154 protein-coding genes, 2 tRNA genes and 4 pseudogenes are annotated in these 171,035 nt (G+C 73.7%); 60 read left to right on the forward strand and 100 right to left on the reverse strand.

Features of this window, described 5'->3' with window-relative positions; genetic code table 11:
• Positions 1-17: 17 nt before the first annotated feature.
• Positions 18-689, reverse strand: coding sequence for a TetR/AcrR family transcriptional regulator (locus RM572_RS14590; RefSeq protein ID WP_311673769.1), 672 nt, complete (start codon positions 687-689; stop codon positions 18-20).
• Between the two features lie 77 nt (positions 690-766).
• On the opposite strand from RM572_RS14590, the gene RM572_RS14595 reads away from it, so the two are divergent.
• On the forward strand, positions 767-2,974 hold the full coding sequence (locus RM572_RS14595) for an MMPL family transporter (protein ID WP_311673770.1): 2,208 nt from the start codon (positions 767-769) through the stop codon (positions 2,972-2,974).
• Here the strand turns inward: RM572_RS14595 and RM572_RS14600 are convergent.
• The 7 genes and pseudogenes from RM572_RS14600 to RM572_RS14630 form a co-directional block, all read right to left on the reverse strand.
• Positions 2,970-3,752: pseudogene (locus RM572_RS14600) on the reverse strand (ABC transporter ATP-binding protein); the annotation flags it as partial. The gene RM572_RS14595 and the pseudogene RM572_RS14600 overlap by 5 nt on opposite strands.
• Positions 3,739-4,683: an ABC transporter permease gene (locus RM572_RS14605; RefSeq protein WP_311673771.1), complete on the reverse strand. Its 945-nt coding sequence runs from the start codon at positions 4,681-4,683 to the stop codon at positions 3,739-3,741. The gene RM572_RS14605 and the pseudogene RM572_RS14600, both read right to left, overlap by 14 nt.
• A 66-nt stretch (positions 4,684-4,749) precedes the next feature.
• Positions 4,750-5,622 carry a glycosyltransferase family 2 protein gene (locus RM572_RS14610; RefSeq protein WP_311673916.1) on the reverse strand — a complete coding sequence of 291 codons (873 nt, stop codon included), beginning with the start codon at positions 5,620-5,622 and terminating at the stop codon, positions 4,750-4,752.
• A gap of 29 nt (positions 5,623-5,651) precedes the next feature.
• A complete protein-coding gene (locus RM572_RS14615) occupies positions 5,652-6,431 on the reverse strand; it encodes a CDP-alcohol phosphatidyltransferase family protein (RefSeq protein ID WP_311673772.1) in 780 nt (259 codons plus the stop codon).
• Positions 6,409-7,470: an iron-containing alcohol dehydrogenase family protein gene (locus RM572_RS14620; RefSeq protein WP_311673773.1), complete on the reverse strand. Its 1,062-nt coding sequence runs from the start codon at positions 7,468-7,470 to the stop codon at positions 6,409-6,411. Before RM572_RS14620 ends, RM572_RS14615 begins: the two co-directional genes overlap by 23 nt.
• On the reverse strand, positions 7,458-8,195 hold the full coding sequence (locus tag RM572_RS14625) for a phosphocholine cytidylyltransferase family protein (RefSeq protein ID WP_311673774.1): 738 nt from the start codon (positions 8,193-8,195) through the stop codon (positions 7,458-7,460). The genes RM572_RS14620 and RM572_RS14625 overlap by 13 nt, the downstream gene beginning before the upstream one ends.
• Positions 8,192-10,288, reverse strand: coding sequence for a DUF5941 domain-containing protein (locus RM572_RS14630; RefSeq protein ID WP_449657219.1), 2,097 nt, complete (start codon positions 10,286-10,288; stop codon positions 8,192-8,194). Before RM572_RS14630 ends, RM572_RS14625 begins: the two co-directional genes overlap by 4 nt.
• A 331-nt stretch (positions 10,289-10,619) precedes the next feature.
• On the opposite strand from RM572_RS14630, the gene galE reads away from it, so the two are divergent.
• The 3 genes from galE to idi all read left to right on the forward strand — a co-directional run bounded on the left by galE (position 10,620) and on the right by idi (position 13,311).
• Positions 10,620-11,603: a UDP-glucose 4-epimerase GalE gene (gene galE / locus RM572_RS14640; protein WP_311673776.1), complete on the forward strand. Its 984-nt coding sequence runs from the start codon at positions 10,620-10,622 to the stop codon at positions 11,601-11,603.
• A gap of 161 nt (positions 11,604-11,764) precedes the next feature.
• Entirely contained in the window at positions 11,765-12,700 is a 936-nt protein-coding gene (locus tag RM572_RS14645) for a cation diffusion facilitator family transporter (protein ID WP_311673777.1), read from the forward strand.
• 50 nt (positions 12,701-12,750) lie between these two features.
• A complete protein-coding gene (gene idi / locus RM572_RS14650) occupies positions 12,751-13,311 on the forward strand; it encodes an isopentenyl-diphosphate Delta-isomerase (protein ID WP_311673778.1) in 561 nt (186 codons plus the stop codon).
• A gap of 82 nt (positions 13,312-13,393) precedes the next feature.
• On the opposite strand, the gene RM572_RS14655 is transcribed toward idi, so the two are convergent.
• Positions 13,394-13,903, reverse strand: coding sequence for an ATP-binding protein (locus tag RM572_RS14655; RefSeq protein WP_311673779.1), 510 nt, complete (start codon positions 13,901-13,903; stop codon positions 13,394-13,396).
• A gap of 210 nt (positions 13,904-14,113) precedes the next feature.
• On the opposite strand from RM572_RS14655, the gene RM572_RS14660 reads away from it, so the two are divergent.
• From RM572_RS14660 to RM572_RS14680, 5 genes are all read left to right on the forward strand, one after another.
• Positions 14,114-14,857, forward strand: a complete 744-nt coding sequence (locus tag RM572_RS14660) for an enoyl-CoA hydratase/isomerase family protein (RefSeq protein WP_311673780.1) — start codon at positions 14,114-14,116, stop codon at positions 14,855-14,857.
• 63 nt (positions 14,858-14,920) lie between these two features.
• Positions 14,921-15,787 (forward strand): SCO6745 family protein, encoded by an 867-nt coding sequence (locus RM572_RS14665; protein ID WP_027762248.1) that lies wholly within the window; start codon positions 14,921-14,923, stop codon positions 15,785-15,787.
• Positions 15,788-15,856: 69 nt separating this feature from the next.
• Complete coding sequence (locus RM572_RS14670; RefSeq protein WP_311673781.1) at positions 15,857-15,979, forward strand: LPFR motif small protein; 123 nt, start codon at positions 15,857-15,859, stop codon at positions 15,977-15,979.
• Between the two features lie 162 nt (positions 15,980-16,141).
• Positions 16,142-18,502 (forward strand): Tex family protein, encoded by a 2,361-nt coding sequence (locus tag RM572_RS14675; protein ID WP_311673782.1) that lies wholly within the window; start codon positions 16,142-16,144, stop codon positions 18,500-18,502.
• 258 nt (positions 18,503-18,760) lie between these two features.
• A complete protein-coding gene (locus RM572_RS14680) occupies positions 18,761-19,573 on the forward strand; it encodes a hypothetical protein (RefSeq protein WP_311673783.1) in 813 nt (270 codons plus the stop codon).
• On the opposite strand, the gene RM572_RS14685 is transcribed toward RM572_RS14680, so the two are convergent.
• Positions 19,551-19,943, reverse strand: coding sequence for a gamma-glutamylcyclotransferase family protein (locus RM572_RS14685; RefSeq protein WP_311673784.1), 393 nt, complete (start codon positions 19,941-19,943; stop codon positions 19,551-19,553). The genes RM572_RS14680 and RM572_RS14685 overlap by 23 nt on opposite strands.
• 117 nt (positions 19,944-20,060) lie before the next feature.
• On the opposite strand from RM572_RS14685, the gene RM572_RS14690 reads away from it, so the two are divergent.
• Positions 20,061-21,032, forward strand: a complete 972-nt coding sequence (locus RM572_RS14690) for an acyl-ACP desaturase (RefSeq protein WP_311673785.1) — start codon at positions 20,061-20,063, stop codon at positions 21,030-21,032.
• 25 nt (positions 21,033-21,057) lie between these two features.
• Here RM572_RS14690 and RM572_RS14695 read toward each other — a convergent pair whose 3' ends face one another.
• Positions 21,058-21,630 (reverse strand): DUF2087 domain-containing protein, encoded by a 573-nt coding sequence (locus RM572_RS14695; protein WP_311673786.1) that lies wholly within the window; start codon positions 21,628-21,630, stop codon positions 21,058-21,060.
• Between the two features lie 176 nt (positions 21,631-21,806).
• On the opposite strand from RM572_RS14695, the gene RM572_RS14700 reads away from it, so the two are divergent.
• The 3 genes from RM572_RS14700 (at position 21,807) to RM572_RS14710 (ending at position 24,774) form a co-directional block, all read left to right on the forward strand.
• On the forward strand, positions 21,807-22,322 hold the full coding sequence (locus RM572_RS14700) for a hypothetical protein (RefSeq protein ID WP_027762243.1): 516 nt from the start codon (positions 21,807-21,809) through the stop codon (positions 22,320-22,322).
• A 1-nt stretch (position 22,323) separates the two neighbouring features.
• Positions 22,324-23,514: an MAB_1171c family putative transporter gene (locus RM572_RS14705; RefSeq protein ID WP_311673787.1), complete on the forward strand. Its 1,191-nt coding sequence runs from the start codon at positions 22,324-22,326 to the stop codon at positions 23,512-23,514.
• A gap of 72 nt (positions 23,515-23,586) precedes the next feature.
• Positions 23,587-24,774 carry an amidohydrolase family protein gene (locus tag RM572_RS14710; RefSeq protein ID WP_311673788.1) on the forward strand — a complete coding sequence of 396 codons (1,188 nt, stop codon included), beginning with the start codon at positions 23,587-23,589 and terminating at the stop codon, positions 24,772-24,774.
• A gap of 51 nt (positions 24,775-24,825) precedes the next feature.
• On the opposite strand, the gene pip is transcribed toward RM572_RS14710, so the two are convergent.
• Positions 24,826-25,785: a prolyl aminopeptidase gene (pip, locus tag RM572_RS14715; RefSeq protein WP_311673789.1), complete on the reverse strand. Its 960-nt coding sequence runs from the start codon at positions 25,783-25,785 to the stop codon at positions 24,826-24,828.
• Between the two features lie 313 nt (positions 25,786-26,098).
• Here pip and RM572_RS14720 point away from each other — a divergent pair, with 313 nt between their 5' ends.
• The 3 genes from RM572_RS14720 (at position 26,099) to RM572_RS14730 (ending at position 30,309) form a co-directional block, all read left to right on the forward strand.
• Entirely contained in the window at positions 26,099-27,721 is a 1,623-nt protein-coding gene (locus RM572_RS14720; protein ID WP_311673790.1) for an ABC-F family ATP-binding cassette domain-containing protein, read from the forward strand.
• A 14-nt stretch (positions 27,722-27,735) separates the two neighbouring features.
• Complete coding sequence (locus tag RM572_RS14725; protein ID WP_311673791.1) at positions 27,736-28,653, forward strand: FAD-dependent oxidoreductase; 918 nt, start codon at positions 27,736-27,738, stop codon at positions 28,651-28,653.
• 147 nt (positions 28,654-28,800) lie between these two features.
• Positions 28,801-30,309, forward strand: a complete 1,509-nt coding sequence (locus RM572_RS14730; RefSeq protein WP_311673792.1) for a M1 family metallopeptidase — start codon at positions 28,801-28,803, stop codon at positions 30,307-30,309.
• A gap of 17 nt (positions 30,310-30,326) precedes the next feature.
• Here RM572_RS14730 and RM572_RS14735 read toward each other — a convergent pair whose 3' ends face one another.
• A complete protein-coding gene (locus tag RM572_RS14735; RefSeq protein WP_311673793.1) occupies positions 30,327-31,223 on the reverse strand; it encodes an oxygenase MpaB family protein in 897 nt (298 codons plus the stop codon).
• A 113-nt stretch (positions 31,224-31,336) separates the two neighbouring features.
• On the opposite strand from RM572_RS14735, the gene RM572_RS14740 reads away from it, so the two are divergent.
• Positions 31,337-32,167 carry a MerR family transcriptional regulator gene (locus RM572_RS14740; protein ID WP_311673794.1) on the forward strand — a complete coding sequence of 277 codons (831 nt, stop codon included), beginning with the start codon at positions 31,337-31,339 and terminating at the stop codon, positions 32,165-32,167.
• Between the two features lie 15 nt (positions 32,168-32,182).
• Here the strand turns inward: RM572_RS14740 and RM572_RS14745 are convergent, their stop codons facing one another.
• The 13 genes from RM572_RS14745 to RM572_RS14805 all read right to left on the reverse strand — a co-directional run bounded on the left by RM572_RS14745 (position 32,183) and on the right by RM572_RS14805 (position 47,428).
• A complete protein-coding gene (locus RM572_RS14745) occupies positions 32,183-34,378 on the reverse strand; it encodes a 3-hydroxyacyl-CoA dehydrogenase NAD-binding domain-containing protein (RefSeq protein ID WP_311673795.1) in 2,196 nt (731 codons plus the stop codon).
• 47 nt (positions 34,379-34,425) lie between these two features.
• A complete protein-coding gene (locus RM572_RS14750) occupies positions 34,426-35,640 on the reverse strand; it encodes an acetyl-CoA C-acetyltransferase (RefSeq protein ID WP_136181593.1) in 1,215 nt (404 codons plus the stop codon).
• 74 nt (positions 35,641-35,714) lie between these two features.
• Entirely contained in the window at positions 35,715-36,857 is a 1,143-nt protein-coding gene (locus RM572_RS14755; protein ID WP_311673796.1) for an acyl-CoA dehydrogenase family protein, read from the reverse strand.
• Positions 36,857-38,026, reverse strand: a complete 1,170-nt coding sequence (locus RM572_RS14760; RefSeq protein ID WP_311673797.1) for a CaiB/BaiF CoA transferase family protein — start codon at positions 38,024-38,026, stop codon at positions 36,857-36,859. The genes RM572_RS14755 and RM572_RS14760 overlap by 1 nt, the downstream gene beginning before the upstream one ends.
• A gap of 181 nt (positions 38,027-38,207) precedes the next feature.
• On the reverse strand, positions 38,208-39,047 hold the full coding sequence (locus RM572_RS14765; RefSeq protein ID WP_311673798.1) for a S1 family peptidase: 840 nt from the start codon (positions 39,045-39,047) through the stop codon (positions 38,208-38,210).
• Positions 39,048-39,210: 163 nt separating this feature from the next.
• Positions 39,211-40,560 (reverse strand): FAD-dependent oxidoreductase, encoded by a 1,350-nt coding sequence (locus tag RM572_RS14770; RefSeq protein ID WP_311673799.1) that lies wholly within the window; start codon positions 40,558-40,560, stop codon positions 39,211-39,213.
• Positions 40,561-40,628: 68 nt separating this feature from the next.
• Positions 40,629-41,036 carry an MmcQ/YjbR family DNA-binding protein gene (locus RM572_RS14775; protein WP_311673800.1) on the reverse strand — a complete coding sequence of 136 codons (408 nt, stop codon included), beginning with the start codon at positions 41,034-41,036 and terminating at the stop codon, positions 40,629-40,631.
• Positions 41,037-41,185: 149 nt separating this feature from the next.
• Entirely contained in the window at positions 41,186-41,893 is a 708-nt protein-coding gene (locus RM572_RS14780; RefSeq protein ID WP_311673801.1) for an endonuclease V, read from the reverse strand.
• 256 nt (positions 41,894-42,149) lie between these two features.
• Positions 42,150-43,175 (reverse strand): glycoside hydrolase family 130 protein, encoded by a 1,026-nt coding sequence (locus RM572_RS14785; RefSeq protein ID WP_311673917.1) that lies wholly within the window; start codon positions 43,173-43,175, stop codon positions 42,150-42,152.
• Positions 43,176-43,242: 67 nt separating this feature from the next.
• Positions 43,243-44,109: a carbohydrate ABC transporter permease gene (locus RM572_RS14790; RefSeq protein ID WP_311673802.1), complete on the reverse strand. Its 867-nt coding sequence runs from the start codon at positions 44,107-44,109 to the stop codon at positions 43,243-43,245.
• A gap of 6 nt (positions 44,110-44,115) precedes the next feature.
• On the reverse strand, positions 44,116-45,033 hold the full coding sequence (locus RM572_RS14795) for a carbohydrate ABC transporter permease (RefSeq protein ID WP_311673803.1): 918 nt from the start codon (positions 45,031-45,033) through the stop codon (positions 44,116-44,118).
• On the reverse strand, positions 45,030-46,319 hold the full coding sequence (locus RM572_RS14800) for an extracellular solute-binding protein (protein WP_311673804.1): 1,290 nt from the start codon (positions 46,317-46,319) through the stop codon (positions 45,030-45,032). The genes RM572_RS14795 and RM572_RS14800 overlap by 4 nt, the downstream gene beginning before the upstream one ends.
• Entirely contained in the window at positions 46,316-47,428 is a 1,113-nt protein-coding gene (locus RM572_RS14805; protein WP_311673805.1) for a LacI family DNA-binding transcriptional regulator, read from the reverse strand. The genes RM572_RS14800 and RM572_RS14805 overlap by 4 nt, the downstream gene beginning before the upstream one ends.
• A 245-nt stretch (positions 47,429-47,673) precedes the next feature.
• Here RM572_RS14805 and RM572_RS14810 point away from each other — a divergent pair, with 245 nt between their 5' ends.
• Positions 47,674-49,770, forward strand: coding sequence for a hypothetical protein (locus tag RM572_RS14810; RefSeq protein ID WP_311673806.1), 2,097 nt, complete (start codon positions 47,674-47,676; stop codon positions 49,768-49,770).
• On the opposite strand, the gene RM572_RS14815 is transcribed toward RM572_RS14810, so the two are convergent.
• The 5 genes from RM572_RS14815 to RM572_RS14835 all read right to left on the reverse strand — a co-directional run bounded on the left by RM572_RS14815 (position 49,751) and on the right by RM572_RS14835 (position 54,106).
• On the reverse strand, positions 49,751-50,542 hold the full coding sequence (locus tag RM572_RS14815) for an arylamine N-acetyltransferase family protein (RefSeq protein ID WP_311673807.1): 792 nt from the start codon (positions 50,540-50,542) through the stop codon (positions 49,751-49,753). The genes RM572_RS14810 and RM572_RS14815 overlap by 20 nt on opposite strands.
• A gap of 133 nt (positions 50,543-50,675) precedes the next feature.
• Complete coding sequence (locus tag RM572_RS14820; protein WP_311673808.1) at positions 50,676-51,800, reverse strand: WD40/YVTN/BNR-like repeat-containing protein; 1,125 nt, start codon at positions 51,798-51,800, stop codon at positions 50,676-50,678.
• Positions 51,801-51,879: 79 nt separating this feature from the next.
• Complete coding sequence (locus RM572_RS14825; RefSeq protein ID WP_311673809.1) at positions 51,880-52,383, reverse strand: hypothetical protein; 504 nt, start codon at positions 52,381-52,383, stop codon at positions 51,880-51,882.
• Positions 52,275-53,339, reverse strand: a complete 1,065-nt coding sequence (locus tag RM572_RS14830; RefSeq protein ID WP_311673810.1) for a lysophospholipid acyltransferase family protein — start codon at positions 53,337-53,339, stop codon at positions 52,275-52,277. Before RM572_RS14830 ends, RM572_RS14825 begins: the two co-directional genes overlap by 109 nt.
• Entirely contained in the window at positions 53,336-54,106 is a 771-nt protein-coding gene (locus RM572_RS14835) for a GNAT family N-acetyltransferase (RefSeq protein ID WP_311673811.1), read from the reverse strand. The genes RM572_RS14830 and RM572_RS14835 overlap by 4 nt, the downstream gene beginning before the upstream one ends.
• Before the next feature lie 251 nt (positions 54,107-54,357).
• On the opposite strand from RM572_RS14835, the gene RM572_RS14840 reads away from it, so the two are divergent.
• On the forward strand, positions 54,358-54,783 hold the full coding sequence (locus tag RM572_RS14840; RefSeq protein WP_311673812.1) for an OsmC family protein: 426 nt from the start codon (positions 54,358-54,360) through the stop codon (positions 54,781-54,783).
• A gap of 27 nt (positions 54,784-54,810) precedes the next feature.
• The gene (locus RM572_RS14845) at positions 54,811-55,704 is read left to right on the forward strand and encodes an Fpg/Nei family DNA glycosylase (RefSeq protein ID WP_311673813.1); all 894 of its coding nucleotides are present in this window, start codon (positions 54,811-54,813) and stop codon (positions 55,702-55,704) included.
• 71 nt (positions 55,705-55,775) lie between these two features.
• Here the strand turns inward: RM572_RS14845 and RM572_RS14850 are convergent.
• Positions 55,776-57,517 (reverse strand): annotated as a pseudogene (locus RM572_RS14850) (pyruvate dehydrogenase).
• A gap of 216 nt (positions 57,518-57,733) precedes the next feature.
• Between RM572_RS14850 and RM572_RS14855 the strand changes: the two are divergent.
• Genes RM572_RS14855 through RM572_RS14870 form a run of 4 tightly spaced genes read left to right on the forward strand, consistent with a single transcriptional unit; the run spans position 57,734 to position 59,367 of the window.
• On the forward strand, positions 57,734-57,877 hold the full coding sequence (locus tag RM572_RS14855; RefSeq protein ID WP_199779543.1) for a hypothetical protein: 144 nt from the start codon (positions 57,734-57,736) through the stop codon (positions 57,875-57,877).
• On the forward strand, positions 57,874-58,449 hold the full coding sequence (locus RM572_RS14860) for a PRC-barrel domain-containing protein (RefSeq protein ID WP_311673814.1): 576 nt from the start codon (positions 57,874-57,876) through the stop codon (positions 58,447-58,449). The genes RM572_RS14855 and RM572_RS14860 overlap by 4 nt, the downstream gene beginning before the upstream one ends.
• A complete protein-coding gene (locus RM572_RS14865; RefSeq protein ID WP_311673815.1) occupies positions 58,449-58,949 on the forward strand; it encodes a hypothetical protein in 501 nt (166 codons plus the stop codon). The genes RM572_RS14860 and RM572_RS14865 overlap by 1 nt, the downstream gene beginning before the upstream one ends.
• Positions 58,950-58,956: 7 nt before the next feature.
• On the forward strand, positions 58,957-59,367 hold the full coding sequence (locus tag RM572_RS14870; RefSeq protein ID WP_311673816.1) for a VOC family protein: 411 nt from the start codon (positions 58,957-58,959) through the stop codon (positions 59,365-59,367).
• Positions 59,368-59,386: 19 nt separating this feature from the next.
• Here the strand turns inward: RM572_RS14870 and RM572_RS14875 are convergent, their stop codons facing one another.
• Positions 59,387-59,761: a DoxX family protein gene (locus RM572_RS14875; protein WP_311673817.1), complete on the reverse strand. Its 375-nt coding sequence runs from the start codon at positions 59,759-59,761 to the stop codon at positions 59,387-59,389.
• Between the two features lie 43 nt (positions 59,762-59,804).
• Positions 59,805-60,689: a GGDEF domain-containing protein gene (locus RM572_RS14880; protein WP_311673818.1), complete on the reverse strand. Its 885-nt coding sequence runs from the start codon at positions 60,687-60,689 to the stop codon at positions 59,805-59,807.
• Positions 60,690-60,914: 225 nt separating this feature from the next.
• Here RM572_RS14880 and RM572_RS14885 point away from each other — a divergent pair, with 225 nt between their 5' ends.
• Positions 60,915-61,427, forward strand: a complete 513-nt coding sequence (locus RM572_RS14885) for a helix-turn-helix transcriptional regulator (protein ID WP_311673820.1) — start codon at positions 60,915-60,917, stop codon at positions 61,425-61,427.
• On the opposite strand, the gene RM572_RS14890 is transcribed toward RM572_RS14885, so the two are convergent.
• The 3 genes from RM572_RS14890 to RM572_RS14900 are packed head-to-tail and all read right to left on the reverse strand — an operon-like array spanning position 61,399 to position 64,557.
• Entirely contained in the window at positions 61,399-62,841 is a 1,443-nt protein-coding gene (locus RM572_RS14890) for an NAD(P)/FAD-dependent oxidoreductase (protein WP_311673821.1), read from the reverse strand. The two genes, RM572_RS14885 and RM572_RS14890, sit on opposite strands and share 29 nt — an antisense overlap.
• Positions 62,838-64,025, reverse strand: a complete 1,188-nt coding sequence (locus RM572_RS14895; protein WP_311673822.1) for an MAB_1171c family putative transporter — start codon at positions 64,023-64,025, stop codon at positions 62,838-62,840. The genes RM572_RS14890 and RM572_RS14895 overlap by 4 nt, the downstream gene beginning before the upstream one ends.
• 4 nt (positions 64,026-64,029) lie before the next feature.
• On the reverse strand, positions 64,030-64,557 hold the full coding sequence (locus RM572_RS14900; protein WP_311673918.1) for a toxin-antitoxin system, toxin component: 528 nt from the start codon (positions 64,555-64,557) through the stop codon (positions 64,030-64,032).
• Positions 64,558-64,780: 223 nt separating this feature from the next.
• Here RM572_RS14900 and RM572_RS14905 point away from each other — a divergent pair, with 223 nt between their 5' ends.
• Both RM572_RS14905 and RM572_RS14910 read left to right on the forward strand, forming a co-directional pair.
• Positions 64,781-65,326 carry an MOSC domain-containing protein gene (locus tag RM572_RS14905; RefSeq protein WP_311673823.1) on the forward strand — a complete coding sequence of 182 codons (546 nt, stop codon included), beginning with the start codon at positions 64,781-64,783 and terminating at the stop codon, positions 65,324-65,326.
• Positions 65,327-65,517: 191 nt separating this feature from the next.
• Positions 65,518-67,875 carry an excinuclease ABC subunit UvrA gene (locus tag RM572_RS14910; RefSeq protein WP_311673825.1) on the forward strand — a complete coding sequence of 786 codons (2,358 nt, stop codon included), beginning with the start codon at positions 65,518-65,520 and terminating at the stop codon, positions 67,873-67,875.
• A gap of 103 nt (positions 67,876-67,978) precedes the next feature.
• Here the strand turns inward: RM572_RS14910 and RM572_RS14915 are convergent.
• Positions 67,979-68,053, reverse strand: a tRNA-Trp gene (locus RM572_RS14915).
• Positions 68,054-68,227: 174 nt separating this feature from the next.
• On the opposite strand from RM572_RS14915, the gene RM572_RS14920 reads away from it, so the two are divergent.
• On the forward strand, positions 68,228-69,196 hold the full coding sequence (locus RM572_RS14920; protein ID WP_311673826.1) for an NADPH:quinone oxidoreductase family protein: 969 nt from the start codon (positions 68,228-68,230) through the stop codon (positions 69,194-69,196).
• A gap of 103 nt (positions 69,197-69,299) precedes the next feature.
• Here RM572_RS14920 and RM572_RS14925 read toward each other — a convergent pair whose 3' ends face one another.
• The 10 genes from RM572_RS14925 to RM572_RS14970 all read right to left on the reverse strand — a co-directional run bounded on the left by RM572_RS14925 (position 69,300) and on the right by RM572_RS14970 (position 80,008).
• Complete coding sequence (locus tag RM572_RS14925) at positions 69,300-70,013, reverse strand: SRPBCC family protein (RefSeq protein WP_311673827.1); 714 nt, start codon at positions 70,011-70,013, stop codon at positions 69,300-69,302.
• A 7-nt stretch (positions 70,014-70,020) separates the two neighbouring features.
• Positions 70,021-71,124, reverse strand: coding sequence for an XdhC/CoxI family protein (locus RM572_RS14930; protein WP_311673828.1), 1,104 nt, complete (start codon positions 71,122-71,124; stop codon positions 70,021-70,023).
• A complete protein-coding gene (locus RM572_RS14935; protein ID WP_311673829.1) occupies positions 71,117-72,301 on the reverse strand; it encodes a vWA domain-containing protein in 1,185 nt (394 codons plus the stop codon). The genes RM572_RS14930 and RM572_RS14935 overlap by 8 nt, the downstream gene beginning before the upstream one ends.
• Complete coding sequence (locus RM572_RS14940; RefSeq protein ID WP_311673830.1) at positions 72,298-73,272, reverse strand: AAA family ATPase; 975 nt, start codon at positions 73,270-73,272, stop codon at positions 72,298-72,300. The genes RM572_RS14935 and RM572_RS14940 overlap by 4 nt, the downstream gene beginning before the upstream one ends.
• Positions 73,269-74,126 (reverse strand): FAD binding domain-containing protein, encoded by an 858-nt coding sequence (locus RM572_RS14945; RefSeq protein ID WP_311673831.1) that lies wholly within the window; start codon positions 74,124-74,126, stop codon positions 73,269-73,271. Before RM572_RS14945 ends, RM572_RS14940 begins: the two co-directional genes overlap by 4 nt.
• Complete coding sequence (locus RM572_RS14950; protein WP_311673832.1) at positions 74,123-76,537, reverse strand: xanthine dehydrogenase family protein molybdopterin-binding subunit; 2,415 nt, start codon at positions 76,535-76,537, stop codon at positions 74,123-74,125. Before RM572_RS14950 ends, RM572_RS14945 begins: the two co-directional genes overlap by 4 nt.
• A complete protein-coding gene (locus tag RM572_RS14955; protein ID WP_311673833.1) occupies positions 76,534-77,109 on the reverse strand; it encodes a (2Fe-2S)-binding protein in 576 nt (191 codons plus the stop codon). Before RM572_RS14955 ends, RM572_RS14950 begins: the two co-directional genes overlap by 4 nt.
• Before the next feature lie 181 nt (positions 77,110-77,290).
• Positions 77,291-78,445: a glutathione-independent formaldehyde dehydrogenase gene (locus RM572_RS14960; RefSeq protein WP_311673834.1), complete on the reverse strand. Its 1,155-nt coding sequence runs from the start codon at positions 78,443-78,445 to the stop codon at positions 77,291-77,293.
• 277 nt (positions 78,446-78,722) lie between these two features.
• Positions 78,723-79,745 carry a P1 family peptidase gene (locus RM572_RS14965; protein ID WP_311673835.1) on the reverse strand — a complete coding sequence of 341 codons (1,023 nt, stop codon included), beginning with the start codon at positions 79,743-79,745 and terminating at the stop codon, positions 78,723-78,725.
• The gene (locus RM572_RS14970) at positions 79,742-80,008 is read right to left on the reverse strand and encodes a UBP-type zinc finger domain-containing protein (protein ID WP_311673836.1); all 267 of its coding nucleotides are present in this window, start codon (positions 80,006-80,008) and stop codon (positions 79,742-79,744) included. The genes RM572_RS14965 and RM572_RS14970 overlap by 4 nt, the downstream gene beginning before the upstream one ends.
• A 42-nt stretch (positions 80,009-80,050) precedes the next feature.
• Between RM572_RS14970 and RM572_RS14975 the strand changes: the two genes are divergently transcribed.
• Together RM572_RS14975 and RM572_RS29760 are read left to right on the forward strand one after the other, a co-directional pair.
• Positions 80,051-81,628, forward strand: coding sequence for a Na+/H+ antiporter (locus RM572_RS14975; protein ID WP_311673837.1), 1,578 nt, complete (start codon positions 80,051-80,053; stop codon positions 81,626-81,628).
• Between the two features lie 92 nt (positions 81,629-81,720).
• Positions 81,721-81,798, forward strand: a complete 78-nt coding sequence (locus tag RM572_RS29760) for a 50S ribosomal protein bL37 (RefSeq protein ID WP_370443954.1) — start codon at positions 81,721-81,723, stop codon at positions 81,796-81,798.
• A 115-nt stretch (positions 81,799-81,913) separates the two neighbouring features.
• Here RM572_RS29760 and RM572_RS14980 read toward each other — a convergent pair whose 3' ends face one another.
• Positions 81,914-82,369: a hypothetical protein gene (locus RM572_RS14980; RefSeq protein WP_311673838.1), complete on the reverse strand. Its 456-nt coding sequence runs from the start codon at positions 82,367-82,369 to the stop codon at positions 81,914-81,916.
• A gap of 227 nt (positions 82,370-82,596) precedes the next feature.
• Here RM572_RS14980 and RM572_RS29765 point away from each other — a divergent pair, with 227 nt between their 5' ends.
• Positions 82,597-82,791 (forward strand): IS3 family transposase, encoded by a 195-nt coding sequence (locus RM572_RS29765; RefSeq protein ID WP_394813610.1) that lies wholly within the window; start codon positions 82,597-82,599, stop codon positions 82,789-82,791.
• A 133-nt stretch (positions 82,792-82,924) separates the two neighbouring features.
• Here RM572_RS29765 and RM572_RS14985 read toward each other — a convergent pair whose 3' ends face one another.
• The 8 genes from RM572_RS14985 to RM572_RS15020 form a co-directional block, all read right to left on the reverse strand.
• Positions 82,925-83,257 carry a hypothetical protein gene (locus RM572_RS14985; RefSeq protein WP_311673839.1) on the reverse strand — a complete coding sequence of 111 codons (333 nt, stop codon included), beginning with the start codon at positions 83,255-83,257 and terminating at the stop codon, positions 82,925-82,927.
• Positions 83,258-83,263: 6 nt separating this feature from the next.
• Positions 83,264-87,886, reverse strand: a complete 4,623-nt coding sequence (locus RM572_RS14990; RefSeq protein ID WP_311673840.1) for a putative T7SS-secreted protein — start codon at positions 87,884-87,886, stop codon at positions 83,264-83,266.
• Positions 87,887-87,889: 3 nt separating this feature from the next.
• Complete coding sequence (locus tag RM572_RS14995) at positions 87,890-88,519, reverse strand: hypothetical protein (protein ID WP_311673841.1); 630 nt, start codon at positions 88,517-88,519, stop codon at positions 87,890-87,892.
• Positions 88,516-88,908 carry an SseB family protein gene (locus RM572_RS15000; protein ID WP_311673842.1) on the reverse strand — a complete coding sequence of 131 codons (393 nt, stop codon included), beginning with the start codon at positions 88,906-88,908 and terminating at the stop codon, positions 88,516-88,518. The genes RM572_RS14995 and RM572_RS15000 overlap by 4 nt, the downstream gene beginning before the upstream one ends.
• A 194-nt stretch (positions 88,909-89,102) precedes the next feature.
• On the reverse strand, positions 89,103-90,386 hold the full coding sequence (locus tag RM572_RS15005; RefSeq protein WP_311673843.1) for a wax ester/triacylglycerol synthase domain-containing protein: 1,284 nt from the start codon (positions 90,384-90,386) through the stop codon (positions 89,103-89,105).
• 143 nt (positions 90,387-90,529) lie between these two features.
• Positions 90,530-91,033, reverse strand: a complete 504-nt coding sequence (locus tag RM572_RS15010; protein WP_311673844.1) for a GNAT family N-acetyltransferase — start codon at positions 91,031-91,033, stop codon at positions 90,530-90,532.
• A 36-nt stretch (positions 91,034-91,069) separates the two neighbouring features.
• On the reverse strand, positions 91,070-91,282 hold the full coding sequence (locus RM572_RS15015; RefSeq protein WP_311673845.1) for a DUF397 domain-containing protein: 213 nt from the start codon (positions 91,280-91,282) through the stop codon (positions 91,070-91,072).
• Positions 91,279-92,124, reverse strand: coding sequence for a helix-turn-helix domain-containing protein (locus RM572_RS15020; protein ID WP_311673846.1), 846 nt, complete (start codon positions 92,122-92,124; stop codon positions 91,279-91,281). The genes RM572_RS15015 and RM572_RS15020 overlap by 4 nt, the downstream gene beginning before the upstream one ends.
• Before the next feature lie 164 nt (positions 92,125-92,288).
• Between RM572_RS15020 and RM572_RS15025 the strand changes: the two genes are divergently transcribed.
• Complete coding sequence (locus RM572_RS15025; RefSeq protein ID WP_311673847.1) at positions 92,289-92,786, forward strand: ATP-binding protein; 498 nt, start codon at positions 92,289-92,291, stop codon at positions 92,784-92,786.
• A 160-nt stretch (positions 92,787-92,946) separates the two neighbouring features.
• Here RM572_RS15025 and RM572_RS15030 read toward each other — a convergent pair whose 3' ends face one another.
• Entirely contained in the window at positions 92,947-94,050 is a 1,104-nt protein-coding gene (locus RM572_RS15030) for an Lrp/AsnC family transcriptional regulator (RefSeq protein WP_311673848.1), read from the reverse strand.
• A gap of 156 nt (positions 94,051-94,206) precedes the next feature.
• Between RM572_RS15030 and RM572_RS15035 the strand changes: the two genes are divergently transcribed.
• Together RM572_RS15035 and RM572_RS15040 are read left to right on the forward strand one after the other, a co-directional pair.
• Positions 94,207-95,532, forward strand: coding sequence for an MFS transporter (locus RM572_RS15035; protein WP_311673849.1), 1,326 nt, complete (start codon positions 94,207-94,209; stop codon positions 95,530-95,532).
• 40 nt (positions 95,533-95,572) lie between these two features.
• Positions 95,573-96,769 carry a M20 metallopeptidase family protein gene (locus RM572_RS15040; RefSeq protein ID WP_311673850.1) on the forward strand — a complete coding sequence of 399 codons (1,197 nt, stop codon included), beginning with the start codon at positions 95,573-95,575 and terminating at the stop codon, positions 96,767-96,769.
• Positions 96,770-96,892: 123 nt separating this feature from the next.
• Here RM572_RS15040 and RM572_RS15045 read toward each other — a convergent pair whose 3' ends face one another.
• Positions 96,893-97,618 (reverse strand): lytic polysaccharide monooxygenase, encoded by a 726-nt coding sequence (locus RM572_RS15045; protein ID WP_311673851.1) that lies wholly within the window; start codon positions 97,616-97,618, stop codon positions 96,893-96,895.
• Between the two features lie 196 nt (positions 97,619-97,814).
• Here RM572_RS15045 and RM572_RS15050 point away from each other — a divergent pair, with 196 nt between their 5' ends.
• The 3 genes from RM572_RS15050 (at position 97,815) to RM572_RS15060 (ending at position 99,990) form a co-directional block, all read left to right on the forward strand.
• Entirely contained in the window at positions 97,815-98,228 is a 414-nt protein-coding gene (locus tag RM572_RS15050) for an acyl-CoA thioesterase (protein WP_311673852.1), read from the forward strand.
• Between the two features lie 90 nt (positions 98,229-98,318).
• Positions 98,319-98,951: a hypothetical protein gene (locus RM572_RS15055; RefSeq protein WP_311673853.1), complete on the forward strand. Its 633-nt coding sequence runs from the start codon at positions 98,319-98,321 to the stop codon at positions 98,949-98,951.
• Between the two features lie 670 nt (positions 98,952-99,621).
• Positions 99,622-99,990: an ANTAR domain-containing protein gene (locus RM572_RS15060; RefSeq protein WP_078528192.1), complete on the forward strand. Its 369-nt coding sequence runs from the start codon at positions 99,622-99,624 to the stop codon at positions 99,988-99,990.
• A gap of 89 nt (positions 99,991-100,079) precedes the next feature.
• On the opposite strand, the gene RM572_RS15065 is transcribed toward RM572_RS15060, so the two are convergent.
• The 3 genes from RM572_RS15065 to RM572_RS15075 all read right to left on the reverse strand — a co-directional run bounded on the left by RM572_RS15065 (position 100,080) and on the right by RM572_RS15075 (position 103,120).
• The gene (locus RM572_RS15065) at positions 100,080-101,033 is read right to left on the reverse strand and encodes an aldo/keto reductase (RefSeq protein ID WP_311673854.1); all 954 of its coding nucleotides are present in this window, start codon (positions 101,031-101,033) and stop codon (positions 100,080-100,082) included.
• 164 nt (positions 101,034-101,197) lie between these two features.
• On the reverse strand, positions 101,198-101,830 hold the full coding sequence (locus RM572_RS15070; protein WP_311673855.1) for a hypothetical protein: 633 nt from the start codon (positions 101,828-101,830) through the stop codon (positions 101,198-101,200).
• 84 nt (positions 101,831-101,914) lie between these two features.
• Positions 101,915-103,120 (reverse strand): macrolide family glycosyltransferase, encoded by a 1,206-nt coding sequence (locus RM572_RS15075; protein ID WP_311673856.1) that lies wholly within the window; start codon positions 103,118-103,120, stop codon positions 101,915-101,917.
• A 195-nt stretch (positions 103,121-103,315) separates the two neighbouring features.
• On the opposite strand from RM572_RS15075, the gene RM572_RS15080 reads away from it, so the two are divergent.
• Positions 103,316-103,933, forward strand: coding sequence for a TOPRIM nucleotidyl transferase/hydrolase domain-containing protein (locus tag RM572_RS15080; protein WP_311673857.1), 618 nt, complete (start codon positions 103,316-103,318; stop codon positions 103,931-103,933).
• Positions 103,934-104,015: 82 nt separating this feature from the next.
• On the opposite strand, the gene RM572_RS15085 is transcribed toward RM572_RS15080, so the two are convergent.
• The 16 genes from RM572_RS15085 to RM572_RS15160 all read right to left on the reverse strand — a co-directional run bounded on the left by RM572_RS15085 (position 104,016) and on the right by RM572_RS15160 (position 120,910).
• Positions 104,016-104,103 (reverse strand) — tRNA-Leu (locus RM572_RS15085).
• Between the two features lie 134 nt (positions 104,104-104,237).
• Complete coding sequence (locus tag RM572_RS15090) at positions 104,238-104,744, reverse strand: CHRD domain-containing protein (RefSeq protein ID WP_311673858.1); 507 nt, start codon at positions 104,742-104,744, stop codon at positions 104,238-104,240.
• A gap of 174 nt (positions 104,745-104,918) precedes the next feature.
• Positions 104,919-105,974 (reverse strand): sugar phosphate isomerase/epimerase family protein, encoded by a 1,056-nt coding sequence (locus tag RM572_RS15095; RefSeq protein ID WP_311673859.1) that lies wholly within the window; start codon positions 105,972-105,974, stop codon positions 104,919-104,921.
• Positions 105,974-107,431 (reverse strand): nucleotide pyrophosphatase/phosphodiesterase family protein, encoded by a 1,458-nt coding sequence (locus RM572_RS15100; RefSeq protein WP_311673860.1) that lies wholly within the window; start codon positions 107,429-107,431, stop codon positions 105,974-105,976. The genes RM572_RS15095 and RM572_RS15100 overlap by 1 nt, the downstream gene beginning before the upstream one ends.
• Complete coding sequence (eboE, locus tag RM572_RS15105; RefSeq protein ID WP_311673861.1) at positions 107,428-108,609, reverse strand: metabolite traffic protein EboE; 1,182 nt, start codon at positions 108,607-108,609, stop codon at positions 107,428-107,430. Before eboE ends, RM572_RS15100 begins: the two co-directional genes overlap by 4 nt.
• A gap of 2 nt (positions 108,610-108,611) precedes the next feature.
• Positions 108,612-109,469, reverse strand: coding sequence for a TatD family hydrolase (locus RM572_RS15110; protein WP_311673862.1), 858 nt, complete (start codon positions 109,467-109,469; stop codon positions 108,612-108,614).
• Between the two features lie 6 nt (positions 109,470-109,475).
• On the reverse strand, positions 109,476-110,147 hold the full coding sequence (locus tag RM572_RS15115; RefSeq protein WP_311673863.1) for an EboA domain-containing protein: 672 nt from the start codon (positions 110,145-110,147) through the stop codon (positions 109,476-109,478).
• Positions 110,144-111,055, reverse strand: coding sequence for a sugar phosphate isomerase/epimerase family protein (locus RM572_RS15120; RefSeq protein WP_311673864.1), 912 nt, complete (start codon positions 111,053-111,055; stop codon positions 110,144-110,146). The genes RM572_RS15115 and RM572_RS15120 overlap by 4 nt, the downstream gene beginning before the upstream one ends.
• Positions 111,052-111,969, reverse strand: coding sequence for an SCO3242 family prenyltransferase (locus RM572_RS15125; protein ID WP_311673919.1), 918 nt, complete (start codon positions 111,967-111,969; stop codon positions 111,052-111,054). The genes RM572_RS15120 and RM572_RS15125 overlap by 4 nt, the downstream gene beginning before the upstream one ends.
• 98 nt (positions 111,970-112,067) lie before the next feature.
• Positions 112,068-113,186 (reverse strand): inositol-3-phosphate synthase, encoded by a 1,119-nt coding sequence (locus RM572_RS15130; RefSeq protein ID WP_311673865.1) that lies wholly within the window; start codon positions 113,184-113,186, stop codon positions 112,068-112,070.
• A gap of 439 nt (positions 113,187-113,625) precedes the next feature.
• A complete protein-coding gene (locus RM572_RS15135; RefSeq protein WP_311673867.1) occupies positions 113,626-114,639 on the reverse strand; it encodes a sugar phosphate isomerase/epimerase family protein in 1,014 nt (337 codons plus the stop codon).
• Positions 114,640-114,666: 27 nt separating this feature from the next.
• Positions 114,667-115,905 carry a Gfo/Idh/MocA family protein gene (locus RM572_RS15140; RefSeq protein ID WP_394813611.1) on the reverse strand — a complete coding sequence of 413 codons (1,239 nt, stop codon included), beginning with the start codon at positions 115,903-115,905 and terminating at the stop codon, positions 114,667-114,669.
• A 31-nt stretch (positions 115,906-115,936) separates the two neighbouring features.
• Positions 115,937-117,013 carry a substrate-binding domain-containing protein gene (locus RM572_RS15145; protein WP_311673869.1) on the reverse strand — a complete coding sequence of 359 codons (1,077 nt, stop codon included), beginning with the start codon at positions 117,011-117,013 and terminating at the stop codon, positions 115,937-115,939.
• Positions 117,010-118,020 (reverse strand): ABC transporter permease, encoded by a 1,011-nt coding sequence (locus RM572_RS15150; protein WP_311673870.1) that lies wholly within the window; start codon positions 118,018-118,020, stop codon positions 117,010-117,012. Before RM572_RS15150 ends, RM572_RS15145 begins: the two co-directional genes overlap by 4 nt.
• Positions 118,014-119,531, reverse strand: coding sequence for a sugar ABC transporter ATP-binding protein (locus RM572_RS15155; protein WP_311673871.1), 1,518 nt, complete (start codon positions 119,529-119,531; stop codon positions 118,014-118,016). Before RM572_RS15155 ends, RM572_RS15150 begins: the two co-directional genes overlap by 7 nt.
• Positions 119,532-119,728: 197 nt before the next feature.
• Positions 119,729-120,910 (reverse strand): ROK family transcriptional regulator, encoded by a 1,182-nt coding sequence (locus tag RM572_RS15160; protein WP_311673873.1) that lies wholly within the window; start codon positions 120,908-120,910, stop codon positions 119,729-119,731.
• Positions 120,911-121,125: 215 nt separating this feature from the next.
• On the opposite strand from RM572_RS15160, the gene RM572_RS15165 reads away from it, so the two are divergent.
• Positions 121,126-122,541 (forward strand): SWIM zinc finger family protein, encoded by a 1,416-nt coding sequence (locus RM572_RS15165; protein ID WP_311673874.1) that lies wholly within the window; start codon positions 121,126-121,128, stop codon positions 122,539-122,541.
• A complete protein-coding gene (locus RM572_RS15170; protein ID WP_311673875.1) occupies positions 122,538-125,192 on the forward strand; it encodes a DUF6493 family protein in 2,655 nt (884 codons plus the stop codon). Before RM572_RS15165 ends, RM572_RS15170 begins: the two co-directional genes overlap by 4 nt.
• 32 nt (positions 125,193-125,224) lie before the next feature.
• Here RM572_RS15170 and RM572_RS15175 read toward each other — a convergent pair whose 3' ends face one another.
• Positions 125,225-125,710: a phosphatase domain-containing protein gene (locus RM572_RS15175; RefSeq protein ID WP_311673877.1), complete on the reverse strand. Its 486-nt coding sequence runs from the start codon at positions 125,708-125,710 to the stop codon at positions 125,225-125,227.
• 170 nt (positions 125,711-125,880) lie between these two features.
• Between RM572_RS15175 and fdhD the strand changes: the two genes are divergently transcribed.
• A complete protein-coding gene (gene fdhD, locus RM572_RS15180; RefSeq protein ID WP_311673878.1) occupies positions 125,881-126,738 on the forward strand; it encodes a formate dehydrogenase accessory sulfurtransferase FdhD in 858 nt (285 codons plus the stop codon).
• Here the strand turns inward: fdhD and RM572_RS15185 are convergent.
• Positions 126,720-127,613, reverse strand: a complete 894-nt coding sequence (locus RM572_RS15185; RefSeq protein WP_311673879.1) for a sulfotransferase family protein — start codon at positions 127,611-127,613, stop codon at positions 126,720-126,722. The genes fdhD and RM572_RS15185 overlap by 19 nt on opposite strands.
• Positions 127,614-128,062: 449 nt before the next feature.
• Between RM572_RS15185 and RM572_RS15190 the strand changes: the two genes are divergently transcribed.
• The 4 genes from RM572_RS15190 (at position 128,063) to RM572_RS15205 (ending at position 132,433) form a co-directional block, all read left to right on the forward strand.
• Complete coding sequence (locus RM572_RS15190) at positions 128,063-129,889, forward strand: AMP-dependent synthetase/ligase (RefSeq protein WP_311673880.1); 1,827 nt, start codon at positions 128,063-128,065, stop codon at positions 129,887-129,889.
• Between the two features lie 167 nt (positions 129,890-130,056).
• Positions 130,057-130,851 (forward strand): aldo/keto reductase, encoded by a 795-nt coding sequence (locus tag RM572_RS15195; protein ID WP_311673921.1) that lies wholly within the window; start codon positions 130,057-130,059, stop codon positions 130,849-130,851.
• 239 nt (positions 130,852-131,090) lie between these two features.
• Positions 131,091-131,678, forward strand: a complete 588-nt coding sequence (locus RM572_RS15200) for a sigma-70 family RNA polymerase sigma factor (protein WP_311673881.1) — start codon at positions 131,091-131,093, stop codon at positions 131,676-131,678.
• Positions 131,675-132,433: an anti-sigma factor gene (locus tag RM572_RS15205; protein ID WP_311673882.1), complete on the forward strand. Its 759-nt coding sequence runs from the start codon at positions 131,675-131,677 to the stop codon at positions 132,431-132,433. The genes RM572_RS15200 and RM572_RS15205 overlap by 4 nt, the downstream gene beginning before the upstream one ends.
• Positions 132,434-132,598: 165 nt before the next feature.
• Here the strand turns inward: RM572_RS15205 and RM572_RS15210 are convergent, their stop codons facing one another.
• From RM572_RS15210 to RM572_RS15230, 5 genes are read right to left on the reverse strand one after another with little or no spacing between them, the layout of a single operon-like run.
• Positions 132,599-133,414, reverse strand: coding sequence for a DUF1295 domain-containing protein (locus tag RM572_RS15210; RefSeq protein ID WP_311673884.1), 816 nt, complete (start codon positions 133,412-133,414; stop codon positions 132,599-132,601).
• Positions 133,415-133,421: 7 nt separating this feature from the next.
• A complete protein-coding gene (locus RM572_RS15215; protein ID WP_311673922.1) occupies positions 133,422-134,675 on the reverse strand; it encodes a cyclopropane-fatty-acyl-phospholipid synthase family protein in 1,254 nt (417 codons plus the stop codon).
• 53 nt (positions 134,676-134,728) lie between these two features.
• On the reverse strand, positions 134,729-136,045 hold the full coding sequence (locus RM572_RS15220; protein WP_311673886.1) for a cyclopropane-fatty-acyl-phospholipid synthase family protein: 1,317 nt from the start codon (positions 136,043-136,045) through the stop codon (positions 134,729-134,731).
• Positions 136,042-136,776, reverse strand: a complete 735-nt coding sequence (locus RM572_RS15225; protein WP_311673887.1) for a DUF1365 domain-containing protein — start codon at positions 136,774-136,776, stop codon at positions 136,042-136,044. The genes RM572_RS15220 and RM572_RS15225 overlap by 4 nt, the downstream gene beginning before the upstream one ends.
• A complete protein-coding gene (locus RM572_RS15230) occupies positions 136,773-138,065 on the reverse strand; it encodes an NAD(P)/FAD-dependent oxidoreductase (RefSeq protein ID WP_311673888.1) in 1,293 nt (430 codons plus the stop codon). The genes RM572_RS15225 and RM572_RS15230 overlap by 4 nt, the downstream gene beginning before the upstream one ends.
• Positions 138,066-138,245: 180 nt before the next feature.
• Here RM572_RS15230 and RM572_RS15235 point away from each other — a divergent pair, with 180 nt between their 5' ends.
• On the forward strand, positions 138,246-139,925 hold the full coding sequence (locus RM572_RS15235) for a molybdopterin-dependent oxidoreductase (protein ID WP_394813612.1): 1,680 nt from the start codon (positions 138,246-138,248) through the stop codon (positions 139,923-139,925).
• 124 nt (positions 139,926-140,049) lie between these two features.
• Positions 140,050-140,712, forward strand: a complete 663-nt coding sequence (locus tag RM572_RS15240) for a fasciclin domain-containing protein (protein ID WP_311673890.1) — start codon at positions 140,050-140,052, stop codon at positions 140,710-140,712.
• 35 nt (positions 140,713-140,747) lie between these two features.
• Here the strand turns inward: RM572_RS15240 and RM572_RS15245 are convergent, their stop codons facing one another.
• A complete protein-coding gene (locus RM572_RS15245; protein ID WP_311673891.1) occupies positions 140,748-141,053 on the reverse strand; it encodes a 4a-hydroxytetrahydrobiopterin dehydratase in 306 nt (101 codons plus the stop codon).
• Between the two features lie 234 nt (positions 141,054-141,287).
• Here RM572_RS15245 and RM572_RS15250 point away from each other — a divergent pair, with 234 nt between their 5' ends.
• Complete coding sequence (locus tag RM572_RS15250) at positions 141,288-142,376, forward strand: fatty acid desaturase family protein (RefSeq protein WP_311673892.1); 1,089 nt, start codon at positions 141,288-141,290, stop codon at positions 142,374-142,376.
• A gap of 55 nt (positions 142,377-142,431) precedes the next feature.
• On the opposite strand, the gene RM572_RS15255 is transcribed toward RM572_RS15250, so the two are convergent.
• Entirely contained in the window at positions 142,432-144,684 is a 2,253-nt protein-coding gene (locus RM572_RS15255) for a phage holin family protein (RefSeq protein WP_311673893.1), read from the reverse strand.
• A gap of 184 nt (positions 144,685-144,868) precedes the next feature.
• On the opposite strand from RM572_RS15255, the gene RM572_RS15260 reads away from it, so the two are divergent.
• The gene (locus RM572_RS15260) at positions 144,869-145,648 is read left to right on the forward strand and encodes an MBL fold metallo-hydrolase (RefSeq protein WP_311673894.1); all 780 of its coding nucleotides are present in this window, start codon (positions 144,869-144,871) and stop codon (positions 145,646-145,648) included.
• Positions 145,645-146,301: a DedA family protein gene (locus RM572_RS15265; protein ID WP_311673895.1), complete on the forward strand. Its 657-nt coding sequence runs from the start codon at positions 145,645-145,647 to the stop codon at positions 146,299-146,301. The genes RM572_RS15260 and RM572_RS15265 overlap by 4 nt, the downstream gene beginning before the upstream one ends.
• 41 nt (positions 146,302-146,342) lie before the next feature.
• Here RM572_RS15265 and RM572_RS15270 read toward each other — a convergent pair whose 3' ends face one another.
• From RM572_RS15270 to RM572_RS15280, 3 genes are all read right to left on the reverse strand, one after another.
• Positions 146,343-147,440 (reverse strand): aminotransferase class I/II-fold pyridoxal phosphate-dependent enzyme, encoded by a 1,098-nt coding sequence (locus RM572_RS15270; RefSeq protein ID WP_311673896.1) that lies wholly within the window; start codon positions 147,438-147,440, stop codon positions 146,343-146,345.
• 96 nt (positions 147,441-147,536) lie between these two features.
• Positions 147,537-148,403, reverse strand: a complete 867-nt coding sequence (locus RM572_RS15275) for a SigB/SigF/SigG family RNA polymerase sigma factor (protein WP_311673897.1) — start codon at positions 148,401-148,403, stop codon at positions 147,537-147,539.
• 194 nt (positions 148,404-148,597) lie between these two features.
• Positions 148,598-149,539, reverse strand: a complete 942-nt coding sequence (locus RM572_RS15280) for a multicopper oxidase domain-containing protein (RefSeq protein ID WP_311673898.1) — start codon at positions 149,537-149,539, stop codon at positions 148,598-148,600.
• A 204-nt stretch (positions 149,540-149,743) separates the two neighbouring features.
• Here RM572_RS15280 and RM572_RS15285 point away from each other — a divergent pair, with 204 nt between their 5' ends.
• Both RM572_RS15285 and RM572_RS15290 read left to right on the forward strand, forming a co-directional pair.
• Entirely contained in the window at positions 149,744-152,215 is a 2,472-nt protein-coding gene (locus RM572_RS15285; protein WP_394813613.1) for a ThuA domain-containing protein, read from the forward strand.
• 4 nt (positions 152,216-152,219) lie between these two features.
• Entirely contained in the window at positions 152,220-154,184 is a 1,965-nt protein-coding gene (locus RM572_RS15290) for an OmpL47-type beta-barrel domain-containing protein (protein WP_311673900.1), read from the forward strand.
• A 75-nt stretch (positions 154,185-154,259) separates the two neighbouring features.
• Here RM572_RS15290 and RM572_RS15295 read toward each other — a convergent pair whose 3' ends face one another.
• Entirely contained in the window at positions 154,260-154,490 is a 231-nt protein-coding gene (locus RM572_RS15295; RefSeq protein ID WP_311673901.1) for a DUF6158 family protein, read from the reverse strand.
• Between the two features lie 81 nt (positions 154,491-154,571).
• On the opposite strand from RM572_RS15295, the pseudogene RM572_RS15300 reads away from it, so the two are divergent.
• The 4 genes and pseudogenes from RM572_RS15300 (at position 154,572) to RM572_RS15315 (ending at position 158,706) form a co-directional block, all read left to right on the forward strand.
• A pseudogene (locus tag RM572_RS15300) lies at positions 154,572-155,781 on the forward strand (baeRF2 domain-containing protein).
• Positions 155,782-155,883: 102 nt separating this feature from the next.
• Entirely contained in the window at positions 155,884-156,243 is a 360-nt protein-coding gene (locus RM572_RS15305) for a VOC family protein (RefSeq protein WP_027762144.1), read from the forward strand.
• Between the two features lie 101 nt (positions 156,244-156,344).
• On the forward strand, positions 156,345-158,273 hold the full coding sequence (locus RM572_RS15310; protein WP_311673902.1) for a hypothetical protein: 1,929 nt from the start codon (positions 156,345-156,347) through the stop codon (positions 158,271-158,273).
• A gap of 88 nt (positions 158,274-158,361) precedes the next feature.
• Entirely contained in the window at positions 158,362-158,706 is a 345-nt protein-coding gene (locus RM572_RS15315; RefSeq protein ID WP_311673903.1) for a hypothetical protein, read from the forward strand.
• 118 nt (positions 158,707-158,824) lie between these two features.
• Here the strand turns inward: RM572_RS15315 and RM572_RS15320 are convergent, their stop codons facing one another.
• Positions 158,825-159,748: an NADP-dependent oxidoreductase gene (locus tag RM572_RS15320; RefSeq protein WP_311673904.1), complete on the reverse strand. Its 924-nt coding sequence runs from the start codon at positions 159,746-159,748 to the stop codon at positions 158,825-158,827.
• A 28-nt stretch (positions 159,749-159,776) separates the two neighbouring features.
• Entirely contained in the window at positions 159,777-160,553 is a 777-nt protein-coding gene (locus tag RM572_RS15325) for a PaaX family transcriptional regulator C-terminal domain-containing protein (protein ID WP_311673905.1), read from the reverse strand.
• Between the two features lie 80 nt (positions 160,554-160,633).
• Here RM572_RS15325 and RM572_RS15330 point away from each other — a divergent pair, with 80 nt between their 5' ends.
• The gene (locus RM572_RS15330) at positions 160,634-162,271 is read left to right on the forward strand and encodes an isovaleryl-CoA dehydrogenase (protein ID WP_311673906.1); all 1,638 of its coding nucleotides are present in this window, start codon (positions 160,634-160,636) and stop codon (positions 162,269-162,271) included.
• A complete protein-coding gene (locus RM572_RS15335) occupies positions 162,268-163,035 on the forward strand; it encodes a crotonase/enoyl-CoA hydratase family protein (protein WP_311673907.1) in 768 nt (255 codons plus the stop codon). The genes RM572_RS15330 and RM572_RS15335 overlap by 4 nt, the downstream gene beginning before the upstream one ends.
• Before the next feature lie 46 nt (positions 163,036-163,081).
• Here RM572_RS15335 and RM572_RS15340 read toward each other — a convergent pair whose 3' ends face one another.
• The 6 genes from RM572_RS15340 to RM572_RS15365 form a co-directional block, all read right to left on the reverse strand.
• On the reverse strand, positions 163,082-164,071 hold the full coding sequence (locus RM572_RS15340) for a zinc-dependent alcohol dehydrogenase family protein (RefSeq protein WP_311673908.1): 990 nt from the start codon (positions 164,069-164,071) through the stop codon (positions 163,082-163,084).
• Entirely contained in the window at positions 164,068-164,958 is an 891-nt protein-coding gene (locus RM572_RS15345) for a carbohydrate ABC transporter permease (protein ID WP_311673909.1), read from the reverse strand. Before RM572_RS15345 ends, RM572_RS15340 begins: the two co-directional genes overlap by 4 nt.
• Positions 164,955-165,935, reverse strand: a complete 981-nt coding sequence (locus RM572_RS15350) for a carbohydrate ABC transporter permease (RefSeq protein ID WP_311673910.1) — start codon at positions 165,933-165,935, stop codon at positions 164,955-164,957. Before RM572_RS15350 ends, RM572_RS15345 begins: the two co-directional genes overlap by 4 nt.
• Positions 165,932-167,326 (reverse strand): ABC transporter substrate-binding protein, encoded by a 1,395-nt coding sequence (locus tag RM572_RS15355; RefSeq protein WP_311673911.1) that lies wholly within the window; start codon positions 167,324-167,326, stop codon positions 165,932-165,934. Before RM572_RS15355 ends, RM572_RS15350 begins: the two co-directional genes overlap by 4 nt.
• Before the next feature lie 55 nt (positions 167,327-167,381).
• Entirely contained in the window at positions 167,382-168,143 is a 762-nt protein-coding gene (locus RM572_RS15360; protein ID WP_311673912.1) for a DeoR/GlpR family DNA-binding transcription regulator, read from the reverse strand.
• Positions 168,144-168,469: 326 nt separating this feature from the next.
• Complete coding sequence (locus RM572_RS15365) at positions 168,470-169,381, reverse strand: arginase family protein (RefSeq protein ID WP_311673913.1); 912 nt, start codon at positions 169,379-169,381, stop codon at positions 168,470-168,472.
• A gap of 35 nt (positions 169,382-169,416) precedes the next feature.
• Between RM572_RS15365 and RM572_RS15370 the strand changes: the two genes are divergently transcribed.
• Both RM572_RS15370 and RM572_RS15375 read left to right on the forward strand, forming a co-directional pair.
• Positions 169,417-170,385, forward strand: a complete 969-nt coding sequence (locus RM572_RS15370) for an aminoglycoside phosphotransferase family protein (RefSeq protein ID WP_311673914.1) — start codon at positions 169,417-169,419, stop codon at positions 170,383-170,385.
• Between the two features lie 102 nt (positions 170,386-170,487).
• Positions 170,488-170,907 (forward strand): CBS domain-containing protein, encoded by a 420-nt coding sequence (locus RM572_RS15375; protein ID WP_311673915.1) that lies wholly within the window; start codon positions 170,488-170,490, stop codon positions 170,905-170,907.
• Here RM572_RS15375 and RM572_RS15380 read toward each other — a convergent pair.
• Positions 170,904-171,035: pseudogene (locus RM572_RS15380) on the reverse strand (integrase core domain-containing protein); the annotation flags it as partial. The gene RM572_RS15375 and the pseudogene RM572_RS15380 sit on opposite strands and share 4 nt — an antisense overlap.

The following is a 171,035-nucleotide window of genomic DNA, read 5'->3' on the forward strand; positions in this document are numbered from 1 at the left end:
CCCGCCCAGCAACCCGCTCAGGGAGCCGTGAATCCGGCGAGGAGGGTGCGCAGCGTGCGGTCCACGGCGGCCTCCCGCCGGTCGTCCGGAAGCTGCGCGAACGGGCCGTCGAGCAGCAGCACGGACAGGCCGTGCACCATCGACCAGGCGGCGACCTCCGCCCCCGGGCGCCGACGGGCGGGCATCCGGCCGCAGGCGACGAGCCGGTCGAGGACGTCGATCAGCATCTCGAAGGAGCGGAACTGCCACTCGCCGGACGAGGGGCTGGGGACACCATCCTGGTTGAGCACCATCGCCAGTTCGGGCGTGTCGCAGAACGCGGAGCGGAACAGGCCCGGCTCCCGCAGGGCGAAGGAGATGTAGCCGCGACCCATCGCGAGGACGGCGTCCTCCACCTCGTCGCCGGTCGCGTCCGGGCCGAGTTCACCGGCGACGGCCATGGACTCCGCGAGGTGTCGCTGGCCGCACACCTTCACCGCGAAGAGCAGGTCGCCCTGGCCGTTGAAGTGGCGGTAGGCGGCGGTGGGCGACACGCCGACCCGCCGGGCCGCCGCCCGCAGCACGACGGCGTCGGGACCGCCCTCCCGGGCCAGGTCGGTCGCGGCGTCGATGAGCGCGTTGCGCAGATCGCCGTGATGGTAGGCGGCGCGGTGGCCGGTCTTCCCCGAGGTCTCTCCCATGTCGTCCATCCTGCCCGATGTTGACAGCATAAACATCGCCTGCTTGAGTAGATGTTGACAGCGTAAACATGAAGGGGGATCCCACCGTGTTGGATCGCATCGCCGCGCTCGCCCTGCGCCGGGCCCGCGCACTCCTGCTCCTCGGTCTGGTCGCGGTGGTGGCCATGGGAGCCGTCGGCTTCGGCGCGTTCGGAAAGCTCCAGGGCGGTGGGTTCGAGGACCCGGACGCACCCTCGAGCCGCGCCCAGCGGGTGATCGAGGAGAAGTTCGGCGGCGACACCAACCTGGTGCTGCTGGTCCGGGCCGAGGACGGCCTCGACTCCCCCGCCGCACAGAACGCCGGACGCGAGCTCACCGCGGGCGTCCAGGACGCGCCGCACGTCACCCGCGTCGTCTCCTGGTTCACCACCTCCGACCCCGCGCTCGCTTCCGGGGACGGAGACCGGGCGCTGATCCTCGCCCACGTGGAGGGCGACAGCACCACCCTCGCCGACCGGGCGAAGACCGTGACGGACGAGTGGGCCGGCGACCGCGGCGCGGTCACCGTGCAGACCGGGGGCTTCGCCGCGCTCAACAACGACATCACCTCCCAGGTCTCGGAGGACCTGGCGCTGGCCGAAGCCATCGCCGTGCCGCTCACCCTGATCCTGCTGGTCATCGCCTTCGGCAGCGTGGTCGCGGCGCTGCTGCCGCTGGCCATCGGGCTGATCGCGATCCTCGGCACCTTCGCCGAGCTGTACGTGCTCGGCTCCCTCACCGACGTCTCCGTGTTCTCGGTCAACCTCACCACCGCGCTCGGCCTGGGTCTCGGCATCGACTACGGACTGCTGCTGGTCAGCCGGTTCCGGGAGCGGCTGGCCGAAGGCGACGAGGTGCCTGCGGCACTGCGCACGACGGTCACCACGGCCGGGCGCACGATCGCCTTCTCGGCGGCCACGGTGATCGCGGCGCTGTCCGCACTCATGCTGTTCCCGCAGTTCTTCCTGCGCTCGTTCGCCTACGCTGGCATCGGCGTGGTGGCGATCGCCGCACTCTCCGCGCTGATCGTCGTACCCGCTCTGCTGGCCGTCCTCGGACACCGGGTCAACGCGGGACGGGTGCCCTGGGCGAAGACCGTGCGACGCGCCGACGCCCCGGTGTGGGGACGCCTCGCCGGCCTGGTCATGCGGCGCCCCGCACTGACCGCGCTGCCGGTGCTCGCGGTCCTGCTGCTGGCGGCGAGCCCGCTGCTCGGCGCCACGTTCGGCACTCCGGACGAACGGGTCCTCCCGGAGCAGGCGCAGAGCCGGCAGGTCTCCACCGCGGTCGCGGAAGGCTTCCCCGGCAACGACGCCGGGGCGATCCAGGTCATAACCGAGGGCGCGGTCCCCGCGGGCGCGCTGGCGCCGTACGCCGAGCGGCTGTCGCGGCTCGACGGCGTGGCGCGCGTGCAGGCGAGCACCGGCGTCTACACCGACGGCCGCGCCACTCCCCCGGGCCGGGCGGCCGAGGCCCTCGCCCGGCCGGACGCACAGCGGGTGACCGTCGTCAGCACCCTGGAGCCCAAGTCCGCCGAGGCGCAGGACCTGGTGCGCGAGGTGCGGGCCGTGGACGGTCCGGGAGGCGTCGGCACCCTCGTCGGCGGCACGGACGCGCAGCTCGTCGACTCCAAGCAGGCCATCGCCGACCGGCTGCCCGCCGCGATCGGCATGGTGGTCGGCACCACCCTCGTCCTGCTGTTCCTCTTCACCGGGAGCGTCGTCCAGCCGCTGCGGGCCCTGGTCCTGAACACGGTGAGCCTGACCGCCGCCATCGGCGCCATGGTGTGGATCTTCCAGGACGGTCACCTGTCGGACCTGCTCGGCTTCACCCCGATGCCCATGGACACCTCCATGACGGTGCTGCTGTTCTGCATCGTCTTCGGGCTGTCCATGGACTACGAGGTGTTCGTGACCAGCCGCATCAAGGAGCTGCACGACGCGGGCGCCGACGACACCACGGCGGTGACCAGGGGTCTCGCCCGGACCGGGCGCATCGTGACCATGGCCGCCGGGCTGCTGGCGGTGAGCTTCTTCGCCTTCGTCAGCGGGGAGGTGAGCTTCCTCCAGATGTTCGGGCTCGGCAGCGGGCTGGCCATCCTCATCGACGCCGTCGCGGTGCGCGGCGTCCTGGTACCGGCCGCGATGCGGCTGCTCGGCCGCCACGCCTGGTACGCGCCGCGGTGGCTGCGCCGCGTGCACGGCCGGGTCGGCCTCGACGAGGGCGGCGGCCCCGCGCCCGCGGCGGAGCGGGAGCGGACCCCGGCCGGCGTCTGAGCGCCACACGCGTCGGGCCGTCCATCCGCAGCTCGCCGTGCTCCAGCCAGAGCACCCGGTCGCAGGTGGTCCGGATGGACTTGTTGTTGTGGCTGACCAGGAAGACGGTCCCCGCCTTCTTCCGCATCTCCGCGATGCGGCGCTCGGACCGCTTGCGGAAACGCGGATCGCCGGTGGCCAGCGCCTCGTCGATCATCAGCACCTCGTGCTCCTTCGCCGCGGCGATGGAGAACCGCAGCCGGGCCGACATGCCGGAGGAGTAGGTGCGCATCGGCAGCGTGATGAAGTCGCCCTTCTCGTTGATGCCGGAGAAGTCGACGATGCTCTGGTAGCGCTCCCGGATCTGCTCGCGGGTCATGCCCATCGCGAGCCCGCCGAGTATGACGTTCCGCTCGCCGGTGAGGTCGTTCATCAGTGCGGCGTTCACACCGATGAGCGAAGGCTGGCCGTCGCTGTAGACCGTGCCGCTCTCGGCGGGAATCAGGCCGGCGATGGCCTTGAGCAGGGTGGACTTGCCCGAGCCGTTGGAGCCGATGAGGCCGATGGCCTCGCCGTGGTACGCGGTGAAGCTGACGCCGCGCACGGCGTGCACCCTGCGGACCCCCCGGTCCGGGTCGCGCCGCAGCATCCTGCTCAGAGCCGCAGTGGCGCTCCCCTTGCCCTTCGAGGCTCCATTGACCCGGTAGACGATGTGCAGGTCTTCGGCGATGACGGTCGGCACCCGCGACTGCGCGGGGGCCGGCGATTCCGTCTCCCTGGACTTCTCAGCCACGGCCATAACGCTCCTCCGCCTTCCAGAAGAACACAAATCCGAAGGCGCCGATCAGCAGCGCCCAGCCCAGGGCCGCAAGCCAGCCCCACGGCGCCACGTACGCCATCGTGTAGTCGTCGATCAGAGCACGGCGCATCAGATCCATGTAGAGGGCGGCAGGGTTGTACTGAAGCACCTGAGCAAGCCACTCAGGTCCGTCCGCGCGCTCCGTCACCATGTGATGCAGGGGAAACAGAACCCCGGAGGCGTACATCCAGGTCCTGAGCACGAACGGCATAAGCTGAGCCAGGTCGGGTGTGTTGCTGCCGAGCCTTGCGAAGACCAGGGCGAGTCCGGTGTTGAACACGAGCTGCATCACGAGCACCGGCACGATGAAGAACCACGACCAGTCGGGGAACTCACCGAAGGCGACCAGGATCACTCCCAGCACGATCATCGAGTAGAGCAACTGCTGAAGTTGCTGCAGCGAGAACGAGATGGGCAGGGCTGCGCGTGGGAAGTGCAGGGCTCTGACCAGGCCCAGGTTGTTGGCGATCGACCGTACACCGCTCAGCACCGAGGTCTGCGTGAAGGTGAACACGAAGACGCCCGTGACGAGGAACGGCACGTAGTTGTGCTCGCCGCCCGGCACTCCCTCCCTGCCACCGAGCAGCAACCCGAAGATCAGGAAGTACACACCCGCGTTCAGCAGCGGCGTGGTGACCTGCCAGAGCTGCCCGAGCTTGGCCTGGCTGTACTGCGCGTGCAGCTTCGCCCGGGAGAAGGTGAGGATGAAGTGGCGCCGGGCCCAGAGCTGCCGGACGTACTCCGGCAGGGAGGGCCGCTTGCCGCTGACCGTCAGGCCGTACTTCGCCGCCAGCTCGGCCGGGGACAGGCCGTCGTCCGGTGATGGCGGGGGGTTCACGGCGACCGCACCGTCGTGCGTTGTCTCGCTCACGTTGAAACTTTCGTCCTCACACTGTCCAGTGACTCGGAAGACCCGATGTTCTCAGATCCGAGCTTGTCAGATGACCGGCGGTCGGCCCAGTCGCGTCATGCGCCACACGGTGCGCCATTTCATGGGCCTGCGCGGCCCGCAGGGGGTGGTCCAGCCCTCCTTGAACCCGCCCAGCCACGCCTTGAGCGCCGGGCGCGACGGGCGCCTGGCCAGCGTCAGCAGCAGCCATACGCCCAGGTAGACGGGCACCAGCGGGGCGGGCAGGTTGCGGCGGGCCAGCCACACGCGGTTGCGGGCCACCATGCGGTGGTAGACGGCGTGCCGGCTGGGCAGCGTCGTCGGGTGGTGCAGCACCATGTCCGGCCGGTAGTCGATGGCCCAGCCCGCGTCCTGCGCCCGCCAGGCGAGATCGGTCTCCTCGTGGGCGTAGAAGAAGGCGTCCGGCAGGCCGCCGACCTGCTGGAACACGGCGGTCCGGACGGCGTTGGCGCCGCCCAGGAAGGTGGTGACGCGGGACGGCCGCAGCGGATCGGACGCGCGCAGCCGGGGGACGTGGCGGCGCTGGGTGACGTCGGTGTCCGGGTCGGCGATGCGGAAGCTGACGATGCCCAGCTCCGGGTCGGCGGCGAACGCCTCCCGGCACAGCTGGGCGGTGTCCTTGCGCGGCAGCAGGCCATCGTCGTCCAGGAACAGCAGCACGTCGACGTCCCCGCCTCCGGGGCCGAACGCCTCGATGCCGACGTTGCGGCCGCCGGGGATGCCGAGATTTTCCGGAACCTCGACCGTCCGTACACCCGCCGGCAACGCGGGCAGCGGCGCCCCGTTACCGACCACCGCGATCTCGACCGGGGCGCCTTCCTGCGCGGCGACCGAGTCGAGGAGGGCGCGCAGCTCGTCGGGGCGGTTGCCCATGGTGATGACGACCGCCCCGACGGTCACACCGGCCGCCGGGGCCTTCTCGCGCGCGCTCACTTGAGCCTGCTCGAGACGAGGACGGACACCAGGTGGAGCACCGTCTGGAGGAGGGCGATGCCCGCCAGCACCGCCACCGCGAGCCGGGTGAAGTACAGGTCGCCGCGCACGGCGTCCAGCACGGCCACCAGCAGGATGAGCAGGGACGCCTCGATGCCGAGGATCAGCCGGTGGAACTTCAGCGCCGCCGCAGCCTTGCGGGCCAGCGCCAGGCCGGACGACCGCGGCTCGGACGCCGCCTCCTGCACCGGCGGCATCCCGGCCTGGTGCCGGGCGACGCCGACGAGGTCGGTCTCCGCCTTGATCAGGACGGCGCCGAGCGCGGCGAGGGTGCCGAGGAACGCCCACAGCCACTCGGTCCGGCCCTCGCCCCACAGGTCCGCGGCGCGCAGGCCGAGTCCGACGAGCACGGCGGCGTCGCAGAGGTAGGCGCCGACCCGGTCGAGGTAGACGCCGCCGAGCGAGTACTGCTTCTTCCAGCGGGCGATCTCGCCGTCCACGCAGTCGAGCAGCAGGTACAGCTGGACCATCACCACGCCCAGCACCGCCCCGGCTATGCCGGGGACCAGCAGGGCCGGGGCGGCGAGGACACCGGCGAGCGTCATCAGGTAGGTGAGCTGGTTGGGCGTGACCCGCGTGTTGACCAGGTGCCGGTCGACGCGGAGGGACACCTCGCGCATGTAGAGGCGTCCCGCCCAGTGCTCACCGCTGCGCCGGTCCTTCACCCCCTCGGGGTGCACGACCGGGCGGAGTTCAGCTACCGATGGCCTTGGCATAGTCGGCGTACGCGTCCTTGATCTGGTCGGTGGACAGGTCGAGGTGCTCGAGGATGGTGTAGCGGCCCGGACGGGTCTGCGGTGCGAACTCGACCGCCCGGACGAACTCCTCGACGCTGAAGCCGATCTCCTCCGGCAGCACCGGCAGGCCGTGCCGGCGCAGCACCTCGGCCATGTGCGCGGAGTCCTCCTCGGCGCCGCGCAGGTGCATGGCGAACGCCGCGCCCAGGCCGACCTGTTCGCCGTGGCTGGCCGCGCGCTTGGGGTAGAGGAGGTCGAACGCGTGGTTGATTTCGTGGCAGGCGCCGGACGCGGGACGGCTGTCGCCCGCGACCGACATGGAGATCCCGGTGAGCACCAGGCCCTCGGCGAGCACCTGGAGGAAGTCGTCGTCGCCCACGCCGCCGGGGTGCCGCAGCACGGCCTCGCCGGCCTGGCGGGCCATGGCGGCGGCGAGGCCGTCGATGGACTCGCCGGTCTCCCGGTTGGCCAGCTCCCAGTCGGCGATGCAGGAGATGTTGGACACCGCGTCGCCGATGCCGGAGCGCACGAACCGCACGGGCGCCTCGCGGACCACGTCGAGGTCGATGACGACCGCGATCGGGTTGGGCACGCCGTACGAGCCGCGGCCCGCGTCGTTGTCGAGGGTGGCCACGGGCGAGCACAGGCCGTCGTGGGCGAGGTTGGTGGCGACCGCGACGAGCGGCAGGCCGATGCGGGCCGCCGCGAACTTCGCGCAGTCGATGATCTTCCCGCCGCCCAGGCCGACCACCGCGTCGTAGTGGCCGGACTTCATGGCGTCCGCCAGCTTGATCGCGTCGTCCAGGGTGCCGCCGCCCACCTCGTACCAGGTGGCGCCCGGCAGGGCCGGTGCCAGCCGCTCGCGCAGCTTGGCCCCGGAACCGCCGCTGATGGCGACGGCCAGCTTGCCGATGGCGGAGATCCGCCGGTCGGCGAGGACGTCGGCCAGGTCGTCCAGCGCACCGGGCCGGATGTCGACGACGACTGGCGAGGGGATGAGCCTCGTCAGTACCGGCATGCGATCTCCCGGCCCTTGGCGAGGTCGTCGTGGTTGTCGATCTCGACCCAGGCCACGTCGCCGATGGGGGCCACGTCGACCTTGAAGCCGCGGTTGACCAGCTCCTGGTAGCCGTCCTCGTAGTAGAGGTCGGGGTCGCGCTCGAAGGTGGTCTTCAGGGCGTCGGCCAGCTCGTCGGCCGCAGAGCCCTCGATGAGGGTGACGCCGATGTACTCGCCGGTGGCCTCGGACGGGTCCATCAGCTTGGTGATCTTCTGGACGCCCTTGGCGGGGTCGACGACGACCTTCATCTCCTCGTCGGCGAGCTGCTTCACCGTGTCGAGGGCGAGGATGATCTTCTGGCCGTCGCCGCGCGCGGCGAGCAGGGTCTTCTCGACGGAGACCGGGTGCACGGTGTCGCCGTTGGCGAGGATCACGTCGTGCTTGATGGCGTCACGCCCGCACCACAGGGAGTAGGCGTTGTTCCACTCCTCGGCCTTGTCGTTGTCGATGAGGGTGAGCGTGAGGCCGTACTTCTGCTCCAGGGCCTCCTTGCGCTCGTACACCGCCTCCTTGCGGTAGCCCACGATGATCGCCACCTCGGTGAGGCCGATCTCGGCGAAGTTGCCGAGGGTCAGGTCGAGGATGGTGGTGTCGCCGTCGACCGGCACCAGGGCCTTCGGCAGGGTGTCGGTGTAGGGACGCAGACGCCGTCCGGCGCCGGCGGCCAGCACGAGGCCGATCATGCGGGTTCTCCTGTTTCGTCGTGTACGGCGGGTGCACCGCCCGCGGAGGCGGACACCCAGAAGCGGACGCTCTCGACGAGCACCGCCACGGCGATGACCACGGCGAGCGCGGTCAGCGCGAGTGTGAAGCCTTGGCCCGTTCCCCCGAGGAGCAGCGCGGCGGCGACCGTGACCGCCAGCGTCCTCCCGTCGTGCCCCCCTGTCGCGCGCACCAGCCAGGCCGGCGGCGCCCCGGTGCCGCCGCGGATGCGGTACACCGTGTCGTAGTGATGGTAGGCGACCGCGGACACCAGTCCGAAAGCGGCGGGCAGGGCGCCGTTCACCTCCGACCGGGCGGCGAGCACGAGCACGGTGGCGTACTCGGCGGTCCGCAGCAGCGGCGGGACCAGCCAGTCCAGCGCGCCCTTGAGCGGGGCGGCGACGGCGAGCCCGGCGAGCACGACGTATCCGGCGGCCGCGAGCACCGGCCACCAGCTGCCGAGGGGTGCCCACAACGCGGCGCCGGTCACCGTCGCGGCGCCCAGCGCGGCGAGCACCGGCGCCAGCGGGCCGCGCACGGCACCGGCGCCGGCCAGACGGGCGACGGCCCCGGACAGCGGGCCGGTGTCGGCGAGGTCGGCCAGCGCGCGGGCCGCGCGGTCGGTGCGGTGTGCCCGCCGGGTGACCGAGCGCAGTACGCGCCCGCCGGTGGTGTAGCAGGCTGCCAGCGCACAGCCCGCGAGCAGCACGGTCAGCGTCACGCGCGGCGAGGTGAAGGCGGTGAGGACGGCGATCAGCGCCCAGCGTTCGCCGATGGGCAGCACGATCATGCGGCGCGCCCAGACCGTCCAGCCGACCCGGTCCAGGCGTCCGGAGAGGGCGGCGGTGGGGCTGGTGTTGGCGGCGGCGTCGTGGTTGGCCTCGGTGAAGGAGAAGTCCACGACGTGGCGCACGGTCTGGAGCACCATGGCCCCCAGCGCGAGCGCCCACACGTCGTCGCCGCCGCGCGCCGCGCCCAGCGCCAGACCCGCGTAGTAGGCGTACTCCTTGGCCCGGTCGAAGGTGGCGTCGAGCCAGGCGCCGAGGGTGGAGTACTGCAGGGAGTAGCGGGCGAGCTGGCCGTCGGTGCAGTCCAGCACGAACGAGCCGAGCAGCAGCACCCCGGCCGCGGCGAACCCCGCGCGGGTGCCGGTGGCGGCGCAGGCGGCAGCGATCAGAGCGGTGACGAGGGACGCGGTGGTGACCTGGTTGGGCGTCAGTCCGCGGCGCGCGCACCAGCGTGCCAGGTAGCGGGAGTACGGGCTGATCGCGAACGTGGTGAAGAAGCCGTCGCGCGGCTTCACCGCGCCCCGCAGCCGTACGGCCTCCTCGTCGACGCCGGCCACCGCCTCCTCGGCTGCCCGGCGGGCGTCCGGCCCGTCGGGCACCTCGGCGACGAGGACGCCGAGCGCCGGGCGCTGTACGGGGGCGTCTCCGGCGTCCAGGGCCGCGGCGAGGGCGTCCGGGAGGGTGTCGGTGCCGGGTTCGGCGGGTGTGGACGCGGCGCGGGACGGCGCCGCGCCGGCCCCCTCGTCCGCGAGCCGGTCGTCCACGGGGGCGTCCGTCTCCGAGGCGCCGATGCCGCGCTCGGTCGCGCCCGGAGAGGCGGAGGGTGCGGGTGCGCCGTCGTCGTCCGCGCCGCCGGCGGGGCCCGGGACGCGGCCGCGGCCTTCGCCTGGCTGCGCGGGGATCGTGGGGCCGCCGTCCGCGGCCGGACGGGGGCCGTCGAGGGTGCCGGTGCGTCGCGCACCGGCACCGGCGGATGCGAGACCGTCGGCGTGCGGCGTCCCCACGGTGCCGGCGGCGGTGACGCCACCGTGCCGCGCGCCCCCGGGCGCGGGCGCGGCCTGTCCGTCCAGCGCGCGGAGCAGTGCCGGCCGGGCCTGTGGCTGGGCCGTCAGGGCACCGGGCACCGCGGCGGCGGGGAAGCGGGGGTCGGTCAGGGCGAGCCGGAGGCTCTGCAGGTGGCCGACGAACCGGGCGTCGACCAGCGCGACGCGCTCACCGGCCGGTACCCGCCGGACCTCGGCCGCGGCGGCGGCGGCGTCGGCGGCCGTGCGGACGTCGAAGCCCAGCGTCCGCAGGCCGTCCTCGAGTGACGACCCGTCGACCGGTGGACCGGTGAGGATGGCGGTCGGCAGCGGAACTCACTCCTTGGCGTGCGGCAGGTCGCCGCGCCGGGCGTCGGGCGGCCGGGCAGCGGCAGGGCACGCCCGCACCGGGGACGCGGCGGGGCGGCATCGGCCATGAGGCTATCGGATCAACGACGTGCACCGTTCATCGCGCGTTCGCCGGGACACCGCGCGCCGGACGGAAGGGCCCGGGCGCCGGACGGGGCGCCACGGACTAGGGACGACGCGCGGGCGCCCGGCGGTTCCGGCCCGGTCCGGCGGATAGGGTGCCGCCATGACGTGGTTGATCACAGGTGGCGCGGGCTACATCGGCGCGCACGTCGTCCGTGCGCTGGGCGCCGCCGGGGAGCGGGTCGTCGTGCTCGACGACCTCTCCAGCGGACTGCCCGAGCGGCTTCCCGCGGAGGTTCCGGTCGTCGAGGGCACCGTCCTGGACCGGGACCTGCTGGACCGGACGCTCGCCGGCCACGAGGTGCGGGGCGTGGTCCACCTGGCGGCGCGCAAGCAGGTCGGCGAGTCGGTCGAGCAGCCCCTGCGGTACTACCGGGAGAACCTGCACGGGCTGACCGTACTGCTGGAGGCGGTCGTCGCCGCGGGCGTGGACCGGTTCGTGTACTCCTCCTCGGCCGCGGTGTACGGCATGCCGGACGTGGACCTGGTCACGGAGGACACCCCGTGCGTGCCGATGAACCCGTACGGGGAGACCAAGCTGGCCGGGGAGTGGCTGGTGCGCGCCACGGGCCGCCGGCACGGGCTGGCGACGGCGTGCCTGCGCTACTTCAACGTCGCGGGAGCCGCCGCACCGGAGCTGTCGGACGTGGGCGTGAGCAACGTCATCCCGATGTTCTTCGAGGCCCTCACCCGCGGCGAGGCGCCCCGGGTCTTCGGCGACGACTACCCGACGCCGGACGGCACCTGCATTCGCGACTACGTGCACGTCGCCGACCTGGCGGACGCGCACGTCGTCGCCGCCCGGCACGTGGCGGCGGCGAGCGAGGCGGGCGGCGGCGCGGAGGATCTGACGGTGAACATCGGCACCGGCACGGGTGTCTCGGTCCACGAGATCGCCGGTCTGGTGGCCGACGTCACGGGTCTGCGCGAGCCGGCCCCGCGGGTGGTCGCACGCCGTCCGGGCGACCCCGCCCGGGTGATCGCCTCGGCGGAGCTGATCCGGCGGGAGCTGGGCTGGAAGCCGCGGCACGACGTGCGGGACATGATCGTCTCCGCCTGGGAGGGATGGCGGCTCCGCCACCCCTGACCGCGCTCCCGGGGCTCTGACCCGGCAGACCTGATCACTGAAGAAAACGCCAGGTCAGAGCACATGACAACGGTGTTCAGCGTCGCGTTGCCCCTACCCCCCGCCCGTAGTTCACTGGGGACCGCCTGGAGACATTCCGAGTCGAGCGACGGAGGCGGCACATGGGTGCGGGGCACGATCACGGCGGGCTCGGTGCGGGCTCGGGAGGCACCGTTTCGGCGGCGCACCGCACCCGGCTGCGCATCGCCCTGGGCATCACCCTGACCGTGGCGGCGGTGCAGGTCGCCGGCGGCCTCCTCGCGGATTCGCTCGCCCTGCTGGCGGACGCGGGCCACATGGCCACCGACGCGCTGGGCCTGGGCATGGCGCTGCTGGCGATCCACTTCGCGAACCGTCCGAGCAGCGAGCGGCGCACCTACGGCTTCGCGCGGGCCGAGATCCTCGCCGCGCTGGCCAACTGCGTGCTGCTGCTGGGCGTGGGCGGCTACATCCTGTACGAGGCGGTGCAGCGCTTCCTCACCCCGGCCGGGACCGACGGCGGGCTCACCCTGGTCTTCGGCGTCGTCGGTCTGGTGGCGAACAGCGTGTCGCTGGCACTGCTGCTGCGCGGGCAGCGGGAGAGCCTGAACGTGCGCGGCGCGTTCCTGGAGGTCCTGGCGGACACTCTCGGCTCGCTGGCGGTGATCGTCTCCGCGGTGGCCGTGATGCTGACCGGCTGGGAGGCGGCCGACCCGATCGCCTCGCTGCTGATCGGGCTGATGATCGTCCCGCGGACGGTGCGGCTGGCGCGGGAGGCCCTGGACGTGCTGCTGGAGGCCGCGCCGAAGGACGTGGACCTGGCCGAGTTGCGGGCCCACATCCTGGCGGTGCCCGGCGTGGAGGACCTGCACGACCTGCACGTGTGGACGATCACCTCGGGCATGCCGGTCCTGTCGGCGCACGTCGTCGTCAGCCAGGAGGTGCTGGACGCGATGGGCCACGAACGCGTCCTGCACGAGCTGCAGGGCTGCCTGGGGGCGCACTTCGACGTCGAGCACTGCACGTTCCAGCTCGAGCCGCACGGACATGCGGCGCACGAAGCGCGGCTGTGTCACTGAGGTGCGGCACACTGGGCGAGCAGCCGGATACCACCTGGAGAAGGACGAACATGGCGAACAGCCCAGCGGCACCCATCCTGCTCGAACTGGTCGACGAGGACGGCACGACGACCGGCACCGCGGAGAAACTCTCCGCGCACGTGCCGCCGGGCAGGCTGCACCGGGCGTTCTCCGTCTTCCTCCTCGACGACACCGGCCGACTGCTGCTCCAGCGGCGCGCGCTGGGCAAGTACCACTCCCCCGGCGTCTGGTCCAACACCTGTTGCGGCCACCCCTATCCGGGTGAGCCGCCGTTCGCGGCGGCGGCCCGGCGGGTGGGCGAGGAGCTGGGTGTGGCGCCGTTCTCGATGCGGGAGGCCGGCACGGTCCGCTACCACCACCCGGACCCGGCCTCGGGGCTGGTGGAGAAGGAGTTCAACCACCTGTTCGCCGGGGTGGTGCGGGACCGGCTGCGTCCGGACGCGGAGGAGATCGCGGACACGGCGTTCGTGACGCCGGCGGAGCTGGACAAGCGGCACGCGGAGGACACCTTCTCCGCGTGGTTCATGACCGTGCTGGACGCCGCGCGGCCGGCGATCCGCGAGGTGACGGGCGGTGCGGCAGGCTGGTAGCCGCGGCCGCGCACGCGCCCGCCACCCGGCGGGCGCGCCGCTCCCCGCCCCGGGGCGGGCCTCCGGGGCGGGAGCCCGGTGGTCAGGCCCCGGGCGGGAGCGGGAACGCCGCCCAGACGACCTTGCCGCCCGCCCCGGTCTGTTCCACGTCGCACAGGCCGCCAGCCTCGGCGGTGATCGTCTTCACCAGGAGCAGGCCGCGGCCGCCGGTGTGCTGCTGGTCCGGGTCGGCCTCCAGCGCCTTGGGCCGGTACGGGTGTGCGTCCTCCACGGCGATCCGGACCCAGCCCGAGCCCAGCGACACCTCGACACCGATCTCCGGGGAGAGCAGCGCCGCGTGCCGCACCGAGTTGGTGACCAGCTCGGAGAGGATGAGCAGCAGCCCCTGCAGCATGTCGTCGGTGACCGGCGCGCGCTGCCGGCGCACCAGGTCGCGTACGGCGTGCCGCAGCTGCGGCACGGACGAGTCGAGCGCGGGAGCGGTGAGGCGCCAGGTGCCCTCGTAGCTCGCCGGCCGGACGCACTCCTGCACCGGCGTCGCCACCGGGGCACCGCCACCGGCCGCCGGCGGCTCACTCCCGCGGATGTCCATCTGCCGCACCCCGCTCCCATCCACGCTGTGTTCTTGCATCTGTTCTTGCATCGAGTGTTGATAGCTCACACCCCCGAACCGACCGGCTGACCGCAAGTCGTCACCTATCGACGACATGTGCCACTCGCCTTTCGGTTCGTGGCCTTCCATGACCGGAAATGCACCAGTGCCCGGACGGTGCCTGACAGCCCGGCGGATACGATCGGACTCATGCAGCTGGCCACCGCGTGCGCCGACGGCGTCGCGACCGTCACCATCGACCACCCGGCCAAACGGAACGCGATGACGCCCGCCATGTGGCGCGCGCTGCCGCCGCTCCTGGACCGGCTGGCGGCCGACGCCGCCGTACGCGTGATGGTGCTGACCGGCGCGCACGGCACCTTCTGCGCCGGCGCGGACATCGGTACGCTCCGCGCGTCCGCCGACGAGGGCAGGAACCTCGCCCTCGCCGCGGAGGAGGCGCTGGCCGCGTTCCCCAAGCCGACCCTCGCCGTGGTCCGCGGTCACTGCGTGGGCGGCGGGGTCCAGCTCGCCGCCGCCTGCGACCTGCGGTTCGCCGCCGAGGACGCGCTCTTCGGCGTCACCCCGGCACGGCTGGGCATCGTCTACCCCGCCTCGGCGACGCAGCGGCTGGTCCGGCTGGTGGGACCGTCCACCGCGAAGCACCTGCTGTTCTCCGCCGAGCTGATCGGCGCCGAACGCGCCCTGCGCTGCGGCCTGGTCGACGAGCTGCATCCGGGCGACGGCCTCGACACCCGCACCGCCGCGTACACCCGCCTGCTCGTCTCCCGCTCCCAGCTGACCCAGGCCGCGGCCAAGGAGTTCGCCGACGGGCACGGCGACCGGGAACGGGTCGCCCACTGGTCGCGCGAGGCGGCGGCGAGCGACGAGTCGGCCGAGGGCGTCGCCGCCTTCCTGGAGCGGCGTGAACCGCGCTTCACCTGGAGCACGTGACCTCGGATGTTCGCGGGGGGACGGCCCTTCCCCCCGAGGATTACCAATCGGTAACGTGCGGGCATGACGACGACACCCGACGACCGAGCCGGCCGCCACTGCCACAACGCGCTGAACCCGTTGCACTCCGCCGTCTACTTCGCCCCCGATCTGGCCAAGGAGCTGGCGCCGTACGGCATCGAGGACCCCAGCGCGGTCTACTTCGCCGGACGCGCCGCCGCCATGGGCGCGGTCTCCGCCGGAACGGTGACGGCCGCCTTCTACAACTTCAGCCACCACCTGATCTCCCGTTTCCTGCCCGAGGTGTGGGACTTCGCCTCACCGTCGACCGTGCTGGCCGCCCGGATGCGTGCGGTGGACGCCATGCTGCGGCGGCTGCTGGGCGACGACGCCGTCGCCTCGCCGCAGATGCGCGAGGCCGCGGACCTGGCGCTGCGCGCCGCCGAGGGCTGCACCCGCCCCGGGCGGCCGCTGTACGCCGCGCACGCCGACCTGCCCGTGCCCGACGACGCCCACCTGGCGCTCTGGCACGCCGCCACGCTGCTGCGCGAGCACCGCGGCGACGCGCACATCGCCGTGCTCCAGCACGCCGAACTCGACCCGCTGGAAGCCCTGGTCAGCCATTCCGCGTCCGGACGGGGCATGGTGCCGTCGTTCCTGCTGACCACCCGCGGCTACAACGAGCAGGACTGGCACGGCGCCCAGGACCGGCTGCGGGACCGCGGGCTTCTCGACGAGGCGGGCGACCTCACCGAATCCGGACTGACGCTGCGCAAGCGGCTGGAGACGGAGACCGACCGGCTGGACGGACGCCCGTACGCCGCGCTGGGCGCCGACGGCACCGCCCGCCTCACCGAACTCGCCGGCGGCTTCACGGCCACGGCCCTCGGCAACGGGGCGTTCCCCGGCGAGGTGTTCGGCAAGGGCTGACCGGCCGGCCGGCAGGGTGCGTCACGGCAGCCGTTGTTTGGCCCCGAGCGAGTGGGGGACCCGGGAGCCATGCGTGCGATAGCTGACATCTTCCGCATGATCGGCGGCGCCATCGCCACGATCGTGACCCTCCCGTTCCGCGCGGTGGCGCGGCTCTTCGGCGGCATGTCCCGCGGCGGCCGCCGGGTCTGAGAATCCCCCGCGCCGCGCGGACCGCCGGCACCGGCCCCGTACCGGTCCGGCGGTCCGCGCGCGTCCGGCCGCCGTCCCGGCCGCGGCACCTGCCAGAATGCGTACCTCACCCGGGACAACCCCCGGGCGGGGAACAGCAACGGGACGGCGGAACGGATCAACGTGACGACCACCATCGAAGGCAGGATCGCCGAGGAGCTCGGCGTACGGGAGCGGCAGGTGAAGGCCGCGGTCGAGCTGCTCGACGGCGGTTCGACGGTGCCCTTCATCGCCCGGTACCGCAAGGAAGCCACCGAGATGCTCGACGACGCGCAGTTGCGCGCCCTCGAGGAGCGGCTGCGGTACCTGCGTGAGCTCGAGGAGCGGCGCGCGGCGATCCTGGAGTCCGTGCGGTCGCAGGGCAAGCTCGACGACGCACTGGAGGCCCGCATCCGCGCGGCCGAGTCCAAGGCCCGTCTGGAGGACGTCTACCTTCCGTTCAAGCCCAAGCGCCGGACCAAGGCGCAGATCGCGCGCGAGGCCGGCCTCGAACCGCTCGCCGACGGGCTGCTGAACGACCCGTCGGCCGAACCGCAGGCCGCGGCCGCCGCGTTCGTGGACGCCGAGAAGGGCGTCACCGACGCCGGGGCCGCGCTGGAGGGCGCCCGCGCGATCCTCACCGAACGCTTCGGCGAGGACGCCGACCTGATCGGCGAACTGCGCGAACGCATGTGGGAGAAGGGCCGCGTCGCCTCCTCCGTCCGCGAGGGCAAGGAGGAGCAGGGCGCCAAGTTCAAGGACTACTTCGACTTCTCCGAGGACTTCACCGAGCTGCCCTCCCACCGGGTGCTGGCACTGCTGCGCGGCGAGAAGGAGGAGGTCCTCGACCTCGCGCTCCAGCCCGAGAACCCCGCGGACGCGCCCGCCGACGGCACGCCGGGGACGTACGAGCGCAGCATCGCGAACCGCTTCGGCATCCGCGACCAGGGCCGTCCCGCCGACGGCTGGCTGGCCGACACCGTCCGCTGGGCCTGGCGCACCCGCATCCAGGTGCACCTCGGCATCGACTTGCGGCTGCGGCTGCGCACGGCCGCCGAGGACGAGGCCGTGCGGGTCTTCGCCGCCAACCTGCGCGACCTGCTGCTGGCCGCACCGGCCGGCACCCGCGCCACGATGGGACTGGACCCGGGGCTGCGTACGGGCGTGAAGGTCGCCGTGGTCGACGCCACCGGCAAGGTCGCCGCCACCGACACGATCTACCCGCACGCCCCGCAGAAGAAGTGGGACGAGGCCCTGGAGCGGCTGTCGGCGCTGGCGGAGCGGCACGGCGTCGACCTGGTCGCCATCGGCAACGGCACCGCCTCCCGCGAGACGGACAAGCTGGCCGGCGAACTCCTCACCAGGCGGCCGGAGCTGAAGCTGACCAAGGTGATGGTCTCCGAGGCCGGCGCGTCGGTGTACTCCGCATCCGCCTACGCCTCGCAGGAGCTGCCGGAGCTGGACGTCTCGCTGCGCGGCGCCGTCTCCATCGCCCGGCGCCTCCAGGACCCGCTGGCCGAACTCGTGAAGATCGACCCCAAGTCGATCGGTGTGGGCCAGTACCAGCACGATCTGTCCGAGGTGAAGCTCTCGCGTTCGCTGGACGCGGTCGTCGAGGACTGCGTGAACGGCGTCGGGGTGGACGTGAACACCGCTTCCGCGCCGCTGCTCTCCCGGGTCTCCGGCATCGGCGGCGGCCTCGCCGAGAACATCGTCGCCCACCGGGACGCCAACGGCCCGTTCCGCGACCGCAAGGCACTCAAGGACGTCGCGCGGCTGGGCCCGAAGGCGTTCGAGCAGTGCGCGGGCTTCCTCCGCATCCGCGGCGGCGACGACCCGCTGGACGCCTCGTCGGTGCACCCCGAGGCGTACCCGCTGGTCCGCACGATGGTGAAGACCGCCGGGACCGACGTCCCGTCCCTGATGGGCAACGCGACGGCGCTGCGTGCGCTGAAGCCGTCCGACTTCGTCGACGACACGTTCGGCCTGCCGACGGTGACCGACATCCTCAAGGAGCTGGAGAAGCCCGGCCGCGATCCGCGTCCCGCCTTCCGGACCGCCAGCTTCAAGGAGGGCGTGGAGAAGATCGGCGACCTGGCCGGCGGCATGGTGCTGGAGGGCGTCGTCACCAACGTCGCGGCGTTCGGCGCCTTCGTCGACGTGGGCGTCCACCAGGACGGCCTGGTGCACGTCTCTGCCATGTCCCGCTCCTTCGTCAAGGACCCGCGGGACGTGGTCAAGCCCGGCGACATCGTGAAGGTCAAGGTCCTGGACGTCGACGTGCCGCGGAAGCGGATCTCCTTGACGCTGCGGCTGGAGGACGAGGCCGGCGGGGGCGCCCCGAAGGGCGGCGAAGGCCGCCGGGGCGGGGGCGACCGGCGCAAGGGCTCCGCGCCGCGCCAGCGGCAGGGCGGCGGTGGCCGTCCCCGCCGGGACCGCGACCAGCGCCCCGCACCGGTCAACAACGAGATGGCCGAGGCGCTCCGCCGGGCGGGCCTCCGCTAGCCCGTGCACGCGGGCGCGGGGCGGGCCCGGGGGCGGGGGGCGCGGGCCCACGGCCCCGGCCGCGTCCCTCACCCCGCCGAACAGGGGAAGCAGAAGACGGCTCGCCGCGGCGCACGTCTCGCCTGCGCCGTCACCTCCGACCTCGTCTGGTAGACAATGTCACGCTTCGGTGCGTTTGTGCCCCGGAGCCGGCGGGCGGGCGGCATCGCCGCGTTCGCGGCCCGCGCCCGGACGGCGCCTGACACACGGTCGAGGGACATGATGAGCTGGACACCCACACGCCGGGCGCTGACGTCCGCCGTTCTCGCGGGAGCGATCGCCCTCCTCCCGGCGCTGCTCCCGCCGGCGGACGACGGAACATCGCGCGCGGCCGCCGCGTCCCTCACGACCGGGACGGCGGAACGACCCGGCCCGCCCGCGCCGCGCCCTCCCCGCCTCCCCCGCGACTTCCGGGGCGAGGGCGCATGGATCGTCCGCGACCTCGGCATCACCGTCCCCTTCACCTGGGAGGGACGGGACGGCGACAGCCAGATGACCGCGGGCGGGCCGGACCACCCGATCTGGTTCACCAACCTGATCTACCGCGGCACGCTCTACACCCTGACCTACAAGTATCCGGGGCTCACCGAGCATCCGTGCTCACGGATCCCCGGGTTCACCCTGGACGACCTGAACGAGCTCTTCGAGGGCGCCCGGTTCGTCGGGCGGGAGGTCCTCCAGCAGGGCCCGGACCGGCCGGACCGGTACGTGCACCACTGGCGGGTCGGGATCGTGGTGCCGGAGGCGCCGCCCGGGAACCACCTGCGGCTCCCGCTGGCGCTCGGGGACGTCTACGTCGACCAGAAGGACCGGACCACCTTCTGGCAGGTCCTGCAGTTCGGCGTGCAGAATCTCTACGACCCCGAGCTGGACGAGTGGCTCGTGATGGACACGTTCACGCACGAGCCCGGTACGGTCACCCTTCCCCGCCGCTGCGCACGGCCGTCGCCGACGGACGCGTCACCGAGCGGGGCAGGTGCAGCGGACCGGAGCTGGGGCGGGGGCGAATTCAGCGGCCGTACGCCGCGATGACTCGCTCCGCGTAGCGTTCCGCATCCCAGTCCTCGGCGAGCACGTCGCCGCCGCGCCACACGTACGTGCGGGCCGCGCGCCCGCCGTCCACCGCGACGGCCCGCATCGTGTACTCCGCCCCCTCGAACGCGTCGAGCACCGCGCACTCCTCGGGCGTCAGCCCCCGCAGCAGGCGCCCGCGCGCGAGGCCGCCCGGCGCGGGCACCAGCCCCGGGTAGGGACGCCGCGCCAGCGCCGCGGCCCGCCAGCCCGCCAGCGCGGCCGGCTCGGAGTACGGAACCCTCCTCAGCAGGGCCCGCAGCACCTCCTCGAAGCAGAGCGTTCCGTAGACGAAGAGCGGCATGTCCTCGTGTGCAAGGCGGGATTCCACAAAACCGAGCGTAGTACCTGGTCACCGGGCCGCTCTTGCTTGTTCCGACGGTAATAACTTACGGTCTCGTAACCTACGCAGCCGTAGGTGAATCGCACCCGCACGTCAGGAGCATCCGTGACCGTCACCACCCGACAGCACGCCGGTACGGACGGCTGGACCGACGCCCGGCTCCTCTACGCGCTGGAGGAGGTGGTGGAGAAGGAGCTGAACCGACACCTGGCGGTGGCGAAGGACTGGATGCCGCACGAGTACGTGCCGTGGAGCGACGGCCGCAACTTCGACGGCCCGCTGGAGGGCGAGCCGTGGGCGCCGGAGCAGTCGAAGGTCACCGACATCGGCCGGACCGCGCTCGTGGTCAACCTGCTCACCGAGGACAACCTGCCCTCCTACCACCACGAGATCGCCAGCCTCTTCGGGCGCGACGGCGCCTGGGGCACCTGGGTGCACCGCTGGACCGCGGAGGAGGGCCGGCACGGCATCGTGATGCGGGACTACCTGCTCACCTCGCGCGCGGTGGACCCGGTGCAGCTGGAGAACTTCCGGATGGCGCACATGTCGGAGGGCTTCGAGTCCGACAACCGGCACAGCATGCTCCACTCCGTCGCCTACGTCTCCTTCCAGGAGCTGGCGACCCGCATATCCCACCGCAACACCGGCCACCAGTCCGGCGACCCGGTGTGCGACCGGATGCTCGCCCGCATCGCCACGGACGAGAACCTGCACATGGTCTTCTACCGCAACCTGCTGCAGGCGGCGTTCGAGATCGCCCCCGACCTGACGATGCAGGCGGTGCGCGACGTGGTGGTCGGCTTCCGGATGCCCGGTCACGGCATGCCGGGGTTCGAGCGCGCCGCCGCGCAGATGGCGATCGGCGGCATCTACAACCTGCGCATCCACCACGACGACGTGCTCCAGCCGGTCCTGCGCTTCCTGAAGGTGCTCGACATCGACGGCCTCGGCCCCGAGGGGCTCAAGGCGCAGGAGGAACTCGGGCTGTTCATGAACGGCCTGGACGGCGAGGCGCGGAAGTTCGACGAGCGGCTGGCCGCCCGCGCCGCGCGCAAAGCCGCCCGCGCGAACCGCTGACCCGCGAACGGTCGTGACCGGGCGGTCAGAGCACGGCCGGAGCGTCCTCCCGCAGCCGGTAGACGCCGTCCGCCCTGCTCAGCAGGCAGTGGTCGACGAGGTACCGCCGCACGGTCACGTGGTCGACCTCGGCGCCCTCGCACCACCCGCGCAGGACGGCGTTCACCTCCCGCTCGGGGTAGGCGGCGCCCGTCTCGAACGACCTCCGCGCCAGGTGGTGCAGCACGATGCGCCGCCGCCCGAACTGCCGGGGCAGGCTGCGGATGCGGTCGCCGCCGTCCCGCAGGAAGGTGCGCAGCAGCGTCTCGACGCGTGCGTCGCCGGAGCCGTGGTCCACGGCGGGCCGTGCGGAGTCCTCGCTCCGGGCGGCCCGACGGGCGGTGTCCTTGAGCTGCCCGGCCCGCGCCACCAGCCGTCCGCCGGCGGCCTCCACGAGCCCGCCCTCCTGGAGACGCCGCAGCGCCGCCCCGGCCTCCTTCGGCGGGATCCCGGCCCGGTCCGTCACCTCGGACGGCGTCCCGGCACCCAGCACGACCGCGGAGAACACCCGCAGCCGCCCCGGCTCGGCCAGCAGTCCGACGATCTCCTCCGGCGTCACGCGTTCCTCCCTCGGCCTCTCACTCGCGCCAGGACCGTACGCCACCGGTCCCTCACTCCGCGAAGGGTTTTCCGGGCCGCGGACGCGCAGCTCAGGGCGCCCACCCGTGGTCCGCGCGGGGGTGAAGGTGTAGTTTCGCGGCGGGGGCTCAGACACGATCGGGTGGGGAGCGAGGGGTGAAGGAGCGAGAGCTACGGCGGCGGTGCAGGCGCGAACTGCGCTCACTGGGGGTGCAACCGCCGCTGCGGGTGGAGGAGTTGTGCCGCCTGCTGGGTGAGAAGCGCGGCCGGCCGATCCGGCTTCTGCCCTATGCGCTGCCGGCCCCGGGACCGTTCGGGCTGTGGGTGGCCACGGACACGACGGACCACATCCTGTACCAGAAGGAGACCAGCAAGGCCCACCAGGACCACATCATCCTGCACGAGGTGGGCCACATCCTGGCGGACCACCGCAGCGACGACGACGATCCGGAGTTCTGGCGGTCCGCTCCCGGCGACCTCTCCCTGGGGGCGGTCCGGCGGGCACTGCGCCGCACGTCGTACGACGAGGAGCACGAGCGGGAGGCCGAACTGGTGGCCACCATCATCCTGGAGTGGGCGTCCGTGCTGGACCACGTGACTCCGCGGGCGTCGAAGAACCCCGCGCTGCAGCGGGTGCAGACGGCGCTGGGCGACCGGCAGGGGTGGTTGTGACATGAGCGCGGTACTCGGCGTGCTGCTGGTGGCGGCCGTGGCGTGGAAGGGCTACCAGCTCTCGCGCGCCCCGGCGGACCTGCCGCTGCGGTCGGTGACGCTGTGCCTGGTGTCCGCCGCGCTGGCGTTCCCGTTCGGCACCGGACCGGGCGCCCGGGCGGCGGACGGGCTCCTGGGCGCGGGGGCGGCGGAGCTGCTGCAGAACGTGCTGCTGCTGTGCTGCGTGTACTTTCTGATGTGCTTCTACCTGCACTCGGCCGCCCTCGACCCGGCGCGCGGCCGGCGACGGGCCCGCCTGGAACTGGTGCCGCTGGGCGTGGCCGCCGGGCTCGCGGCGGTGTCCATGGCCGCCACCCCGCCCGGCGCGCGCGGCGGCACCTACGACACCGCGGACATGCAGATCGCCGGCGTGGCCGGCTTCTACCTCTCCGCGGGTCTGTACCTGGGGTACGCCCTGGCGATGGCCCTGTGGTGGACGTACCGCTACATCCGCCTCTCGCAGGGGTCGCTGGCCACCGGGCTGCGGCTGACCGCCGTGGCGATGGCGGCCATGGTGCTGGCCGACGTGGTGCGCCAGGTGTTCGTCGTGGTGCGGTGGGCCGGCGGCCCGGACGAGTCGCCGCTGCTGACCGGCGCCAACCTCACGCTGTCGATCGCCGTGCCCGTGTTCGTGATCGGTGTGAGCTACCCGGGCGCGGCGACCCGCATCGCGGCGCTGCGGCTGTGGTGGCGGCACCGGCGGGCCTACCACCGGCTGCGTCCGCTGTGGGCCGCGCTGCACCGGGCGTTCCCGGAGGACGAGCTGACCCGGGTGCCGACCCGGCCCTGGGGGGACCGGCTGCTGCTGCGCGGCGTGCACCGCCGCTACTACCGGCGGGTCATCGAGTGCCGTGACGGGCTGGTGCGGATCAGCCCGTACCTGGCGCGTCCGGACGCCGGGGCCGACGGCGAACCGGACGGCGCGCGGGCCGCCGCTCCCCCGGCTCGCCCGGAACCGTCCGACGGCTGGGCGGCCGACCTGGCCGCGCGGCTGCGGGCCGCGCTGCACGACCACGCGGCAGGTGCCCCGGCGCCGTCCAGAACCGCGCCCTCGAAGGCCGTGCTGCTGCCGATGCCCGCGGAGGACACCCTCGAGGGGGACGCCCGCCAGCTCGTCACCCTCTCCGACGCCTTCCAGGCCGCCGCCCGCTGAGGCGTCGGCCCCGCGACCCGCTCACCCGGACCGACAGGACCCACCCGACCCGACAAGGGGGACGTACCGCCCATGGAATTCCTGGTGTCGGCAGGACAGTTGCTCACCGGACCGGACGGCGACCGCACGCCGGACGGCGCGGTCCTCGTCCGCGGCGACCGCATCGTCGCCGCCGGACCGCGCGCCGAGGTCGAGGCCCGGGCGTCGGCTAGCGCCGTGCGCCTCGCCCGCCCGGAGGGCACGCTGCTGCCCGGCCTGATCGACACCCACGTGCACCTGTGCTTCGACGCCGGGCCCGACCCGGTGACGTCGCTGCGCGAGACGGACGACACCGCGCTGCTGCTCGCCATGGCCGACCGGGCCCGGCGGATGGTGGCCACCGGTGTGACGACCGTGCGCGACCTGGGCGACCGGGGCGGTCTGGCGCTGCGGCTGCGGGACGCCGTGGCCTCCGGGGCCGTGAGCGGTCCGCGGGTCCTCGCGGCCGGTGCGCCGCTGACCGTGCCCGGCGGCCACTGCTGGTTCCTCGGCGGCGAGGTCTCCGGCGAGGAGGCGATCCGCGAGACGGTGCGGCGCAACGCGAAGGACGGCGCCGACGTCATCAAGGTGATGGCGACCGGCGGCGGGCTGACGAAGGGCGGCCCGGCGATCTGGGAGGCCCAGTTCTCCCCGGAGGAGCTGCGGGCGGTGGTGGAGGAGGCCCGCGCGCACGGCCTGCCCGTGGCCGCCCACGCGCACGGCGCGGACGGCATCGCGGCGGCCGTGGCGGCGGGCGTGGACACCGTCGAGCACTGCACGTGGATGGGGCGCGGCGGCTTCGACGTCCGTGAGGACGTGGTCGCGGACATCGCCGCGCGCGGCATCGCCGTGTGCCCGGCGGCCAGCCCCGGCTGGCGGGCGTTCGCCGAACGGTTCGGGCCGGAGCGGGCGGAGGAGATGTTCGCCCGGGTGCGCTGGATGCACGAGCAGGGCGTGCGGCTGATCTCCGGCACCGACGCGGGCGTGCCGGGTGCGGTCTTCGACGACCTGGTGTCCAGCCTGGGCTTCTTCGTCCACCTGGGCCTGCCGCCGTCCCGCGTGGTGGCCATGGCCACGGCCGACGCCGCGGCCGCGGTCGGGCTGGGCGACGAGACCGGGCGCCTCGCGGACGGCTACCGCGCGGACCTTCTGCTGGTGGACGGCGACCCGCTCGCCGACCTGGAGGCGCTGCGCGAGGTGCGGGCCGTGCTGGCCGGCGGGCGGCTGGTCACCGGCGGCTGACCGCGGCTGACCGGGCGGTGCGGGGCACCGTCCGAGCGGCCGTACGGCTGCTCAGCTCCGGGCGAACCGGTCGAGCGCGGCCAGCAGGGTGTCGCGGGTCGTCCCGCCGCCCAGGTGGCCCGCGTCCTCCACCACGTGCAGTTCCGCGTCCGGCCAGGCGCGGGACAGCTCCCAGGCGGTGGCCAGGGGGCTGCCCAGGTCGAGCCGGCCGTGGATCAGCACGCCGGGGATGCCGGCCAGGCGGTGAGCCTCGCGCAGCAGTTGTCCCTCCTCCAGCCAGGCGCCGTGCGAGAAGTAGTGGGCGCACAGGCGCACCAGGGCGGTGCGGTCCGCGGAGGGCCGGTCGCCGTACGGGCCGGGGGCGCCGTGCGTCTCCCCGGAGACGACGGCGTCCTCCCAGGCGCACCACTCCTGGACCGCCCGGTCCCGTACGGCCGGGTCCGGATGCTCCGTCAGGGCGGCGTAGGCGCCGACGACGTCGCCGTCGGGGGGTGTCCCGGGGGCGCCGGCGAGGAAGCGTTCCCACTCGCGGGGGAAGAAACGGCCCACGCCCCGGTAGAGCCAGTCGATCTCGGAGCGGCGGGTCGTGGTCACGGCGGGAACGACGATCCCGGTGACCCGCTCCGGGTGCCGCTGGGCGTAGGCGAGGATCAGCGTGGAGCCCCACGAGCCGCCCTCCAGCAGCCACCGGTCGATGCCGAGGTGTGTGCGCAGCAGCTCCATGTCGGCGATCAGGTGGTGGATCGTGTGGTGCCGCACGCCGGTCGACGGGTCCCCGGCGTGCGGTGTGCTGCGCCCGCAGCCCCGCTGGTCGAAGAGGACCACCCGGTACCGCTCGGGGTCGAAGTAGCGGCGGTGACGTGGGCGGCAGCCGGATCCGGGCCCGCCGTGCACCACCAGCGCGGGCCTGCCGTCGGGGTTGCCGCACACCTCCCAGTAGACGTGGTCGCCGTCCCCCACGTCGAGCATGCCGTGCTCGTACGGCTCGATCTCCGGATACAGCTCACGCATGTCCGCTCCCTCGTCGCGACGGCCCACCCTGGCACGGCGTGAGGCACGGCGACACCGGATAAATGCCGTTGCACGGCCGGTGCGGGAGCCGTAGCGTTCTCCTCGGCCCTGTTGCCGTCGATAGGAGAGGCCGTTGCTCGTCTGAGGTCGGAGACACCGTGTGCACCGCCGTAGGGCGTGCGTGCCACGAGTGCGACCTCGGAAGCGAGCGGCCCCCTCCGGCCGGTCTCCTTCTCCCGCGCGGCCTGCTCCGCGGGTGCCGGGTGTCTCCCAGCGCTGCCCCCCTTCCAGGACGACGCGACCGGAGAACCGCATGTCCGCACCCACCACATCCATCACCTGCACCCGCCTGTCCTTCGCGTGGCCGGACGGCACGTCCGTGCTGGACGGCTTCGAACTGGCCGTCGGGCCGGGCCGCACCGGGCTGATCGGCGTCAACGGCACCGGGAAGTCGACGCTGCTCAAGCTGGTCGCCGGGGAGCTGGCGCCACAGGAGGGCAGCGTGCGGGTGGCCGGGGAGGTCGGCTACCTGCCCCAGGACCTCACCCTGGACACCGGCCTGCGCGTCGACGCGGCGCTGGGCATCGCCGGGACCCGGGCGGCGCTGCACGCCATCGAGGCGGGCGACCCGAGCGAGGCGCACTTCACCGCGGTCGGCGACGACTGGGACGTGGAGGAGCGCGCCCGGGCGACGCTCGACCAGCTCGGCCTGACCCACATCACCCTGGACCGCACCCTCGGCGAGGTGTCCGGCGGCGAGTCGGTACTGCTGCGGCTCGCGGCGCTGCTGCTGCGGCGCCCCGACGTCCTGCTGCTGGACGAGCCGACCAACAACCTCGACCGGGAGGGCCGGCGGCGGCTGTACGACGCGGTGGCGTCGTGGAGCGGCGTCCTGGTGGTGGTCAGCCACGACCGGGAACTGCTCGAACTGGTCGACCAGATCGCCGACCTGCGGGCCGGCGAGGTGCACTGGTACGGCGGCAACCTGTCGGCGTACGAGGAGGCCGTGGCCACCGAGCAGGAGGCGGCCGAGCGCATGGTGCGCGTCGCCGAGGGCGACCTGCGACGGCAGAAGCGCGAGCTCGCGGAGGCGCAGACCAAGCTGGCCAAGCGCGTCCGCTACGGCGACAAGATGTACGCCACCAAACGCGAGCCGCGTGCGGTGATGAAGCTGCGCAAGCGCTCGGCGCAGGAGTCGGCGGGCAAGCACCGGATCCTGCACGAGCAGCGGTTGGAGGAGGCCAGGGAGAGGCTGGACGAGGCGTCCGCGGCCGTGCGCGACGACGACGAGATCCGGGTCGACCTCCCGTTCACGGCCGTGCCCGCCGGGCGGCAGGTCCTCACCGCGCGCGAGGTCGAGCTGCGGTACGGCGCGCGCGCTCATCTGGACGTGCACGGCCCGGAGCGGATCGCGCTGACCGGACGCAACGGCGCCGGCAAGTCGACGCTGCTGCGCACGATCGCCGGGCTGATCCCGCCGGAGGGCGGCGAGCTGACCACGCATGTGCCGCTGCGCTATCTGCCGCAGCGGCTGGACCTGCTGGACGAGTCGCTGAGCCTGGTGCAGAACGTGGCCCGGCTGGCTCCGGGGGCGACCGACAACCGCATCCGGGCCAAGCTGGCCCGCTTCCTGTTCAAGGGGAAGCGCGCGGAGCAGGTCGTGGGCACGCTGTCCGGGGGCGAGCGCTTCCGGGCGACGCTCGCGGCGGTGATGCTCGCCGAGCCGGCGCCGCAGCTGCTGATGCTGGATGAGCCGACGAACAACCTCGACATGGCGAGCGTCCGGCAGCTCACCGACGCGCTGCGGTCCTACGAGGGGGCGCTGATCGTGGCCGGTCACGACCTGCCGTTCCTGCACGCGATCGAGCCGACCCGGTGGCTGCGGCTGGACGGCGAACTCGCCACCGTCGATCCCGAGGAACCCTGGGAGGGGTGACGTATCGTGCGCGCATGCGAGAAGTGCTGGTCGTCGGAGGCGGTGTCATCGGGCTGACGACGGCGGTCGTCCTGGCCGAAGAGGGCGTGCGCGTCCGGGTCTGGAGCCGCGAGCCTGCCGAGCACACGACGTCCGCGGTGGCGGGCGGGCTGTGCTGGCCGTACCGGATCGAGCCGGCGGAACGGGCGCTGGAGTGGGCGGTGCACAGCTTCCGCACCCTGTCCTGGCTGGCCGAGCGTCCGGCGGAGACCGGCGTCCGGCTCGTGCCGGGCCGCATGGTCATGGCCGACACGCCGGAACGCTGGTCGGCGCTGGTCGGCGAGCGGTGCCGGACGCCGCTTGTCGACATGACGGCCTATCTCCCGTATCTGCGAGGACGTCTGGAGGCGGCAGGCGGGCGGTACGCACAGCGGGACGTCTCCTCGCTGGCCGAGGCCGGCGAGGAGGCGCCGGTGGTGGTCCACTGCACCGGGCTGGGCGCCCGCGAGCTGGCGGGCGACGCCACGATGACCGCGGTGCGCGGTCAGTTGCTCGTCGTGGAGAATCCCGGCGTCCAGGACTGGCACGTGTCGTCGGAACCCGGCGCGCCGGTCTCCACCTACCTCTTTCCGCAACCGTACGGGCTGATTCTCGGCGGTACGGCGGAGGAGGGCGCCGAGGGGACGCTCCCGGACCCGGCGACGGCCGAGGCGATACGCGAGCGCTGCGCCCGCGTCCATCCGGCGGTGGCCGACGCCCCGGTCCTGGACCACCGCGTGGGCCTGCGCCCGTGCCGCGCCGCCGGAGTCCGCCTGGAACGCGAGGAGCTGCCCGGAGGCAGCGTGTGCGTACACCAGTACGGCCACGGCGGGGCGGGCGTGACCGCGTCCTGGGGCTCCGCACGGGAGGCGGCCGACCTGGTGCGCGCGGCCCTCGAGGACCGGCCCGCCTGACGCCCGCGCCGTCCCGGGAGGCTCCGTGCCGCCCGGGCCGGGGCCCGCGGGGTGCTCCCCCGGGAAACCAAGGCGCCATGGACATGACGCGGGTAGCAGCGATAGACACCTCCACGTCTTCGCAATCCCCACCGAGTTGGAGGACTCGTGCGCAGAACCTTCCTCGCCCCGGCCGCGGCCGCGGCCACCCTGATGCTGGCGATCCCGGCGTCGGCGGCCGAGCCCACGCCCGGGGCGCCCGGGGTGGGCGACCCCTACTACCCCGACTACGGCAACGGCGGCTACGACGTCGCGCACTACGACCTGCGGCTGCGCTACCAGCCCCGGAACGACCGCCTGAAGGGCACCGCCACCCTCCTGGTGAAGGCCACCCAGGACCTCTCCCGCTTCAACCTGGACTTCGCCCTGGACGTCCGCGAGGTCCGGGTGAACGGCCGCGTCGCGGACGTCGCCGCGACCGGCGCCCACGAACTGGAGGTGACGCCGGACCGGCCGCTGACGAACGGGCAGCGCGCCACCGTCGTCGTCCGCTACGCCGGCACGCCGTCGGAGGTGGAGGTGAACGGCTTCACCTCCTGGCACCGCACCCCGGACGGCGGCGTGGCGGCCAACGAGCCGGAGGCCGCCTGGTGGTGGTTCCCCAGCAACGACCACCCGACCGACAAGGCCACCTACGACGTCAGCGTCGCCGTCCCGGACGGCACCCAGGCGGTCAGCAACGGCGTGCTCGCCTCGCAGCGCTCCGAGGCCGGCTGGACCCGCTGGAACTGGCGGTCGACCGAGCCCCAGGCCACCTACCTGGCGACGCTGGCGGTGGGAAAGTTCGACCTCACCACCGACACCACCGCCGGCGGACTGCCCGTGCTCAACGCCTACAGCCGCGAACTGGGCCCGCACGAGGGCGCGGCCCGCGCCAGCATCGAGCGCACCGGCGAGGTCACCGAGTGGCTGGAGGGGTACTTCGGCGCCTACCCGTTCCACGCGATCGGCGGCTACGTGCCCGACACCGACACCGGCTACGCCCTGGAGACGCAGACCCGGCCCTTCTACAGCCCGCGCAAGTTCCAGCACGGCTCCAACGTCTCGGTCGTGGTGCACGAGATGGCGCACCAGTGGTACGGCAACAGCGTGTCGCTGGAACGCTGGAGCGACATCTGGCTCAACGAGGGCTTCGCCAGCTACGCGGAGTGGATGTGGTCGGAACACGCCGGTGAGGGCACGGTCGAGGAACTGGCGGCCTACGCCTACGACTCCGTCCCCGCCGACGACGACTTCTGGACGGTGAAGCCCGGCGACCCGGGCCCGGAGAACCAGTTCCACGGCGCGGTCTACAACCGCGGCGCGATGGCCCTCCAGGCGCTGCGCACCGAGATCGGGGACCGCGACTTCTTCGCCGTGCTGAAGGGCTGGCAGCGCAAGCACGCCGGCGGTGACGCGTCGATCGACGAGTTCGTCGCCTACACCGAGCGGAAGTCCGGCGAACAGCTCGACGCGCTGTTCGGCACCTGGCTGTTCCAGCCGTCGAAGCCGGCCGTCGGGCCGAACGGCGGGGCCGGCGGAGCCGACCGCAGCGCCGCGTCCGCGGGAGTGCCGGACCAGCCGGAGTCGTGGAAGAAGATCCAGGCCGCCCACGAGGGAGGCCACGGCCACCGCTGAGGGTGCTCCGCGGGGCGTCAGCCGGGGTACTGGCCCGCACGGTGCTGCGCGCGGGCACGCCGGGCCGCGGGGAAGTACCGCAGCCGTTCCGGCAGAACGGCCGCGGTCACCCGCACGGCCCACCCGAACCGGCGCAGCCGCCGCTCCTGGCGGGGCGTCCAGGGCAGCCCGGCGGCCTGCCGCGCCTCGGGCGGCAGCAGTCCGACGGTGACGAACGCCCGCAGCCGGAGGAACGGCGGCCGCAGCAGCGGCCACAGCACCCGCAGTGCCGCCCGCAGCACCGCCGGACCGCCGGTCGGTGCGGGTACGGCGGCCGTGAGGGAGACCAGTTCGCACAGCACGGGGGTGCTCTCGATCTCGTCGTCCAGCATCCGCCGGTAGTAGGGCCAGAACGCGGCGAGGGTCTGCGGCATGTCGCGGTCCCGGAGGCCCAGCACGCGGCCCACCTGGAGCCATTCGGCGTACAGCCGTCGCTCCTCCTCCTCGGTGAACGGGCGGCCGAGGTAGCCGCGGGCGTGCCGCATCACCGGGAAGCCGGTGGCGTGCACCCAGGCGTACGTCGCGGGGTCGAGGGCCCGGTAGGACCGTCCGTGCGCGTCCGTGCCGCGGACACCGGCGTGCAGGGTGCGCAGCCTGCGCCCCTCCTCCTGCGCCCGGTCGCCGCCGTAGACCCACAGCAGCACGCTGTCCAGCGACCGCCGGGCGCGGCCCCACGGGTCGGTGCGGAAGACGGAGTGATCGTCGACGCCCGCGCCGACGGCGGGGTGGGCGACCTGGAGGGCCATCGCGGGCGGCAGCGTGAGCACGGTGCGCACGTCGCCGGTCAGGTCCCAGAGCAGGCCGCCGGGCGGCGGCGGCCCGGGCTCCGGCGGCGGGCGCCGCACCGGCCGTGCGGCGGCGGTGTCCTTGTGCACGTTCCCATGATGCGCCTGCCCGTCCGGCCTCTCCCGCGGGCTTTTACAGTGATGGTGAGACAGCCATACTGTTGCACCACGGGCGGTCAGCGAGGAACGGAGAGGCGCCGGCGATGGACGAGGACGAGGACGGCCGGGACCGTGCGCGGGCCGCGCGCGGTGCGCCGCCTGAGGCGGACGCGCTGACCGTCGACCAGCTGGCGGCACGTGCCGGGGTCACCGTGCGCACCATCCGTTTCTACAGCACCCGGGGGCTGCTCCCGCCGCCTGCCATCGGCCCTCGCCGGGTGGGCCGGTACGGCCCGGACCACCTGTCCCGGCTGGCGCTCATCGAGGAGCTGCAGGCGCAGGGCATGACCCTCGCCGCGATCGAGCGCTACCTCCAGCGTCTGCCGGACGACATCTCCCCGCACGAGCTGGCCCTACACCGGGCGATGGTCGCCTCCTGGATGCCCGACACCGTCGACGAGGCGACGCGCGGACAGCTGGAGAGCCGTGTCGGCAGGGCCCTGACGGACGACGACCTGCGGCGGCTGGAGGCGCTGAGCGTGCTGGAGCCGACCGGCGACCCGGACCTGTTCCGGGTCGACCCGGGCATGATCCACCTTGGCGTCCGGCTGCTGGACGTGCCCATCTCGCAGCAGGCCATCCTCGCGGCGCGGGACGTGATGCTGGAACACACCCGGTCCGCAGCGCGTGCGCTGAGCACGCTCTTCCGCGACGAGGTGTGGCAGCCCTACCGCGAGCGGGAGGACGACCCGGAGCAGGTCGCCCGGATGAAGTCGCTGTCCGCGCACATGCAGCCGATGGTGGTGCAGGCGCTGGTCACCGCCTTCCAGCGCTCGATGAACGAGGAGCTGCGCGAGGTGTTCCCCGCCGAGGCCGCACCGGAGGGCGCGCCGTCCCGTGCCCCGGCAGGGGACGACGGGGCACGGGACGGCTGAGCCGGCGACCGGGGCCTACGGCGTGTCGGTGAAGGTCTCGCCCTTCTCCGCCTTCGCCGCGAGCAGCGGCGGTACGGCGAACCGCTCGCCGTAGCGGGCCTCCAGCTCGCGGGCGCGGGCCACGAAGCCGGGCAGGCCGCCCGCATAACCGTTGACGTACTGGAGGACGCCGCCGGTCCACGGCGGGAAGCCGATGCCCATGACGGAGCCGATGTTCGCGTCGGCGACGGAGGTGAGCACGCCCTCCTCCACGCAGCGGACGGTGTCCAGCGCCTCCACGAACAGCATGCGCTCCTGGAGTTCGGCCAGGTCCGTCCGCTCCCCCGCCAGGGCGCCGGCCCCGAAGTGCTCGCGCAGTCCGGGCCAGAGGCCGAGGCGCTTTCCGTCCTCGTCGTAGTCGTAGAAGCCGGCGCCGCCACTGCGGCCGGTGCGGCCGAACTCGTCGACCATGCGGTCGATCACCGCGTCCGCCGGGTGGTCCGGCAGGGTCCTGCCCTCCGCCTCGAGCGCCTGCCGGGTCTCGTTGCGGATCTTGCGGGGCAGGGTGAGGGTGAGCTCGTCCATCAGCGAGAGGACCTTGGCGGGGTAGCCGGCCTGGGCGGCGGCCTGTTCGACGGTGGCGGGCTCGACGCCCTCCGCCAGCATGGCCACGCCCTCGGTGATGAAGTGGCCGATGACGCGGGAGGTGAAGAAGCCGCGCGAGTCGTTGACGACGATGGGGGTCTTCCGGATCTGCCGCACCAGGTCGAAGGCGCGGGCGAGCGCGGTGTCGCCGGTGCGGGCGCCGTTGATGATCTCGACCAGCGGCATCTTGTCGACCGGCGAGAAGAAGTGCAGGCCGACGAAGTCCTCCTGCCGCTGCACTCCTTCGGCGAGCGCGGTGATGGGGAGGGTGGAGGTGTTGGAGCACAGCAGGGCGTCGGGGGCGACGACGTCCTCGATCTCCTGGAACACCTTGTGCTTGAGCGCCGGGTCCTCGAACACCGCCTCGATGACGGCGTCGCAGCCGGCGAGGTCCTGCGGGTCGGCGGTCGGGGTGATACGGGCGAGGAGCGCCGCGCGCTCGTCCTCGGTGGTGCGGCCGCGGGACAGCGCCTTGTCCTCCAGCTTCACCGCGTAGCCCTTGCCCTTCTCCGCGGCCTCCCGGGAGACGTCCTTGAGGACGACGTCGATGCCGGCGCGTGCGCAGGTGTAGGCGATGCCGGCGCCCATCATGCCCGCACCCAGCACACCGACCTTGCGCACGGTCCGTTCCTCGACGCCGTCGGGGCGGCTGCGGCCGGAGTTGATGGCCTGGAGGTCGAAGAAGAACGCCTGGATCATGTTCTTGGCGATCTGGCCGGTGACCAGTTCGGTGAAGTACCGGCTCTCGATGACCTGCGCGGTCTCGAAGTCGACCTGTGAGCCCTCGACGGCGGCGGCGAGGATGTTCCGCTGTGCGGGGTAGGGGGCGCCGCTGGTCTGCTTCCTGAGGTTGGCGGGGAAGGCGGGCAGGTTGGCGGCGAACTTCGGGTTCGAGGGGGTGCCGCCGGGGATCCGGTAGCCGGGGGTGTCCCAGGGCTGGGCGGACTCCGGGTGCGCGTCGATGAAGGCGCGGGCGGCGGCCAGCATCTCCTCCTCGGTCTGCACCACCTCGTGCACCAGCCCGACCTTCTTCGCCTTCTCCGGCCGGTGCTGCTGCCCCTGCAGGAGGACGTTCAGCAGCGCGTCGGCGATGCCGAGCAGGCGGACGGTGCGGACCACGCCGCCGCCTCCGGGCAGCAGGCCGAGGGTGGACTCCGGGCACCCGATCTTCGAGCCCCGCGCGTCGAGGGCGACCCGGTGGTGGCAGGCGAGAGCGATCTCCAGACCGCCGCCGAGCGCGGCGCCGTTGAGCGCGGCGACGACGGGCTTGCCGAGGGTCTCGATGCGGCGCAGGTCGCGCTTGATGCCCATGCCGGCGTCGAAGACCCGCTGGGCGTCCTCGGGGCGGGCCCGGATCAGGTCGCGCAGGTCGCCGCCGGCGAAGAAGGTCTTCTTGGCGGAGGTGACGACGATGCCGCGGACGGAGTCCTTCTCGGCCTCCAGACGGTCGGCGGTCGCGGCGAGCGAGGCCTTGAACGCCTCGTTCATGGTGTTGGCGGACTGGTCGGGGTCGTCGAGGACGAGGGTGACGATTCCGGTGTCGTCCTGCTCCCAGCGGATGGTGGAGGACGCGGCGGTTTCTGCCATGGCGGTGTGAGCTCCGTAAGGGTGGGCGAAGGGGGCGGTCCGGCGTTTCAGAGGCGTTCGACGACGGTGGCGCAGCCCATGCCGCCGCCCACGCAGAGCGTGGCGAGGCCGTACCGCTGGTCGCGCCGCTCCAGCTCGTCCACGAGCGTGCCGAGGATCATCGCGCCGGTGGCGCCGAGCGGGTGGCCCATCGCGATGGCGCCGCCGTTGACGTTGACCTTGTCCAGGGAGAGGCCCATGTCGCGGACGAAGCGGAGCACGACCGCGGCGAACGCCTCGTTGATCTCGACCAGGTCGATGTCGTCGATGCTCAGACCCGCCTTCGCGAGGGCCTTCTTCGACGCGGGTGCGGGCCCGGTCAGCATGATCGTCGGGTCCGCGCCGGAGACGGCGGCGGAGACGATGCGCGCCCTGGGCCGCATGCCGTACCGCGTGCCGACCTCGGCGTTGCCGATGGCGACCAGCGACGAACCGTCCACGATGCCGGAGGAGTTGCCGGCGTGATGGACGTGGTCGATCCTCTCGACCCAGTGGTATTTCTGGAGGGCGACGGCGTCGAAGCCGCCGAGGTCGCCGATGTCGGCGAAGGAGGGCTTGAGCCCGGCGAGGGTGTCGGCGGTGGTGCCGGGACGGATGTGCTCGTCGCGGTCCAGCACGACCAGGCCGCTGCGGTCCTTCACCGGGATGACGGACTTCTCGAAGCGGCCCTCCTTCCACGCGTCCACCGCCCGCTCCTGGGAGAGCGCGGCGAACTCGTCCACGTCGCGGCGGCTGAAGCCCTCGATGGTGGCGATGAGGTCGGCGCCGATGCCCTGCGGGACGAAGCCCGTCTCGAAGCTGGTCATGGGGTCCATGGCCCAGGCGCCGCCGTCGGTGCCGAGCGGCACGCGGGACATGGACTCCACCCCGCCGGCCAGGACGAGGTCCTCCCAGCCGGAACGGACCTTGGCCGCCGCGAGGTTGACGGCTTCCAGACCGGAGGCACAGAAGCGGTTCTCCTGCACCCCGGCCACGGTGTCGGGCAGCCCGGCGGCGATGGCGGCGATCTTCGCGATGTCGGAGCCCTGGTCGCCGATGGGCCCGACCACGCCGAGCACCACGTCATCGATGGCGGCCGGGTCCAGGCCGGGGTTGCGGCGGCGCATCTCGTGCATCAGCCCGACGACCAGGTCGATGGGCTTGGTGCCGTGCAGGGCGCCGTTCGCCTTGCCGCGCCCGCGCGGGGTGCGGATGGCGTCGTAGACGTACGCTTCGGTGCTCAAGGTCAGCAGCCTTTCGTGCGTGCTCGGGAAGGGGGGTCCGGGATCCGGTCGGGTGGGTCGGGGTCGCCGGATCGTCAGGAGAGCAGGGAGCGGCCGATGATCTCCTTCATGATCTCGGTGGTGCCGCCGTAGATGGTCTGGACGCGCGCGTCGGTGTACGCCCGGGCGACGGGCTGTTCGTTCATGTAGCCGTAGCCGCCGTGGAGCTGGAGGCAGCGGTCGGTGACGCGCACCTGGAGTTCGGTGGCCCAGTACTTGGCCATGGAGGCGTGTGCCGCGTCCAGGGTGCCGGCGGCGTGGTCGGCGATGCACCGGTCGACGAAGGCCCGGGTGACGGCGCACTCGGTGGCCATCTCGGCGATCTGGAACCGGACGTGCTGGAGCTTCGCCAGCGGACGGCCGAACGCCTGGCGCTCCTTCACGTAGGCCGTGGTGAGGTCCAGCACGTGTTCGGCGGCCGCCGCGGCGGAGACCGCGATCGTCAGCCGCTCCTGCGCCAGGTTGGTCATCAGGTGGACGAAGGCGCCGTGGAGCTCGCCCAGCAGGTTCTCCTTGGGCACGCGGACGTCGTCGAAGAACAGCTCCGCGGTGTCCTGGGACTTCTGGCCGACCTTGTCGAGGTTGCGGCCGCGGGCGAAGCCCGGCGCGCCGCGTTCGACGACGAGCAGGCTCAGGCCCTTGGCGCCGCCCTCCGGAGTGGTCCTGGCGACCACGACGACGAGGTCGGCGAGGATGCCGTTGGAGATGAAGGTCTTGGCGCCGTTGAGCAGCCAGTGGTCGCCGCGGTCCTCGGCGGTGGTGCGGATGCCCTGGAGGTCGGAACCGGCGCCGGGTTCGGTCATGGCGACGGCGGTGATCCTCTCACCGGTGCAGAAACCGGGAAGCCAGCGCCGCTTCTGCTCGTCGGTTGCCAGCGAGGTCAGGTAGGGGCCGATGACGTCGTTGTGCAGGCCGATCGCGAGGCCGGGTGCCCCCGCGCGGGCGAACTCCTCGGCGAGCACGGCGGCGTAGCGGAAGTCGGGCTCCCCGCCGCCGCCGTACTCCTCGGGGACGGCGAGGCCGAGCAGGCCCTGCCGCCCTGCGGCGAGCCAGGCCTCGCGGGAGACGATGCCGTCCCGCTCCCACTGCGCGTAGTGCGGCTCGACCTCCTTGGCGAGGAAGGTGCGCACGGTCTGCCGGAACGCCTCGTGGTCCGGGGTGAAGATCTGTCGCTGCATCAGGCGGTGGCTTCCTTCCACGGGGTGGCGTGTGCCGGCAGGTCCCAGTCGCGGGCCACTTCGGCGGCGTGCGCACCGGGCCGGGCGGGCGGGGTGCGCACGGCTCCGGGCGTGGCGGAGAACCGGGGTGCCGGGGCGGGCTGGACGCGGCCGTCGTGCTCGACGAAGGTGCCGCGGGCGGCGAGGTGCGGGTGCCGGGGGGCCTCGGTGAGGGAGAGGACGGGCGCCACGCAGGCGTCCGAACCGGCGAAGACTTCGCTCCACTCGTCGCGGGTGCGGGTGCGGAAGCGGGCGGCGATCCGCTCGCGCAGCTCCGCCCACCGGGTGGGGTCCTCGCGCGGCGGCAGCTCGTCGGGGCTGAGGCCCAGGCGGTCCAGGAACTCGGCGTAGAAGGCGGGTTCCAGGGCTCCGACGGCCATGTGCCCGCCGTCCGCGGTGGCGTAGGTGCCGTAGAACGGTGCACCGCCGTCGAGCAGGTTGGCGCCGCGGGCGTCCTGCCAGCTGCCGGCGCCCAGCATGCCGTGGATCATGGTCGTGAGGTGGCTGGTGCCGTCGACGATGGCGGCGTCGACGACCTGGCCGGCACCGCCGGGGGTGCGGGCGTGCTGGAGGGCGGCGAGCAGGCCGATCACCAGGTAGAGCGAGCCGCCGGCGTAGTCGCCGAGCAGGTTGGCCGGGGCGTACGGCGGTCCGCCGGCCGGTCCGGCGAGGCCGAGGGCGCCGGTGACGGCGATGTAGCCGAGGTCGTGTCCGGCGCGCGGGGCGAGCGGCCCGTCCTGTCCCCAGCCGGTCATCCGGCCGTAGACCAGGCGGGGGTTGCGGGCGAGGCACTCGTCGGGACCGACGCCGAGGCGCTCGGCCACGCCGGGCCGGTTGCCCTCGACGAGCAGGTCGGCGCGTTCGGCCAGGTCCAGCACGGCGGCGACGCCTGCGGGGGTCTTGAGGTCGAGGACGACGGACCGCTTGTTGCGGTTGGTCAGGTCGGCGGCCGGGTCGATGCCGAGCACGGGCCCGCCCGGCCGGTCGACGCGGACCACGTCGGCCCCGAGGTCGGCGAGCAGCATGGCGGCGAACGGGCCGGGGCCGATTCCGGCCAGTTCCACCACCCGGATGCCCGCCAGCGGACCGCCTCCGCGGGTGTGACGGGCCGTGCCGTGCTCCGCAGTCATCGAACCCCCAGCCGGTTCAGGGCGGCGGCACGCCCGTCGACCATCTGTATGACACCAATGATGTAACACCGATGATGCTAAGCAGCCGCTTGCCCTCGCACAAGCCCCGCCGGACACACGAGGGCGGGCCGCCCCGAGGGACGGCCCGCCGTGTGGTGCGGAGGCGCTGGTGTACTGCCCGTCAGATGATGCTGACGCCGTAGGCGCTGAGCGCCTCGGTGACCGGCTGGTAGAAGGTGGTGCCGCCGGAGGAGCAGTTGCCGCTGCCGCCGGAGGTCAGACCGAGCGCGGTGCTGCCGGAGAACAGGGCGCCGCCGCTGTCGCCGGGCTCGGCGCAGACGTTGGTCTGGATCATGCCGTACACGATGCCGTCGGCGCCGTAGTTGACGGTCGCGTTGAGGCCGGTGACGGAGCCGCCGTGCAGGCCGGTGGTGGAGCCGCTGCGCTGGACGGACTGGCCGACCGAGGCGTTGCCGGCGCCGGTGATCTCCTGGTAGCTGCCGTTGTACAGGTAGACGCGGCCGTCCGCGGCACCCGGGTTGGAGTGCTGGATGAGGCCGTAGTCGTTGCCCGGGAAGCTGGTGCCGGCGCGGGTGCCGATGGACCACGAGCTGCCGATGTTGGTGCAGTGGCCCGCGGTGAGCGCGTACTTGGTGCCGCTGCCGTTCTGCACGTTGAAGCCGAGCGAGCAGCGGGCGCCGCCGGTGGTGATGGCCTCGCCGCCGGCGATCAGCTTGGTGAACTCGCCCTTGGTGCGGTTGATCTCGAGTGCGGAGTCCGTCCTGACGGTCTGCTTGATCTTCGCGATCTCCGCCTTGCTCACGGTGCTGTCGACGGTGACGACGACCTTGCCGGACTTCGCGTCGGTGTACCAGGCGGTACCCGCGATGTCCGACTTCAGCACGGCGCTGTCGACCGCCTTGAGCTGGGCCGCCGTGGCCTTGGGGCCGTCGTTCTCGACCGCTGCCGCGGTGGGGGTGACGAGCGCGCCGACCGCCAGGAGTCCGGTGGCCACTGCCATGGTGCGCGCACGCCCTGCGAATCTGATCCTCACGGAAATCCTCCGGTGATGTGGGGGAACGGCCGGTGGGGACGGCCGTTGCCCAGCGCTTACATTGACATGTCTGCGCCAGGCATTCGCCAGCATCACGGAATGGCAAAGCGGCGGCAAGGTGTGTTTCCGGTCACGTCCGCGACCGGCCTCCCACCAGCGCACGGAGGGCCATGTCGGGCCGCATGAGCCGGCTCGGCGGATCGAGCAGATTGGACACCCGGGTGAAGGTCCGGGCCACTGAGGCATCGTGCTCGGCCGCCGCCTGCAGGCGGGCCATATAGCGGTTGACCAGTCCGTTCACGGCGGTCCGCCGCCCCTCGACGCCCGGGAAGGCGAGGTCCGCCCCGGCGGCCATCTGCCACGGGGCGTCCACAACCGGCCGAATGTCCGAGAAGAAGCGTTTGGAATCCGGTGCCGCCCCTCCGGCCAGTTGCCGCCGCAACACCCGCGCCTGGAGGGCGGCGACGCTCATGCCCTGCCCGTAGAGCGGGTTGAAGCTGCACACGGCGTCGCCGACCACCAGCAGCCCGGCGGGGAACCGGCGCAGCCGCTCGTACCGGCGGCGCACGCTGTACGGGAAGCGGTGCAGCACGGGGTCGTCGAGCGGCTCCGCGGCCTCCACCACCTCGTGCACGTCCGGCCGGGACAGCGACTTGGCGAAGTTGCGGTAGCCCTGGTCGTCGGTGGGCGGGTGGTCGCCGAGCAGCCCGAAGAGCGTGACGACGAACCGGTCACCTTCGACGACCTGCACGAACGCGCCGCGCAGGCTGTCCTGTGTGGGTCCGAGGATCACCGCCACGTCGCCGTCGAGCATGCCCGGCTCGCGGCGGTAGTGCCGGGTGACATACGCCAGGTCGACGCCCACCCGTTCCTCGACGGGCTCGTCGTAGCCCAGCTCGGCGATCCGGTGCGGCGTGCGCGAGCCGCGGCCGGTCGCGTCCACGACCAGGTCGGCGGCGAGGCTCTCCTCCGCGGCGCCCTCGGCGAGCGGCCGCACCCGTACGCCGGTCACCCGGGTGCGGTCGCCCGAGGCCTCCAGGCCCACCACCTCGGTGCGTTCGCGCAGCCGGACGCCGGGGTGCGCGGCGAGACGGCGGCGCACGTAGCTCTCCAGGAACGGGCGGCTCGCGGCGAGGCCCGTCAGCCCGATGGGGGTCTGTTTCAGGCGGCGGCCCATGGTGAAGAACCGCAGGTCGCCGAGGACGTCGCCGGTCGGCACACCGGCCGCCACGAGTTCGTCGGTGGCACCGGGAAGCAACTCCTCGATGGCCTCCCGGCCCGCGGCGAGCAGACCGTGCGCATGCCGCCCCTGCGGTACGCCGCGCCGCGGCTCCGAACTCGTTTCGGTGCGGAGTGCGTCCCTGTCGCACACGATCACTTCGCCGTACGCCTCGGTGAGCGCCTGCGCGGCCAGCAGCCCCGCGATGCTCCCGCCCAGTACGACGGCGACCCCGCCTGCGCTGCTCTGCCCGTCCGTCACGTGCGCCTCCCTGTTCGCGCTGTGGAGGCGCACAGATTAGGCCGCGCGGCCGGTTTCGGTCCCCCGCCTCACCTGGAGTCGAGAAGTGCCACCAGTTTCTTGGGCGCGATGAGGCGGTAGCTCTCCTCGGTCCACTCGCACAGCAGGTCCGCGGCGGGCGCGCCCTTCTCCTCCAGCGGCACGGACACCCACCCCGACCGGCCCAGGCCGTAGCCGGCGGGCGCCGCGCCCGGGAAGGACAGCGCGTGCTCGTGGAGGTCGGGGTCCCGGAGCTTGAGGGTGACGCCGAGGGGGTAGTCGCCGCCGTCGTTGCCGAGGAAGACGAAGATCTTCTTGTTGACCTTGACGACGGCGTCGTCCTCCCACGGGAACTCCTCGGCCGCGCCGGGCAGGCCGAGCGCGAAGTCCCGCACCACCTCGCGTGCGCGCACCGCCGCCTTCGGCGGGGGTCCGGGCGTCTCCTTCTTGGGGCTCACGCCCTCACGGTACGCGCCCCCGCCGACATGCGCCCCGTATCGGGCCCCGTATCGGGCTTCTTCACCCCGGTCCGGCCTGCGGTCCGGCCTGCGGTCCGGGGCCGCAGGGCCGTCCCGCGGCAGCGGTGACCGGGCGGGGGCCGGGAGCGCTACGGCGCCGCGCGCAACGCGGCGCGGCAGAGGGTGTCCGCGCGCCGCGTGGTCTCCGGCAGCCGGTACCGCGGCGCCAGCGCCAGCACGTGCGCACACGCGGCGGGCAGGGACACCGCGTGGCCGACGGACACGAAGACCGGCTTCACCCCGGCCCGTGTCCGCAGGGCCCGCCCGACCTCCTCCTCGCCGTCCAGCAGCGGCGCGCCGTCGCCGCGCTCCTCCCCCACCGGACCGTGCCGGTAGAGGAAGGGCGACTTGGCCACCCCGATCGAGGGGACGCCGGTCAGCACGCCGAGGTGGCTGGCGAGTCCGAACCGCTTCGGGTGCGCCAGCCCGTACCCGTCGCAGACCAGCAGGCCGGGCCGTTGCCGCAGCCGGGACAACGCGTCGGCCGCGGCGGGGATCTCGCGGAAGGCGAGCAGCCCCGGCACGTAGGGGAACACCACCCGCGCCCGTGCCGTGGCCTGCTCGACGACCTCCAGGGTCGCCGCGTCGAGCGTGACGGCCGCGGCGGCCACGGCGTCCCGGTCGTCGTCGTAGGCGACGTCGACGCCGGTGACGAGCGCCCCGGGGGCGCCGGGGGCCGGTGCCCGGTCCGCGCGCTCGACCCGCGCCCGCAGCGCGTCCTGCACGGCGCGCGCCTCCGCCTCGGTGCGCGGCCAGGGCGCGCCGGGCGGCGTTCCGCGGCCGGTGATCACGTCCATGACCGCGCACCCTAGCGCTGTGACCGGAAAGGTTCACCGGCTCGCGACGCCTGGCAAGCACCTCTCCCCCGTGGCCCTTCCGGCACGGGGGTGCCCCCACCGTTGTCGCCTCGCGCGAGTACGGACGAGTACGAGCTGCGATCCTCCGCCTTGCGAGGCGTCCCCACGGTCCTGGCGGACCTGGGGAGACCCCATGCACCGGACGCCGCGAGCTTCCCGGCACACCTTCCCGGCCACAGCACCAGCGTTCCCGCGGTCAGCCGCCGACGCGGTCCAGGCGGGCGACGCCGATGTGCGCGTCGGCCATGCCGTAGAACACGTACCGGACTCCGTCGACCTCCTCGATCGCCGTGGGGAAGACGACGTTGGGCACCGTGCCGGACTTCTCCTCCTCGGTCTCCGGGGCGAGCATCGGCGTGTCGCTGCGGGCCAGCACCCGGCTGATGTCCTCGGGGTCGAGGATCATCGCGCCGGCGGAGTAGGTGAGCCGCTGCTGGTCCTGCGGGTCGTGGCTGTCGGCCATCGCCCCGGCGACGCCGTGGTGGAGGAGCAGCCAGCCCTCCTCGACCCGGATCGGTGCCGGGCCGGCGCCGATCTTCAGCTCCTCCCAGGGGTGTTCGGACAGCGCCACCAGCCGGTGGTCGCGCAGCCGCACCAGCGCGGTGACGTCGCGCTCCACCTCGGCGGCGGGCACGTACGACACCCAGATGCCGGGGCGGTCGTCCGTGACCCCGGCCGGGAGGTGGACGCCCTCGCCGTCGCGGAACCAGCCGAGGTCCCACATCGGACGGTGCAGCATGGCGTAGGCGGGTTGGCCGTCCGGGCCGGGCACCGGCTCGGGGAAGAGGACGGCGTCCTTGTTCGGGAAGAGGTTCAGGTCGGTGTCCAGGCCGGCCTGGTAGGCGAAGTGCATGGGCCCCAGGCGCCGCCAGTCGCGCAGGTCCTCGGACACGGCGAAGGCCAGCCGCGGGCCGAGCGGCCCGTAGGCGACGTACGTCATCACGTGCAGGCCGAGGCGCGGCACCCAGGTGATGCGCGGGTCCTCGGTGCCCGCGTTGTTCAGCCCGCGCTCCCAGCCCTCGTCGGGGGCGAGGACGACGCCGCGCCGCTCGACGCCCGTGGGGACGCCGTCCGTGAGGGTCACCTCCGCGAGGCCCACACGGGAGACGTTGCCCTCGGCCACGATGCGGGGCAGCAGGTGGAGCCGGCCGTCGGGGGTGCGGCCGCTGGCCGGGTTGAGGACGCCTTCGGCCTCGTTCGGGTCCGCGGGGTCGGGCGCCATGACGATGCCGAGGCGGGTGAGGGTGTAGGGGATGTCGGTGCGGGTGGGGATGTCGGTGCTCAAGAGGTCAACCCTTCACGCCTGAGCCGATGTCGGTGGACAGGAAGCGGCGCTGGAACGCGAGGAACAGCGCCACGGCCGGGCCGGCGAGGACGCACGCCCCGGCGAGGATCGCGCCGTACGGGTTGGCTGCCCGCCCGGCGACGTTGGAGATGTAGTTGGCGAGCGCGACCGCGAGCGGCTGCATGTCCGGGTCCTTGGTGACCAGGAACGGCCACAGGAACTCGTTCCACGGACCGATGAAAGTGAGCAGCACGGTCGTCAGCAGCGCGGGTCTGCACAGCGGGACGGCGATCCGCAGCATGATCTTCAGCTCGCTCGCGCCGTCGATCCGGGCGGCCTCGAACAGCTCGCGCGGGAGCTGGAGGAAGAACTGCCGGAAGACGAACACCGCGGTGGAGTTGATCGCGAACGGCAGGATCATCCCGAGGTGGGTGTCGGCGAGGCCGTAGCCGCGCACGATCAGGACGTACAGCGGGATCATCAGCAGGTGGAACGGCACGAGCTGCACCAGCAGCACGGTGCCGAAGACCGCGCCGCGCCCGCGGAAGTGCATCTGGGCCAGGGCGTAGCCGGCCATCAGGCCGAACACGACGGTGCACAGCAGCACTCCCCCGGTGAAGACGCCGGAGTTGGCCAGCGCCCGCAGCAGCGGCACCCGTTCGTTGATGGCCGCGTAGTTGGCGAAGGTCAGGGCCGACGGGTCGGGCACGATCGCCGACGGGTCGGAGCTGGGCTCGGGCTGCAGCGAGCCGATCACCATGTAGGCGAAGGGGAAGAGGAAGACGACGGCGCCGGCGGTCAGCAGCAGCAGGCGTACGGTCCGGCTCCTGCCGCGACGCCGGACGGGCCCGGTGGCGGTGGTGGCGTGCATGCCGTGTCAGCTCCTCTCCAGCAGCTTGCGGTTGACCAGCGACACCAGCAGCACGAAGAGCACGAGCAGCACGCCGATCGCGGCCGCCACGTCCGGCTCCCCCTGCTCGATGCCGCGCTGGTACATCAGCAGCACCGGCGAGGCGGAGGCGCCGTCCGGGCCGCCGCCCCCGGTGAGCAGGTAGGGCTCGGTGAACAGGTTGGCGCCGGTGATGGTCGCGACGATGACGACCAGCGTGGTGGCGGGCCGTACACCGGGGACGGTCACCGCCCAGAACGTGCGCAGCCGCGAGGCGCCGTCGATGCCCGCGGACTCGTACAGCTCCTTCGGGACGTTCTGCAGCGCGGCGAGGTAGAGCATGATGAAGAACCCGAGCTGCTTCCAGGCGACGAACACGGCGATCAGCGGCATGGCCAGGGTGCTGTTGACCAGCCAGGACGGCTCGGGGGCGAGCGGGCCGAGCACCTTGTTGACCAGTCCGCCGGTGCTGAACAGCCAGAGCCACACGCCCACCACCGCGACCGAGGCCGTGATGTAGGGGACGTAGTAGGCGGCGCGGAAGAAGCCGCGCAGCGGCAGCTTGGCGTTCAGGGCGGCGGCCAGCACGAGGGAGAGACCGGCCGTCAGCGGCACGTTGATGAGCAGGAAGACGATCACGTTGCCGAACGCCTGCCGGACGTCGGGGTCCGTCAGCACCGTCGCGTAGTTGTCCAGGCCCACGAAGGGGTGCTCGACGACCGCGGTGGGCGCGGCGAAGAAGTAGTCGTGGAAGGACATCCACACCGCGAAGCCGAAGGGATAGGCGAACACCACGGCCACGAAGGCGAGGTAGGGGCCGACGAACCCCAGCCCGAGGAGGTTGCGGCCCAGGGCGCCCCCCGTGGACCGCCGCGCCGCCCCGGGCCGGGCTCCGCCGCGCGTCACTGCCGCGCCGCCAGCTTCTCGGCCTCGTCCGCGGCCTTCCGCAGCGCGTCGGACGGGTCCTCCTTGCCGAAGATCACCGAGCGCGAGTAGGCGTCGCGGAAGGTCTGCCAGACGGTGATCGAGTTGGGCACGCTGGGCACCTCGACGGTGCGGGACGCGGCCTCGGCGTACGGGGTGTACTGCGGCCTCTTCTCGAAGAAGTCCGCGTACGCGGTGGTGAGGTCCTCGCGGACGGGCATCTGGCCGGTCAGCTCCAGCAGCTTGCCGTCCTGCTGCTCACCGGTGGCGAACTTCAGCACGTCCCAGGCGGTGGCCCGGTTCTGGCAGGAGGTGTACATGCCGACGGACTTGGCGTCGCTGAAGGTGCGGGTCCGCTCGGCCGGGACGCCCTTCGAGGTGGGGACGGGCACCGTGCCGAAGTCGACCTTGCCGTCGTACACCTTGAGCGCCCACGGGCCGGCGATGGTCATCGCGGCCTCGCCGTCGGCGAAGGCGTCGCCGTTGTACTTCTCCTTCTGCGAGTACCCCTCGGCGTACATGGTGTGCCAGAAGTCGGCGACGCGCCGCCCCTCGGGGCCGTCGAAGGTGGCCTCGCCGTCCTCGATGAGCTGGCTGCCGCCGCTCTCCGCGGCGAACAGCGGGTAGAAGTCGAACCAGGGCTGGAAGAACTCGGAGCTGGGAGCGGGCCAGATGGCGGCCTTGACGCCGCCGTCCTCCACCAGCTTCTTCGAGGCGGCGTGGAAGTCGTCATAGGTGGCGAGGCGCGGGCCCGAGGGGTCCAGCCCGGCCTTCTCGAAGACCTTCTTGTTGTAGGAGATCATCACCGGGTTGGACTTCCACGGCAGCTGGTAGTACTTGCCGTCCTCGGAGGTGTACTGGCCGGCGAGCGCCCCGGAACGCTTCTCGATGTGCTCGGCGGCGCCGGGGAAGTCGTTCAGCGGCACCAGCCCGCCCTGCTTGTGGAACTTCGGCACGGCGGCCGGGGCGGTGTTGAAGACCAGGCAGGGCGCGTTGCCCGCGGTGATGGCGGCGCCGATGACCTCCTCGGAGGACTTGCCGGCCGGGATCTCCTGGGCGGTGACCTTCTGGTCCGGATGGTCGGCGTTCCACGCCTTCACCATCTGCTCGGCCCAGGCGATCTCCTCCGGGTTGTTGGCGTACCAGATCTTGATCGGCCCCCGGGACTTCGCGGCCTCGTCGCTGCTCTGGCCGGAACCGGTGCCGCAGGCCGCCAGTGGCAGGACCAGCAGTGCGGCGGCGAGGGGAAGGGCGCGGGCGCGTTTCATGCGGGACTCCCTGGTTCGGGTGCGGTGGGCGCGGGGGGTGGGGAGAGCGGGGGCGGGGAGGCGGGCGTGCCGGGGGTGCGCGGCGGCGGTGCGGTGGAGCGCCGCGGGACGAGTTCGGCGGGCGGCAGCGCGACGTGGTCCGCGGTGCCGCCGACCGGCTGCTCCACGTGGTGCAGGAGCAGGCGGGCGGCGGCACGGCCCATGCCGAGCGCGTCCACCCGCACGGTCGTCAGCGGCGGATGGACGTGGCCGGCGAGTTCGGTGTCGTCGAAGCCGGTGACGGAGAGGTCTTCGGGGATGCGCAGGCCCCGCTCGTGGGCGACCGTGATGCCGGCGATGGCCATCAGGTCGTTGGCGTAGACGAGGGCGGTGGGCGCCTCGGGTGATGCCAGGAGCCCGCGGGTGGCGGTGGCGCCGCCGGCCGCGGTGAAGTCGCCGACGACCTCCGCGCCGGGCGGCAGGCCGAGGCTCGCCATCGCCTCCCGGAAGGCGGTGCGACGGCCGCTGCCGTGCACGAACTCCTGCGGTCCGGCGACGTGCGCGATCCGCCGGTGGCCGAGCCCGGCGAGGTGCTCGACGACGGCGCTGACGCCGCTGCGCTCGTCCAGTGTGACGGCCGGGAACGGCGAGTCGGCGTCGGGGAGTTGCAGGGTGACGGCGGGAAGCCGCAGATCGGTCAGGAGCTTCAGCCGGGGGTCGGTCCCGACCCGCAGGTCGGTGAGGAACACGCCGTCGACGCGGCCGTCGGCGGCGAGCCTCCGGTAGCCCTCGGCCTCCTCCTCCCAGCCGCCGGTGACCACGCGCAGCAGCAGGGCGTACCCGGCCTCGGCCAGTTCGGTCTCGACGCCGGCGATGAAGGCGGGGAAGAACGGGTCGGCGCCGAGCAGTTCGGGCGGGCGGGCCATCACCAGGCCGAGCGCGAAGGCGCGGGAATGGGACAGCGCCCGGGCCCGGTGACTGGGGCGGAAGCCCAGTTCCTCGGCGGCGGCGAGGATGCGGGCCTTGGTGGCCGGGGCGACGCCGGGCCGGTCGTTGAGCGCGAAGGACACCGTGCCCTTGGAGACGCCCGCGGCGCGGGCGACGTCGGCGATCGTCGGGCTTCTGCGCACGGGCTCTCCAGGCGGGCCGGGGTCGGGCGGGGCGCCGGAGGGCCGTGGGGAGGGCCTCGGGCGGCGGTCACGCTGTGTGGTGCTCGTGGGTTACCAAACCGGTTTGAACGTTTCCCTGTCAAGACGTTCCGCGCCTTGTTTTCAAACCGGTTTGAAGATAGGACCTACCCCGACACGATCTGCCCCGAGGACAGCGGAGGCCGGGCATGCGGGTACGTTCAGCAAGAGCCGTGCGAGGGCGCGGCGTGACGGTGTCACTGCTGGTGGCACTGGGTCTGGTGACCGGCGTCGCGGTCGCCCCGGCGGCCGTTCCCGAGCCGCGCCCGGCCGGCTCGGCGGCCGGGCGGCACGACCGCCTCACCAACCTGGCGCACCTGGACTTCCTGCGGGACTCGGTCACTCCGCCCGTCCAGGACGGTCACTCCACGTACGGGCCCGCCGACGAGCCGATCGGCGTGCTCTGGACGTACGCGGAACCGGACCCGGACCATCCGGACGGCCCCTACCGCAGGATCGGCGGCGGTGCGTACGACGAGAAGACCGGCACCTGGTCGCAGGGCGCCTTCAACGCGGACGACGTCTCCCGCGCGGCCGTCGTCCACCTGCGGCACTACCGGGCCCACGGCGACGAGCACAGCCGCCGCGCCGCCCGCGACCTGCTGCGCGGCCTGACCTATCTCCAGACCACCACCGGCCCGGACGCCGGGAACGTGGTGCTGTGGATGCAGCCGGACGGCACCCTCAACCGCAGCGCCGAGCCGAAGGAGGAGCCCGACCCCTCCGACTCGGCGCCCTCGTACTGGCTGGCCCGCACGGTGTGGGCGCTCGGCGAGGGGTACGCGGTGCTGAAGGACTCCGACCCGGACATCGCCCGCTTCCTGCGTGAACGGCTGCTGCTGGCCGTGGACGCGCTGGACCGGCAGGTACTCGACCCGCACTACGGCACGTACCTGCGGGCCGACGGACGGCGGGTGCCGGCCTGGCTCATCGCGGACGGCGCGGACGCCACGGGCGAGGCGCTGCTGGGCCTGTCGGCGTACGTCGAGGCCGCGGAGGACGGGAGCGGCGACGAGGTCGGCGAGGACGGGAAGGACCGCGCGGTACGGCGCGCGCTGCGGCGGTTCGCCCGCGGGGTCGCCGAGCAGTCCGCCGGCGGCACCCGCACGTGGCCGTTCGGCGCGGTCCTGCCGTGGGCGAAGTCCCGCACGATGTGGCACGGCTGGGGCGGCCTCGCGCCCGCCGGGCTGGCCCGCGCCGCCGACGTGCTGGACGACCGCACGCTGCTGCGGCCTGCCGTCCGGGACGCCGCCTCCTTCACGCCGCACCTGCTGGTCGCCGGCGGGCCGGACAACGGGTGGCTCCCCACCCCGGGCGACCGTTCGCAGATCGCCTACGGCGCCGACTCACGGGTGCAGACCCTGCTGGCCGTCGCCGGGGAGACCGGGCGCCCCGGCCTGCGCGCCGTCGCGGCCTCGGCGGCGTCCTGGTACTTCGGCGCCAACCCGGCCGGCGCCCGGATGTACGACCCGGCGACCGGCCGCACCTACGACGGGGTGAACGCCGACGGCACGGTGAACCGCAACTCCGGTGCCGAGTCGACCGTTCACGGACTGCTGACGATGCTCGCCCTGGACGACGCCCCGGGGGTACGCGACGGCGCCCGGATCGCCCGGGTGACGGCGCGGGAGACGGGGCGGACGGTCGAGGCCGAGGACGCCCGTCCCGGCGAGGGGGCCCGGGTCGTGACCCCCGAGTCCGCCTGGACCGGCGAGAGTCAGTGGAGCGGCGGCGCCTACGTCGCCCTGGCCGACGGCGGGCGACTGCGCGTCGGCGCGGGCGAAGCCGGCGGGCAGGACCGGCTCGTGCTCCCCGTCGTGCACCGGGCGGAGAACCGCACGGGTGGGGACACGCGCTGGCGCGACGGCGACGGGCGGACGCTGGGCACGGTGCGGCACGACGGTGCCGGGGCACAGGGCGTCACCGCCGTACCGGGAGCTCTGGAGATGGTCACCCTGCCCCGCGTACTGGCCGACGGCGAGGCGGAGTTGACGGTCACGGCACGCAGCACGGGCGGCGCGGAGACACGGATCGACGCGGTCGTGCTGCAACCGCTGGTCGAGCACGTGGTGACGGCGAGCGAGGACGGCCGGCACGGCCGCGCCCTGCTGCGCAGCTTCGCCACCGACCGCCGCACGGTGACCCTCGCCGTGCCCGGCGACAGCCCGGCGACCGTGAGCGTCCACGACGCGTCCGGCCGCCTCGTGGACCGGTCGCACAGCCGGCCCGGTGCGGAGGTGAGGGTGACCGTGGCTCCCGGCGGCTTCACGGTCGTGACGCGCTGAGCAGCACGGGTTCGCGGTCCAGGGCGAGGCCGAAGTGGTCGCGGTAGGCGGCCAGCACCTCGTCCTGGTCCGCGAGTTCGCGTTCCTCCCGGCGGCCGTCGGGCGCGCTGAGGACCAGGGTCCGGCCGCTGAGGGTGGCCCGCCCGCCCTCCTCGGTGAGCCGGGAGCAGACCAGGGAGCGCGTGAAGTGCGACCGCGGCGAGGTCCGGTTGTACCAGCAGCCCACCTCGAAGTCCCGGAGCGCGCGGGCGCGTTGCTCCAGCCGGTACTGCGGACTGCAGTCCTGGAGCACGTCCAGGTCGCCCTCGGCGGCCGGGACCAGCCGGAACGTCCCGCCGGGGTCGTGCTGGTCACCGGTCCCGGCCAGGTCGAGCGGGTGGTGGCTGTGCTTGCCGAACCCGACGTCGGCCAGCCACGCCGATCCGTCGGCGGCCTCGACGCGCAGCGCCAGGTGGTCGTACGGGATGCCGGGGCGTCCGTCGGAGAACACCCGCGCGGCGAGCCGCGTCACCCGGTAGCCGAGGGCGTCCAGCAGCGCGGCGAAGGCCCCGTTGAGCTCGTAGCAGAAGCCGCCCCGCCGGGCACCGACGATCTTGTCCACCAGCGCCTCGTCGGTGAGGACGATGTCCTCGCCCAGGTGGATCGACAGGTTCTCGAAGGGGACGGCGGTCAGGTGACGGCGGTGCAGGTCGCACAGTGCTTCCGCCGTCGCGCCCTCCGGGCGCCCGGCTCCGATCCGCTCCAGGTACGCCGCCACCGCCGCATCGTCCATCCGTCCAGTATCCCCGCCGGACGCGGATGCCGGACGCCGGACCCGAGCCAGGGGCGGTCCCGGCGTCCGGCGTTCCCGCGTCCGGCGTTCCGGCGTCCGGCGTCCGGCGGGAGAGCGCGCCGCCGTGAGCGCGCTACCAGCCCAGTCGGGCCACGCGACCGTCCTCGCCGGACGCCCAGCAGGCGAGGTCGGCGGTGCAGTCGACCGTGTCGAACGAGCCGTCGTCGACGGTGTGCCAGGTGCGGCCGCCGGTCAGGGTGACGTCGGTGCCGGTGGGGCCGACGGCGAGCGCGAGGTGACGGGAGTACGGCAGCCACGCGGCGCCGGAACGGTACTCGGGCACCGGACGGTCGCTGACCCGCCAGGTGGCGCCGCCGTCGGCGCTGACGGCGGCGGCGTTCGGCGACTGCTCGCCCGGCTCGTAGTCGCCGCCCACCGCGATGCCGTGCCGCCGGTCGCGGAAGGCGAGGGCGAAGACGCCCCGGGCCGGTTCGCCGGCCGGGATCGCGGCGTCGGCGACGGTCCAGGTGCGGCCGCGGTCGGCGGAGTGGTAGATCCGGGCCGTCGCCGCGCCTCCGCTGGCCATCCACACGTCGCGGGAGCCGTGACCGACCAGGCACTGGCCGCTGGCGGCGAAGTTGTACTCGTCGGCCTGCGCGGGCGGCATGCCGTCGTCGGGGAGCACCTCCCAGCTCCGGCCGCCGTCGTCGGTGGACAGGATGCGGAAACGACCGTCGACGGGGTCGCTCACGGCCAGTCCGTGACGCCGGTCGAAGAAGGTCATGCAGTTGTAGAACGCCGTGGGCGAGTCGTTGCGGAAGGTCTCCGTCCAGGTGGCGCCGCCGTCGTCGGTGCGGAAGACCCGGGAGTCCTCCCCCGCTCCGATCGCCAGCACCACGGCGCTGCGCGCGCCGAAGGCCTCCACGTCGCGGAACTCCAGTTCCTGCCCGGGCGGAGAGACGTCCTGCCAGCCGCGGCCGCCGTCCGTGGTGCGCAGCACCGTGCCGCCGCTGCCCGCCACCCAGGCGGTCCGGCGGTCGACCGCGTCCAGGCCGCGGAAGCGGGAGTCGGTACCGGTGTCCTTCAGCGACCAGACGGAGCCCGAGTCCGCGCCGCCCAACAGCCTCGCGAGGTCGCCGCGCGCCACGCGTGCGCCCCGCTCGTCCGCGGTGGCCGCGCCCGTGCCGAGCAGCGCGACCGTCACCGCCCCGCACACCGCGGCCGACACCGTACGCCTCAGCTTGCCCATGCCTGTCATGGGCACGGAACCTAGCCCACGTGGTGGCGCCGCGCCAGCGTCCCGTCCGGACGGTTCCCGGGCGGGCGGGGACGTCACGTCAGGCGCCGGCCAGGGCCCGTTCGGCGAGGATGATGGTGACGAATCCGCACGCCAGGACGGCCGTGGCGACGCGGGTGCGGCCGCGGCGGCTGAGCACGATCGCGGTGCCGGAGAGTATGAGGGCGACGCCGTAGCCGCCGACGGTCAGCAGGGACGGGGCGCTGCCGAGGCGCAGCACCAGCGCCACGGCGACGACGCACATCACCACACCGGACACCACCGCGCGCACCCGGCGCGCCTGACGCGGCGTCATTCCGGTGCGCGGTTCCGGGAGTTCGGGCTCGTCCTCGTCGCCTTCCGTGACGCTCCCGTCACGCTCGCGGTCCCCGTCGGACGCGTCGCCGGGCCCGTCCTGGGATGCGGTGCCGGGGGGCGTCGGCGGGCTCTTCGTGGTCAGCGAGACGGGCGGCGCGGCGCCGGCCCCCGCGGTCTCCTCGACGGTACGGTCCTCCCCCCGGCGCTCCTCCGAGCCGTCCACCTGGTCGTCCCCGTGCGCGGCCATCGCCGAACCTCACCTTCCCCTTCCCCCGGCCCCCTGCGGTGGCCCGGGAAGGGGAGGTTACCCGCACGGATGATCGCCCGCCCGGCCGCCCCGGCGAGTGCGGCGCGGGAGTGGTGCGCGCCGGCCGGTATCACCGGCAGCACCGTGACGTCGGCGGCCAGTCCCCGCGCGGCGATCACCCGGCGCAGGGAGGCGAACAGGGTGTCGTCGCCGACGAACGCGGCGACGGTCGCGGTGCCGTCCGGGCGCCCGCCGCCTCGCGGCGAACGACTCCCGCCGCCGGGCGGGCGCCGGAGGTAGCGGACGGCGACGGGCTGCACGGGCACCCCGGCGTCCAGGGCCGCCTGGAAGACGGCGTTCCGGTACCGGCCTCCCCGGCCGCGGCCGCACCACGTGCCGCCCTCGGGAAAGGCCACCACGGTGGATCCCGCGCGCAGGAGCCGCGCCAGTGCGGCGATCGTGCCGGGCAGCGCCCGGAGACGTGCCCGGTCCACGAACACCGTGCCTCCCCAGGCGGCCAGCCGGCCCAGTACCGGGTAGCCCGCGATCTCCGCCTTGGCCAGCATCCGTCCGGGCCGTACGGCCGCGAGCAGCACGACGTCCAGCCACGAGATGTGGTTCGCGACCACCAGCACCGGCCCGGCGGGGGGCGGGACGGCGGTCGGCCGCAGGTGGACGCCGAGGGCGCGCAGCAGGGTCCGGGCCCAGAGGCGGGCGGCGGCGGGTGCGACGGGCCGCCCGCGGACCGCCGGGGCGCAGGCGAGGCCCGCGGCGAGGACGGCGGCCAGTGCGCCCCACCGGGCCAGGCGCCGGGCCGGGCCGACGACGGGCGCGGCGGCGGGCAGGCAGCGGGCCGTGGTGCACGCCGGCACGGGCAGCCAGGGGTGAGGCCCGGCGCGGGTGCCGCTCCCCCGGCAGCCGTCCCCGCCCGCGCCGGTCATCCCCGCGCCGGTCACGCGGGGACCAGGGAGAGGAAGTGCCGCAGGTAGCGCGGGCTGATGCGGCGCACGTCGAGCAGCACGTACAGGTCGGCCACGCCGAACGCGGGGTCGTGCGCGGGCGGGCCGCACACCTGGGCGCCGAGTCGCAGGTAGCCCCGGAGCAGCGGCGGCAGCCGGTGCGCCGCGACGGGTGCCGTGTCGTGGCTCCGCGGCGGCAGCCAGGGCAGGTGCGGGCGCACGCGGTACGCCTCGGGCGCGAGGTGGCGTGCGGCGACGGTCTGCCATACGGCGGCCGCCTCCGCGCCGCCGTCGGCGAGCGGCAGCGAGCAGCAGCCGGCCAGCCAGTGAAGTCCGCGGTCGGTGAGGTAGCGGGCGATGCCGGCCCACATCAGGGAGATCACACCGCCGTCGCGGTGGCCGGGGTGCACGCAGGAACGGCCCACTTCGACCAGGTCCGGCCGCAGGCCCGCGTGCGTGGAGAGGTCGAACTCGGTCTCGGCGTAGAGGCGCCCCGCGATCCGGGCGCGTTCGGGCGACAGCAGCCGGTAGGTGCCGACGGCTTCCCCGGTGAGGGTGTCGTTCACCAGCAGATGGTCGCAGTAGGCGTCGAACGGGTCGATGTCGAGGCCCGGTTCCGGGCCGGCCAGCCGGGCTCCCAGCTCACCGGCGAAGACGTCGTGGCGCAGGCGCTGCGCGGCGCGTACCTGGGCCTCGTCCCGGGCCAGGGAGACGGTGTAGCGGGTGGGTGCGGCGGCGGGCGGGGGCGGAGCGGTGGTGGTCATGCCCCGTTGATGCCGGACCGGCCTGGATTCGACGTGACAGGACAGGGGACCCGGGGTGTGGGCCCCCTGAACTCCCCCGCCGGCCGCTCCCCCGGTGGCCGTGGGGCGAAGACGCGACGGCGGCGCGGGAACGCCCCGGCCGCGTGCCGCGCTCGACTTCACGCCCGTCGGGGCAGAGGATCGGGGGCGCGGGGACGCCGCGGCTGCTGCCGCGCCCCGCAGACCGGACGGATGACACGGAAGGACTGATCGTGGCCACCACGCGCACCGCACACACCGTATGGAACGGCGCTCTGCAGGACGGCGAGGGAACCGTCACCTTCGACTCGTCCGGCATCGGTTCGCAGCCGGTCTCCTGGCCGTCGCGTGCGGAGGAGCCGAACGGGAGGACCAGCCCGGAGGAGCTGATCGCGGCCGCCCACTCGAGCTGCTTCTCGATGGCGCTGTCCGCCGGTCTGGGCAAGGCGGGCACGCCGCCCACCCGCCTCACCACGCAGGCCGAGGTGACCCTGCAGCCGGGCACCGGCATCACCGGCGTCCACCTGACCGTCGAGGGCGAGGTGCCGGGCCTCGACGAGAGCGCCTTCGCCTCGGCGGCCGAGGACGCCAAGAAGAACTGCCCGGTCAGCCAGGCGCTGACGGGCACCGAGATCACCCTGTCGGCCAAGCTGGCCTGACGGCCGGCGCACCACCGGAGGTTCCCCGTGCCGGAACTGCCCGAGGTCGAGGCGCTGCGCGGTTTTCTGACCGAACGGCTCGCGGGCCGCACGGTCGACCGCGTGCTGCCGGTGGCGGTGAGCGTGCTGAAGACGTACGACCCGCCGCCGGCGGCGCTGCACGGCCGTACCTTCTCCGGGGCCGGGCGGCACGGCAAGTTCCTCGACCTGGCCTGGTCGGGGGACGGCGGCGCGCTCCATCTGGTGGTGCACCTGGCCAGGGCGGGGTGGCTGCGGTGGCAGGACGCACTGCCGGCCGCACCGCCCCGCCCCGGGCGAGGGCCTCTGGCGCTGCGCCTGGCGCTGGCCGACGATCCGGCGACGGGCGCCGGGGGCGACGGGTTCGACCTGACCGAGGCCGGCACCCGGAAGGGTCTCGCGGTTTACCTGGTGCGGGATCCGCAGGAGGTGCCGGGCGTCGCCCGGCTGGGACCCGACCCGCTCGGCGAGGGCTTCACCCGGGAGGCGTTCGGCGCACTGCTGCGCGGTGAACGGCGTCAGGCCAAGGGCCTGTTGCGGGACCAGAGCACGATCGCCGGCATCGGGAACGCGTACTCGGACGAGATCCTGCACGTGGCGCGGATGTCGCCGTTCCGCCTCGCCGCGGACCTCACCGGGGAGGAGGCGGACCGGCTCTACGACGCCGTCGTCGGCACGCTGCGGGACGCGGTGGAGCGGTCCCGAGGACTGGCGGCCGGCGATCTGAAGGCGGAGAAGAAGACCGGCATGCGGGTGCACGGCCGTACCGGGTTGCCCTGCCCGGTGTGCGGCGACACGGTGCGGGAGGTGTCGTTCAGCGACTCCTCGCTCCAGTACTGCCCCACCTGCCAGACGGACGGCCGGCCGCTGGCGGACCGGCGCATGTCGCGGCTGCTGAAGTGAGCCTGCGGCTCCGTCGCGCGCACCTCGGCCGGGCCCTCGCAGCCTCCGCGTCCTCGCAGCCGCTCCGCCCGCTACGGCCGGGGGATGTTGCGCAGGTTGGCGCGGGCGAGGTTCAGCATGTCGCCGACGCCGCCCTCCAGCACGGTCCGCCCGGCGGCCAGGGCGAAGCCGCGCACCTGCTGCAGGCTGACGTGTGACGGCACGGACAGCGCGTTGGGGTCGGTGACCAGCTCGACCAGGGCGGGGCCCGGCGTGGCGAAGGCCTCGTGGAGCGCGTCGGCCACGCCGGTGGGCTGCTCGACGCGCCAGGCGGGGATGCCGGCGGCCTCCGCGAGGGCGCCGTGGTCGACTGCGGGGCTGTCGGTGCCGTAGGCGGGAAAGCCGTCGACCATCATCTCCAGCCGGACCATGCCGAGCGACGCGTTGTTGAAGACCACGATCTTCACCGGCAGGTCGTACTGCCGCACCGTCAGCAGTTCGCCGAGCAGCATGGCCAGTCCGCCGTCCCCGCAGAGGGCGACCACCTGCCGCGCGGGGTCGGCGCACGCCGCGCCGACGGCGTGCGGGAGGGCGTTGGCCATGCTGCCGTGCGAGAACGAACCGAGGACGCGCCGACGGCCGTTGGGCGTGAGGTACCGGGCCGCCCACACGTTGTTCATGCCGGTGTCGACGGTGAACACCGCGTCGTCGGCGGCGAGGCGGTCCAGGACGCTGGCGGCGTACTCGGGGTGGATCGGCACGTGGTGGTCGACGTTGCGCGTGTACGCCTCGACCGCCGTGGTCAGGGCCCGTTCGTGGCGGCGCAGCATCGACTCCAGGAACCGCCCGTCGGCGGACGGGCGCAGCAGGGGCAGCACGGCCTCCAGGGTGGCGGCGACGTCCCCGTGCACGGCCAGCCGCAGCGGGGTGCGGCGGCCCAGGCGCCGCGCGTCGTGGTCGATCTGCACGGTGTGCGCCTGCGGCAGGAACGCGTCGTAGGGGAAGTCCGTGCCCAGCATCACGAGCAGGTCGGCCTCGTGCACGGCGTCGTGGCAGGCGCCGTAGCCGAGCAGACCGATCATGCCGACGTCGTACGGATTGTCGTACTGCACCCACTCCTTGCCGCGCAGCGTGTGCCCGACGGGCGCGTGGAGCGTCTCCGCCAGCCGCATCACCTGCCCGTGGGCGCCGCGGACCCCGGCTCCGCAGAAGAGGGCGACCTTCCGCGACGCGTTGAGCACCCCGGCCAGCTCCTCGACGGCGTGCGGCGCCGGGACGACGGTGCCGCACGCCGGGGTGGGCGCGCTCTGCCCGGTGGGCACGGGGCGGGCTTCGCCGCGACGTCTCCGGGCAGCACCAGCACCGACACCGTGGAGCCGCCGAGCGCGTGCTGGGCGGCGATGCGCGCCAGGCGGGGCATCTGCTCCGGCTGGGAGAGCAGTTCGCACCAGTCGGCGGCCTCGATGAAGAGCTGCTCGGGGTGGGTCTCCTGGAAGAAGCCGGTGCCGATCTGCACGGCCGGGATGTGGGAGGCGACGGCGAGCACGGGGGCGGCGCTGCGGCGGGCGTCGTACAGGCCCTGGACGAGGTGGGTGTTGCCCGGGCCGCAGGAACCGGCGCACACCGCCAGCCGGCCGGTCACCTGCGCCTCGGCGGCCGCGGCGAAGGCCCCGGCCTCCTCGTTGCGCACGTGCACCCATTCCAGTGCACCGTCCGAGCGGCGGATGGCGTCGACGAGCGGGTTGAGGCTGTCGCCGACGACTCCGTAGACCCGGCGGGCACCCGACTGGATCAGCACCTGGACGAGCTGGTCGGCGACGGTGGCGGCGGCCATGGCATCCCCTTCGCTGGGCGGTCCCGGGCTCGAGCGTAGGGGCGGCTGCGCGGAGGCGCGCGCCGTGCCGGGAGGGCGGCCGCGGCCCCGGCCCGGCCGCCCGCGCCCCGCCCCCGTGGACAGCGCGCGCCCGGCGTCCGATCATGGGAAGGGCTTGTGCACGGGCCCTTGCCGGCCCTTTCCCCGTGATTTCCCCGTGATGCGGAGGGACGAGCGATGGACTGGTGGCTCTGGGTGGTCCTGATCGTGGTGGTCGCGGCCGTCCTCGCCGGCTCCCTGCTGTGGGTGCAGGCGCGGAGGCGGCAGGGCGGCGTGATCGCGACCGGGCGCGGCCGCGGCGGCCGGAGGGGTCCGAGGTGACCGCCCTGCTGCTCGCCGGCGAGCTGACGCAGCGGCCGGTGGTGACCCTGGGCGGCGAGGCGGTGGCGCAGATCAAGGACACCGTGTTCGACCGCGCGGCGGGCGCGGTCGCCGGTTTCACGCTCAGCGGGCGCGGTCTGTTCTCCGGCCCCAAGCGGAGGAGCCTGCCGTGGTCCGGCGTCCACGCCCTGGGCCGGGACGCGGTGATGATCCGGGACGCAGACGTGTTCGAGAGCCGGGGCGACGTCGTGGCGCGGGCGGAGTCCCGGGGCGGGGACGTGCTGGGCGCGCGTGTGCTGACCGACGACGGCACCGATCTGGGCGAGGTCGTCGACGTGGTCCTCGAGACGGGTGCCGGGGTCGCGAAGGCGGTGGGGTACGAGATCGCCTCGACGGCGGCACTGGGCCGCCAGGAGCGCCGCGTCTACCTTTCGCTGCCCGACACGCTCGCCGTCTCCGGCGAGTCGCTGGTGGTACCGGCCGTCGCGGCCGAGTTCGTCGCCGAGGACCTGCCGGGTTTCGCCGAGACGGTCCGGGCCTTCCGTGAACGGCTCCGGAAGGGAGCACCGTGATGCTGCTGACGCAGGCGCTGGGCCGGAAGGTGGTGGGCGTCGACGACGCGTCGACGCTGGGCACGGTGTCCGGCTTCGTGGTGCGCCCGGACGAACCGCAGCTCGCCGCGCTGCGGCTGCGGCGCCCCGGAGGGCGTGGCGCGGTGCTGCCGTGGGCGCGCGTGCGGGCGGTGGGCGCCGACGCCGTGATGGCGGTGGCCGCCCCCGCGGACGCCGCGGAGGGCACGGAGAAGGCCGAGGGGCCCGCGCTGAGCAAACACGCCGTCAAGCACGGCGAGGTGCTCGGCAAACGGGTCCTGACCGACCGGGGCGATGAGGTGGGCGAGGCGACCGACGCCGAGTTCGACCCGGAGTCCGGCGCCCTGCTCACCGTCCTGGTCGGCGAACAGGCGCTGGACGCGGGCCGGATGACGGGGCTGGGTTCGTACGCACTGGTGCTGCACGCCGGCGGGACGTCGTCGGACGCGGACACCGCGTGGGCGGGCGCCGGGGAGGGGTGAGAAGGGTATGCGCGGTCGACGGGTCGCGGCGCCGGGCGCGCCGCGGGCGGCACGGGCCGACTACTGGGGGCCGGTCCTGGAGTGCCCGGACCCGCACGCCCTGGCCCGCTTCTACGCCGAACTGCTCGGCTGGGAGCTGGCCAAGGAGGACACGGACGGCGCGGCGCTGATCCCGCCGGACGGGGTCGCCTATCTCGGCTTCCAGCACGCGCCGGGGTACGTGCGGCCCGTCTGGCCGGCGCGGGAGGGCGAACCGCGCATCACGATGCACCTCGACTTCGAGGTGTCCGACCTCGGCGCGGCCGTGGCCCACGCTCTCGCACTCGGCGCCGAGCCGGCCTCCCACCAGCCCCAGCCGAACGTGCGGGTCCTGCTCGACCCCGCCGGCCACCCGTTCTGCCTGTACGTCGACGCGTGACCCGCCGGGCGCGGGCGCCTCAGCGCTCCGCGTGGTGGGCGACGTGGAGGGCCCAGAGGATCAGGGGAGCCTGCAGAGGGAGGCGGGCGTAGGCGCCGTACCGGAGAGGCGCCGGGCGGTCCCGCCAGTCCCGGGCCATGCGGACGTTGGCCGGGAAGACGGCCGCGAAGAGCGCCGCCGCCGCGTAGCCGCCCAGCCTGCGCGTGCGGGGGTGGGCCACGGCCGCGCCGACGGCGAGTTCGGCCGCGCCGCTCAGGTGGGTCCAGCGGCGGGGCGGGCCCGGGAGGGACCGCGGGACGATCGTGTCGAACGGCTCCGGGCGAGCGAAGTGCAGGGCGCCGGCGCCGATGAGCAGCGCCGCCAGGCGGCGCGCCGTACGGTCGGGGTGGGGCACGGTGTCTCCGTTCGTGGAATCCGCGGACCCCACAGAGGTTACTTCACGGTAACCCGACGCGTGGCGACGGCGGCCGCCCCAGCGCCTCGGTGAGCACCCGGTGCAGGTGCTCCGCCGCAGCGGAGCTGAGCACGAGTTCGTCGGGTCCGCCGCGGGCGTCCTGCCCGAACGAGGCGAGGGGTATCCGCACCTCGTCGGCACCGGGACCGCCCCCCGGAACGACCGCCCCGCCGCCGCGCACGGGGCGCGCCGGCCGCCGGACGCGGGAGCGCCGGGGCCGCGGCAGCGACGGCCCGGCCGCCTCCCCCGGGGCGCCGTCCGCGCCGCAGACGAGGTCGCCGCCGGCCCGCTTCGCGGCCCGCAGGCCGACGTCGGCGTCCAGCAGCAGGTCGCAGACCGCGTCGGTGCCGGTGCGCACCGGTGCACCGGCGGCCGTCTGCTCTGCGGCGATGCCCATGGAGACGGTCTGCCCGTCGATGGTGACGGTCGCGCTGCGGCTGGCGCGCGCCGGGATCACCAGCGCCCGGACGGCTGCCTGCGTACGACGGGCCGTGACGGCCGCCTGGGCGGCCGTGGCGCCGGGCAGCAGGATCAGGAACTCGTCGCCCGCGTGACCGCCGTAGCGGCCGACGATGCCGCCCTCGACGTCCGCGAGGACGCCGGCGACGGCGCGCAGCACGGCGTCACCGGCGAGGTGGCCGTGCGTGTCGTTCACGCTCTTGAAGGAGTCGAGGTCGACGAGGATCAGCGCGACCGGCAGGCCGTCGCTCCGCGCGGCTGCGACGGCCTCCGTCGCGCGCCGGTCCCACTCGTGCCGGTCGAGTACCCCGGTGAGCCCGTCGACGAGGGGTTTGCGGCACGTCTCGCAGTACGCGTCGGCGGGGGACGGCGCCGGGTGTTCCTCGGCCGCCCGGTGAGCGGTGGTCATCGATGGCCTCTCCCGACGTGAGGGAAGCGCGGGTCTGCTGCGCGTCGCCCCGTGAACGGCAACAACTTCCGTCTGGTGCATCAACCCGTCCCACTCAACCCGTAGTTGAGCAGTCGCACTGTGTGAGTCTAGACTTGTGACGACCGCTCATGTCAACCACTGGTTGAAAATGACGACGTGAGATCGTCGGGAGATCGAGCGGTGCGTCGTGGAGGTGAGGGAGCGGTGCCCGAGCAGGAGGGGCGACCGACGCTGGCCGAGCACCTGGACCGGCTGTTCGAGGACATCCGACCGCACGGCGCCGGGGGCCGCCGTTACACCAACGAGGAGGTCGCCACGGCGATCCGCGGGGCCAACCCGGGCATCCGGGTGGGCGGCGCCTACCTGTCGGCGCTCCGCAAGGGCACCAAGCGGAATCCCGCCACCGAACTGCTCGCCGCGCTGGCACGGTTCTTCGGCGTACCCGTCGCGTACTTCCTCGACGACCCCACGGCCGCGGGCACGGACGCCGAGATCCAGCTCGCCCGGGTGGCGCACAACCTGGGCGTGCGCCACCTCGCGCTGCGCGCGCTGGAATTGTCGCCCGAGGGCCTGGCCGCCGTGACCCGGATCGTCGAGAACGTGCTGGAGGGGGAGCCCCAACCGGCCGACGGCCCGGCGGCGCCCGGAGCGGAGCCGCCGCCGCTCCCGGAGCAGCCGCCGCACCAGGTCAGGCGGCGGACCGGGGACCCGGCGTGAGCCGCGCGGCGGCCCGCTCCCGTGCGGTCAGCGGAGGCCCCGGCGGGGCGGGCGCACGCGGGCCGCGCAGCGCTGCCGCCAGCACCCGCGGCCGCAGCAGGCTGGCGGGCGGCTTCTCCAGCGTCATCACGTCGTTGACGGCCCGGGCCGTCTCGCCGGAACCGGTGGCGGTGTACATCAGGCGGTCGACGAAGCGGGCGGCGAGCCGTTCCCGGACCGTGGGACGCCGCCCGGTGGCGCCCGGGTAGAAGACGTCCTGGCCGACGGCCAGGTCCCAGGCTGCGGAGGCGTGCCGGGCGACGGCCCGCTGGGCCCGCCGCGCCGTACCGGGGGCGTGCAGGCCCCACGCGGAGACCGTGTCGCCGAGCGCGGCCGCGCTCTGCGCGGCGACCGCCATGCCGTGCCCGTAGACGGGGTTGTACGCGGCCACCGCGTCGCCGACGACCACGAACCCCTCGGGCCACCCGGACAGCCGCTCGAAGTACCGGCGGCGGTTGGCGGTGGTGCGGGTGACGACCACGCCGGTGAGCGGTTCCGCACCGGCGATCAGGTCTCCCACGACGGGGTGGCGCAGGGAGCGGGCGAAGTCCACGAAGGCGTCCGGGTCGGCCGTCGGCTCGCCGCCGCGGGTCCCGGAGAGCGTCACCAGCCAGCGCCCGCCCTCCACCGGTTCCAGAACGGCACCCCGCCCGGGGACGCCGGAGCGCGGGTCGGCCTGGACGAAGACGACGGGGAAGGGTTCGGTGCCCTCGGGCGCCCGGTAGCAGCGGGTGGCGTACACCAGGCCGGTGTCCAGCCGGGTCTCCCGCGGGACCGCGGCCCCCAGCCCGGCGAGCCAGGCGGGGGCGCGCGACCCGCGCCCGCAGGCGTCCACCACGAGGTCGGCGCCGAGGCTGCGTTCGCCGCCGGCGGTGCGCACCCGCAGCCCGGTGAGGTGGCGTGCGTCCCCGGTGGGGCCGAGCGCCTCCGCGCCGTCGAGCACGGTCACGTGCGGGTGCTGCCGGGCCAGTTCACGGCGCACCACCTGGTCGAGCAGGTCGCGGCTGCACAGCAGGATGCGGTGGGTCTGCGGCCAGCGGGGGAACCAGCCCTGCGGCGACTGCACGAGCATGTCGGTGGGCATCGCCAGGCGCCGTGCCCCGCGCTCCTCCAGACGCTCCGTCACGCCGGGGAGCAGCCGCTCCATCGCCTGCACGCCGCCCGGCATGAACAGGTGCACGTGTGCGGCCTGCGGCAGTCCCCGGCGGGGCTGCGGATGCCGGGGCAGGGTGTCGCGTTCCACGACGGTGATCTCGTCGGCCCGTCCGGCGAGGGCGGCGGCGGCGAGCATGCCGGCGAGGCTGCCGCCCACGACGACGGCCCTGCCGGGGCCGGTTCTGTCTCCGGGGGGTCCGGGGGCCGGGGTCTCGTTCATGAGGCGGCGACGCTTCCTTGCCGGTCCGCGCGATGACGGAGATCTGCAACGACGGGGTGGCGCAGCGCCCCGGACACCTCGACGAGGTCGAACGGGCGCTGGGGCGCGAAGGGCTGGGGCCTTCCGCCCTGCGCGGCCGCGGGGAACGGCGGCGGGCGGCCGGTCTTGGCCTGGACGGCGACCACCGTGACGGCGGCGTCGGCGATGGTGTCGGCCTCCTGCGGCGTCGCCCCGTACCGCAGGGCGGTCGCGTGCGCGCGGCGCCGGAGGTCCGCGTCGAAGTACGGGGTGAGCAGCAGCAGTCCGTCGTGGATGTCGGCGCGGCGCTGGGTCAGCAGCAGTTCGGGCGGGGACCAGCGGGGCATGCGGACCACTCCCGTGCCGGGCACGGCGTCGCGCAGCTCCCGCCACAGCGGCTCCAGCCGCCGGTAGGTGCGGTGCGCCCGCCACCGTGCGGAGGCCCGCTGGCCGGTCATCGGCAGCAGGAAGCCCATTCCGATGACCACGCCGGACAGCGAGGCCACGGGCGGCGCGACGTCGGTGCTCAGCCAGTCCCAGTCGCGGCCGGTCCAGCGGGCGAGGACGGCGGCGAACTTGACGGAGTCGTAGACGATGTTCAGCAGGTAGCCGAGGACCATCAGGACGACGCCGGCGCGCAGCCAGCCGTGGATGTGCCGCACCCAGCGCCAGCACAGCACGGTGGTGGCGACGACGGCGACGCTGTGCGCGGTGAGGTACAGCACGATCATCTCGCGCATGAAGGGCGTGCGCGCGTAGTAGGTGTCGAGGTCGCGGAGCCGTTCGACGGGGGCCTCCGCGAGTGCGAAGAGCACCACCAGGGCCACGACGACCGCACTGTAGACGCCGAGGCACCAGCGCGTCGCGCGGCGGACGGCCCGCGGGTCCCCGCCGCGCCAGTTGACGACGAGGATCAGGCAGCTCGCGCAGAACGCGGTGAGCACCGAGTACACCAGCGGGGCGGAGAAGTTGGGGACGCCGGTGACGTCGTTGACGGCGGCGATGGTCGGCGGTGCGGCGAGGCAGAACACGGCGGCGGCGATGAGCAGCAGGCCGCCGACGGAGAGCATCAGCGGATCGCGCCGGTCGCGGACGAGTCCGGGCAGCCGGCAGAGGAACGCGACGGCGGCGACGGCGGCCGGGACGTAGTACGCGAGGGCGTGCACGCCGTCAGTCCAGCCGGGCGCGGTAGCCCAGCGAGGTGCCGATGCGGCCGCCGGGTCCGTCGCCACGCTGCCCCCGGCCCTGGAGCACGGCGCGGCAGCGGGTGCTCAGCAGCAGTCCGAACGCTTCGGCCTCCCGCTCCTCCGGCTCGCCGAGGTGGGTGCGGGCGGCGACCCGGGCCACCGTCTGCCGCAGGTCGACCTCGTCGGCGAGCAGCCTCGCGGCGACCGCCGCCCCGTCCAGCCGGTGCCCGGCGTGACCCCGCACCATGTGGCCGAACTCATGCGCGAGGATGAGGAGTTGATGGTCGGGATCGGTGCGTTCCTCGACCACGACGAGGTCCCGGTCGTCCGTCGCCAGCCACAGCCCGCTGGCGGTGCCGGCGGGGAAGGGCACCAGCCGGTACTGCACCGGCCGGCCGCGCTGGGCGGTCATCCCGGCGCACAGGGCGCCGAACAGGTCCGCCGGCGTGACGGGGTCGGGCAGCCGGTCGATTCCCGACAGGCGGAGCACCGTGCCGCACTGCCGCCGCATCTCCCTGTCGATGCTCACGTCTCTTCCCCACCCCCGGGCCGTTCGCAAGGCGACATGATATCCGACTGTAGCAATCCCATGACACCGCGTTAACCGTGCGCCAGGGGTGCTCTGTTCTCCCGCGTGCGTCCCGGAGCGCGCCGTCTCCGGGACGCCCCGGCGCGCGGGACTAGGATCGGAGGCGGTCATGTGCCTCGAGGCACCGCGATGCGAGGGGGTCCGGATGACGGGCGGAACGGTCAGGGCGGTCAGCAGCAACCCGGAGTACGCGTTCACCAAACCGAACCGGGCGAGCGTCACACTCCTGGCCGGGCTCGGCGTGGAGGGCGACGTGCACGCCGGGGAGACCGTGAAGCACCGCTCCCGGGTGGCGAAGGACCCCACGCAGCCGAACCTGCGGCAGGTCCACCTCATCCACGAGGAGCTCTTCGCCGAGGTGGCCGCCGAGGGCTTCGCGGTGCGCCCCGGCGATCTCGGGGAGAACATCACGACGGCGGGCGTCGACCTGCTCGCCCTCCCGACCGGCACGCTGCTGCGACTGGGCGCGGACGCCGTCGTGGAGGTGACCGGGCTGCGCAACCCGTGCGTCCAGATCGACGGCTTCCAGGACGGCCTGCTCAAGCGCATGGTCCACCGGGACGAGGACGGCGGTCTGGTGCGCAAGTCCGGGATCATGGGCGTGGTCCGGGCCGGCGGCGTGGTGCGCCCCGGCGACCCGATCGCCGTCGAGCTCCCCGCCGCACCGCACCGGCCGCTCGAGAAGGTCTGAGCCGACGGCTGTCCGCACCGGCCGGACGGCTGCGGCGGCGGATGGAGCGCCCCGCGGGCGGTGAAACCGCACGTCAGGGGGGTTGTCAGTGGCGGTCGGTAGGTTGGGCGACGCTGCGGGGTTCGGGCCGGGACGCGCCGCGCCGGTCCGCCGCAGCACCGCTCAGCCGCCACCGTCAGGGGGATCCGCCCATGCCGTCCGCACCCGCCGAGCCCGGACTGCCCGTACCGTCCGAAGATCCCGAAGCCTCCGGGCCCGCCCCGCGGTCCGGGGCGTCGGTCCCCGTCCATCCCGCGGACGGGCACGGGTTCATCCGGGTACGCGGAGCGCGGGAGAACAACCTGCGGGACGTGTCGCTGGACCTGCCCAAGCGCCGGCTCACCGTGTTCACCGGCGTCTCCGGGTCCGGGAAGTCGTCGCTGGTGTTCGGGACCATCGCCGCCGAGTCGCAGCGGCTGATCAACGAGACGTACACCGCGTTCATCCAGTCCTTCATGCCCAGCCTGGGCCGTCCGGACGTGGACGGCCTGCACAACCTCAGCGCGGCGATCGTGGTGGACCAGGAGCGGATGGGTGCCAACTCCCGCTCCACGGTGGGCACCGCGACCGACGCGTACACCATGCTGCGGATCGTCTTCAGCCGCCTCGGCACCCCCTACGTCGGCCCGTCCACCGCCTTCAGCTTCAACACCCCCGACGGGATGTGCCCGGACTGCGAGGGCGTCGGCGAGGTCTCCGACATCGACCTGGACGAGCTGCTGGACCGGAGCCTGTCGCTGAACGAGGGCGCGGTGAGGGCTCCCGGCTTCTCGGTCGGCTCGTGGTACTGGCAGGTGCTGGCGGAGTCCGGCCTGTACGACCCGGACACCCGGCTCGAGGACTTCACCGAGACCGAGTGGGAGGACTTCCTGCACAAGCCGGCCACCAAGCTGAAGATCGGGTCTCACAACATCACCTACGAGGGCCTGCTGACGAAGGTGCAGCGGGTCTACCTCAGCAAGGACCGGGACTCGATGCAGTCCCACCTCCGCGCCTTCGTCGACCGTGCCGTGAAGTTCACGGCCTGCCGCGCCTGCGGCGGTACCCGGCTGAACGCGGCCGCGCTCTCGTCCCGGATCGGCGGGGTGAACATCGCGGCGTGCTCGGCGATGCAGATCAGCGACCTCACCGCGTTCCTGCGCGGCGTCGACGGGCCGTCGGTGGCGCCGATGCTGGCGAGTCTGCGGCACCTGCTGGAGTCACTGGTGGAGATCGGCCTCGGCTACCTCAGCCTGGACCGGGCCTCGGCCAGCCTGTCCGGCGGCGAGGCGCAGCGGGTGAAGATGGTGCGCCACCTCGGCTCCAGCATCACCGACGTCACCTACGTCTTCGACGAACCGACCATCGGCCTGCACCCGCACGACATCCAGCGGATGAACGGCCTGCTGCTGCGGCTGCGCGACAAGGGAAACACCGTGCTGGTGGTGGAGCACAAGCCGGAGGTCGTCGCCATAGCGGACCACGTCGTCGATCTCGGCCCGGGCGCGGGCAGCGAGGGCGGCCGGATCTGCTACACGGGCGAAGTGGCGGGGCTGCGCCGGTCCGGCACCCTGACGGGCGAGCACCTCGGACACCGGGTGCGGCTGCGTGAGGAGGTGCGCAAGCCGACCGGGCAGCTGTCGATCGAGGGCGCCTCGCTGCACAACCTGAAGAACGTGAGCGTGGACGTCCCGCTGGGTGTGCTGACCGTCGTGACCGGAGTGGCCGGGTCGGGCAAGAGTTCGCTGATCCACGGCTCGCTGCCCGGGCGGGACGGCGTGGTCGTGGCCGACCAGTCGGCGATCCGCGGCTCCCGGCGCAGCAACCCGGCGACCTACACCGGGCTGCTCAACCACATCCGCACCGCCTTCGGGAAGGCGAACGGCGTCAAACCCGCGCTGTTCAGCGCCAATTCGGAGGGCGCCTGCCCGAAGTGCAACGGCATCGGGCTGGTCTACACCGACCTGGCGATGATGGCGGGTGTGGCCTCGGTGTGCGAGCAGTGCGAGGGAAGGCGCTTCACCCCGGAGGTGCTGGGCTACACGCTGCGCGGCCGCAACATCAGCGAGGTGCTGGGCATGTCGGTCGCCGAGGCGCACGACTTCTTCCCCTCCGGGCAGGCGCACACCGTCCTGGGCCGGCTGATGGACGTGGGTCTGGGCTACCTGCACCTGGGCCAGCCGCTGACGACGCTGTCCGGCGGCGAGCGGCAGCGGGTCAAGCTCGCCATCCACATGGCGTCCAGGGCGGCGACGTACGTGCTGGACGAGCCGACGACCGGGCTGCACCTGGCCGACGTGGACCAGCTGCTGGCGTTGCTGGACCGGCTGGTCGACGCGGGGAACACGGTGGTCGTCATCGAACACCACCAGGCGGTGATGGCGCACGCGGACTGGCTCATCGACCTGGGGCCGGGCGGCGGCCACGACGGCGGCGAGGTCGTCTTCACCGGCACCCCGGCGGAGCTGGTCGCCCACGGCGACACCCTCACGGCCCGTCACCTGCGCAGCTACGTGGGCGCCGACGCCTGACGGGCGAGCCGCAACGGACGGCGCGGAAGCGGCGGACCGGAAGCAGGCGGACCGGAAGCGGGCGGACCGGAAGCAGGCGGGCCGGAAGCAGGCGGGCCGGAAGCAGGGGCGGCAGGATTCGAACCTGCGGCTCGCGGGTTTGGAGTCCGCTGCTCTGACCTGGCTGAGCTACACCCCTCGGTGCGGACACCTTCGCATCCGGGACGGGGGCCGTTCCACGGATTTTCCGGCGGACCCGGCGCCGGGCAAGAGGGCGAGGAATGGTTGGTGCGGCCACGGACCTCGGGCTAGGGTCCGGGAAAGACCGGCCCCGGACCGGCCCGCCGACCGGAGTGACGAGAGGAACGCCCAGATGCGCGCAGTGCAGGTGACCGCCCTGACCGGCCCGGACGACGTGGGCGTCGCGGACGTCGAGGACCCGGGTGCAGGCGCGGGCCGGGTCGTCATCGACGTGCACGCCGCCGGAGTGACCTTCCCCGACGTGCTGCTGACCCGGGGTCAGTACCAGATCAAGCCGGACCTGCCGTTCGTGCCCGGGTCGGAGATCGCCGGGACGGTGCGCAGCGCACCCGAGGGGTCCGGCTTCTCGCCCGGGGACCGGGTGGCGGCGTTCCCCGCCTTCGGCGGCTTCGCCGAACGGGCCGCCGTGGACCCGGCGATGGTCTTCCCCCTGCCGGACGGCATGTCGTACGCGGCGGGGGCGGGGCTGCCGATGAACTACCTGACCGTGCACTTCGGCCTGGTGCGGCGCGGACGGCTGCGGGCCGGCGAGACGGTGCTCGTGCAGGGGGCGGCGGGCGGCGTCGGCACGGCCGCGGTGCAGTTGGCGCGGGCGCTGGGCGCACGGGTGATCGCGGTGGTGTCCTCCGACGCGAAGGCGGAGACCTCCCGCCGGGCCGGGGCGCACGAGACGGTGCCGGCCGAGGGGTTCCGTTCGGCGGTGGCGGCGCTCACGGACGGCCGTGGCGTGGACGTGGTGGTCGACCCGGTGGGCGGCGACCGGTTCACGGATTCGCTGCGCAGCCTGGCGCCCGAGGGGCGGATGCTGGTCATCGGCTTCACCGGCGGCGAGATCCCGACGGTGAAGGTCAACCGGCTGCTGCTGAACAACATCGAGGTCGTGGGGGTCGGTTGGGGCGCCTTCTGGCTGCCGCGCCCGGCGTACCTGCGCGAGCAGTGGGACGACCTGATGCCGCATCTGGAGGCGGGCCGCCTCGACCCGCTGCTCGGTGCGACGTACCCGCTGGACGGCGCCGCCGAGGCCCTCCGGGAGCTGGACGAACGCCGCGCCCGGGGCAAGGTGGTCCTCACCGTCCGCTGAGGCGCAGCCGGGCCGCTGCGCCTCCGGTCGGTCCGGCGGCGGCCCGTACGCGAAGTCCACCCCGTGCTCGGTCCGGCGGGCGGCCCTCCGGCAGGGGTGACGTTCAGCGGCGGGCGCGGGCCAGGCGGTGCGGCTTGCGCCGCCGGCGCAGGCAGGACAGCAGGGCGGCGAGCCCGGCCATGCCGGCGAGGGCCGCTGCGGCCCGTTTGGCGACGGGCATCCCCGCCAGGCGCAGCAGGTCGAGCGGCTCCTCGTCGCCCGGCGCCCCGGCGACCGCGGCCGGAGCCCCGCCGTTCGGGTGCGGCTCCCCCGCGGCCGGTACGGTCGTGCCGTGCGCCGCCGTCTCCTCCTCGGAGGGCCGCGTTCCGGCGACCTCGGCGGCCAGGCAGTCCGCGAACCGCCCGATGAGCCGGTCCCCGACCTCGGCCATGACGCCGCGCCCGAACTGCGCGGGCCGCCCGGTCACCGTCAGGTCGGTCGTCACGGTCACCGTGGTGACGGCGTCGTCGCCCTCGCCCTCCTGGAGGAGGGAGCCGGTCACGGTGGCGCGCACGGTGCCCTGCCCGCGTGCCTCCTTGCCGTCGGCGGCCAGCACGATCCGGCGCCGGGCCTCGTCGCGTTCCCGGAAGGCGGCCGTCCCCCGGTAGGTGACCGACATGGGGCCGACCTTGACCTTGACCATGCCGTCGATCGTCTCGCCGTCGAAGCTGTTCACCGTGGCGCCGGGCATGCAGGGCGCGACCCGCTCGATGTCGAGCAGCACGCGCCACGCCTCGTCGGCCGGCACCGGAACGGTGAACTCGTGGCGCAGTTCCATCGTGTCCTCAGCTCCTCGTCTCGTGGATGGCGCCGCCGGTCTCGGTCAACGGCACGCCGCTGCCGGCCCAGCGCAGGGCGACGATCTCGGCCGCCACCGAGACGGCGACCTCCTCGGGGGTGCGGGCGCCCAGGTCGAGGCCGATGGGCGAGCGCAGCCGTCCCAGTGCGTCCGGCCCGAGCCCGGCGTCACGGAGCCGGGCGGTCCGGTCGTCGTGGGTGCGGCGGCTGCCCATGGCGCCGATGTAGGCGGCGGGCGCGCGCAGCGCGACGTCCAGCAGCGGCACGTCGAACTTCGGGTCGTGCGTGAGGACGCAGACGACCGTACGGGCGTCGGTCTCGGTCCGCTCCAGGTAGCGGTGCGGCCACTCGACGACGACTTCCACGCCCTCGGGGAAGCGCCGGGGGGTGGCGAACACCGGTCGCGCGTCGCACACGGTGACCCGGTAGCCGAGGAAGACGCCGATGCGGGCGACGGCGGAGGCGAAGTCGATGGCGCCGAAGACCAGCATCCGCGGCGGCGGGGCGAAGGAGTGCAGGAAGACCGCGACGTCGTCGCGGCGGCGCTCGCCTTCCGTGCCGTAGTGGCGGCGGCCGGTGGCGCCCTGGGCGAGTTCGCCGCGGGCGTCGTCGGTGACGGCGGCGTCGAGCCCTTCGGCCCCGAGCGTCCCCGCGGTCCGGTCGGGCCAGACCGCGAGGGCCGCGCCGCGCGGGGCGGGCCCGTCCAGGGTGGTGGCGACGGCGACCGGTTCGTGTGCGGCGACGGACGCGGCGACGTCACCGAGCGCGGGGTCGTCGGCGGCGGAGACGCGGCGCACCAGCAGCGTGATCTCACCGCCGCAGGTGAGGCCGACGGCGAACGCGTCGTCGTCGCTGTAGCCGAAGGTCTCCAGGCGGGCCTCGCCGGTCTCGACGACGTCCTTGGCGAGTTCGAAGACGGCGCCCTCGACGCAGCCGCCGGAGACGGAGCCGACCACCTCGTCGTCGGGGCCCACGGCCATGGCGGCTCCGGGCCCGCGAGGTGCGCTGCGGCTGACGTCCACGACGGTGGCCAGCCCGAACACCTCGCCGGCGGCGTACCAGCGGTGGAGGGCGGGAAGGATCTCACGCATCGACGGCTCCCCTCACGACGGCCGCGAGGTGTTCCAGAGCGGCCAGGCTGTGCCCTTCGACGAAGGCGTCGACGTGGGGCAGGGCGGCGGCCATCCCGGCGGCCAGGGGTGCGTAACCGGGCCTGGCCTTGCGGGGGTTGGCCCACACCACCCGGTGCGCGAGCCGGTGCAGGCGGCGCATCTGTGCGGCGAGCAGCGCGGGGTCGTCACGTTCCCAGCCGTCGGAGAGCAGCACGACGACGGCGCCGCGTGCCGTGCCGCGCTGACCCCAGCGGTCGAGGAAGCCGCGGAGCATCCGGCCGAGCCGGGTCCCGCCGCTCCAGTCGGGCACGGCCACTCCCACGGCCGCGAGCGCGGTGTCCGGGTCGCGGTGGCTCATCTCGCGGGTCACCCGGGTGAGGCGGGTGCCGAGGGTGAAGACCTCGGCGCGGGCCCGGCCCCGGGCGGCGCCCCGGGGGCCACGCCGCCCGCCGTGGGCGGCGGCGTGCGCGAAGCGCAGCAACGCGTCGGCGTAGGGCGTCATAGAGCCGCTGACGTCGACGAGGAGGACGACGCGGCGCGGCGTGCGGGTTCGTGCCCGGTGCCGCAGCCGGGCGGGTTCCCCGCCGGCGCGCAGCAGCTCGCGGACGGTGCGCCCCGGGTCGACGTCGCCGCGCGCGGCCGGGCGGCGGCGGGGCGTGCGGCGCTGGGCGCCGGGGAGGGCGAACGCGGCGAGCAGGCGGCGCAGGGCGGCGCGTTCGGCGGGGTCGAGGGCGGCGACGTCGCGGTGGCGGAGGATTTCGGCGGTGCTGGCCAGGGCCGCTGCGGGCGGGCCGGGCGCGTCGTCGGTCCCGCCGTCGGCGCGGGGTCCGGGGCCGGAGTCGTCCGCGACGCGCAGGCGGGTGGGCGGCGGCGTGCGGCGGACGGGGCCGGGCCGGTCGCCGCGCGGGGCGAAGTAGGCGGCGAAGACCCGGTCGTAGCGTTCGAGGTCGTCCTGCTCTCCGCACAGGGTGAGGCGTCCGGACCAGTAGACGTCGGCGCGGTGCTCCGGCCGGAGGCGGTCCGCGGCGGTGAGGAAGGTCTGCACGCGGTCGGGTCCGGCGTCCACGCCCGCCGCGCGCAGGGCGCGGGCGAAGCCGACCAGCACGGCCGGGGCGTCGGCGGTGAGGGCTGCCGGTTCGCGGTGCACGGCGGTCACGCTCCCCCGGGGGCGGCGAGAACGGCGGTGAGGTCGAGGGTACGCGCCCGGTCGACGTCCTCGCGGTATTTGAGGACCGACCCGAGGGTGGTGACGGCGAGTTCGGCGTCGAGTTCGTCGGCGCCGAGGGCGTCGAGGGCTTCGGCCCAGTCGATGGTCTCGGCGACGCCGGGCGGCTTGAGCAGGTCCTCCCGGCGCAGGGCCTGCACGGCGGCGGTCACCTGGGCGGCGAGGCGTGCGGTGACGCGCGGCAGGCGGCTGCGGACGATGGCCAGCTCGCGGTGGAAGCCGGGGTGGTCGAACCAGTGGTACAGGCAGCGGCGTTTGAGCGCGTCGTGCACCTCGCGGGTGCGGTTGGAGGTGAGGACGACGACGGGCGGGGTCTCTGCGCGCAGCGTGCCGAGTTCGGGGACGGTGACGGCGTAGTCGGAGAGGAGTTCCAGCAGGAAAGCCTCGAACTCGTCGTCGGCACGGTCGACTTCGTCGACGAGCAGCACGGCGGGCCGGGTCTCCAGGGCCCGCAGCAGGGGGCGCGCGATGAGGAACCGGCGGGCGTACAGCTCGTTCTCCAGCCGGTCGGCGTCGGTGGCGCCGACGGCTTCGGCGGCGCGCAGGTGGAGGAGCTGGCGGGGGAAGTCCCAGTCGTAGAGGGCCTGGGAGACGTCGATGCCCTCGTAGCACTGGAGGCGGATCAGTTCGGCGTCCAGGGCGCGGGCGAGGGCGGTGGCGAGGGCCGTCTTGCCGACCCCGGCGTCGCCCTCGCAGAACAGCGGACGGTGCAGGGTGAGCGCGAGGTGGCAGGCGATGGCGAGCCCCTCGTCGACGAGGTACCCGGTCTCCTCCAGCCGCGCCCGCACGCCGTCCGGCCCGCCGGGGATCGACGGTGCCGGGGCGGGGCCGGGCGCTGGGCCGTCCGGCGGATGGGCCGGTTCCCGCACCGCCGGGGGGCCGTCCTCGGGGGGCCGCGTCATTCCACTCCCGCTGCCGCGAGCACCGCACGGCGGGTGAGGACGCGGGCCAGGTGGGCGCGGTACTCGGGGGTGGCGCCCAGGTCGGCGGCGGGGCTGGTGCCCTCCGCGGCCAGGTCCGCGGCGCGGGCGACGGCGTCCGGTGTGGCGTCGGCGCCGGTCAGGGCGGCCTCCGCGGCGGCGGCGCGCAGCGGGGTGGGGCCCATGTTGGTCAGCCCGACCCGGGCCTCGGCGATGTGCCCGTCGTCGCGGCGGACCAGCGCGGCGACCCCGACGACGGCCCAGGCCTGGGCGGATAGGTGGAACTTCTCGTAGTGGAAGCCCCAGCCGTCCGCCTTGGGCACCCGGATCTCGACGAGGAGTTCGTCGGGTGCGAGCGCGGTCTGGAGGTAGTCGTCGAAGAAGTCGCGGGCGGGGAGGGTACGGCGGCCGCGCGGGCCGGCGGCGACGAGTTCGGCGTCCATGGCGAGAGCCACCGAGGGCAGGTCGCCGGCCGGGTCGGCGTGCGCGAGGGAGCCGCCGAGGGTGCCGCGGTGCCGCACCGCCGGGTCGGCGACGGTGGCCGTGGCCTTCGCGAGCAGCGCGGCGTGCCGCCGTACCAGCGGGTCGGTCAGCACGTCGTGATGGGTGGTCATGGCGCCGATGGCGAGGTGGTCGCCTTCGTCGCGGACGCCCCGCAGGCCGGGGACCCGGCACAGGTCGACCATGAGTTCCGGGAAGGCGAGGCGCAGCCGGAGCATCGGCAGCAGGCTCTGGCCGCCCGCGAGGGCCTTGGCGTCCTCGCCGCCCTCGGCCAGGGTGGTGACGGCCTCGTCGAGGGTTTCGGGCCGTGCGTAGTCGAACGCGGCGGGGATCATGCCGTTCCTCCCTCGGTGCCGGACGCCTCCGGGGGGCCGCGGCGGGCTTCCTGGACGGCCCGCCAGACGCGTTCCGGCGTGCAGGGCATGTCGATGCCGGTCACGCCGAGCGGGCGCAGCGCGTCCACGACGGCGTTGACGACGGCGGGGGTGGAGGCGATGGTGCCCGCCTCGCCGACGCCCTTGACTCCCAGCGGGTTGGAGGTCGCCGGGGTCTCGGTGCGGTCGGTGACGAAGTCCGGGAGGTCCGGTGGGGAGGGCACCAGGTAGTCGGCGAGGGTGCCGGAGACGAGGTTGCCGTCGGTGTCGTAGACGGCCTCCTCGTACAGCGCCTGGGCGATGCCCTGGGCGAGTCCGCCGTGCACCTGCCCTTCGACGATCATCGGGTTGATCACCTTGCCGACGTCGTCGACGCATACGTAGGAGCGGATGCGGACGCGTCCGGTCTCGCTGTCGACCTCGGCGGCGCACAGGTGGGTGCCGTGCGGGTAGGAGAAGTTGTCGGGGTCGAGGACGTGTTCGGCGTTGATGGTGGGTTCCATGCCGTCGGGGAGGTCGTGGGAGGAGAACGCCTCGAAGGCGACCTCCTGGATCGTCTTCCGCGCCTCCGGGGAGCCCCGTACGGCGAAGGCGCCGCCGGAGAACTCCAGGTCGTCCTCGTTGGCCTCCAGGAGGTGGGCGGCGACCCGCCGGGCCTTCTCGACGACCTTCCGCGCGGCGTGGTGCACGGCGACGCCGCCGACGACCAGGGAGCGGGAGCCGTAGGTGTCCATGCCCTGGGGGGCGATGCGGGTGTCGCCGTGCGCGACCTCGACGTCCTCGAAGGGCACGCCGAGCACGTCGGCGGCGATCTGGCTCCAGGAGGTGACGTGGCCCTGCCCGTGCGGGCTGGTGCCGGTGACGACCTCGACCTTGCCGGTGGGCAGCATGCGGATGCTCGCCGCCTCCCAGCCGCCGGCCGCGTACCGCAGGTCGCGCAGCACCCGGCTGGGCGCGAGTCCGCACATCTCGGTGTAGGTGGAGACGCCGATGCCCAGGCGCACCGGGTCGTCGCGGTCGTGGCGTTCGCGCTGCTCGTCGCGCAGGCGGCGGTAGTCGAAGAGGCCGAGGGCCTTGTCGGTGGCGGCCTCGTAGTCGCCGCTGTCGTAGGTGAGCCCGGCGATGGTGGTGTAGGGGAACTCCTCGCGGCCGATCCAGTTGCGGCGGCGCAGTTCGACGGGGTCGAGGCCGAGTTCGGCGGCGAGTTCGTCCATGATCCGTTCGATGGCGTACGTCGCCTCGGGGCGGCCGGCGCCGCGGTAGGCGTCGGTGGGGGTCTTGGTGGTGAAGACGCCGGTGCAGTGGAACGCGTAGCTGTCCATCTTGTAGATGGCGGGGTACATGAACGCGCCGAGGATGGGGATGCCGGGGGTGACGAGCATCAGGTAGGCGCCCATGTCGGCGAGCAGGTCGACCTTGAGGCCGAGCAGTTTGCCCTCGGAGGTCGCCGCGATCTCGACGTCCTGGATCTGGTCGCGGCCGTGGTGGGTGGCCTGGTAGCCCTCGGAGCGGGACTCGGTCCACTTCACGGGGCGGCCCAGGCGCCGCGCGACGACCAGTGCCAGCGCCTCCTCCCCGTACACCTGGAGCTTGGAGCCGAACCCGCCGCCGACGTCGGGCGCGACGACGCGCAGCTTCTGCTCGGGGATTCCGGTGACCATGGCCAGCATGACGCGCAGGATGTGCGGCACCTGGGTCGCGGAGTGGACGGTGTACTCCTCCGAGGCGGTCGGGGGCGTGACGACCACGGCCCGCGGCTCCATGGCGTTCGGGATGAGCCGCTGCTGCCGGAAGCGGCGCCGGACGACGACGTCGGCACGGTTGCGGGCGTCGTCGTAGTCGCCGGCGGCCAGCGGCCAGTCGAAGCAGCGGTTGGTGCCCTTTTCGGTGTGGACCAGCGGGGAACCTTCGGCGAGCGCCGCCTCCATGTCCAGGACGGGCGGCAGCGGGGTGTAGTCGACCTCGACGGCCTCCAGCGCGTCGGCCGCCTCGTAGCGGTCGCGCGCGATGACGACGGCGACCGGGTCGCCGACGTGCCGCACCTCGTCCACGGCGAGCGGCGGGTGGTCGGGCAGCACGATGTCCTCGGTGACCGGCCAGGCGCAGGGCAGCGAACCCAGTTCGGCGGCGAGGTCCCGGCCGCTGAACGCGGCCACCACTCCGGGCATGTCCCGGGCGGGGGCGACGTCGATGCGGTCGATGCGGGCGTGCGCCATGGGGCTGCGCAGCAGCGTCATGTGGAGCATGCCGGGGAGGGCGATGTTGTCGGTCCACGTGGTCCGGCCGGTGACCAGGCGGGCGTCCTCGCGACGTACCCGCGCTCGGCCGACCTCGCGTTCCGGCGCCTCGGCGGGGCGTTCCTGCGTGGTCATACCGACGCCTTCTTTCCGCGTGTGTCGCTCTGCGCGGCGGTCGCAGCGGTGCCGGCCGGCGCGACGTCGCGCGAGGCCCCGTCCTCGGGCGCGGGCGGCGCCTTGCGGCGGCGCAGCTCGCCGGCTGCGGCGAGCACGGCGCGGACGATGTTCTGGTAGCCCGTGCAGCGGCACAGGTTGCCCTCGAGGGCCTGCCGGACGTCGTCGGGCGAGGGATCGGGGTTCTCCGCGAGCAGGTCGCGTGCGGCCATGATCATGCCGGGGGTGCAGTATCCGCACTGGAGGGCGTGCTGCTGGTGGAACGCCTCCTGGAGCGGGTGCTGTTCGCCGTCGGACGCCAGGCCCTGGATGGTCGTCACGGTGGACCCGTCGGTCTGCACGGCGAGCACCGAGCAGCTCTTGACGCTCTCGCCGTCGACGTCGACGGTGCAGGCCCCGCAGTTGCCGGTGTCGCAGCCGATGGGGGTGCCGGTCAGGCCGAGGCGGTCGCGCAGGTAGTGCACGAGCAGCAGCCGCGGCTCGACCTCGTCCTCGTACGTGGTGCCGTCCACCTTCACCGAGATGTGGTTCATGTGCCCTCCCTGGGGGACGAGCGAGGCGCGGCGCGACCGAGCGGCGCCCGAATTGTGTGCTATGCGCCACTCAACTCTAGAGCCGGTGCCCCGGCCGCGCGACCGTACGGGTGATCACCCGTACGGTCGCCGGGGCCCGGAGCGGTGGACGAGGACCGTCGCCGCCCCGGGCCGTGGGCGGTCAGGCCGCCTTCGCACCGTTGGTGCCCGGCGCGAGCAGCACCTTGGTCCACCCGTCGTCACGGTGGTCGAAGTGCCGGTACGCGTCGGGAGCCTCCGCCAGGGGCACGCGGTGGGAGACGACGAACCCCGGCTCCGCCCGGCCGCTGATGATCATGTCGCGGAGCTGCCGGTTGTAGGCCTTGACGTTGGCCTGACCGGTACCCATCCGCAGGCCCTTCTCGAAGAACCGGCCTACGTCGAACAGCAGTTGGCCGTGCTGCGCCGCCTCGGTGGGGCCGCCGGGATCGGCGGGGACGTACAGCCCGACCACTCCCAGCATGCCCGTCGGCCGCACGGACTCCACCAGGGTGTTGAGCACCATGGCGGGCTGCTCCTCGCCACTGGGCACGGTGGCCTGGTAGCCGACGGCGTCGATGCCCTTGTCGGTGCCCTCGCCATCGGTGTGTTCCTTGATCTGCCCGGCCGCGTCCGTCCTGCTGTAGTCGATCGGTGTGGCACCGATGCGCTCGGCCAGCCGCAACCGGTCGGGCTGCCTGTCGACGACGAACACGCGGGAAGCACCACGGAGCATCGCCGAATAGGCGGCCATCAGGCCCACGGGCCCGGCACCGAAGACGCACACGGTCTCGCCCGGCGACACCTGCGCCAGTTCGGTGGCGTGGTAGCCGGTGGGGAAGATGTCGGCGAGCAGTGCGAAGTCGTTCTCGTGTTCCTCGCCACGAGGCAACTGGAGGCAGTTGAAGTCCGCGAACGGCACGCGCAGGTACTCCGCCTGCCCTCCCCGGTAGGGCCCCATCGAGACATAGCCGTACGCCCCGCCGGCGAACCCCTCGTTCACGGTGAGGCAGAAGCCCGTCCGGCCCGCCAGGCAGTTCTTGCAGAAGCCACAGGCGACGTTGAAGGGCATCACCACGCGATCCCCCTTGCGGACGGTGGCGACGCCGGAGCCGACCTCCTCGACGACGCCCATGTTCTCGTGGCCGAACACGATGCCCGGCTCGGCGCCTGTGCGCCCCTCGTACATGTGCAGGTCGGAGCCGCAGATGCAGGACGTGGTGACCTTGACGAGCACGTCGGTCGGCTGCTCGATCCTCGCGTCCGGCACCTCCTCCACGGCGACGTCGAACGGCTCCTTGTAGACGACTGCTTTCACGGCACACCTCCTGCGGTGGCTGTCGGCTACGGCCCGCTGCCGTGGTGCGTCTCCCGGTGAGACCGCCCTCGCTCAGCCGGCCTGTTCCCCTCCGGGACGTCCGCCCCGGACCCTGGCGCGCCGCCGAGTACCCCGCCCTCCGCCGGGTGCACCCGCGATTTCCGGGAAGGGCCGGGCGGCCGGTGCGCAGGCCGGGGCCCAGAGCGTGCCGCCGAGGCGAACGGCCCGTCCCGCACCTCGCGTGCCGCCCCCGCGCCCGGACGCGTCCGGGGAGTGCTCAGGGCCCGCCCACGGCCGCCCGCAGGCGGGCGTGAGGGACGGCCCGGGCGACCCGGCCGAGACGTCCCGTCGTGGTGACGGCCGCGCACAGGGCGTTGAGCACCGACTCCTCGACAGCCTCCAGCGCGGCGACGAACAACGGGTCGAGGTGCCGGTCCGGGACCGGCCGGGGGCTCTCGCGGACCGTGAACGCGAGCGCGTAGTCGCCGCTGCCGTGACCGTAGGACGCCCCGACGCGGGCGAGTCCGAACACCGCGCGGCGCGCCAGCCGGGTGAGCTGCCGGGCGTCGAGCGGGGCGTCCGTGGCCACGACGATCATGCAGGAGCCGTCGTCCGGCGGCGGCTCCGCCTCCGGCCGGACCGGCACACCGCCGACGCGCAGCGTGCCGCCGAAGTTCGCCTGGACGAGCACGCCCAACGTGACCTGCTCGCCGTCGACCCGCGTGAGGCGGGAGGCGGTGCCGACACCGGCCTTGAAGCCGAGCGCACAGGTGCCCGTCCCGGCGCCGACACACCCCTCCTCGACCGGACCGCCGCGAGCCGCGGCCAGCGCGTCCCGCACGTGCTCCTCGTGCACGGGACGGCGCCGGATGTCGGAGAGGTGGCCGTCGTTGCACTCCCCGACGAACGGGTTGAACGACAGCACGTCGGCGCAGTCGGGCCGGTCCAACATCCAGCCGACCACGGCGTCCGCCGCACGGAACGCGGACAGCGTGGAGGTGAGGACGACGGGCGACTCGATCTCGCCCAGCTCCGCGACCTGCGTGGCACCGATCAGCTTCCCGTAGCCGTTTCCCGCGAACAGCCCGGCCGGGCGCCGGCCGCCGGGGACCGGACCGATCCCGGCGGGCACGAGCGCGGTCACTCCTGTGTGCACGTCCGGCGGCTCGCGCAGCGTGCGGTGCCCGACGGCCACGCCGGGCACGTCGGTGATCGCGCCGAGCGGCCCCGGTGTGCCGGCGTCCGCCAGCAGGCCGAGGTCGCGCGCCCGCGCCGGGCGCTCCCCCGCTGCCGGGCTCATCCCATCGCCGCGTGGGTGAAGCACCAGCGCCAGGCCTCACCCGGCTCGTACGACCGTACGACGGGATGTCCGGCCGCGCCGTAGTGCGCCGTGGCGTGCCGGCCCGGCGAGCTGTCGCAGCAGCCGATGTGCCCGCAGGCGAGGCAGAGCCGGAGGTGCACCCAGTCGCGGCGGCCCTCGGCGAGGCAGTCCGCACAGCCGTCGGTGGGCGGCGCCGGGGCGGTGTCCTCCGGCGCGTCGGCGAGATCGTGACAGGCGGCCATGCTGTAACGGTACGACGAACGCGCCGTCGGGAGGATCGTGACGTGGAAGGCCCCGCGCTGATCGCGCTGCTGACCGGAGCGCTCGCCGTCTCCGCGCTGGCCCGCCGCCTCGGCGTGGCCGCTCCGCTGCTGCTCGTCGCCGTCGGGCTCGCGCTCTCGTTCCTGCCCGGCATCCCGGACTACCGGATCGAACCGGAGCTGGTCCTCCTGCTCGTCCTCCCACCGCTGCTGTACTCGGCCGCGCTGGACAGCTCCTACCTGCGCTTCCGCGACAACCTGCGGCCCATCGGCCTGCTGGCGGTGGGCCTGGTGCTGTTCACCACGCTGATGATCGGCCTGGCGGCGTGGTGGATCGTGCCGGGGATGCCGCTCGGTCCCGCGCTCGTCCTCGGCGCCGTCCTGTCCCCGCCGGACGCGGTGGCCGCCACGGCGATCGGCCGCCGGCTGGGGCTGCCGCGCCGCGTGATGACCGTGCTGAGCGGCGAGAGCCTGGTCAACGACGCCACCGCGCTCACCGCGTTCCGGGTCGCGGTCGCCTCGGTCGTCGGCGCCGGGTACACGCTGCTGTCCGGCCTCGGCGTTTTCGCGCTGGCTGCGCTGGGCGGGGCGGCGATCGGCTGGGCCGTCGGCTGGACGGTGCACCGCGTCCGCCGGGTCCTGCCCGGCGACCTGGCCGGCGCGCTCGGCCTGCTGGTGCCCTTCGGGTCCTACCTCGTCGCGGAGGAGGTGCACGCCTCGGGCGTGCTCGCCGTCGTCGTCGCCGGGCTCTACCTGGGCCACCGCGCACCGGAGGTCGCGGCCGCCTCCCGGCTCCAGGACGCGGCCGTGTGGAAGGCCGCGGACACCGTCCTGGAGGCGTTCGTCTTCGCACTGATCGGCCTCCAGCTCCGCGGCATCGTCGAGGACCTCGACACCGGCCTCCCACACCTCCTCGCGGCCGGTGCGCTGCTCACCGTCGTCATCGTGCTGACCCGCTTCGCCTGGGTCTTCCCCGCCACCTACCTGCCCCGTCGGCTCTCCGCGCGGCTCCGCGCCCGCGACCCGGCGCCCCCGTGGCAGTACCCGACCGTGCTCTCCTGGGCCGGGATGCGGGGCGTGGTGTCGCTGGCCGCCGCGTTCGCGATCCCACGGACCGTCGACTCCGGTGCGCCCTTCCCGGCCCGCGAGGAGATCGTCTTCCTCGCCTTCTTCGTCACCGTCGCCACCCTGCTGCTGCACGGCACGACACTGCCCGCCCTCATCCGGCGCCTGGGGGCCCAGGGCGGTGAGGACTACGTGGACCGGCTGCACGAGGCGGAGGCCCAGCACAACGCGGCCCGCGCCGCGCTCGCACGCCTCGACGCCCTCGCCGACGACACCCCCGCCCACCAGCCCGTCCTGGACAGCCTGCGCCGCCAGGCCGAGGCCCGCAGCAACGCCGCCTGGGAACGCCTCGGCCGCCCCGACCCTGAAGGGGTCGAGCGCCCCAGCGTCGTCCACCGCCGCCTGCGCCGCGAGATGCTCGCCGCCGAACGCGAGGTCTTCGTCCGCCTCCGGAACGAGCGCCGCATCGACGAGGAGGTCATGCGCCGCGTCATGCGCGAACTCGACCTCGAGGAAGCCGCCCTGGAACGCGAGTAGCCCTCCGGTGGGGCCCCGGGTTTCGCGCGGGCACGCCGCCACGTGATACCCCTGATCCAGCACCGATCAGTCCAGTGGAACAGGAGGTCGCGATGTCCTCGAAGCGTCGCCGCAAGAAGAAGGCCCGCCGCAAGAACGGCGCCAACCACGGCAGCCGCCCCCAGTCCTGAGGACGGCGGCTCATGCGCGGAGGGGCGGCCCCGACACCTGGGGCCGCCCCTCCGGCTCTTCCTTCGCCGTGCGCCCGGAGCGTCTGAGTATCGGTGCCGACGCTCTCCGCAAGGTTCAGTCAGTCGATGTAACGCAAGGCCCACTCGACGAAGCCGCCACCTTGGCCGCGCGCTCGACTATCGTGGTCACCTGCTCCTGGTAGTTGTCGTCGTCGTTCGTCCTGACGGTAACGGAGATCCCGCCGTCCCTTGCCATGCTGCTCGGGTTGGCCAAGGTGCACGGGACGAACACAGCCGCGTCCGAGGGGCCCGTCCATCCGCCGCCCGCCGCATTCAGCCGACTGCGTCCCTGCGGTGGGACCCAATCGTCACCCATCTTCTTCTTCCAGGCATCGAAGCTCCCCAGCGCCATGAACTCGACCACGATCGAGAGCACCTGGTCTCCCCCAGCGCTCACCGCGCAGTAGCCGCTGTAGCGGCCGCGGCTGCTCAGGACGGATTCATGGACCGAGAAAATCTGCCCGGTAGGAGCGATGACATTCATCTCGTCGAGGTTGCGGTCATCCGTCAAGCGAGTGCACGCGCCTCCGGCAGACCCTTCGAACGACGCGTGCGATCCACGGTACTCGCCGACGGCGTATCCACCCGCGGTCAGGGCCAGACACGCTCCAGTGACCGCTCCCACCCGCCAGATCCTGCTGTCCATCGCGCCTCTTCTGTTCATTGCGAACCTCTCACGCCCACTCCACGCTTCCCGCCATGGGCCCGTTTACGTTGCTCCGTGCTTAGCCCTACTCAGTGCTGAATCAACGCACTGGCCGAGTCTTCTTCTCGACGCTGAAGAACGAATTCATCGACAGACAGCACTGGCCCAGCCGGACCGCAGCACACATCGCCATCCTCGAATGGATCGAGAGTTGGTACAACTTGCACCAACTGCCCAGCAGCCTCAACTACCGGAACCTCGCCAAGGAGACAGCACTCGTAGCCTGACCACCACAGAGAAGGTGTCCGTCAAAGCGAATCAGTTCCAAAATTATCACCGCTCCACGCCGTTCCTCAACGGATCCTCCGCCTCGGCGGGGCGCGGTCGACCCAGCCCTGACCTGTGCGCCCGCCCGCTGCATTATGTCCGAGTTAGCCGGAACAGCAAGTCCTGCGCCTCCAGTAGAGTCCTTCCCACCCGAGTACTGAACTCGTCAGGACCCAGGTGCTCACAGGTCCGATATGCCAGCCTCCCGAGCCAATCCATCTGATCGACCTGGACCTCGACCCGCACGTCGCTGGGGGCTTTGCGCTCGACAGATACTTTCGACCGCAGTTTGAGAAAATTGGCCCAGTCCGGATCATCATCAAAGAGATAGGAAGCCTGCCTAATCTCGCGAACCAGGGCCCGGAAAAGGAACCGGTCCTCGTCATCGAGTTCCACGTCACCCTCAGCGGTCTGCACTTTGATCATTTGGCGCTACTCCACTTCGTTATCAAAGTAGGATCTACCTTCCTGCGGCGTGAAGACCGTGCCACCGTGCGGGCTACCGGGGTCCTCAATCACTACCGCCCCTGTTTCGGGATCCCAGTACGCACTGCGCCCTCTATCCAGACCATACTTGGGAATGATGCCGTCGATCTCATTATTCAGCACGTTGTTTACGTACTCGGCCAACTTATCTTGGGGTACGTTCTTTACGTGATGGTCGAGAGCACCCTGACTGAAGCGTTCATTGGCGTGCTGAGCAATATTCTCGGCCTCAGGAAGGATGTCCTCGCATTTCAGGCCCAGCGGGTCTACTTGCTTCCATGGGTTGCGTACCCAGGCCCTGTGGTTCGGTCCGGCAACAAGGCCCAAAGGGTCAGGGCTCCCATACCTCGCTGTCGCCGGGTCGTAATGCCGAAAGAGGTTGTAGTTGAAGCCTGTCTCCGGATCCGCGTACTGGCCTGGGTGCCGAAGCGGGGTGTGGGCAGTGCTGTCCCGGGCGACGGCAGTGATGCCCCAAAGCGTGCTCCGAGTGCGCCAGGCGAGGTCCCCTTCGGCGGTCACGAGATCGGTAGGGGTGCCGACGAGGTCGGTGATGATGGCGAAGAAGCGGGCGTCAACCACTTTCTGGGTGTCGGGGTCAAGGGCTCGCTCGGCCTGGACGACAGGAGAAAGGCCGTCGTACTCCCAGGTCATCGCGACCGGCCGGGAGCCGGCACCCGTCGTGGTGGATTGCTCGATCACCTGCGTGCCGTCCCAGGCGAATACAGTCTCCTCAGCCACGTTGCCGTCGGCGTCGAGTTGCTGTTTTGCCCCACGGCGACCGAGCGGATCGTAGCGGTACCGCCAGGTGGTGCCGTCCGGAGTGGTGCAGGTGGTGAGGCGGTCCTCGGCGTCCCAGGTGTAGCGCCAGACATCGGGCTTGCGGGAGAGGCGGGTCTTGCGACGTTCGATGACGCGCCCGGCTTCGTCGTGGACGTACGTCCAGCGCCCGGCCTTCGTGACCCGGGTCCCGGAAAACTCCCGCGCGCCGAGGGCGGATTCGCCGTGAGTTGCGGGCCAGGCGGCTTGGGTCAGGTTGCCCCCGGTGTCGTAGGCATAAGTTTCGGTCCAGCCTTGGCCGGTGACCTGGGTGACGCGGCCGGCGCGGTCGAGGCGGAAGCGACGGGAACCGTTGAGGCGGTCGGTGAGGGCGGTCAAGTAGCCATCGGACCGGTACTCGTATGCCTGGTCCCGCACCAGGGCACCGCCCTCCTGCTTACCGGCGCACGGGTCGCTCGTGATGCTGTCAGCGGTGATCGTCTGAGTGAGGAGGCGACCGACGGGGTCCCAATCGTTGGCCCAGGTAAGAGCCGCGTCGACACGTCGCTCGGTTTCGCGACCGGCGGTGTCAAAGGTGGAACCAAGGGTGTGGCCTTCGATGTCGACGCTGATGCGGTGGCCCGCTGCGTCATACACGTAACAGGTGACCGCTCCGGACGGAGTGGTCCGGCGAACCGGTCGGCCGAGTGCGTCGCGGTCGAAGGTAAGGATGCGTCCTTCGAGCATCTCCGTCCGCAATCGGCCCATGCGGTCGCGCTGCATGACCAACTCGGACCCCCGAGCCTCAGCCACGGTCAGGCGGCCCGCAGGGTCGTAGACATAGCGGGTCTCGTCCCCGTCGGTGTTCTTGCTGGTGATGCGACCGAGCTGGTCACGCTGGTAGGTGACTGACTGGCCAAGCACGTTGGACCGCATACGAAGCCGACCGACCTCGTCATGCGAGTAGGACAGGCGGCGGCCGTCGAAGTCGGTCTCTCCGATCACGAGGCCCGTGCAGTCGTACTCATACTCCCAGGTGAGGCCCTGCGGGTTGGTGACTTGCCGCAGGCGCAGCTCGGTGTCGTAAGCGAACCGGTGGCGTGCACCGTCGGCGTCGGTGCGGGTCTCGAGCACGTCGAAGTGGGTGTAGGTGTACTCGGTGACGCCGCCCATGGGGTCGGTGTGACACAGGAGGTTTCCTTCGCCGTCCCACTCCCACGACTGCACCGCGCCGTCTGCGTCGGTACGACGGGCGAGCTTGCCCTCGGGGGCCCAGCTCATGACCGTGGCATTGCCCAGTGGGTCCGTCATCACAGTCGGACGGCCGAAGGCATCCCGCCGATATGCGGTCGTGTTACCGAGCGGATCGGTGACCGAGAGAGGCAGACCAGCCGCGTTGCTCTCCACACATGTGACCTGTCCCAGCGGGTCGGTGACTTGGGCGACACGACCGGCTGTGTCGTAGGCCAGCGCCGTCGTAGCGCCGTCCGGGCGAGTAGTCCAGAGGAGTCGGCCGGCCTCGTCGTAGGCGCGGCGGGTGACCGCGCCGTCGGGGTCGCGCAGCTCGGTGGGGTTCCCTGCGTCGTCGTAATCGACTGAGGCAGTGGTGCCGTCGGGCCGCTCCACGCTCAGCGGGCGGCCCAGTTCGTCGTAGGTGTACGTCGTGGTGGCACCGAGAGGGTCGGTGACCGTCAGGGGCCGGTGGTGGTCGTCGTGGGTGGTGCGGGTGGTACGACCGGCGCGGTCGGTTTCGGCGATGACACGGAGCTGGGCGTCGACGGTGAACAGGGACGCGTGCCCGAGGGAGTCGGTGACGCGGGTCGTCGTGCAGCCGGGTTGGGGGCTGTCCAGGCCGTATTCGAAGCGGGCCGCGAGGTGTCCGGCTTCGCCTGCGTGGTGGATGCAACGGTCTTCGTCGTCGTAGGTGTAGGAGAACGAGCGGTCGTTGGTGTCGGTCCACGTGACGATGCGGCCCCGCTCGTCCACCTGATAGAAGGTGGCGCGGTCCTCGGAGTCGGCGACCGAGGTGAGGAATCCGCGGTCGTCGTAGCCGTAGGTGCGGAGCTTGACCGGGCCTTCCAGCGTGGCGAGGGCGAGGTGGGTGATGCGGCCGCCGGCGCAGGTGAACTGGAGCTCGTAGCCGCCGGAGTGGGTCAGGGAGTGCGGCTGGCCGAGGTCCCATTCGACCGAGATCCAGTTCCCCTGTGCGTCGGCTATGGAGGCGAGCTTGGCGAGGCCGTCGTCGCCCGGGGCCGCGCCCGCGGGGGGTTCGAAGGTGCGGGTGACCCTGGTGAGCGGGTCGTACAGGCGGTAAGAACCGTCCGGTTCGCGGTCGAGCCGCCACGGCACGCCCTTGACTGGGACGACGGGCAGACCCGGGGCGGGGTGGGGGTAGGCGCGCACGCTTCCGTCAGTGGCAACGTGAATGACGCCTTCGGCGTCGATCTCGAGGCGTTCGTCGATGGTGGAGGCCCAGGCGGGGCCGAACCAGCCGCCGTTGCGGTAGGCCGACTCGAAGGTGCGGGTGAACTCCAGCGGCATCGTTCCCGGCAGGGACACGTCCGTGGCGGGGAGGACCATGCGACCGGTGGCCATATCGACCGGCTCATTGCGCAGCACCTTGCAGTTCAGGTCGCGCGCCAGGTCGTTGAGGCGCTCGCTCACCGACTTGCGCGCGCCCTGCTTGGCCCCCTGCTCGGCGGCCTCCTTGGCGCCTGCCTTCAGCCCACCCTTCAATCCACCCTTGATGGCGCCGCCTGATCCTTTGCCGCCCACCAGGTCGACGGCGATCTTTCCGAACGCTTCTGCGGGGTCGCGCCAGTTCTGGTTCGAGACGACGCCTGCCAGGCGTTCAGGGTGGGCCACCGTGGAGGCCAGGCCCGTGGTGAAGCCGTTGAGGTTCATCAGGTACTGGTTCGGATGCGTCATGTTGTACGGATCCTGCGGGTTGAGCATGCGGACGATCCCCACGGTCGTCCCCAGGCCCTTCATGATGCCGCCGGCCAGGTGCATGCTGTTCAGAGCCATGCCCCCGACCAGGTCCCGGCCCATGGACTTGAGCATCTCCCAGCCCCCAGGCATCTCCGGGGCGCTCTCCACCAGGCCCTTGAAGGCGCTGGTCGCGCGGCGGGCGGCGTCGTCGCGCTGGTGGCGGGCCTCCTCCACCATGTGCCGCGCCTTCTTCACGCCCTCCTCGCCCGGGTCCTCAAACGGGGGCGGCTTGGGGCCGGGTTCCTCCCCTGCGTCGATCTTCGCGTTGTACGCGTCGACCTTCTGGTTGTGGGCGTCCACGGCCTTGTCCGAGGACGCTTTGGACTTCTTGTACAGCGCTATGGCTTCCTTGGCCTCACGCTGGGCCCACTGCAGGGTGGAGGCGTAGCCCACGAACTCCTTGGCGGCCGCCTCACACGCGTCCGCGGCCTGGATCCAGAACTTCGGCTGAGGCTCGAGTTCGGCCCGGAACGCGTCGCCCGCCTCTCCTTTCCAGCCGTGTACGTCGAGGCGCTTGAGCCCTGAGCCGAGCTTGTCGAAGGCCTTGAAGAAATCCCGCAGATGCTCCGCGCGTTCGGTGACCCCCTCCACGTCACCGTGGACGATCTCCTTCGGGTCGTCCGTCTCACCCAACTGGCGTTCGGCCACGTCGGCGCCGAGTGTGTCCGCCGTCCACTCGCCGGCGTCACGGACTCCTTCCGCCGCGCCGTCGAGACCGACCTTCTCCAACCCGTCGGCAGTCTTGTCTCCGACCCACTCGACGCCTTCACCGAGGATCTGGGCGCCGTCCTCGAACGCACCGGTTATGTCGTCGAACCCCACCGGCTACTTCCCCCCGTCGTTCTGGTCCTGCCCGTCTTGCTGCCGGCCTTCCGGCTCGGGCGGCGGTCCGTCCCACTGCCAGTCCGAGTCGTCCCACCGACCCGGCCCTGCGACGTCCTGCCAGGGCGAGGTCGAGAAGTCCTCGCCCACCTGCTCCCACTGATCCCCCATCCCGTCCCAGTCCGGCTCCGCCAGATCCGGCTCCGCGGCACCGGATCCGATGCTTTCCCGCACCTCGTCCCAGGACTTGTCCGCCGCGTCGCCGCCCTCCGCGAGGCCCTGGGACGGGTCGTACGAGCCGGCGGTGACCGCCACCTCCTTGAGGGTGTCGTTCACATACTGCTCCTGCTCGTGATACAGCCCCGCCGACAACCCGAGCTTGACGGCGATGCTGTTCAGGCCCTGCATGTTCCCGTGCACCGCCGCCGACCAACGGTCGCAGAACTGCCCGAACACATCGGCGAGCTCATGGGAGCCCAGTTCCATCCCCGACATCGACAGGGACTGGAAACCGTGCCCCTGCTGCGCCGCGATCGAGAAGTACCCCGTCTCCTCAAGCTCTGCCGTCGCCGCCCGCAGCCCCTGCTCGACCTGTTTGGCCGCCTCCGGGTCGAACGTGTACCCACCGCTCATGCCGACGCCCCCTCGGATTCCTCGGTCACGGCCGCCGTATCCGGAACGATGCCCGGCGCAGGAGGCAGGACGAACGCCCCCTCGCTGCCCACGTCGACCGCCACCCCGCACGGGCCGGGGACCTCGCCGACCGTCTCGTCGAGGAGCCGGGCTCCGTACACTCGGCGGAACTCCCATTCCCCGCCCTCGCCCCGCACCTGGGCGAACGCCGTCAGTGTGTCCGTGTCGGTGAAGGCATAGATCCACCGCACCCCACCTTGATCCCCGGTCAGGATCCCGCCGTCCCGGATCGGCACCAGCACAAGCGAACGCCGGAACTCCCCCAGCGTCGCCTGCGCCTGGGCCAGCACCTCGCTCGGCTCCTCGACGTCATCCGACAGCACAGCCATCGCCCCCCTGCTACGTTCGAAAAGTCACGCCGATCGTATCGTGCGATCACAATCTGTTGCCGCCCCCCGGTCCAGCGCATTCGCCGAGGGGCTGCTCCTCTTCCCGGACGCCTTGCGCCACGTCGGGGTGCACTGGGGGGTCCCCGGCGAAGCTACGCCTGGGCCGGACGGTGACTCCGAGGGGCCGGCGGGTGTCAGCCGTAGACGGCGTGACGCAGTTCGGTGAGGGAGGCGCCGATGGCGTCGGCCAGGCCCGAGATGCCGGGCAGTGCCTCGGGGTCGGTGCACACGCCGACGGCGACGGTTCCCGCGTAGGAGAGCGCCGAGACCCGCAGGGCGTGCCGTTGCGCGGGTTCGGCGACCGAGTGCAGGGCTCCCACCGGCCGCCCGACCACCGTGAGCGCGCCGCGCGGGCCGGGCACGTTGGAGATCGCGAGGCTGAACTCGTGCGGGCCGGCGGCGATGCGTCCGGCGGCACGCTCCAACGGCGAGCAGCGGGCGAGCGCGTGGAACAGGTCGTAGAGCTCCTGAGCGTCACCTGCCGCCTTGCGGACTGCGGTCTCGCCGCTGATCCGGTCGAGCCGGGCCAGCGGATCGCGCTCGGCGAGCGGCAGGTCGACGTTCAGGAACGAGTCGCGGTTGCCCAAGTCGGCCGGGTCCTCTTCGCGGTGGTGGAGGCTGACCGGGACCTGGGCGCGGAGCCGGACGGCATGGCCGCCGACGGTGCCCAGCCAGGCGCGCAGACCGCCGCAGACGGAGGCGAGCAGGACGTCGTTGACCGTGGCCCGGGTCGGTCGCAGGGTGCCGATCGCCTTCAGCTCGGCGAGCGGCACGGAGGTGACGGCCAGTTCGCGCGCGGCACCGATCTCGCGGTCGAGGACGGACCTCCTCGCCCGGTGGCCGAACTCGCGCACCAGGGTGGCCGGGAGCCGTCGCAGTTCATGACGGCGCGTGCGGACCGCCTCCTGAGCCGACGGGGCGGGCGCGGCCCGGCGCGAAGGAGGGGCGCCGCCCGCCTGCTCCCACAGGACCTCGTCGAGGAACCGGAGACAGCTGATGCCGTCGGCCATCGCGTGGTGGATCCGCGAGACGATCACCTCGCGGCCGTCGGCGAGCGGACCGACGAGGTCGAACGCCCACAGCGGGCGACGGTGATCCAGGCGCTCGGACATCAGCTCACCCGCCACCGCCCACGCGCCGCGCTCGTCGATCCCGGCCGTGCCGTCGCGGCGGCGCACGTGGGCGGCGACGTCGAACGCGTCGTCGGTGATCCAGTGCGGTTCGGGCAGCGCCACCCGCTCGCGGCCGCGTGACCCGGCGCCGAGGCGTGCGTCGACGTGGGCGCGCAGCCGGTCGAGGTCCATCGCGTCGTGGCCGGGCTCGACCACGATCATCTTCAGCGTGTGGCCGGCGATCGCCGCCGACTCGAGCGCGAGGAGCCGGGCGTCGTCGGGGCTGAGCCGCTTCGGTTCCGCCACGCATCGACCATAAGGCGGTTCACAGAGGCCGGCCACTTCGTCACGGCCGGCGACGACTCCACGCTTCGCCGTCACCGGCCCGCGAGCCCGTACACGCTGCCCCGGAGCAGGCGGTCACCGTTGCGCTGGGCCTCCGGCCCACGTCACGACAGTGCGCGGGTGAGCCATACGACGTCGCCCCTGTCCTCGGTGGAGACGTGGTCACGCGCGAACCCCAGCTTCTCCAGGACACGGAGCGACGGCGTGTTCCACGTGCCGACGGTGGACCAGAGGCGTTGCCGCCCGGTCGCCGTCGCGGCGCCGAGCACCGCGGTGGCCGCCTCGGTGGCGTAGCCGTGCCCGTGCACGCTCCGGAACAGCTCGTACGCGATCTCGGGCTCCTCCACGGTGGTACGACCGACGATCAGCCCGCAGTAGCCGATGAAGTCGCCTTCCTTGCGGCGCTCGATGGGCAGCAGGGCGATCCCCGTCGTCGCCGCTGCGGCGAGCTGCTTCGCGATGACCCCCCGGGTGTGCTCAAGAGTCGGCGTCCCGTTGCCGCGCTCGGACTGGAGGTCGCGGAGCGGTTCGGCGTCCGACTCGGCCCACGGCCGTAGAAGCAGCCGCTCGGTCTCCAGGTGGAACGGCATCGTCGCGTACGCGGGCATGCCTCTACCTTGCCTTCCAGCCGCAGACCGAGACGGTCAGCCGAGCCGTTCGCCGACCAGCCGGACGAAAGGGCTCCAGGCCGCCGGGCTGACGGTGAGTACCTGCCCGTCAGGGTTCTTCGAGTCACGCACGTGCACGGTGGCGAGGGCGGTGGCGACCTCCACGCATTCGCCGCCCCCACCACTGCTGTAGCTGCTTTTCGACCAAGCAGACTCGGGCACGGTCGGCTCGGCGCCCTGAAGTGTCATGCGTCTCCCCGCAGTTTCTCGACGAAGGCCAGCGACTCACTGGGAGTGAGTGCCTGCGACCTCAACAGGTTATAGCGCGCCTCCAGTTCGTGGACCTTGCGTCGGTCCGTGTAGAGACGGCTGTCGTCCTGAACCTCCGTGTAGGCGATGCGGCGCCCGTCCTCGGTCTGGATCAGGTTGAACGGGCCTCCGAGACCTGCATGATCCTTGCAGGTGGTCGGCATGACCTGAATCTCGACGTTGCGGGCTTGTCCGAGGTCGAGAAGGTGGTCGTGCTGCCCGTCGAGTACCGCAGAGCCACCGACGGTTCTGTACAGGACCGCTTCCTCGATCACGAAGCTCAGCAGTGGAGCCGGGTGACGGCTCAAGACCTCCTTGCGTGCCATGCGGGCAGCGAGCCGCTGCTCGATCACGTCCTCCTCCAGCAATGGCCGCTGCCACTGGAAGACCGCCCTGGCGTAGTCCTCCGTCTGCAGCAGTCCGGGAACGAGATGTGCCGCGTAGACGCACACGCCGACAGCACCCGCCTCCAGCCTTGCCGCGTCCCGGAAGTACGACGGGTACTGGGCCCGGAGCACCTCTTCCCTCAGGGCCCTGAGCACTCCCCCGGCGTCCAGGACCTCGTCGGCGCGGTCGATGAACCGGGCCGGCGGGATGCGGCGTCCCTGCTCGAACGCCGCGATGGTCGGGGCCGCATAGCCCGTGCTGCTGCCGAATTCGGAGCGGTCCAGGCCCGCACGCGTCCGGAGCAGCTTCAACTGCCGCCCGAAGGCGGTGACGACGCCCGTCCCGCCCTCGTCGTCCGGACGGTCTCCCGCGCCTTCGTACTCACCGTTCCCCATGGCACCTCTCGTCCCCACGCAACCGCCTCTGCCGGGCCAACGCCCTGAGGTGACGGCCCGTCACGCCGCTCACCGCACACAGGCCGCAGGGCACCGCACACAAACGCTCATGTGCAGCGGGTCACCCCTGGTCACGCTACGCCGTCGGGCGGAACGGTGAGGGCATGACCAGTGAGTTCAGCTCCCCCGTTCGCCCCGCCCCCTCGGACCGCAGGAGCGACTTTCTGCGGCCCGCACGGCACTTCAGCATGCTCTTCAGCTCCACTCCCCGCGGGGCGCGGCTCGCCCGGCGCCTTGCCGGGGAATGGCTCGACACGTGGGGGCTGCCCTACGGCGGCACCGCACACGACGCGCTCACGCTGATCGTCGCGGAGCTGTGCAACAACGCCGCGTGCCATGGCCGTGTGGCCGGGCGGGACTTCCGCCTCGATCTCTCGACGGTGGGCCCGGCGACCGTCCGTGTCGAGGTGACGGACACCCGTTCCGAACGCCTCCCGGTCGCCCTGACCCCGCCCACCGACTCCGCCCGGGGCCGCGGCCTCGTCCTGGTCGACGCTCTCGCGTCGCGCTGGGACTACCGCCGCCGCGTCGGCGCGCCCGGCAAGACGGTCTGGGCGGAGTACGACGTGAACGGACGCCAGGCAGACCGACAATCACACTGAGCGGCATCCCACTCGCTGCACGACTCGCGCGCGGGCACGCCCGCACCGGCAGGGGCGACGAGGCTCCCTTCTCTGTAGCCGACATCTTCGTAGATGCCAGCTACGTAGACGCCGGCTACAGAGACGTCTTTCTCTATCCAACTCCGGTCTCAGGTCGGAGTCAGCCGGGGGCCCAGATGTCCAGGGGGACGACGTCCACCGCGCGGCCCGCGGGGTTGATCAGGCGGCCCATCAACTTGGTCTGCCGGAGCGCGATGGCGCGGTCCACCAGGGTCAGCTCGGGCAGGTGCTCGGCGAGCTGGGCCTCGAGGCGCTGCACGTCGGCGACGGAACGCAGCCAGACGGTGAAGAGGAGGTTCTGCGGTCCGGTGACGGAGGCGCAGAGGCGGACCTCCGCCATGGACAGCAGGCCGCGTGCCGTCGCGGCGACCCGGTCGGCCGGGACCCTCGCCCACAGGGTGGCCGACACCGGCCACTCTGTGAGCTCGCGGGCGACCTCGCAGCGCAGTACGAGGTCGCGGGCCTCGATCAGCTGGTGGAGCCTGCGCCGAACCGTCGCCGCGCTCACGCCCGCCACTGCGGCCAGTTCCGACGCGGAGCGGCGTCCGTCGGCGGCGACGGCGGGGATCAGCGCACGGGTGACGGCGTCGGGGCGCAGGGTCGTACGGCCCGCTGCGAAACCCGGGCCCGGGCCGGGGCCGGGACCCGGGCCGGAACCGGGGGCGGGGCCGGGCGCGGGCGCAGCGGCCCGGAGGCGGCTCTGCTGCTGCTCGGTGAGGCTCCGCAGCCGCCATCGGCTGCCGTCGCCGAACACCTGGGTGGCCAGTTGGGCACGGGTCCCGACGACTCCCGGCAGCCGCGACATCCGGTCCAGGATGAGCCTCGACATGCCGGTGAGCCCGGGGGCGAAGACGGTGACCAGCAGGTCCCGGCCGCCCGCCATGTGCTCGACCGTGACGATCTGGGGTTCCCGCGCGAGGGCGTCGGCGACGGCCTCGACACGCCCGGCCCGGCAGTCGACCTCCACCAGCGCCACTTCGAGGCTCTTGCGCAGGGAGAGCCCGGGGTATGCGGTGATCCAGGCACGCCCGGTGCCGTGCAGCCGCTCCCACCGGCGGGCCACGGTCACGGGATCCGCTCCGAGGACCTTGCCGAGCAGGCTCCAGGAGGCCCGGGGAGCCATCTGGAGCGCGTGGATCAGCGCTTCGTCGTGGGCGTTGAGAGGGCCGGTCGTCGGCCCGGGAGGGTGATCGGAGGTGTCCATATCCTGCGTTCCGACGTTGGTTCTGCGGGATTCCTGCGATGTGTAGCGTAGACCTTCCCGTATCCGTCGTCGCCCTCCACCTTTTCCTGCAACCCGCGTGCTCCGGGGCCCACGCCCCGGTCGGCGCGCCGCACTCCACCGACAGGGAGACACACCATGGCCGACGCCGGCTCGGTGTCCGCACAGGCGACAGCCGCACCGCCCGCGACGAAGGGCCCGAGAGCGGGGAGTGGGAACGGACGGCGGGAGCTGCTGGCCGCCACGGTCGGCGGCGTCGTGGAGTCGTTCGACTGGACGATCTACGCCGTCCTCGCCCCGTACTTCGCCTCGGAGATGTTCCCCGGCGACGATCCGGTGGCCAAGCTGCTGGGCGCCTACCTGGGTTTCGCGGTCGGGTTCGTGGTCCGGCCCTTCGGCTCCTACGTCATCGGCCGGATCAGCGACCGGCGGGGGCGCCGCTTCGGTCTGATGCTGTCGATGATCCTCATCTCCGGTGCGTCGTTCCTGCTGGCGGCGCTGCCCACGGCGGCGCAGATCGGGGTGCTGGCGCCGCTCCTGCTGGTCGCGATCCGGTTGGTCCAGGGCCTGTCGATGGGCGGGGAGAACCCGAGCGTCGCCGCGTACGTCACCGAGACCGCGCCGAAGAGGCTCCGTTTCCTCTACAGCGGCATCAGCTACAGCGGCATCATCCTGGGCAACATCCTGTGCTTCGGCGTACTGACGGTGATGCTGGCCGTGCTCGGCGAGGACGGCGTGGCGGACGGCGGCTGGCGCATCGGCTTCGTGGTGGCGGGTCTCCTGGGCCTGCTGTCGCTGTGGGTGCGGCGCACCGCGCGGGAGTCCGAGGAGTTCACCGCCGGAGCGACGGACGCCCCGTCCGCGGTGGCGGCGGCGGAGCGGCGCGCGCTGTTCCGCGCCTCGGCGCGGAACATGACCGCCGTGTTCCTGACGACGCTCGGCATCACGGTCAGCTACTACTTCGGCACCACCTACCTGCCGCAGTACGCCGAACGGCTCGGTCTCAGCTCCGGCGCGGAGGGCACGGCCGCCATGCTGGTGCCGCTCACGCTGCTGATCGTCGCGATGGCCGCGTCCGGCATCCTGGCGGACCGCCTCGGATCCACCCGGACCGTGCGCACCGGGCTGGGGCTCCTGGCTGTCTGCACCGTGCCCGTCTTCCACGCGATGGGGGCCGAAGTGCTGCCGGTGTGGGTGGCGACGGTTGTGCACCTGCTGTGCCTGGCCGCACCGTTGGCCCTGTTCAACGTCTTCTTCGCCCGGCTGTTCCCGGTGCAGATCAGGGTGGTCGCGATGGGCCTGCCGTTCACGGCCGCCGTCGGACTGTTCGGCGGCACGTTCCCGATGGTCGCGGAGGCACTCGCCGGCGCCGGACACATCGCGCTGGTGCCGTGGCTCGCGGCGGCGGCGTGCGCCGTCTCCTTCGCAGCGACCTTCCTCATCCGCCGCCCGGCGCACGCCTGACGGCCGGACCGACCCCGTACGGAGCGACTGGAGGGACATCATGAATCTGCGCGAGGACGCCGCCGCCGTCCAGGACGACCTGGTCCGGCTGCGGCGCGCCCTGCACCAGCACCCGGAGACCGGACTCGACCTGCCGCGCACCCAGGAGAAGGTGCTGGCCGAGATCGACGGGCTGGGCCTGGAGGTCACGACGGGACGGCGCCTCAGTTCCGTCACGGCGGTGCTGCGCGGGGCGCGGCCCGGGCCCACCGTGTTGCTGCGGGGGGACATGGACGCCCTGCCGGTCGAGGAGCGCACCGGACTGGACTACGCCTCCCGGACCGGGTCCACGATGCACGCGTGCGGTCACGACCTGCACACCGCGATGCTGGCCGGGGCCGCGCGTCTGCTGGCCTCTCACCGGGACCGGCTGGCGGGCGACGTCGTCTTCATGTTCCAGCCGGGCGAGGAGGGGTTCGACGGGGCGCGGCTGATGGTCGAGGACGGAGTCCTGGACGCCTCGGGGACACGCCCGGTCGCCGCCTACGCGGTGCACGTGCTGTCGGCGGGGCACGCCTCCGGCCGGTTCTTCACCCGCGGGGGGCCGGCGATGGCTGCGTCGAACGTGCTCACCGTGACCGTCCGGGGCGCGGGCGGGCACGGTTCGATGCCGCACCGCGCCGCCGACCCGGTCCCGGCGGCGTGCGAGATGGTGACCGCGCTGCAGACCTGGATCAGCCGCACCTTCGACGTCTTCGACCCGGTCGTGCTCACCGTCGGCAGCTTCCACGCGGGCACCAAGCAGAACGTGATTCCGGAATCCGCCACCTTCGAGGCGACGGTCCGCTCGTTCTCCCCCGCCACGCAGGCCCGGCTGAAGGACGGCACGGTCGAGCTGTGCCGGGGCATCGCCTCGGGCCACGGGCTGCGGGTGGACGCGGAGTTCACCGAGCTCTACCCCGTGACCGTCAACGACGCCCGGGAGGCGGCGTTCGTTCAGCGGACCGTCGCCGAGCTGCACGGGGAGGAGCGTTTCGAGTCGATGGCGCACCCGCTGGCCGGGGCCGAGGACTTCTCGCGGGTCCTGGACGAGGTGCCGGGGGCGATGACGATGCTCGGTGCCCCGCCCGCGGGGGCCGACCCGGAATCCTCGGCGAACAACCACTCGCCGCACGCCGCATTCGACGACGCGGTGCTGGCGGACGGTGCGGCGCTCTACGCGCGGCTGGCCCTGGACCGTACGGCCGCGGGGGTCTGACGCGGCGCGCCGGACGTCCGCGTCCGCGCCCGGGGCGTGCGCGGTCGTGTGGGAACGGCCATCAGGTTGCCGTTCCCACACGAGTGGGGGCGCATCGGCCCCGGGGCGCGGGTCGGTGAGGGGTCAGGCGCAGGGGCCGAGGTCCTCCCAGACGCCCCACTCGCCGGTGGTGCCGGGTTCGTCGCCCTTGACCCACCACTTGGCGCGCCAGGTGTGGCCCTCCCAGGTGACGCGGTCGTCGCCGAGGTAGGTGGCCGTGGGGTTCCAGGCGGGCGCGGTGCAGTCGCCCGGGTCCGGGTCGCCGGGGTCTCCGGGGTCACCCGGGTCGCCGCCACCGCCGATGTTGACGTCGATGCAGGCGTAGAACGCGTTGGCCGTGTCGGCGATGTTCCAGACGGCGAGGACCTTCTGCTGCCCGGAGATTCCGCCGAAGTCGACCCGGTGGGTGACGGTGGCGCCGGGCTGCGCGCCGCCGTCGTTGAACTCGGCGACCTGCTGGCCGCCGACGAAGTACTGCCAGGTGCTGGTGGCGTGGCGGGCCGTCAGGGTCCACGAGAAGTGCGTCGAGCTGCCGACCGGGGTGACGCGCCAGCCCTTGCCGTCGTCGTCGAGTTCGGCGAACTGCTGGTTCCCGCCGCTGCAGCTGCGCAGGCCCTTGGGGCCCTCGACGCTCTGCGGCTCGTACTTGATCTGGCCGCACTCGACGTCGCCGGCCGCGCACTGGGCCTGGCGGCTGGGGGGCGTGGAGACGTAGCCGTGCGCGCTGGCCGTCTGGGCGGGGAGGCTCACCGCGAGCAGGGGTGCGATGCCCGCACCGATCACGGCCGCCAGTCTTCGCTTCGGGTTCATGCCGACTCCTTCGCTGTCGAGGACGCACGGGCCAGGGTCCGGTGGGGGCGGAGCGGGTCCGCAGGAGCAGCCAAAGGAACAGACCAACCTCACCGTTGGTCTAGACCTTAATGATTGTCCGGGGCCCGTCAAGAGGTACGGAGCGGATCGCGCAAGCCCGGGAATAGAGCCCCCGTGCGCGGACGTTGGCGTCCGCATGACGTTCTCCGTGCCGGTCACCGTGCGTGGCTACGAACTCGACACCCAGGGGCACCTCAACCAGGCCGTCTACCTCCAGTACGCCGAGCACGCACGGTGGGAGCTGCTGCGGGCGGCCGGGCTGCCGCAGGACAAGCTCCTGGCGGACGGGGTCGGTCCGGTGGCGCTGGAGACCACGCTGAAGTTCCGGCGCGAGCTCCGCGGCGGCGACGAGGTGCGGGTCACCTGCAGGTTCGAGTTCACCCGGAGCCGGACGTTCCGCATCCGGCAGGAGATCCTGACCGTGGACGGCGCCGTGGCCGCGGAGGTCACGGCCCTCGCCGGCATCCTCGACCTCGCCACGCGCAAGCTCGTCCCCGACCCGGCCGAACGGCTGCGGTCGCTGGCCGACCAGGCCGACCTGCTGGGCTGAGCGCACCCGGACGCGCCGCGGACGCACGGCCGCGCGCCGAGGGTGGGGCGGCTGGACCCGGGGGGTGGCGGCACGGCCATACTGTCCCTCGTGGAGCAACGACCTGAATCCCCCGAACCGGCCGTGCTCAGCGCCGGCACGGACCCGACGCACATCCCCGGCCTGCCCGGACCGGCCACCGCGGCGGCGGACCGGCAGAAGTCCCCCGACGCGACGGCGGCGGAGGCTGAGCCCGCCACCGACGGAGGACCGGACGACGAGCCGCAGGCGCAGGAGCCGCCCCGGACCGGCGACTCCCCCGGCGCAGCCCTCGACGACGAGACGGACGCCGAGGCGGACGACGGGACGGACGCCGAGGCCGAGGCCGACGGCGGGACCGCTGACGCCGACGGCCCGGCGGAACACGACCCGCACGACGACGAAGAGCCGCCCGAGGGGCCCGCGTTCGAGGTGCGGGACCACCGGGGGGCGATCCTCGCGGACGGGCGCGGCGTGGTCTTCCGGCTGGACGACACCGAGGCGCGCTTCCGGTGGTCCGACATCGGTTCCGTCGAGATCGGCGCCTCCCGTTTCGCGAAGCGCTTCGAGGTCGCCGTCGGCACGCGGGACCCGCGCCGCCGCTTCGACGCCGAGGTCATCGCGCCGACCCGCAAGACCCTCCAGCAGTGGACAGAGGACCTGGACGCCGTCCTCGACGCCTGGTTCGACGACGACCCGAAGTAGCCGGGTCCGCCGCCCGGCACAACGGGAGCCGCACACCGGGAACGAGATCACTCCGTTCCCGGTGGTGTAGGCTTCCCACGCCTGTCTCTGCTTCCTCCGGCACCTCACCGACGCGATGTTCGCGCAGGTCACGGCGGGGGCGGCGACTTCTTCTAGTGCTTCAGATCGAGAGGCACACAGCGCGGAGCCGATGCGGCCCCGTGCGAGGCCGGGGCGCCTCCCGTGGATCTTTCGGGACGCCGTGGCCGGGTGTGTCTTCTCCCGCGCTGTCTGCTTGTCCGGACAGTTGGACGGGAGAGGACCCCGCCGTGATCAGTACACCGGTTCCGCCGGCCGCCCGCACGCGGCGCCGCCCCCGGCCCTGCCCGTTCCCCGGCTCCGGAAGCCACCGGGGGCGGCCCGTGCCCGCCTGAGCGGCCCGGGAGGTCGAGCCGCCCGGCGCCGGCGACGGTCGTCACGACGCCGTGGCAGGTCCCCACCCCCGGCGCCCCTTCTCTCTGCCGCAGCACGGGCCTTCCTCCGCCCTGTCACACGCCCTCCAGCCAGCCCTTCCGCACGCCCGCACGTCCGTGGCGGCGCGACCCGCGCCGCCGGCCGCCGACGGACCGGTCCCCGGCGCCACCGCCACGCACCGGAGTCGTCTCCGGTCACCACCCCCGAGGGATCAGGAATGAGCACGATCGACCCCGCCGACCGCGAGGTGACCTCACCGGCGCGGGTGCCGGCCGACGGCGAGGCCGAAAGCGGCCTCACCGTGGCCGAGTTGGAGGCGGAGATCGACCGGCTGCGCACCGAGGTGACGCAGCTGCGGCACGCGATGGCGAGCCGCAGCGTCATCGACCAGGCGCGCGGCATGGTGATGGTGATGGCCCGCTGCCCTCCGCAGGTCGCCTGGGAGGTACTGGTGGAGGTCTCGCAGCACACCAACACCAAGTTGCGCGACGTCGCCATGGCCCTGGTCGCCACCGCACAGGGCCGCACGAGACTGCCCCAGCCGCTCGGCGCGGAACTCGCGGCCGCGCTGCGCCGCCGGAGGTGAGCCGGAGCGGACGAACGGGCCGGCTTCGGCGGGCCCATGCCGTGGTGGCGCGGGGCCGTGGTGGCGCGGAGCCGTGGTGGCGCGGCCGGTCAGGGCAGAGGGGCGCCGCGGGCGGCGAGCCACAGGTCGTACCACTCCTGGTGGTCGAGGCGGGGCGCGGCCAGCGCCGCGTCACGGCAGGCACGGATGCGCTCCGGGCGGGTGGAGCCGACGACCGGGACGACGGCCGCGGGGTGGCGTTGCAGCCACCACAGCAGCACCGTCTCGGGTGTGGTGCCCTTCTCCTGGGCCAGCCGCCGGACGAGCGCGGCGGTCTCCCGGTCCTCCGGGGTGACCGGGCGGCCGGTGTACCGGCCCTGGGCGAGGGAACCCCAGGCCTGCAGTGCGACCCCGTGAGCCCGGCAGTGCTCGAGGGTCCCGTGCGGGAAGCCGTTGCCGGCGGCCTCTGCGGTGTTGACCACGACGCCGGACTCCAGCCAGTCCCGGTGGTGCAGGCTCATCTCCAGCTGGTTCACCTCCAGCGGGAAGGGCAGGGACGCCTGGAGGTGGGCGATCTGCGGGCCGCTCATGTTCGAGACGCCGAAGCGGCGCACCAGCCCCTGCCGGTGCAGCGAGGTGAGCGCCTCCGCGACGTCGTCGGGGTCGGCGAGCGGGTCGGGTCGGTGCAGCAGCAGGACGTCGACGACGTCGGTGCGCAGCCGGGCCAGGCTCTCCTCGACGCGACGCACGACGGACGCGCCGCGGAGGTCGTAGTGGCCCGGACGGTCGCCGTCGGGGAGACGGATGCCGCACTTGGTCTGCAGGGTGAGGCGTTCACGCAGTCCGGGGCTGCGGGCGAGGACCTCGCCGAAGACGGCCTCGGCCTTGCCGTGCCGGTAGATGTCGGCGTGGTCGAAGGTCGTGATGCCGCTGTCGAGCGCGGCCGCGACCGCCGCCTCCGCGGCGTCGACGTCGGCCGGACCGTACGGTTCCGGCTGCCAGCTGCCGCCGAGGCCCATGCATCCGTAGACGAGTCCGTTGCCTGCGTGGGTTCCAGTGGTCACCGGACCACCTTCGCACGGCCCCTCCGGCGCGGGCTCCGGCGCCCCCGGGTGTCCCCCGGGCCTCCGCTCGCGCCGCGTCGATTGGGATGGTAGGAGCGGCGGAGCGGGTGCTGATCAGCGCTGAACGACCGCCCGTCCCGCTCCCGTTCGAGGAGGCCGGCCGGTCAGCCCGCCGGCCGGATCCGGAGCACGGTGCTCCCGTCGCGGATGCCGCCCACCTCCAGGGACATCTCGTTGACGACCGCCTCCTCCCCCACCGGACAGGTGAGCCGCACGTGCGCCGGCATGTCCGCCGTCGCCCCGGTGATGGTGGCGGCGCAGCCGCCGTTGCTGGAGAAGCCGGAGCGTGTGAGCGTGGTCAGCATCCGCACGTCCTCGTCGCCGACGGACGTCACCCGGAGCGTGCCCAGGCCGAAGCGGTCCGGGAGCGGCACGGTGGCCGGACCGGACACCTCGACCTCGCAGCTGCCGTCCGCGCAGGCCCGCAGGTCCTCGCCGTCGGCGGCGGCCGGCAGCGGCGGCGACACGGACGCGGACCGGGACGGGGACGGGCTCGCCGAGGGGGTGGACGCGGCGGGACCGGAAGGGGAGGCGTCCTTCGGCCCGGCCTCCCCCGGTGTGCCGCGCGTTTCCCCGGGCTGCGCGCACCCGGTCGCGAGCAGTCCGGCCAGGCACACCACGAGCAGCGGGCTGCGGCCGCGCCTCCGGGGCCGGGCGGGTGCGGACGGGGTCGGAGGGGTGGCGGGCAGGGGCATCGGCAGGCTCCGGTGGCAGTCGTCGGGGTGGACGACCGCCATCCGAACACCTCGGGAGTTGTTCATCACCCCGGGCGGCTGCTGAACAATCCGCCTGTTCCCCGGCGCGCGGCGGCGCGCGCCGGGTCAGCCGCGGGCGGCTGCTTCGACGCGGTCCGCAGCCTCGGCCGGGCCGTCGACGGCGTGCATCTCCCGCTGCAGCGCACGGACACCGGCGAGCACGCTCTCGTCGGCGACGAGTCGCTCGACCTCGGTGCGCAGCCGCTCGGGCGTGACGTCGTCCTGCGGCAGGTGCGCCCCGAGGCCGAGTTCCGCCAGCCGCTCGGCGATGAAGTGCTGTTCGGGCGTGTAGGGCACGGCGACCACGGGGGTCCCCAGGTACATCGCCTCCATCACGCTGTTGGTCCCCCCGTGGGAGACGAAGACGTCGGCGCGGCGCAGTACCGACAGCTGGGGCACCCAGCTCATCAGCCGCACGTTGTCGGGCACCGGCCCGAGTTCGTCCCGGTCGACGTGGTCGGCGGCCGCGACCACCACGTGCCAGTCGGTCCCGGCGAACGCCTCGATGTAGGTGCGCAGGATCGCCGCCTGGCCGTCGATCTGCATGCTGCCCCTGCTGACCAGGGCGACCGGCCGGCCCGGCTCCGGCTCGTCCCAGTCGGGCTCGTCGTCCCGGCCGCCCACGGCGGGGCCGACGAACGCGAACCGGTCGTCGAAGGTCTCCTGCGCGGGCTGGAAGGAACGCGGGAGGAACACCAGGTTCGACTCGTCGGCGGGCGCGTTGAACTCCTCCAGGGTCACGTGTGCCAGGCCGTGGTCCTTCAGCAACTGTCCCTGCTTGACGAAGAAGTCGATCAGCGCAGGGTGGTGCGGATCGATCTCGTCGGCGAACAGCGACCCGATCTGCTGGGTGAGCGAGTACGTCTCGTTGGACGCCAGGGTCCCGAACATCTCGATCGCCGGGCGCTTCCACTTGCGGGCCAGCACCCGGCCCGCGGCGAACGTGCTGACGTCGTACAGCAGGACGTCGGGGATGTCGTCACCGAACCCCTCCTCGAGCACGGGGACGGTGGCGATGCCCTCGTCGATCGACCGGACGGGCTCGTGGACCATGTACTCGGCGTCCATCGTGTCCGGCAGCTTCCGGGACGTCAGCCACGACTCGTAGCACAGGGCCCGGGCTCCCGCGGCGGTCACCTTCTCCTCGAACCTGCGGGTGGTCGCGAAGGTGACGCGGTGCCCGCGCCGTACGAGCTCCTCGACGATGGGGAGCGTCGGGCTGACGTGTCCGAACTCGGGAAGCGGCATGAAAGCCACGTGGTACGCCGACATGGCCGCAGCATGCCAGCGCACGCACCGCACGGGTGCCGCCCCGGGGGATGTCTGAGGACTTCATCAGTCCGCCCTGCGCCACCGCTCCGGGCTCCCGCTCCAGGGGCGTGGACCGGGAGCATGGAGCGAGCAATACACACCCGCCGGACGAAATGGCCGTGCGCCGACGCCCCGCTCCGGAGCAGAATCGGGCCCATGGCGGACATGCGAGCGTTCCGGGACGCGGTCACCGACTGGGCGGCGGGCGGTGCCGACGAACCCGCACACGCACTGGCCACGCGGCTGGACGTGCGGACCGCGGTGCTGCTGGAAGGGCCGAGCGACCTCGCGGCCGTCGAGACGCTGGCCGCACTCCGCGGCCGCGACCTGGCGGACGAGGGCGTGTGCGTGGTGCCGATGGGCGGGGCGATGAGCGTCGGCCGCTACGCCGGTCTCCTCGGGCGTACCGGGCTGGGGCTGCGGCTGACCGGCCTGTGCGACGAGCGGGAGCGGGGCTACTACGACCGTGCGCTGGACCGGGCCCTCGCGCCGCGCGACGGGATCTTCGTGTGCGTCCGGGACCTGGAGGAGGAACTGATCCGCGCGCTGGGCGTGGCGAGGGTCGAGGAGATCGTGGAGGACGAGGGCGATCTGCGGGCCTGGCGGACCTTCGTCCGCCAGCCCGCCCAGCGCAGCGAGTCGCCCGCGCAGCAGATGCGACGCTTCCTGGGCACGAAGAAGGGCCGCAAGATCCGCTACGGCACGCTCCTGGTCGGAGCCCTCGACGGCGGCCGGACGCCCGCGCCCCTCAACGACCTCCTGGCGAGTCTGTGACCGGAGCTCCCCCGTGGCCGGCGCGGTTCGTGCGCGAGGGAACCCAAGCAGAAAACCCCAGGTCACCGACCTGGGGTTCGCGTGGTGTCCGAGGGGGGACTTGAACCCCCACGCCCGATAAAGGGCACTAGCACCTCAAGCTAGCGCGTCTGCCATTCCGCCACCCGGACAGGGTGTCCCGCACGGCGTGCGCCGTGCTGACGGGGAACACCATACCAAGGATCCTCGGTGCTCCTCACCTGGGTAAACCGGGACGGAGGAGAGCCCCGGGCGGGGCCCTCCTCCGTGGTTCACGGGTTCGGCGTCAGCGGTGGCTCTTCATGAGCTGGCCGCGCACGGCGCCGGCCGGGAAGCGCTCGTTGTGGACGTTGACGTAGAAGAAGAACGGGTCCTTCTTGATGCCCTCGAGCTCCCAGAACGTCAGGACGCGGGCGGCGTTGTTCGGGTTCTGCCAGCTGCGGGCGCGGATGCAGTCCGAGACGGTGCCGTTGCGCGGCGGGGTCTTGAGGGTGACGGCGATCGGACCGGCCTCGCCGCGGGGGCCGAAGTGGATGTGGGCGGCGGTCGGGGTGGCGACACGGCGGACGCTCAGCTTGTAGCAGAAGGTGCCGTTCTCGATCTTGTAGCGGAAGCGGCCTTCGCCGTTCCGGTCGCCGGGGCCGGGCACCTCCTGCTCACCGTCGAGGTGGGCCCAGCCGGTGACCTTGTGCTTGCCGCCGCCCATCGCGTCGGCGCCGGCCGGCGCGGCCACGGTGGTGAGCAGGACCGAGGCGCCCAGGGCGGCCGCCGCGGCGAGGGATACAACGCGCATGTCGATGCTCCTGTGTGATCGGAGGGGTGATGCCCCCACGACGCTAAGTGAGCAACGGATATACCGCATCAACAGGATGCATTCGTGTGTTTACCGGGTCGATATGGACGTGTCCCCCCGCGCGGCGTAGTGGGCGGGAGGACCGGGTCCGGCCGCCCGGGTGACGTGCGGCGCTCAGCCGCAGTCTCCGCGGGAGCGCAGGGAACGGAGGTGGCGGCCGGAGCGGCGGGCCGTGCTGAGCGAGCCGGCCGGGTTGGCGACGGGGTCGGGGGCGTCGTCCCGTTCGACCAGCCAGTGGTGGCGACGTCGCTGCCGGGGGAGGCTGGCGACCGTGTCGATGAAGTGGCGGTAGTCGAGGTCGCCGTCACCGACGTCGGTCATGCGGTATCCGTCGCGGGTGCCGTCCTCGCGCTCGCCGTCCTTGACGTGAAAGAGCGGGAAGCGGTCGGGGGCGGCCCGTACGTAGTCCAGTGGCTCGAACGGGGCGGGCGTGCCGTCGGGGCGGACGCTGAAGCGGTGCTGCCCGACGTACGCCCAGTAGACGTCCATCTCGAAGTGGACCAGGTCGGGTTCGGTCTCGGCGAGCAGCAGGTCGTAGAGGCGTACGTCCGGGCGGTCCTCGGCGAAGCCGAACTCCTCGGCGTGGTTGTGCTGGTAGAACGTCAGGCCGCGGGCGCGGGCGGCGGCGCCGTAGGTGTGGAAGTCGTCTGCGGCGCGCTTCCACGCGTCGACGGTGTCGCCGTGGCGGTTCGGGGCCCAGGGGGTGCCGACTGCGGGCAGGCCGAGGGCCTCGGCGTCGTCGAGCACGCGTTCCAGGCTGGTGGCGAAGCTGTACGCGTCCGGGTCGCCGCCGTCGGCGTGGTAGGCGACGTGGCTGCCGACGCCGCGCAGGCCGTTGTCGCGCAGCAGACGGCGCAGGGCGGGGAGCGAGAGGTCGCCGGTGCCCTGGGTGTAGCCGGCGAACTCGACTTCGCTGTAGCCGTGGCGGGCGAGGTGTTCGAAGAGGCGGGCGAAGCCGATCTCCTGGACCTGGTCGCGGACGGTGTAGAGCTGGATGCCGAGCCTTCCGGGGGGCAGCACCGGGCGTCCCCGTCCGCGGGCGCCCGTCGCGGCGGCCGGGGTGGTCGCGGTGCCGAGCAGCGCGGTGGCGGCCGTGCCGGCGGCGACGCCGAGGAGGCCGCGCCGCCGGAGGCGGCGGTCGAGGGGGCCGGGATCGGGCTGGTGGGGCATCAGGAGTCTCCTGTCGTCGGCCTGGAGAACGGCGCGGGATGCGGGGCGGGGCGCGGGGTCGCGGGCAGGGCGAGGTCGAGGAGGAGGCCCTTGACGCCGGTGGCCGCCACGGTTCCGTGCCCGGGGAGGGCGCCGGGGCGGTCGCACAGCAGCACGGGCCCGTGCTCGGGGTCCTCGGGCAGCCGGCCGTGGCTGCCGCGCACGGGTGAGGGGTCCAGCGGGACGACGGACATCCGGTACCGCATGCCGGTCTTCTTGCGCGCGAGTGCGGCCGCGGCCCGCAGCCTCACGTACGGGTCGAGCGGGTCCAGGAACAGCTCGGCCGGGTCGTAGCCCGGTTTGCGGTGGATCTCGACCAGGCGGGCGAAGTCGGGGGCGCGGTCGTCGTCGAGCCAGTAGTAGTAGGTGAACCAGGCATCGGGTGCGGCGACGGCCACCAGCTCGCCCGCGCGGGGGTGGTCGAGTCCGTGGGCCTTCTTGCCGTCGTCGTCCAGAAGCAGGGCGACGCCCGGCAGGCCGGCGAGCAGGTCGCGGACGACGGGCAGGTCGCCGGGGCGGCGCACGTAGACGTGGGCGAGCTGGTGGTCGGCGACCGCGAACGCGCGGGAGGTGGTGGGGTCCAGGTACTCCATGCCGTCCTGGGTGTGGACCTCCAACAGCCCGGCCCGGCGCAGGGCCCGGTTGACGTCGACGGGGCGGGAGACGGGCGTGATGCCGTACTCGGAGAGCACGACGACCGTACGGTCCTCCGCCGCGGCGTCGTCGAGGAGCGGCGCGAGGACGCGGTCGACGTCGCGGGCGGCCGCGTGGGCGCGGGGGTCGTCGGGGCCGTGGCGCTGCAGGTCGTAGTCGAGGTGGGGGACGTAGGCGAGGGCGAGGTCGGGGCGGCGGGTGCGCAGGATGTGGCGGGTGGCGTCGACGATCCACTGCGAGGAGGGCAGCGAGGCGCCGGGTCCCCAGAAGCGGAAGAGGGGGAAGGTGCCCAGTTCGGCGGTGAGCTCGTCGTGCAGGGCGGGGGGACGGGTGTAGCAGTCGGGTTCCTTGCGGCCGTCGGCGTAGTAGACGGGGCGCGGGGTGACGGTCCAGTCGACGTCGGCGCCCATGGCGTACCACCAGCAGATGTTGGCGACGGTGTAGCCGGGGTGCCGGTCGCGGGCGGCGTGCCACAGCTTCTCCCCGGAGACCAGCGCGTTGTGCTGTCTCCAGAGCAGGACCTCACCGAGTTGGCGGAAGTACCAGCCGTTGCCGACGATGCCGTGCTCGGCCGGGAGGGTGCCGGTGAGGAAGGTGGACTGCGCGGCGCAGGTGACGGCGGGCAGGACGGTCTCCAGGGCGGCGCGGGAGCCGCCGTCCGCCAGCGCCTTCAGGCGCGGCATGTGGGCGAGCAGGCGCGGGGTGAGGCCGACGACGTCGAGGACGAGGAGGGGCCGGGGGCGTGCCGGGGCGGGGGCCGTCATGGCAACTCCTTGAGACCGAGGTCGGTGAGGAGGTCGCGGGCGACGGCGAGTTCGGCGGCGATGCCGTCCGCGAGCTGTGCGCGGGTGCGGGGGCGCAGGGCGGGCGGGAGCGCCTGCCAGGTGTACGTCTCGACCTCCAGGTGGTGGGTGAGGGGTGCGGGACCGCCGACGAGGCGGGCCAGGGCCGCGTGCAGCACGTCGAGGGTGGCGGTGAGCGGCGGCGCGAGCGGCGCGTGCAGCGGGACGTGGAAGTGGGCGCGCCAGGGTGCGGTGGTGGGCAGGGCGCCGGGGGCCAGGGCCTCGTCGAGGTCGTCGGTGGCGAGGAGGGCGCCGTCCGGGCCGGGGGCGCGGGTCTGGTGCAGGAAGCGCGGCTCGGCGAAGTCGGCGAGCGCGGCCCGTACGGCGGGGCGGGCGGGGTCGGCGGCGTGCAGGGCGGCGGAGAGCTGGGACTTGACGACGGGGATGCCGGCCGCGGCGAGGGAGTCGACGGCCTGGCCGGGGTCCTCGAAGGCGGTGGCGAGGTGGCAGGTGTCGAGGCACACGCCGATGCGGTGGGCGGGTGGGGCTCCGTCGCCGGTGAGGGCGTCGACGGCGTCGGCGGTGGTCTCGACGGTGCAGCCGGGTTCGGGTTCCAGGCCGATGCGCAGGGAGCGGCCGGTGGTCTCCTGCAGGGCGTCCAGCCGGTGGGCGAGGGTGGTCAGGGCGGCGAGGGCGGTGTGGCGGGCGGCCCGGTCGAAGCCGGCGCGCCAGGCGAGCGGCAGGGTGGAGACGGTGCCCTCGTCGACGTCGTCGGGGAGGAGCGCGGCGAGCAGGCGGGCCAGGTCGGCGGTGTGGTCCAGCCGTGCGGGTTCGGTCCAGTCGGGGCGGTAGACGCGGTATTTGACGCGCTGTGCGCCGAAGCCCTGGTAGGGGAAGCCGTTGAGGGTGACGACCTCCAGGCCGCGGGCGTCGAGGGCGCGGCGGAGGCGGCGGAGTGCGGCGGGGTCCTCGGTCAGTGCGCGGGCGGCGTCGTGGGCCAGCCACAGGCCGATGCCGAGGCGGTCGCGGTGCAGGCGTCGGCGGACCGGCTCGGCGTGGTCGCGGAGTTGCCGGATCACGCCGTCGAGGTTCTCCGCGGCGTGCACGTTGGTGCAGTAGGAGAGGTGGACGGTGGAGCCGTCGGGGTGGCGGAAGCGCACCGTCAGTCACCGCCCCGGAGGAGGGAGTTGCCCTCGTGGGTCGCGGCGGGCGGGGCGACGTCGAGGGCGAGGCGTCCGCTGAGGCCGTAGAAGGCGACGGGGTTGCGCCACAGGACCTGGTCGGCGTCGTCGGGGGTGAAGCCGGCGGCGAACAGGGCGTCGCCGAAGCGGCGGGGGGTCAGGGGGTCGCTGTGGCCCCAGTCGGCGGCGGAGTTGACCAGGGTGCGGCGCAGGCAGTCGGGGCCGCGGTCGGCGAGGATGCGGACCATGCGGGCCTCGTCCATCTTGGTGTCGGGGTAGAGGGAGAAGCCGAGCCAGCAGCCGCTGTCGAGGGCGGCGTCGACGGTGGTCTCGTTGAGGTGGTCGACGAGGACGTGTTCGGCGGGGAGCGCCGACTCGCGGACGACGTCGAGGGTGCGGGCGAGGCCGGCGGCCTTGTCGCGGTGCGGGGTGTGGACGAGGGCGGGCAGTTCGTGGTCGGCGGCGAGTTGGAGCTGGGCGGCCAGTGCGGTGTCCTCGGCGGGGGTCATGGAGTCGTAGCCGATCTCGCCGACGGCGACCACGGAGTCCTTCAGCAGGTAGTGCGGCAGTGCGTCCAGCACGGGTGTGCAGCGCGGGTCGTTGGCCTCCTTGGGGTTGAGGGCCAGCGTGCAGTGGTGGGCGATGCCGTGCTGGGCGGCGCGGAAGGGCTCCCACCCGAGGAGGGAGTCGAAGTAGTCGTAGAAGCTCTCCGGTGCGGTACGGGGCTGCCCGAGCCAGAACGAGGGCTCGACGACGGCGCGTACGCCCGCGTCGTACATGGCGGTGTAGTCGTCGGTGGTGCGCGAGGTCATGTGGATGTGGGGGTCGAAGATGCGCATGGCGGTTCAGGGCTCCTTCGCGGGCGGGGCCGGAGGCGCGGCGGCGCCGGTGAGGGCGAGCGCGTGGTGCAGGTCGCCGGGAACGGGACGGCCGGCGGCGGTGCGTTCGGCGGCGTAGTCGGTCAGCATGCGGGCGAGTTCGGCGTCGCCTGCGGCACGTTCGGCGAGGGAGGCCACTGCCGCGAGGGGAACGCCGGTGAAGAGGCACTTGAGCAGCGCCTGCCGCCAGGAGTCGGGCGGGAGGTGCGTCGCGGCGTACGGGCCGAGCGCGGCGGCGGTCAGGCGGGTGTCGTTGGCCCGCAGCGCGTCCTGGACGAGCGGCACGGCGCCAGGTCCGAGGTCGGGCAGGAGCGGGAGGGCGAACAGCACGGCGCGGCGTTCGGCGGCGCTGCCGCGGGTGTAGAGGCGGGTGAGGGCGGGTGCGTCGGGCCGGGCCGCGTGCAGGATCAGGACGCGTGCCGCCTCGGCGACGTCGCCTGCGCCGGCGTGGCCGGCGCCGGGGCGGCAGTGGCGGCCGGCGGAGGCGAAGTGCCGTTCCCAGGCGGGGATGCCGCCGGGGGACGTGGTCGTCGCTTCGGCGTCGTGGAGGGCGGTGGCGAGCCAGGCGGCGGATGCGGGGGCGAGGTGGCCGGTGAGGGCGCGGTGCAGGGCGCGGGGGTCGGCGCCGCCGCCGTTCACGGGCGGGCCCCCGCCGGGGAGTGCGCCGCGCTCGCGCGTTCGGCGGCTAGCAGGAACGGCAGGGCGGCGGCGGCCTGTTCGGGTCCCGCGTGGGAGTGGCGGGGCAGTTCGACGGTGACGAGCCCGGCGTATCCGGCGTCGCGGAGGGCGGCGAGGACGGGTGGGGCGTCGAGTTCCCCGTCGCCGAACGGCAGGTGCTCGTGGACGCCGCGGCGCATGTCCTCGATCTGGACGTGCCGCAGCCAGGGCGCGGCCGCGCGCACGCAGTCGGCGGGCGGGTCCGCCTCCAGGCACAGGCAGTGGCCGATGTCGAGGGTCAGGCCGAGGGCGGGCGGGTCGTCCAGGGCGCGGCGCAGGCGGTGGAAGCCGGCCAGGTCGCCGAGCAGGTGGCCGGGTTCGGGTTCCACCGCCAGCGGGACGCCGACGGCCGACGCCGCGTCGAGGAGGCCGGGCAGGGCTGCGGTGAGGCGTCGCCAGGCCGTCTCCTCCGGCACGCCGGGCGGGGTGACGCCGCTGAAGCAGTGGACGGCGTGTGCGCCGAGGTCCGCCGCGACGCGCACCGCCGTGTGGAGCAGGCGGAGGCGGGCGGCGCGGTCCTCGGGGGCGTCGTCCAGCAGCGTGGGGCCGTGTTTGCGGCGCGGGTCCAGGACGTAGCGGGCGCCGGTCTCGACGGTGGCGGTCAGGCCGTGGCGGGCGAGGAGCCGGGCGACGTCCGCGGTGCGGGCGGCGAGGCCGGGGGCGAGGGGGTCGAGGTGCATGTGGTCGAGCGTCAGGCCGACGCCGTCGTAGCCGAGGTCGGCGAGCAGCGCGAGGGCGTCGGCGAGCCGCAGGTCGGTGAGGCCGTTGCTGCCGTAGGCGTAGCGGAGACGCGGCTTCGCGCTCCCGTGGGGTGTCACGTGGGACGTCACGTCGGGCTGACCTTTCGGGAAAGGTGCCGGGCGAGGGGCAGCAGGGCGAGTACGCCCACGGCGCCGGCGCCGGAGGTGCCGTGCCGGCCGGAGGCGCGGGCGATCAGTGCGGCCTGGAGCGGGATCATGGCGCGGATGCCGCCGCCGACGGCGCGCTGGAGCAGCGGCGGGGAGGGGTTGAGGGCGGCGTGGGCGAGGGGGCGGCCGGCGGTGGCGAGGTAGGCGGCGGTCGCCGCCGCGACGAGCACGCGGTCGTACGGGCGTGGCGTCGCCCGGGCACCGCGCGCGCTGCGGCCCGGGATGCCCCCGGCGAGCACGGCCACGGTGGCGAGTGCGCGCAGCGCGGGGGCGCTGGAGCCGCCGGTCGTCTCGTGGCGGGAGACGGTGGTGACGGCGAGGGTGTGCGCGCCGAGCGCGAGTGCGGGGCGGAGCGCCTCGCGCAGCGGGGTGCGCCTGCCGCGCCCGCCCGGTGTCCGGCCGGCGGCGAGGGCGCCGAGGAGGAGGTCGAGGGTGCGGGCGGTGGCCATGGTGGCGGGGGCGGCACGGGTGTGCTTCAGCCCCAGGTCGTACGCCCAGACGGTGCCGGCGAGTGCGGTGGCCGTGGTCAGCGCGGGGCGCCCGGTGAGGGCGGCGAGGCCGAGGCCGGTGCCCGTGAGGGCGGCGGCCGCCGTGAGGGCGGCGCGCGGGGTGACGCGTCCGGACGGCAGGGGGCGTCCGGGGCGCTCGCGGGCGTCCTCCTCGCGGTCGGACCAGTCGTTGAGCGCCATGCCCGCCTCGTACAGGCACAGGGACGTTCCCACGGCGAGCGCGGTGCCGCGGCCCGGGCGGCAGCCGGCGGCCGCGGCCCCCGCGAGCGCGTCCCCGGGGACGCTGAAGAGCGCGGAGACGCGCAGGAGTTCCGCCCAGGCGCGCAGGCGGGCGGCGGAGCGGGGCGTGCGGACCGCACCGGCCGCCCTTGCCGTGCCCAGCCGCGGCGCGGTGGTGCGGGCGCGGCGGGGCGCGGCGCCGGGGGTCACGCGGCGGCCCGCAGCCGCTCGGCGAGCGTGAGGAGCGCGCGCCACTGCTCGGGGAGGCCGCCGGGGCCGGTGTCGGGGTCCTTGAAGTAGAAGCCGAGGCCGTCGACCGGGCCGGTGAGGCCGGCCGTGTGGGCGCGGGCGAGGAGGCGGGCGAGGTCGAGCACCAGGGGGGCGGCGAGGGCGGAGTCGCAGCCCTGCCAGATGGTCTGGAGGTACATGCGGGAGCCGAGGAAGCCGTCGAAGGCGACGTGGTCCCAGGCGGTCTTCCAGTCACCCATGGCGGGCACGTCGTCGATGTGCAGCGCCCCGTCGGGGAGTTCGCCGAGGGTGTCGGCGAGGACGCGGGCCTTGCCCGCGTTCTTCGCGGCGGCGGCGCCGGGTTCGGTGAGGGAGGCGCCGTCGCCGCCGCCGAGCAGGTTGGTGCCGGACCAGGCGCGGACGTCGAGGGCGCGCTGCGCGAACATCGGGGCGAGCACGGACCGCAGCAGGGTCTGACCGGTCTTCCCGTCCCGGCCCGCGTGCGGGAGGCCGGACCGCGCGGCGGCGGGCCGCAGTCTCGGATGGTGCAGGCCCGCGGACGGGGTGAAGTTGACGTACGGGCACCCGGCGCGGAGCGCGGCGGCCGCGTAGAGGGAGCTGGCGGGGAACGCCTCGCCGACGGGGGCGGGTTCGGTGCTGGCGACGTTGACGACGACGGTGCGCGCCAGGCCGTGGGTGCGGGTGAAGTCGCGCAGGTCGGCCGCGAAGGCGGCGACGAGCTGCTCCTCGCCGCGGGCGTCCGCGGTGGGTGTGCCTCCGGGCCGTATCGCGGCGTCGGCGGCGGCGAGTTCGTCGAGCACGGCGGTGGGGAGGCCGTGCGGGAGGACTCCGGAGGCGACCAGCGCCTCGGCACGCTTGGGCAGGGGCGTGGTGGCGGTGTCGTGTCCGCCGAAGACCAGCCGGCGCAGCGGTGGCAGGCCGCAGCCGGGGAAGGCTGCGCTCTCGGTGACCATGCCGGTCGGCGGGGCGAGGCCGGCGGCGACCGCGGCGCAGCCCGTGATGGTGGTGGTGCCGACGGAGCCGCGGGCTCCGATCAGCCAGACACCGGTGCGTTCGTCGTGCGCGTGCGCGGTCACGGGTGCCTCCCTGGGGTGGGGTTCGGGTGGCGGCGACGGACGGGGAGTCGGCGTCTCCCCGTCCGTCGCCTGGCGCCGTCCGCGACCCCCCTCGGATCGCGGGCGACGGGTCGGAAGGGCGACGGCGACGCCGTGCGGGCGTCGCCGCGGGACGGCCGGGCGCGGCTGGGCGTGGGTGGGGCACGGGTGGGGCGCGGGTTTCGCTGAACCGTCGGGGGCGCTCTGGCGGTAACGGTCGTGCGCTGTCGGGGCCTGCGCTGCGAGGGCCGGAGGAAAGGGGCCCGAGGGGTGTCCGGGAGCGCTTCCACCCAAGGGAGCCAAGGGGTCAGGCTGGTCCGTACACGTCAGGAACCGTAGTCACCTTCCGCCCGGTTGGGAAGACCTTGACGACAGAAATCGCCCGTCTTCGTCCCCTGTCAGGACAAAGAATGATGAGGCGTCAGCTTCCGTCGTCGCCGCCGCCGAAGGCCGCGTCGAACGACGCCTGCGGCGGCTCGTAGTCGTACGCCTTGAGGCGGCGCAGCGCCTCGGGCGCTCCCTGGAGCCGGTCCATACCCGCGTCCTCCCACTCGACGGAGACCGGCCCGTCGTAGCCGATGGAGCGCAGCATGCGGAACACGTCCTCCCAGGCGACGTCGCCGTGCCCGGCGGAGACGAAGTCCCAGCCGCGGCGGGGGTCGCCCCAGGGAAGGTGGGAGCCGAGACGGCCGTTGCGGCCGTCCAGGCGGCGGCGGGCCTCCTTGCAGTCCACGTGGTAGATGCGGTCGCGGAAGTCGTAGAGGAAGCCGACCGGGTCGAGGTCCTGCCAGACGAAGTGGCTGGGGTCGAAGTTCAGGCCGAAGGCGGGACGGTGGCCGATGGCCTCCAGCGCACGGTGGGTGGTCCAGTAGTCGTAGGCGATCTCGCTCGGGTGCACCTCGTGGGCGAACCGCACTCCTTCGGCGTCGAAGACGTCGAGGACCGGGTTCCAGCGTTCGGCGAAGTCCTCGTAACCGCGGTCGACCATGTGCGGCGGCACGGGCGGGAACATGGCGACCAGGTGCCAGATGGAGGAGCCGGTGAAGCCGACCACCGTACGGACGCCGAACGCGGCGGCCGCGCGGGCGGTGTCGGCCATCTCCGCGGCTGCCCGCCGCCGTACGCCCTCCGCCTCCCCGTCGCCCCAGATGCGGGCGGGCAGGATGGCCTGGTGGCGTTCGTCGATGGGGGCGTCGCAGACGGCCTGGCCGACGAGGTGGTTGGAGAGGGCCCAGCACCGGAGTCCGTGTTTTTCGAGCAGGGCGTGGCGGCCCGCGAGGTAGCCCGGCTCGTTCAGGGCCCGGTCCACCTCGAAGTGGTCGCCCCAGCAGGCCAGTTCCAGGCCGTCGTAGCCGAAGTCGCGGGCGAGGCGGCAGACCTCCTCCAGCGGAAGGTCGGCCCACTGCCCGGTGAAGAGGGTGAAGGATCGCGGCATCGTGCACTCCTCGCGGGACGTCGGGTCTCAGGTCTGGGGAACGGGGATGAGGACGCTGTTCTTGCCGGCGCTCTCCTCGACGGCGGCGAGCACCCGCTGCACCCGCAGGCCGTCCTCGAAGGAGGGTGCCGGGTCGGTGCCGTCCGCGATCGCCCGGAGGAGGTCCCGGGCCTGGTGGACGAAGGTGTGCTCGTAGCCCAAGCCGTGGCCCGGCGGCCACCAGGCGTCCAGGTACGGGTGGGTGTCCTCGGTGACGAGGATGCGCCGGAAACCGGCTTCGGCAGCGTCCTGCGTGTGGTCGTGGAACTGGAGTTCGTTGAGCCGTTCCAGGTCGAACGCCAGGGAGCCGGCGGTGCCGTTGACCTCGACCCGCAGGGCGTTCTTACGGCCTGCGGCGACGCGGCTGACCTCGAAGGCGGCGAGGGCCCCGGACGCCAGCCGGCCGCCGAACAGCGCGGCGTCGTCGACGGTGACCTCGCCGAGCACGCCGGGCCCCTCCCCCGGCACCGGCCGGCGCGTGGTGAAGGTCTCCGTCTGCGCGGTGACCTGCACCAGCGGCTCCCCCGCGAGGTGCTGCGCCAGGTCCACGGCGTGCGCGCCGAGGTCGCCGAGCGCACCGGAGCCGGCCTGGTCCCGGCGCAGCCGCCAGGCGAGCGGGAAGCCCGGGTCGACCAGCCAGTCCTGGAGATAGGCGACGCGTACGTGCCGCACCGTGCCGACCCGGCCGCGGGCGATCATGTCGCGGGCGAGGGCCAGGGCGGGGGTGCGGCGGTAGTTGAAGCCCACCATGGCGACCTGCCCGCGGCTGCGGGCCTCGGCGGCCGCCCGCACCATGGCCTCCGCCTCGGCCACGGTGTTGGCGAGCGGCTTCTCGCACAGCACGTGCTTGCCGGCCTCCAACGCCGCGATCGCGATCTCGGCGTGGCTGGCACCGGGGGTGCAGATGTCGACGAGCTGGACGTCGTCGCGGGCGACGAGCGCCCGCCAGTCCGTCTCGGCCGCCGCCCAGCCCAGCCGCCCGGCGGCTGCCCGTACGGCGGCCGGGTCGCGTCCGCACACGGCAGCCATGGCCGGGTTCAGCGGCAGGTCGAACACGCGGCCCACGGTGCGCCAGCCCTGTGAGTGGGCGGCGCCCATGAAGGCGTAACCGACCATGCCCACGCCGAGGGTGGGCAGCGGCCGGGCGCCCGCCGGGGGTGTACCGGCCGGCTCGGGCACGGCGTCTGCCTGCGGTGCTGCGGCGGGCGCGGCGGTGTCGTGCGACATGGATGGCCTCCTGTCGGGGTGGCGGAACCGGTCAGTTGAAGCCGGTGGGCAGGTACTCCTCGACGTTGTCCTTGGTCACGACCGCCGAGTAGCAGGTGACGGACGCCGGGATCTCCAGGCCCGCGAGGCCGCCGACGCCGCGTGACTGCCCGAGGGCGCGGGCGAGGTCGATGGCGGAGGCGGCCATCGTCGGCGGGTACAGCACGGTGGCCTTGAGCACGGAGTCGTCGGCCTGGATGGCGTCCATCGCGTGCCGCGAGCCGGCGCCGCCGACCATGAGGAACTCGTCGCGGCCGGCCTGCTCGATGGCACGCTCCGCGCCGACGCCCTGGTCGTCGTCGTGGTTCCACAGGGCGTCGAACTCGGGGACGGCCTGGAGCAGCGCGGACATCTTCTTCTGCCCCGACTCCACCGTGAACTCGGCGGCCTGGCGGGCGACCTTCTCGATGCCGGGGTAGTTCTTCAGCGCGTCGTCGAAGCCGCGGGTGCGCTCCTGGGTGAGTTCGAGGTTGTCCATCCCGGCGAGCTCGACGACCTTGGCGTTCTTCTTGCCCTTCAGGCGCTCGCCGATGAACCGGCCGGCGTTCAGGCCCATGCCGTAGTTGTCGCCGCCGATCCAGCAGCGGTAGGCCTGCGGGGTGTTGAAGACGCGGTCGAGGTTGACCACCGGAATGTTCTGGCGCATGGCCTTGAGACCGATGCGGGTCAGTGCCTTGCCGTCGGCGGGGAGGATGACCAGGACGTCGACCTTCTTGTTGATGAGGGTCTCGATCTGGCCGCTCTGCTGCGCGATGTCGTTGGAGCCCTCGGTGGTGACGAGGGTGACGTCCTCGTAGGCTTCGGCGCGGCTCCGGGCCTGTTCGTTGATGGCGTTCAGCCAGCCGTGGTCGGCCTGCGGGCCGGCGAAGCCGATGGTCACCTCCTTGCCGGGCTCGTCGTCGGCCGAACCGGCGGGCTGCCGCCCGGTGTCCGGGTCTTCGTTGTTCTGGTTGCTGGTGCAGCCGGCGGCGAACAGGGCGCCGGCCGCGGCGGTGCCGAGCAGGACGCCGCGGCGGGAGGCCAGCGGCGGCGCGTCGGTGCCGGCGGGGACGCGGGGGAGCTTTCTCATGAGGTGGACCGACCCTTCTGGACCAGGACTGCGGCGACGATGATGGCGCCCTTGGCGATCTGCTGGACGTCGCTCTGGAGGTTGTTCAGAGCGAACAGGTTGGTGATCGTGGTGAAGACGAGGACGCCGAGGACCGAGCCGGTGATCGTGCCGCGTCCGCCGCTGAGCAGCGTGCCGCCGATGATCGCCGCCGCGATGGCGTCGAGTTCGTAGAGGTTGCCGTTGGTGTTCTGGCCGGAGCCGGTGAGCACGATGAGCATGAAGGCGGCGATGCCGCAGCACAGGCCGGAGAGCAGGTAGAGCATCAGGCGCTGGCGCCGCACGTCGATGCCGGCGAGCCGGGAGGCCTCCGGGTTGCCGCCGACGGCGACGGTGCGCCGCCCGAAGGTGGTGCGGGTGAGCACCAGCCAGCCGACGACGCTGACGGTCAGGAAGACGAGCACCAGCGGCGGCACGCCGAGCACGTGACTGCCGGGCAGGCCCAGGTCGAGGACGGCCCGCACCTCGACGATCTGCGTGCGGCCCTCGCTGATCTGGAGGGCGAGACCGCGGGCGGAGGCCAGCATGGCCAGGGTGGCGATGAACGGCACCATCGGCCCGTAGGCGATCAGGAGGCCGTTGACCAGGCCGCAGCCGACGCCCACGACGACGGCGCAGAACAGGATGCCGGCCAGGCCGTAGGACTGGGTGGCGACGGTCGTCGCCCACACCGAGGCGAGGGCGACGATCGCGCCGACGGACAGGTCGATGCCGCCCCCGATGATGACGAAGGTGACGCCCACCGTCACGACGCCGATCACGGACGCCTGGGTGAGGATCAGTTCGGCGTTGTCCAGGCTGAGGAACTGTTCGGGCCGGGTGATGCCGCCGACCAGGACGAGCACGCCCAGGACCGCGAGCAGGGACACGTGCAGCATGTCGACGCGTCCGGCCGCCGCACGCGTCCGGGACGGGGCCGGTTCCGGGGGTGCGGGGGCCGGTCCCCCCTTGGACACGGTGCTCAGCACGTCGGGCTTCCTTCCATGACGAGGTCGAGGACACGGTGCTCGTCGAGCTCCCGCGCGGGGGCGGTGTGGACGACGCGGCCCTCGCGCAGGACGAGGACGCGGTCGGCGAGGCCGAGGACTTCGGGGACCTCGCTGGAGACCAGCAGGACGGCGACGCCCGCGTCGGCGAGGCGGCGGATGAGGGCGTACAGCTCGGAGCGGGCGCCGACGTCGACGCCGCGGGTGGGTTCGTCCAGCAGCAGGACCCGGCATTCGCGGAGCAGCCAGCGCGCGAGGACGACCTTCTGCTGGTTGCCGCCGGACAGGGTGCGCACGGGCCGGTCGGGGTCGTCGGGGGCGAGCGACAGTTCACGGGTGCGGGCGCGGGCCGCCTCGCGTTCGCGGCGGCGGTCCAGCCAGCCGCCGCGGGCGAAGCGGGAGAGCGTGGAGACGGACACGTTGCGGGTGACGGACTCCAGCATCAGCAGGCCCTGCGCCTTGCGTTCCTCGGGCGCCAGGCCGATGCCCGCGCGGACGGCGGAACGAACCGAGCCGGGGCGCAGCGGCCGTCCCCCGACCCGAACGCGGCCGGTGGTGGGGCGGCGGGCGCCGTACACCGTCTCCAGGATCTCGGAACGTCCGGAGCCGACGAGCCCGGCGAGTCCGACGATCTCGCCGGGGCGCACCTCCAGGTCGAGGGGCGCGAACTCGCCCGCGCGGGAGAGGGATTCGACGCGCAGCAGCGGCGCTGCGTCCTTCGCCGGCGCCGGGGGGACCTCGGGGCGGGCGGGGAAGGCGTGCGCGAGGTCGCGGCCGGTCATCAGCGACACGACCGTGCCGGTGGCCGTGGTCCGGGCGGGCAGGTCGCGGGCGACGGTGGAGCCGTCCTTGAGAACGGTGAGGCGGTCGCCGATGCGCCGGATCTCCTCCAGACGGTGCGAGATGTAGACGACGGCGACACCTGCGGAGGTCAGGGCTCCGACGATGCGGAAGAGGTTCTCGACCTCGTCCGGGTCGAGGGCGGCCGACGGCTCGTCCATGACGATCAGCCGCACCTCGTGGGACAGGGCCCGCGCCATGGAGACGATCTGCTGCCCGGCGGCGGGGAGCCGGCCGACCAGGGTGCCGGGGTCGATCTCCGGGTGGCCGAGGCGGGAGAGGAGGTCGGCGGTGCGGGCACGTGCCTCGCGGGGGCGCACCAGGCCTCCGCGGGTGATCTCGTGGCCGAGGAAGACGTTCTCGGTGACGGAGAGGTGCTCCACCAGGTCGAGTTCCTGGTAGATGGTGGCGATGCCCAGGCGCATCGCGGCGACCGGGGTGGGCAGCCGTACGGTCTCGCCGCGCCAGGTGATCCGGCCCGCGTCGGGCTGGTGGGCCCCGGCCAGGACCTTGATCAGGGTGGACTTGCCGGCGCCGTTCTGGCCCAGGAGGCAGTGCACCTCGCCGGCTTCGACGTCGAGGTCGACGCCGTCCAGGGCGCGGACGCCGGGGAAGGTCTTGGTGATGCCGGACATCGTCAGCAGGGGTGCCATGCGCGGGCCTTACGTGCGTGCGGGCAGGGAGCCGTACGGGACGTGCGTGCCGGGCGGGTACGGCGCCGCGCTGGGCGGCGCCGCGGGTGCGAGCGCTCTCACGGGTTCGGTTCACGGGTTCGCGGAGGCGTGCGCTCCGCGAGGGCGGTGCCGGGTCGGGCGGGTGGTTCCGGTGGCGCTGTACGTGCGGCCGGCCGTCAGGCCGGGGAGAACAGGTGGTCGCTGATGAGCCGTGCGGCGCCGGTGACGCCCGCGACCTGGCCGAGTTCGCCCAGGACGATGGGGAGGTTGCCGGTCGCCAGGGGCAGGGACTGGTGGTAGATCTGGGTGCGGATGCTGGCGAGCAGCGTGTGGCCGAGGCCGGTGACCCCGCCGCCGATGACGACCAGGCCGGGGTTGAAGAAGCTGACCAGGCCGGCGATGACCTGACCGGTGCGGGCGCCGCCGTCCCGGATGAGGTCCAGCGAGGCGCCGTCGCCGGCGGCCGCGGCGGCGGCCACGTCGGCTCCGGTCAGCCTGCCCGACGTCTCCAGCCTGCTGGCGAGTTCGGCCGAACGGCCCTCCCGGGCGGCCGACTCGGCGTCGCGGGCGAGGGCGGAGCCGCCGAAGTACGCCTCCAGGCAGCCGCGGTTGCCGCAGGCGCACTGCCGGCCGCGGGGTTCGACCTGGATGTGGCCGATGTCCCCGGCGCTGCCGGTGGTGCCGCGGTGGACCGTGCCGCCCGCGACGATGCCGCAGCCGATGCCGGTGCCGATCTTCACGCAGATGAAGTCCGGTACGTGGCGGGCGACTCCGGCCTGCTGCTCGCCCATGGCCATCAGGTTCACGTCGTTGTCGACCATGACCGGGCAGCCGAGTTCCTGGCTCAGCGCCTCCCGGACCGGGAAGCCGTCCCAGCCGGGCATGATCGGCGGGGCGACCGGCACTCCCTCGGGGAAGCGGACCGGTCCCGGAACGCCGATGCCGGCGCCGTCGAAGCCCTCCGCGACTCCGGAGTCCTTCAGCTTGCCGACCATCGTCAGCACCTGCTCGAAGACGGCCACCGGTCCTTCCCGCACGTCCATCGGGTGGTTGAGGTGGCCGAGGATCTCCAGCTCCGGGTTGGTCACGGCGACGTCGACGGAGGTGGCGCCGATGTCGATGCCGAGGAAGCGGAGTCCGGGCGCGAGGCGGATGTTGTGCGACCGGCGGCCCCCGCGCGAGGCGGCGAGCCCGTCGGCGACGACCAGGCCGGTCTCCAGCAGCCGGTCGACCTCGACGGCCAGCTTGGAGCGGGAGAGTTCCACCTCGTCCCCGAGCTGCGCCCGGGAGCTGGGGCCGCCGTCGCGCAGCAGGCGGAGCAGCCGCGCCTGATGGGCGTTGCCCGGTCGAGCGGTCATGCGCCTCACGCTGCCTCTCCCTCCCCTGGTCTCCGGCATGGGGAACTCCGGTCACTCGGTGGCCCTCCCGCTCGGAGCGGGCCTCGGGGCCGGATTTCCCAGGAAACGTAGCAGCGGCTCCCCGGAGAGGGAAGAAGTCGTGCAGGAATCCGTCAGACTTTCTCCCCCGAATGGACAAAGGGGCGTTGTCAGTCCCGGCCTCTAGCGTTCCGATCATGACGCGAACGACCCAGGCGTACGCCTATCTTCGAGCTTCGTCCGTGCGATCCGGCCCGGCCGGCGGCCTGTTGGGGCTGGAGACCTCCGGCGGGCTGACCCCGCGCGGCACCGAGGCCCATCCGGGCTTCTTCCGCGGCTTCCTGACGCATCCCCAGGCCGCCGCGCACGCGCTGCTGGCCGTCGCCGACGTCGCGGCCGCCCGGTACTACCAGCGCCTGTCGCCGGCGTCACTCGATCCGGTGGTGACGGGCAACGGCGACCGGCTGCGCTTCGAGTCCTTCTCCGGGTGCTGCGGCGTCTACGCCCGGCTGGACGTGCTGCGGGAGGGCCTGGACGGTGGCGAGACCGGCCACGGCACGACCAACGTGGACGTCAACAACCCGCTGCGGGAGGCGCTGTCCCGCACCGGCTCCGGCGACCCGCTGCACCTGCGCGTGGGGCCGGAGGAGCTGGCGGTCACCACGCTGGACGGCCCGGTGCTGGAGAAGAAGGTGCCGCTGCCGGAACGCTGGCTGCGCGGCTTCGCCGAGACGCAGGTGATAGCGGCCGGCTTCGACCTGCGGGCCGAGCTGCCGGCGGGCGAAGCCGTACGGTTCCTCCGGTCGCTGCCGCGCGGCGGCGCCGGGCGCGCGGCACCGGCCCGCTGGGTGGTGCCGGCCGGGCGGACGCTGCGGCCCACCACCCGGCCGGTGCCGGGCGCGGTCTGCCTGCCGGGCCCGGAGCGGCTGGTGGCGCTCCAGCGGGTGCTGCGGCACGCCGAGGCGCTGCGGGTCTACGGGCCGCCGGTCGCGGCGGGCGCCGGCCCGCTGGCCGCCGCGTGGGAGGTCGTGCTGCCGGGGATGCGGCTGACCCTCACCCTCTCCCCCGACGCCTCCCGCGGCTTCTCGGGCGAGGGCGCCGTGCTGGACGCCCTCGCCGACGACGACGCGGCGGCCGACGCGGAGCTGGTCGCGGTGCTGCTGGCATGGGAGCCGCGGATCGACGTGGCCGATCTGGCCGACCAGGCGGGGCTGCCGCCCGAGCGGATACGCGCTGCTCTGACCCGGCTGGGCACCGCGGGCCGGGTCGGCTACGACACCGCCGAGGCCGCCTACTTCCATCGCGAACTCCCCTACGACGCCGACCGTGCCGAACGGCACAACCCCCGGCTGCGCGCGGCACGCACCCTGGTGGCCTCCGGAGCCGTGGCCCTGGACCCGGGCGACGGCGAGACGGCGACCGTGCTGTCCGACGGGCATCCGTACCGGGTGCGCCAGGCGGCCGGCGTGCCGAGCTGCACCTGCCCCTGGTGGGCGAAGTACCGGGGCGGGCGCGGACCGTGCAAGCACGCGCTTGCCGTGCGGATGGTGCGCCGCGGCGCGGGCGCGGCGGACGCCGCCCCGGCCGTGCGGACGGGCGGGGGCGCGCGATGACCGCGGAGAAACTGCTCGACGCGGTGCGCGAGGGCCGTCCCGTGGACGAGGTGCTCGCCCTGCTGGAGCCGCTGGACGACGCGGCGCGCCGCGCGTGCCTTCCGGAGCTCAAAGCGCTGCGCGGCGCGATGCGCGGGGACTTCCGGCAGTGGCAGCGCCGCACGGCGCTCTACGTCGCCGGCACCGGCTGCCACTCGGCGGCCTCCGGCGCGACGGCATGGCTGCTGTCACGCGACTTCGCGTGGACCGGACGGGGCTGCTCCGATCATCTGGTGGCGGCGATGCGGGGCCGCGAGGCCGCCTGGTATGCCGACGTCGCCCACCGCCTCGCCGGCCGCCCCTCGCGCGCCGAGGAGCTGTTCCCCCTCGTCGCGGAACTCACCCGGCTGTCCGGCGGCCCGCCGCCGACGTCGGACGGGTTCGTCCGCGGCTGGGTGCGGGGCCGGTCGTCGGTGCGCCGCCGCGACGCCGGGGACACGCTGACGGCACGCCTGCGCCTCGACCCGTTCCTCACCGTCCTGGTGCCCCGGCTGTTCGAGGCGCAGGACGCGGGCGCCGTACTGGCGCAGTTCGGATGGTCCGAGCCGCTCGCCGCGCTGGCGGGTGAGGGCGTGCTGGACCGTGCGGCCCTGCTGGACGGTGCGGTGGCCCGCCTGCTGCGCGGGGACCGGCCGGGGAACCTGCGCTTCTTCCGCGACCTGCTCACCGCGCTGGCCCCGGACGACGACGAACTGGCCGCGCGCGAACGGGACTGGGTGTGGCTCGCGGCCGACGCGCCGGCCGCCGTGGCGGACGACGCGCTGCGGACGCTGCGCCGGCTGTGGGAAGCCGGCCGGCTGGCGGCGGAGCCGCTGGCGGAGGCGTCCCGCGGGGTGCTCTTCCGCAGCGAACGGAAGCTGGTGCGCGCCCAGTTGGTGCTGCTGGGCAAGGCGATGAGCCGTGACCCGGAGGCCGTATCCGTGCTGCTCCCCGTCACCGCCGAGGCGTTCGGCCACCCGGACGCCGAGGTCCAGGAGCGGGCGCTGGGGCTGGCCGCCCGGCACTGGCGGAAGGCGGACCCCGCGGCACGTTCCGAGGTGGCGTCCGCCTCCGCGCTGCTGGGCCCCTCGCTCCGCCGCCGCGCCGCCGAGCAGTTCGGCGGGGTCGCGGCGGCACCGGAGGAGGAACCGTACGAGGAACTGCTGCCGCCCGCACCGGAACCCGCCCGCGCGGCCCCCGCGCCGGAGACGGTGGACGAACTGGTCGAGGAGGTCGCGGCGGCGTCGAACCGCGGCTGGACGCCGGCCGGCGTCCCCGCGTTCGAGCGCGTGCTGGACGGCCTCGTCCGGCACGCCCACCGGGACCGTACCGGGCTGGCGGAGGCGCTGCGTCCGGTCTGGGCGAGGCAGCCGATCGCCCGCGAATGGCTGCAGCGGCATTCCGGGAGCTGGGGCGTCGCGGACGCGGTCGCCGCGGTGATCGGCGAACTCTCCCGCCGGGACCTGCGCAAACCCGCCACGGGAGCGGGGCACTACGACGCCCCCACCGCGGTACGGGCCGTGCGGGTGCGCGAGGCCGCCGCCGGCATCCTCACGGGAGGGATGCCGATGCTGCTGGCCGCTCCCGACGGGGAGAGCGGCGCCCTGGAACCGGAGACCCTGCTGGAGCGGCTGCGGACCTACCGGCGGCTCGGCCTGCGGCCGGGTGCCGCGGACTTCGACCAGGCGCTGCTGCGGGTGCGTCCGGACGCCCGGTGGGCGGCGCCCGCCGCCGAGCTGGGCGGGCGGCCCGGCAGACGGCTGGCCGCCTGGCTGGCGAACGGCGGGCTCCCGGCGCCGGTGGGCGCACGCGTCGACGAGCCGGAGCGGGTGCACTGGCGCACCAAGTGGTACACGGAGGTGAGTCCGCGCCGCATCCTCGTCCGGGACGAGGGCCTGCCGACCGGGCGCGGCGACGGTTTCCACGAGGTCTTCGGCCGGATCGGCGCCGCGACCCCCTCGGCCGCGGGCCACTACGGGCACGGGGCGGAGTCGGCGGCGTGGCTCGGCGTCCTGCCGTGGCATCGCGAGGCCGTCGCCGCCCGGCGGCTCGCCACGCTGGCCGCATGCGCCGACAGCGGCGCCCGTACGACCGCCCGGGACCTGCCGGCCCTCGCCGAGGCGGAGGCGGCTCCCGGGGATACGGCGGGGTTCGCGCTGCACCTCGCGCTGGCGTACGGCCTGGGCGCAAGGCATGCGGAGGACCGCCTCGCGGCGGTGGACGCGCTGCTCGTCCTGGCCGCACGGCGACAGTTGGCCCCGGAGACGCTCGGCGGCGAGCTGGGCACGCTGGTCGGGGTCGGGGCGGTGAAGGGCAACCGGCTGACGTCGGCGGTGCGATCACTGGCGGAGACGGGCGCGTACCGCACGGCGTGGTCGGTGCTGCGGCCCGTGCTGCCGGTGGTGCTGGCGGGCGAGGTGCCGCACCGCAGCGCGGGCGAGCTGCTGGAGGTGGCGGCGGACTGCGCCGAGCGCTGCCGCCCGGCGGGCGACACCGTGGTGGGGCTGGACGCGGTCGCCTCCGCCGGCGGGTCGTCACGCCGGGTGCGGGAGGCGCGTCGCCTGCGGGACGCGCTCCGGCCGGGAGAGCCGAGGGAGTCCGGGGAGTCGGGGGAGGTGGTGGCCGTCGCGTGACGCGGTGGCCCGGGCGGGGCGCGCGGGGCGGCTCAGGTGCGGCCGGTGTCCTCCTGGGCCTCCTCCAGAGCCTCCGAGGGCGGCATCCAGTCGGCGAGGACGACGGTGAACCCGGCGCGGCGGTACGCGTCGCAGACCAGGCGGTCGTCGTCGACGACGATCTCGACGGTGCGGCGGCGCGCCACCCGCTGGAGAAGCCGCGGCTTGGTGACGCGGGCCGGGCGGCGGTCGGTGTCGTCACGCATCCACAGCTCGCCGGCGGGCAGCCCCTGAGCGGCGAGCCAGTCCTCGGTGTCCCGGCGGCAGCGCTCGGGCCGGCCGGTGACGTAGCCGAGGTCGCAGCGCTCGGCCCAGTCCCGGGCGAGCGCGATGCCGTCCGGCAGCGGAGGGTCGTCCGCGGCGGCGCGGAAGAAGGCGTCCCAGTCGCGCGGCGCGGAGGCGACGTGGTGCAGCCGGTGCCGGGTGTCGGACAGGGTGCCGTCCAGGTCGAACACCGCGAGCGGCCGCTTCTCCGTCATCGGGCCAGCCTAGTGCTGTGGCCCCGGTCCGGCGCGCCCCGGCCCACCGCAGCGTTCCGGTTCGCCGCGCGGCGGGCGCGGGCACCCGTGCGGGAGAATGACCGCAGGCCACACCCCAGGCCACACCCCAGGCCACACCGCTGGCCGCACGAGGAGGAGGAACCGCCGCCATGGGACGGGTCACCGCACGACACCGCGTCGTCCGCATCCGGGACGGCGCCGTCTCCGAACGGCCGGACACGCTGGTGGTCGAGGAGCCTCTGGAGATCCGGCTGAACGGGCGGCGGCTGGCGGTGACCATGCGCACCCCCGGCGACGACTTCGCGCTGGCGGCGGGCTTCCTGGTCAGCGAGGGCGTGGTCGCCGCCGCGGGCGAGGTCGCGCACATCCGCTACTGCGCGGGCGCGACCGAGGACGGCGCGAACACCTACAATGTCGTCGACGTGCGGCTGGCGGAAGGCGTCCCGGTGCCGGAGGTCTCGCTGGAGCGGAACGTCTACACCACCTCCTCCTGCGGCCTGTGCGGGAAGGCGAGCCTGGAGGCCGTGCGCACCACCGCGCGCTGGCGGCCCGAGCAGGGCTCGGCGGCGCCGCTGCACCTCACGCCCGCGGTCCTCAGCGGCCTGCCGGACACCCTGCGCTCCGCGCAGCGCGTCTTCGACCGCACCGGCGGGCTGCACGCGGCCGCGCTGTTCTCCCCCGCCGGTGAGCTGCTGGACCTGCGGGAGGACGTGGGCCGGCACAACGCGGTGGACAAGCTGGTCGGCCGCGCACTGCGCGAAGGGCTCCTGCCGCTGGCGGGAGCGGTGCTGATGGTGTCCGGGCGGGCGTCGTTCGAGCTGGTGCAGAAGGCCGTGATGGCGGGCATCCCGGCGCTGGCGGCCGTCTCCGCACCCTCGTCGCTGGCCGTGGAGCTGGCGGACGAGACGGGCATGACCCTCGTCGGCTTCCTGCGCGGCAGCTCGATGAACGTCTACGCGGGTGCCGGACGGCTGGAGCCGCTGCCGGTTCAGTCGCCGGCCCCGTAGCCCCAGGTCTCGGCGAGGCGGGCCAGCCGCGGAGGCAGGCCGTCGAGGGTGGCGCCGCTGCGCGCGGGCTGGATCCGCCCGGACCGGATGTTGCTGCTCCAGTCGCCGATGTGCGGACGGAACGCGCCGTGGTCGCGGCTTCCGTAGTCGAGCATGCCCGCCTCCCACTCGACGCCGAGGTGCCGGCAGATCTCCCGGGTGACCTTCTCCGGCTCCGCGGTGAGTTCCTCGTAGCGCACGGTCAGGCCGGTGAGGCTCTGCCGGGCCTCCTCCAGCCGTTCCGCGTACGCGAGGACCTCGTCGTGGATCTGTGCCGGGTCCGGGTCCTGGCGGCGGTTGACCAGCGAGCTGACGATCGCCGCCGGGTGGCGCAGCAGGAACAGGTAGCGCGCCTGCGGCCAGCAGCGGTCCAGCCGGGGCCAGATCAGCGTGTTGGGCGGGGTCTTGTCGACGATCAGGCTCTTGCCGCTGCGCTCCAGCTCCAGATGCAGCACGCGGTCCCACAGCAGGTGCTCCAGCTCCTCCTTGTCCAGTTCCAGTTCGCGCATCGCGCCCGGGGTGAAGTCGCGGCCCATCCGCACGTGCACGGTGCGCAGGTGCATCTCGTGGGGGGCGCGGATCTGCGAGTGGCTGTTGAGCAGGACCCGCAGCAGGGTGGAGCCCGAACGCACCGGGGAGAGGAGGAAGACCGGCGACGCGACCAGCCGGCCGGCGTGCGGCGCGACGTACCCCTTCTCCTCGCGGTCGGGGCGGGCGGGGGCGGCGGGGGGCCGGGGCCGTACGGCTGCCCCGGCGGGGGGCCGCAGTGCCTCGGCGAGCAGCCGGCCCCGGCGCCGCAGTCCTTTGCCGACGGTCTGTGTGCGCGGGTCCCGCATACTGCTGGCGCCTTCCTGGAGTGAACGTCCTGCCGGGGACGGGACGGGCCCCCTGCCTTCGGGGGCTCGGCGTCCCTCTCCGCGGCCCTCCTGGCCGTGGGACCCCTCGTGTCCGCCATCCCACGGCATGCGGGCGAACGGACGGTGTCGGAGAGACGGCCGTACGGCGTCCCGCAGCCGTCCGCCCCGCGACGGCCCTGCCCCGGCCGGTCCCGGGACGGCGGGCGCACGCCTCCCCGAACCCGGGTGGCCGGGATGCATCGCTGGTCCGGACCGCGTGGAGGAGGTTCGGTGCAGATGTGGTCGGTGAGCGGCAACGCCCTGGCTGTGCACCGGCCGAAGTGACCAGAATTGCCCCACCCCGCTGCTCAGCGGCTCCTCCCGCGGAGCGTCGGGTATCGGATACGGTCGCCACGCCTGTGCTGCCCTGCCCTTGGAGGAGCGGACCCTTGCGCGAGATCACCGTCCCCGCCCTGGTGACGGAACCGCAGGTCGGCGGACTCGCGGACGCCGTCTTCGACAACGCCGCGACGGACCCGGACCGGGTCGCTCTGGCCCGCAAGGACGAGGGCGGCGTGTGGCGCGACGTGACCGCGGGCGCGTTCCGCGACCAGGTGCTCGCGCTGGCGAAGGGCCTCCTCGCACAGGGGGTCCGGTTCGGCGACCGTGTCGCGATCATGTCGCGCACGCGGTACGAGTGGACGCTCTTCGACTTCGCGCTGTGGACGGTCGGCGCGCAGCCCGTGCCGGTGTACCCGACGTCCTCCGCGGAGCAGGTGTACTGGATGCTGCACGACGCGGGCGTGTCCGCGGCGGTCGTGGAGCACGAGGACCACGCCATGACGATCGGGTCGGTGGTGGACCGGCTGCCGGGCCTGGGCCGGCTGTGGCAGCTGGACGCGGGCGCCGAGGCGGAGCTGACGGCCGCCGGCGCGCATCTGGACGACGAGGTGGTGCACCGGCACCGGCTGGCGCTCACCCCGGACACCGTGGCGACCGTCATCTACACCTCGGGCACCACGGGACGGCCCAAGGGCTGCGTGCTCACGCACGCCAACTTCATGGCCGAGACGGACAACATCGTCACCCGCTACGAGCCGGTGTTCCGCTCCCGGCCCGGCGACGAGGCGGCGACCCTGCTCTTCCTGCCGCTCGCGCACGTCTTCGGCAGGATGGTGGAGGTGGCGGCGATCCGCGGGCGGGTGCGGCTCGGCCACCAGCCGAACCTGAACGCGGCCGCGCTGCTGCCCGACCTGGAGGCGTTCCGCCCGACGTTCATCCTCGCCGTCCCCTACATCTTCGAGCGGGTCTTCGGGGCGGCCCGGCGGAAGGCGGAGCTGGAGGGCAGGATCACGGCGTTCGACAAGGCCGTCGACGTGGCCGTCCGGTACGCGGAGGCGGCCGAGCAGCGCGCGTTCGGCAAGGGGCCGGGGCCCGGCGCCGGGCTGCGGGTGCAGCACCAGTTCTTCGACAAGGTCGTGTACGCCAAGCTGCGGGCCGCGCTGGGCGGCAGGTGCGTGCACGCGATGTCGGGCGGCAGCGCGATGGAGAGGCGGCTGGGGCTGTTCTTCGACGGAGCGGGGGTGCGCATCTTCGAGGGGTACGGCCTGACCGAGACCACGGCCGCGGCGACGGCGAACCCGCCCGAGCAGACCCGGTTCGGGACGGTGGGCAGGCCCGTTCCCGGCACCACCGTGCGCGTCGCGGACGACGGCGAGGTGTGGCTGCGCGGCGGCCAGGTCTTCGGCGGCTACCTGAACAACCCGCAGGCCACCGCCGCGACGCTGCACGACGGCTGGCTGGCCAGCGGCGACCTCGGGCATCTGGACGAGGACGGGTACCTGACGATCACCGGCCGGAAGAAGGAGGTGCTGGTGACCTCGGGCGGCAAGACCGTCTCACCGGTCGCGCTGGAGGACCGGGTACGCGCGCACCCGCTGGTCGGGCAGTGCATCGTGGTGGGCAACGACCGGCCGTACGTGTCGGCGCTGGTCACCCTGGACGCGGAGGCCGTGGAGCACTGGCTCGCCATGCGGCACAAGCCGCGGATGGGCCCGGCGGAACTGGTGCGCGACCCCGATCTGGAGACGGAGATCCGGCGGGCCGTGGTGGCGGCCAACACGCAGGTGTCCAAGCCCGAGTCGATCCGCACCTTCCGCATCCTGGCGGCGCAGTTCACCGAGGAGGAGGGCATGCTGACACCGTCCCTGAAACTGAGGCGGAGCGCGATCGAGAAGGCGTACGCGGTCGAGATCGAGGCCCTGTACCACGGGTGACCTCACCCCCGGTGCGGGCGGAGCGCCGGCGGGTGACGGGTGCGGGACGCGGGAATGTGCGGCGGCCGGTGATCGTTGGCCCCAGGAGAACGCACAGCCGACTCGTTAGGACGCAACCGGTGACCACCCCCACCGTCCCCACCCTCACCCTGAACAACGGCGTCGAGATGCCCCAGCTCGGCTTCGGCGTGTGGCAGGTGCCCGACGACGAGGCGGCCGACGCGGTCGGCGCCGCACTCGAGGCCGGTTACCGCAGCATCGACACCGCCGCGATCTACGAGAACGAGAAGGGCACCGGGCGCGCGCTGGCCGCCTCCGGCATTCCGCGTGAGGAGCTGTTCGTCACCACCAAGCTGTGGAACAGCGACCAGGGCTACGACGCGACGCTGCGGGCCTTCGACGCTTCCCTGGCCCGCCTCGGCCTGGACCACGTCGATCTGTACCTCATCCACTGGCCGGTGCCCGAGCAGGACCGTTACGTCGACACCTGGAAGGCCTTCGAGCGCATCCTGGCCGACGGCCGCGCCCGCGCCGTCGGCGTGTCGAACTTCAACCCCGCCCACCTCCAGCGGGTGATCGACGAGACCGCCACCGTGCCGGCGCTCAACCAGATCGAGCTGCACCCGCGGCTCCAGCAGCCCGTTCCCCGCGCCTTCCATGCCGACCACGGCATCGCCACCGAGGCCTGGTCGCCGCTGGGCCAGGGGAAGGACCTGCTGCAGGACCCGGTGCTCGGCGGGATCGCGCGGAAGCACGGCGTCACGGTCGCGCAGGTCGTGCTGCGCTGGCACCTCCAGACGGGCAACGTGGTGATCCCGAAGTCGGTCACCCCCTCCCGCATCCGGGAGAACATCGACGTGTTCGGGTTCGAGCTGGACGCGGAGGACAGGGAGCGGATCGCCGCCCTGGACGCGGGGGCCCGCCTGGGGCCCGACCCGGACACCATGAACTGGCTGGGCTGACCCCTCCCCCGCCGGCCCGCCCCGGCCCGGACGGCTTCGCGGCACGGCCGCCGCTACGCTCGGCGGTCGTGCCGTCGTGCTGCCGCGACGACCAATCCATGCAGGCGGCGGCGACGAATCAAGCACGTCACCGCGCAGGACTCGGCGCCCTCCAGGGCCGCCGGCAACCCGGAGGAACACATGGCAGCTGCCGCTCCGCCCCGACCGCCGCTACCGGCCAGGCCGGAAGGCGGGCCTTCATGAGGCACGACGCGCGGCTCACCGACGCCCCCCGGGAGCCGGGTCCTGACCTGCCCGAGCTGCTGGGACAGGTGGCGCGGGGCGACCAGAAGGCGTTCGCCACCGTCTACGAGGCCGTGGCCGGGCCCGTCATGGGCCTGGTCCGCAGCATTCTGCGGGATCCGGCGCAGTCCGAGGAGGTCGCGCAGGAGGTGCTGGTGGAGGTCTGGCGGTGCGCCGCGCGCTACCAGCCCGAACGCGGCAGCGCCATGTCCTGGGTGATGACGCTGGCCCACCGCCGGGCCGTGGACCGCGTACGGTCCGCCCAGGCGGCGAGCAACCGGGAGCATCGTGCGGCCCTGCTGGACCGTACGCCCGCGTTCGACGAGGTCACCGAGCAGGTGGAGGCGCGACTGGAACGCGAGCAGGTGCGCCGCTGCATGCGGACCCTGACCGAGGTCCAGCGCGAGTCGGTGACCCTGGCCTACTACCGCGGCCATACCTACCGTGAGGTGGCGGAGCTGCTGGCGCTGCCGCTGGGAACGGTGAAGACACGCCTGCGGGACGGACTGATCCGCCTGCGCGACTGCCTGGGGGTGAGCGTATGACCACGGCCGATCTGCACACGCTGACCGGCGCCTACAGCGTTCATGCGCTGCCGGACGCCGAGCGCGAGGAGTTCGAGCGGCACCTCGGGGCGTGCGAGTCCTGCACGCAGGAGGTGCGGGAGCTGAGCGCGACGGCCGCCAAGCTGGGCCTCGCCTCCGCGCTCACACCGCCTCCGGCGCTGCGCGAGCGGGTGCTCGCCGAGATCGCCAACGTGCGCCAGGAACCGCCGCAGGTCCCCCGGTCGCACCGGCGGCCCGGTGGCGGGGGTTCCGGCCGGGTGCGGCGGCTGCCGCGGTTCGCCCTCGCGGCGTCGATCGCCGCGGCGGCGGCGCTCGGCGGTGTCTCCGTCTGGCAGTACCAGCTCGCACAGGACGCGCAGGAACGAGCCGAGCGGGCCGAACAGCGCGGCGAGACCATCGCCCGGGTGCTGGCGGCCGAGGACGCCCGGGTCGCGGTCGGAGAGCTGCCCGACGGCGCCAGCGGCTCGGTCGTGGTCTCGCGCAGCGAGGACAAGGCCGCGTTCTTCGCCTCCGGGATGCCGGAGGCGCCCCAGGGCAAGGTCTACCAGCTCTGGTTCAGCGACCACGGCACGATGCGGCCGGCCGGCCTCATGGAGTCCGGTGAACGGACCGGGGCCGTGCTGATGGAGGGCCCGGTCGGGGACGCGACCGGGATGGGCATCACGGTGGAGCCCGCGGGGGGCTCCGAGCAGCCCACGTCGGAACCGGTGGCACTGATGGAGCTGCCGGCCTGACGGCCCTCCCGGAGGGGCGGGGCGGACGACCTCTTCGGGGGAGCCGTCCGCCCCGCCTCCGTCGCTGCCGGGAGCCCGAGCGGCCACGGGAGCGACGGAGCCCCGGGCGGACGGAGCCCCCGGGCCCGGGGGCTCCGTCGCACGAGAAGGTCCGCCGGGCAGGTCCTACCCCTCGGACCGGCGCGGGGGGCGGGGGAAGAAGCCGCTGACGCGGCGGGCGTACGCCGCGTAGCCGGGGCGTTCGGCCATGTGGCGTTCCAGCAGGCGCTTGCCGCTCCCCCAGATCAGCAGGTAGCTCATCACCAGCGGGGCGATCGCGCACAGTGCGGCGACGCCCGGGTCGCCCGCGGCGACCAGGAAGATCCCCCACCACACGCAGAAGTCCCCGAAGTAGTTGGGATGCCGGGTCCAGGACCACAGGCCGCGGTCCATCAGCCGGCCCTTGTTCGCCGGGTCGGACGTGAAGCGGTGCAGTTGGGCGTCCCCCACCGCCTCGAAGAACATGCCGGTCGCCCACAGGGCGACGCCGGCGGCGGCGAGCCATCCGGGACCGGCGGGCACGTACTGGCCGGCCTGGACGGGCAGCGAGACCAGCCACACCAGGGCGGCCTGGAGCAGGTACACCATGCGCAGCGCGTACAGCGCGGGATTGCCGGGCGCCTTGGCGAGCATCTTCGCGTAGCGGGGGTCCTCGCCGTGCCCGGCGCCCCGGCGCCCGATGTGCACGGCCAGCCGCAGCCCCCACACCACGGTCAGCGCGGTCAGCAGCAGCTGCCGTCCCGTGTCGCCGTGGCCGCCGGCGGCCGCCGTCGCGAAGGAGGCGACGGCGACCGCGGCGAACGCGGCGCCCCAGGCGACGTCCACGATCCGGTGCACGCCCTTGACCAGGGACAGGGCGAAGGTGGCGAGGAGGACGGCGAGTGAGGCTCCCGCCGCGACCGCGAGGTTGACGGCGAAGGCGTCCCAGGGGAAGTCGTTCACTCTCGCCTCACCTCAGCCCTTCGGCGGCGTACCAGGCGCGCGGCGTGCTCGGCATCTCGGCGTCCCCCTCCGCCGTGGGCCGGACGGCGAGCAGCTGGTCGACGCCCATCCGGCGCTCCTCGAACGCCAGGGCACCGCCGACCAGGTACAGCCGCCACACCCGGGCGGTGTGCTCGCCGACCAGGCCGGTGAAGGTGCTCCATCGCTCCTCGAGGGTGTCGTGCCAGGCCCGGATGGTGCGAACGTAGTGCTCGCGGACCGACTCGGTGTGCCGGACTTCGAGGCCCGCGTCCTCCAGCAGCGCCAGCGTCCGGCCCAGCGGCCGCATGTGCATGTCCGGGGCGATGTAGGACTCGATGAAGGCGCCGCCGCCGGGGGCGTGGGAGCCGCGGGACATCTGCTGCACCAGGACCCGGCCGCCCGGCCGCAGTTTTCCGTGCAGCGTCCGCGCGAAGGCGGGGTACTCGGCGTCGCCGACGTGCTCGCCCATCTCGATGGTGGAGACGGCGTCGTAGCCGCCGCCGTCGATGTCGCGGTAGTCGCACAGCCGCACCTCGACCCGGTCCTCCAGGCCGCGTTGCTTCACCCGGGCGCGGACGAACTCGGCCTGACGGCGGGCCAGGGTCACGGCCGTCACCCGTGCCTTGAAGTGCTCGGCGGCGTGCAGGGTCAGGGAGCCCCAGCCGCAGCCGATGTCCAGGTGCCGGGCGCCGGGTCGCAGCGCGAGCTTCCGGCAGATGATCTCCAGCTTGTCGTGCTGGGCGTCGGCGAGGCCGTACTCCGGATCGTCCGGGCGGGTCCACACGCCGCACGAGTACGCCATCGACGGGTCGAGCAGCAGCTCGTAGAAGTCGTTGGACAGGTCGTAGTGGTGGCTGATGGCGGCACGGTCGCGGCTGCGGCTGTGCAGCCTGCCGCCGAGCCGCGCGGCGGGGGCGGACGGCTGGGGCGGGCGGGGACCGACGGCGCCGAGCTTCAGCAGCACGGCGGCGGCGCGCGCCCGGTCGGCGAGGCCGGCCTTCGGCGGGCGCATGCCGGTGTCGCGGGCCGCCTGCCACACGGTGCGCAGCGCCTCGGTGAGGTCTCCCTCGATCTCCAGCTCGCCGCTGATGTACGCCTGGGCGAGACCGAGTTCGTCGGGCTGCCACAGCAGGCGCCGCAGCGCGCGGCGGGACCGCAGGTGGACGACGGGGGCGCCGGCGGGGCCGGCGAGGCTGCCGTCCCAGGCGCGCAGCCTCACCGGGGGCGGGCCGCCGAGCATCTCGGTCGCCAGGTCGGTCAGCAGGTGGGCGGCCTGGCCGGGGGCGGGGCGGTTCACGCCGCGTCCTCCGTCGGGGCGGTGGCCATGTGCGCGGTCTCCTTGTCGTTCGTGGTGCGGGGACGCCCGCCGTCCTTGGTGAGCAGCAGCTGCCGTACGTCGAGGTAGCCGGAGCGGAACCCGGCCTCGGAATAGGCGAGGTAGAAGGTCCACATGCGGCGGAAGGTGTCGTCGAAGCCGAGAGCGCCGACCTCGTCCGCGCGGTCGCAGAAACGTTCGCGCCACAGGCGGAGCGTCTCGGCGTAGTGCGGGCCGAAGCCGTCGGAGCGGGCGACCCGCATCGCGGTGCGCTGCTCGGTGATGCGGGACATGATCTCGACCGAGGGCAGCATGCCGCCGGGGAAGATGTACTTGTGGATCCAGGTGTAGCTGTTGCGGGTGGCCAGCATCCGGTCGTGCGGCATGGTGATGGCCTGGAGCGCGACCCTGCCGCCCGGTTCCAGCCGGTCGTCGAGGGTGGTGAAGAACCGCGGCCAGAACTCGGCGCCGACCGCTTCGATCATCTCGACGCTGACGACGGCGTCGTAGGTGCCCTCGACCTCGCGGTAGTCGCACAACCGCACCTGGACGCGGCCCTCGTGCCCGGCTTCCCGTATCCGCTGCCGGGCGAGTTCCTGCTGTTCCCGCGACAGCGTGACGCTGTCCACCAGCGCGCCGCGTTCGGCTGCGCGCAGGGCGAGTTCGCCCCAGCCGGTGCCGATCTCCAGCAGCCGGGTGCCGGGCCCGACCTCGGCGAGGTCCAGCAGCCGGTCGATCTTGCGGCGCTGGGCGTCGGCGAGCTGCGGCCAGGACGCGGGGAAGCCCTCGAAGACGCCGGAGGAGTAGGACATCGTGGCGTCGAGGAACAGCGCGAACAGGTCGTTGGACAGGTCGTAGTGCCGGTGGATGTTCTCCCGGGACCCTTCGGGGGTGTTGCGCTGCGCGGAGGGCCGGCGCAGCTCCCACACGCGGCGCAGCCGCTGGAGTCCGGCGGGGACGAGCGTCTGGACGTTGCCGGCCAGCACGTCGAGCACGCCGACCAGGTCGGGGGCGTCCCACTCCCCGGCCATGTAGGACTCGCCGAAGCCGATCAGCCCGCTGTGGCCGATGCGCGCGACGAACGCCTCCGGCTCGTGGAGGTCCAGGAGCGGGCCGCCGAGTCCGAGGCTCTCGCCGTCGGGGAACCGCACGCGCAACGGCAGCCGGGCCAGGGCCTGGCGGACGATGCGGGCGGCTATCGCGCTGCGGAGACCGGAGACACGCGGCACCCTGGCGACGTCCGGCCATCGCTCCGGGTCGGTCGCGGGGATCGAGCTCGAGATGGACACGCTCACTCAACGCCCTCCTGGGGACGGTGTCGGGGACGGGGCTGCACGGGCAGACCGCGCAGGTACAGACGGATGCCGTGCATCCGGATGGCGGCCGAGACGGCCAGGGTGGACCAGCGGTGCCGCAGCGCGGCGCGCAGCAGGGCGGCGGCGGTGGCGGGACGGCGCCGGCCCCGCACGGTCGCGGTGAACGGACGTCCCCCCTCCCGCTCCAGCTGGACGGTCAGGTCGAGGTCCGCGCCGGGTTCGGGGAGCCGCATCCGGTAGGAGCCGTCGACGGGGAAGAACGGGGAGACGTAGAACTCCTTGGGCACCCTGGCGGCGCCCGTCTCGTCGGGCAGCAGCACGTAGCCGTGCCGCTCGCCGTAGGTGTTGTGGACCTCGGCGACGACGTACTGGAGGGTGCCCTCGGCGTCGTGGCACCAGTACAGCGTGAGGGGGTTGAAGACCCAGCCCAGGACGCGGGCGTGAGCCAGCATCAGCACCCGCCCGGCGGGCGGGGCGAGGCCCTGGCCGGCCAGGAAGCGTTCCAGACCGTCCCGTATCTCCCCCGCGGTGTCGGCGAAGTGGTCGCGGGCGTCGAAGCGGGCGAGCGGGCGCAGCGCGCGCGGCAGCCGCGGCAGGTCGTCGACGTCGACCAACCACAGGTAGGTGCGGTGGCGGAAGGCGTACCGGAACGGCCGGGTGCGGGTGTGCGCGACCGTGCACAGGTAGAGCGCGGGGAGGTGAGGCGTCACCACGTCACCCCCAGTGCGCGGGCCGCCTCCACTCCGGATCGGCAGCCGTCCTCGTGGAAGCCCCAGCCGTGGTAGGCGCCGGCGTAGGCCGTGACGGGGCCACTGAGGGCGGGCAGGCCGGCCTGAGCGGTGACCGACTCCGGTGTGTAGACGGGGTGTTCGTAGACCATGCGGGCCAGTACCCGGCCGGGGTCGACGCGGTCGTCGGCGCCGAGGGTGACGACGTAGTCGTCGGCGGCGTCCAGGCGTTGCAGGCGGTTCATGTGGTAGCTGACCTGCACGCGGTCGGCGGGGGTGTGGCAGGACGGCATCAGGTAGTTCCAGGAGGCGCGGGCCCCGGAGCTGCGCGGCAGCAGCCTCGCGTCGGTGTGCAGCAGCGTCTCGTTGCGCGAGTAGCGGAAGGCGCCGAGGACGCGCCGCTCGTCGTCGCTCGGGTCGGCGAGAAGGCGCAGCGCCTGGTCGGGGTGCGTGGCGAGCACCACGGAGTCGTACCCGGCGGTGCCGCCGTCCTCGGTGGTGATCCGCACGCCGTCGGCGTGCCGCCGCACCGCGCGGACCGCAGTGGCGGTGTGCACCGTCTCCACCTGCTTGGCGATCCGCTCCACATAGGTACGGGAACCTCCGCTCACCGTCCGCCACACCGGCGATCCCGAGACGGACAGCAAGCCGTGGTGGGCGAGGAAGCGGAACAGGTAGCGGGCCGGGTAGCGCAGCGCGGTCCCGGGAGCGCAGGACCACACGCAGGAGACCACGGGCGTCATGAAGTGGGCGACGAAGTAGCGGGAGAAGCCGCCCTCGTCGAGGAACTCGCCGAGGGTCTGCGGGGTCTGACGGGCCGGGTCGTCGCCGGGGCGTTCCTCACGGGCGAGCAGGGCCCGGGCGCGCCGGTGGAAGCGCTTCACCTCACCGAGCATCCGCAGGTAGGCGGGGCGCAGGACGTTGCGCGGCTGCGCGAGGACGCCGCGCACGCCGCGCGCTCCCGCGTACTCCAGCCCGCAGCCCTCGCACCGCACGGACATGCTCATCTCCGACTCCTGCGTGGGCACGTCGAGTTCGGCGAAGAGCCGGAGGAGGTGCGGGTAGGTGCGCCGGTTGTGCACGATGAAGCCCGAGTCGACGTGGTGGAGCCGGCCGTCCCCTCCCGCGAGCTCGTGGGTGTGGGCGTGGCCTCCGAGCCGGTCGTCCGCCTCGTAGAGCGTCACCTCGTGTTCCCGCCGGAGCACGTACGCGGCGGTGAGTCCCGCCACCCCGCTGCCGACCACGGCCGTCCGTCGCCGTTGCTCCGCCATCTGGCTCCTTTCCTCGCGGTGGGGCGTCGCCTCCACCGACGGTTCGGCGCTCGAACCGCTCTCGGATGCGTTCGGCGCTGAGGAGCCCGCGGATTGGTCGGCGACGGGAAAACGCCGACGACAGGACCGGATTCCACTCTTTCGAATGAGGGACCAATCCGCCGGGCGGCCCCGCGCCGAATGGCGGACGTGAGCGAAGATCGAGACACCCCGCGGACCGTGCGTCCGGCGCTGGGCGCGCTGAGCGGCCTGCTGGCCGGATGCGCGGCCCTGGCCGTGGCGCAGTTCACCGCCGTCTTCGTGCGCCCGGAGGCGGCACCGCTGAACGCGGTGGGCGACGCGGTGATCGAGCTGTCGCCGCCGGCGGTGACCCAGTTCGGCCTGGACACGTTCGGCTCGAACAACAAGCTGGTGCTGGAGAGCGGCACGCTCGCGCTGATCGGGCTGTTCGCCCTCGGACTCGGCCTGCTGGCGCTGCGGCACCGGCGGCTCGCCTCCGCGGGAGTGCTGCTCTTCGGCGTGGTCGGGGTCGCGGCGGCGCTCAGCAGGACGGCCGCCGCCGCGCTCGACGCGCTGCCGTCGGTGCTGGGCGGACTCGCCGGGGCAGGGGTGCTGTACCTGCTCAGTGGCCGCCTCGGCGCCGAGACGGCCGACGCGACCGGGCCTGCTGGGGGCGGCCGTACCGCGGCCTCCGGACCGGGCGCGACGCCCGAGGGGGCCGAGGAAGAGGCGGAACAGCCGGCGGTGATGCGCCCCTCGGGCGCCGGCCGGTGGGACTTCGACCGGCGGGGCTTCGTGATCGCCGCGACGACCGCGGCGGTGGCCTCCGCGGGCGCGGGCGCAGCGGGGCTCGAGCTGGGCGGCAGCTCCTCGGCCGCCGCGTCCCGGCGCCGGGTGCGCCTGCCGCGCCCGGGCGACGCCGCGCGGCCGATCCCCGCCGGCGCCGACCTGAAGGTGCCGGGGGTGAGCCGGTTCACCACGCCGAACAGCGAGTTCTACCGCGTCGACACCGCCCTGGTGGTGCCGAAGGTCGACGCCACGACGTGGCGTCTGCGACTGCACGGCCGCGGAGTACGCGAGCCGGTCACGTACCGCTTCCGGGACCTGCTGAAGCGGCGCCTGATCGAGCGGGACATCACCATGACCTGCGTCTCCAACCCGGTGGGCGGCAGCTACGTGGGCACCGCGCGGTGGATCGGCGTCCCCCTGGCGCCGCTGTTGCGGGAGGCCGGCGTGCGGCCGCCGTCCGAGGGCGGCCGGGCCGACCAGATCGTCGCCCGCTCGGTCGACGGCATGACCATCGGCACCCCCGTGGAGACCGTGATGGACGGCCGAGACGCGATGCTGGCGGTCGGCATGAACGGACAGCCGCTGCCGTTCGACAACGGCTTCCCGGTGCGGATGCTGGTGCCCGGCCTGTACGGCTACGTGTCCGCCTGCAAATGGATCGAGGACATCGAACTCACGACGTTCGACGCCTACGACGCCTACTGGGTGCGCAGGAACTGGGCGGCGAAGGCGCCGATCAAGACCCAGTCGCGCATCGACACCCCCAAGCCGTTCGCCTCACCGGAGGCGGGCACCGTGCCGGTGGCCGGTGTCGCCTGGGCCCAGCACCGCGGCATCAGCCGGGTGGAGGTCCGCGTCGACGGAGGCCCGTGGCGGGAGGCGCGGCTGGCCGAGCAGGCCGGCGTCGACACCTGGCGCCAGTGGGTGTGGGAGTGGCCCGCCACCTCCGGGTCGCACACCCTCGAGGTCCGCGCCACGGACGGCGACGGCGAGGTACAGACCGGTGAGCGCGCCGGGACCGTACCCGACGGCGCGACCGGATGGCACTCGGTGGTGGTCGACGTGAGCTGACCGGGGCCGGGCCGGCCACCGGCCGCCCGACCTCGACGCCGCGCACCGGACCTCGTGCGCCCACCGAACACCCATTTCTCCACATGTGTACGCAGTTGTCACCCTCGAAGAAGGAGCATCCCTCATGAACGCCACCCGTGTACGCCGCGCCGCCGTCGCCGCCGTCGCCGCCGCCGTCCTGCCCCTGAGCATCACCGCCTGCGGCAGCGACGGCGGTGACAGCGGCTCCGGCTCCGGCTCGTCCTCCTCCGAGGAGAAGAAGCAGGACCAGGGGCAGAAGGACGAGGAGACCGGCGGCGCGACCCAGGCCGACGGCCCCTTCGGCCCGGCCTGCCAGTCGGTGCCGAAGGACGGCGCCGGCTCCTTCGACGGCATGGCGAAGGACCCGGTCGCCACCGCGGCGTCGAACAACCCGGCACTGTCGACGCTGGTCACGGCCGTGAAGAAGGCCGGACTGGTCGACACGCTCAACAACGCCGAGAACATCACGGTGTTCGCGCCGGCCAACGCCGCCTTCGAGGCCGTCCCGGAGGAGGACCTCAACGCGCTGCTCAACGACAAGGAGGCCCTCACCAAGGTCCTCACCTACCACGTGGTCGGCGAGAAGCTGACCCCGGCGGACCTGGAGGACGGCAGCTACGACACCCTCGCCAAGGAGAAGCTCACCGTCTCCGGCTCGGGTGAGGACTTCACCGTCAACGACAGCGCAGGCGTCGTCTGCGGCAACGTGCAGACCGCCAACGCGACCGTCTACATCATCGACGGCGTGCTGATGCCGAAGATGTGACGCCGGCGGCCGGCCGGCCCCGACGGGCCGGCCGGTCAGCGCGCACCGTGGCCCGCCGCGATCTCCGTGATCCGGCGGGCCAGTGTCGTGTCGAGCTCCGTGATCCGCCCGCCGGCGCTGTGCGTGTTCACCGCGATGCCCAGACGGTTGTACCCGAGGGTCAGTTCGGCGTGGTGGTTCAGCTCGTCCTGGATCATCGCGACGTGCAGGGCCATGGCGGCGGCGGGCAGGTGCGTGTCGAACGCGTAGGTGCGGGCGAGGGTGTCGCCGTCGGCCTGCCAGCCGGGAAGCCCGGACAGCGCCTCGTCGATCTGCTGCCGGGACAGGGCCTCGGGTGCCATGGCGGGCGTTCCCTTCGTCGGTGGCGAGGGCCGTGACGGCGGTCCGCACGGAGCCGCCGGTTCCAGCGTGCCACGCCGGGCCGTGCGAACGGCGCAACCTCCGGCACGTCGTGCGGGGGCGTCCCACCCCGCGCAGGTGGGGCCGGCCCCACCCCTCCGGGGCGGGCGTGCCCCTCCTGCGGGACACCGCCTGCGCGGCTGTCCGCGGGGGCCCCGCCGGACGAGGCTCGACGCATGACGACACCCACTTCCGCGGTCGCCGTACCGCCTTCCGCACGCTCCCGCTCCGCGCAGACCGCCGGGGCGGGCGGCAGCGACTTCGCCCGGCTGGCGCGCAAGGTCTCCGCAGCCGGGCTGCTGGATCGCCGACCCGGCCACTACGCCCTGCGGTTCGTCCTGGTCGGTGCCGCCCTGGTGGGCGGCTGGACAGCCTTCGCCGCGCTCGGCGCGTCTTGGTGGCAGCTGGCCGTCGCCGCGTTCCTCGGCCTGGTCTTCGGCCAACTGGCGCTGGCCGCACACGACCTGGCGCACCGGCAGGTGTTCACCGGCCGGAGGGCGAGCGAGACCGCGGGGCGGCTGGTCGGGAACCTCGGCATCGGCATGTCGTACGGCTGGTGGATGACCAAGCACACCCGGCACCACGCCAACCCCAACCACGAGGAACTCGACCCCGACGTGGCGCCGGACATCCTGGTGTGGTCCCGCGACCAGGCGCGGGCGGCCCGCGGGCTGCCCCGCTTCGTCGGACGGCACCAGGCGGTGCTGTTCTTCCCCCTGCTGACGCTGGAGGGCTTCAACCTGCACGTGTCGAGCGTGCGGGCGCTGCGCCGGCCGGAGACCAAACGGCCGGTGCTGGAGGGGGCGCTGCTCCTCACCCATCTCGGCGGCTACCTCGCGGCGCTGTTCCTGATGCTGCCGCCCGGCACGGCGCTGGCGTTCCTCTTCGTGCACCAGGCGGTCTTCGGCGTGTACCTGGGCTGCATCTTCGCCCCCAACCACAAGGGCATGCCCACGCTGCGCGGCTCCGAACGCCCCGACTTCCTGCGGCGGCAGGTGCTCACCTCCCGCAACGTGCGCGGCGGGCGGTTCACGGACGTCGCGCTGGGCGGGCTCAACCACCAGATCGAGCACCACCTCTTCCCCAGCATGCCCGCCCCGAACCTGCGCCGGGCCCGGCTGCTGGTCCGGGAGCACTGCGCGGAGCTGGGCGTTCCGTACCACGAGACCGGGCTGGTGCAGTCCTGGCGGGAGGCGCTGCGGCACCTGCGGGACGTGGGCGTGCCGCTGCGCGCGGGAGACGCATCGGCGCGGGCCGGCGGGTAGTCGCGGGCCGACGGGTGGGTGCGGAGCGGCGCGGCGGACGTGCGGGGCGGCGGGCTCAGGAGGTGGTGTCGCCCACCGGCTCCCCCGCCCCGGCCTCGCGGGCGGGGTCGGGGCAGGGTTCGCGGTCCGGCGGGCCGGTGCGGGAACGGCCGGGCCCGCCCGCACCGCGCACGCACCTGCCGCCGTCGCCGTCCGCCGCCGCCGCGTCACCTGCGGCCCGCACGGGGGTCGCGCCGGTTCCCGTCGGCACGGTGGACCAGCGCTCGCCCAGTGTCCGGGTCTCCCGGAGCCAGCGCCGCAGCACCAGGTGCACCTGCTCGGCGCCGACCAGTTCTTCCTCGTCCGAGGTGACCGGCGCCGTCAGGGCGAGCGGGGAGAGCAGGAAGGCCCGGCTCTGCTCGCCGCCGAGACCGCCGTGCGAACCGATCTGCTCCTCGAAGGCGTGCACATGCCCGGTGTCGGGGGCGACGCAGGAGTTGACCATGATGTCGGCGGTGTGCGGGAAGCGCGAGGAGCGCAGCACCACGTCCGCCGCGTACGGGCCGAACGGAGCCAGCGGGTCACGCTCGCCGACCACGTCGCCCTTGTCCAGCCGGTGTTCGCAGGCACCGGGGCCGATCACGACCGGGCCGTGCTCCTCGCTGTGGACCAGCAGGAAGCCGATGCCCGGGTGGTCGGCGAGCGCGCGCAGCAGCGCCGGGTGGCGTGCGTCGATCGCCTCCCGGCTCATCCGGCCCGGAACGTCGGGGAAGGAGACCAGGCCGAGGTTGCCCGAGGCCAGCACGACCGGCTCGGCGGCCTTGCGCGGCAGTTCCCCGCCGTCCGGTGTGGGCCCGGCCTCGGGACGGTGCAGCGCCGCACGGGCCGCGGCGCGCGCCTCGGCACCACTGCGCGTGGCACGGGCACTGCGGGACACGGGCACGCCGCAGCCCGCCCGCACCAGGTCCTCCAGCGTCAGCCCGTAGGCGCTGCGGAAGGGCTCTCCGCCGCTCTGCCCGTGGTCGGAGAGGAGCACCAGCCGGTACGGGCGCGGCGCGTGGTCGGCGGCCTTGGCGATCAGCGCGATCGCCCGGTCCAGGGCCCGGAGCACTTGCCGGGTGTCGCCGCCGCGCGGTCCGCTGTGGTGCGCCACCTCGTCGTAGCCGACCAGGTCCGCGTAGACGGCGGCCCGCCCGTTGAGCACGTCGCCGATGACGGCGGCGACGACGACGTCGCGCTCGACGACGGTCGCGAAGGCGCGGATGAACGGATAGAGGCCGCCGCGCCCCACCCGCGGCCGGTCGCCGCGCACCCGTGCCCGTACGGACTGGCCGACCTCCCGGAACAGCTCCGCGAAGAACGAGACGGCGGTGCGGGTTGCGTTGGCCGGGTCGGAGAAGTACGCGAAGTACCCGGCGCGGGAGCGGGTGTCCCGGCCCCGCCGGGCGGCGACCGACAGCACCAGGGCGAGCTGGCGCGCCCCGCCGCTGAACAGGTTGCCGCGGCTGGCGCCGTCGGAGGCGAGCAGGCCGTGGTCGCCCGTGCGTTCCACCGCGCGGCGCTGGAGTTCCGCGGCGCCGGTCGGCCGGTTGGTGACCATCACCTCGCCGGTCTCCTTCTCGTACCAGCGGAAGGCGGGGACGTCGTCGTTGCTGCCGTGCAGGATGCCGAGCTGGCTGGCACCGGTCTGACTGGACCAGTCGGTCTGCCAGGGGGTGAGCCGGTGCGTGGTGCGGGTCATGGCGGCGACCGTGGGCATCACCGGCTCCGGGCCGGTCAGCGCCTCCTGCAGCACGTCGTGGCCCAGCCCGTCCAGCTGCACGAACACGATCCCCGGGGTGCCGGGCGGCCGGGCGCCCGCACGCCGGCGCCGTCGGTCGGCGAGCCGCGCCAGCCGGCGGCGGTAGGCGCCGTCGTCCCGGACGGCGAGGAAACCGCTGGTCGCGGACGAGGCCGCGGACATGGCCGCCGCGACGACAACCGCGGTCTCCGGATCCGCGTCCCCCCGCTCGGGAATGAGCACCAGCGCGAGCCACAGGAGCGAACCGTTGAGGAAGAAGACCAGGATTCCCAGCACCAGGGCCGGCACCAGCAGCAGCGCCCGCACCAGCAACGGCCAGACCAGGGCGCTCAGCAGGCCGAACACCCCCGCACCCAGCGCGGCGGTGACCGCGGTACGGGTGGCGCTGTCGCCGCCGGGCTGCTGGATGCGGAAGTCGGGGAGACCTCCCGCGAGGATCAGCATGGTGACGGTGCTGACCGCCCACACCGCGAGGACCCGCAGTGCCGCGGCGCCCAGCGCGCGCCACGGGGGCAACACAACCCGCACGCCGTCCCCTCCTCACTTCGCCGCCGTGCACCGCCCCCTGCGCGTGCACGACATTCTCCACTTTTTCACAGTGCGCTCCCGACCGGGCAGGGATGCCGTCGCCGGACATACGCTCGGAGGGGTGCGGCGTCGCCGCACCGGGTACCCACGACTCAGCCGAGTCAGCCCAGTGGGAGGAGCGCCAGTGCCGGTCGACGTGACGTGGTGGGGCCATGCCACGGCGACGGTGCGGGACTCCGGTGTCTCGGTGCTCACCGACCCGGTGCTCGTGCAGCGGCTCGCACACCTGCGGCGGCGCCGCGGAGCGCTGCCGCCGCCCTCGGTGACGACGGTGGACGTGGTGCTGGTGTCCCATCTGCACGCCGACCATCTGCACCTGGGCTCGCTGTCCCGGCTCCCGGCCGGGACGCGGGTCGTGGTGCCGCGCGGCGCGCCCGACGCGGTGGCGGGTCTGCGCAGGCTCGGCTCCTCCTGGCTCGATCTGGTCGAGGTCGCGGCCGGGGACGAGGTGCCCGCCGGACCGGTGCGGGTCCGCGCCGTCCCGGCCGCCCACGACGGCCGCCGCCTGCCCTACGGGCCGCAGCAGATCCGTGCCCTGGGCTACGTGGTGGAGGGCGAGGCCCGCACCTACTTCGCCGGCGACACCGGCCTCTTCGCCGGTATGGCCGACGCGGTCGGGCCGGTGGACGTGGCGCTGCTGCCGGTCGGAGGCTGGGGCCCGTTCCTGGGTGACGGCCACCTCGACGCGCGGCGGGCGGCGCAGGCCCTGAAGCGGCTGTCCCCGGCCAGTGCGGTGCCGGTGCACTACGGCACGTACTGGCCCATCGGCATGGACGCCGTGCGGCCGCACGAGTTCCACGCGCCGGGCGACGAGTTCGCCCGGCTGGCCGGGCGGCTCGCGCCCGGCGTCGCCGTCCACCGACTGCGGCACGGGGAGACGGCTCAGCTGGGGGCGCACCGATGACGACGGATACGGTCTCCGGGCTCGGACAACTCGCCTCGGCGGCGAGCACGCTGCCGCTGGACACCCAGCGGTTCATCGCCTACCCGACGCTCTTCGTGCTGATCGCCTTCGGCGCGCTGGTCCCCGTGGTGCCGACCGGCGCGCTGGTGAGCAGCGTGGCCGTGGTCGCCTTCCACCAGGCCATGCCGGTGGTGCCGCTGTTCTTCGTCTTCGCCGTGGCCTCGCTCGGCGCGTTCGCCGGGGACGTCGCGCTGTACTGGCTCGGCAGCCGTGGGCTGCGCTCCAAGGGCGGCTCGGTGTGGCTGGAACGGCTGCGGCAGAAGGCGCCGCCGGACCGGCTGGAACAGGCACGACGGGGTCTGGAACGCCACGGCGTGGCCGTGCTGGTCGTCTCCCGGCTCGTCCCGGCGGGGCGAATACCGGTGATGCTGGCGTGCCTGCTGGCACACATGCGGCTGCGGACGTTCGTGCGCGGGAACCTCCCGGCGTGCCTGGCCTGGGCGGCGACGTACCAGTTGGTGGGGGTGGCGGGCGGGTCGTTGTTCCCGGAGCCGTGGGAGGGCGTGGCGGCGGCCGTGGGACTGGCACTGCTGGTCAGCTTCGTGCCCTCGGTGTGGCGCCGCTTCCGCGGGCCCCGCGTGCGCGACGCGTAAGCCTTCGTCGCGGCGCCGTGGGCCCGGGGCCGGGAGAGGGATCAGGGTGCGGCGGTGAGGGCGGCGAGGGTGGAGCGGAGGACGCTCAGCGCGTGGGCGGTGTGCGGCGCGCGCAGGGGGTCGGGGGCTTCGGGATGGTCGGCGCCGGTCAGCAGAAGCGTCGACAGACGCACCCGCAGCGCACCCGGCTCCTCGCCGTAGCGGTGGCCGCCGTCGGCCCCGGCCCCGAGCCGCCGCACCAGCTCCGCCTCGAGCTCCGCGGCGTTCTCGACGCCGTGCGCGGCCAGCGCGCCGCGGGCCGGTTCGAGGTCCGCGTACACGTGCCGCCCGACCTGCGGAGGCCGGCACAGGGCGCCGGCCTCCGTCACCGCGTCGTGCAGCGCCCGGGCCAGCGCTCCCTGCCGTACGGCCTCCGCGGCACGCCGTTCGCGCAGTTCGGGGGGCTCCGCGAACCACTGGGCCCCGCCCAGCGCGGCCTCCTCGGAGACCCGGGCGTGCAGCGCGGTGAGGACGGCGCGCACCTCGCGGGCCAGACCGTGGCCGCGCGCGGTGTCGGGGAAGCGGCCCAGGGCGACGGACGGCGTACCGGTGAGGACGACGACGGAGCCGGAGTGGGCGGCGCCGAGCATCTCCGCGGGGCTGACGACCACCGTGCCGTGCGGGTCGTGGGAGGTGTCGCGCTCGCTCTCGTCGCTGACGACGAGGAGTCCCTCGCCGGAGGCGGCCTCGCACACCTCGTGCAGCAGTTCGGGCGGGACGGCCGTACCCGTGGGGTCGTCGGCGACGGAGAGGACCAGCGTCCGCGGGTCGTCCCCGGCGGACCGGGCGCGCCGGACGGTCTCCAGCAGGACGAACGGGTCGGGGACGCCGCCGCAGTCGGCGGGGGCGGGCACCCGGTGGACGGGGCGCCCCAGCAGCCGGGCGGGGACGGCGTGCCAGTCGGCGGCGGGCCGGGACAGCAGCACCCCGCCGCCCGCCGGGTCGCCCGCGGAGAGCAGGGCGAGGAGCAGCAGCGGGGCGCCGGGCGCGGTGACGACCTGGCCGGGGCCGGTGTGCAGGCCGCGTCGGTGCCAGTACGCGCAGGCGGCGTCGCGCAGCGCGGTCAGGTGCGGGCCGCCGTGCCCGTCGGTGTGGCGCATGGCCTCCACTCTCACAGACCGGGGCGCGGTCGTCGCCCCGGGCGCGCGAGCGCGGCGGGCAGCGGGGGCGAACCCCACCACCGGGGGCGTGCGCGGTTACGCGTGCGCGGGTGTGCGGAGGCGGTCCGCATCCACGTCCGCGTCCGCTTTCGCCTCCTCTTCCTCGAGGTGGTCGTGGATGCGGTGGCAGGAGCGGCTGATGAGCCGGGAGACGTGCATTTGGGAGATGCCGAGCTGCTCGGCGATCCGGCTCTGCGTCATGTCCTGGAAGAAGCGCAGGTAGAGGATGCGGCGTTCGCGCTCGGGGAGGCGTTCCAGCTCGGGCTTGACCGCCTCCCGGTAGAGCACCAGGTCGAAGCCGGGCTCGGAGTCGCCGAGGGTGTCGACCAGGGCGTACCCGTCGTCGGAGCCGGGGAGTTCGGCGTCGAGGGAGAGGGTGCGGTAGCTCTCCAGGGCCTCCATCCCGACCAGGACCTCCTCCTCGCTGAGGCCGCTGTGCCCGGCGATCTCGGCGACGGTCGGCGCGGGCCCCTCGGTGGCGAGGGCGAGTTCGCGCCTGCTGGTGCGCACCTTGTTACGGAGTTCCTGGACCCGGCGCGGCACGTGCAGGTCCCACATGTGGTCGCGGAAGTGGCGCTTGATCTCGCCGACGACGGTGGGGACGGCGAAGCTCTCGAAGGCGTGGCCCCGGTCCGGGTCGTAGCGGGTGACGGCTTTGAAGAGGCCCAGGTCCGCGACCTGTTGGAGGTCTTCGAGCGCCTCGCCGCGGTTGCGGAACCGGCGGGCCAGCCGGTGGGCCATGGGCATCCAGGCGGTGACGACGCGCTGCCGGATCTCGTCCCGCTCGGGGCCGTCCGCCAGCTCCCGCATGCGGCGGAAGGCGGCGTCGGTGTCGGGCGCGTCGTCGTGGGGCCGGCGGGCGGGCCGGTAGCGGGGCTCCCGTGCGTGCTGCGTGCTGGTCATACCTGCGGCGCTCCCTGAGTGGGCGGGACGGGCGGTCACCGCGGGAGCTGCGAGGCACGGGCGGGGCGACGCACAGTGGGTCGCGCTTCCGCGGATGTGCCTACGGGTCCGAAGCACTTCTGTCCGCGTGCCCGGCACGCCGGGCGCCAAACCGGTGACGCCCGGCGGATCGCGGCACGGGCGGAACCGGGAGGTCAGGGCAGGTCGCCGTTCTTGTCGGTGACCTTGAACAGGCCCGCCATGCCCCTGTCCGCGTGACTCTGGACGTGGCAGTGGTACATCCACGCGCCGGGTCCGACGCCCTCCCCCGCGATCACCTGGAAGCCGAACGAGTCGCCGGGACCGCAGATCTTGTTGTCGACGATCCGGCTGGGGTCGTTCTCGTCGGCGAGCAGGCCGGTCCGGTTGTCCGCCCAGCGATGACCGTGCACGTGGAACGTGTGGTAGAACTCGCCGTGCGTGATCATGACGAACTCGCAGCGGTCGCCGGCCCGGGCCGTGAAGTCGGGGGCCTCGTCGCCGGGTTGCCCCGTCCGGTTGTTGATCGTCATGTCGTTGAAGACGACGGTGAAGGTGCGGTCGGGCAGCACGTCGCCCGCCCGGCGGACGATCAGCCCGCCGTACAGCCCGTTCCGGATGCCGCCGGTGCCGTGGTGGGTGCCCACCGCGTGGTCGTGGTAGTGCCAGTAGCCCGCGCTGCCGGGCCGGAACGTGCCGTCCCTGCGCCGGCCCGGCCGGTGCGACGTCCAGGTGTACAGCCGGGTCTTCTGCGGCGGCACGACGCTGTCGCTCAGGTGCGTGCCGTCGCTGTCGATGTCGTAGTCCACGCCGTGCACGTGCAGGCTGGCGGCGACGTCCATCATGTTGACGACCTCGATGTGCAGCGTGTCGCCCTCGTACATCTCCAGCAGCGGCCCGGGGACGGTGGCCTTGCCCGGTTCGAGGCCGTAGCCCATCCGCCCGTCGGCGAGCCGTTCCACGTAGAGGGTGATCAGCCGGACCGAGCCGCCCTCCGCGTCGTCGCGGCGCGGTGCGGCGGCCGCGGTGCCCGCGGCGGCGGCGAGGCCGGTGGGGGCGAGTGCCGCAAGCGCGGCTCCGCTGGTGAAGGTCCGCCGGGAGAAACGTGATCGCGACATGCGGATGCCTTTCTCGGTCACCGTTCACGGGTCGTCGTTCACGAGCTGTCACGAGCTGACGGCCGTTCATGCTAGGAACCTGCGGGGAGTTTGCCCACCCCCTGGACAAAGTTCGACCTCTTTCAGTCATAGCCATTGGCGGACCGGGAAAAGTCGTCTAGCTTCCCTGGGCGTTGCTGTCACCTACGCGAGAGGTGTACGACCATGCGACGCAGACCACGCCGCCCGGGGGGCCGACGGCCCGTCACCTTCCGCCGCCCGCACGTCTTCGCGCTGGCCGCCACGCTCACCGTCTCGCTGCTGGCGGGCACGCAGGCGAGCGCGCGCGACGCCCGGGACGCCGCCGACCCCATGCCGGGCGGGGACGACGTGCGGGTGCTCGTCTTCCACGCCCCCGACGCGCCCGAGGACCTGGCCGCGGCCGGTGCGCGGGCCGTACGGCGCATCGGCCGGGAGGCGCCCGCGCAGACCCGCTTCCGCACCCGGGTCACCGACGACGCCGCGGTGTTCACCGGCGCGTCGCTGCGCCGGTACAACGCGGTGGTGTTCCTGTCGTCGGGCGGCGATCTGCTGACCGACGCCCAGGAGACGGCCTTCCGCGCCTACGTCCGGTCCGGCGGCGGCTTCGTCGGGCTGCACGACGCGGCCCGCGCCGAGCCGGAGTCGGCGTGGTTCACCGGCCTGATCGGCGCGCGGCCGGCCGCCCAGAGCCCGGGGGCGGCGCAGCGCGCGGTGGTGGAGGTCGGCGACCGGGTGCACCCCGCCACCGACGGGCTGCCGCTGGAGTGGGCGCGCGAGGACGTGTGGCTGAACTGGCGGGAGAACCCCAGCGGCCGGGTGCACACCGTAGCCCGCGTCCGGGAACGGTCCTACGCACCGGGTGAGAGCGCGAACGGATGGGACCACCCGGTCTCCTGGTGCCGCGACTACGACGGCGGCCGCTCGTTCTACACCGGCCTGGGCGGCACCGCCGCCGGCTACGACGGCGCCAACTTCCGCAAGCACCTGCGCGGCGCGCTGCTGTGGACCACCCGGCTGGCGCGCGCCGACTGCGGAGCGACCGTCACCGGCAACTACAAGGCCACCCGGCTGACCGAGCCCAACCGGCCCGACGCGCTGGACCGGATCGGCGAACCGCACGGCCTGGACATCGCCGAGGACGGGCGGGTCTTCTTCATCGGCCGCGGCGGCGGCATGCCCGGTTCGCCGGTGGTGACCGACTGGGACGACCCGCGCATCGGCCTGGGCGAGGGCACCGTGCACGTGTGGGACCCGGACACCGGGGAGGTCACCCGTGCCGGGACGCTGGAGGTGTTCGGCAACAAGGGCGGCGGCGACGAACTGGTCAAGAACGAGGAGGGCCTGCTCGGCATCGCGCTCGACCCGGACTTCCTCACCAACGGCCGGGTCTACCTGCACTGGACGCCGCACTCGGGGATCGACCGCGAGAGGCACATGGCGCAGCGGCGCGTCTCCCGCTTCACCCTCGACCGGACGAGCGGCACGCTCGACCTCTCCTCGGAGAAGGTGCTGCTGAGCTGGCCGGTGCAGATCCACAGCTGCTGCCACGCCGGCGGCGGCATGGACTTCGACAGCGCGGGCAACCTCTACGTCGCCACCGGGGACACCAACTCCTCCCGGTTCAGCGACGGTTACTCGGGCAACAACCCCGAGCCGGACTTCGGCGGCGTCTCGTTCGCCGACGCGCGCCGCACCGCGGGCAACACCAACGACCTCAACGGCAAGATCCTGCGCGTCCACCCGGAGGACGACGGGACGTACAGCATCCCGGAGGGCAACCTCTTCACCGGCGACGAGGCCGGCGGCGGCAAGACCCGTCCGGAGATCTACGTGATGGGCGTCCGCAACCCGGCACGGATCTTCGTCGACCAGGAGACCGACTGGCTGTACGCCGGCTGGGTCGGGCCGGACGCCGCCGAGCCGAGCCCGGTGTGGGGCCCGGCGAAGTACGACACCTTCGCCGTCATCACCTCGGCGGGGAACCAGGGCTGGCCGTACTGCATGGGCAACAGGCAGCCGTACCGCGACCGCACACTGCCCGACCCCACCCAGCCGCAGGACTGGTACGACTGCGACGCGTTGCGGAACACCTCGCCGAACAACACCGGTCTGGTCGACATCCCGCCCGCCCGGAACAACAACGTGTGGTACGCGCCGCAGGGCGGCGCCCCCGACTTCCCGCGCAACGGCGCGGGCGTGCCCACCTACCGCACGGACGACCAGACCTTCCGCCTGCCCTGGCTCAAGGGCGGCGGCCAGGCGGCCATGACCGGCCCGGTCTACCGCTACGACGCCGGGAGCAACAGCGAGACCAAGTGGCCCGCGTACTGGGACGGCAAGTGGTTCGTCGGCGACTTCTACGACGGCGAACAGCCGCGGCACGCCCTGGTGATGGACCCGGCGAACGCCGGCGACGGCGGTCTGCCGGTGCACGCGGAGAGCCTGGAGCAGATCGTCCCCGAGGGCGAGGACGGCATCCGCAACCTCATGGACTGGAAGTTCGGCCCGGACGGGGCCCTGTACGTCCTCGACTACGGCCGCGGCTTCTTCACCGCGCACGAGAAGTCCGCGCTGTGGCGCGTGACCTACGAGGGCGGTCCGCCCACCCCGCTGCCCGGCGACCTCGTCGGCGACCGTCACGCACAGGAGGGGTAACGCCATGCACCGACCCGCACACATCCGCGTCCGGAGGCGCGGGCGGCCGTTCGCCCTGCTGGTGGCGCTGCTCGCCGCGGCACTGTCGCTGACCGTGCTGCCGGCCGCGCAGGCGCAGCCCCCGGCGCCCGCGGCCGCGCCCGGCGGCGGGGACCGGGCCGCCGCGCAGCTGCTCACCTGGACCGCGGGCGACGACATCACCGCGTACGCCTCGGCACCCGCCCGGGCGGTGGCCGGGGAGGCGACGCTGGTGTTCGAGAACAGCGCCGCCACGGGCAACACCACCGGCATGCCGCACACGCTCACCTTCACCACGTCCGACCCGGACTACAACTCGGACGTGTCGGTGAACATCCTCGCCGATCCCGGCGACGCGAACGGCGGCCGGCACGAGGTGACGGTCGACCTCTCCCCCGGCGTCTACCACTACTACTGCGCGATTCCGGGCCACGGGCAGATGCAGGGCGAACTGGTCGTCACCGGCGGCGGCGAGGACACCACGCCGCCGGAGGCGACCGCCGACGTGGACGGCGAGCAGAACGCCGACGGCGACTACCTCGGCGGCGCCACGGTGACCCTCGACGCCACCGACGACTCCTCCGGCGTCGACCGCGTCGACTACGCCGTCGACGGCGCCGGCTGGACGGCGTACGAGGCGCCGGTGCTGGTGGACGCCCCCGGCGAGCACACCGTCCGGTACCGGGCCACCGACAAGGCCGGCAACGTCTCGCAGGAGCGGTCCGTGACGTTCACCGTCGTCGGGCCGCCGCCGGGCGACACCACCCCGCCCGAGGTCACGGCCACCGTGGACGGCGAGCAGAACGCCGACGGCGACTACCTCGCCATGGCCACGCTCTCCCTCCGGGCGCAGGACGAGGACTCGGGTGTGGCGGGCGTGGAGTACGCCGTGGGCGGCGGCGCGTTCGGCCCGTACACCGAGCCGGTGATGTTCCACGCGGAGGGCGAACACACGGTGGCCTACCGCGCCACCGACCACGCCGGGAACACCTCACAGACCTCGACCGTCACGTTCACCGTGGTCGGCGACGACGGCGGCGAACCGGACCCCGGGTGCCCGGAGCGCGACGACCGGCCGCTGGTGGTGGTCGGGGCGGAGGCGAGCGGCTTCACCGGCGTACCCAACCGCGAGGCCCCCGGCGGCTGCACCGTCAACGAGCTGATCGAGGACGAAGCCCACTGGGACGGGCGCAAGGCGTTCCGGACCCACGTCCGCGGAGTCCTCGCGCAGCTCCGCGAGAACGGCGTGATCGACCGGGAGGAACGCGCGGCGATCATGGAGGCCGCGCGGCGCTCCGGCGTCGGCCACGAGGGGGCGCACGGCTACCGGGCGCTCCTCGACGGCAGCCGGGAGTCGTTCGAGCGGTGGGAGCACGTCGGCGGCGGCGCCTTCACGCGGAACTCCGACGGTTCGATCACCTCCAGCGGCAGCGTCCCCGGGATGGGCATGCTGTGGTTCCCCGAGCAGCCGTACGGCGACTTCTCGCTGAAGCTCCAGTTCCGCGACGACGCACCCGGCGACCGGAACGCCAACAGCGGCGTCTTCGTCCGCTTCCCCGGCGTGCACGACCACCCGGAGGAGCCGCGGCCGGAGTGGGTGGCCATCAGGTACGGGCACGAGGTGCAGATCAACGACGCGGCCGGCGGCGACCAGTACAAGACCGGGTCCGTCTACGGCTTCGACGTCGTCACCCGGGGCGAGTCGAACGTGATGCCGAAGGGCGTCTGGAACGACTACGAGGTCCGGGTCGTCGGCCGGCACTGGACCGTCTACCGCAACGGACGCCTGATCAACGCGTTCGAGAACGCGCCGGGGCAGCTCTTCTCCCCGCCGCGCGGCGACGACCCGGGCACGGACGGGCGGCAGCACCCGACGGGGCATCTCGGGCTCCAGACGCACGGCACCTCGGACGTCGTCACCTTCCGCGACATCCGGGTCCAGCCGCTGTGACGGTCACTCCGCCGGCGTCGGCCCGGGCGGGGGACGGGGCCGGGTGAGCCGGGCGGCGGGCGGGAGGACGGCCGCTCAGCAGTCCTCCCGCCCCCGTTCCCGTGCGCCCTTGCGCGTACGGCCCGGGGCGACCGGCCGCTGCGGGTTGCGGCGCAGGTACTCGCCCTCCAGCTCCGCCATGCGCGCGTTGTGGGCGCTCAGCGCGTCCGGGGAACCGTGCAGCAGCGCGTCGTGACGGGTCCGGTGGATCGTCTCCAGCTCCTTCAGCAGCTGGGCGTCCGACAGCTCCCGCGGATCGATACCCATGGCACCCTCCTCGTGCACACCGGTCCCGTGTCGTCCGGCGGCGCACGGGTACCCGTTCCGCGCCGTTACAAGGAGGGAGACATGAAGCTCGCATTCCTGGACCCCCTGTACGACCGTCCCGGCCCGTGGGCGTCCGTCCACGTCGGCACCGACGTCGCCACGGAGGACGCCGCGACACGCCAGGAGCTGAACGCCCGCGCCGTCTCCGACCGGCTGCACGAGCAGGGCGCGGACGCCGCCACCTGCCGGGCGGTCCACGGCGCGCTCGACGCGCTGCCCCGGTCGGCCGCACCGCCCGGCCACGCCGTGTTCGCCGCGGACGGAGAGGTCGTCCTGCGCGTGCCGCTGGCCTCGGCCCCGCCGGGCGGGCCGGAGGTGTGCTGGTCGGCGCTGCCGCACGTGGGGCCGCTGCCGGAGCTGGCGGCGGGGGCTGCCGGCGGCGCTGGTCGCACGTGTCGACCGCACGGGCGCCGAACTGCGGCTGCAGGACTCCTTCGGCGGCCGCGGGGACGCCGGCCGCGTGCACGGCCGGGACTGGCCCGTGCACCGCACGGCGTCGGGTGACTGGTCCGAGCGGAAGTTCCAGAACTCCGTGGAGAACACCTGGGAGCAGAACGCCTCGGCGGTCGCCGAGGAGGTGCGCGAGAGCTACGAGCGGTCCGGCGCCGAACTGGTCGTCCTCGCCGGCGACCGCCGCATGGTGCGTGCCGTGCACGACGCGCTGCCGGAGTACCTGAGCGCGCGTGCCGTGGAGGCGGAGCACGGCGGACGGGAGGATCACGACCAGGGCGGCGACGCGGAGAAGGGGCAGCAGCTCCTCGCCGAGGAGACCGACCGTGCCCGGCAGCGGCACGCGCAGCAGGAGGTCGCCCGGGCCATGGACCGCTTCCGTGCCGGGCGCGTCCCGGACGGCGAGGGCCGCACCTCCGCCACCGAGGGGGTGCCCACGCTGGTCGAGGCGGCGCGCGAGCACCGCATCGGAGCGCTGCTGATCCGTCCGGACGGCGCGGAACGGCATCGCGAGGTCTGGGTCGGGGACGCGCCGGACCAGATCGCCGTACGCCGCGCGGACAGCCGGTATCTGGGCGACCCGCAGCCGTCGGCGGCCCGCGCCGACGACGCGCTGCTGCGTTCGGCCGCGGCCACCGGCGCGGAGGTGCTGTGCGTGCGCAGCGGCGACCTGGAGCCCGACGTCCCGGACGGGCTGCCCGTCGGCGGTCTCGGCGCCCTGCTGCGCTGGCCCTACGGCGGTCCGGCGACCGGCCAGGACCAGGCGCCCGGCGCCGCGTGACCGGGGGCCGCCCGCGGTCCGCGGTCACCGACACCGCCCCGGTCCGCACGCTGCGGGCCGGGGCGGTGTCGGTGCTGACCGGGAACAACTAGGCTGCCGGGCATGGAGATTCACGGGACCTCGCTTCGGATCTGCGTCGACGACCTGGACGCCGCCATTCCGGTGTACGAGAAGCTCACCGGGGCCGAGGCCCACCGCTTCACCACCGGGCCGGTGTCGGTCGCCGCCGTGGGGCCCTTCTTCCTGATGAGCGGGCCGGAGGGCCACCTGGAGGTGCTGCGGAAGATCGCCGCGACGATCGCCGTCGCGGACGTCGACGAGGCGCTGGCCGACCTCGGCGCCGTGGGCGCGGAGATCATCGCCGGCCCCCAGTCCACCCCCGCCGGCCGCAACGTCGTCGCCCGCCACCCCGACGGCGCCGTCTTCGAGTACGTCGACCGCGCACCGGTCGCACGCCCGTAGCCTGGCCCCCCGCCTCCGGCGGTACCCCCGGCGGCGCGCCTTCCGTACCGTTTCTCCCGAGCCCCGGACACAGGGAACCGGGCGACGGGGAACGGGTGGGGATGGACGGTAGGACGATCGGTGAGCGCGTGGCCCGGCGGGCCGGCCGCCTGGTCGGGCGCGGCCGCGAGCTGGAGCTGTTCGGCCGGGTGCTGGCCGGGGCGCTCGACCGCAACGTGCTCCTGGTGCACGGCCCCGGCGGGATCGGCAAGACGACGCTCCTGCACGCGGCGGCGGCCGCCGCCCGCGCGGACGGGCGCGCGACCCGATGGGTCGACGCCCGGACCATCGACCCGCTCCCCGCCGCGCTGGCGGCCGTGCTGCACGACGTCACCCCCGGCACGGTGGTGTTCCTCGACGGGTTCGAACGCATCGCCGCCGGGGCGAAGGAGCTGCGCGAGGAGGTGCTGCCCCGGCTGCCCGGGGACGTCGTCGTGGTGATCGCCGGGCGCAGCAGCCCGGACCCCGGCTGGTTCGGCGGGGGCTGGGCGCAGGTCGCCCTCGGGGTGGAACTGGCCGAACTGAGCGCCGAGGGCTCCGTCGAGCTGCTCGCCGAGCACGGCGTCCCGGCCGTGCCGGCACGGGAGATCACGCGGTGGACGGCGGGCTCGCCGCTCGCCCTCGTGCTGGCGGCGGGCGCCTACCACCGGCACGGCCGGGTGGCGCCCGAGCCGGGCCTGGTGGCGACGCTGGTCCGGCTGACGACCGCGGTCGAGTGGGACACCACGCACTACGACGCGCTCGCCACCTGCGCCATCGCCAGACGGACGACGCTCGAGCTGCTCGCGGAGACCCTGGACGCGGGCGGCGACGCGGAGGGCTCGTTCGGCTGGCTGTCGGGACTGCCCTTCGTCGACCGGGTCGGCGACACGGTGACGCTGCACGACGCCGTCCGGGAACCGATGCGGGACAGCCTGCTCGGCGCCCGGCCGGCCAGGGAACGAACGCTGCGCGGCCGGGTGGCCGAGCACCTGCACCGGCGGGCGCTGCTGGGAGACCGGACGGTCATCACCGACCTGGCGCATCTGCTGCGGAGCCCGGAGCTGCGGTGGGCGTACTGCTGGGACGGCAGTTCCCGCTACCACGCGGACCGGATCCGTGCCGGCGACGCGGAGGTGCTCGGCACCGCTCTCGCCGGACGGGGCTACCGGGAGTGGTGGGCGGCCAGCGAGCCGTACCACCGGCTGTCGCCGCGCAACGTGGTGGTCGCGCGGGACGCCGGGGGCGCGCCCGTGGGGTACGCGATCTGGCTGACTCCGGGGTCGGCGCCCTCCTCGGTGCTCGCGGACGACGCCTTCGGGCGCGGGTGCCTGCGGTTCGCCGAGCGGGCCTGCGGGTCCGGGGAGGTGGTCGTGTGGCGGGACAGCGTCGACCTGACCGGCGAGGCCCCGGAGACCGGCAGCGCGCTGGCGATGCTCAACATCGCGGTGGCGCTGCGCGCGGACGTGGCGAACCCTCGGCACGCCGTCGTGCCGTTGTTCCAGCACCACCAGCGGCTGCACGCGTTCTGCCTCGCGGCGGGCGGCACGCTGGTGCCCGAGCTGGACACGGTCGTGGACGGCAGGCCGGTGTGCGCCTACTGGATCGACTACGGGCCGGGAGGGCTGCACGGGCACCAGCGCGCCCTGGTCCTGCGCGAGCTCGGCCGGTCCTCCGCCCCGCGGCCGGCCCCGGCCGTGGACGACGTGCGGACGGCGCTCGAGCAGTACACCGTGGCGACCGAGCTGGCCCGGCACCCGCTCGCCTCCGGCGGCGCGGTGGAGGAGCGCGCGGAGTCGGTGCGCGCGGTGCTGCGGGACGGCGTGGCCGCGGCGTTCGGCGAGGGGCGGCGCGAGGAGCAGCTCCGGACCGTTCTGACGCAGCGGTACCTCGAACCGGGCGCCACGTCCGCCGCGATCTCCCGGTCGCTGGCGATCAGCAAGGCCACCTACTTCCGGCGGCTGACGGAAGCGGTGGAGCGCCTCGCCGCACATCTCGCCGCGACCGGATGAGAGCGGTGTGAGACAGGCGGGTACTCCACGCCGGGGTGCGACCGCTCGTAGCGTTCGTCGCGTACACGCCAACCACAAGGAGAGAGCAATGGCGAGATTCGGTACGCGGGCCTTCGCGGCGGCTGCGGTGACCGCACTGGCGGTCGTCCTTCCGGGCGGTGTCGCCCAGGCCGCGCCGGCGGCGGCCCCGGAGAGCATCGGGATGCAGGCCACCTGGTCGTGCAGCGGCATCCCCGCGGGGTACGTGTCCCTCCAGATCGACCCGTACCGGTGCGGCGGCAACTACCCCGGCCACCTGGTCGCCGCTCCGCAGAGCGGTCAGTGGATCTGCGGCTGGAACGGCGACGCGCTCACCGGTTTCGTCATCGACCAGACGAACCCGATGTCGGGCCAGTGCCACTTCAACACCTCCTGGCGCATCGTCAGGGTCTGACGCCGCGCGGGGAGCGGGCCGGCCCCCGGCCCGCTCCCCGGCTGCTGCCCGGTCCGCGCCCCGGCGACTGCGCGGGCGCCCCGAGGTGACCGCGTCCGGGGCAGGAGGTTTCCCCCGGTCAGGAGACCTGGAGGACGATCTTTCCGCGGGTGCGGCCCTCCCGGCTCGCCCGCCACGCCTCGGCGGCCCGGGCGAGGGGAAGGGTCCGGTCCACGTGGACGGCGAGGCGCCCGGCGTCGGCGAGGTCGCCCAGCGCGGTGAGACCGGCGGCGTCGGGCCGTACGAACAGGTACCGGCCGCCCTCCTCGCGCACCTGCGGATCCACGACGGACAGCACCCGTTCGGCCTTCTTCAGCACCTGCCGGGAGACCTCCACGGCGTCGCCGCCGACGAAGTCCACCGCCGCGTCGACGCCTCCCGGGGCGAGGGCGCGCACCCGTTCCGCGAGTCCGTCGCCGTAGGCGACGGGTTCGGCGCCCAGGCTCCGCAGGTAGTCGTGGTTCCGCTCGCTCGCGGTGCCGATGACCCGGGCACCGAGGGCGACGGCGATCTGCACGGCCATGGAGCCCACGCCCCCGGCCGCGGCGTGCACGAGGACCGTGTCGCCGCCGGTGACGCCCAGGCGGTGCAGCGCCTGGTGGGCCGTCAGGCCGGCGAGCGGCAGACCGGCCGCCTGCTCCCAGCTCAGCGAGGACGGCTTGCGGGCGAGTGCCCGGACCGGTGCGGCGACGAGTTCGGCGTACGTGCCGTGTCCGATCTCGTCCTTGCGCAGGTAGCCGATGACCTCGTCGCCGATCTCGAACTCGGTGGCATCGACGCCGAGCGCCTCCACCACGCCGGAGACGTCCCAGCCGGGGATCAGCGGGAACCGGGTCTCGTAGAGCGCGTCGAGGCCGCCGGAGGCGACCTTCCAGTCGACGGGGTTGACTCCCGCGGCCTTCACCCGGACGAGCACGTGGTCGGGGGCGACCTTCGGGTCGGGCTGCTCGGTGAGCTCCAGTCCGTCGGGTCCGTCGTAGCCGTTCGTGACGATTGCCTTCATACCCGGGGAACGACCCGGGGCGCGGCGCTCATTCCCCGGTGTCCGCCGCGGAGGTGACGTGCCGGCGCAGCACCTCGCACAGTTCGCCCTCGAAGGTGTCGTAGCGCAGCCGCAGACCGGCGCCCGGCCAGTCTCCGGGCAGCAGGGCGGCGGGGAGCACCGGGTCCGCGAGCAGGTGCCGCAGCGCCGCCGCCGAGACCGTGAACCGGTCGGCCAGGTCCTCCGCCCGATCGAGGGCGGCGGCGAGCTCGCCGGCGCGGCGGGCCCAGTCGGGCAGGTCCCACAGGCGGGCCGCGAGCGCGACGGGGTCCTCCCCGACCGGGGCGGCACCGGTGAAGACCGTGCAGGGGCCCAGGACGTCCGCGTCCAGCGCGCGGTCCAGGTTCGCGGGCCGCACCCAGGTGCCCTCGCGGAGCTCGCCGAGACGCAGGCGGGCCATGGTGCGGCGCAGCGCGGCCCGTTCGGCGGCGGGGCGGCGGTCGGCGGTGACCACGGCGATCTCCCAGTCGCCGTCCCACCTCCGCAGCCGGGGCGCGCGGCTGTCGTCCTGGCGCGCCTGGCGGCGCAGCAGGCGGGCGGTGAGACCGTAGCCCCGGCCGTCCTGGTCGAGGTCTCCGGCGGCGACCATGCGGGACAGGGCGACGCGCACGGTGCCCTCCGCGACCCCGAAGAGTTCCCCGACCCGCACCAGGACGCGGGCGGGCAGCCGGGGCGGGTGATGCCCGAGCAGGGTGCTCAGGACGATCGAGCGGGCCGTCAGCGGACGGAGCCCGAGGGTCGTGTGCGCAGGTGCGGTGTCGTTCATGGGCTGCTGAAGTCTATCGGGCGCGGGCGCAACGGGTTACCTCTTCTCGCCACGTGCACCAGAGGCGTAATGTCAGGGGTATGGCTACCCACGAGGTCTTCAACCAGGCGCCGCCCCTGACCGGCTTCACCGCGGCGGACGAGCCGGCCCTGCTGGACGCCGTGCGGCGGGACGGCGCGGGCGAGGGCGAGGCGGAGCTGCGGGAGCTCGGGGAGCTCGCCGGGTCCGCGGAGACGCAGGAGCTGGCGCGGCAGGCCGAGGAGAACCCGCCGCGGCTGCGCAGCCACGACCGGTACGGCCACCGGATCGACGAGGTCGAGTTCCACCCGGCGTGGCACAGCCTGATGACGACCGCCGTGCGCCACGGACTCCACGCCGCGCCCTGGGCGGAACCGGGTGCGGGCGCACACCTGCTGCGGGCCGCGAAGTTCTACGTGTGGTCGCAGGCCGAGGCCGGGCACGGCTGCCCGGTCTCCATGACGTACGCGGCCGTGCCCGCGCTGCGCGCCGAACCGGCACTGGCCGCGCTGTACGAGCCGCTGCTCGCCTCGCGCGTCTACGACTTCGGCCTGCGCCCGCCGCTGGGCAAGGCCGGGCTCATCGCGGGCATGTCGATGACCGAGAAGCAGGGCGGGTCGGACGTGCGCGCCAACACCACACGCGCGGTGCCGGACGGCGGCGGCGACGGCACGTACCGGCTCACCGGGCACAAGTGGTTCACCTCCGCGCCGATGAGCGACGTCTTCCTGACGCTCGCGCAGACCGAGGAGGGGGTGACCTGCTTCCTCCTCCCCCGCGTGCTCCCGGACGGCAGCCGCAACGCGCTGCGGCTGCAACGCCTCAAGGACAAGCTGGGCAACCGTTCCAACGCCTCCTCGGAGATCGAGTACGAGGACGCGGTGGGCTGGCGGGTCGGCGAGGCGGGACGCGGCGTGCGGACCATCGTGGAGATGGTCAACATGACCCGGCTGGACTGTGTCCTCGGCTCGGCGGCGGCCATGCGCGCCGGACTGCGGCAGGCGCTGCACCACGCCCGGCACCGCCGGGCGTTCGGCGCGCCGCTCCTGGAGCAGCCGCTGATGCGGAACGTGCTGGCCGACCTGGCCGTCGAGTCGGAGGCCGCGACGGTGCTGGGTCTGCGGCTGGCCGCTGCGCTGGACCGTTCGCTGGCGGGCGACGAACGGGAGGCCGCGTTGCGGCGGCTGGGCCTGGCGGCGGGCAAGTACCACGTGTGCAAGCGGGGTTCGGCGCACGTCGGGGAGGCCCTGGAGTGCCTGGGCGGCAACGGCTACGTGGAGGAGTCGGGGATGCCGCGGCTGTACCGGGAGGCACCGCTGCTGTCCCTCTGGGAGGGCTCCGGGAACGTCGCCGCGCTGGACGTGCTGCGGGCCGTGGCCAAGGACCCCGCCACGCTGGACGCCCTGCTGGCCGAGGTGGACGCGGCGGCGGGCGCCGACCGGCACCTGGACGCGGCGGTCGCGGCGCTGCGCAAGGACCTGGCGGTGCTGTCCGACCCGGCCGCCGCGCAGCTCGCCGCCCGGCGGCTGGCGGAGCGGCTGACGCTGGTTCTCCAGGGCTCGCTGCTGGTGCGCCACAGCACGCCGGCGGTGGCGGACGCGTTCTGCGCCTCCCGGCTGGGCGGCGAGTGGGGCCACGCCTACGGCACGCTGCCGCCCGGCACCGATCTGGGCGGCGTACTGGAACGGGCGCGGGCGTGAGCGTCCGCGTCGAACGGGACGGGCCGGTCACGACGGTCGTGCTGTCCCGGCCCGGGACGCGCAACGCGGTCGACGGGCCGACGGCGGCGGCGCTCGCGGAGGCGTTCCGAGGCTTCGACGCGGACACGTCGGCGTCGGTGGCGGTGCTGTGGGGCGAGGGCGGCACCTTCTGCTCCGGGGCGGATCTCAAGGCCATGGGTACGCCGCGCGGCAACCGGGTCGCCGCCGACGGCGACGGCCCGATGGGGCCGACCCGGATGCGGCTCGGCAAGCCGGTGATCGCCGCGGTCGCCGGCCACGCGGTCGCGGGCGGCCTGGAACTCGCGCTCTGGTGCGACCTGCGCGTGGCCGAGGAGGACGCGGTGTTCGGCGTCTTCTGCCGCCGCTGGGGCGTGCCGCTGATCGACGGCGGCACGGTGCGGCTGCCGCGCGTGGTGGGGGCGGGCCGGGCGCGCGACATGGTGCTGACCGGACGCCCGGTCGCGGCGCCGGAGGCGCACGCCATCGGCCTCGCCGACCGCGTCGTGCCGACCGGCGGGGCGCGCGCCGCCGCGGAACGGCTGGCCCACGAGCTCGCCGCCCTCCCCCAGGCGTGCCTGCGCAGCGACCGCGCCGCCCTCCTCGACGCCGAAGGCGCCGAGGAGGGCGAGGAGGGCGAGGAGGCCGCTCTGGCCCGCGAGTTCGCCCACGGCGTGGCGGTCCTCCCCGACGCCCTCGCGGGAGCCGCACGCTTCACCGCCGGCGAGGGCCGCCACGGCCGCTGACGGCGCCCGGGTTCCCCGGCCCGGCAGGCGGGCGCCCCGGGTGGGGCTACGGGACGACGAGGATCTTGCGCCCCTGGCCGGCGGCGAAGCGGTCGAGGGCGGCGGGGTAGTCGGCCAGCGGCATGCGGTCGGAGACGAAGACGTCGGGGTCGAGGACGCCGGCGGCGAAGAGTTCGGCGGCGCGCTCGTAGCTGTGCAGGACGGCCATGGAGCCGGTGATGGTGATCTCCTGGTTGTAGATGCGGTACGGGTCGATGGTGGCCGTGGTCGCGTAGTCCGCGACGCCGAACTGAAGGAAGGTGCCGGCTTTGGCGACGCGGCCGAGGCCGTCCTGGATGGCCGCCGCGTTGCCCGTCGCGTCGATGACCAGGTCCCAGCCCTGCGGGCGGTCCAGCTCCTCCGCGCGGGCGGCGGCGCCCGTGCAGCCGAGTTGCTTCGCGGTGGCCAGCCGTGCCGGGTTGAGGTCGAGGACGTCGACGCTGGCGGCGCCGGTGCGCTTGGCCAGTTCCAGCATCATCAGGCCCATCGTGCCGGAGCCGTAGATCAGCACGTGGGAGCCGAGGCTGCTGCGCAGCACGTCGTAGCCGCGCACGGCGCAGGACAGCGGCTCGATGAGGGCCGCGTCCTGGGTGCGGACGTGGTCCGGGAGCTTCACGCAGTTGGCGACGGGGGCGACGGCGTACTCGGCGGCGCCGCCGGCCGTGGTGACGCCGATCGCGGCCCACCGGTCGCAGAGGTTGTTGTGACCGGCCCGGCAGTAGCGGCACTCGTAGCAGTACAGCGAGGGGTCGACGGCGACCCGGTCGCCGACCGCCAGCTCGGTCACCTCGTTCCCGACGCCGACGACCTCGCCGGCGAACTCGTGGCCGGGCACCACCGGCAGCGTGGGGGCGAACTCGCCCTGGAGGATGTGCAGGTCCGTCCCGCACAGCCCGCACGCGGCGACGTCGACCACGACCTGCCGGGGCCCGGGCGCGGGGTCGGGCACCGTGGTCAGGGAGACCTTGCCGGGGGCTTCGACGAGGGCGGCCTTCATTTCACGGCTCCTAGCGACAGGCCCTGGACCAGCTTGTCCTGGGCGGCGAACCCGGCGACGAGCACCGGAAGGGAGATGGCGAGGGAGGCGGCGGACACCTTGGCCAGGAACAGTCCCTGGCTGGTGATGAAGCTGGTGAGGAAGACCGGCGCGGTCTCCGCCCGCACGCCGGTGAGCACGAGGGCGAACAGCAGCTCGTTCCAGCTGAAGATGAAGCAGATCAGCGCGGTGGCCGCCATGCCGGGCCCCGCGATGGGGGCGATCACCCGGCGCAGCACGGTGGGCAGCCGGGCGCCGTCGATCTGCGCGGCCTCGATGACCGAGACCGGGATCTCGGCGAGGAAGGACTGGAGCATCCACACGGCGATGGGCAGGTTCATGGCCGTGTAGAGGACGACCAGCAGCCAGATGTTGTCCAGCAGTCCGGCGTTGCTCGCGAACAGGTAGACCGGCAGCAGGCCGGCGACCAGCGGCAGCATCTTGGTGGACAGGAAGAAGAACATCACGTCGCGCCACTTGCGCACCGGACGGAGGGACAGCGCGTACGCCGCGGGGAGCGCCAGCAGCAGCACCAGGAGTGTCGAACACAGCGCCGCCGTCATGGAGTTGATCAGCGGCGGCCACGGGCCGTCGGCGCCGCCCGCGGAGAAGAAGGTGCGGTAGGCGTCCAGCGTCAGCGGCGCTGCGAGGGACGGCGGGTTGGTCGCGGCGTCCGGCTCGGAGTGGAAGGAGGTGAGCACCATCCACGCGAGCGGCAGGAAGAACAGGATGCCGGTCGCCCAGGCCAGCAGGGCCAGGGCCGAACCGCGCCGGCGCGCCCGGCGCACCGGCGCGGGGACCGGCGTCCTCGGGCGGCGGGTGCGCGCGGGGGCGGTGAGCGTGCTCATCCGCGGGACACCTCCTCGCTGAACAGGGACGACACCACGCGCAGCGCGAAGGTCGCCAGCGCGATGGAGCCGATGACGACGAGGACGCCCGCGGCGGACGCGAGACCGTACTCGTGGGACTTGTAGAAGGTCTGGTAGATGGCGTACGGCAGGTTGGCGGTGCCCAGTCCGCCGGAGGTGAGGGTGTAGACGGCGTCGAAGTTCTGCACGATGAAGATCGAGCCGAGCAGGGCGCCCAGTTCCAGGTAGCGCCGCAGGTGCGGCAGGGTGATGTGGCGGAAGATCTGCCAGCTTCCCGCGCCGTCGATGCGCGCGGCCTCGATGACGTCGAGCGGGCGGCTCTGCAGTCCGGCCAGCAGGATCAGCATCATGAACGGCGTCCACTGCCAGATCAGCGCGGCCTCGACGGCGATCAGCGGCATCTCGGAGATCCACACCGGCTGCGGCGGGTCGTCCACGCCGAAGAGTCCGGCGAGCGCGTTGATCACGCCGTTGACCAGACCGTACTCCGGGTTGAGCAGCATGTGCTTCCACAGCAGCGCCGCCGCGACCGGCACCAGCAGGAACGGTGCGATGAGCATGGTGCGCACCAGTGCGCGGCCGCGGAAGGAGCGGTCCAGCAGCAGGGCGACGGCCAGGCCCAGCGCGAGACTCACCAGGACGACTGCGGCGGTCAGCACGGCCGTGGTCAGCACGGCGTCCCGCAGCTCGGGGGTGCTGAGCACGGTCCCGAAGTTGGACAGGCCGGCGAACTCGCGGTCCTCGGGGTAGAGGGAGTTCCAGTCGAAGAGGGAGATCACGAGGGTCGCCGCGAACGGGAGCTGGGTGACGACGACGAGGAAGACGAGGGCGGGCATCAGGGGGGCGCGGGTCGCCCAGTCGCGCAGCCGCCGGGCGCCCCCGGCCGGTGCTCCGGCCGGCCGGGGGGCGCGGGTGGCGGCGTCCGACGGGGACGTGGTCGCCGGGGTGGCGGTCATCGGTTCCGGTACTCCTCCCCGACCTTCTCCGCCAGCTTCTGCGAGTCGGCGAGGGCCTGTTCGACGGACTGGCGGCCGGCGATCGCGGCGCTGATCTCCTGGGAGACGTCGGTGCCGAGGGAGGTGAACTCGGGTATGCCCACGAACTGGATGCCCGAGTAGGGCCGCTTCTTCACGCCCGGGTCGCGGGGGTCGGCGCTCTCGATGGCCTGGAAGACGTCGTCGCCGAAGGCGCCGGCCTCCTTCTGGTAGCGCGGGTCGTCGTAGGTCGACGTGCGCTTGCCGGCGGGGACGCTGGTCCAGCCGACCTCCTCGCCGACGAGCTGCTCGTACTCCTTGCCGGTGGCCCAGGAGATGAACTCCCAGGCGTCGTCGGGGTTGTCGGACGCCTTCTGCATGCCGAGGGCCCAGGTGTAGAGCCAGCCCGAGTTCTCGGTCTCCTTCACCGGGGCGGGGGCGTAGCCGACCTTGCCCTTGACCGGGGAGTCGTCGCGTTCCAGTTCACCGGCACCGGCGGTGGCGTCGTACCACATGGCGGTCTTGCCCTGCGTCATGCTGTTGAGGCACTCGGCGAACCCGGCCTGTGCGGGGCCCGCCTGACCGTGCTCGCGCACCAGGTCGACGTAGAACTTCGTGGCCTCGGTGAACTCCGGCGAGTCCAGCTGCGCCTCCCAGTTCTCGTCGAACCAGGTGCCGCCGAAGGTGTTGACGACCGTGGTCAGCGGGGCGATGACCTGCCCCCAGCCGGGCAGTCCGCGCAGGCAGATGCCCTTCATACCGGCCTCGGCCTCGTCCACGTCGGCGGCCAGGTCCGCGACCTGGTCCCAGGTGGGCTTCTCGGGCATCTCCAGGCCGTGCTTCGCGAAGACGTCCTTGCGGTACATCAGGAACGACGACTCGCCGTAGAACGGCTCCGCGTAGATCTTGCCGTCCTCGCCCGTGAGCGAGAGCTGCATGGACGTCAGGATGTCGTCCTGGTCGTACTTCTCGTCCTTCTGCACGTAGGGGTCGAGGGCGTAGAGCCAGTCGCGCTCGGCGTAGATCGGGGTCTCGTAGTTGCTGAGGGTGGCGACGTCGTACTGCCCTGCCTGGCTGGCGAAGTCCTGGCTGATCTTGTCGCGGACCTGGTTCTCCGGGAGCACCGTGAAGTTGACCGTGATGCCGGTCTTCTCGGTGAAGTGCTCGGCGGTGAGCTTCTGCAGCGTCTTCATCGGCGGGTTGTTCACCATGAGGACGTTGATGGAACGGTCGTCTTCGCTTCCGCCGCCCGCCCCGGCGCAGCCGGCGAGGAGGGCGGCCGCCGAGACGGCGGCCACGGCCGCGCGGGCGGTACCGCGCCGGGACCGGGAGGTAGGGGGTGTCGGGGCGGAAAAGGGTATGCGTGTGCGCATGCGGGGCTCCGGTTCGTCGTGCCGGGGATGCGGGGCGGTCGGTCGGGGGTTCTGGTCAGACCCGGATGACCTGGGGTCCGAGCAGCGAGTAGCGGTGGGCTTCGGGCGCGGGCAGGCCGGTGGAGGTGACGATGGACTCGAAGTCGCCGATCTGCGCGAAGCGGCAGAAGCTCACCGCGCCGAACTTGGTGTGCACGCCGACGAAGATTCTCCGCCGGGCGCTGCGGATGGCCTGGGCCTTCACCTCGCTGACGGCCGGGTCGGGGGTGGTCAGGCCGTGCTCGCGGGAGACGCCGTTGGCTCCGATGAACGCCAGGTCGATGACGAATCCGGAGAGCATGGCCGTGGTCCAGTGGTCGACCGTGGCCAGGGTGCCGCCGCGCAGCCGGCCGCCGAGGAGGAGCACGGTGAAGGTGTCCACGTCGGCCAGGACTCCGGCGGCTGCGAGCGAGGCGGTGACGACGGTCAGTTGCCGGTCCCGCGGCAGGGCCTCGGCGATGAGCTGCGGGGTGAAGCCCTCGTCGACGAAGACCGTCTCCGCGTCGCCCAGCAGGTCGGCGGCCGCCGCGGCGATCCGCCGCTTCTCGGGCACGTGCAGCGTGCCGCGGAAGGCGAGGGTGGTCTCGAAGCCCGCGCTCTCCACCGGGTACGCACCGCCGTGCGTCCGCCGGAGGAGACCGTGGGACTCCAGGACGCGCAGGTCGCGGCGCACGGTCTCGCGTGCCACCCCGAGGGTGGCGGCGAGCGCGCCGACCTCGACCGAACCGGTACGGCGGGCCGTACCGACGATCTCCCGCTGCCGTTCCTCCGCGCTCATCGGACTCCGCGCCCCTCTCCCGTGGGGTTGCCGAACGGGCATCGAGGTGACCGTTCGGGCCTGTGGGAAGAGTTCTACCGGTCCGGACGGGCCGCAACCAGGCTCGGCGCGGGAGGGATGCTGACCGGTTTCGCCCGTTCGGAGGCGGCGGTGAGAGCGCTCTACCGGGGCGGACAGGGGGAGCGCTGCCCGGATGGCGCCCGTTTCGGGCAGGGGCGTGCCCGTTCTTCGCCCGTTCGGGCGGCGCGGGGGTCGCGGGGGCGCCCCGGGGCGCGCGGGGGCCGGGGCGCGCCGGGCGGCGGTCTCCCGGCGGGCAGCGGGGGTGCTCAGCCGGCGAGGGTGTCCACGACCAGATCGGCCAGCAGGGCCGCGCAACGCCCGTCCGGGTCCAGGTCGGGGTCGTAGATGGTGAGCTGGAAGCCCGCGCAGCGCGGCGAGCGGGCCAACGGCCCCAGCAGAGCGCGCAGTTCGTCGAGAGTGAGACCGCCGGGGTCGGGGCTGTCGACGGCGGGCATCACCGAGGGATCGAGGACGTCGGCGTCGATGTGCAGCCAGAAGCCGTCGAGTTCGTGGTCGGCGAGCCGGGCGAGAGCGGCGCGGGCGACGGCCGGCGGGCCGTCGCGCCGGACGTCGGCCACCGCGGCGTAGCCGATGCCGAGGCGGTTCAGTTCGGGTTGGGCGCTGTCCGGCTCGTTCACCGGGTCGCGCAGGCCGAGCAGCCACACGTCCTCGTCGGCGAGGGACGGGCCGAGCCCTTCCAGGTCGGTGAGGTCGCGCTGGCCGCGGCCGGTGATCAGGGCGACGTCCTCGCCGCCCGCCGCCCCCACGCCCGCCGGGGCGTTGCCGGGGTGGCGGAAGTCGTCGTGGCCGTCGAAGTAGGCGAGTCCGAAGCGTCCGATGCGGCGCAGCGCCAGGGCGGTTCCCAGCGCGATGGAGCAGTCGCCGCCGAGCACCACCGGGAACGCGCCCGCCCGCACGTGCTCTTCCAGGCGGTCCGCGAGCCGACGCGAGTAGGCCGCGATCCGGTCGGCGTGGAACACACCGTCCCCCGGCCGCCAGTCGCCCGGGTCGTACCGCGGCGCCACGACGACGCCGCCGTCCCGGGCACCGAGGCGCCGCAGCAGCCCTTCGTCGCGCAGCGCGCCGGCCAGCTTGTGGCAGCCGGGAACGGCCCCCGGCGCCGGGGCGCGCAGGCCGAGGTTGGAGGGAGCGTCGATCAGGACGAGGCTGCGGGACATGACCGCATTCTGCCCGAGGGTGCGAGGATTCCGGCATGGTGCGAAGCCTGCGGGTACCGGCCTCCCTGCCGTGTGTGGCCGAGATGGGACAGCACGAGAGCGGCCGGAAGTGGCTGGAGGCGCTGCCGGAGATGCTCGGCGAACTCCGGGAGATGTGGGGGCTGCGACTGGAGGAACCGTTTCACGGCGGAAGCTGCTCGTGGGCGGCACCGGCCCGGCGGGAAGCCGGCCCCGGCGCGGGGGAACCGCTGGTGCTGAAGGTGACGTGGCCGCATCCCGAGGCGCTCGCCGAGGCACCGGGGCTGGCGCTGTGGGCCGGCGGCGGGGCGGTGCGCCTGCATGCCTACGACCCGGAACGGCAGGCGTTGCTGCTGGAACGCTGCGTACCGGGCACCGAGCTGGGCAGGTCGCACGGCGTGCCCGCGGACGAGCGGCTGGTGCACGGGGCGGACGTGCTGCGGGACCTGTGGGCCGCGCCGCTGCCGCCCCCCGGCGCGGAGGGGCCCGTGCTGCCGGGGCTGGCGGACGTGACGGCTCAGTGGGCGGACCTGGCCGAGGAGCGGGCCGCGCGCCGGTGGCCGGCGGGCGTCGACACCGGCCTGTTCGCGCTGTGCGCCGGGCTGCTGCGCGACCTGCCGGGGAGCGCCGGGCGGGAGGTGCTGCTGCACGGCGACTTCAACCCGGGCAACGTGCTGACCGCGCGGCGGCGGCCGTGGCTGGCCATCGACCCTAAGCCGATGCGCGGCGATCCGGCGTACGACCTGTGGCCGCTGGTGGAGCAGGTCGACGACCCGTTCGCCGCGGCGGATCCGCCCGGGGTGCTGGCGCACCGCACGGCGCTGGTCGCCGGGGAGCTGGGGCTCGACCCGCAGCGGGTGCGGGCGTGGGCGGTGGCCCGGCACGTGGAGTACGTGCTGTGGTCGGTGGTCGAGGACGAGGACCTCGGCCGCAGCGTCGGTCTGATGCAGCAGGCCCGGCTGCTGGCCGGCCTCGCCGGCCTGTGAGGGTGCGGTGACCGGCGCTGGACGACGGAGTGGTTTCCCCCGTCGTGCGGCGGTGACCCGCGACGGTGGAACGAACCCCGTCCCCCTGTTCGGGAGGTCACCATGACCACGGCTGCAGAGATCATGCACCCCGGCGCGGAGTGGATTCCCGCCACCGAGACACTGGACCGCGCGGCGCAGCTGATGCGCCGCCTGGACGTCGGGGCGTTGCCGATCAGCGACGCCGACGAGCGGATGTGCGGCATTCTGACCGACCGGGACATCGTCGTCGGCTGCGTCGCCGAGGGCCGGGACCCGTCACGCGTGACGGCCGGCGACATGGCGCGCGGCACACCGCGCTGGATCGAGGCGAGCGCCGACGTGTCGCAGGTGCTGGAGGAGATGCAGAGCCACCGGATCCGCCGGCTCCCGGTGGTGGAGAACAAGCGGCTGGTCGGCATGATCAGCGAGGCGGATCTCGCACATCACCTGACGGACGACCAGATCGCGACGTTCGTGGAGAACGTCTACGCCCACAGCTAGGTGTATTGACCCGGAGCGTTGTTCACACGGCTGATCGGTGGCTGGCCGCCGAGTGCGGTGTGGCAGCGGTGGTGGTTGTAGGTGTGCAGGAAGTCTTGCAGAGCTGCGGTCCGCTGCTCGTTGCTGGT

Origin of the sequence: Streptomyces hazeniae, assembly GCF_031845485.1 — a bacterium.
In the GTDB taxonomy this organism is placed as follows: Bacteria; Actinomycetota; Actinomycetes; order Streptomycetales; family Streptomycetaceae; genus Streptomyces; species Streptomyces hazeniae.

Bases quoted from the DNA above. Each gene is read 5' to 3' on its own strand.
- RM572_RS14590 (WP_311673769.1), bottom strand. From the start codon at position 689: ATGGACGACATGGGAGAGACCTCGGGGAAGACCGGCCACCGCGCCGCC.
- RM572_RS14615 (WP_311673772.1), bottom strand. From the start codon at position 6,431: ATGCCAAGGCCATCGGTAGCTGAACTCCGCCCGGTCGTGCACCCCGAG.
- RM572_RS14620 (WP_311673773.1), bottom strand. From the start codon at position 7,470: ATGCCGGTACTGACGAGGCTCATCCCCTCGCCAGTCGTCGTCGACATC.
- RM572_RS14625 (WP_311673774.1), bottom strand. From the start codon at position 8,195: ATGATCGGCCTCGTGCTGGCCGCCGGCGCCGGACGGCGTCTGCGTCCC.
- galE (WP_311673776.1), top strand. From the start codon at position 10,620: ATGACGTGGTTGATCACAGGTGGCGCGGGCTACATCGGCGCGCACGTC.
- RM572_RS14645 (WP_311673777.1), top strand. From the start codon at position 11,765: ATGGGTGCGGGGCACGATCACGGCGGGCTCGGTGCGGGCTCGGGAGGC.
- idi (WP_311673778.1), top strand. From the start codon at position 12,751: ATGGCGAACAGCCCAGCGGCACCCATCCTGCTCGAACTGGTCGACGAG.
- RM572_RS14655 (WP_311673779.1), bottom strand. From the start codon at position 13,903: ATGGACATCCGCGGGAGTGAGCCGCCGGCGGCCGGTGGCGGTGCCCCG.
- RM572_RS14660 (WP_311673780.1), top strand. From the start codon at position 14,114: ATGCAGCTGGCCACCGCGTGCGCCGACGGCGTCGCGACCGTCACCATC.
- RM572_RS14665 (WP_027762248.1), top strand. From the start codon at position 14,921: ATGACGACGACACCCGACGACCGAGCCGGCCGCCACTGCCACAACGCG.
- RM572_RS14670 (WP_311673781.1), top strand. From the start codon at position 15,857: ATGCGTGCGATAGCTGACATCTTCCGCATGATCGGCGGCGCCATCGCC.
- RM572_RS14680 (WP_311673783.1), top strand. From the start codon at position 18,761: ATGATGAGCTGGACACCCACACGCCGGGCGCTGACGTCCGCCGTTCTC.
- RM572_RS14705 (WP_311673787.1), top strand. From the start codon at position 22,324: ATGAGCGCGGTACTCGGCGTGCTGCTGGTGGCGGCCGTGGCGTGGAAG.
- RM572_RS14710 (WP_311673788.1), top strand. From the start codon at position 23,587: ATGGAATTCCTGGTGTCGGCAGGACAGTTGCTCACCGGACCGGACGGC.
- pip (WP_311673789.1), bottom strand. From the start codon at position 25,785: ATGCGTGAGCTGTATCCGGAGATCGAGCCGTACGAGCACGGCATGCTC.
- RM572_RS14720 (WP_311673790.1), top strand. From the start codon at position 26,099: ATGTCCGCACCCACCACATCCATCACCTGCACCCGCCTGTCCTTCGCG.
- RM572_RS14725 (WP_311673791.1), top strand. From the start codon at position 27,736: ATGCGAGAAGTGCTGGTCGTCGGAGGCGGTGTCATCGGGCTGACGACG.
- RM572_RS14740 (WP_311673794.1), top strand. From the start codon at position 31,337: ATGGACGAGGACGAGGACGGCCGGGACCGTGCGCGGGCCGCGCGCGGT.
- RM572_RS14745 (WP_311673795.1), bottom strand. From the start codon at position 34,378: ATGGCAGAAACCGCCGCGTCCTCCACCATCCGCTGGGAGCAGGACGAC.
- RM572_RS14755 (WP_311673796.1), bottom strand. From the start codon at position 36,857: ATGCAGCGACAGATCTTCACCCCGGACCACGAGGCGTTCCGGCAGACC.
- RM572_RS14760 (WP_311673797.1), bottom strand. From the start codon at position 38,026: ATGACTGCGGAGCACGGCACGGCCCGTCACACCCGCGGAGGCGGTCCG.
- RM572_RS14765 (WP_311673798.1), bottom strand. From the start codon at position 39,047: ATGGCAGTGGCCACCGGACTCCTGGCGGTCGGCGCGCTCGTCACCCCC.
- RM572_RS14780 (WP_311673801.1), bottom strand. From the start codon at position 41,893: ATGGACGTGATCACCGGCCGCGGAACGCCGCCCGGCGCGCCCTGGCCG.
- RM572_RS14785 (WP_311673917.1), bottom strand. From the start codon at position 43,175: ATGGCGCCCGACCCCGCGGACCCGAACGAGGCCGAAGGCGTCCTCAAC.
- RM572_RS14790 (WP_311673802.1), bottom strand. From the start codon at position 44,109: ATGCACGCCACCACCGCCACCGGGCCCGTCCGGCGTCGCGGCAGGAGC.
- RM572_RS14800 (WP_311673804.1), bottom strand. From the start codon at position 46,319: ATGAAACGCGCCCGCGCCCTTCCCCTCGCCGCCGCACTGCTGGTCCTG.
- RM572_RS14815 (WP_311673807.1), bottom strand. From the start codon at position 50,542: ATGGACGATGCGGCGGTGGCGGCGTACCTGGAGCGGATCGGAGCCGGG.
- RM572_RS14820 (WP_311673808.1), bottom strand. From the start codon at position 51,800: ATGACAGGCATGGGCAAGCTGAGGCGTACGGTGTCGGCCGCGGTGTGC.
- RM572_RS14825 (WP_311673809.1), bottom strand. From the start codon at position 52,383: ATGGCCGCGCACGGGGACGACCAGGTGGACGGCTCGGAGGAGCGCCGG.
- RM572_RS14835 (WP_311673811.1), bottom strand. From the start codon at position 54,106: ATGACCACCACCGCTCCGCCCCCGCCCGCCGCCGCACCCACCCGCTAC.
- RM572_RS14855 (WP_199779543.1), top strand. From the start codon at position 57,734: ATGGACTGGTGGCTCTGGGTGGTCCTGATCGTGGTGGTCGCGGCCGTC.
- RM572_RS14865 (WP_311673815.1), top strand. From the start codon at position 58,449: ATGCTGCTGACGCAGGCGCTGGGCCGGAAGGTGGTGGGCGTCGACGAC.
- RM572_RS14870 (WP_311673816.1), top strand. From the start codon at position 58,957: ATGCGCGGTCGACGGGTCGCGGCGCCGGGCGCGCCGCGGGCGGCACGG.
- RM572_RS14880 (WP_311673818.1), bottom strand. From the start codon at position 60,689: ATGACCACCGCTCACCGGGCGGCCGAGGAACACCCGGCGCCGTCCCCC.
- RM572_RS14890 (WP_311673821.1), bottom strand. From the start codon at position 62,841: ATGAACGAGACCCCGGCCCCCGGACCCCCCGGAGACAGAACCGGCCCC.
- RM572_RS14900 (WP_311673918.1), bottom strand. From the start codon at position 64,557: ATGCGGCGGCAGTGCGGCACGGTGCTCCGCCTGTCGGGAATCGACCGG.
- RM572_RS14905 (WP_311673823.1), top strand. From the start codon at position 64,781: ATGACGGGCGGAACGGTCAGGGCGGTCAGCAGCAACCCGGAGTACGCG.
- RM572_RS14910 (WP_311673825.1), top strand. From the start codon at position 65,518: ATGCCGTCCGCACCCGCCGAGCCCGGACTGCCCGTACCGTCCGAAGAT.
- RM572_RS14920 (WP_311673826.1), top strand. From the start codon at position 68,228: ATGCGCGCAGTGCAGGTGACCGCCCTGACCGGCCCGGACGACGTGGGC.
- RM572_RS14925 (WP_311673827.1), bottom strand. From the start codon at position 70,013: ATGGAACTGCGCCACGAGTTCACCGTTCCGGTGCCGGCCGACGAGGCG.
- RM572_RS14930 (WP_311673828.1), bottom strand. From the start codon at position 71,124: ATGCGTGAGATCCTTCCCGCCCTCCACCGCTGGTACGCCGCCGGCGAG.
- RM572_RS14940 (WP_311673830.1), bottom strand. From the start codon at position 73,272: ATGACGCGGCCCCCCGAGGACGGCCCCCCGGCGGTGCGGGAACCGGCC.
- RM572_RS14945 (WP_311673831.1), bottom strand. From the start codon at position 74,126: ATGATCCCCGCCGCGTTCGACTACGCACGGCCCGAAACCCTCGACGAG.
- RM572_RS14950 (WP_311673832.1), bottom strand. From the start codon at position 76,537: ATGACCACGCAGGAACGCCCCGCCGAGGCGCCGGAACGCGAGGTCGGC.
- RM572_RS14955 (WP_311673833.1), bottom strand. From the start codon at position 77,109: ATGAACCACATCTCGGTGAAGGTGGACGGCACCACGTACGAGGACGAG.
- RM572_RS14965 (WP_311673835.1), bottom strand. From the start codon at position 79,745: ATGAGCCCGGCAGCGGGGGAGCGCCCGGCGCGGGCGCGCGACCTCGGC.
- RM572_RS14970 (WP_311673836.1), bottom strand. From the start codon at position 80,008: ATGGCCGCCTGTCACGATCTCGCCGACGCGCCGGAGGACACCGCCCCG.
- RM572_RS29760 (WP_370443954.1), top strand. From the start codon at position 81,721: ATGTCCTCGAAGCGTCGCCGCAAGAAGAAGGCCCGCCGCAAGAACGGC.
- RM572_RS14985 (WP_311673839.1), bottom strand. From the start codon at position 83,257: ATGATCAAAGTGCAGACCGCTGAGGGTGACGTGGAACTCGATGACGAG.
- RM572_RS14995 (WP_311673841.1), bottom strand. From the start codon at position 88,519: ATGAGCGGTGGGTACACGTTCGACCCGGAGGCGGCCAAACAGGTCGAG.
- RM572_RS15000 (WP_311673842.1), bottom strand. From the start codon at position 88,908: ATGGCTGTGCTGTCGGATGACGTCGAGGAGCCGAGCGAGGTGCTGGCC.
- RM572_RS15010 (WP_311673844.1), bottom strand. From the start codon at position 91,033: ATGCCCGCGTACGCGACGATGCCGTTCCACCTGGAGACCGAGCGGCTG.
- RM572_RS15015 (WP_311673845.1), bottom strand. From the start codon at position 91,282: ATGACACTTCAGGGCGCCGAGCCGACCGTGCCCGAGTCTGCTTGGTCG.
- RM572_RS15020 (WP_311673846.1), bottom strand. From the start codon at position 92,124: ATGGGGAACGGTGAGTACGAAGGCGCGGGAGACCGTCCGGACGACGAG.
- RM572_RS15025 (WP_311673847.1), top strand. From the start codon at position 92,289: ATGACCAGTGAGTTCAGCTCCCCCGTTCGCCCCGCCCCCTCGGACCGC.
- RM572_RS15030 (WP_311673848.1), bottom strand. From the start codon at position 94,050: ATGGACACCTCCGATCACCCTCCCGGGCCGACGACCGGCCCTCTCAAC.
- RM572_RS15035 (WP_311673849.1), top strand. From the start codon at position 94,207: ATGGCCGACGCCGGCTCGGTGTCCGCACAGGCGACAGCCGCACCGCCC.
- RM572_RS15040 (WP_311673850.1), top strand. From the start codon at position 95,573: ATGAATCTGCGCGAGGACGCCGCCGCCGTCCAGGACGACCTGGTCCGG.
- RM572_RS15045 (WP_311673851.1), bottom strand. From the start codon at position 97,618: ATGAACCCGAAGCGAAGACTGGCGGCCGTGATCGGTGCGGGCATCGCA.
- RM572_RS15050 (WP_311673852.1), top strand. From the start codon at position 97,815: ATGACGTTCTCCGTGCCGGTCACCGTGCGTGGCTACGAACTCGACACC.
- RM572_RS15060 (WP_078528192.1), top strand. From the start codon at position 99,622: ATGAGCACGATCGACCCCGCCGACCGCGAGGTGACCTCACCGGCGCGG.
- RM572_RS15070 (WP_311673855.1), bottom strand. From the start codon at position 101,830: ATGGCGGTCGTCCACCCCGACGACTGCCACCGGAGCCTGCCGATGCCC.
- RM572_RS15075 (WP_311673856.1), bottom strand. From the start codon at position 103,120: ATGTCGGCGTACCACGTGGCTTTCATGCCGCTTCCCGAGTTCGGACAC.
- RM572_RS15080 (WP_311673857.1), top strand. From the start codon at position 103,316: ATGGCGGACATGCGAGCGTTCCGGGACGCGGTCACCGACTGGGCGGCG.
- RM572_RS15090 (WP_311673858.1), bottom strand. From the start codon at position 104,744: ATGCGCGTTGTATCCCTCGCCGCGGCGGCCGCCCTGGGCGCCTCGGTC.
- RM572_RS15095 (WP_311673859.1), bottom strand. From the start codon at position 105,974: ATGCCCCACCAGCCCGATCCCGGCCCCCTCGACCGCCGCCTCCGGCGG.
- RM572_RS15100 (WP_311673860.1), bottom strand. From the start codon at position 107,431: ATGACGGCCCCCGCCCCGGCACGCCCCCGGCCCCTCCTCGTCCTCGAC.
- RM572_RS15110 (WP_311673862.1), bottom strand. From the start codon at position 109,469: ATGCGCATCTTCGACCCCCACATCCACATGACCTCGCGCACCACCGAC.
- RM572_RS15135 (WP_311673867.1), bottom strand. From the start codon at position 114,639: ATGCCGCGATCCTTCACCCTCTTCACCGGGCAGTGGGCCGACCTTCCG.
- RM572_RS15140 (WP_394813611.1), bottom strand. From the start codon at position 115,905: ATGTCGCACGACACCGCCGCGCCCGCCGCAGCACCGCAGGCAGACGCC.
- RM572_RS15145 (WP_311673869.1), bottom strand. From the start codon at position 117,013: ATGAGAAAGCTCCCCCGCGTCCCCGCCGGCACCGACGCGCCGCCGCTG.
- RM572_RS15155 (WP_311673871.1), bottom strand. From the start codon at position 119,531: ATGGCACCCCTGCTGACGATGTCCGGCATCACCAAGACCTTCCCCGGC.
- RM572_RS15160 (WP_311673873.1), bottom strand. From the start codon at position 120,910: ATGACCGCTCGACCGGGCAACGCCCATCAGGCGCGGCTGCTCCGCCTG.
- RM572_RS15165 (WP_311673874.1), top strand. From the start codon at position 121,126: ATGACGCGAACGACCCAGGCGTACGCCTATCTTCGAGCTTCGTCCGTG.
- RM572_RS15170 (WP_311673875.1), top strand. From the start codon at position 122,538: ATGACCGCGGAGAAACTGCTCGACGCGGTGCGCGAGGGCCGTCCCGTG.
- RM572_RS15175 (WP_311673877.1), bottom strand. From the start codon at position 125,710: ATGACGGAGAAGCGGCCGCTCGCGGTGTTCGACCTGGACGGCACCCTG.
- fdhD (WP_311673878.1), top strand. From the start codon at position 125,881: ATGGGACGGGTCACCGCACGACACCGCGTCGTCCGCATCCGGGACGGC.
- RM572_RS15185 (WP_311673879.1), bottom strand. From the start codon at position 127,613: ATGCGGGACCCGCGCACACAGACCGTCGGCAAAGGACTGCGGCGCCGG.
- RM572_RS15195 (WP_311673921.1), top strand. From the start codon at position 130,057: ATGCCCCAGCTCGGCTTCGGCGTGTGGCAGGTGCCCGACGACGAGGCG.
- RM572_RS15200 (WP_311673881.1), top strand. From the start codon at position 131,091: ATGAGGCACGACGCGCGGCTCACCGACGCCCCCCGGGAGCCGGGTCCT.
- RM572_RS15205 (WP_311673882.1), top strand. From the start codon at position 131,675: ATGACCACGGCCGATCTGCACACGCTGACCGGCGCCTACAGCGTTCAT.
- RM572_RS15215 (WP_311673922.1), bottom strand. From the start codon at position 134,675: ATGCTCGGCGGCCCGCCCCCGGTGAGGCTGCGCGCCTGGGACGGCAGC.
- RM572_RS15230 (WP_311673888.1), bottom strand. From the start codon at position 138,065: ATGGCGGAGCAACGGCGACGGACGGCCGTGGTCGGCAGCGGGGTGGCG.
- RM572_RS15235 (WP_394813612.1), top strand. From the start codon at position 138,246: ATGGCGGACGTGAGCGAAGATCGAGACACCCCGCGGACCGTGCGTCCG.
- RM572_RS15240 (WP_311673890.1), top strand. From the start codon at position 140,050: ATGAACGCCACCCGTGTACGCCGCGCCGCCGTCGCCGCCGTCGCCGCC.
- RM572_RS15245 (WP_311673891.1), bottom strand. From the start codon at position 141,053: ATGGCACCCGAGGCCCTGTCCCGGCAGCAGATCGACGAGGCGCTGTCC.
- RM572_RS15250 (WP_311673892.1), top strand. From the start codon at position 141,288: ATGACGACACCCACTTCCGCGGTCGCCGTACCGCCTTCCGCACGCTCC.
- RM572_RS15265 (WP_311673895.1), top strand. From the start codon at position 145,645: ATGACGACGGATACGGTCTCCGGGCTCGGACAACTCGCCTCGGCGGCG.
- RM572_RS15270 (WP_311673896.1), bottom strand. From the start codon at position 147,440: ATGCGCCACACCGACGGGCACGGCGGCCCGCACCTGACCGCGCTGCGC.
- RM572_RS15275 (WP_311673897.1), bottom strand. From the start codon at position 148,403: ATGACCAGCACGCAGCACGCACGGGAGCCCCGCTACCGGCCCGCCCGC.
- RM572_RS15280 (WP_311673898.1), bottom strand. From the start codon at position 149,539: ATGTCGCGATCACGTTTCTCCCGGCGGACCTTCACCAGCGGAGCCGCG.
- RM572_RS15285 (WP_394813613.1), top strand. From the start codon at position 149,744: ATGCGACGCAGACCACGCCGCCCGGGGGGCCGACGGCCCGTCACCTTC.
- RM572_RS15290 (WP_311673900.1), top strand. From the start codon at position 152,220: ATGCACCGACCCGCACACATCCGCGTCCGGAGGCGCGGGCGGCCGTTC.
- RM572_RS15295 (WP_311673901.1), bottom strand. From the start codon at position 154,490: ATGGGTATCGATCCGCGGGAGCTGTCGGACGCCCAGCTGCTGAAGGAG.
- RM572_RS15305 (WP_027762144.1), top strand. From the start codon at position 155,884: ATGGAGATTCACGGGACCTCGCTTCGGATCTGCGTCGACGACCTGGAC.
- RM572_RS15310 (WP_311673902.1), top strand. From the start codon at position 156,345: ATGGACGGTAGGACGATCGGTGAGCGCGTGGCCCGGCGGGCCGGCCGC.
- RM572_RS15315 (WP_311673903.1), top strand. From the start codon at position 158,362: ATGGCGAGATTCGGTACGCGGGCCTTCGCGGCGGCTGCGGTGACCGCA.
- RM572_RS15320 (WP_311673904.1), bottom strand. From the start codon at position 159,748: ATGAAGGCAATCGTCACGAACGGCTACGACGGACCCGACGGACTGGAG.
- RM572_RS15325 (WP_311673905.1), bottom strand. From the start codon at position 160,553: ATGAACGACACCGCACCTGCGCACACGACCCTCGGGCTCCGTCCGCTG.
- RM572_RS15330 (WP_311673906.1), top strand. From the start codon at position 160,634: ATGGCTACCCACGAGGTCTTCAACCAGGCGCCGCCCCTGACCGGCTTC.
- RM572_RS15340 (WP_311673908.1), bottom strand. From the start codon at position 164,071: ATGAAGGCCGCCCTCGTCGAAGCCCCCGGCAAGGTCTCCCTGACCACG.
- RM572_RS15345 (WP_311673909.1), bottom strand. From the start codon at position 164,958: ATGAGCACGCTCACCGCCCCCGCGCGCACCCGCCGCCCGAGGACGCCG.
- RM572_RS15350 (WP_311673910.1), bottom strand. From the start codon at position 165,935: ATGACCGCCACCCCGGCGACCACGTCCCCGTCGGACGCCGCCACCCGC.
- RM572_RS15355 (WP_311673911.1), bottom strand. From the start codon at position 167,326: ATGCGCACACGCATACCCTTTTCCGCCCCGACACCCCCTACCTCCCGG.
- RM572_RS15360 (WP_311673912.1), bottom strand. From the start codon at position 168,143: ATGAGCGCGGAGGAACGGCAGCGGGAGATCGTCGGTACGGCCCGCCGT.
- RM572_RS15365 (WP_311673913.1), bottom strand. From the start codon at position 169,381: ATGTCCCGCAGCCTCGTCCTGATCGACGCTCCCTCCAACCTCGGCCTG.
- RM572_RS15370 (WP_311673914.1), top strand. From the start codon at position 169,417: ATGGTGCGAAGCCTGCGGGTACCGGCCTCCCTGCCGTGTGTGGCCGAG.
- RM572_RS15375 (WP_311673915.1), top strand. From the start codon at position 170,488: ATGACCACGGCTGCAGAGATCATGCACCCCGGCGCGGAGTGGATTCCC.